The following is a 230,686-nucleotide window of genomic DNA, read 5'->3' on the forward strand; positions in this document are numbered from 1 at the left end:
AGTTTATGCGGGCTGGATTCCTCTTAAACAGGCTGCCCGTCTGCAAACTGCCGAAGAGGAGTGTCATACTGCTATACAGAGTATGTTGGCATGCTAACAGCCCCTGACCTTTCCATTTTGTTCACGTGCGAGTAACGAGCAAAGCGATGATTAAGTGGCCCTGGAAAACGAACGACGCTGGTCGAAATATGGCGCTGCCCTGGGATGAGGCTCTGGCGATCCCCGTGCTGGCGAATCTCTTGCCTGAAGAGCAATCAAAGCTGATTCAGCTGGCAGAGCGTTTTTTACAGCAAAAACGTCTGGTACCGCTACAGGGCTTCGAGCTCGACCCGCTTAAAAATTCGCGCATCGCCCTGCTCTTCTGCCTGCCGGTGCTGGAGCTGGGCATCGAATGGCTGGATGGCTTCCACGAAGTGCTGATCTACCCGGCACCGTTTATCGTTGATGACGAATGGGAAGATGACATCGGCCTGGTGCACAACCAGCGTATGGTGCAGTCCGGACAAAGCTGGCAGCAAGGGCCGATCATCCTCAACTGGCTGGATATTCAGGACTCGTTCGATGCCTCGGGCTTCAACCTGATTATTCACGAAGTGGCGCATAAGCTGGATACCCGCAACGGCGATCGCGCCAGCGGCGTGCCGCTGATCCCGCTGCGTGAAGTCGCAGGTTGGGAGCACGACCTTCACGCGGCGATGGAAAACATTCAGGATGAGATAGACCTGGTGGGTGAGAGTGCGGCCAGCATTGATGCCTACGCGGCGACCGATCCCGCCGAATGCTTTGCGGTGCTGTCCGAGTATTTCTTTAGCGCACCCGAGCTTTTTGCCCCTCGCTTCCCGGCGTTGTGGCAGCGTTTTTGCCAGTTTTACCAGCAGGATCCGCTCCAGCGTCTGCGGCAAAGCGAGGACGCTGCGAGCACGTCCTCACATCCGTTCCACTAATGTTTAAGGGGTACGATCGGTTGATCGTACCCACACGCTCACCGCGAGAAACAGCACCGCCATTCCCCATGCGGCAGTAATCAAAAACTGCTCACCGTACAAGCGCGTCACCACGGGCACCAGCAGTGCGCTGGCACCGTACCCCAACGTATGGCTGGTGGCAATTACCCCTGCGCCTTTACCCGTCGTCAGCCGATCGTTAAGCAAAAGCTGGTATCCCGGCGTGGCCATGGCGGCACCCAGCGAGGTGATGACAATGCCCACGTAGAACAGGGCTACGTTTGCAAGGCACATCAGCCCAAGCCCCGCCACCATCAAAACTGCGGCAATGAGGAGTAAAACCCTCGGGCTAAAATGCTGCGGGCGCACCACCAGAAACTGTGCCGCAAGGGTCGCCAGCGCGGCCAGGCTCAGCAGCATCGCGACATGATGGCTGATTTGCACGGCATCGCCATTGAATAACGGGTAGAGATGGGGTGATAAGCCAAGCTGCATCAGGCTGACCAGCGCCGCCAGCAGCAGCGCCAGCGCCAGGAAAGGCAGCATCGAGGCCTGTAACCGCGTCGACTGATGCGCCACCGGCGGCAGCGGCGGATCCGCGGCCTCGCGCAGCACCAGCAGCAGCGCGATAAGCGGTGCCAGCGCCATCAGCCAGAGCGGTGCGACCGGACTGACGCTGAGCATCAGCGCGGCCAGCGGCGGCCCCAGCAGACGCCCGAGGCTAAGGCCAGAGCTTATCGTCGCCAGCGCCGCCATTCTTTTATCCAGCCCGGCACGTTGAATGGCCCACGTCTGGGCCGCAGGCACCAGCCCCGAGACCGTCAGGCCGTACAGCATGCGCGACAGAATCAGGCCCGCCATTCCCCAGAAGGCATTCAGCGCGCCGTGTGCCATCGCCCAGACCACCAGCGCCATCAGCACAAAACTAATCAGATAGCCGCCTAACGAGGCCAGCATAACGATCTTGCAGCCGCGCCGCTCGCTCTGGCGTCCCCACCAGGGCGATGCGGGTAAAAAGAGCATCGAGCCGAACATCAACAGCCCGGCCCAGACGGAGAGCGAAAAGCCGGTCATTGATACCAGCTGCGGCAGCATGACCAGCAAACCGTTTTGTCCGATGCCCAGTAAACCGGCGCCCAGCGCCAGGGGCCAGTTGGCCTTCGGGGCAATATCATCAGTCAGATTATTAATAGAGGCGCGCATAGAATTGTGAAGATAATGTCAATAAATGTGTGGAAATTATGAAGTTTATGAAAACAAATATTGCAAAAATAGTTGCGACTGTAAACAGAATGAATATCATAACGAGAATTATTATCAGTCATGGAATGAGGTACATCTATGCGTGCTCTGCCCCGCTCCGCCGGTACAGATGTTGCGGCCCAGTGTTTTTTGAACGCGCTGCTGCGCGAAACGAAGGACTGGCATTATCTTCCCGCAACCCGTGCGGATGAGTTATCGCAGATTCATATCCCGCTCTCCCCAACCCAGGCCATTCGGGTTCCGGTACGCTATTTCTCCCCCACGCAGCATCACCAGTATTGTTTCCCGGCCACGCTGATTCAGGCCGACAGCGACGGTGGTGACGCGGTCACATTTCATCAACTGATTGATTTCATTCTGCACAAACCGTCGGTCAACGGATCTCTGGATGCCGATACGCTGGCGCGCTTCAGGCAGCGCGTGCTGGAAAGCCATACGCATACCTGGCAGGCCATTGATTTACGCCACAACTGGGCCAACCTGCGCGATAAGCCGCTGACCTTTGCCGAAGCGGAACAGGCGCTGCTGGTCGGCCACGCGTTTCACCCTGCACCTAAGTCCCACGAGCCGTTTAACGACGCCGAGGCGCGCCGCTATCTGCCGGATTTTGCCTCCCGCTTCCCGCTGCGCTGGTTCGCGGTTGAGAGTACGCAGATTACCGGCGATAGCCTGAATGTCTCCCTGCGTGAGCGGCTGCTGCGTTTTGCGGCGCAGAGCGCCCCGGCGCTGCTTGGCCACTTCACCGACACCCGCTGGCTGCTGCCGATGCACCCGTGGCAGGCTGACTGTCTGCTGGAACAGCCCTGGTGCCAGCGTCTGGTCGAAAAAGGTGCCCTTCAGGATCTGGGCGAAGCGGGCGCGCAGTGGCTGCCCACCAGCTCCTCCCGCTCGCTGTACAGCGAAACCAACAGCGACATGATTAAATTCTCCCTGAGCGTGCGCCTGACCAACTCCGTGCGCACGCTGTCGGTGAAAGAGGTTAAGCGCGGAATGCGCCTGGCGCGACTGGCGAAAACGGAACGCTGGCAGGGGCTACAGGCGCGCTACCCGACCATGCGCGTGATGCAGGAAGACGGCTGGGCGGGCCTGTGCGATGAGCACGGCGTCGTTCAGGAAGAGAGCCTGATGGCCCTGCGCGTCAACCTGCTGTTCCCTACCCCTGAAACGCAAACCAACGTGCTGGTAAGCCTGACGCAGGCCGCACCGGACGGCGGCGACAGCCTGCTGGCGGCGGCGGTTCGCCGTCTGAGCGCGCGTCTGGATCTCCCGCTCGCCCAGGCCGCGCGCTGCTGGCTGGATGCCTACTGCGACCGCGTATTACTCCCCCTGTTCAGCGCCGAGGCGGACTACGGCCTGGTGCTGCTGGCGCACCAGCAAAATATTCTCGTTGAGATGCAGCAGGATTTTCCCGTCGGGCTGATCTACCGTGACTGCCAGGGCAGCGCATGGACCGAAGGGGCCGACGCGTGGCTGAAAGAAGCGGGCGAAACCGACGTGGAAAACCGCTTTGGCGACAGCCAGCTGCTGCGCTACTTCCCGTACTACCTGCTGCTGAACTCCACCCTTGCCGTGACCGCCGCCCTCGCCGCTGCCGGCTTCGACAGCGAAGAGAGCCTGATGTCCCGCGTGCGGGACGCGCTGGCCGACCTGCGTAAAACGGCGAAGCAGACCCGCTGCCTCGATTACGTGCTCGACAGCCCGACCTGGAACTGTAAGGGCAACTTCTTCTGCTACCTGCACGATCGCAACGAAAATACCATCGCCGATCCGGCGGTGATCTATTTCGACTTTAGCAACCCGTTTTATAAGGAGAAGGCGTGATGGCCATTGCGAATATCGTCCATTCCGGCTACGGCTTCCGCTGCACGTCCACGGAAAAAAACCTGCCGCTGACCCTGGGTCTTGACGGCAGCGCGGTCCTTGATCGTCTGGCCAGGATCCCGGACGGCTGGCTGGTGGAGGCGCTCGACCAGCTGTTTGTTGCCGCGCCCGCCCTGACGGGCATTACCCTGCCGTGGGCCGCCTGGCAGGATGAACCCCAGGCGCAGGCGCTGTTTAGCCTCGCAAACGGGGATTATCTGGCGCGTGAACGTTTCTGGCAGCTGCCGCTGTGGCTGAAAGGCGAACGTCCGCAGGCGAGCGGCGGCATGCAGTTTGACGAGAGCCGCCAGCTTTATTTCCCGCTGCGCCCTCACCGCCCGCAGGGTGAAGTTTATCGCCGTTACGATCCGCAGATTAAGCGCACCCTGAGTTTCCGCGTGGCGGACGTGGCGCTGGACGGCGAGCGTTTCACCCGCTGGATGAACACCCCGCGCGTGAACGCCTTCTGGGAGATGGCCGGTCCGCAGGCCGAACAGGAAAATTACCTGCGTCGCCAGCTCGACTCGTCGTACTGCTATCCGGTGATCGGCTGCTTTGACGATGAGCCGTTCGGCTATTTTGAACTCTACTGGGCGCCAGAAGACCGTATTGGCCGCCACTACCGCTGGCAGTCCTTTGACCGTGGGCTGCACATGCTGGTCGGGGAAGAGCACTGGCGCGGGGCGCAGTATATCCGCAGCTGGCTGCGCGGGCTGAGCCACTATCTGTATCTCGATGAACCGCGCACGACGCGTATTGTCGCCGAGCCGCGCTTCGACAACCAGCGTCTGTTCCGCCACCTGACGTCCGCCGGTTTCGACACGGTGAAGGAGTTTGACTTCCCGCACAAGCGCTCTCGTCTGATCATGAGCGAGCGTCACCGCTTCTTTCATGAGGTGGAACTGTGAACGCGCTCTGGCAGAAAGTGAACCGCGAGATGGTGGCAAAAATCCTCGCTGAACTGGAATACGAACGCACCCTGCGCGCCGAGCCGGTTTCGGCGGACGGCTGGCGCATCGCCATGGGCAACGCGTCATGGCAGTTCCGCGCCACGCGTGGGATCTGGGGCTGGCTGCATATCGATCCGGACACCCTGACCACCGCCAGCGGCGCGGCGGTCGAAGCGGAAAGCGCTTTGCTACAACTCGCCACCGTGCTGGAGATGAGCGACGCGCAAACGGCGGAGCACATGGAAGATCTCTACGCCACGCTGCGCGGCGACATGCAGCTGTTGCAGGCGCGTGAAGCGCTGGACGCCGATGCGCTGATCCAGCTCGACCCGGACGAATTACAGTGCCTGATGCGCGGTCACCCAAAGTTTATCTTCAACAAGGGACGCCGCGGCTGGGGGCTGGATGCGCTACGCCAGTACGCGCCGGAATATCGCGGTCGCTTTCGCCTGCACTGGGTAGCTGTGCAGCGCGAGCGTCTGGTCTGGAGCAGCGACGCCGATTGCGACATTAACGCCCTGCTCGCCAGCGCCATGGACGATGCCGAGCGCGCCCGGTTCGACGCCTGCTGGCAGGCGCTGGAACTGGACGACCGCTGGCTGCCCGTGCCGCTGCATCCGTGGCAGTGGCAGCAAAAAATTGCCATTCATTTCCTGGCGCAGCTCGCACGGGGCGAAATGGTCGAGCTGGGCGAGTTTGGCGATGAGTATCTGGCGCAGCAGTCCCTGCGCACGCTGACTAACGCCAGCCGTCGCGCACCGTATGACATCAAGCTGCCGCTGACCATCTACAACACCTCCTGCTACCGCGGTATTCCGGGCAAGTACATTGCCGCCGGTCCGCTGGCCTCGCGCTGGTTACAGCAGCAGTTCGCCAGCGATGCCACGCTGATTCGCTCCGGGGCGCAGGTGCTTGGCGAACCCGCCGCCGGCTATCTGTCGCATCCGGGTTATGCCGCATTGCCTGAGGCGCCGTACCGCTATCAGGAGATGCTGGGCGTGATCTGGCGCGAGAACCCATCCTGCTATTTACAGGACGGCGAACAGGCGGTGCTGATGGCGGCGCTGATGGAAACCGACAACCAGGGGCGCCCGCTGATTGACGCGTGGATCAAACGCTCGGGCTTAACCGCTGACGCATGGCTGGACAGGCTGTTTGAGGCGACGGTGATCCCCTTCTATCACCTGCTCTGCCGCTACGGCGTGGCGCTGATCGCCCACGGCCAGAACGTCACGCTGGTGATGAAAGACGACGTTCCACAGCGCATTCTGCTGAAGGATTTTCAGGGCGATATGCGCCTGGTGGACGAAGATTTCCCGCAGGCGCAGAGCCTGCCGGAACAGGTAAAAGCCGTCACCGCGCGCCTCAGTGCGGATTACATCATCCACGACCTGCAAACCGGCAACTTTGTGACGGTGCTGCGCTTTATTTCGCGCCTCACCCTGCAATGCGGCGTGAGCGAAACGCGTTTCTATCAGATCCTGGCGCAGGTGCTGCACCGCTATATGGCCGCCCATCCGGATCTTGCAGCGCGCTTCGCGAAGTTCGACCTGTTTAAGCCGCAGATTATTCGCGTGATCCTCAACCCGGTCAAACTGACCTTCTCTGAACACGACGGCGGCAGCCGCATGCTGCCGAACTACGTCTGCGATCTTGATAACCCTCTTTTTCTGGTCTCCCAGGAGTCAGCGCAATGAAAACGTATGATTTCATCGGCATCGGTATCGGTCCGTTCAACCTCAGCATCGCCGCGCTGGCAGAGGGGCTGGACGGTTTTAGCTCGCTGTTTCTTGAACGCAAGCCGCACTTCTCCTGGCACCCGGGCATGATGGTGCCGGACTGCCACATGCAGACCAGCTTCCTGAAGGATCTGGTCAGCGCCGTGGAGCCGACCAACCGCCACAGTTTCCTGAACTACCTTGTTCAGCGTAAGAAGTTCTACCGTTTTCTGACCACCGAGCAGCGCACCGTCTCTCGCGAGGAGTTTGCCGACTACCTGTGCTGGGCGGCGGATAATCTGACGAATCTGGCCTTCAGCCAGCAGGTGCAGCAGGTCAGCTTTGATGAGCAAAACGGCCTGTTTGAGGTGGTGACCCAGCGGGATCGCTTCCTTGCGCGCCACGTCTGCGTGGGGATTGGTAAGCAGATCAATCTGCCCGAGTGCGTCACCGCGCAGGATGATACCTGCTTCCACGCCAGCGAGATGATGCTGCGCACGCCGGATTTAGCGGGCAAACGCGTCACCGTTGTCGGCGGCGGCCAGAGCGGTGCGGATCTGTTTTTAAATATCTTCCGCGGGGAATGGGGCCAGCCGCTGAGTCTCAACTGGGTATCGCGCCGCAACAATTACAACGCGCTGGATGAGGCCGCGTTTGCTAACGAGTATTTCACGCCGGAGTATGTGGACAGCTTCGCCACGCTCGGTGACGACGCGCGTCGTCAGATGTTGCAGGAACAGAAGATGACCTCCGACGGGATCACCACGGAGTCGTTACTGGCCATTTACCGCGCCATGTACCACCGTTTCGAAGTGTTGCGCGAAAAACCCTGGGCGCACCTGCTGCCGTCCCGCTCGGTGACGGCGCTGACGCGCCTGGAAAACGGGCAGCGCCTGAGCATACAGCATCATCTCGACGGCGGGCGTGAACAGCTGGAGAGCGACGTGGTGATTTTCGCCACCGGCTACCGCGCCGTGCAGCCCGCGTTTCTGGCCCCGCTCTCTTCCCGACTGCGTCTGGATGAGGATGACGCCTTCTGCATCAACAATGATTTCACCCTTGAATGGGACGGCCCGCAGCGCAACCGCCTGTTTGCCGTCAACGCCGGGATGCACCGTCTCGGTATTGCCGAACCCCAGCTCAGCCTGATGGCCTGGCGCGCGGCGCGAATTCTGAATCGCGCTCACGATGACGAGCCGTTTGAACTGGCAACCACCCCCGGCGTAATCCACTGGCGGAGCACCACCAGCCCGGAGAGCAGCCAGGTTTTTAAATCATTAATGAAGACCACCGAGTACTGACACACACATTCAGGATCAACATAACAATGAAACGTTCTCATCTTTGGGTTTTAAATCCGTGCCTGCTTGCCATGCTTTCTACCTCTGCGTGGGCGGAAGAACAAAAGGAAGAAGATATTGTGGTCTCCGCCAGCCGTGCCCACCGCAGCGTGGCAGAGATGGCGCAGACCACCTGGGTTATTGAGCGGGCGGAAATTGAGCAGCAGGTCCAGGGCGGGAAAGAGATTAAAGACGTGCTGGCCCAGCTGATCCCCGGCATGGACGTCAGCAGCCAGGGGCGTACCAACTACGGCATGAACCTGCGCGGTCGCTCCATGATGGTGATGGTGGACGGCGTGCGCCTGAACTCATCCCGCAGCGACAGCCGCCAGCTCGACTCTATCGATCCGTTCAACATTGACCGCATCGAAGTGATCTCCGGCGCCACCTCGCTCTACGGCGGCGGCAGTACCGGCGGGCTGGTGAACATCGTCACCAAAAAAGGCCAGCCGGAGACCGAAGTCGAGTTCCAGACCGGAGCAAAAAGCGGATTTAACAGCCATAACGACCATGATGAGAACGTCTCCGCTGCCGTGAGCGGCGGCAACGATAACGCGTCTGGCCGTCTGTCGGTCTCGTATCAGCGCTACGGCGGCTGGTATGACGGCAACGGCGACGAAGTGATTATCGATAACACCCAGACCGGCTTGCAGTATTCCGACCGTATCGACGTGATGGGAACAGGCACCATCAACATCGACGATCATCAGCAGCTTCAGTTAACCACGCAGTATTACAAGAGCGAATCCGACGGGAAACATGGCCTGTTCCTCGGGGAGAATTTTGCTGCGGTCACGGGCGATGCCAAAGCCTATAACAAAGACAACCTGAACTCTGACCGTATCCCGGGCACAGAGCGTCACCTGATTAACCTGCAATACTCGAACACCGACTTCTGGGGCCAGGATCTGGTTGCGCAGATTTACTACCGTGATGAGAGCCTGACCTACTACCCGTTCCCGACGCTGAGCAAAGGCGCGGTAACCAGCATTGGCGCATCCCAGCAGAAAACCGATTTTTATGGCGGCAAGCTGACGCTGAACAGCAAGCCGATGGATGACCTGACGCTTACCTGGGGCGTGGATGCCGACCATGAAACGTTCGACGCCAACCAGCAGTTCTTCGACTTAAGCAAAGCGGCGGCGAGCGGCGGCATGGAGCTGGACAACGCTTACAACGTGGGGCGTTATCCGGGTTACAGCATCACTAACCTCGCGCCGTTCCTGCAAGCCAGCTATGACATTGACGCCATCACCCTGAGCGGCGGCGTGCGCTACCAGTACACCGAAAACAAGGTGGATGATTTTGTCGGTTACGCCCAGCAGCAGGCTATTGCAACAGGCAAAGCGACCTCCGCAGACGCGGTGCCGGGCGGGAAAACCGATTACAACAACTTCCTGTTTAACGCCGGGATCCTTGGACGTCTGACTGAACAGCAGCAGCTGTGGTTTAACTTCTCTCAGGGCTTCGAGATCCCGGATCTGGCGAAGTACTACGGTTCCGGCACCTATCAGCTGGTGGATGGTCACTATCGTCTGCAAAACAGCGTGAACGTGAACGACTCGACGCTGGACGGGATTAAGGTCAACGCTTACGAGCTGGGCTGGCGCTTCACCGGCGATAACCTGCGTACGCAGGTGGCGGCCTACTACTCGCTCTCGGATAAAACCATCACCATCAACAAGAGCGACATGACCATCAACCTGGAAGACGACAAACGTCGTATTTACGGGGTTGAAGGCCAGGTGGACTATTTCTTCACCGACAGCGACTGGAGCACCGGGGCGAACTTTAACGCCATCAAGTCCGAAACGCGTGAAAACGGGAAATGGGAGAAGCTGACGGTCGACAGCGCCAGCCCGTCGAAAGCCAGCGCATGGGTCAACTGGGCGCCGGGCGACTGGGCCCTGCGCGTGCAGAGCACTCAAACCTTCGACGTGTCGGATGCCGACGGTAAGAAGATCGATGGCTATAACACCATTGATTTCCTCGGCAGCTACGCCCTGCCGGTGGGGAAAGTCAGCTTCAGCGTGGAAAACCTGCTGGACAAAGACTACACCACCGCCTGGGGTCAGCGCGCACCGGGGCTGTATAGCCCAACCTACGGCGCACCGGGTTTGTATACTTACAAAGGTCGTGGACGTACGTTTGGTCTGAACTACTCCGTTCTGTTCTGATCCTTCGCGCCGCCTGCCTGCGGGCGGCGCAATTCGCTGTGCAATTTGAAAGCAAATTTGCTATTAAATCATCGGTTTGCTGAAATTGTCGGCAAACGAACAAAAACGTCGTTTTCCCCTTTGACAAGGCGCACGCAGGTCGATAATATTCGCCTCGTTCACACGATTCCTCTGTAGTTCAGTCGGTAGAACGGCGGACTGTTAATCCGTATGTCACTGGTTCGAGTCCAGTCAGAGGAGCCAAATTTGAAAAGCCTGCTTTTATAGCAGGCTTTTTGCTTTTGTGGGTTCGGTAAATTTGCCGGGTGGCGGCTGCGCCTTACCCGGCCTGCTGATTAGCGACTAAATCTGATAATCAATCGCCACTTCTTCCGGCTCCATCACCTGACGTTTGATCTCATCCACGGAGAGCCCCGCATTGCAGAGCTCGATAAATCGCCACACGTAGTTGCGCTGAAGTTGCCCGCGTTTCAGACCCAGCCAGACGGTATTCGCGTCGAACAGGTGACGCGTATCGAGACGCACCAGATTTTCGGCTTCACGCTCTGCGCCAGACTGCTCAGCCACCAGGCCAATCCCCAGCCCTAGCTCGACGTAGGTTTTGATCACGTCTGAATCCTGTGCGCTCAGTACCACGTCCGGCGTCAGCCCTTTACGCTTGAACGCTTCATCAATGCGCGAGCGTCCGGTAATGCCCTGCCGGTAGGTAATCAGCGGCCATTTGGCGATCTCTTCCAGCGTCAGTGGTGAAACCTGGTTCAGGGGGTGATCGGCGGGTAACAGCAGGCTGTGATGCCAGCGGAACCACGGGAATGCCACCAGCAGCGGGTCGTTGCTCAGCCGCTCGCTGGCGATACCGATATCTGCCCCACCGTTATGCAACAGCACTTCGATTTCCTGCGGCGTGCCCTGGATGAGCTCGAGCCGTACGTCAGGAAAGATTTCACGAAAGGCTTTGATCACCGTCGGAAGGCTGTAGCGCGCCTGCGTGTGGGTGGTGGCGATGGTCAGCACCCCCGAAGCGTCGTTGGTAAAGAGATCAGCCAGCCGGCGAACGTTGCTGGCCTCGTTGAGAATGCGCTCAGCGATGGTCAGCAATGCCTTGCCTGGTTCCGTCATGCCCAGCAGGCGCTTGCCACGACGGATAAAAATCTCAATGCCTAACTCCTCCTCCAGCTCGCGGATATGCCGGCTGACGCCCGACTGGGAGGTGTAGAGCATGTTGGCGACTTCGGTCAGGTTGTAATCCCGCCTGGCCGCCTCACGAATAATTTTAAGTTGCTGGAAATTCACGATTCACTCCGGCGCATCTGACATAAGGCTATTGTTAGAGTCAGCCGGGCTGTAGAACAAATAATAAAAACCAGCATCTTATGCTTATTTGGAATATCAGCTCACCAGTTGCAGCTCGCGGTTTTCCAGCGACGGCTTGCTGACCAGAGACATCAGGATCTCTTTCACCGCCTGCGCCTGCGGTGTCAGTGAGCCCCGCGCGGACATATTCAAAGAGAGCGGTAAGCTCATGGATGGCGTAGTGATACGGGCCATCCAGCCGTTCGCCGCGCTGCACAGTGAACGTGCGGCAGACTCGGGCAGTACCGTCACCCCCATACCGCTGGCAATGGCGGCAGTCAGCGTGGAGATGGAGTCAATCTCTCCGATAATTTTCGCCGTCAGACGGCGCAGCGAGAACGCTTCGTCGACGCGCACGCGCACGGCGCTGTAGTCGCGCGGCAGGAACAGGTTCATCTCCGCCACGGCGGTTAAATCAATGCTCTGCCCCGGGCAATCACGGGTCCCGACCAGATAAAGATCTTCCTTCAGCAGCGGCTGGCTGGTGATCCCGGCAACCGGTGAGCGGTCGTACAGCACGGCCATGTCCAGCTGACCGTTGAGCAGTTTGTCATTGAGCACGGAACCGCTGTTCTCATGCAGATAAACCAGCACTTCCGGTAGCTCAGCGCGCACCGCCTGAAGCAGCGGCATGGTGACAGACGATGCGGCCGTTCCCGGCGCCAGGCCGATGGAGACATGCCCGCTCAGGGTCTGCCCCACATTATGAACGGCCAGCTGCGCCTGTTCGCACTGACGCAGGATAGTGCGGGCATGGGTGTATAAAATTTTACCCGCTTCGGTAGGCGTTACGCCGCGCTTGGTGCGGATCAACAGTTGCTGGTCCATTTCGCCTTCCAGAGTCGCGACCTGCTGGCTCAGCGCAGGCTGCGCGATATGCAGCACTTCAGCCGCCTGGGTCAGGCTGCCGATATCGACGATTTTTACGAAGTATTTCAGTCGTCTTAAGTTCATGTTGCCCCCTGTTCGAAAATAGCGTGCCGGTAACGGCTGTGTTGTTAAACAGGTTTTGCAATATGGATGCCAGTTTTTGGCGGCGGGAAAATATCTGTGCTAAGCGGCTGAAAATAAGGAAAGCCAATCGCTAATGCCAGTTTTGAGTCCGGGACAGTGGTTTCCGATCTGCCCCATTCGGGGTATATCTGCACAAAAATGGTGCATTACGTTGGCCAAAACGTCACTTTGCTGGTTTTGTCAGCAAACAGTTAAAAGTCAGCGATCCAACCTTTGACAAGGCGTACGCAGGTCGATAATATGCGCCCCGTTCACACGATTCCTCTGTAGTTCAGTCGGTAGAACGGCGGACTGTTAATCCGTATGTCACTGGTTCGAGTCCAGTCAGAGGAGCCAAATTTGAAAAGCCTGCTTTTAAAGCAGGCTTTTTGCTTTTCTGCGTTCGGTAAGTTTGTCGGGTGGCGGCTGCGCCTTACCCGATCTACGGTCCTGTAGGCCCGGTAAGCGCAGCGCCACCGGGCATAGCAAGCTTCACCGGCATCCCCGACCGCCGTTCCAGCTCAGCGGCTGCACCCTCGCTCACAAGCTGCGACCGCAGTGCAGCCGTAATGGGTAGCGGCACCTCGTTGGTCGATTCAAATTCAGCACGATTGCGTGAAAGTGGCTCGTGGACCTCAACCCAGCGGCTGCCGTCCGGCTCGGTTGTCACTTTTACAGGCTGATCGATAAGCTGTACCCGCGTCCCCTCCGAAACGTTATCAAACAGGTATTTGATATCGTTATTACGCAGGCGAATGCAGCCCTGGCTGACGCGCAGGCCGATGCCGAAATTCGAGTTGGTACCGTGTATAGCGTACAGCCTGCCGATATAGAGAGCATACAGCCCCATCGGGTTATCCGGCCCGGCGGGAACGAACGCGGGCAACGTTTTCCCCTCTTTCGCGTAAGCGCGCCGCGTGTTGGGCGTCGGTGACCAGGTTGGGCCTTCCTGCTTGCGCTCTACGGCGGTTACCCAGTTACGCGGCGTCTCGCGCCCGGCCTGACCAATGCCAATAGGCAAGACCTCAACCGTATTGCTGCCGGGTGGATAATAGTAAAGACGCATTTCCGCGACGTTCACCACAATCCCCTCGCGCACCGTTGGCGGCAAAATTAACTGCTGCGGCACCACCAGCTGTGTACCGGCACGCGGTAAAAACGGATCTACCCCCGGGTTAGCTTCCAGCATATTGCTCAACCCCTGCCCGTGCTGCGCTGCAAACGCTTCGAGCGGCAGGGTATTGCCTTCAGGTACGGTGACGGTTATCGGCGCTCCCACCAGGCGGCTCCCCTCGGGAGGCAGCGGGTAAGTGACAGCAGATGCAGCGGGAACCAGCATACAAAGCGTAAAAACGAACGCGGCAAATCGAATCATAGTGTTCTGTACTCATCCAAAAGAGAAAGCCTGCCGGTGGGCAGGCTTATCATACTCACGCAATCACTTTTTCGTCGTGCGCCATCTCCGGGTAAGGACTTTTTCCGCTTCAACGATCATGAACATCGCAAACCCGACCAGGAAAGTAATGATCCAGTAGCGGAACGGCAGCGCCTCGGTACCGAACAGCATTTGCATGAACGGCGCATAGACGATCAGAAGCTGAAGCGCCAGCAGTACGCCGCTCACAATCCATATTCCCTTGTTAGCCAGCAAACCTTTACTCAGGGAGAAGCCGTCGGTGACGCGGCAGTTGAGCATGTAAAACCACTGGGCAGTCACCAGCATTTGCAGCAACACGGTGCGGATGAACTCCGGCGAGTAGCCGCGCGGTTGTAGCCAGGCCTCCAGCACAAAGGCGCTGATGGCGATCATCAGGCCGACAAACACCACGCGCCAGATGGCGTAACCGTCCATCACGTGAAGGTTAGACTTACGCGGCGGCCGGTTCATGATGTCCTTTTCACCCGCTTCAAACGCCAGGCCAAACGACAGCGTTGCCGAGGTTGCCATGTTCATCCACAGGATCAGTACCGGTGTTAGCGGGATCAGGTTCCCCGCCAGCAGGGCGATAATGATCAGCAGAGCCTGGGCGATGTTGCTGGGGATCACGAACAGAATGGTCTTTTTCAGGTTGTCGTAGACCCGACGCCCTTCATGGACCGCCCGGGCAATGGTGGCAAAGTTATCGTCCGTTAATACCATGTCGGCAGCTTCTTTGGTGACTTCAGTACCTTTGATCCCCATCGCGATGCCGACGTCCGCCCGCTTCAGCGCCGGCGCATCGTTCACCCCGTCCCCGGTCATCCCGACCACTTCCTGCTTACTTTGCAGCGCCTGCACCAGGCGGAATTTATCTTCCGGGCTGGTTCGGGCAAAGATATCGTATTTTTGCGCCGCGTCGCTCAGCTGATGGTCGTCCATCGCCTCCAGCTCGCGTCCGGTGATGGCGCTCGCCGCGTTGCCAATACCCAGCATCTGCCCGATGCTCATCGCCGTTTGCGGATGATCCCCGGTGATCATTTTCACGCGAATGCCCGCCTGTAGGCAGTCGGCAATGGCCGTAATGGCTTCCGGGCGCGGGGGATCCATCATGCCCGCGATGCCGAGCAGAATAACGCCCTCTTGCAGATCGGCATGGGTCAGCTCGCGCTGGCCGCTGGCGGCCGGCTTCCAGGCCGCAGCCACCATGCGCAATCCTTCGCGCGCATACTCTTCAATCTTCTCTTCCCAGTAGTGCAGGTTGAACGGCTCGAGCCCGCTGTGGGTCTGCTGGTGCTGACAAAGACGGAAAAGGACGTCCGGCGCACCGGTGATTAACATCACCTCTTCGTCGCCCAGACGATACAGGGTGGACATGTATTTGTACTGCGAATCGAATGGGATTTTACTGCGCAACTCGGCATCAACTGCTGGCAGCGGAATTTTGGCCGCCAGCACTTTCAGCGCGCCTTCGGTGGGGCCGCCGGTGATTTTCCATAACCCCTGCTCATCTTTGATCAACTGGCTGTCATTACAGAGATCGACGGTGCGCAAATAGCGCTCCAGCACAGATCCCTGGGTCACGCTGACTGGCGTTGGATCGTCAACAGGGTGAATAGTGCCCACCGGCTCGTAGCTGTCGCCCTCCACGCGGTAGGTGGTATCGGCAGTAATCACCGCTTTTACCGTCATCTCATTCATGGTCAGGGTGCCGGTTTTATCCGAGCAGATAACCGTCATCGCACCCAGGGTTTCCACGGTAGGCAGCTTGCGAATAATCGCCTTGCGGCGCGCCATCGCCTGCACGCCCAGCGAGAGGATGATCGAGATAATGGCCGGTAATCCTTCCGGCACCGCCGCCACCGCCAGGCTAATCAGCGACAGCACCAGCTCTGAAACGGGCATATCGCGGAAGATGAGGCTGAAAACAAACAGCGCCAGCATCATGACCAGAATGGTGATGAAAATGGTCTTGCCGAGCTTGTCCATTTGCACCATCAGCGGGGTACGGTGTTTTTCGATGTCCGACATCATCTGGTTGATATGGCCGAGCTCGGTCTCACCGCCGGTCGCTACCACCAGCCCTTTTCCCCCACCGGAGCTGACCGTGGTGCCGGAATACAGCAGGTTGTAACGGTCGCCTAACGGCAGTTCACCGCTGAGCGCATCGCTGCTTTTCTCCACCACGGTGGATTCGCCGGTGAGGATAGCCTCTTCCACCCGCAGGTTGTGCGCCTCTATCACGCGAAGATCGGCAGGAATGCGATCTCCGGCGCGTATAACCACGATGTCTCCCGGCACCAGCGCCGTGGTGGGGATGGTTTCATGGCTGCCCTGCCGGATGACCACCGCCTCGCTGGAGAGCATATTGCGAATACTTTGCAGCGATTTCTCCGCATTGCTCTCCTGAATATGGCCAATCAGGGCGTTAATGACTGCCACCCCGAGAATGACAAACATATCCACCCAGTGTCCCATTATCAGCTTCAGCAGCGCCGCCACCAGCAGAACGTAAATGAGAACATCGTTGAAATGGGCCAGAAAGCGCAGCCAGCCGGGTTTACCCGGTTTTTGCGGTAAGGCATTTTCACCATATTTGTCCAGCCTGACGGTGGCTTCCGCACTGCTAAGTCCGTCCAGGCTGGAGTGGATATTTGTCAGGGTTTCATCAACGGTCTGTTGATAATACGGACGGTGAGGCTTTTCTGTTATCATCGTTCCTTCCTCGGGTTCTTTTCAGAAATCACCTTGCTTTCATGCCATTAACGAATAACGAAAACAGGAACATGCGCATAACGAACGATACTCGCCGCCTCTGACCCTAATAAGTGGGTTTGAATATTTGGATTGCGCGACCCCACAATAATTGCGCCGGCGTTAAGTTCATCCGCCAGTTTGATCGCCTCATCACGTATATTCCCGCTGCGAACGTGAAGATGAACATTTTCTTCCGGCAGGTTGATTTTTTTTACCAGCGCGGCAAGTTTTTCTTTAGCATTATTAACCATATATTCATCCATCTTTCTCGCGTCTGCAATAAAACCGCGGGTCAGTTCGGCCGAGAACTTTGGCATAACGTACAGCAGATGAACGTCACCCGATGCGCTTTGCGCGAGGAACTGGGCATGCTGTAGCGCTTTATCTGACAGCGCTGTTTCGTAAACATCCACCGGCACCAGAATCGTTTTATACATATCAAGCATCCTTTTTATAACTAACACAGCTGTGAGTGAATCAGGAGAGATCGCATCAAACCAGGGGGTATATGCGCAAAGGCCTTTTCGGAAAAAAGGGATGAATGCTATTAAACGTAGCACAGGAATATCAGGTTGTTATTCAAAGCGAATACGCTATCGTCACACGTGTTCGCCTTAGCCTGCCACGCCACTAATAATGGTTATTTAACATTTATTTATTCACCGACTATGCTCATAGTCAGGCATGCAATACGTTTATTCATATTTACCCTGCGCCACCTTCTACCTCATGGAGGAATGCATGTACGGTTTAAGCCTGATTCGCCTTGGTTTGTTTATCGCGCTTGCCATTATCGCCAGCACAGCAATCGGTTTATTTACCTATGTGGTCGTCTCGGCCCTGGCAGAATAGCGCCACCCCAGCATTGATGACGAAATAAATAAAACAATTATTATCAGGGGAATACTGTGAAGCGCTACGTCTCTCTTCTGCCCGCTGTGTTATTACTGCTGACGGCGTGCGATCCTAAACCCGATCGCTCCGCGCCCCTGCCGAAAATGGTAAAAGTCGCAGAGGTGGTGAAGGCCGGCAACGCGCAGCAGCGCGTCTTTCCCGCCCGCATCGAATCCGGCGACGCTACGGATCTCGCATTCAAACGTGCAGGGCAGATTGAGACCCTGGACATTCGCCAGGGTGCCGTTGTCAAACAGGGGCAACGGCTCGCCAGTCTTAACGATCGTGAAGCCCGGCAGCGTCTGAACGACAGGCAAACGGCGGCAACCCTGGCGCAGAGGCAATTTGACCGCTTCCAGACGCTGGCGGGACGCCAGGCCGTGTCGAAGGCCGAGATGGATGTCCAGCGCGCCAGCCGCGATTCTGCAAACGCCGCGCTACAGATTGCGCGAGAAGAATTGAGCCAGATGACGCTCGTCGCCCCCTTTAGCGGGACAGCGGCCAGCGTCCATGTGCGAAATCATCAGGTCGTGTCAGCCGGCCAGCCCGTCGTCACATTGACCCGTACAGACCTGCTGGACGTAGTTTTCAGCCTTCCGGAAAATCTGTTTAAAACCTTCGATATCCGCAATGCGCAGTACAGACCGGTGGTGAGGATCAATGCCCTGCCCGGGCGCGAGTTCACCGCAGTGTACAAAGAACACTCGGGCAGTAGCGACAGCAACACCCTGACCTGGCAGGTGATTTTAACCATGCCCCGCCCGGATGATTTTCCCGTTGTGGGCGGCGTCAGCGGGACGGTCACCGTCAATTTAACCGACCTTCCGGCGGGCGTGGGCAGCGAGGCGCTGGTGGTGCCGGTTGAGGCGGTCTTTAGCCCGGATAACCGCCCGCGCAATGAGCCGCACGTCTGGGTGGTAACGGGCGAAGGCGAAACGTTGCACCTGGAAGATCGAAAGGTCAGCGTGGGGCAAGTTAGCGCTGAGGGCATCGTCGTCGTCGACGGGCTTAAGGCCGGTGAACGCGTGGTGGCCGCAGGCGTGGGCGAGCTACACGCCAACCAGCCGGTACGCATCTGGACGCGTGAACGGGGACTGTAATGGATATCTCTCGTCAGTTTATCAGTAATCCGGTTCGCGTCTGGCTGACTATTCTGCTGCTGGGCGTGGGCGGCATTATTGCCCTGCTGAACATCGGCAGGCTGGAAGATCCGGCGTTTACCATCAAAACTGCGGTGGTGATCGCCCATTATCCGGGCGCGTCGGCGCAGCAGGTTGAGGAAGAGGTCACCCTGCCGCTGGAAAACGCGCTTCAGCAGCTCCCTTACCTCGATAACGTCAGCTCCATCTCCTCCAACGGCCTGTCGCAGATCACGGTCAATATTGCCTCGCGCTACCACTCAGATGAGCTACCGCAAATCTGGGATGAGCTGCGCCGCCGGGTGGGAGATGCCGCCCGACAGTTTCCGCCGGGCGTAGTCGCCCCGTTTGTGAATGACGATTTTGGCGACGTGTTCGGCTTTTTCTTTGCCATTTCCGGCGATGAATTCAGCAATCCGGAACTGGTGCGGTATGCCGAGCAGCTGCGCCGGGAGCTGGTCCTTGTACCGGGCGTGGGCAAAGTTGCCATTGGCGGTGCCATCACCCAGCAGATTAACGTGGACATCTCTCTGACCAAAATGGCCGCCCGCGGGATAACGCTGAACCAGCTTTCTGCCCTGTTAAGCAGGCTGAACGTGGTCTCCAGCGCCGGAGACATTCCCGCCGGGACCGAGTCCATTCGCCTGCATCCTACCGGGGAATTCGAGAGTATTGACGAGCTTGCCGATCTGATCGTAACCCCGCCCGGCGCTGGGGCGGCTACCCGCTTGCGGGATATTGCCACCCTGTCGCGCGGGCTGGATGCCTCCCCCTCCAGCATCTACCATGCCAACGGCAGAAAAGCCGTCACCATGGGCGTCTCCTTTATCCCCGGCGTAAACGTGATCGACGTGGGACATGCGCTGGAGGCGAAGCTTGAGCAGATGTCAGCCGAAAAGCCGGCAGGCATCCATATTGACCTGTTTTACGATCAGGCGGCGGAGGTCGGTGATTCCGTTAACGGATTCATCATTAATTTCCTGATGGCGCTGGCGATTGTCGTCGGTGTGTTGCTGATCTTTATGGGCGTACGCAGCGGGATCATTATCGCCTTTTCCCTCGCGCTCAACGTGCTGGGCACGCTGCTGATCATGTATCTTTGTGGCATTGAACTTCAGCGCATTTCGCTGGGGGCGCTGATCATCGCCCTCAGCATGCTGGTGGACAATGCCATCGTGGTTGTCGAAGGGGTACTGATCGCCCGGCAGCAGGGCTCACCCCTGCTGAGCGCCATTAACCACATTATTCGCCGTTCTGCGCTGCCGCTGCTGGGCGCGACGGTCATCGCCATCCTGGCCTTCGCGCCCGTCGGGCTGTCGCAGGACTCTACCGGCGAATACTGTAAGTCGCTGTTTCAGGTTCTGCTGATTTCGCTCATGCTGAGCTGGTTCTCTGCCCTCACCATTACGCCAGTGCTGATCAAATGGTGGCTGTTTAAACACGACGCTGCGCCGCCAGAGAGCAACAAAACGGACCCCTACGACAAACGCATCTATCGCATTTACCAGGGTTTGCTTAAGGCGCTGTTGCGGCGTAAAGCGCCAACGCTGGTGGTGATGGCCGCGCTGCTGGCAGCCGCCATCTGGGGCTTTGGCTCGGTGCGGCAGAATTTCTTCCCCTCCTCCAGCACGCCGATTTTCTTCGTCGACCTCTGGCTCCCTTACGGTACCGACATTAAATGGACCGAGAAGATGACCGGCGATATCGAGAAAACCATCAACGGCCAGCCAGGCGTGGAAACCACGGTCTCGACGATCGGTCAGGGAAGTATGCGTTTTATTTTGACCTACAGCGGACAGCGCCAGTACAGCAACTATGCGCAAATCATGGTGCGGATGGATGACCAGCGTAACATCTCTGCCCTGACCCGCCACGTTGATGAGTACATCGCCCGGAACTATCCGCAGGTTAACGCCAGCACGAAACGGGTGATGTTTGGTCCTTCCGGCGACAGCGCTATTGAAGTGCGTATTAAAGGGCCTGACCCGGACAGGCTGCGCCTGATCGCCAGCCAGGTAGACAACATCCTCACGCGCGATCCGGCCACGGACAGCGTCAGGAACGACTGGCAAAACCGCAGCAAAGTGATCCGCCCGCAGTACGTTACCGCGCTGGGCCGCGAGCTTGGCGTGGATAAGCAGGACGTGGATAACGCACTGGAGATGAATTTCTCCGGCAGCCGGGCGGGGCTGTACCGTGAAGGCAGCGATCTGCTGCCCGTGGTGGTGCGCCCGCCGGAAAGCGAGCGGCTGGACGCCAATCACCTGAATAACGTCCTGGTCTGGAGCCAGACCCGGCAGCAGTATATCCCGCTGAGCAACGTCGTCAGCGGCTTCGCGCTGGAGTGGGAAGATCCGCTGATCCTGCGTCGCGACCGCTCCCGCGTGCTGACCGTGCAGACCGATCCCGACCCGCTAAGCCAGCAAACCTCCGGCGATATTCTCGCCCGGGTGAAGCCGCAAATTGATGCGCTCCCCCTGCCCCACGGCTACAGCATCGAGTGGGGCGGGGACGCGGAGAACGCCAGCGAAGCGCAGCAGGGGTTGTTCACCACGCTGCCGCTCGGTTATCTGGTGATGTTTGTGATCACGGTGCTGATGTTCAGCTCGGTGAAAAACGCCGTCGCTATATGGCTGACCGTGCCGCTGGCGCTGATCGGCGTGACGCCGGGTTTTTTACTGACCGGGATCCCCTTTGGCTTTATGGCGCTGATTGGCCTGCTGAGCCTGAGCGGGATGCTGATCCGCAACGGCATTGTGCTGGTAGAGGAGATAGAACAGCAGAAAGCGCAGCAGGATCAGCACAGCGCGATCGTTTACGCCGCCACCTCGCGCCTGCGCCCCATCCTGCTCACCGCCTTTACCACCGTGCTCGGGCTCGCTCCTCTGCTGCTGGATGTGTTCTTCCAGAGCATGGCCGTTGTGATTATGTTTGGACTTGGGTTTGCTACAATCCTGACGCTGCTGGTACTCCCGGTAATTTACGCGTGTTTCCATCGTAAGGACGAAGCTGAACAACAATGAATGCGACAGGGCTGAACATCATCAAGACGCTGGGCTGTATGACGGCGGTGACTTTCTTCACCATCTACAATACCTGGGATCGGTACGATTATGACTATCACTGGATCCTCGGCTTTTTAACGTTTATCTCGACCATCGCCACGCCGCTGTTTTTTGTGGTGGCGGGCTATCTGGATGGGCAATCCCGCCACGGCACCCGCTGGCAGCTTGATAAGATCAAAAGCCTGGTGATCGTCTTTCTGTTCTGGGTGACCATTTATTACCTGTGGGAGCCCTATCAGCGCGGGTATCTGATCCAACCCTGGTTCGTGTTCGCGTTTATCGTGATTTACACATTTCATCCGGTGGTGGAGTGGCTCAGCCAGCGGCGAACGCTTTTCGTTGGGGTAATTGCCGCCCTGCTGCTTTTCTCCTACGGGTACGATTTGCTGTCAGTACTCTATCCTGACGTACATGTCCTTTCGCTGTCGCCGCAGTATCGCCTGTGGACGTGGCTGCTGTTTTATCTGACGGGACAACTCTTTTGCGATCCGCACATCGCGGCGTGGATCGGCCGCAAAAACGTGGTCAGGGCAGCGGTGATTGCCATCCCGTTTATCTATCTGTTCACGTGGTTTTACGAGCGGCACTTCTTTTTTGCCCTGTTTAAAGCGGACAGAAACGCCTTTATCCTCACCGGATCGCAAATCTACATTCTGATTATCGCCCTGGTGATCGGGGCCAACGGCGTGCGCTTTCGCCGCAATGCGGAGTTTAAGGAGTCCGTGCTGGCCGCCATTAGCAAAACGATGACCGGGGTCTATATTATGCACTACTCGGTGTTTCACCTGCTGACGGCGCTCATTCCGGTGACCTCTCTGAGCATCAAGCTGGCCCTGATTGTGCTCACCTTTATTACGTCGGTCCTGTTTTCACTGCTCATCCTCTCCAACGCGGTGGCCAAAAAGGTCATTACCCTTTAAAAGCCCAGGCGCAGCCAGGCAAACAGCACGTTGCCGTTGTTGTAGGTGCCGGGAATATAGGTGAACTGGACGGTAACGCGCTTGTATCCGGCTGAGAACAGGGGAAAGATAAACGGCAGCGGTACGTAGTTAGCAAAGTCGTCGCGCGCGGTGATCCCCGCCGCGGCGCCCAGCCCCAGACGGAAATCTTTCGCGTTATCCAGATACCAGCCCTTCTCCCAGCCGTAGCCCATCGCGGGCTGCCACTCGTTGTGGGAATCTTTAAACATCATGGCGAAGAGCGCGCTCCAGTTGCCCTCGTCGTTGTAACGAGACACGCCCAGCCCACCGCCCCACGGCATTTCGTTGTAGTTGTCCGTTTTCTCTTTGTCATACATGAAGCGGGCGTGCCAGCTCAGAAACGGCAGGTAGAGATCGTAACGCTCCGGCTGCTCCCAAGTCTGGGAAATATCGTCCGTTACCGCATCCCACCAGCGGTGAATGCGCTGTTCGCCATAAACTTTCGGCTCCGCATGCAGCGGCGAAGCCACCAAAAACAGGACTACCCAGAGTGCAGGAAAGAAGCGTTGCATCGTTATTCCCTCAGCTTACGTCACGCAGCGATCACTATTACTGTAAACCATTCAGCCCTAACCGGAGCCAAACAGGCTGATTTATATTGGGCCCGGGTAAGATGAAATTTATTTATTCAGCGCTTTCAGGAAAGATAAAAACGTTTTCTCTGGCCGCCCGTCGCGGTAGTCTCATACCTTCCGTCACGATGACGGCCACAATGTGAGTGACCTTTTCTTATACCAATAATTAAAAATCAGTACAGACAGGACAACTATGGACTCCACCCTCATCTCCGCTCGCCGCAGCGAGGAGACGCCTTCGCTGAACCGCGCCCGCCGCGCCGCTTTAGGTAGCTTCGCAGGCGCCGTCGTCGACTGGTATGACTTTCTGCTCTACGGTATTACCGCTGCGCTGGTATTTAACCGCGAATTTTTCCCCCAGATTAGCCCCGCCATGGGCACGCTCGCCGCATTTGCCACCTTTGGCGTCGGTTTTCTGTTTCGTCCGCTGGGCGGCATCATTTTCGGCCACTTCGGTGACCGCCTTGGCCGGAAACGGATGCTGATGCTCACCGTCTGGATGATGGGCATTGCCACAGCGCTTATCGGTATTTTGCCTTCCTTTGCGTCGATTGGCTGGTGGGCCCCGGTGTTGCTGGTGACATTGCGCGCCATTCAGGGCTTTGCCGTCGGCGGTGAATGGGGCGGCGCGGCATTGCTGTCCGTAGAAAGCGCGCCGAAGCACAGGAAGGCGTTTTACAGCAGCGGCGTGCAGGTGGGTTATGGCGTGGGACTACTGCTTTCCACCGGGCTGGTGTCGCTCATTAGCCAGCTCACGACAGACGAGCAGTTCCTGAGCTGGGGCTGGCGCATTCCGTTTATCTTCAGCATTGTGCTGGTCATCGTGGCCCTGTGGATCCGCAACGGCATGGAAGAGTCGGCTGAGTTTGAGCAGCAGCAGCGCGAAAAACCGGTCGCGAAAAAAAGGCTGCCGGTGATGGAAGCGCTGGTGCAGCACCCTGGCGCTTTTCTGAAAATCATCGCCCTGCGCCTGTGCGAACTGCTGACCATGTATATCGTCACCGCCTTCGCTCTGAACTACTCCACCCAGAACCTCGGCCTGCCGCGTGAGCTGTTTCTGAACATTGGCCTGGTGGTGGGCGGGATCAGCTGCCTGACCATCCCCTGCTTCGCCTGGCTCGCAGACCGGTTTGGCCGCCGCCGGGTTTACATCACGGGCGCGCTTATCGGCACGCTCAGCGCCTGGCCGTTCTTTATGGCACTGGAGGCGCAGTCGGTGTTCTGGATCGTCTTCTTCGCCATCATGCTCGCCAACATCGCCCACGATATGGTGGTGTGCGTGCAGCAGCCGATGTTTACCGAGCTGTTCGGCGCCAGCTACCGTTATAGCGGCGCGGGCGTGGGATATCAGGTGGCGAGCGTGGTCGGCGGCGGGTTTACGCCGTTTATCGCCGCCGCGCTGGTGACCTTCTCCGGCGGGAACTGGCACAGCGTGGCGATTTATCTGCTGGCAGGCTGCCTGCTCTCCGCCGCGACCGCCCTGTTCATGAAGGAAACGCGCTAGGCCGATCTCCTCACTTTAGTTTCACGGGCGTGTGACATACTATCGGGTATTGCCGCACACCTGTGGAACAAGGAGACAGACATGAATAATAAGGGCTCCAGCCTGACCCCGGCTCAGGCGCTGGAAAAACTCGACGCGTTGTATGAGCAATCCGTCAACGCACTGCGCAGCGCCATCAGTGAATATATCGAAACAGGGAAACTTCCCGATGAAAAGGCCAGAACTCAGGGCCTTTTTGTTTATCCATCGCTCTCTGTCACCTGGGACGGCAGCGCCAGCAGCAATCCGAAAACCCGCGCCTATGCACGTTTTACCCACTCCGGCTGTTACAGCACGACCATCACCCGCCCTGCGCTGTTCCGCCCCTACCTGGAAGAACAGCTCACGTTGCTGTATCAGGATTACGGCGCGCATATATCCGTGGAACCGTCGCTACACGAGATCCCTTACCCGTACGTGATTGACGGCTCGGCGCTGACGCTGGACCGCTCCATGAGCGCGGGGCTGACGCGCCACTTCCCGACCACCGAGCTTTCGCAGATTGGCGATGAGACGGCGGACGGAATTTATCACCCGGCAGAATTTTCACCGCTCTCGCACTTTGACGCCCGTCGCGTGGATTTTTCGCTGGCGCGCCTGCGCCACTACACCGGCACCCCAGCCGAGCATTTCCAGCCGTTCGTGCTGTTTACCAACTACACCCGCTACGTGGACGAGTTTGTTCGCTGGGGCTGTAGCCAGATCCTCGATCCGGACAGCCCTTACGTCGCCCTCTCCTGCGCGGGCGGGATCTGGATCACCGCTGAAACCGAAGCGCCGGAGCAGGCCATTTCCGACCTGGCGTGGAAAAAGCACCAGATGCCGGCCTGGCACCTGATCACCGCCGACGGCCAGGGCATTACGCTAATTAATATTGGCGTTGGGCCGTCGAACGCGAAAACCATCTGCGACCACCTGGCGGTTCTGCGCCCGGACGTCTGGCTGATGATTGGCCACTGCGGCGGCCTGCGCGAAAGCCAGCTGATTGGGGATTACGTTCTCGCCCACGCGTACCTGCGCGACGACCACGTCCTTGACGCGGTTCTGCCTCCGGACATTCCTATCCCGAGCATCGCGGAAGTCCAGCGCGCCCTGTATGACGCCACTAAAGAGGTGAGCGGTATGCCGGGTGAAGAGGTGAAGCAGCGCCTGCGCACCGGCACGGTGGTCACTACCGACGATCGTAACTGGGAGCTGCGTTATTCTGCCTCCGCCCTGCGCTTTAACCTCAGCCGCGCGGTGGCGATCGATATGGAAAGCGCCACCATTGCGGCACAGGGCTACCGCTTCCGCGTTCCTTACGGCACGCTGCTGTGCGTGTCCGATAAACCGCTGCACGGCGAGATCAAGCTGCCGGGCCAGGCGAACCGTTTTTACGAAGGGGCGATCTCAGAGCATCTTCAGATTGGTATTCGCGCTATAGATTTACTGCGTGCCGAGGGCGATAAACTGCACTCCCGCAAGCTGCGCACCTTTAATGAGCCACCGTTCCGCTGATAACAAGGACACATCACGCACACCTCTCACCCGGCCTGGGATTCGTAGGTCGGGTAAGCGGAGCGCCACCCGACAAGTTTACCGAACGCAGAAAAGCAAAAAGCCTGCTATAAAAGCAGGCTTTTCAAATTTGGCTCCTCTGACTGGACTCGAACCAGTGACATACGGATTAACAGTCCGCCGTTCTACCGACTGAACTACAGAGGAATCGTGTGAACGGGGCGCATATTATCGATGCGCCCTGAGGATGTCAAAGGGTGAATGCAGATTTTCAATCGTTTGCCGATTTATTCTCCACTTCGCGCATTTGTCAGGCGTTTGCGGTTTCCGAAACCGCCTGTTCCGCTTTTTTTTCGCGGATATTTCCACAGCCAGCGTCCGCTCACCATACGCCAGTAGAACAGCGCGCCGCGCACGGCCCAGTCAAGGAACATCCCCAGCCAGACGCCGACCACGCCCATACCTAGCATCACCCCCAGCGTATAGCCCGCCACGACGCGGCAGCCCCACATGCCGAGCATAGAGACCCACATGGCAAAGCGGGCGTCGCGCGCCCCTTTCAGCCCGGCAGGAAGTACCCAGGACGCGGCCCAGATCGGCATAAACGCCGCGTTGAGCCAAATCAGCACCTTCACCACCTCTTTTACGTCGTTTTCGTGGGTATAAAACGAGGCCATCAGTCCGGCAAACGGCGCGGTGCCCCACGCAATCGCGGTCAGCCCGATGGTTGAAAGCCAGAAGACGTGGCGTAGCTGCCGTTCCGCCTGCCCTATCTGCCCCTTGCCGAGGCGTTTACCGGTAATGATGGTCGACGCCGAGCCCAGCGCGTTACCCGGCAGGTTAATCAGCGAGGCGATGGAGAAGGCAATAAAGTTGCCGGCGATGACGTCGGTGCCCATCCCGGCAACAAACATCTGCGTCAGCAGTTTCCCGCCGTTAAACAGCACGGATTCGATGCTGGCCGGGATCCCGATGCCCATCACTTCCCAGATAATGGCGAAGTTAAGCGGACGGAAATAGCTTTTCAGCGTCAGGCGCAGCGACGGCGTGATGCCCGCCATGAGGACGCCAATGATCGCCGCCGCACCAATATAGCGGGAAATCGTCAGCCCTAAACCGGCACCGACAAAGCCCAGGCCATCCCAGGAGAAGACGCCGTAAATCAAAACGCTGCTGATGATAATGTTCAGGATGTTCATCCCACCGTTTATCAGCAGCGGAATTTTGGTATTGCCTGCGCCACGAAGCGCGCCGCTGCCAATCAGCGCGATGGCTGCCGCCGGATAGCTCAGCACCGTCATTTCAAGGTAGGTGAGCGCCAGCGCCTTCACCTCACCGGTCGCTTCGCCGGCGACGATATCGATGATCTCTTTCCCGTAGTAATGAATGACCGCCGCGAGAACGATCGAGAAAATCGTCATGATCATCAGCGACTGTCTGGCCGCTTCCCGGGCGCGTTTCGGATCGAGTTTGCCGAGGCTAAACGCTACCACCACCGTCGTCCCAAGATCGATGGCGGCAAAGAAGGACATCACCACCATGTTGAAACTGTCCGCCAGCCCTACCCCGGCCATCGCTTCTTTGCCGAGCCAGCTCACCAGGAAGGTGCTGAGAACGCCCATCAGCAGGACGCAGGTATTCTCCAGGAAAATAGGCACGGCAAGGGGGGTGATTTCACGCCAGAACAGAACTCGATAACTTTTACGTTTGGCATACCAGGGCGTGCGCATAATCGCCTGGCGTATGGGTGCGGTGACGTTCAAAATGGACCTTAGCGAGAAAGTTGAAACTCCATTTCAAATGATGGGGCAGAAATGCATATCCTGCAAAGTATTTTCCTTTAAATTATGTCTGAAATGGCAACAAAATGACGACAGAATCATCAATCAGTCACTTTTGCCTAAGATGAGGTTTGACAAAAGTTTTTTCGCCGCTAAGATAAGCCTCCACAACGATTCCTCTGTAGTTCAGTCGGTAGAACGGCGGACTGTTAATCCGTATGTCACTGGTTCGAGTCCAGTCAGAGGAGCCAAATTTGAATAGCCTGCTTTCAAAGCAGGCTTTTTGCTTTTCTGCGTTCGGTAAAATTGTCGGGTGGCGGCTAAGCCTTACCCGACCTACGGAATCGCAGACCCGGTAAGCGCAACGCCACCGGGCAACAGATTGCGCGATTACTCGCCTTTAGCGTCGACGTTTTTGATTTCGCCCATCACCTTCAGCTTTTTGGAGATATCGCGACGCTCTTTGGACAGCTCAGCATTTTTGATGATGTAGTCATCAACGCGATCTTCGTAATCGCTCTTCATGCTGGCGATGATGCCCTGAATAGCTTCAACGCTCATCCCCGGCTTGATGTAGTCGCTCAGGTTGTCCAGCAGCAGGACACGTTTCTGGTTGTCACGGATCTTCTTCTCTACGTCCTGGATTTCACGCTGTAGCTTGTTTTTACGGCGGAACAGGCGGACGAACTCCAGAACATCCTGGAACGAAGGCTTAATAGTTTCCATTTTTACACCCCTGATAATGTGAGATTCGGATTCGTTAAGGCAACCGTTTTAACAGACAGCGGCTGCGAATGACAATGAGTATATCGTTTAAAACCATCATAACCCTAATTGCTGCTGAATCGAAGCAGCAGGCATCACGTACGCTTTTTATTTGCGCAGTGCCCGGCAAATCAGTTGCGATAATAATTCCAGCTGTCGTGCCAGCTCCATACTCAGCCAGACATAGCCGTGGATGGGTGTTTCCGCCACATTGTCGGCCTGACGCTCATTCATCAGCTGTTTCAGCTCGGCGACGATTTCGTTCAGCCGCTCGCTGTTTGCCCGTATGGGCTGTGGATTCCCTTCGTAGAGCGCATGGGCGATGGTCAACAGGGTTTGCTGCGTCATCTGCTGCGTCTCTTTCAGCGTATGCGCGTTGAGCATCAGAAAGTGACTGGGGCGTGAAGCCCAGTGGGCATTGATTTGCAGTTCAAGCATACAGACCAGATTACGGCTGACCGTCTGAATGGCTTCAAAAATGGCTTTCTGGATATGCGTTTCTTTGCTTGCCGGGGTAATCAACCCGCGCATTTTGACCACGTCATTGAGGATTTTTTGCAGGTGCTTTTCCAGCCGTGGGCGTTCGATCAGATTCGGCGAAAACCCGGCCTGGTAGACGCGGTTAAATGCCGTGACGTAGTTTGCCATCTGAATGCGCCAGTGCAGGAAGGCGCGCTGCGGCCAGATGCCGGTAAACAGCATGGCGAGCAACGAGCCGAGGATTACGTCCCCGCTTCGCCACAGTGCGGTGGTCATATCGCCCGCCGGCGCGCCGACCACAACCGCAAGCGTAATGCCAATCAGCAGCGCCTGATACGGCCTCTTGCCCAGCGCCAGCCACCCACAAAGAAACATCGCCCCCGCGCACCACAGCAACATGATCGGGAATGAAATCAGCTCCAGCTTCAGGGCGATAAGCCCAAGCGCCGAGCCTAAAACGGTGCCGCCTATGCGTTCGAGGGCACGAGGAACCACGTTCCCCCAGAATGAGATCGGCCCCATCACCACCACCAGCGTGATCAGCGGCCACGTTCCTTCCGGGATATCCAGCAAACGAACCAGTACGAAGGTCAACACAAACGCCAGCGCAATGCGGCAACCGTGCACCACGCGATAATGTTTGTATAACCGAATTTCAAATGGGGTTAATGACTTGTCGGGGCGCACACCCGTCTCCAGCTTTACGGCAAACCACAATTGTACTGTGTTTTGAGGCGGGTGGATCGCATCCGCCTCAAAAACCCTGCTTTTCGCAGGTTTATCCCACCTTGTGTTCTACCGGTACAAACATCTCAATGTCCCAGTAGCCGTCTGCATTGCCATCATTCAGATAACGTTCGAAGCACGGTTTTGGCGCAATCTGGTAGGTGTTGTCCTGGAGAAGGGAGTTGAAGAACTGGTTCCGGGGGTTGGCAAAATCATGATTTTCCACACGGGCAGCGGCGATAGCATAGTCCCCGGCAGCGATTTCGGTCATCATCACCCCTTCGCTGTTCTCAGGTACAGTGAAATCATCAGGGACCGTGACGGCGGTATCGCAGCGGAGCTTTTCCGCCGGCACGTCATCCGGGTTGTCGTAATAAACGGCTACCCATTCCTGCGGCTGAATATGACGCCCGTCTACCCACATCACGAGCTGTTCGAACCCCTGCTTGACCGTTTTTTCCCACGGCCCCACGAGATGAAAGCCTGCGATTTTACGTTTCTGTTGCTGCCTGACGCTGTAGTCCATGCTGCCTCCGTTTATCACTGTATATACATACACTATAAAGCAGAATCGCGATTATCGGCAAACCGGGAGTGTTTATTATGCGAGCAGACTCGCAACACTGCCAGTCTGCCCGAAAGGTTAAAGCTTATGATGCAGATAATCACCGAGACGGGAGAAAAGGCCGCCCTTTTCAACGCTTTCCAGCGTAACCAGAGGCCAGTGCGCAACCACCTTGTCGCGATCGTACAGTTGGATCTCCCCTACCCGCTGGTGCGCGGCAATCGGCGCTTCCAGCTCTTTTTTGTCCATCACGTATTTTGCCTTGATATTCGGCACTTCCGTTTTGGGCAAGGCCAGCCAGAAGTCCTGATCCGTGCCCAGCGCGATCTGCTCTTTATCGCCGTACCAGATACGTTCGGTACCCACTTTTTTGCCGTTATGCAGGATCTGCACCGTATCGAAATTTTGCTGTCCCCAGTGCAGCAGCTTGCGCGCCTGATCTTCACGCCCCTTCGGGCTGTCTGCGCCCATCACCACCGCAATCAGCCGACGCTGACCGTCGACCGCGGAGGCAATCAGGTTGAAGCCCGCGCCCGACGTGTGCCCCGTTTTCAGGCCATCCACGTTCATGGTCTTATCCCACAGCAGCCCGTTACGGTTCTGCTGGGTAATGCCGTTCCAGGTCAGGCTTTTCTCGCTGTACATGTGGTAGAACTCAGGTTCGCCGTGAATGATGGCACGGGAAAGCACGGCGAGATCGTAAGCGGAGCTGTGCTGACCCGGTGCATCCAGCCCGTGTACGGTTTCGAAGTGGGTATCGCGCAGGTTCAGCTTTTCGACGTAGTCATTCATCATCCTGACGAACTGCGGCTGACCGCCCGCCACGTGATCCGCCAGCGCTACGCAGGCGTCATTGCCGGAATCAACAATCAGGCCGCGGCTGAGATCGCGCACGGAAACCCTGTCGCCCTCCTTCAGAAACATCAACGATGAACCGTCAAAGACCGGATTGCCCTTTGCCCAGGCGTCACGCCCGACCGTCACAATGTCATCGGGGCTGATACGGTGGCTATCAATGGCGCGATCGACAACGTACCCCGTCATCAGTTTGGTCAGGCTCGCCGGATTGCGCTGCTGATGTTCGTTGCCCGCCGTTAAGATTTGACCCGTGGTGTAATCCATCAATACCCAGGATCCTGCCTGAAGGGCAGGCGGCTGAGGTGAAAAATCCAGCGGCTCGGCGGCCAGCGCGGATGAAATACTCGAAGCGAGTAAAGAAACAGCAATAAACAGACGGCGTTTCAACGGTATATCCTCAGGTCAGTAAAAATCGATGACCTTTTTACGGCAGTTCTGATGTCGTTACCTGCCTTAATTGCAAAAAAATGTGACAATGCGCAAATTTTTCTGGAACAGATCTCGCAAATTTCTTGCCTGACCGTGCTTTTTATTCGGACTGCTCACCCCAATCGTTTACCATAGAGACGTCAATTTTTAACAGGATGAGATTACTGGTGTCTGACTCTGCCGCGCGCCCGACTTTTTTGTTCCACGATTACGAAACCTTTGGCACCCATCCGGCGCTGGACCGACCGGCGCAGTTTGCGGCTATCCGTACCGATGACGAATTTAACATCATCGGCGAACCCGAGGTGTTTTACTGCAAGCCTGCCGATGACTATCTGCCGCAGCCGGGCGCGGTGATGGTGACAGGCATCACGCCTCAGGAAGCGCGGGATAAAGGCGTTAGCGAAGCGGAATTTGCCCGTCGCATCCACGATCTGTTCACGGTGCCCAATACCTGCGTGGTGGGTTACAACAACATCCGCTTTGACGATGAAGTGACGCGTAATATCTTCTACCGCAACTTCTACGATCCGTACGCCTGGAGCTGGCAGAACCGCAATTCACGCTGGGATTTGCTGGATATCATGCGCGCCTGTTATGCGCTGCGCCCGGAAGGGATTCACTGGCCGGAGAACGACGACGGATTGCCGAGCTTCAGGCTCGAGCACCTGACGCGCGCCAACGGCATCGAGCACAGCAATGCCCACGACGCGATGGCAGACGTTTACGCGACCATCGCTATGGCGAAACTCGTTAAAACCGCACAGCCGCGCCTGTTTGAGTATCTGCTGAGCCACCGCAGCAAGCAGAAGCTGATGACGCTGATTGATGTGCCGCAGATGAAACCGCTGGTGCATATTTCAGGGATGTTCGGGGCGTGGCGCGGGAACACGAGCTGGGTAGCGCCCCTCGCCTGGCACCCGGATAACCGTAACGCCGTCATCATGGTGGATCTTGCCGGGGATATCTCCCCGCTGCTTGAGCTTGACAACGACACCTTGCGTGAACGGCTGTATACGCCGAAAGAGGCGCTGGGTGACCTGCCCGCTGTACCGGTTAAACTGGTGCACATCAATAAATGTCCGGTGCTGGCCCAGGCCAATACGCTGCGCCCGGAAGACGCCGACCGGCTGGGGATTAACCGTCAGCACTGCCTCGATAACCTGAAAGTGCTGCGCGACAACCCGCAGGTGCGTGAGAAAGTCGTCGCCATTTTTGCCGAAGCAGAGCCGTTCGTGCCGTCTGAAAACGTGGATGCGCAGCTTTATAACGGCTTCTTCAGCGACGCCGACCGCGCGGCGATGAATATCGTGCTGCAAACCGACCCGCGTAATCTGCCCGCGCTGGATATCACCTTTGCGGACACGCGCATTGAGAAGCTGCTGTTTAACTACCGGGCGCGCAACTATCCCGGCACGCTGGATGAGGCTGAGCAGGAGCGCTGGCTACAGCATCGACGCAACGTCTTTACCCCGGAATTTCTCAACAGCTACGCTCAGGAGCTGGAGATGCTTTACGGCCAGTATGAAGGGAATGCCGAGAAACAGGCGCTGCTGAAAGCGCTATACCAGTATGCGCAAGAGCTCATCTGAAATGCAGAGATAAAAAAACCGGAGACCATCGTCTCCGGTTTTTTTTGCCCGGTGGCGCTTCGCTTACGCGGGCCTACGGGATATTCAGGTCGGGTAAGCCGTAGCCGCCACCCGACACAGTCTTACGCGACGTCTTCGTACTGAGGAACCGGGTTGCGGAAGCTCTTCGTCACGCAGGCCAGGTAAACCAGGCCGATACCTGCCCAAATCAGGCCAAGCACCATTGAGCTCTCTTCCAGGTTAACCCACAGCGCGCCCACGGTCATAGCACCACACATCGGCAGGAACAGATACTGGAAGTGGTCTTTCAGCGTCTTGTTACGCTTTTCACGGATCCAGAACTGAGAGATCACCGACAGGTTAACAAAGGTGAACGCCACCAGCGCACCAAAGTTAATCAGCGCCGTTGCCATCACCAGGTCAAAGTTAATCGCCAGAAGCGCGATCGCACCGACCAGAATGATGTTCATCGCCGGGGTACGCCATGTTGGATGCACGTAGCCGAAGAAGCTTTTCGGGAATACGCCATCGCGGCCCATAACGTACATCAGACGCGCAACGCCTGCATGCGCGGCCATACCGGACGCCAGTACGGTGATGGTCGAGAAGATCAGCGCGCCGACCTGGAACGCTTTACCCGCCACATAGAGCATAATTTCCGGCTGAGAAGCATCCGGATCTTTGAAGCGAGAGATATCCGGGAAGTACAGCTGGAGGAAATAGGTCGAGAAAATAAAGATCAGGCCACCAATCAGCGCCGTCAGGAAGATTGCACGCGGAATAACGCGCTCTGCATCTTTCGTTTCTTCAGACAGGTTGCTGATACCGTCAAAACCGGTAAAGGAGAAGCACAGAATCGTCGCCCCGGTAATCATCGGGATCACATGCGCATCACCAGACCAGAACGGCTTGCTGCTCGCCAGAGTGCCCGCGCCTTCGCCGTGGAACACACCGTAAATCACCATGCCGAGGATCACGGCAATCAGTACAACCTGAAGCACAACGATAACGGAGTTAAAGTTGGCAACGGACTTGATGCTGCGCAGGTTGAAGGCCGTCATAAAGGCCACCAGCGCCACGACGAACATCCAGGATGGAATCGATGGCACCAGCGCTTCAAAATAGATTTTTGCCAGCAGAATGTTGATCATCGGCGCGAACAGATAGTCGAGCAGCGAAGACCAGCCCACCATAAAGCCGACCGTCGGGCTGATGGATTTCTGGGCATAGGTGTAGGCGGAACCGGCAGACGGATAGCGGCGCACCAGTTTACCGTAGCTGAGCGCGGTAAAGAGGATCGCAATCAGTGCAAAGCCGTAAGCCGTCGGCACATGACCGTCCGTGAGGCCTGATACGATACCGAATGTATCGAACAGCGTCATCGGTTGCATATAGGCAAGGCCCATCATGACAACCGGAATCAACGTAAGCGTTTTACGTAATTCCACGCGAGAGGTGTTTGGAGTTGCGTTATGCGACATAGTTATTCTCCTTTACGGTGATAACCGCCACGTAAGCGAAAAATTGCCCCATTTCTTTCTTCCTCAGCGACAACAACTGTCGGATTTTAGTAAGTATCTATCCGGTACGAAGCCCGGCCTCTTGGTTTTTAGTTTCGTTTCGTACATGCAAAAAAAAATAACCGACGCCTTTTATATCGTCGATTATTTATTTGTTTGCAGCGGCGGCATTTTGCCCTATTCAAGATACAAAAGGCAATACATTGAGAAACGAGCCCATAAAATAATTTTTCTAACTGGTTGATTTACCATCATCTGCCTGAGTGTAAACTGTCGCGATAGCACTATTTGCTAAAATTTCGTCTCGCCACCAGGCGCTGGCAAGCCCGGCGGTTTGTTCATTCCAGCCTACCCATACCGATTCGTTACTGCTCTGCGCTAAAACCTGTTTTTCCACCAGCGCGCCGCTTTCTATAAACCGCTGAGCTAAATAACGGGGAAGGTAACCGCACCCGAGGCCGCTTATTTGCAGCTCCAGCTTGGTTTTAAAATCAAAAACGGTGATGGCCTCCTGCTCATCCAGAAGCTGCGATGAAATACCGCACTCGGGACGCGAGCTGTCTCCCACCACAATGGCGCGATGGTTTTTGATGACGCGTCTTGAAACTGGCTCCGGTTCATTTGCCAGCGGATGATGAGGCGCAACGGCAAAAATTTGCTCCAGCACGCCCAGCCGGGCGAAACCAAATTCACTCAGCTGAGGAGGCTCGTGCAGGGCTCCAACGATAATATCCGCCCTGCCCTGGGTCAGGGCGTCCCATGAACCGCCCAGCACGCCGTTGATAAAAACCAGACGCGTGACGCTATGGCGCTGATAAAACGCCTCGATAAGCGGGGTAAGCAGTGAAAAAGGGAAAGTATCATCAACTCCAATCACCAGCTCATTTTCCCAGCCCTGGTGAAGCTTAACGGCCTGCTTTTCCAGCTCGCGCACCGCATGCAGCACGTCACGCCCTTTTTCCAGCAGCATCTGCCCTGTACGGGTGAATCGCGCGCGATGCCCGGAACGGTCAAGGATTTGGATATTAAGATCGCTCTCGAGCTTTTGCACGGTATAGCTCAGAGCCGAAGGCGTTTTATAGAGCTTCGCCGAGGCGGCGGCAAAGCTCCCCTCTTTTTCAAGCGCATCCAGAATAACAAGAACATCCAGCAGCGGTTTCATCTTCGCCCCCTTGCGGTGTGCGATTGTCTCCGCTGATGCAGTTATTCCATGGGCATAACCAGCGGATCGGGATACTGATACTCAAATCCCAGTTCATGGCAAATACGATTGCCATCAATAATTTTGCCTTTGCGTTCCCCCTGCGCATCACTGAACACCGGTGGCGCCAGGCCAAGCTGGCGGGCCATCAGCGGATAAAAGGTGCTGCGCGGCGGGTGCGAAGGCGCACATATATTATAGATGTGCCCCCCTTTCGGAGCCTGTAAAAGCAGTTCTATTGCGCCGACAACATCTTGAAGATGCACAAGGTTAACCCCGTGCTGACCATCCGGCGCGGATTTACCGGCAAAGAAGCGCCCCGGATGGCGCCCCGGCCCCACCAGCCCGGCCAGACGTAAAATATCCACCTGCGTGCCGGGCAGATTGTGCAGCCAGTCTTCCAGCTCTTTCAGTACCCGACCGCTGGCGGTCACCGGACGGCGCTCGGTGTTCTCCTTCGCCGTACCGTCGATATCGCCATAGACGGAGGTCGAGCTGGTGAAAATAATGCGCGGAACATGGTGCGCCAGGGCGCTGTCGACAATCTCCTGCACCGCCTGCAAGTAAAACGTCTCGCCCGGCCCGCTGCGTCGCGCCGGTAAGGTTATGACCAGCGCATCCACATTCATCAGTTCGTCCAGCTCGTCGGTATCGCAGATAAGCTCGGGTTCGAGGCGCAGCTCGACACCGTCAATGCCGCACATGCGTGCCGCTTCAACCCCATCTCGGGTGGTCTTACTCCCTGTCACCTGCCAGCCTTTCGCGGCTAATGACATCGCCAGTGGCATTCCTAACCACCCTAACCCGACAATCGCGACCTTTTTCATGTACCTTCTCCGCTTAACTACCCCTGTTATAAGGCTACGCCAGCCTGGTGGAACGCACAATTCATACCATCAATATGAAATGAATTAATGATCAAAAAAAGCCCTTGCTTTATGGCGTATAACTGGTTTAGGTTAAAAGACATCAAATGCATAAGCATTCAACGAGAATTTATATGACACGCGTTCCTTTTAAAAACCACCATCATCACCATCATCCTGACTAGTCTTTCAGGCGATGTGTGCTGGAAGACGTTTGGATCTTCCAGTGGTGCATGAACGCATGAAAAAGCCCCCGGAAGATCATCTTCCGGGGGCTTTTTTTTGGACCGCATTCAGACAGGTTAAAACAGGTTAACGAGGAACTCAGAATGTTAGATAACTCACGTTTACGCATAGCTATTCAGAAATCAGGCCGTTTAAGCGACGATTCACGCGAACTGCTGGCCCGCTGCGGGATTAAAATCAACCTGCACACCCAGCGCCTGATTGCCCTGGCTGAAAATATGCCGATCGACATTCTGCGCGTACGCGATGACGATATCCCGGGCCTGGTGATGGATGGCGTCGTTGACCTCGGCATCATCGGCGAAAACGTACTGGAAGAAGAGCTATTAACCCGCCGCGCGCAGGGCGAAGATCCGCGCTACTTTACCCTGCGTCGTCTGGACTTCGGCGGCTGCCGCCTGTCGCTGGCCACGCCGGTCGATGAAGCCTGGGACGGCCCGGCCGCGCTGAACGGCAAACGTATCGCCACCTCTTACCCTCACCTGCTGAAGCGTTACCTCGATCAAAAAGGCGTGCAGTTTAAATCCTGTCTGCTGAACGGCTCCGTTGAAGTGGCGCCGCGCGCGGGCCTGGCCGATGCCATCTGTGACCTCGTCTCTACCGGCGCCACGCTGGAAGCGAACGGCCTGCGCGAAGTGGAGGTGATTTACCGCTCCAAAGCGTGCCTTATTCAGCGCGACGGTGAGATGGCCGAGGCCAAACAGCAGCTCATCGACAAACTGCTGACCCGCATTCAGGGCGTGATTCAGGCGCGTGAATCCAAGTACATCATGATGCATGCGCCAACCGAGCGTCTCGAGGAAGTCATTGCCCTGCTGCCGGGTGCAGAGCGCCCCACCATTCTGCCGCTGGCGGGTGACCAGCAGCGCGTGGCGATGCACATGGTCAGCAGCGAAACCCTGTTCTGGGAAACCATGGAAAAACTGAAGGCGCTGGGCGCAAGCTCCATTCTGGTGCTGCCAATTGAAAAGATGATGGAGTAACGACCATGAGCTTTAACACAATCATCGACTGGAATACCTGTAGCGACGCGCAACGGCGCGAACTGCTGATGCGCCCGGCCATCTCCGCCTCGGAGAGCATCACCCGCACCGTGGCGGAGATCCTCGATAACGTCAAGGCCCGTGGCGATGACGCCCTGCGTGAATACAGTGCGAAGTTTGACAAGACGGAAGTCGGCACTTTACAGGTTACCGAACAGGAAATCATTGATGCCAGCAGTCGTCTTGGTGATGACATCAAGCAGGCGATGGCCGTCGCGGTGAAAAATATAGATACCTTCCACACTGCGCAGACATTGCAGGCGGTGGATGTCGAAACCCTGCCCGGCGTGCGCTGCCAGCAGGTGACGCGCCCGGTGGCGTCCGTTGGACTTTATATCCCCGGCGGCTCCGCCCCGCTGTTTTCGACCGTATTAATGTTGGCCACCCCGGCGCGCATTGCCGGTTGTCAGAACGTGGTGCTCTGCTCTCCGCCACCGATCGCCGATGAGATCCTCTACGCGGCAAAACTCTGCGGCGTGCAGGCGGTGTATAAAGTGGGCGGCGCGCAGGCGATTTCCGCTCTGGCGTTCGGGACCGAGTCCATTCCCAAAGTCGACAAAATTTTTGGTCCGGGTAATGCGTATGTGACCGAAGCGAAGCGCCAGGTCAGCCAGCGTCTGGACGGCGCGGCCATTGATATGCCTGCCGGGCCGTCTGAGGTGCTGGTGATTGCCGACAGCGGCGCCACGCCGGATTTCGTCGCCTCTGACCTGCTCTCGCAGGCCGAGCACGGACCGGACTCGCAGGTGATTTTACTGACGCCGGATGCCGACATGGCAAAACGCGTGGGCGAAGCCGTTGAGCGCCAGCTGGCCGACCTGCCCCGCGCGGAAACAGCGCGTCAGGCGCTGTCTGCCAGCCGCCTGATTGTGGCCCGCGATCTCGACCAGTGCATCGCCATCTCTAATCAGTACGGCCCCGAGCACCTGATCATTCAGACCCGCAACGCGCGCGATCTGGTCGACAGCATCACCAGCGCAGGCTCGGTGTTCCTCGGCGACTGGTCGCCAGAATCCGCCGGGGATTACGCCTCCGGCACCAACCACGTGCTGCCGACGTATGGCTATACCTCAACCTGCTCCAGCCTGGGGCTGGCGGATTTCCAGAAGCGCATGACCGTGCAGGAACTCTCCCGCGAAGGGTTTGCCTCGCTGGCGTCGACCATTGAAACCCTGGCCGCCGCCGAGCGCCTGACTGCCCACAAAAATGCCGTGACGCTGCGCGTTGCCGCCCTGAAGGAGCAAGCATGAACATCGAAGAATTAGCCCGCGAAAATGTCCGTCGCCTGACGCCCTATCAGTCTGCGCGTCGTCTGGGCGGGAACGGCGACGTCTGGCTGAACGCTAACGAATATCCCACGGCGGTGGCCTTTGAGCTGTCGCAGCAGACGCTGAACCGCTACCCGGAGTGTCAGCCAAAAGCGGTGATCGAGAACTACGCGCAGTACGCGGGCGTGAAGCCTGAGCAGGTGCTGGTCAGCCGCGGGGCGGATGAAGGGATCGAGCTGCTGATCCGCGCGTTCTGCGAGCCGGGTAAAGATGCGGTGATGTACTGCCAGCCGACCTACGGCATGTACAGCGTTAGCGCCGAAACCTTCGGCGTGGCCTGCCGCAACGTGCAGGCGCTCGACAACTGGCAGCTGGATTTGCAGGGCATCGCCGATAACCTCGACGGGGTGAAGGTGGTGTTTGTCTGTAGCCCGAACAACCCGACCGGGCAGATTATCAATCCGCAGGATATTCGTGCCCTGCTGGAAATGACGCGCGGCAAAGCGCTGGTCGTGGCCGACGAAGCCTATATTGAGTTTTGCCCGCAGGCCACGCTTGCTGGCTGGCTTGAAGAGTATCCGCATCTCGTCGTGCTGCGTACCCTGTCGAAAGCGTTCGCCCTCGCTGGCCTTCGCTGCGGATTTACGCTGGCAAATAAAGCGGTTATCGACCTGCTGCTGAAAGTGATCGCCCCGTATCCGCTCTCGACGCCGGTGGCCGATATTGCGGCACAGGCGCTGGCTCCGCAGGGTATCAGCGCGATGCGCGAGCGGGTGGCGCAAATCCTGGAAGAGCGTCAGTATCTTGTCGAGGCCCTGAAAGCAATTCCGTGCGTGGAGCAGGTGTTCGATTCGGAAACCAACTACATCCTGGTGCGCTTCACCGCCTCAAGCGCGATATTTAAATCATTGTGGGATCAGGGCATTATCTTACGAGACCAGAATAAACAACCTACCCTGAGCGGCTGCCTGCGCATTACCGTCGGCACCCGCGCGGAGAGCCAGCGCGTGATTGACGCCCTGAAAGCGGAGAAAGTATGAGTCAGAAGTATCTCTTTATCGATCGTGACGGCACCCTCATATCGGAGCCACCCAGCGATTTTCAGGTCGATCGTTTCGACAAGCTGGCGTTTGAACCCGACGTGATCCCGGTGCTGCTGAAGCTTCAGCAAGCGGGATATAAGCTGGTGATGATCACCAACCAGGATGGTCTGGGCACCGACAGTTTCCCGCAGGCGGACTTTGACGGCCCACACAACCTGATGATGCAGGTGCTGACCTCTCAGGGCATCGTCTTCGACGAGGTGCTGATCTGCCCGCACATGCCTGCCGACGAATGCGACTGCCGTAAGCCAAAAGTGAAGCTTGTTGAACGCTATCTGGCGGAAGAGGCGCTGGATAAAGCCAACAGCTATGTGATTGGCGATCGCGTCACGGACATCACGCTGGCGGAAAACATGGGCATTGCGGGTCTGCGCTACAGCCGGGACGCGCTTAACTGGGCGATGATTGGCGAGCAGCTGACCAAACGCGATCGCTATTCGCACGTGGAACGCAACACGAAAGAGACGCAGATCGACGTGAAGGTCTGGCTCGATCGCGAAGGCGGCAGCAAGATCCACACCGGCGTCGGTTTCTTCGATCACATGCTGGATCAAATCGCCACCCACGGCGGTTTCCGCATGGAGATCGCCGTTAAGGGCGACCTGTATATCGACGATCACCACACCGTGGAAGATACCGGCCTGGCGCTGGGCGAAGCCCTGAAGCTGGCGCTCGGCGACAAGCGCGGCATCAACCGTTTTGGATTTGTCCTGCCGATGGACGAGTGCCTGGCGCGCTGCGCGATGGATATCTCCGGGCGTCCGCACCTGGAATACAAAGCCGACTTTACCTACCAGCGCGTGGGCGATCTCAGCACCGAAATGGTGGAGCACTTCTTCCGCTCGCTTTCTTACACCATGGGCCTGACGCTGCACCTGAAAACGAAAGGCAAAAACGATCACCACCGCGTCGAGAGCCTGTTCAAAGCCTTTGGCCGTACCCTGCGCCAGGCGATCCGCGTTGAAGGTGATGCCCTTCCCTCGTCGAAAGGAGTGCTGTAATGAACGTGGTGATTCTGGATACCGGATGCGCCAACCTGAACTCCGTACGGTCGGCGATTATGCGCCACGGCTATGAGCCGGTAGTAAGCCGCGACCCGGACGTGGTGCTGCGCGCGGATAAACTTTTTCTGCCGGGCGTGGGCACCGCTCAGGCGGCGATGGATCAGATCCACGCGCGCGAGCTGGTGGATCTCATCAAAGCCTGTACTCAACCGGTGCTGGGCATTTGCCTCGGCATGCAGCTGCTTGGCCGCCGCAGCGAAGAGAGCAACGGCGTCAATCTGCTGGGCATTATAGAAGAAGACGTGCCGAAAATGACCGACCACGGCCTGCCGCTGCCGCACATGGGCTGGAACCGCGTTTATCCGAAAGCGGGCAACAGGCTGTTCCAGGGTATTGAAGACGGCGCGTACTTCTACTTCGTCCACAGCTACGCCATGCCCGTGAATACCTACACCATCGCCCAGTGCAATTACGGCGAAGCGTTCACCGCTGCGGTGCAAAAAGATAACTTTTACGGCGTGCAGTTTCACCCGGAACGCTCTGGCGCCGCCGGCGCGCAGCTGCTGAAAAATTTCCTGGAGATGTGATGATAATTCCCGCTTTAGATTTAATTGACGGCACGGTTGTTCGTCTCCATCAGGGCGATTACGGTCAACAGCGCGACTACGGCAACGACCCGCTGCCGCGCTTACAGGCTTACGCCGCCGAGGGAGCTGAGGTGTTGCACCTGGTCGATCTCACCGGCGCGAAAGATCCGGCGAAGCGCCAGATCCCACTGCTTAAAAAGCTGGTGGCTGGCGTGGACGTCCCGGTGCAGGTGGGCGGCGGCGTACGTACGGAAGCCGATGTTGCAGCCTTACTGGACGCGGGCGTAGCGCGCGTGGTGGTCGGCTCGACTGCTGTAAAAGAACCTGAAATGGTCAAGGGCTGGTTCCGCCGCTTCGGCGCGGACGCGCTGGTGCTGGCGCTGGATGTGCGCATCGACGAGCAGGGCAACAAGCAGGTCGCGGTCAGCGGCTGGCAGGAAAACTCCGGCGTAACGCTGGAAGAGCTGGTCGAAATTTATCTCCCCGTGGGGCTGAAGCACGTGCTGTGCACGGATATTTCACGCGATGGTACGCTCGCAGGCTCGAACGTCTCGCTGTATGAAGAGGTTTGCGCGCGTTATCCGCAGGTGGCGTTTCAGTCCTCTGGCGGTATCGGCGAACTGGCGGATATCGCCGCTCTGCGCGGAACCGGCGTGCGCGGCGTGATTGTAGGTCGTGCGCTGCTGGAAGACAAATTTACGGTGAAGGAGGCGATTCAATGCTGGCAAAAAGGATAATACCCTGCCTGGACGTACGCGACGGTCAGGTTGTGAAAGGCGTGCAGTTCCGCAACCATGAGATCATTGGCGACATTGTTCCGCTGGCTAAACGCTATGCCGATGAAGGTGCAGACGAGCTGGTATTTTACGATATCACCGCCTCCAGCGATGGCCGCGTGGTGGACAAAAGCTGGGTGGCGCGCGTGGCAGAAGTAATTGATATTCCCTTCTGCGTGGCGGGCGGGATTAAATCTGCTGACGATGCGGCGAAAATTCTCTCTTTCGGGGCAGACAAAATTTCCATTAACTCCCCTGCCCTGGCCGACCCGGAGCTGATTACGCGTCTGGCGGATCGCTTCGGCGTGCAGTGCATCGTCGTCGGGATCGACACCTGGTTTGATGCCGCGACGGGCAAATATCACGTCAACCAGTACACCGGCGACGAAAGCCGCACGCGCGTAACCCAGTGGGAGACGCTGGACTGGGTGCAGGAAGTGCAAAAACGCGGCGCGGGTGAGATTGTGCTGAATATGATGAACCAGGACGGCGTACGTAACGGTTACGACCTGGAGCAGCTGAAAAAAGTGCGTGCGGTGTGCCAGGTTCCGCTGATTGCCTCCGGCGGCGCGGGCACCATGGAACACTTCCTGGAAGCCTTCCGCGATGCGAACGTGGACGGCGCGCTGGCGGCCTCCGTGTTCCACAAACAGATTATCAATATTGGTGAGTTAAAAACGTACCTGGCCGACCAGGGCGTGGAGATCAGGGTATGTTAACAGAGCAACAACAGGCGCAGCTGGACTGGGAAAAAACTGACGGATTACTGCCGGTAGTTGTACAGCATGCCGTTTCAGGCGAAGTGCTGATGCTGGGATACATGAACCGGGAGGCACTGGCAAAAACCATCGACAGCGGCAAGGTGACGTTTTTCTCGCGCACCAAACAGCGCCTGTGGACGAAAGGGGAAACCTCGGGTCATTTCCTGAACGTGGTCAGCATTACGCAAGACTGCGACAACGACACCCTGCTGGTGCTGGTCAACCCAATTGGGCCAACCTGCCACAAAGGCACCAGCAGCTGCTTCGGCGAGGCGAGCCACCAGTGGCTGTTCCTCTATCAGCTGGAACAATTGCTGGCAGAGCGCAAATCAGCGGATCCTGAGAGCTCGTACACGGCGAAGCTGTACGCCAGCGGCACCAAACGGATTGCGCAGAAAGTGGGTGAGGAAGGCGTTGAAACGGCGCTGGCGGCCACCGTGCATGACCGGGAGGAGCTGACGAACGAAGCGTCTGATCTGATGTATCACCTGCTGGTGCTGCTTCAGGATCAGGAGTTGGATTTAACGACGGTGATTGAGAACTTGCGGAAACGGCATAAATAAAAAAGACCGGGGAAACCCGGTCTTTTTTTATCAGTAAATCAGGATCTTGGCTTGTAGTTTCTCAGCGCGTTACGGCCGAGGACGACAGCAGAACCGATAATCCCACCGAGGAGAACGGCAAGGATGAGGGTGAGGGCTTTCTTAGGGCTGTCACGATAAATGGGCAAATTCGGTTTCATGACGTAACGATACACGTGAATTGTATCCGGATTTACGTTTAAATTCTGAATATCCAATAAATTCTTTTTAGCCTGGTAATAGGAACCGGGGAAGACTAACGGTCGAGACGCTTCGTTATCAACCATTGATTTTAGTGCTACCGCGCCCAGCAGAAACATAGTTTCTTGAGTGACATCCTGTGTTTGCTGGAGTTGCGGTGTATTTATCTTCGCCGCTTCTGCGTCTTTAAGCGCCTCAGAAATCTGTTTGATACGCAGATCCTTCTGCTCCTGAGCAACCTTCTCCTGGTTTGCGAGGGAGTCATTCAACGTAGTGATTTGCTGTTTGAGGTTATCTCTGAGGTCGAGGGTTAGTTCTTTTGCTGTCTGCTCGTCAACCTGCTGGATGTACTGCGCAAGCTGCTTTTGTGCCGCTTCGGCAGATTCGCCTTGGTAGGTTACTGTCAAGGGTAATCCTTGACTTTTAAACGTGGGCTCAATCGTCAATTTCTCGGGTACATCCTGATTCTCCAGCGCCTGAGCTAATGCCGAGAAGGAGGAATTAAAACGTCCAATAGCACGATTCTGAATGTCCAACATGGAAGGGGCTGCCCCGCCATAGAGGATATTCAATGCATTGGAATAGGTGGCAATTTGAGCCGCATCAGGCTGGGCTATGATGGCAGATGACGTCCATTTCTCTTTAGCTACAGTGATGTAAACGCCAGCAAGAACGATAAAAGCAGCAATAAAAGCCCCTATCAACCACTTACCACGCCACAGCTGTAACACTACATCAAGTAAATCAATTTGCTCCGGGTCATTGTTACGTGTGACCAGGTTATTGTTGTTTTGCGTCATACAATCCCTAACAGATGAAAAAGGGCAAAAATAATCTTGTTCCCTTAGTGTATCTGTTGCTGAAGAATTTTCTATAAGAATCCGATGAGTTATATCGGAAAGATGGGTTATGTAAGTTCAAGGCGACGCGCTATCATAGTCGCATTCTGATGCTCTGGAGCATCAACAAGAACACTGTGAATGAGGGAAGCTATGAAATTTCTGGTAACTGGCGCGGCGGGCTTTATCGGTTCTCATGTCAGCAAGCGCCTGCTTGATGCAGGACATAAGGTTGTTGGGATTGATAACCTGAATGATTACTATGATCCGAACCTCAAGCTCGCTCGCCTCGAACTGCTCAAATCCGAGAATTTCACCTTCCATAAGCTGGACTTAGCGGATCGCGAGGGCATGGCAAACCTCTTCGCTGATGAGAAGTTTGACCGCGTGATCCATCTTGCTGCACAGGCGGGTGTGCGTTACTCGCTGGAAAACCCGCATGCCTACGCAGATGCGAACCTGGTCGGTCACCTGAACGTGCTGGAAGGCTGTCGCCACAACAAGGTTCAGCATCTTCTGTATGCGTCATCCAGTTCCGTTTACGGCCTCAACCGTAAGATGCCGTTTTCTACTGACGACTCCGTGGACCACCCGGTATCCCTGTATGCGGCAACCAAAAAAGCCAATGAGCTGATGTCGCATACCTATTCGCATCTGTACAACCTGCCGACCACTGGCCTGCGCTTCTTTACCGTCTATGGCCCTTGGGGACGCCCGGATATGGCGCTGTTCAAATTCACTAAAGCCATGATTGAAGGCAACAGCATCGACGTATACAACTACGGTAAGATGAAACGTGACTTCACCTATATCGATGATATTGCAGAGGCAATTATTCGCTTGCAGGACGTCATTCCTCAGGCCGATGCCGACTGGACAGTCGAAACCGGTTCGCCGGCAACCAGCTCTGCCCCTTATCGCGTGTATAACATCGGTAACAGTTCACCTGTCGAGCTGATGGATTACATCACCGCGCTTGAAGAGGCGCTGGGCAAAGAAGCGGTGAAAAATATGATGCCGATCCAGCCGGGTGACGTACTGGAGACCAGCGCGGATACTAAAGCGCTGTACGACGTCATTGGGTTTAAACCACAGACCTCCGTCAAAGAAGGCGTGAAAAACTTCGTCGACTGGTACCGCAACTTCTATAACGTTTAAAACAAAAAACCCGGCTGATTGCCGGGTTTTTTATATCACAGTTTTAATCAGTCACTGCCGAACAAATCGCGGGTATAGACTTTATCCTTCACGTCCGCGAGCTCTTCCGCCATGCGGTTGGAGATAATGACGTCCGCTTCTTTCTTGAACGCATCCAGATCGCGAATGACGCGAGAGTGGAAGAACTCGTCTTCCTGCATCGCCGGTTCATAAATAATGACCTGCACGCCCTTCGCCTTAATACGCTTCATGATCCCCTGAATGGAAGAGGCGCGGAAGTTATCGGAACCGCTCTTCATGATCAGGCGATACACGCCAACCACTTTCGGCTGACGCGCGAGAATGGAATCCGAGATGAAATCTTTACGCGTGCGGTTCGCGTCCACAATGGCGGAAATCAGGTTGTTCGGGACCGCCTGATAGTTTGCCAGCAGCTGCTTGGTATCTTTTGGCAGGCAGTAACCGCCGTAGCCAAATGACGGGTTGTTGTAATGGTTACCGATACGCGGGTCAAGACACACGCCTTCGATGATCTGACGGGTGTTCAGCCCTAAGCTCTCAGCATAGCTGTCCAGCTCGTTGAAGTAGGCCACGCGCATAGCCAGATAGGTGTTAGCGAAAAGCTTAATCGCCTCTGCCTCGGTGGAATCGGTGAACAGCACCGGAATATCTTTTTTGATTGCGCCTTCCTGAAGCAATGCAGCAAAACGCTCCGCACGCTCGGAACGCTCGCCAATCACGATACGGGATGGGTGCAGGTTATCGTATAACGCCCTGCCCTCGCGGAGAAACTCCGGCGAGAAGAAGACATTATCAATACCCAACTCTTCTTTAATAGATTTGGTGAAGCCCACTGGAATCGTCGACTTGATGATCATCACTGCGTTAGGGTTGATTGCCGTAACGTCTTTAATCACCGCTTCAACGGTAGAGGTATTGAAGTAGTTGGTTTTAGGATCGTAGTCTGTTGGGGTGGCAATGATGACGAAATCCGCATCACGGTATGCGTCTTCTTTGTCCGTGGTAGCGCGGAAGTTCAGCGGTTTGGTCGCCAGGTATTCTTCAATCTCTTTATCGACGATTGGGGACTTCTTCTGGTTAAGCATGTCCACTTTTGCCTGCACGATATCCAGTGCAACCACTTCATGGTTCTGTGCAATCAGGATACCGTTTGAGAGACCAACATAGCCTGTTCCGGAGATGGTTATTTTCATTTGTTTGACTTCTACACGTTTGAGTTTTTGATAGCCATATAACGGCCACCACAATGATTAACTAAGAGTTTTTTAGCGCTAATACTTATTCACTGTCAAGGTTTCAGGATTTTTGAAAAATGTTTTTGCTCACCAAAACGGCTAATCACTACACTAAGCAAAGCATCTGTTTTTCAGCGACAATAAGACTTTAAAGGGTACTTGCCAGCAAGAAGTGGAAAAAAGCTTACTGCGTCAAATCAGACTAATCCCTTGGTCAGATTCAGCAAATATTGACCATATCCGGTCTTCTTCAGTGGCTCAGCAAGCACACGAAGTTGTTCAGCATCGATAAAGCCTCGACGGAATGCGATCTCTTCAGGGCAAGAAACCTTGAGACCCTGTCGCTCTTCGATAGTGGCAATGAAATTGCTCGCCTCGATCATACTTTGGTGCGTGCCGGTATCCAGCCAGGCGTAACCGCGTCTCATCATCGCGACGGACAATCGTCCCTGCTGCATATAGATGCGGTTGATGTCGGTAATTTCCAGTTCACCACGATCGGACGGGCTTAAACTTTTGGCCATCTCAATAACATCGTTATCGTAAAAATAGAGACCGGTTATTGCATAATTACTCTTGGGCTGTTGAGGTTTCTCCTCAAGGCCAATCGCGGTACCGTCTTTATCAAACTCAACGACGCCATAGCGTTCGGGGTCGCTGACGTGATAGGCGAAGACGGTCGCCCCCTCTTGCTGGCTTGCTGCGCCTTCAAGCAGGCGAGGAAGATCGTGTCCGTAGAAAATGTTATCGCCTAATACCAACGCACAATTATCCTCACCGATGAACTCTTCACCCAGAATAAACGCCTGAGCAAGGCCATCCGGGCTCGGCTGCACTTTGTACTGGATATGCAATCCCCACTGGCTCCCGTTTCCGAGCAGTTGTTCAAATCGGGGAATGTCCTGAGGCGTGCTGATAATCAGAATATCCTTTATACCTGCCAGCATGAGCGTAGAGAGTGGATAATAGATCATTGGCTTATCGTAAATTGGCAACAATTGCTTACTTACGGCCATTGTGACGGGATAAAGACGTGTACCCGATCCGCCAGCTAATATAATACCTTTACGTTTTGTCATTCAGTTCCGCTCCCCATAATTTTGCTCAATCCAGCTCTTATAGGCGCCGCTTTTCACGTTCGAAACCCACTCCTGGTTATTCAAATACCACTCAACCGTTTTACGAATGCCGCTGTCAAAGGTTTCCATAGGAGTCCATCCGAGCTCGTCGCTAATTTTATGGGCATCAATTGCATAACGTCTGTCGTGTCCAGGACGGTCCGCCACATAGGTAATTTGCGCGCGGTAAGATGTTTCTTTCGGTACCATTTCGTCTAACAGATCGCAAATGGTTTGGACGACCTCAATATTTTTCTTCTCGTTATGACCGCCGATATTATACGTTTCTCCCGGTTTACCCTTGGTGAGAACCGTATACAGCGCACGAGCATGATCCTCAACGTATAACCAGTCACGGATTTGATCGCCCTTACCGTAAATCGGCAATGATTTATTATCCAGCGCATTCAAAATGACGAGAGGAATCAGCTTTTCAGGAAAGTGGTAGGGCCCGTAGTTATTTGAACAATTCGTCACAATCCCCGGTAAACCATAGGTGCGTATCCAGGCACGAACTAAATGATCGCTGGACGCTTTTGACGCTGAATAAGGGCTACTGGGCTGGTACGCTGTTTTCTCGGTAAACAGTGGTAACGGGGTAGAATCATGACATTCGTCGGGATGAGGCAGATCGCCATAAACTTCATCAGTTGAAATGTGATGGAAACGGAAGGTAGATTTTGCTGCCTCGTCCAGTGAAGACCAGTAAGCACGGCTTGTTTCTAACAGGATATACGTGCCAACGATATTGGTTTCAATAAACGCAGCGGGCCCGGTAATAGAACGATCGACATGGCTCTCGGCAGCCAGGTGCATTACCGCATCAGGCTGATGGGTAACAAAAATACGCGCCATTGCCTCTTTATCACATATATCTGCATGCTCAAAAACATAGCGCTCGCTATCACTCACTTCACGCAAGGATTCCAGATTACCGGCATAGGTCAATTTATCAACGTTAACAACGCTATCCCGAGTATTGCTAATAATATGTCGGATAACCGCGGAACCGATAAAACCGGCGCCGCCAGTAACTAGAATTTTCACGCAATCTATTCCATTAAACAGTAGGTGGACGGGCAAGATAAAAAAGCCCGGTATCGCTACCGGGCTTGATGGCATGGTTAACCGTATATTAATCCAGCCATTCGGTGTGGAACACACCTTCTTTATCGGTACGCTTATAGGTATGCGCACCGAAATAGTCACGCTGTGCCTGAATCAGGTTCGCTGGCAGAACGGCAGCACGATAGCTGTCGTAGTACGCCACCGCAGCGGAGAAGGTAGGAACCGGGATACCATTCTGCACGGCGTAGGCAACGACATCACGCAGCGCCTGCTGATAGTCGTCTGCAATCTGCTTGAAGTAAGGTGCCAGCAGAAGGTTGGCGATACCCGCATTTTCAGCATAGGCATCGGTGATTTTTTGCAGGAACTGAGCGCGAATGATGCAGCCGGCACGGAAGATCTTCGCGATCTCACCGTAGTTCAGATCCCAGTTGTTCTCGTCTGACGCCGCGCGCAGCTGAGAGAAGCCCTGCGCGTAAGAGACGATTTTACCCAGATACAGTGCACGACGGACTTTTTCAACGAATTCAGCTTTGTCACCGGCTGGTTTAGCCTGCGGGCCGGACAGCACTTTGGATGCCGCAACGCGCTGCTCTTTCAGAGAAGAGATATAACGCGCGAAAACGGATTCAGTGATCAGGGACAGCGGCTCGCCGAGATCCAGAGAGCTCTGGCTGGTCCATTTACCGGTGCCTTTGTTCGCGGCTTCATCCAGAATCACATCAACCAGGTATTTACCCTCTTCATCTTTCTTGGTGAAGATATCTTTGGTGATGTCGATCAGGTAGCTGTTAAGCTCGCCTTTATTCCACTCGGTGAAGGTCTCTGCGAGTTCCTCGTTGGAGAGATTCAGGCCACCTTTCAGCAGGGAGTATGCCTCAGCAATCAGCTGCATATCGCCGTATTCGATGCCGTTGTGTACCATCTTCACATAGTGGCCAGCACCGTCTGGACCGATATAGGTCACGCACGGCTCGCCATCTTCAGCAACGGCTGCGATTTTGGTCAGGATTGGCGCGACCAGTTCGTACGCTTCTTTCTGTCCACCAGGCATAATGGATGGACCTTTCAGGGCGCCCTCTTCACCGCCGGATACGCCGGTGCCAATAAAGTTGAAGCCTTCAGCAGACAGTTCACGGTTACGACGGATGGTGTCGTGGAAGAAGGTGTTACCGCCATCAATAATGATGTCGCCTTTATCCAGATAAGGTTTCAGGGAGTCGATGGCTGCATCGGTACCTGCGCCCGCTTTCACCATTAACAGGATACGACGAGGTGTTTCCAGAGACTCAACGAACTCTTTAACCGTATAGAATGGAACCAGTTTCTTGCCTGGATTCTCAGCGATGACTTCTTCGGTCTTATCACGGGAGCGGTTGAAAACGGAGACGGTATAACCACGGCTTTCGATGTTGAGCGCCAGGTTGCGCCCCATCACTGCCATACCGACAACGCCGATCTGTTGCTTGGACATTACATACTCCTGTCAGGTGTGGTCGCCGCGACTGTGCGCGGCTTGAAAGTTCTAAGATTTTAACGCAGAGATAAAGAGGAAGATAGCGCAATTAAGAGCATAAATTTACTTGTTGGTCTTAAGGGATTATTTGTAGCCAGCAGGATTTTTTTGTTGCCATCTCCAAGCATCTGCGATCATCTCATCTAATCCGCGTTTAGCGTTCCATCCTAACTCATGAGATGCTAAAGTAGGATCAGACCAACATTCTGCTATATCACCTAGACGACGCTCGGTAATTTGATACGGAATATCAACACCCGTAATTTTTTTAAAAGCAGTGACGATCTCTTTAACAGAATACCCTTTACCTGTTCCTAAATTATACACTTTCAAACCTGGGTGATCCTTTTGTGCATTTAGTGCTGCTAAGTGACCTTCAGCAAGATCCATGACATGTATATAATCCCTTACCCCTGTGCCATCTGGTGTATCGTAATTGTCACCGTAAATATATACTTTATCCAGCTTGCCTACGGCCACTTGCGTTATATATGGGAATAAATTGTTAGGTGTTCCATTTGGAGCTTCCCCTAAAGATCCCGAATGATGTGCTCCCACCGGATTGAAATAGCGCAACAGCATAATATTTAAATTTGAGTTGGCATGTGAAACATCATTAAGTATTTGTTCAATAAAAAACTTGGATGATCCATATGGATTTGTTGTACCGCCTGTGCGGCACGACTCTATAAGAGGAATAGATTCTGGAACACCATAAACAGTGGCTGACGAGCTGAATATAAGGTTATGGACTCCATGACTTACCATTGTTTTAATAAGAGAAAGCACACTAACAATATTATTGTGGTAATACTCTAAAGGGTATAATACTGATTCCGAAACCGATTTTAAAGATGCAAAATGTATGACAGATTCAAAACAGTGCTTTGTAAACAACATATTTAAGAAATCAATATTGCAAACATCCCCTTCATAAAATTCGACAGTTTTCCCTGAAAGTTCTTCAATCCGCTGAATGGCAATTTTCGACGAATTAACTAAATTATCAACAATTACAATGTCACGGCCATTTTCTAATAAGCTCAAAGCGGTGTGTGAGCCTATGTAACCTGCACCACCGGTTATCAAAATAGTCATTTCTAAAGCCTCATGAAATTAAATTTTTTGAAAACGTCTTTGCAAAAGCCATCCTGAGTACATAAGTGATATAATATACATCCCGACCAGAGTAATGAGAACAGTATTAATCACACCAGCCATAAAGCCACTTAAATATAATAATGAGAATATTATTACGAAAGCAATAAATGAAACAATGTTGATTTGAAGTTCTTTTCGGGTTTCACCTACGCCCTGAAATATAGTTGCTATTGGGTTAATAAGCATCCTTAACACCCCACAAATGGCCCAAGCATAAATATAAATCTCAAAGTCGGAATGTATATCTGGTCGTAGCCTTTGAAGTAAATAAGGGCTTATGACACTCCATGTGATAAATACACATAAAGCAACAAACAGAATACTTAAAAATATTCGCTTGGCATTTAAATGGAGCATTTTAACATTTGAGGTAACAACATGGCTTATGAGTAACTTACTAATAACCGGACTAATAACAGCACTGATTTTTAATGTAGTGTCTTTACAAAGGCTGTAGACGCCTACACGCTCCAATCCACCAAAGTGTGATACAATAAATATATCCGCAGTTAGCGTAATATAATTTAAAAATTGGGAAAATATTTGATTATGTATATATGCCCACCATCTTTTAACTATAGAGTTAAACCCAGATGCAACTGAATTTTTTTCATACAAACATATTCCCCTACACACAATGATAAATATAACACATCTTATCACATATGAAGTTGCCCATGCATATACAACAGCTTCTCCCTGGATATTGAAATTATAAATTAACATTACCAAACTAGATATAAATATTATTTTTGAAAATACTTCCACCATAGCTATGGTATTAAACTTCTTCTCGACGAGAAGCCGTGAATAATGATACAACGGAAAACTAATCGATAAAGAAATAACTAGAAACGAGAATATCGTAAAAATACTTCCCTCAATAAGATTAGGAGAGAGAAGTAAATATAGTATAATAGACAAACAAGACACTGAAACATTCAATACGGTAATTATTCTAACCTCTAGGAAGGTGAGAATTCTTCTGTAAATAAAATAATTAGAGCTTCCACCGTCAGATATAAAAACAAGAATAAAAATTAATGTATTAAAAATGCCAGCTAAACCCAACTCAGAACTTGAGAGAGTATGACCTATGATAAATACCGAAAAAAGCTGTATTAATGCCGAGAGTAAGGGTGCTACAGAAAAAAAAGAATACTTTTTAATTACTTGTATGTATTTCATATTTTGACAAAACTATATTATCGAAAGAATCCAGAAAACTGTCATATGAATAATGTTCTTTGACAAATTCCTTTCGTAAATTTTCATTAGTTCTAAAATTTCGAGACATCAAAATCTTCGCTATTGCATCTGAAAAATAATCTACATCGTCTATATTTTCAAGTAACTCGCCAAGCGTATCATTTTTTATGATATATTCAGGGCCTCCGGATTTTGTAGCTATACAGAATAGTCCTGAAGCCAACGCTTCAATGACAACAACACCAAAGGTTTCAACTCGACTAAGCAAAATGAAAACATCACTTTGGCTCATATGATATGCAATTTCATCTTTACTTAGTTCACCTAACAACTCAATATTAGATTCTAAGCCTTTAGTTTCGATCATTTCTTTTAGTGCAGTAAAATCTGGGCCATCACCTATCACCTTGAGTTTAAATGGTATATCATACTTTCCTTTAATCTTTTCGAAAGCTAAGATTAATCTATCAAATCCTTTTTTTTGCATCAAATAACCAACAGAGCAAATATTAATTTCACCCTCAGAGGTTGTTTGTTTTATACCTTTTTTTTTCTCAAACAGTTTTATATCCATTGTATTAGGGATCGTATGTATATCCTTTCTGTTAGTGAACTCAAGCAGATTTTCCTTCAAACCATCGCTAACTGTCACTAACGTTGAAGCATTTTTTAACGCCCATTGCATTATTTTCTTTTCAACGTAACCGTAATTTTTTGACTTAAAAACTGTTGCATGCTCCGTTATGATAACCGGTTTTGAAAATAGCCTACCTATTATCACCCCAGCGATACCAGCGCTTCCATCCTGATTGAATGCAACGCTATGACAATGTATTACATCAACTTGTCTATTTTTTTGATATTTGATGAACATAACAATAAATATAAGAACTCGGATCAGCATTCCAATATATTTACCAGCGCGTAGTCTGTAACCCCAAAAATGTGTATTCAGCCCATTATCATTATATTCTTTATTATAAAAAGAAGCACCTCTATGGCAATAGATTACATCAACGTTATGTTTTTTAGATAATGCTAGCGCTTGGTCACGAAAAAAAAGGCCTTGAGTCTTTAGCTTCGGATTAGGATACCATGAGGGAATAACCAATATATTCAATGCCCGCCCCTTTTTCTAATTATTGCTGCGGGGATTCCCGCTATAATCATGTTTTTATCAAACTTACGCGTTAATACAGCTCCAGCACCAATAACACACCCTTCAGCCACATCATTCATGATGACAGCATGTGTGCCTATCCATACGTTTGAACCAACTGAAAGGTGCTTGAGCGGCAACAAAGAATCAACGAACTTCAAATTTAAATCATCAACTTCATGATGATTACCACCACTCATGATGGAAACTCGGGCAGCAATTATTACATCATCCCCAAGGTCACATAAACTTACTATTGAAAATTCTTCTACAGTACAGTTTTGCCCGACGGTAATATTCGGATATACAAAAAAAGCACCATAATGGACACGCAAATTAATTCCGCACTTTTTAAGCGTTTTCCTATAAAAGGCCTGCCTTAATAGAATCCCCCTTTCACCTGTATGCTTGGAGATAGAAATGGCAATGTTTTTGAAGTTAGCATAAGGAATTTTTGTTCGTATAAGATACCAAAATAGGAACGGTAAATTAATAGTATGTAAGACTATTTTAAATATATGCTTTAGTGTTTTTTTCATAAGTCCTTATCCCGATAGCCATCAATAATACAATAATAAAGAGAAACGGATATTTCAAAGAACTACTGGGCCCAAATGAAATCAAAATAGGATATAAAATCGCTGAGGTAATCAGTGGTCTCACAGCTGGTTTAATATACCTTAACTTAATACATTTCCAAATTAAAAATACATAATACGAAAAAAACAGTATATAAAAGACTATTCCATAAATTGTTATCATTTCAAAGTGGATATTATGAAATTCGCCCATTCTTAAACCATACTGATTAATTATATCGACTTCATAGTCTCCAAAGCGGCCGTTACCAAATAAGAAGGCATTTGCATGATTCATTAGCCAATCAATGTTAGCCTTATAAATTTGCAGCCTCTCGGAGGTACTTTCATCATCCGCTCCAGTAGTTGACAATGTGTTCCAAAAATTAACCAATCTCGACACAGCATTATTTGATAAAAGAGTCAAATCCTCAATAATGCTAGGGTTAAGCAATAACAACAACAGTGACGCAGAAGCACCAAGGAACAGGATTATTTTCTTAGAAACTAATTTGGTAAACAATACATATATAAGCAAAGCCAAAATTGCCGCTTTAGAACCAATGTAAACTGCGCTAGCTAAGGTAATTAAAAAAATTATTATTTTATGTAAGTTCTTCTTGGAATGATAAATAGCAAAAGGTAGAAAACACACAAGAAAGCTAAGCATATCATTTTCATTATAATAAAATGCCGTTGGCTTTGATATACTCCATAGTTGTGCATCATTTGTAGGATCTGAATATCGAGATGATGGTAGATGATATCCAGTAATGATCTCAAAAACCACTAAAGCAAGAGTCACAATTATCGCATAATAGAAACCTGCATAGCATTCTTTCAGATTAATTTGTCTCGCAGTTAAAATGTGTATAATTAACACACAAGAAAATAAAAGTAATACTGGAAAATACCTTTCTTCATATCCACCATTAAAAGCGAATCCGACCAGGCATCTGATCATCATTATAAATATTAAAATATAAAGTAAATTGTACTGCCTTTCATACTTCACGATTAACTTATTAGAAAAAAGACTTAGTAAAGCTATGGCAGTTAAAATAAAAACAATGGCGGACATCCCTGGCGGACGTAAACAAAAAATAAAGAACGCTAAATTCAGTAATATGAAACCTTTTGGTTTCACATCGTTAATTTTATTTAACATTGCGCGTTATCCATTTTGTTAGAATTAATCTTGCTAACTCTAGAAAAACCATACAACTTACTTTGAAACCACATTTTTCCAGTAAACTAAAAACGAAACCTTTCATATTTTTTTGTTTAATAGAAAACCATAGAGGAACCTTCGCTAAAAAAGCATAACCTGCTCTGGTAGTCATCAATCCTTTATAATTATTATAAAAATCCAGGCTAAGATTATAATCATATCCTTTTTTTAAAGCTATGAGAGGATCTTTGGGAACAACCCAATAACTGTAGGTTGCATCACAACATTTAAAGATGGCTCCATGACCTTCAAGCTTTAAACAAAAATCATAGTCTTGGTGACGTTTTAAAGTAGGATTAAATTGATTTTTTAATGCTAATGAAGTTTCAAGAAATAAAGATGATGTTTGTATGAGACCACCTTGAAGAAAAACATACTCAGAGAAATTTATAATTTCCGAACTATCCCGATACTCTTTGATGATATTTAGATCTTCATCGACTACCCGAATTGAACTAAATATAACATTAGCTCTGTTTGCAGGTAATTTCGAAAACATTATTTGCTGCGATTCTATTTTATTGGGATCCCAATAATCATCACAATCTAAGAACGCGATAAATTTTGATTTAGCATTGCGAATACCAATGTTCCTTGCTTCCCCTCCACCTAAGCTTATATCATTATAAATAACTCTAATATTCTCGTGATTAAACTTCTCTGCTGCCAGCTCTGCTTTCTGACTTTCTTCGGATCCGTCATCTACGATTATAATATAGACTTCAACTGTTTGAGCCAATACGCTTTCTAATGCGCGATGAAGCGCACTCAGATTATTTTTGTAAGGTATAATGACAGTTGTATTAATCATGATAATCGAGCCTTAATATAGCTAAAAACGGCTCTTGGTACAAAATATTGCGCCAACACTTTGCCGATTCCTAAATACCAGTAAGGGCTTCTATAATCCTTATGTGTCAGAAGGCATTTTAAAACGCTTGATATTTGTTTTTTTCTTCTGGTTATACTTATGCCATTCGCTCTATCATAGCAAAAGAGTAGATTTTCACTCAAGTTTGCTACGTCATATTTATTTGTTATTCTAAGGAAAAGTTCATAATCTTCAGCACATGGATAATTTTCTGAATATCTTAAACCTTCTTTTATTATCTCCATAGAAAACATGACTGTGGGATGTATAAAACATGATCGGATATATTTTTCTTTTTTTATTTGAGTATCTGTGAGCGGAAGATTAGTATCGAATGCAGCTTCTCCATTAACATCAAAAAAAGATACATTTGAACCCAGAAACTTAATATTTTGATTCTTATGAAAATACTGACGCTGTTTCTTAAACCGATTATGAACCTGAACATCACCAGCGTCTAATCGAGCTATATAACTAACAGTATCCATCTCTGAGATTAAATCCAACCCAGCATTTAACGCACCAGTGATGCCTTTGTTTTCGTTCAGACGGTGTATTTTAACATTAAATTTATACTCGTTATCATTTAACGTTAACGGAATTTTACTGCCATCATCAATAATGAGCACTAAGAAATCGTTGTCGTCTTCGCTTATACTGTCTAAAGTTTTGATCATATCCTTTTGATCATTGTACACAGGCATTAATACTATCAAGTCACTCATTTGTTAACCTCTGCAAAAACTTGATGATATGAATCTACCATGTTGTTCAAAGTAAAATTAAGCTCATACAATTCACGAGATTCTTTACCAAATTTAATCAGCAGGTCTGGGTTTTCAATGAGTTCTTCAAGTCTGGAGCGCAAAGCATCCACATCCTTTCGCGGTATAAGATATCCATTTTGCTTATCAATAACAGCCTCACAAACTCCCCCAACGTCACTAGCAATTACAGGGAGTCCGGTTTTCATTGCCTCAATAATGGATATTGGGAATCCTTCATAATTGCTTATCAACATGAACACATCGGCTTTATCAAGATAATCTTGTACATTCGATACCTCACCGATGAATTCAACGCTGGAGTCAAGATTTAATTTAGAAACCAAATTTTTAGTCTCTGTACTATCCCCCCCACCTAATAGACTCAAATGCCACTTGCTTGGTAAGATATTACGAAAAGCTTTGATAAGTGTTTCGTGATCTTTTTGTTCACAAAATCTTGCTACCATTACAAAACGAAGTGGCATATTGATTTTATTACGCTGCGCTTCGCGTATGATTTTATTATCAGGTATACAATTATGGATTACATAATGTTTAGATTTAATCTTATTATTTATTGCTAATTGCCGGTCATATCGCGAAACATTAATAATAGCATCCGTCAGGTAAGATAAAAGAAGCTCTATATTTTTATAGAATTTTGCTTTTTTCGCTGGAATCCCGTCGGTAAATGCCCAACCGTGTGCCGTAAACACCTTTTTAATGCTCAAACCAATAGTAGCTAACCTACCAAGAACCCCAGCTTTAGATGAGTGGCAACTAATTATATCAGGCTTGATTTCTTTGACAAGTTTTCGTAATTCTAAAAAGGCTTTGAAATCATTTAGGCATATTTCTCTTTTCATTGATTTTATATGTAAGATCCTTATACCCTTTTGTTGCATTTCTTCTGTAAATTTTCCTACAGAGCCGGTAGCTAATATACATTCAATATTATACTTATCTTGTAACCCAAGCATAACATCTCTAACGTGGGTTTGTGCCCCTCCTATTTCATCTCCCCGCGTTATTAAAAAAAGAACTTTCATATATTACTCCTTAAGAAACAAGCACGCTACCGCCCCTGGCTCAACAGCTACCAGTGCACTGCATGAATTTAGTTGTGTACTCTAAAAAAGTTATAGTAACTTTAAACTGTTTTAATTGTCGTATTTTGAGACAAAATAAACAAGAGCAAATGACCGAAATTGTACTCTAAAAAATCGAATAACTCACTGTTATTATTACATAAATGTAAGTTCAAAACAAAACGCCCATTCTAAATATTACATATTTAGAATGGGCGTTAATACATTCTTAAAATTATAATGAGATCAACAAGTTGAAAGGATTTTTTGAATTTTTTCCCTAAATTTCTGACCTTCCTTCAGGTTACGCAGACCATAGTTCACAAATGCCTGCATATATCCCATTTTCTTACCGCAGTCATAGCTTTCGCCGGTCATCAGCATCGCGTCAACGGACTGCTTCTTCGCCAGCTCTGCAATCGCGTCGGTCAGTTGGATACGCCCCCAAGCCCCCGGTTCGGTTTTTTCCAGCTCAGCCCAGATATCCGCATTCAGCACATAACGGCCTACCGCCATCAGGTCGGAGTCCAGGGTCTGCGGCTGATCGGGTTTTTCGATAAACTCAACGATACGGCTCACCTGCCCTTCCGTCTCCAGCGGCTCTTTAGTCTGAATGACAGAGTATTCAGAAAGATCGCCCTTCATACGTTTCGCCAGCACCTGGCTGCGGCCCGTTTCGTTGAAGCGTGCGACCAATGCCGCCAAGTTGTAACGCAGCGGATCGGCAGAAGCGGTATCAATGATGATATCCGGCAGAACCACGATGAACGGGTTATCACCTACGACCGGGCGCGCGCAGAGGATTGAGTGGCCCAGACCCAACGGCTGCGCCTGACGCACGTTCATGATGGTTACGCCAGGAGGACAGATAGACTGAACTTCTGCCAGGAGCTGACGCTTAACGCGCTGCTCAAGAAGCGCCTCGAGTTCATAAGAGGTGTCGAAGTGGTTCTCTACCGCATTCTTCGAAGAGTGCGTCACCAGGACGATTTCTTTAATCCCAGCAGCAACAATCTCGTCGACGATGTACTGAATCATCGGCTTGTCAACGATCGGCAGCATCTCTTTAGGAATAGCTTTTGTGGCGGGCAACATGTGCATACCCAGACCCGCTACCGGTATAACTGCTTTCAAATTGGTCATTTTATCTTCCACCTTAAAATGGTTGACGAAGTATAGACCTAATCAGCTAAATTGCCCGATCAAGAAGTCTACTACGCCTTATGCAAATCACGTTTCGCGTTAAAACTCACATTACTAAACATGAGTATGCATTAAGTGTGACCCAGAATTATCGGAAACCCTGTCGCAAAAATCGCTCAGCCCTCTGTTTCCGACAAATCGCAACCTTTGAGGCATTATTCAGATACAAACGTGATGTCATCTTTCTTCTCATGAACGAACTCATACTTCAGCGTACGGTCCAGACCTTGAGATAAGGTATAAGGCGCTTTAAATCCAGAGCTGTGTACCTTGGTCGCGTCAAACTGTGTAGTTGCACAGAATTTCTTCACGCGCACAGAGCTTATTGCATATTTCTTCCCGGTAACTTTGCTAAGAATATCAAAGCAATACCCACCTAACATTCCAAGCGGGTAGGGAAGATGAACTGAAGGGATTTTTTTATTGAGACTTTTCTCAACTTCTGAAACTAGCTGATTCATGTTCAGGTCTGGTTTGTCTACATAGTTATAGACATCGTAACCCGCTTTAACATTGGTCAGCTTAAATTTGATAAATTCAACAATGTTACCGACATAGGCCATTGACTTATAATTGGTTCCAGCGCCCACCATGGCGAATTTCCCCCCTGCAATTTGTTTAAGCAGGTTGTACACATTTCCGCGGTTACGCTCACCAAAGATGACCGTAGGACGGACAATTGTCAGGGATCTTTCCTCTGGCGCTTTATTGAACCACTCGCGCAAAACCTCTTCCGCTTGCCATTTGCTTTTGCCGTAATGGTTGAAAGGATCGTGGGGATGGGATTCGTCAGGGTTCATTTTGTTAAGACCATACACAGCCACAGAACTGGTAAAAATGATGTTCTTAACGTTATTTTTTTCCATAGCAGACAATACGTTACGTGTTCCCTGCACGTTCACATCATAGTAGAGCGATGTTGGGCTGACGTCATCACGGTGTTCAGCCGCGAGCAGCACGACAGTCTCAAATCCAGCAAGTGCCTTATCGAGTTGCTCCTGATTACGAACATCACCAGAAACGGTGATGTCCGGGTAGAAATGACTCTGCTGTTTGTCAAAGTTAGTAACGTCAAACTCATCCCGAGTAATTTCGATCAATCGAGTCCCGACAAAACCAGATGCGCCAATAAACAAAACCTTATCGTTCATACACCACTCAATGCGTTATGTGTGTTTGGCAACCCCCCGGTAATCGCGTTCTTCCCTGAGGCACCGTTATTGATAAACTGAATATTGCAAAGTAATGCCATGGATTATAAACCTTAAAACCGCTGAATTCAGTAACAAATTTTTAGGGGTTACATCAGATTGAATGACATGCCCCTGAGGTTCTCACCGCCCCCTTGTAGGCAGCGCAAAATTCAACCGTTCCGTATTCACCACGTGTTGATCGACCCGATCAATATCCACCGAGCTCTGCCCCTTTTCATTAACCGCTTTTATGTTCGCGAGCGACAGCAGCGTCTCGTTTTTAGCCATAAACTTCCCGCGCACGTCTTTGCGTAAGTCGAAGTTCATCTTCAGGGCGGGGCCCGTTGTGGACTCCTGCATCACCTTGATATTACGCAAGAAAAGGTGCTGCGGTTTGTTGTGCAGCTCCAGCGTGGCTCGCTGCATCTCAACGTTGGTAATAGCGACAAACGACGTGGCATTGCCTGAAGAAATCTGAATTCCGCGCAGCTTATAGGCAAGCTGTCGGTTATCCAGATGAATATCGTTGAGCTTGAAGTTTTGCGGTATCGACAGATAATCGCCCTTAATCACGCCATACCCGATTAACATTCCGGCGCTGTTTACCATATCGACATTATCAATAACGAAATTATCACAGCCATAAATAGCTACCGTCGCGTTATCAATTCCGGCCTTTTTACTGAAGTCAGGAGTGATATTGCTGGCCTTGATATTACGGATCACAAAGTGTTTACCGTTTTCGACATGGACCAGCTGCCGACAGTTGCTGCCGGTGATATTTGCCACAACGAAGTTTTTAACGGTCTGCTTTTCCGGATAGTCGTTATCGTAGGTGCTGCCGGCAAGCCCAATGCCTATGCCCCAGTTAATCTTGCCGTTGGTGCAGTTGATGTTATCGATGACGTGGTCAGAGATCAGGATGTTGCGGTCGTTAATCGCCACGTTCCACTCTATCGCGTCACCCTGCAAATGGCTGAACTTGCTGTTGGTAATGCGCGCGCCGTCCACCTGATTATGGAATCCCTGGCGCAGAATGGCGTAGTTGGCCTGGCTGACGGTGAGGCGATCGATAAGCAGGTTACGCATCACTCGCGGCTTTTTACCGCCAATGTAGATCTGGGTGACGGGGCCGAAGCCGCTCATCGCCAGCCCTTTAATGACGCAGTCGGAGCCACGCACGTCCAGCGTGATGTTATGCGTGCGCCCTTCTCCTTCCCCAATGACCTTGCAGCCTTCCTGAAGCACAAACCGTCCGCGTCCGTTGCCCTTCAGCGCGCCGCGGATCAGCAGGGTTTTGCCATCAGGAATAAAAATGCCGGTATTGATGTTTTCACAGGTTAACCCGGCGGGAACAACAACGGTATCGCCCTCGGTAAAGGCCTGCTTAAAGGCGGCGATCCAGTCGTTATTGTTGTAGCGATCGACAGAAACCGTCTTCCCGGCCGCCGCCCGCGCAGCGCGGGGCGACAACAGCGGCATGGCGGCTAGGACGGATAATGAAGAGACAAATCGGCGTCGGGTAATCTTTTTCAGCATAGAACCTCAGCGTTACAGCGATTGCAGCAGGCTCGCTAACTGGCGATTAATCACCTGCTGATTGAATTCTGCTTCAACTTTTTGCCGCGCATTTTGCAGCACGGGGATCAGCGTCTGCCGATCGATGTCACTGAACGCGGCCAGACGGTCCGCCAGCGCCAGCGCGTTATTTTCGGGGACCAGCCAGCCGGAATGTTCAGAGGTGATCAGCTCCGGGATCCCGCTGTGCAGCGTCGAAACCACCGGAATGCCGACCGCCATCGCCTCCATCAGCGCCACGGGAATGCCTTCCATATCGCCGTCGGCCCCCGTCACGGAGGGCAGCAGAAATACATCGGCGTCATCGAGCATGGCCTTCACTTCGTGGCTCGGCTTAAAGCCGGGCATCTCGACCACGTCTTCCAGCTGATACTGCTCAATCAGGGTGCGCAGACGACGCTCCCACGGTCCGATACCGAGAATGCGGTAGCGGAAGTCCACGCCGCGCGCCTTCAGCTGGCGACAGGCCTCGATGGCCACGTGCAGCCCTTTCTTTTCGGTCAGACGGGCCACAGAGATAATTTGCAGCGGCTTGCCCGGCACCTTGACCGGTCGCTGGGTGAAGCGTTCCATGTCCACGCCCATGCGTGAAACGGTGATTTTCTCGCTCGGGCAGCCCATGGTTTTCAGGCGTCCGGCCCACAGATCGCTTATCGGCAGCATCATGTCGCCACGGCGAAACAGCTGCTGATATTCCGGCGTGTAGTGGTTCAGCACTTCCCGGCTGGAGATGTCGATACCGTGGAAAATGGTGGCGATTTTGCCCTCAATCACCCCCAGCTCGCGCAGTTTCGCGGCGGTTACGCCTGCCGGTCCGAAGTGGGCGATAAAGACGTCGGCGCGATACGGCTGGGCCGTTTGCCCGCAAATGGCGGAGAGGATCAGGTTGCGGGCCTCCGCCCCGTAGCGCGACATATTCAGCGCCCGCCAGGTCGACGCGCGATGCAGGCCGCGCAGCGTCTGGCCGGCGCGATGACGCAGTTTGTTCATCCGTCCGGCGGGTTCGTCCTGCAACCAGCGGGTTTTCGCCTCCAGCCCATACTGGGTATACGCCGCATGGGTGTTCTGCGTATCGCCCTTTTGCAGGGCGATAATCTCCACGTCATATCCCATATCGATAAACGCGGTGATTTGGTTCAGCACGAAAGTTTCAGACGACAGCGGGAATTTCAGTAAGAAGAAACCAACCTTCATTTCCCCTCCCGGACGCGGTCGAGGACGGATTTCACCATCCCAATGCCCTTTTCGCGTTCGGCTTTCACCGCCACCGCCAGACGCTCGTTGATCGCAGGCAGCTGGCCGAGCGTGTCGCCCACCATTGCACCCAGCGATCCGTCCAGCAGATGACGAATATCGACGGCCATTTCCGGCATACCGAGCTGCTGCATAATGCCCGCGGACTTGTGCTCGTAGTTGATGGCGATGGCCGGCGTGCCGAAGTTCATCGAGATAATCGCCGAGTGCAGACGCGTGCCCACGGTCAGGTCGCAGGCGGAGAGCAGTTTGCCCATCTCCAGGTCGTTCAGTTCGTCCATCACCACGTGGTAGCGGGACGGATCGTTCACCAGGTTGCGCAGGTTCAGCGCCACCATGCGGTCATCCTTGTTGTAGCTGTCGATACCGGTACAGGTTGAGAGCGCCAGCACCTGGTAACCGCTGTCCAGCACGCGGTTGACTACGTCGGCAAAGGCTTTTTCGTACGCCGCCTGGGTCGTGCCGAGGCGTTTATCAAACGGGGCGAGTTCACGCAGGGTAATGGCGACGGTTTTCTGCTGTGCCGCCACGTCCAGCCAGTGCTGTACCGCGTAGCTGGCCTGGAAGCTGTCATCCTGATGATCCACCAGCCAGGCGGTGTCTACGCCGTGCTCCACTTTGGTGGTGTCGATTTCGCTGCGCTTCATCATGTCGAGGCTGACTGATTCACGCAGGATCAGCGCGTCGCAGTGGCCGAAGACATAGTTCGCCAGCTGGTTAAACTGCGGATCCTGGAATGGCCCGACGCTGTGGCCGATCATAAACAGCGGTTTTTTCGCCATAAAGGTGCAGAGCGCATGCTCAAACTGCGGCACGCCGTACAGGTCGACGAAGAACGAGCCGCCCACCTGAATAATGGCGTCATAGCCGGACAGCAGACGCACGAAATCGGTAAAGCCCTGCGCGATGGCAATGTTGCGCAGCTTGCCGGTATCGGTGACGCGGGAAAGCAGCACCTGATGCTGGTAGCGACGACGCAGCACTTTCTTCACGCGCCCCATCACGCCCGCAGCGTTGTTGTGCTGTTTCATCTGGCTGTAGAGCGGGTCGCCCATCACCGGGCGGTTCAGTAACCAGGATGAGCTGACCGGATAACGGCTCATCACATCCACTTCTGTCTCAGGCTTAAGGGTGTTAATTGCATCCAGTAAACCGCGCAGGATGGCGCTGTCGCCACGGTTGCCGCAGGTATGGTTGCCAAGAATAAGTAATTTCATAATGGCCTCGTAAAATTAGCCTGCGCGAAGCAGCGTTTTCATTTTTTCGTTACGGCAAAACTGGCGCTTCATCTCGACCACCAGCGCATTGCGGGACAGCACAATCATCACGCCGAACGCCAGCGCGCCGGCCGCCACCTGCACCGCCAGCAGCGCCGCCAGCGGCAGATGCCCGTTGAGCACCACGCCCAGACCGTAGCTCACCACAAGCGTCGGTAATGAGAGATAAAACGGCAGCCACAGGCTGAGAATGTACTGACGGTAGCTGGAGCCCAGCACCGGTTTGATCATCACGAAGTAGCTCAGCACGGTATTGACGATCTGCACCAGCAGGAAGCCGAGCGTCACGCCAATGGCGCCCGCCGTGTGGCCACCCACAATAATTGCCGGAATAAACAGGAAGGTTTTAAACACGTTGAACTTGAAGCTGATATCCACGCGCGCTTTCGCCATCAGCAGAGAACCAATCGGGTTCCCCACCGAGCGCAGCAGCCCCACAACGCACAGCAGTTGCAGGATCGGGATGATGCTGTTCCACTTCTCGCCAAACACCAGCGGCACGAAATTGCTGGAGACCACCATCAGCCCCAGCAGCACCGGGAAGTTGATGATCCCCACCACGGAGAGCAGCTTGTAAAAGTTCACGCGCAGCTTCTCGGTATCGTCCTGAATCTTGGCGAACGCCGGGAACAGCACGCGGGTAATGATAGGGTTGAGCTTCATCGGCGGGACAACCGCGACGTTGTACGCCAGGTTATAGCCACCCGCGACGCTTGCGCCCAGAATGCGCGCCAGCACCAGCGTGGAGAGGTTAGTATTCACGTAGTTGATGATGCTGTCTGCCGTCAGCCATGCGCCAAAGCGCAGGTTGGACGAAACAGACGCCAGCGAGAAGTGCAGCCCCGGGCGATAAATCTTGCGGCCAAAGAAGCCAAACAGCAGCGTGCGCACGGCAGAGTTAACGAGGTAGCCAAGAATGGCGGTCATCGCCAGCGGCCAGAAATGGGCGCTGACCACGGTGAAGGTAAAGCCCGCCAGCACGGCGCTGGTCTCGATCATGCCAATCTTGTTGAATTCCAGCTCTTTTTGCATCAGCGCGCGGAACTGCTGCCCGTGCGGGATCACCACAAAAGCAAACGACAGGGTGCGCATCAGTGGCGCCAGGTCCGGGTTATGCAGCACGTTGGCAATCACGTCACTCAGGAGGAACACCAGCACAAAGACAAAGATGCCAAGCCCAACGTTCAGCCAGTAGAGCGTCGTCAGCTCCAGATGGCTGATCTCTTTGCGCTGGATAATGGAGTTGGCGATACCGAAGTCAGACAGCGTATCGGCCAGCGCGATAATCACCAGCGAGACGGTCAGCAGGCCAAACTGGTGGTTATCGATAATGCGCGCCAGCACCGTCATCTGCACCAGCCCGAGGCCGATGATGACGATGGTGGCCATGGCTGACCATTTTGCGCCGCTGATGGTTTTTTCTCGTAAGCTCATCTTAGTACGCCGCTTTGTTCACGAAGCCTTTGAAAATGGTCAGAAAAACAATCTTGATATCGAACCAGAGGCTCCACTCGCGGATGTACTCCAGGTCGAACTCGATGCGTTTTTCCATTTTTTCCAGCGTGTCGGTCTCGCCGCGCCAGCCATTGATCTGCGCCCAGCCGGTAATGCCTGGCTTCACCTTATGGCGCAGCATGTAGCCTTCAATCAGGGTACGGTACTGCTCGTTATGGGCAACGGCGTGGGGACGGGGCCCGACGATGGACATCCCGCCGGTGAACACGTTGATGAACTGCGGCAGCTCATCCAGCGAGGTACGGCGCAGGAAGTTGCCCACGCGGGTGACGCGCGGATCGTTCTGCGTCGCCTGGGTTACCACCTTGTCGTTCTCCATCACCTTCATGGAGCGGAACTTCCACACCATGATCGGCTTACCGTCCATGCCGTAGCGGGTCTGACGGAAGATGATCGGCCCCGGCGAGCTGATCTTCACCGCCAGCGCAATGCAGCACAGCACAGGGGAGATCAGCAGCAGGATCAGGGACGACAGCACAATGTCTTCCACGCGCTTCAGCACGCGGTTGATCCCCGACAGCGGCGTGTCGTACAGCGGAACAACCGGCACCCCGTTTACCTCTTCAATACGGGAGTGAAGAATGTTGAAGGTGAACACGTCCGGGATGAGGATCACCGAGCAGGTGGTATCCGCCAGCTCGCGCATCAGTTTCTTGATGCGGGATTCATCCTTCATCTGCATGGCGATGTAGACGTTATGAATTTTGCCGGCTTTGGCGTCGTCAATAAGCTGTTCGTAGTTGCCCGCCCAGTCGGACGGCACGCCGCCGGGCTTCGCGTCGTGATAAATCCCGACCACTTCAAAACCTAACCACGGCTCTTTGCGGAAGCTGTCGAGCAGCACCTGCCCGACCGGCAGATCCCCCGCCACGGCAACGAAGCGGCGGTTATAGCCGCGGTTGCGCAGCCAGCCTGCGCCGAAGCGGATCAGCGAGCGGCAAACCACCATGCCAACGCTGGTCAACAGATACCAGCAGAGATAGGTCACAAGGCGGTTATCAAAATCATGGCTGAACGCCACCAGGCCTGCGCTGAAAATCAGGCTTAAGGTCCAGTTCTGGAGCAGCAGCATCAGTTCGGTGGTCATTTTGACCCCGCGCCATGAACGATAAAAATCGGTCATGCCGCCAATCATCTGAAACACCACCAGCGCGATCAACGCCATCAGCAAATGCATGTAGAAGAACGACTGCCCGCTGACCCAACACACCGCCCACAGTCCGCCGACCATGATGGTGATATCAGAAAAACGCTGCACCATTGAGATTAACGATGCATTCGTTCTCGCTCGTTCGCGCTTTTTTAGATTTGTCATCGTTGTTCCTTTAGTTCTAAACCTTTTCCCTCACCCTACCCCTCTCCCCAAAGGGGAGAGGGAACTTAAACACCCTCTCCCCTTTGGGGAGAGGGCTGGGGTGAGGGGCAGTTTTTACTGATTCAACAGCGCCAGAATGTCCTTCGTTCGGGCTTCCATCAGCGCCGTGTCAGCGCGGGATTCCACGTTCAGGCGCACCACCGGCTCGGTGTTTGAGGAGCGCAGGTTGAAGCGCCACTGCGGGAACGCCATGCTGATACCGTCGGTACGGTCAATCTCCAGCGCGTGAAGGGCAAAGTGGTGTTCAACGCGGGCGATGGCCTCGGCGGGCTGTGCCAGCTTGCTGTTGATCTCGCCGCTGGCCGGGAATGCCGCCATGCGGTCGCGCACCAGCTCACCCAGGCTCTGCCCTTTCAGGCACAGCAGTTCGGTCACCAGCAGCCACGGGATCATCCCGCTGTCGCAGTAGGCAAAATCACGGAAGTAGTGGTGCGCGCTCATCTCGCCGCCGTAGATGGCGTCTTCCTCGCGCATGCGCTCTTTGATAAACGCGTGACCGGTTTTGGACATCACCGGCTCGCCGCCCGCGGCCTTCACCACGTCAACGGTGTTCCAGGAAAGACGCGGATCGTGAATGATCTTCGCGCCCGGGTTTTTCTCAAGGAACGCTTCCGCCAGCAGGCCAACGATGTAGTAGCCTTCGATAAACTGCCCTTTTTCGTCGAACAGGAAGCAGCGGTCGAAGTCGCCGTCAAAGGCGATACCCATATCGGCACCGTGCTCGATCACCGCGTTGCGGGTGTCGTCGCGGCACTCCGGCAGCAGCGGGTTAGGAATGCCGTTCGGGAAGTTGCCGTCAGGCGTGTTGTGCACTTTGACGAACGTTACCGGCACGTTCAGCGCCTTGAAGCGGGCTTCAAGTGCATCGACAACCGGGCCTGCCGCGCCGTTGCCGGAGTTGATCACCAGCTTCAGCGGCTTGAGGTTTGCCACGTTGATGTAGCCCAGCAGGTGGTCGATGTACTCTTTTTGCAGGTTGATCTGCTTATAGCTGCCGCGGCTGGCTTCATTCACCGGCGGGAAGTCGTTGGCCTCGGCCAGACGCTGCACGTCGCGCAGGCCGGTGTCGCCGCTGATAGGACGCGCGCCCTTGCGCACCAGCTTCATGCCGTTGTAGTCCATCGGGTTATGGCTGGCCGTCACTTCGATACCGCCGTCCACGCCGAGGTGGAAGGTGGCAAAATAGATCTCTTCGGTACCGGAAAGGCCGATGTCCAGGACATCCACGCCCGCGTCCTGTAGCCCTTTCGCCAGCGCCAGCTTCAGGGATTCACTGGTCAGACGCACATCGCCGCCCAGCACGATAGTTTGTGGCTTCAGGTATTCGCCGTACGCGCGGCCAATGCGCCACGCGATGTCTTCATTCAGCTCTTCGCCCAGCTTGCCGCGAATGTCGTAGGCTTTAAAACAGGTTAATTTTTCCATGATGACCCCTTTTTCAGGCAACAGTTGGCCCTGACCAATTAATGGCCAAATTTATTTTTGTCATTCGTAGGCCCGGTAAGCGCAGCGCCACCGGGCATGTTGCGGAGTGCTACACGCGCCCGTAGCGATCCTGGAAGCGGATGATGTCGTCCTCCTCCAGATAGGAGCCGGAGCGCACCTCAATTAGGTCGAGCGGAATTTTCCCCGGGTTTTCCAGGCAGTGCGTTGCCCCCAGCGGAATATAAATGGACTCGTTTTCGCCGAGCAGCTTCACCTCACCGTCGATGGTCACTTTGGCGGTACCCGCCACCACGACCCAGTGTTCGGCGCGATGATGGTGCATCTGCACCGACAGCCCCTCACCCGGCTTCACGGTGATGCGCTTCACCTGGTAACGTTCGCCCGCGTCGATGGAGTCATATTTCCCCCACGGACGGTAGACTTCCCGGTGGATATGGTGCTCGTGACGGCCGTCGGCCTTGATCTGCTCCACCACTTTTTTCACGTCCTGCACGGCGTTACGGTCGGCAATCAGCACCGCGTCTTTGGTCTGCACCACCACCAGATCTTTCACCCCGACCGTGGTGACGAGGCCAGACTCGGCGTAAACGTAGCTGTTTTCCGTTTTGTGGCTGATGACATCACCGTGATGGACGTTCCCCTCCGGGGTATGTGCGCTGATCTCCCACAGTGATGACCAGGAGCCAACGTCGCTCCAGCCCGCATCCATCGGCACCACTACCGCATCTGCCGTGCGTTCCATCACCGCATAGTCGATGGACTCTTCCGGACAGGCGAGGAAGGCGTCTTCATCCACGCGGATAAAATCGAGATCCGGATCCACCACCGCCATCGCTTTTTCGCAGGCGCTTAAGATATCCGGACGGTATTTTTCCAGTTCTTCCAGGTAGCGCCCGGCGCGGAACAGGAACATGCCGCTGTTCCAGTAGTATTCACCGCTGGCCACGTACGCCTGCGCGGTTTCCAGATTAGGTTTCTCGACAAACTGCGCCACGTCAAAGGCCACACTGTCGCCCTCGCCCGGCGTTACGCTGCCGCGACGAATGTAGCCATAGCCGGTTTCCGGCAGGTCCGGCACGATGCCGAAGGTCACCAGCTTGCCGTCTTCTGCATAAGGAATGGCCGCCCGAACCGCGTCGCGGAAGGCGTCTTCCTGCTGGATGACGTGGTCAGCCGCCAGCACCAGCATCAGCGGGTCGCAGTCCGGGCTGCTGCGTTTCGCCGCCAGCGCCGCAAGGGCGATAGCGGGCGCGGTGTTACGTCCGGCAGGCTCCAGAATGATATTTTCGGTCAGTTTGTTCAGCTGGCGCAGCTGCTCGGCAACGATAAAGCGGTGCTGTTCGTTGCAGATCACCACCGGGCTTTCGCACTCCACGCCGTGCAGACGGTTAACCGTCGTTTGCAGCATGGTGAGGTCGCCCTTCAGGCACAGAAATTGTTTTGGATAAAGCACGCGGGACAGTGGCCACAACCGGCTCCCGGATCCACCCGCCATTACGACCGGATACAAAGTGGTTTGACTCATGATTTATCCCCGTATATCTGCAATAAATTGGCTCAGCACGTTCTCTTTCTCGAGCGTGCGTTCGGCATATTCACGTGCCACCGTGTTCTCTTTTGGCATGGCGAGTGCCTGCTCAATTCCGGTTACCAGCGCAGGGACCGATTCCGGCTCCACGCAAACGGCAATGCCCGGGTAGCTGTTGCACAGCTGGCCTAATTCTGTTCCGGCTTCTGCCGTAATCACCGCGTTTCCGCCCACTGCCAGAATATTGGTCAGCTTGGACGGCAGCACCGCATCCGCCGCGCCGCGTTTTTGCACCACCAGATGGCAATCCGCCATTTTCAGCAGCGCGGGCAGCGCGTCATAAGACTGAAGCGGGAAGAAGCGGATGTTGGTCAGTCCGCGCTCGCTGGCCATTTTCTCCAGCCGCGCCTTACCGCCGCCCTGCCCGACAATCACAAACATCCACGGGTGTTCGCTCAGCTGAAGCGCAGCGTCAATCACGCTCTCCAGCCCCTGTTTTTCACCGATGTTGCCTGAGTAAAGAATAATTTTTTGTTCCGCAGGCAAGCCGAGCTTCGCGCGCAGCGCCTGCGCATCGTGTTCTGTTACATCGCGGAAGCGCGCCACTTCGGACCAGTTCGGAAAGAAGATCACCTTTTCCGCCGGAACGCCCTTCTCCTGCGCCTTGTTCATCATCGAGCGCGAGATGGTCGAAACATAATCCACGTTGTGCAGGCCGCTGCGCTCAAAGGCGCTGGCGAGTTTCGCCACCTTGCCGCCCTTGCCTTTTCCGGCCATACCCAGACCGAGCATGGCGTCCACTTCATAATCCTGAATGTGCAGCAGGGTGCGCGCGCCGGAGAGTTTTCCCAGCAGGCGCATGCCCGGCGTGCAGAACAGCGTCGGCACCACGCCGATGATGCGATCCGGCTTCCAGCGACGCTGCGCCATCAGCGGGAAGAAACTGCTCAGGGCAAAGCTGCCCAGATGAATTAAACGTTTCAGCGTCGAGGGCTGTTTCGGCACGTAGAGCGGGCAGCGCCAGACGGTCGCGGCCCCCTCTTCGCGGCGATAGCGCCAGCTGGAATAGCGTTCGCTTACCTTCCACTCCGGGTAGTACGGCGGGGCGGTAATCACCCGCACGTCATGTCCCTGGCTCGCCATCCACTCGACCATCTCGCCGGTGTATTTCCCGATACCGGTTAATTCCGGCGAGTAGTTAATTCCGTAGACGAGGATTTTCATAGGCCTGGCACCTCGGCCTGACGTTCCGCGAGGAAGTACGCCCGACTGTTGTCGTGGACGTTGTCGCTTGCCAGCAGCGCCTCTGGCGTTAACCAGCGGTAATCGTCATGCTGAGAATCAGGCAGACGCAGGTCTGCCTCACTCACCTTCAGGCGAAACCCCAGCACGATGTAGTGCGTGGTGAAGCCGGTGCCTGAAAAGTTGTCGTCATAGAAGTGCTGCCAGACCCCGTAAAACTGGCCCGCTGCCATCGGCAGTTGCAGGCCCAGTTCCGCCAGAGTGAGACGCTCGAAGGCATTTGCCAGCGTCTCATCCTTCTGCACGCGCCCGCCGGGCACGAACCAGAAGCCCTGTGCAGGACGATTGGTTCGTTTCCCCAGCAAGAACTCGCCGCGTTCGTTCTCCACGATCAAATCAATTGAGATGAGCGGAGTGGAACGCACCACCGTGGCAAAATCTTCCTGACTTAAAAACATCATTACCCCCGGAAGCGGTGCTGGTTTTCCAGGAACCACTGGTAGGTGCTGGCCAGCCCCTGCTCCAGTGAGACCTCGTGATACCAGCCCAGCTGATGCAGACGGGTCACGTCCAGCAGCTTGCGCGGCGTGCCGTCCGGTTTGGTCGCGTCAAACACCACGCGGCCCTTGTAGCCCACCACCTGCGCGATGGTCTGCGCCAGCTCGCGAATGGTGCAGTCCACGCCGGTCCCGACGTTAATGTGCGACAGCATCGGCTCGGTGTTTTCCTGCCACACCTCGCGATCCAGCTCCATCACGTGAATACTGGCAGCCGCCATGTCGTCCACGTGCAGGAACTCGCGCATTGGCGTCCCGCTGCCCCACACCACCACGTCCGGGGCGTTTTCGGCAGTCGCCTCGTGGAAGCGACGCAGCAGCGCCGGGATCACGTGGGAATTGCTCGGGTGGAAGTTATCGTGCGGTCCGTACAGGTTGGTCGGCATCACCGAGCGATAGTCGCGGTTATACTGACGGTTGTAGGATTCACACAGCTTGATCCCGGCAATTTTCGCAATCGCATACGGCTCGTTAGTGGCTTCCAGCGTGCCCTGCAACAGTTCGCTTTCGGCAATCGGCTGCTTCGCCATCTTCGGGTAGATACAGGATGAGCCGAGGAACAGCAGCTTGTTCACGTTGTGCAGATGCGCCGCGTGAATGATGTTGCTCTCAATCATCATGTTCTCGTAGATGAAATCCGCCGGGTAGGTGTTGTTAGCGACAATGCCGCCCACCTTCGCCGCCGCCAGATACACCTGGTCGATACGTTCGCTGGCGAAGAAATCCTCCACCGCTTTGCTGTCAAGCAGGTTCAGCTCGTCGCGCGTGCGAACAATCACCTCGACGTCGCCGCGCTGTTCCAGCTGGCGAACAATCGCGGAACCCACCATTCCGCGATGACCGGCGACAAAAATACGTTGTTTTGTCATTCTCAGGACTCCAGCGCGATGGCAACCTCGTAGCCATGAGACTTGAGCAGGGAGTGTTTTTTCGCTGCTTCAAGATCTTTGGCCACCATCTCGGATACCATTTCTTGCAGGGTGGTTTCTGGTTTCCAGCCCAGCTTCTCGTGCGCTTTGGTTGGGTCGCCCAGCAGGGTTTCCACTTCAGCAGGACGGAAGTAACGCGGATCAACCTGGACAATCACGTCGCCTGGCTTCACGCCCGGTGCGTCGTGGCCGGTCACGGAAACAACGATACCCTTCTCTTCCACGCCGGTGCCTTCGAAGCGCAGCTTGATGCCCAGTTGTGCCGCAGCCATCTCAACGAACTGACGAACGGAGTACTGCACGCCGGTCGCAATCACGAAGTCTTCTGGCTGCTCCTGCTGCAACATCATCCACTGCATTTTCACGTAGTCTTTCGCATGGCCCCAGTCACGCAGGGAATCCATGTTGCCGAGGTGCAGGCAAGACTCCAGGCCCTGAGCGATGTTGGCGATTGCGCGGGTGATTTTGCGGGTCACGAAGGTTTCGCCGCGACGCGGAGATTCGTGGTTAAACAGAATGCCGTTACAGGCGTACATGCCGTAGGATTCACGGTAGTTCACGGTGATCCAGTAAGCGTACAGTTTCGCCACAGCGTACGGGGAACGCGGGTAGAACGGCGTGGTTTCTTTCTGCGGGATTTCCTGCACCAGGCCGTACAGCTCGGAAGTGGATGCCTGGTAGAAGCGGGTTTTCTTCTCAAGACCGAGGAAGCGAATCGCTTCCAGCAGACGCAGCGTACCCATCGCATCCACGTCGGCGGTGTATTCCGGGGACTCGAAAGAAACCGCAACGTGGCTCATCGCCCCCAGGTTGTACACTTCATCCGGCTGCACTTCTTGCAGGATGCGGGTCAGGTTGGAGGTATCGGTCAGGTCGCCGTAGTGCAGATGGAATTTCGGGTTTGCCGCATGCGGATCCTGGTAAATGTGATCGACACGCTCGGTGTTGAATGAAGAGGCACGACGCTTAATACCGTGAACTTCATACCCTTTTTCCAGCAGCAATTCTGCCAGGTAAGAACCATCTTGTCCGGTAACGCCGGTGATGAGAGCGACTTTAGACATGTTTATATTCCTCTGTACTTATCAAAGTTTTTCAGTTTCAACGCGTTCGCGTATCACCACTGCGGGGTTGCCACGGCAAACTTTATTTGCCGGTAGCGATTTAAAAACGCTGCTGCGGGCACCGACTACCGTGCCATCGCCAACAGAAACACCGGGTGCAACAAAGACATCCGTTGCCAGCCAGCATTTTTCACCGATTACAATAGGCGTAGCGGTAATATCAAAATGCGGGCTCATAAAATCGTGGCTGCCGGTGCACAAATAACACTTCTGTGACACCACCGAATTTGCGCCAATCGTAATCTCGCCAAGGGTATATAACACTGCGTCATCCCCTACCCAGGCGTAATCCCCAAGCGTTAATTTCCAGGGATAGGTAATTTTCACCGAAGGACGAATGACTACGTTTTTTCCTATTTTTGCGCCAAACAGGCGCAGTAAAAATGCGCGCCAGCGGTACAGTATTTGCGGGGACCAGGCAAATAACGTTGCCTGAACGGCCCACCACAGTTGAACCTTAATACCGCTCCCGCCCCGAAAACCTTTCGGCACGGAGAATCCATTTAATTCCTGCATTACGTTTCCTTATATCTCAGGCTTTGTTATATAAGGCTTTCGCTTTACCCGTCGTTTTCAGACGTAAGAAATAAGATAATTCCGCCCAGAACCCCGGCACACGTAATATTTTACGCTGCACATTTTTGGCATCCTGACACAATTCCAGATTATTTGAAGTTGACACGCCGCCCATTGAAAATTCAGATACCAGTCCTTTAATTCGACGGAACGGGTAGCCGGATTTGTACAGGCTGGCGGCCAGGGCATAATCTGATGACACTTTATAGCGCAAATCGTAAGGCTGTTTTTTCAGGCCGCTCATCGGGAAGAAAATAGCCTGATGGCTGGCCGGCAGGCTGTGGTAGATATACCAGCCTGGCTTCGCGCCGCGCAGCACTTTTTTCCCTTCACCGAAATCAAGCAGCGCATCGCCGATAAACATCGCATCTTCTTTCTGGCGCGCCAGCTGGCGGGCAAACAGCGCCACATCCTCATGGAACACGTCGCCGGAATTAAGGAAAATGGCGTAGCGCCCCTGCGCCATGCTGATGCCTTTATTCATCGCATCGTAAATGCCTTTATCTTTCTCGCTGATGTAACGTAAGTTGAACTCGCCGTTGAGTTTTTCCAGGAACTCTGCCGTGCCGTCGTTCGAGCCGCCATCGACCACGATCCACTCAAACGTGAGGCTCGGATCGCGCGCCAGGTTGCGCAGCGAGCGCCAGGTTTTTACCACCCCTTCGTAGTTACGAAAGGCGACAGTAATGACGCTAAGAAACATAAATCACCTCATTTCGTCATACGCGCGTAATATTGAGCGCTTTGCGCAAAATAAACGGACAGACAATTAAGAAAGCATATTCCGGGCTAAATATTGACCCGGTAAAAAACAGCGACACCGGTGTAAACAGATAAAGTTGCACGCGAAAGTTCTGGTTATCACCAAACGCGTTAATCATCATTTTGAAAACTTTAAACAGATACCACAGTGTCAATAGTACGGCGAACCAGGAAAAATAAATAATTAACAGATACAGACCATTGTCTATGGTTTTTCCGACGTCCGCACCGTTAAAGATTCCGAATGATGCAACATATTCGTAAAGTGAGCCGAATCTTACTACGCCATCAATATGGGTTAAGGAATAACCCACCATCACCAGTGGACCCACGATGCGATAATAGGACGACGAACCTTCCGTTCCCAAATCACCCAGACGCTCTGAAATGTACGGAAACGCGAATATGACGCCCACTAAAAATACCGTCAGAGAGATTATCGCCAGCGGCAGTTTTTTCTTAATCGCCTCTTTGTTCAGGTACTGGAACGCCCATTCAAGAAGGTAAAACAGGATAAACGTCATTACCCCTGAGAACGACCCAGACAGAACGATTCCTGCAAGAATCATAGCATCGGTCTTGGGGGTTTTGATACCGAACTGTTTGATGCTGAGCCAAATTGAGATTAATGCCAGAGCAAAAAACGCCGGTTCAAAATAGAGCGCGGTAGTACGCTTGCCACCAAACTTAATGAAGTTCAGTACATAGCTGTTACTGTATATAAGATATTTCGAAATTATTTCCATCAGGCTACTACCGCCCGTGAGAATAATTTGCGCCATCTCCATTGCCGCAAGCATAACAATCAGCCCAACGGCAATATAAAAGAACCTGAGGATTTTCCGATAATTGTGAGGAGAAATAGTTTTAAAGCGAATACTCCATACCATGCCAATAATGATAACGATATAAACAAACAGCATGGTGGAGGTGACATATTTGCTGGCATCCAGCGACTGACCAAAGATGTAGTTAAACGCCGTCAGGCCAAACCCGATCCCCAGCGCAATCATCAGCTTTTTGAGGTTAAGCTTGTCAACGTACAGCAACAGCAGAACCGGCAGGAAGGTGACGATGGTGATCGGGAAGCTTTCACCGAGCTGGGCAATCTTAACGTTGACCAGCAGGTAGATCAGCGGCAGCAGCAGATAACTACAGATTCTGATAGAACGAGACATACTCCTCCAGCATCTGTTGTCCGCTGTATGCTTTGCGGCTGCGGTTGCGGAACGATTCCAGGTCCGTGCCAAAAACGGCCTGCGCAATATCGGCCTTCGACAGCTGCACCAGCGGCAGCACCTCCTGCTCGGCGAACGTTTTACCGCCCGATTTCTCCAGCACTTCACGCGCCGCGTCGCTGTGGGTGGCAATCACCGGCACGCCAATGGACAGCGCTTCGCACAGGATCAGCGGGTAGTTGTCCACGCGGGAGCTGAACACCAGCGCGTCCATGCCGTTGAGGGCGCTCATCAGCTTGCGCTTGTCGGTTTCAAACCCGTGATTCACCACGTTAGCGCCTTCGAACGGCGAGAATTTGCCAAAGGTATGCAGTTCAATTTTGTCGCCGAGCGCCATCATGTCGCGCACCAGCTGCTGGTTGGTTTTGCCGTCGTAGCGCAGGTCATGGGCGACGACCGCAATTTTCGGCTTGCCGGCGGTAACGGCCACGGGCGTCAGTTCGGCCAGGATCTCTTCCGTCGCCACATCAATACCGTTGTTGATGATCTTGCAGCGCCCTGCCCCGTAAAGGCTGTTAAAAGCATCCGCCACGTGCTGGCTTGGAGAGATAAACGTGCAGCCGAGCGAAAGCATATCGCGGAACAGCTGACGCTTGCCCTCAACCAGCTGATGCGCGCGATCCACCTTCACCGGCGGGTAGTTGCTAAGCGTAGGGCATTTCTGGCAGGCGTTTTTCCAGCCTTCGCATCCGTCGGTGAACGCGCAGCGTCCGGTCACGCTCCAGTGGTCGTGCAGCGTCCAGACGAACCGGGTATCCGGCTTGTGCGCCTTCACCTTGCCGCAAAACGCCACCACCTCATCCAGATTCAGCCAGTAGCTGTGCAGCACGTGGAAGTGCAGCACAACCGGGCCGCTGGTGCGGGTGACGGTGCGGTAAAGATTATTCAGGTTGCCAAACAGATCGCGGTTAAACAGGCGGAACAGCGCAATATTGGCGATGGAGGTCAGACGCGGCGTCTGCTTCAGCACCTGCGGATAGTTATCATGGCTGACGCTTTTCTTGCCGCCCTTGCCGTAACCGTAAACGAAGCGCGACTGGAGTCCTTTTTGCAGCGCGCGCTGGTGCAGATCCAGCGCTACGCCTGCCGCCCCGCCCTCTGCGAGGCGCACGTTAAATTGCAGAATGTTCATTTAATCACCTTCACGCGGGCTTTTTCACCCACCACCAGCGCGTTGTCCGGGATGCTGTCCAGCACCACGCTGCCTGCGCCAATCGTCACGTTATTGCCTACGCTAATATCGCCAATCATCACCACGTTCGCCCCCAGCTCGACGTTATTGCCGATGACCGGGCAGGCCAGGCTGTCCGGCCCGCGGTTGCCGATGGTCACCCCATGGCGAATGGTGAAATCATCACCCGCGACCACGAACTTGTTGATGACGACCGCATAGCCGTGATGAATGGTAAAGCGGCGACCAATGGTGGCAGCGGCCTGAATTTCATAGCCAAAAAAGCATTCGGTAATGATGCGATACAGCACCAGCACCGGCGCGGCCCAGATATTGTTCAGTACGTTTTTCTTGCGCCACACCGAGCAAAAGTGCGCAATACGGTAGGCCAGAACCATGCAGCACGGACGCAGGCTCCAGCTGTTTGCGCGGCAATCTTCCAGAAACATTATTTCCCCCGAAGCCCGTCAGCCAGACGCTTGCCATTACGCACCGACAGCAGCGTCAGCAGCGTGCGCCAGTTCATGCGCTTATTGCGGATCTGATAGAGGGTAAAGAGCTGATACTTCCGGCTGGCACGGTCAAACTTGTCCTTGTGCTTGCGGTAAAAATGGAAGTAGCCCGAGAATTTTTTCGGTGACGAGGTGATCTGCATCTCCCCGTGGTTGATGTGCAGGATCTGCGTGGCCTCTTCCACCTTCCACGGCTCGCCGTACTCCACCACCATGCGCAGGAAGATGTCGTAATCCTGCGCGGCCTTCAGCTCGGTATCGAACAGGCACTCCTTAAAGCGCCAGGCCCAGGTAAACACCTGATTACCGATGATGTTGCGCTTGTAGAACAGGCGGCGGGAATAGGGTGATTTCGGATACAGCGGCAGGCTGGCCGGCTGCGAATATACCTCGCCCTGACAGACGTAGTCGTTGGCATAGAGAAACGCGTGAGTCACCAGCTGCGCCTTGTGCGACAGGAAAATAGACAGGCGGTTTGGCGTCCATTCGTCATCGTCGTCGATACCGGTGAGATACTGCCCTTTCGCCTGCATAATCGCCTGATTGCGCACCGCGCACGCCCCGGAGTTGATGGCGTTGTGCGTATACACCACGCGCGGATCGTTAAGGTCTTCAACAAATTTTTGCAGCTGTTCGTAAGAGGAGGAACAGTCATCCACGATAATCAGTTCCCAGTTATCGTAATCCTGACGCAGGACCGATTTAATCGCGCGGATCGCCAGCTGCTGACGATTCCATGTCGGCATATAGATAGAAATCAAAGGGCGTTGTGTGCTCATGTATTCCTCCTGCCCCCACCCCTCACCCTAACCCTCCCCCCTGAGGGGAGAGGACCGGGGTGAGGGGTGTGGGGTGTGGGGTGTGTTTTGTTATTTAGAGTCAGACTTGTATTCGTACTCGTAATAGCCGTAATCCTGATATCCGGTCGCGCGGCGGAAGATGGAGTTCAGGATGACCCCTTTCACCTCGATGCCGTTCTGCTCGAAGCGGCTCAAGCTGGTTTCCACTTCCTTCAGGGTGTTCACCGCATAGCGTGCAACCATCAGCGTGGTGCCCGCATGACGCCCCACGACGGCGGCGTCGGTGACGGCCAGAATTGGCGGGGTATCGATCAGCACCAGGTCATAGTTTTTGCTCGCCCACTCGATCAGCTGCGTGAAGCGCTCGCTCATCAGCAGTTCAGACGGGTTCGGCGGCACCTGACCGCGCGGGATCAGGTCAAATTTCGGAATCGACGTCGGCTTGGCGCTCTCGCTGATTTCCCCTTTCCCGAGCAGGATTTCGGACAGGCCGTTAACGTTGTTGGTCCCCAGCAGCTCATGGGTGTAGCCCTTACGCATATCGCAGTCGATCAGCAGCACGCGCTTGTTGGTCTGGCTCACCACCGCCGCCAGGTTGGCGCAGACGAAGGTTTTACCGATTGACGGGCTCACGCCGGTCATCATCAGGACGTTGTTTTTGGCCTGCATCATGGCGAAGTGGAGGCTGGTACGCAGGCTGCGCACCGCTTCAATCGCCAGGTCGGTCGGGTTACCCACGGCCAGCAGCTGGCTCTGTTTGTAACGCTTCACGCCCTTAACGGTTTTGACGTTGTCACGCGACTTCTGCCACTCGGAGAGCGGGATGCTGGCGTAAACGCTGATACCGTGCTCTTCCAGCACCTGCGGGCTTTCGATACCGCGGTTGAACAGGGAGCGCAGCAGCACGCCGACGATGGAGAGCATCAGGCCGAGAATAATGCTGCCGAAGATAATCAGCGCCTTCTTCGGCTTCAGCACGCCCGGCTGGGTGATCGCCGGGTCAACAATACGCACGTCGCCGACGGTGCTGGCTTCGGTGATTTTCAGCTCCTGCTGTTTGTTCAGCAGCTGCATATACACCTGCTGGCCAGATTCCACGTCACGCGTCAGACGCACGATTTCCTGCTGCGTCTTCGGCATCGCGGTCACGCGGTCGTTCAGCTTCGCCTTCTCTTCTTCCAGCGTGCGGCGTTTCTCCAGCAGCGTGCGGTACGCCGGGTGACGCTTGGTGTAGAGCTTGGAAATTTCCGCCTCTTTGAAGGTCAGCTCGTTCAGCTGCGCGTCGATATTGACCATGGAGTCGAGAACCGATTTCGCCTCCAGCGGCAGGTCGACGGAGTCTTTATCCTGACGGTACGCGTTCAGCTTGTTCTCAGCGTCGTCCAGGCGGGCGCGCACTTCCGGCAGCTGTTTACTTAGGAACGCCAGGCTTTTCGCGGCCTCCGCAGACTTGCGCTCGATATTCTGCTCAAGATAATTGCGGGTGATGCTGTTCAGGATGTCGCGGATTTGATCCTTATCTTCACCGGTGAAGGTCATGCTCAGAACACCGGTGTCCTTGCCGTTTTCGGTAACGGTCAGGTTGTTTTGCAGATTGTTGATCATCCCGAGCGTGGAGAACTTGGTGACCGTAAACTCACCGCCCTCGTGCGCGTGGATGGCGCCAACCCGGATGCTCACGCCGTCTTTGGTCAGCATCTGCCCCACCTCACCGCGCACGCTCAAGCCCGCGTCGCTGGTCAGCTGATACTGTTTCGGTCCCAGCACGGTCAGGGTAAAGGTTTGGTCCCCTGCCCCTTTGGGAATCACGAAGTCGGTGACTTTTACCGTATCGTTACTGCGCCCCATCAGGCGATCCCAGCCTGCGCCAAACACCGGGAAGGTATTTTTGGTGACCGCAATATCCAGCCCCAAATCGTGAACCGTTTTGCCCAGAACCAGGCGCGACTGGATCAGCTGAATTTCGGCTTCCGACGCCGGTGGCTTATTGGCCAGCGCCGAGCCGATATCCTGAACCAGTGAGTTACCGGTGTTTTGTTCGATCTGCACCAGCGCATCGGCGCTATAAATCGGCGTCGCGAACAGCGTATAAACGATCGCCGCCACGGCAAAAACGGCGGTAATACCCAGCACCCACCATTTCGCTTCAATAACGGTCCCGACAAGACGACCGATATCGATTTCATCACTGCCCGACGTCGGGGCGGCAGAAGGTTTTGTTTTTTCTGTCATTGTTATCCCTGCTGAGCTTTCAGTGCCTGCGCCCACTGGCGGGCAGACTGGTCTAGTAAGGTGTATACCGCCTCAAAGGCCTCGCGGCTCTTGCGATACGGATCGGGAATTTCGCGCTCACCATCCCAGTGACCGAACAGCATCACCTTGCCGCGCATCTCCGGTGCGATATCGCACAGCGCGTGAATGTGGCGTTTTTCCATCGCGAGGATCAGGTCATATTCCCGGCACATCCGGCCAGAGACCTGACGGGCAACGTGCCCGTCGAGTGAGAGGTTATGTTCAAGGGCTACGCTCGATGCACGCTCGTCGGCACCTTTTCCAACCAGCGCGCCAAGCCCTGCGGAGTCGACCGTTAACGCAGGCTGGTAATTCTTCAGCAGCCTTTCAGCCGTGGGGGAACGGCAAATGTTCCCCACGCACACCACCAGAATTTTGTTAAACATCGCGGCTTACCAGGTATGAATGTCGCTCGCCGTATCCGTCATGTAGCGAACGCCACTGATGGTAGGCAGCAACTGGTTGATCAGACGGTTCCAGCGGGCAACCGGCGCGGTGGTGACGTAGACCACATCGTATGGCTGGAGACGGAACGACGTTGCCATGACCAGAGACGTCGCGTCGGACATGTCCAGCTGGTAGATATTGGCAATCTTGCCCTTCGCGTTCTCGCCTTTGATTGGACGGATCACGAAGATGCCGCTGGCGTTGGAGGCGGTCAGATCGATGCCTTCCGCATTGCCCAGCGCTTCGGTCAGGGTCATACCGCTGAAGTCCATCTTGAGGGTGCTCTGTTTCTTCACTTCGCCCATCACGAACACTTTCAGATCGTCATTGCGCGGCACGTAAAGAATATCGCCCGGATAAAGCAGGCGGTTCTGGGTCAGGTCGCCGTTCTGCATCAGCGCCTGAAGCGAAATGCGCTGCTCTTTGCCGTTGTGGGTCAGCACCACGTTGCGCCAGTCGGCGCCGTCGGTTAACCCACCCGCGGCGTTGATCGCGTCCAGAACGGTGAGTGGTACGTTGGTGATAGCCTGCTGGCCGGATTTGTTAACCTGGCCTGAGATATACGCTTTCTGGGAGCGGAACGCGGCGATATTAACGTCCACCTGCGGGTCAGCAATGTACTGCGCCAGGCGGCCGGTAATATCACTACGGATCTCAGCAAGCGTTTTGCCCGCAACGTGCACTTTACCAATGTACGGATAGAACATAGTGCCATCGGACTGGACCCAGTTACCGGTGTCGCTTGAGCTGCGGTACTGGCCCGCAGGCGTGGTCAGTTCCGGGTGATCCCAGACGGTCACGTTAATAACGTCACCCGGCCCCACGCGGTACTGGTAAGAGGCAATTTCCTGGTCCAGCGACATATTTGGCTGAGCAACGTTTGGACGCGGGCGCAATTGTTCTACCAGACGTGGGGTTAATGGGTAAACATTCACCATTTTGTCGAGATCAAAATCAGCGTCCTGCTGCTTAATCACATCCTTGCCCATTGTTGACATATTGCTGCCGGGAAAGACCGTGCAACCACTCATCAAGGTCACAGACACCAATAATGGCATCAATTTCATTTTGGATTTCATCATTGATTATTTATCACTTTGGCAGAGTAATTATCCTGTGCAATTTAAATAAGCGCGGGTCGTGGTGACAATCAGAATGCAGTTAATCATTTAGCAATATAACTGGCATCAGTCCTAAAGTAAGCTTATTCATCTGTTGGCTATTGACAGAATAATTGAGGCTGATTCACACGCTTTCAGGCACGCTACCGCCCTTGGCTTTCAGTTACCAATACACTGACTAAACAATGCGTTATGGATAGACACCCTTCTGAACATGGCCTTTTGTAGAATATATCAACCACGTCAAAGGCACGGTTGATAATGAATTACCTTCACTAAAGACCGAAACAAAAATAGCAACAACGAAATTTAACATTTGATGCTGGGAGAATTGTTGCAGCTAACCTAATAGCAGGCAAGGAGACAACCGTCCTAATATTCGTTTTTAAGATTAATATTAAGAGCAAAGTTTTGAGGTTTTCGGATTTTCTTTATATTGACAAAATTGCGCGCCAAACCATTTACTGCGATATATCCTAAATATCGTTCATTGTAATTAAATCTTCGCAATTAACTTATTTACAGCGCGCCCTAAATCGGTTTTACCTCAGTGTAGCATTAAGAGAAATCTCACCCCGGCATTGCAATTTTGGTCGGCTTTATCCATGATCGAAGTGTGACATTCGTCATATAACAGAAGGTATTGCGTTTACTATGGAATGGATTGCCGATCCATCAATCTGGGCCGGGCTGGTGACGCTCGTCGTCATTGAATTAGTGCTCGGGATTGATAACCTGGTGTTTATCGCCATCCTTGCGGATAAATTGCCTCCCTCGCAGCGCGACCGCGCCCGCGTGACGGGCCTTCTGCTCGCCATGGTGATGCGTCTGCTGCTGCTGGCCTCTATCTCCTGGCTGGTCACGCTGACCAAACCCCTCTTCACCGTTCAGAGCCTGAGCTTTAGCGCCCGCGATCTGATCATGCTTTTCGGCGGGCTGTTCCTGCTGTTTAAGGCTACCGTTGAGCTTAACGAGCGGCTGGAGGGGAAAGACAGCGAAAACCCCACCCAGCGACGCGGCGCAAAATTCTGGCCGGTGGTCGCACAAATCGTAGTGCTGGACGCCGTCTTCTCTCTCGACTCGGTGATCACCGCCGTCGGGATGGTTGACCACCTGGCCGTGATGATGGCCGCCGTGATCATCGCCATCACCCTGATGGTGCTCGCCAGCAAGGCCCTGACGCGATTTGTAAACAGCCACCCGACCATCGTGATCCTGTGCCTCAGCTTCCTGCTGATGATTGGCTTTAGCCTCGTTGCGGATGGCTTCGGCTTCCATATCCCGAAAGGCTATCTGTACGCCGCAATTGGCTTCTCGGTGCTGATTGAGTTCCTGAACCAGCTGGCCATCTTCAACCGCCGCCGCTTTCTCTCCGCAAACCAGACGCTGCGACAGCGCACCGCCGATACGGTGATGCGCCTGCTGAGCGGCAGAAAAGAGGATGCCGAGCTGGACGCCGAGTCCGCTGCGATGCTTGCCGACCACAGCGACGGGCAGATCTTCAACCCGCAGGAGCGCCGGATGATAGAGCGCGTGCTCAATCTCAACCAGCGCTCCGTCAGCAGCATCATGACCTCCCGTCACGACATTGAGCATATAGATCTGACGGCGCCGGAAGAGCAGATCCGCGCCCTGCTGGATAAAAACCAGCACACCCGCGTGGTCGTCACCGGCGGGGACGAGGAAGAAGAGCTGCTGGGCGTGGTGCACGTGATCGACCTGCTGCAACAGCAGCTTCACGGTGAGCCGCTCAACCTGCGCGCGCTGGTCCGCCAGCCGCTGGTCTTCCCGGAAGCGCTGCCGCTGCTCTCCGCGCTGGAGCAGTTCCGTAACGCGCGTACCCACTTCGCGTTTGTCGTGGATGAATTTGGCTCTGTGGAAGGACTGGTGACGCTCAGCGACGTTATGGAAACCATCGCCGGAAATCTGCCAAATGAGGTGGATGAGATCGACGCGCGCCACGATATTCAGAAAAACGCCGACGGCAGCTGGACCGCTAACGGCCACATGCCGCTTGAAGATCTGGTGCAGTTCGTTCCGCTTCCGCTGGACGAGAAGCGCGAATACCACACCATCGCCGGTTTGCTGATGGAATATCTGCAACGTATTCCGCAGCCGGGCGAAGAAGTTCAGGTGGGGGATTACATGATTAAAACCTTGCAGGTGGAAAGCCATCGCGTGCAGAAGGTGCAGCTGATCCCGCTGCGCGGTGACGATGAGAGGGATTTTGAGGTGTAAAAGAGCCGGGTGGCGCTTCGCTTACCCGGCCTACGGTGTCTGGCTTTTGTAGGCCGGGTAAGGCGAAGCCGCCACCCGGCACAACAGCCATCAGAGCTTATCAAGCAGCTTTTTCACGTCCTTACCTGACTGGGACTCTTTATTGCGGTCCGCCCAGTCATTCAGCCGACGTTTCGCTTCATTTTGAAGATGCTTACGCAGGATCTGATCGACCTGCAAACTGTAGTTCAGCGCCTGCCACTTACCATAGACGCGCAGCGGTATTGGCGTCTCTTTCAGGAACTCAACAAGCTGGCCTTCACCTTCCCAGCCGGCTTTCACGCGGACGTTGAAGCGGGTGTCAGCCGTCTCTTTCACCAGATCCAGCGCACCGTTTCCGGTCAGCGCCAGCAGAGACGAGGTTCCCTGCATCTCGTCGAGCGAGAGCTGACCGTTGTCGAGGGCAAGCTCGCTGGTAAAGCTGTCGAGACGGGTGGCGCTGTCGTAGTTTTCATTTGCCTTCACATTGCTGCTGCGCTCTACCGCCTGCTGCACCAGCTGCTGGAAGTTCAGCCCTTCCATGCGCGAATCTTTCAGCTCAACGTGCGCCCGCCCCTGCCAGCTCCGGCGGAAGGCGTCCGCATCAATCTTCGTGCCGGAGAAATCCCCCGCCAGCGACAGCTGCCCCGTCAGGGCAATCGGATAGTTAAAGGCTTTCAGGATGGTGCCAATCTCAACGTTTTCCAGACGCGGCTGGAACGCGGCGCTGGCAACGTCTTTGCGTACGTCCAGCGTGCCCGGCAGGGAGAGATTCCCTGCCCCCATTTTTCCGCTGAGCTCAGAGATAACCAGCAGGCCATTGTGGTTGAACATCTGGCTGCTGACGTCGGTAAAATCAATCCCACGCCAGCGCACGCTGTTCGCTTTCAGCAGGATGTCGGCGGTAAAGCCTCTCAGGCCGTTGTAGTCAGGCCGATCGAGATTGGAGGAGATCACCGGACGCGTTTGCGTGACCTGGCTTTGCCCTACCTGCGTGACCCCCTCATCGGCTGCGTTCACCGTTTGCGACGGAAGCAGATTCTCAAGGTTCAGCCTGTCGAATTGCAGATCCAGCACCCACTTAGGTTTTTCATCAAGCGTAACGCTCGCCTGTCCTTTAAGAGTACTGTCGTTCGCCTGGAGGTTTAGCGCGTTCAGTTCCAGCTGTTTGCGCTCTTCATGCCAGACCGCCTGCATCGTACCCTGGCCAGCGATCCCTTTTGTGGGTAAATCCGCGCCGGTAAGCTGCCAGTTGAGCTGCTGAATATCCGCCGTCAGCTGATGCGGATAGTCCGAAGCGTTTACGTTCGCGTTCATCGACAGGTTGAGATCGCGCTGATTGCGGTTGATCCGCCCGGAGAACTCCACGGTGGCGTGATGGCTGGCGTCCTGCTCCATCCTGAGGTTGATATTGCGTACGGTGATCTGCTCGTCGTCCTCATGCTGGAAAACCAGCACGCTGTCAGCGACCTTCAGACTACCAATATCGAACGACCAGCCAGCGTCAGACGGGACGTCAGGCAAGGTGTTTTCATGCGGTTCGACCGGGGCATCCGCCTGACGAACGGCTTCGGTTTGTGGCGTAAGCTGGATCACCGCGCCCTTCAGCATCACCTGTTCGACCTGGAGCTGATGGGACAAGAGCGGGATGAGCGCGACATCAAGACGCATATTATCCGCGGTCACCAGCGGCTGCGCGGCGCCCGGCGCGGTAAGTGACATGCGCCCGGAGAGAATGCTGAGCTGAGGCCAGACGTGCCAGCGCAGCGGCCCGTCCAGCTTGAGTTCATACCCGCTGCGCGCTTCAACCTGTCGCACCATATAGGCCCGGAAGTCGTTCGGGTTAACCAGCAGCACCAACGCTGAAAGGCCAGCCACCAGCACCACCAGCAAAATCATCAGCGTTGTCAGAACTCTTCTCATGGCTTCCTCAGTGAACTCACAGATCAGTCTTTATCGATACGACTGGCAACCGCACCCTGCTGGTCGCGATATTTTGCGTCCTGACGGCGGTTATAAGGACGGTCTGCCGGGCCGGTCAGCGGCTCGAAGCTCAACGCACCAATCATCATTCCCGGGCGAAGCGCCAGCGGCAGTTTACCGGCGTTAAAGAACTCCAGCACGATACGGCCAGACCAGCCCGGATCGATACGGTGCGCGGTAACGTGCACCATCAGACCCAGACGCGCCAGGGAAGAGCGTCCGTCAAGCCAGCCCACCAGATCCGCCGGCAGCGTGACGGACTCAAAGGTCACCGCCAGCGCCAGTTCGCCAGGATGGAGATAAAACGCTTCGCCTTCTTCAATGACGATTTCGTCACTCATGACGCGATCCAGCGCCGCACTGACTTCGTCTTTCGGCCCGCTGAGGTCGATAAACGGTGCCGTGTGGCCGCTGAAGGTGCGGAATTTATTCCCCAGACGCACATCGACGGTCACGCCGTTAATACGCTCAACCGGCGGACGCGGGGTGATAGACAGGCGGCCTTCATCCAGCCAGGCTTCTATATCGCGGTCACAAAGACGCATGGCACTTTCTCCTTTCGTGCATCGCGCCCTGAAGCTTTACGGCATCAGGGCAAAACCAGGTTATCTCTGAACGGTACACAATTCACGCGGCTTATTCAAAAAACTGACTGATTTTCGCTTTTAAGATGTCGATAGCAATACGGTTTTTACCGCCGCGAGGAACAATAATATCGGCGTATTGTTTTGAAGGCTCAATAAATTGCAGGAACATCGGGCGAACGGTTTTCTGATACTGCGCCATCACCGAGTCCATGGAGCGGCCGCGTTCGTTAACGTCGCGTTTGATACGCCGCATCAGGCAGATATCCAGCGGGGTGTCGACGAAAATCGAGAAGTTCATTGATTCGCGCAGACGGGCGTCGGTGAGCAGCAAAATCCCTTCAAGGATAATGACTTTCTTGGGCTCGATGCGGATTGTTTCCTGAGTGCGGGTATGTTCCACGTAGCTGTAGACGGGCAGTTCAATCGCCTCGCCGCGCTTCAGCGCTTCCAGATGCTGGAACAGCAGGCTGTGATCCATCGCACTGGGATGGTCGTAGTTGGTTTTTACGCGCTCTTCCATCGAAAGATGGGATTGATCTTTGTAATAGCTGTCTTCGGGAATAACACCGATATGCTCATCACCCACTTGTTCACGCAGTTCGCGATAAAGCGTACTGGCAATAAGACTTTTACCTGAAGCCGATGCGCCGGCGATGCCTATGATGACGCACTGATGAGACTTATCAGTCATAAATTTAGCGACCTGATTAACCTGGATGTAAGGAAGGACGACGCCGGAGCGTCAAACGCGGCAATTATAGGGATTTCGGGGGCGTGATACCAGTCGAATGCGCAGGTTATGCGAGGCGGGCTGAAAAGCGCCTCTTCTCGCCTTTAGCGAAATTTTTATGCGCGTTTAATCGCCATTTCCACACCCTTCTTCGCAGAGTCACTATTTTATAAGTCTATGAAGTCAAAATCTGAGCACTCAGCATATGAATTGTAAAATGTTTGTACTAGCATAAACCAAATTATTACTTTTACGCGTCCGGACCTGGCTCCTGACAACACGGCGTCCCTGGATAGAGCGGTAATGAATAAACAATACCAGCGGGTTTTGGTCACTACCCCACATCCTTTACTGCGGCTTGTCTGTCTGGGTCTGGTCACGTTCATCTTCACCTTATTTTCCCTTGAACTGACTCGCTTCGGTACGCTGCTGGCGCCATTATGGTTTCCTACCTCGATTATGATGGTGGCGTTTTACCGCCACGCGGGAAAAATGTGGCCCGGCATTGCGCTCGCCTGCTCCTTTGGCAATATTTTTGCTTCGTGGATGCTGTTCTCATGGGAATCGATCAGCATCACCTACACGGCGATCAATATCATTGAGGCCACCATCGGCGCGCTGTTACTGCGTAAGCTTCTCCCGTGGTATAACCCGCTGCAAAACCTCAACGACTGGGTCCGACTCGCCCTCGGCAGTGCCGTGGTGCCGCCGCTGGTAGGCGGCATTCTGGTGCATTTTCTGGTGCCGAGCGCGGAGCCGCTGCGTAATTTTCTTTTCTGGGTTCTGTCAGAATCCATTGGCGCACTGGCGCTGGTGCCGTTAGGTCTGCTGTTTAAGCCGCATTATCTGCTGCGCCATCGCAACCCCAAACTGCTGCTGGAAACGCTGGTGACCCTGGTCGTTACGCTGGTTCTGAGCTGGACGGCAATTACCTGGCTGCCGTGGCCGTTCACCTGCATCATCGTTCTTTTGATGTGGAGCGCGGTGCGCCTGCCACGTATGGAAGCGTTCCTGATCTTTTTATTCACCATCATGATGGTATCCCTGATGATGGCGCGAAACCCGCTTTCCATGACGCCCTCCAGCATGATCGTCACCTTCAACGCGCCGTGGCTCCCCTTCCTGATGATGCTGCTCCCCGCCAACATTATGACGATGGTGATGTATGCCTTCCGGGCCGAGCGTAAACACATCACGGAAAGCGAAGAGCGTTTTCGTAATGCGATGGAATACTCCGCGATAGGCATGGCGCTGGTGAGCATTGAGGGCCAGTGGCTTCAGGCCAACAAGGCGCTGTGCAATTTCCTCGGTTACAGCCAGTCGGAGCTCCAGTCGCTCACGTTCCAGCAGTTAACCTGGCCGGAAGATTTAAATACCGACCTGGAACAGCTCGAACAGCTGATCCACGGCGAGATTAACACCTACAGCCTCGAAAAACGCTACTACACCCGCAACGGCGAGGTGGTCTGGGCGCTGCTGGCCGTCTCCGTCGTGCGACATGCCGACGGTACGCCGCTCTACTTTATTGCTCAGATTGAAGACATCAACGACCTGAAGCAGACCGAGTGGGTGAATAAGCGCCTGATGGAACGCATCACCCTCGCTAACGAAGCCGGTGGGATTGGCATCTGGGAGTGGGATCTTGAGCCAGACGTGATTAGCTGGGATAAACGAATGTTTGAGCTGTACGAGATCCCTGCGCACATAAAGCCCTCCTGGCAGCTCTGGCATGACGCCATCGTGCCTGAAGACCGCGCGAACGCCGAACGGGTGCTGCGTGAATCACTCCAGGCCAGAGTGCCCTTCAAGCTGGAATTTCGCATTCGCGTCAAGGATGGCATTCGCCACATTCGTTCCCTGGCAAACCGGGTGCTGAACAAACAGGGCGAAGTCGAGCGGCTGTTAGGCATCAACATGGATATGACCGAGGTAAAGCAGCTGAACGAGGCACTGTTCCAGGAAAAAGAGCGCCTGCATATCACCCTCGACTCCATCGGCGAAGCGGTGCTGTGCACCGACGTCGACATGAACATCACCTTTATGAACCCGGTCGCCGAAAAGATGAGCGGCTGGTCGCAAAGCGAAGCGCTGGGTCAGCCCGTTCTGGAGGTGCTGCACATTACCTTCGGCGAGAAGGGACCGTTAATGGAAAACATCCACAGCGGCGACATGTCCCGTACCGATATCGAACAGGACGTGGTGCTTAACTGCCGGAACGGCGGCAGTTTCGACATTCACTACAGCATTACCCCGCTCAGCACCCTGGACGGCCATACTATCGGCTCGGTGCTGGTGATTCAGGACGTAACCGAATCGCGCAAAATGCTGCGCCAGCTGAGCTACAGCGCCTCCCATGATGCCCTTACCCACCTGGCGAACCGCGTCAGCTTCGAAAATCACCTGAAGCGCCTGTTGCAGACGGTCCAGGAGACCCACCAGCGTCACGCGCTGGTCTTTATCGACCTTGACCGCTTTAAGGCGGTAAACGATACGGCAGGCCACGCGGCGGGCGACGCCCTCCTGCGCGAGCTTTCTTCGCTAATGCTGACCATGCTGCGCTCCAGCGACGTGCTGGCGCGTCTGGGCGGAGACGAGTTTGGCCTGCTGCTGCCGGACTGCAACGTCGAAAGCGCACGCTACATTGCGGGCCGGCTGATTGACGCCATCAACAGCTACCATTTTTCCTGGGAAGGACGCCTGCACCGTATTGGCGCCAGCGCGGGGATCACGCTGATTGACGACAGCAATTATCAGGCTGCGGAAGTGATGTCTCAGGCCGACATTGCCTGTTACGCCTCGAAAAACAGCGGGCGCGGCGTGGTCACCGTCTATGAACCCCAGCAGGAGCGGATCCACAGCACGCGCAGCATGATGTCGCTGGATGAGCAGTGGCACATGATTAAAGATAATCATCTGCTGATGATCGCCCGCAGCGTCGCCTCGCCGCGCATTCCCGAGAGCAGCAGCTTCTGGTTGATTTCCCTGCGGCTGTGGACCAGCCAGGGAGAAGTGCTGGAAGAGCATGCCTTCCGCGCCGGGCTCGGAGAGGCGGAGCTGCTGCACGCCCTTGACCGACGGATATTCAGCGAGTTTTTCCGTACCTATGCCGCACAGGTGGCGGCCAAAGGTATGGGCGTCGCGCTGCCGCTCTCAGAGGCGGGGTTAGCCAGCGTCACGCTGGTAAATGAACTGCTCGACCTGATTACCAAAGGCCCGCTGCCGGCGCGGCTGCTGCACCTGGCAATCGCCGTCGATGTGCTGAACAACACGGATGAAAACGTGCAGCAGGGTCTGCAAAAGCTTCGTCATGCCGGTTGCCGCGTGGTGCTGACCCGCGTCGGACGCGACATGAACGTCTTCAGTCAGCTCAGCGCCACCACCGCTGATTATCTGCTGCTGGATGCAGACGTGGTGACCAACGTCCACGGCAACCTGATGGACGAGATGATGGTGACCATCATTCAGGGCCACGCCCGGCGTCTGGGACTAAAAACCATTGCCGGGCCGTGCCACCAGTCGATCATGATGGATACGCTGTCGGGCATCGGCGTTGACTTTATTTACGGCGATACCATCGGGGAAGCGCAGCCGCTCGATTTACTGCTGAATACCAGCTATTTCGCCATCAACTGACGGCGACCAGCCGTCGGTGTACCAGATATGTAACAGCGCGTACGAGCGCCACGGCTGCCAGCGCTCGGCATAGCGACGGATCTGCGCGGGCGTCATGCCGGCAAAACGCTGCTTAATCAGATAATCATCCGGCAGGAAAACGTCCTTTGCCTGCCAGCCGCGCAGGGCCAGATAGTTAGCGGTCCAGCGTCCGATGCCGGGCCGCTGCTGTAGCGCCTTCATCCCGGCCTCCACGTCCGCAGGCGGGAACAGCGGGAATTCACCGTCCACCACCGACTGCGCCAGATGAATCAACGACTCCGCACGCCTGAGCGGCATTCCGAGGGCTTTTAACGCCAGCGGATCCGCCGCGGCCAGCGCTTCTGGCGGAGGAAAGCACAGGTAGCCCGGCGCATCCTCGATGGGTTCACCGCACAGCGCCACCACCCGCGACGCCAGTTTTGCCGCCATCGCCACGCTCACCAGCTGCCCGAGAATGGCGCGCACGCCCTGTTCGTATGCATCCATCGCCCCCGGCAAACGTAACCCTGGACGCGCCGCGCCGAGATCGCCCAGCGTCTGCGCAATTTGCTGCGGATCGCAATCAAGATCGAACAGGCGGGAGATACGGTCAAGGCAGATGTCCGCCACCGGGATCAGGCCAGGGCTGAGCGACACCGCCAGCGTATGGGTTGCGCTGTCCGGCGTAACCCGAAAAACGCCCTGCTGCCCCGCATAGCCAAAACTGCGCTCGTAGTAAGCCTCCGTGACGGTCTCCACCCCGGTGACCGCACGCGCGGCAAGAAAGCCAAACATCCACTGCCAGTCGTAGGGCGGTTGCCAGTTCAGGGTGTACATCGTCTCTCCTTTTTTTATTTACCTCAGCATAAACCGAAAGATAGCGTTGCGCCTTGCTTTCATATTCCTGTTGTCGCCTGGCAGACATTTCGCTAAAGTCTCGCCCCTTCTCACCGGCATGGGGATTTATTGTGTTTATTGGATTCGACTACGGCACCGCAAACTGCTCGGTTGCGATAATGCAAAACGGACAACCGCAGCTCCTGAAAATGGAAAACGGCAGTACGCTGTTGCCGTCAATGCTCTGCGCGCCCACGCGTGAAGCGGTAAGCGAGTGGCTGTTCCGCCATCATCAGGTTCCGGCCACGGCGGCAGAATCGCAGGCGCTGCTGCGCCGTGCGGTCAGTTTTAACCGCGAGGAAGATATCGACGTTACCCCTTCCAGCGTGCAGTTCGGCCTCTCTTCGCTCGGGCAGTACATTGACGATCCGGAAGAGGTTTATTTCGTTAAATCGCCTAAATCCTTCCTCGGCGCCAGCGGCCTGAAGCCGCAGCAGGTGGCGATGTTTGAAGATCTGGTCTGCGCGATGATGCTGCATATCCGCAATCAGGCGCAGTCGCAGGTGCCGGAGACCATCACCCAGGCAGTGATTGGTCGCCCGATCAACTTCCAGGGGCTGGGCGGTGATGAAGCCAACCAGCAGGCGCAGGGGATCCTCGAGCGTGCGGCGCACCGGGCGGGCTTTAGCGACGTGGTGTTCCAGTATGAGCCGGTTGCGGCGGGGCTGGATTTTGAGGCCACGCTGACGGAAGAGAAGCGGGTGCTGGTAGTGGACATCGGCGGCGGTACGACGGACTGTTCGTTACTGCTGATGGGGCCGCAATGGCATCACCGTCGCGATCGTGAAAACAGCCTGCTGGGGCACAGCGGCTGCCGCGTCGGAGGTAACGATCTGGATATCGCCCTGGCGTTCAAGAGCCTGATGCCGCTGCTCGGCATGGGCGGACAAACCGAGAAAGGCATCGCCCTGCCGATCCTGCCGTGGTGGAACGCGATTGCCATCAACGACGTCCCTGCGCAGAGTGATTTTTACAGCACCGCGAATGGCCGTTTCCTCAACGATCTGGTGCGCGACGCACAGGATGCCGGGAAAGTCGCCCTGCTCTATAAAGTGTGGCGCCAGCGCCTGAGCTACAGGGTGGTGCGCACCGCCGAAGAGAGCAAAATTGCCCTTTCCGATCGTCCGGAGCAGGCCGTTTCATTGCCGTTTATTAGCGACAATCTGGCAACGACCATTACCCGGGAAGGGCTGGAACTGGCGCTGGCCCAGCCGCTACAGCGTATTCTGGAGCAGGTACAGCTGGCGCTGGAGAACGGCAAAGAGAAACCGGACGTGATTTACCTGACCGGCGGTAGTGCCCGTTCACCGCTGATCAAGAAGGCGCTGGCGGAACAGCTGCCGGGGATCCCCATTGCCGGCGGCGATGACTTTGGCTCCGTTACGGCAGGGCTGGCGCGCTGGGCGCAGGTGATGTTTAGCTAATGCGGTTGTGCCGGGTGGCGCTGCGCTTACCCGGCCTACGGTTCGAGGATCTTGTAGGCCGGGTAAGGCGAAGCCGCCACCCGGCGAAACAGCGCGCCACACTCAGACCATTCCTGACAGTCTTCCATATTTCCTTCATTTTTCCGCTGTGTTAGCTGACTAAACTAGTATCATTCCCCGAAAGAGTTTCAGGATGAGAACGTATAACGATGAAAGGCAGTAACAAATCCCGCTGGGCAATCGCCGCTGGTCTGATTGTGGTGGTCCTTGCCGCCGCCTGGTACTGGCACAGCCAGTCCGCGAATTCCCCGGCACCGGCTGGCGCCAGCAGCCCCTCACAGCGCCCTGCGGGCAGTGGTCGCCACGGCATGCGCGGCGGCGCGCTGGCGCCGGTGCAGGCGGCAACGGCGGTGACTAAAGCGGTACCTCGTTATCTCTCCGGGCTGGGAACCATCACCGCCGCCAACACCGTGACGGTGCGCAGCCGCGTGGACGGTCAGCTGTTGGCCATTCATTTCCAGGAAGGCCAGCAGGTCAAAGCCGGCGATCTGCTGGCAGAAATCGACCCAAGCCAGTTTAAGGTGGCCCTGGCGCAGGCCCAGGGGCAGCTCGCGAAAGACAAAGCCACCCTCGCCAACGCCCGCCGCGATTTAGCCCGCTATCAGCAGCTGGTAAAAACCAACCTCGTGTCGCGCCAGGAGCTGGATACCCAGCAGTCGCTGGTCAGCGAATCGCAGGGCACCATTAAAGCCGACGAAGCCGCGGTCGCCAGCGCCCAGCTCCAGCTGGACTGGAGCCGGATCGTTGCCCCCATCGACGGGCGCGTCGGCCTCAGGCAGGTGGACATCGGCAACCAAATCTCGAGCGGTGACACCACGGGCATTGTGGTGATCACCCAGACGCACCCTATCGATCTCGTCTTTACCCTGCCGGAAAGCGATATTGCGACGGTAGTCCAGGCGCAGAAAGCCGGTAAAGGGCTGGTCGTGGAGGCCTGGGATCGCACCAACAAGCAGAAGCTGAGCGAAGGTTCGCTGCTGAGCCTGGATAACCAGATCGACACCACCACCGGCACCATCAAGCTGAAGGCGCGCTTCAACAATCAGGACGATGCCCTGTTCCCGAATCAGTTCGTCAACGCGCGTATGCTGGTCGCGACCGAAGAAAATGCGGTAGTGATCCCGACGGCGGCTCTGCAAATGGGCAGTGAAGGCAACTTTGTCTGGGTGCTGAACAGTGAAAACAAGGTCAGCAAACACCTGGTGAAAACCGGCATCCAGGACAGCCAGACGGTGGTAATCGACGCCGGGCTGTCCGCAGGCGATCGCGTCGTGACCGACGGTATTGACCGTCTGACCGAAGGGGCGCAGGTCGAGGTGGTGGAAGCTCAGACTACAGGAGCAAAAGCCTGATGCAGGTGATGCCGCCGAGCTCTACAGGTGGGCCATCACGCCTGTTCATTTTACGTCCGGTTGCGACGACCCTGTTGATGGTGGCGATCCTGCTGGCCGGGATCATTGGCTACCGTTTTCTGCCCGTGTCGGCGCTGCCGGAAGTAGACTACCCGACGATTCAGGTTGTCACCCTCTATCCGGGCGCCAGTCCGGACGTGGTGACGTCCGCAATCACCGCCCCGCTGGAGCGTCAGTTCGGCCAGATGTCTGGCCTGAAGCAGATGTCCTCCCAGAGCTCCGGCGGCGCCTCGGTCGTCACGCTTCAGTTCCAGCTCGCGCTGTCGCTGGACGTCGCGGAACAGGAGGTGCAGGCCGCCATTAACGCCGCCACCAACCTGCTGCCGTCTGACCTGCCGAACCCGCCGGTTTACAGCAAGGTGAACCCGGCAGACCCGCCGATCATGACGCTTGCCGTCACCTCCTCCGCCATGCCGATGACGCAGGTGGAAGACATGGTCGAAACCCGCGTGGCGCAAAAGATTTCGCAGGTGACCGGCGTCGGGCTGGTGACGCTCGCAGGGGGACAACGCCCCGCCGTGCGCGTTAAGCTTAATGCCCAGGCCATTGCCGCGCTGGGGTTAACCAGCGAAACCATTCGCACCGCCATCAGCAGCGCCAACGTTAACTCAGCGAAGGGCTCGCTGGACGGCCCAACCCGCGCGGTCACGCTCTCCGCCAATGACCAGATGCAGTCCGCCGATGAATACCGCCAGCTGATTGTGGCCTATCAAAACGGCGCGCCGATCCGCCTCGGGGACGTTGCCACCGTTGAGCAAGGGGCTGAAAACAGCTGGCTCGGGGCGTGGGCCAATAAGCAGCAGGCGATCGTCATGAACGTTCAGCGCCAGCCGGGCGCGAACATTATTGATACCGCCGACAGCATTCGCACCATGCTGCCGCAGCTGGTGGAAAGCCTGCCGAAATCGGTCAGCGTGAAGGTGCTGTCGGATCGCACCACCAACATTCGCGCCTCGGTATCGGACACGCAGTTCGAGCTGATGCTGGCGATTGCGCTGGTGGTCATGATCATCTACCTGTTCCTGCGCAACGTTCCGGCAACCATTATTCCCGCCGTTGCCGTGCCGCTCTCGCTGGTGGGAACGTTCGCGGTAATGGTATTTCTCGACTTTTCGATTAACAACCTGACGCTGATGGCGCTCACCATCGCCACCGGGTTCGTGGTGGACGATGCCATCGTCGTTATCGAGAACATCTCGCGCTATATCGAAAAAGGTGAAAAGCCGTTAGCCGCCGCGCTGAAGGGCGCGGGAGAAATTGGCTTTACCATCATCTCGCTGACCTTTTCGCTGATTGCGGTGCTGATCCCGCTGCTGTTTATGGGGGATATCGTAGGTCGCCTGTTCCGCGAATTTGCCGTGACGCTGGCCGTCGCCATTCTGATCTCTGCCGTGGTGTCGCTGACGCTGACGCCGATGATGTGCGCCCGCATGCTGAGCCATGACTCTTTGCGCAAGCAAAACCGCTTCTCCCGCGCCTCCGAGCGGATGTTCGAGCGCATCATTGCCGCCTACGGTCGCGTGCTGGCAAAAGTGCTGAACCATCCGTGGGCGACGCTCGGCGTGGCCCTCGGCACGCTGGCGCTCAGCGTCATGCTGTGGATTTTCATTCCGAAAGGCTTCTTCCCGATTCAGGACAACGGCATTATTCAGGGCACGCTCCAGGCCCCGCAGTCGGTCTCCTTCGCGAATATGGCGCAGCGCCAGCAGCAGGTGTCGGAAATCATCATGAAAGATCCGGCGGTGGAAAGCCTGACCGCCTACGTGGGCGTGGACGGCACCAACCCATCACTTAACAGCGCCCGCCTGCAAATTAACCTCAAACCGCTTGATGACCGCGACGATCGCGTCAACGCGGTGATCGAGCGCCTGCAACGCGCCGTGGCGCGCGTGCCGGGCATTCAGCTGTACCTGCAACCGATTCAGGATTTAACCATTGATACGCAGGTGAGCCGCACGCAGTACCAGTTCACGCTTCAGGCCACCTCGCTTGATGCGCTCAGCACCTGGGTGCCGCAGCTGGTGGACAAGCTGAAAGCGCTGCCGCAGGTTTCTGACGTCAGCAGCGACTGGCAGGACAAAGGGCTGGCGGCGTACGTAAACGTCAACCGCGACACCGCCAGCCGTCTGGGCATTACCATGTCCGACGTGGATAACGCGCTGTATAACGCTTTTGGCCAGCGTCTGATCTCCACCATTTACACCCAGGCGAACCAGTATCGCGTGGTGCTGGAACACAACACCGAGAACACGCCGGGGCTGGCCGCCCTGGACTCGGTGCGCCTGACCAGCAAAGACGGCGGTATTGTGCCGCTCAACGCGATTGCCACGGTGGAAGAGCGTCACGCCCCGCTGTCGATTAACCATCTCGACCAGTTTCCGTCCACCACCATTTCGTTCAACGTGCCGGACGGCTATTCCCTGGGCGAAGCGGTGGAGGCCATTCTGGGCGCGGAGAAGGAACTGAGCTTCCCGTCCGATATTCAGACCCAGTTCCAGGGCAGTACGCTGGCGTTCCAGGCCGCGCTGGGCAGCACCGTCTGGCTGATCGTCGCGGCGGTGGTGGCGATGTATATCGTGCTTGGCGTGCTGTATGAAAGCTTTATCCACCCGATCACCATCCTCTCCACCCTGCCGACGGCGGGCGTGGGGGCGCTGCTGGCGCTGATGCTGGCGGGGAGCGAGCTGGACGTGATTGCGATCATTGGCATCATCCTGCTTATCGGGATCGTGAAGAAAAACGCCATCATGATGATCGACTTTGCGCTGGCCGCCGAGCGCGAGCAGGGTATGGCGCCGCGCGAGGCCATTTTCCAGGCCTGCCTGCTGCGTTTTCGTCCGATCCTGATGACCACCCTGGCGGCCCTGCTGGGCGCCCTGCCGCTGATGCTGAGCACCGGCGTGGGGGCAGAGCTGCGCCGTCCGCTGGGTATCGGCATGGTGGGCGGCCTGCTGGTCAGCCAGGTGCTGACGCTGTTTACCACGCCGGTCATCTACCTGCTGTTCGACCGTCTGGCGCTGTGGACGAAAAGCCGCTTCCCGAAACGTGAAGAGGAGGCGTAAGTGAAGTTTTTCGCCCTCTTCATTTACCGTCCGGTTGCGACGATTTTACTCTCCGTCGCCATCACCCTGTGCGGCGTGCTGGGCTTCCGCCTGCTGCCGGTGGCGCCGCTGCCGCAGGTGGATTTCCCGGTGATCATGGTCAGCGCCTCGCTGCCGGGCGCATCGCCGGAAACCATGGCCTCATCCGTGGCGACGCCGCTTGAGCGATCGCTTGGGCGAATTGCCGGGGTTAACGAGATGACCTCCAGCAGTTCGCTGGGCAGCACGCGCATCATTCTGGAATTTAACTTCGACCGAGACATCAACGGCGCGGCGCGTGACGTGCAGGCCGCGATTAACGCCGCCCAAAGCCTGCTGCCGAGCGGCATGCCGAGCCGTCCGACCTACCGCAAGGCCAACCCGTCCGATGCGCCGATCATGATCCTGACGCTCACGTCGGAAACCTACTCTCAGGGCGAGCTGTACGACTTTGCCTCCACGCAGCTGGCGCAGACTATCGCCCAGATTGACGGCGTAGGCGACGTGGACGTCGGCGGCAGCTCCCTGCCCGCCGTGCGCGTGGGCCTGAATCCGCAGGCGCTCTTTAACCAGGGCGTGTCGCTGGACGACGTGCGTTCCGCCATCAGCAACGCCAACGTGCGTAAACCGCAGGGGGCGATTGAGGACAGTAGCCACCGCTGGCAGATCCAGACCAACGACGAGCTGAAAACCGCCGCCGAGTATCAGCCGCTAATTATTCATTACAACAACGGCGCGGCGGTGCGCCTGAGCGACGTCGCCAGCGTTACCGATTCGGTGCAGGACGTGCGCAACGCCGGGATGACCAACGCCAAACCGGCCATTTTGCTGATGATCCGCAAGCTGCCGGAAGCCAACATCATCCAGACGGTGAACAGCATCCGCGAGCGGCTGCCGGAGCTTCAGGAAACCATTCCGGCGGCGATCGATCTCCAGATTGCGCAGGACCGCTCCCCTACCATCCGCGCCTCGCTCGAAGAGGTGGAGCAGACGCTGATTATGTCCGTCGCGCTGGTGATCCTGGTGGTGTTCCTGTTCCTGCGATCGGGTCGCGCCACGCTGATCCCGGCGGTGGCGGTTCCGGTGTCGCTGATTGGCACCTTTGCCGCCATGTACCTGTGCGGCTTCAGCCTTAACAACCTGTCGCTGATGGCGCTGACGATTGCCACCGGGTTTGTGGTGGATGACGCCATCGTGGTGCTGGAAAATATCTCGCGTCATCTGGAAGCGGGCATGAAGCCGCTCCAGGCGGCGCTTCAGGGTACGCGTGAAGTGGGCTTTACGGTACTGTCCATGAGCCTGTCGCTGGTGGCGGTGTTCCTGCCGCTGCTGCTGATGGGCGGCCTGCCGGGACGACTGCTGCGCGAATTTGCCGTCACGCTTTCCGTCGCTATCGGTATCTCACTGGTGATTTCGCTTACGCTGACCCCAATGATGTGCGGCTGGATGCTCAAGCGCAGCCAACCGCACTCGCAGCCGCGCCGGAAAGGCTTTGGCCGCGTCCTGATGGCAATGCAGTCAGGCTATGGCAAATCGCTGAAATGGGTGCTGAACCACACGCGTATTGTCGGGCTGGTGCTGATGGGCACCATCGTGCTCAACGTCTGGATGTACATCACCATCCCGAAAACCTTTTTCCCGGAGCAGGATACCGGCGTGCTGATGGGCGGTATTCAGGCTGACCAGAGCATTTCGTTCCAGGCGATGCGCGGCAAGCTTCAGGACTTTATGAAGATCATTCGTGAGGATCCGGCCGTAGACAACGTCACCGGCTTTACCGGCGGCTCGCGCGTTAACAGCGGGATGATGTTTATTACCCTTAAGCCGCGCGGTGAACGTCACGAAACGGCGCAGCAGATCATTGACCGCCTGCGGGTGAAGCTCGCCAAAGAGCCGGGGGCAAACCTGTTTTTGATGGCCGTTCAGGATATCCGCGTCGGCGGACGACAGGCCAACGCCAGCTATCAGTACACCCTGCTCTCGGACGATTTAGCTGCCCTTCGCGAGTGGGAGCCGAAGATCCGAAAAGCGCTGGCCGCTCTGCCGCAGCTGGCAGACGTGAACTCCGACAGCCAGAACAACGGCGCGGAGATGGCGCTCACCTACGATCGTGAAACCATGGCCCGCCTGGGCATTAACGTGGAGGCGGCCAACAGCCTGCTGAACAACGCCTTCGGGCAGCGTGAAGTCTCCACCATCTATCAGCCGATGAACCAGTACAAGGTGGTGATGGAGGTGGATCCACGCTACACCCAGGACATCAGCGCGCTGGACAAGATGTTTGTGATCAATGATGACGGTAAGGCGATTCCGCTGTCGTACTTCGCCAGCTGGCAGCCCTCGAACGCGCCGCTGTCGGTGAACCACCAGGGGCTTTCCGCCGCCTCGACCGTCTCGTTTAACCTGCCAACCGGCTCGTCGCTGTCTGAGGCCAGTGATGCCATTAACCGCGCTATGACCCAGCTCGGGGTGCCCTCCTCCGTGCGCGGCAGTTTTGCCGGTACGGCGCAGGTGTTCCAGGACACCATGAATTCGCAGGTCATTTTGATTCTGGCGGCCATTGCCACGGTGTATATCGTGCTGGGCGTGCTGTATGAAAGCTACGTGCATCCGTTGACCATTCTTTCCACGCTTCCCTCTGCGGGCGTGGGGGCGCTGCTGGCGCTGGAGCTGTTCGGTGCCCCATTCAGTCTTATCGCGCTCATCGGGATCATGCTATTGATTGGCATCGTGAAGAAAAACGCGATAATGATGGTCGACTTTGCGCTGGACGCCCAGCGCAACGGTAACCTGACGCCGGACGAGGCGATATTCCAGGCCTGTCTGCTGCGTTTTCGCCCGATCATGATGACCACGCTGGCCGCACTCTTCGGCGCGCTGCCGCTGGTCATTTCCGGCGGTGACGGCTCTGAACTGCGCCAGCCGCTGGGGATCACGATCGTCGGTGGCCTGGTGATGAGCCAGCTCCTGACGCTCTACACCACGCCGGTGGTCTATCTGTTCTTCGACCGGCTGCGGCTGCGTTTTTCGCGTAAAAAGAGAACCACGGTGACCGAGTAAATGACCGACCTTCCCGGTAACGTTCGCTGGCAGTTGTGGATAGTCGCGTTCGGCTTCTTTATGCAGTCGCTGGACACGACTATCGTGAACACCGCCCTCCCCTCGATGGCAAAAAGCCTGGGGGAGAGCCCGCTGCACATGCATATGGTGATTGTCGCCTACGTGCTGACGGTCGCCGTGATGCTGCCCGCCAGCGGCTGGCTGGCGGATAAGGTCGGCGTGCGGAACATCTTCTTCACCGCCATCGTGCTGTTTACCACCGGGTCTCTGTTTTGCGCTCAGGCCAATACCCTCGATCAGCTGGTGATGGCGCGCGTACTACAGGGCGTCGGCGGCGCAATGATGGTGCCCGTCGGGCGGCTAACAGTGATGAAAATTGTTCCGCGCGCGCAGTATATGGCGGCGATGACCTTTGTCACCCTGCCCGGTCAGGTCGGCCCGCTGCTTGGCCCGGCGCTGGGCGGTATTCTGGTGGAGTACGCTTCCTGGCACTGGATCTTCCTGATTAACCTGCCGGTCGGTATCATCGGCGCGATTGCCACCCTGACGCTGATGCCGAACTATAAAATGCAGACCCGGCGCTTTGATTTCTTTGGCTTCATCCTGCTGGCCGCCGGCATGGCGACGCTCACCCTGGCGCTGGACGGGCAAAAAGGGCTGGGGATTTCGTCCCTGTCGCTCGCCCTGCTGGTGGCGCTGGGTGTCACCGCTATTCTCTGGTATCTGTGGCATGCCAGAGGCAACGACAGGGCGCTGTTCAGCCTGAACTTGTTTAACACACCAACCTACCGTCTGGGGCTTTTGGGCAGCTTCGCCGGACGTATCGGCAGCGGCATGCTGCCGTTTATGACGCCGGTATTTTTACAGATTGGGATGGGCTTTTCGCCGTTCCACGCGGGGCTGATGATGATCCCGATGGTGCTCGGCAGCATGGGGATGAAGCGTATAGTGGTGCAGGTGGTAAACCGCTTTGGCTACCGCCGCGTGCTGGTGGCCGCCACGCTCGGGCTGGCGCTGGTCACCCTGCTGTTTATGACCGTGGCGCTGATGGGCTGGTACTACGTCCTGCCGCTGGTGCTGTTCTGCCAGGGGATCGTCAACTCCATGCGCTTCTCGTCGATGAACACCCTCACGCTGAAAGATCTGCCGGACGAGCTGGCGAGCAGCGGTAACAGCCTGCTGTCGATGATCATGCAGCTCTCCATGAGCGTGGGGGTCACGGTGGCCGGCTTGCTGCTCGGCATGTACGGCCAGCACCACCTCAGCGTCGACACCCCCGTCGCGCATCAGGTCTTTTTATACACCTACCTCAGCATGGCGGCGATCGTCGCCCTGCCCGCTTTTATCTTTGCCAGAGTACCGAATGACACGACCAAAAATGTCGTGCTCCGACGCGGCAAAAGGAGTGCACCATGAAATTCTGGCGTCCGGGGATCACCGGTAAGCTTTTTGTGGCGATTTTCGCCACCTGTATTGTCCTGCTGATTACCATGCACTGGGCGGTGCGGGTCAGTTTTGAGCGCGGGTTTATTGACTACATCAAGCACGGTAACGAACAGCGCTTACAGGGCTTAAGCGACGCGCTGGGCGAGCAGTACAGCCTGCACGGTAACTGGCGTTTTCTGCGCAATAATGACCGCTTTATATTTCAAATTCTGCGCTCGCTGGAGCACGATAATGACGATGACCGTCCGGGGCCGGGCATGCCGCCGCACGGCTGGCGCACTCAGTTCTGGGTGATTGACCAGGAGATGCGCGTGCTCGTTGGCCCGCGCTCGCCGGTACCGCCGGACGGCACAAAACGCGCCATCACCTCGAACGGTGCCACGGTGGGCTGGGTTATCGCCTCGCCGGTCGAGCGGCTGACGCGCAACACCGACATCAACTTTGACCGCCAGCAGCGTCAGACCAGCTGGCTGATTGTCGCGCTCTCTACCCTGCTTGCCGCGCTCGCCACCTTCCCGCTGGCGCGCGGCCTGCTGGCGCCGGTTAAGCGCCTTGTTGAGGGCACACACAAGCTGGCGGCGGGTGATTTCTCGACCCGCGTGGACACCCGCAGTCAGGACGAGTTGGGCAAGCTGGCGCAGGACTTTAACCAGCTCGCCAGCACGCTGGAGAAAAACCAGCAGATGCGCCGCGACTTTATGGCCGACATTTCGCACGAGCTGCGCACCCCGCTGGCGGTGCTGCGCGGCGAGCTGGAGGCGATTCAGGACGGCGTGCGGCAGTTCACTCCCGAGTCCGTGGCCTCGCTACAGGCGGAAGTCGGTACGCTGACCAAGCTGGTGGACGATCTGCATCAGCTTTCCATGTCCGACGAAGGCGCCCTGGCCTACCAGAAAGCCCCACTCGACGTGATCAATATTCTTGAAGTCGTGACCGGCGCGTTCCGCGAACGCTTCGCCAGCCGTGACCTGAAAATCAACCTCTCGCTGCCGGACAGCGCGGTGGTGTTTGGCGACAAAGATCGCCTGATGCAGCTATTCAATAATCTGCTGGAGAACAGCCTTCGCTATACCGACGGCGGCGGCGCGCTGCATATCTCCGGCAAGCAGGAAAACGGGCGCTTTGCCCTGACCTTCGCGGACTCCGCCCCTGGCGTGAAGGATGCGCAGCTGGAAAAACTGTTCGAGCGCTTCTATCGCACCGAAGGTTCCCGCAACCGCGCCAGCGGCGGTTCCGGCCTTGGGCTGGCGATTTGCGTTAACATTGTAGAAGCCCACGGCGGCACCATCCGCGCCGCCCATTCGCCTTTTGGCGGGGTTAGCATTACAGTAGAGTTACCTCTGGAACGGGATTTATCGAGGGAAGCATGACCGAGTTACCGATTGACGACAACACACCGCGCATTTTGATCGTGGAAGACGAGCCTAAACTGGGGCAACTGCTGATCGACTATTTGCGTACCGCGAGCTACGCGCCCACGCTTATCAGCCACGGCGACCAGGTGCTGCCCTACGTGCGCCAGACGCGGCCGGATCTGATCCTGCTGGATCTGATGCTCCCGGGTACTGACGGCCTGACCCTGTGCCGTGAAATTCGTCGTTTCTCCGACGTACCCATCGTGATGGTGACGGCCAAAATCGAAGAGATCGACCGCCTGCTGGGGCTTGAAATCGGCGCCGACGATTATATCTGCAAGCCTTACAGCCCGCGCGAAGTGGTTGCTCGCGTGAAAACGATCCTCCGCCGCTGCAAGCCGCAGCGTGAATTGCAGGTGCTGGATGCGCAAAGCCCGCTGATTGTCGACGAAAGCCGCTTCCAGGCAAGCTGGCGCAACAAGCTGCTGGACCTCACCCCTGCGGAGTTCCGCCTGCTGAAAACGCTCTCCCACGAGCCGGGGAAAGTGTTTTCCCGCGAACAGCTGCTCAATCATCTGTATGACGATTACCGCGTGGTGACGGATCGCACCATCGACAGCCACATCAAAAACCTGCGTCGCAAGCTGGAGTCGCTGGATGCCGACCAGTCGTTTATTCGTGCGGTGTACGGCGTGGGGTATCGATGGGAAGCGGACGCGTGCAGGATTGCCTAATATTTGCTTTAACGATGATTACCTGCCCAGGTAATCATCGTTCTTCATAACATTCACTTTCTAACAACCCCCTACCTGATTTGACAATTGCTAATTGTATTGTTTGATGTTAAAAACGAAATAAATCACAATATTACGGCTTCAAGAAATGCAAAATGTTATTGGTACTTTATTCATTATCATCACCACAGCTATAAGCGTTGCCAGCCTTTTCTTGGGGTTATTCGCTTATAATAAAAAAATGAAAACAAAAGCAATACAAAAAATAGAACTCCTCATACCTAAAAAAAACAGAATAACCAAGTTTTCCGAGCAATGGGTAAGCGCTTTTTTCCTGGCATTCGGTAATCATGCATACTCAAAAAGGCAATTAATTACCATACCGTTTTTATTGGTTTTATATTCCAGTATCTTATTTGTAGTTTGGTATCTCTGGGTGCTGACTTTTAGAAATCCTGAGCACATCATTCCTCAACATCTACCATTGACCATTAAAGTTGCATTACATGACTTTATTCATTTTGGCTTTTGGTACTCTTTACTGCTTGATGTGATGTCAATTTATCTTATCAGAGCTTACATTAACGCAAGTCTATCGAAAGGGTTTTCGTCTGTAAAATCGATTGTTTATTTTTCTTCAATTGTTCTGGGTGTTATGCTCTCATTTACACTTATCATCACCCACCTTAAAAATGTTTCGATTGAGGACCTCTATATCCAGCAAGGCCTGTATTTTGAAGACAGACCTGTTATGACATGGAACCCGCTGGAAGTGATACGGTCTTCATTGGATTTCATCGATAACGAAACCATGATTATCTTTACCTCAAAAGGGGCAATATCTAACTACTTCATTCCGCAGGCGATCATGTTTTACCTTTCCATGTTTACACAATTGACGCTGCTTATTGTTTTCATCAGCTATATGATCACAAAAATACTGCATAACATTCGAACGGTTGCCATCTGGACAGTCAAGTATTCTGGAACGGCTACGATGAATGCCATTGGTTTCATTCTTATCGCCGGTATTATTCTACTGACTTTAATATATTTGTGTATGTATGTCATATCGCTAATGGTTTAAAGATACGAAGTATTATGTCATCTGAAAGGGGTGAGGCGCTTTACCTCCTCGCCCCGCAGCGCTACAATGCCCGCCCTTAAAGTGGGGGATCTCCCCTTACCGCTGCACCAGGTGTATGCGGATCTGACCTGTCATCAGAACGAGAACAAACATGTTTAAACCGGAACTCCTTTCCCCGGCGGGAACGCTGCAAAATATGCGTTACGCTTTCGCCTATGGTGCCGACGCCGTCTACGCGGGCCAACCGCGTTACTCGCTGCGCGTGCGTAACAACGAATTCAACCACGAGAATCTTCAGCTCGGCATTAACGAAGCGCATGCCCTGGGCAAAAAATTCTACGTGGTGGTGAACATCGCGCCGCACAACGCCAAGCTGAAAACGTTCATTCGCGACCTGAAGCCGGTCGTGGAGATGGGGCCGGACGCGCTGATCATGTCGGACCCGGGTTTAATCATGCTGGTTCGGGAGAACTTCCCGGAGATGGACATTCACCTCTCGGTGCAGGCTAACGCCGTCAACTGGGCGACGGTGAAATTCTGGAAGCAGATGGGGCTGACCCGCGTCATTCTGTCTCGCGAGCTGTCTCTCGAAGAGATCGAAGAGATCCGCACCCAGGTGCCGGATATGGAGATCGAAATCTTCGTCCACGGCGCGCTGTGCATGGCCTACTCCGGCCGCTGCCTGCTCTCTGGCTATATCAACAAGCGTGACCCGAACCAGGGCACCTGCACCAACGCCTGCCGCTGGGAATATAACGTTCAGGAAGGCAAAGAGGATGAGATCGGGAACATCGTGCATAAGCACGAGCCGATCCCGGTCACCAACGTTGAGCCAACGCTGGGTATCGGCGCGCCGACCGACAGCGTGTTTATGATTGAAGAAGCCAAACGTCCGGGCGAGTACATGACCGCCTTTGAAGACGAGCACGGCACCTACATCATGAACTCGAAGGATCTGCGCGCCATCGCACACGTGGAGCGTTTAACCCAGATGGGCGTGCACTCGCTGAAAATCGAAGGCCGCACCAAGTCCTACTACTACTGCGCCCGCACCGCGCAGGTATATCGCAAAGCCATCGACGATGCCGCCGCCGGTAAACCGTTCGACACCAGCCTGCTGGAAACGCTGGAAGGTCTGGCGCATCGCGGCTATACCGAAGGTTTCCTGCGTCGTCACACCCACGACGACTACCAGAACTACGAGCATGGCTACTCGATTTCTGAACGCCAGCAGTTTGTCGGTGACTTCACCGGCGAGCGTAAAGGCCCGCTGGCTGCCGTTGCCGTAAAAAACAAATTCACCAAAGGCGACAGTCTGGAGCTGATGACGCCGCAGGGCAACATGAACTTCCGCCTGGAGCACCTGGAAAACAAAAAAGGTGAGGCGATTGAGGTCGCACCGGGCGATGGCCATGTGGTCTGGCTGCCGGTTCCTGAAGAGGTAGAGCTGGAGTTTGCGCTTTTGATGCGTAATTTTGAAGGTGAAAATACCCGAAATCCACACGGCAAATAGTCAATCAACGGGATTTTTTCACGCTGGGATAATTCTTAGAATCGGATCACATACCGCTTCGTTCAATACGGGTATTATCCCCCCGCTGAAAAACATAACCCATAAATGCTAGCTGTACCAGGAACCACCTCCTTAGCCTGCGTAATCTCCCTTACGCGGGCTTATTTTTTGCCTTTCATCCTGTTCTTACCCGCTTTGTTCTTCTCTGGGATACACTCTTTCTATAGTTAAAAAAGGGAGCAAACCGGATGGCAACCTATCCAGACAGTGTATTAATTCTCAACGGCAAAAGTGCAGGCAACGATCTGTTGCGTCAGGCGATTACCGAATTGCGTGAAGATGGCGCGCGCATTCACGTGCGGGTGACCTTTGAAAAAGGCGATGCTGCACGCTATATCGACGAGGGCATCAGGTTAGGCGCTGAAACCATTATTTCCGGCGGCGGCGACGGAACGATCAACGAAATCGCCGGCGCGCTGATTGACCTCAACACAGCAGATCGCCCGGTGATGGGCATTTTACCGCTCGGTACCGCCAATGATTTTGCCACCAGCGCCGGCATACCTGAGGATTTAGGAAAAGCGCTGCAACTGGCCATCCTCGGTAAAGCGACCCCCGTCGATATCGCTCAGGTGAATGAAAAAACCTGCTTTATAAATATGGCGACGGGCGGTTTCGGCACGCGGATCACCAGCGAAACGCCGGAAAAGCTGAAGGCCGCGCTGGGCGGCGTCTCGTATCTCATCCACGGCCTGATGCGCATGGACACGCTCAAGCCCGACAGCTGTGAAATCCACGGTGAGAACTTCCACTGGCAGGGCAACGCGCTGGTGATTGGCATCGGCAACGGGCGGCAGGCGGGCGGCGGACAGCAGCTTTGCCCGGAAGCATTGATTAATGACGGTCAGCTACAGCTGCGCATTTTTACCGGCGACGGGCTGCTGCCCGCGCTGTTTACGACGCTGACGCAGCCGGAGGAGAGCCCCAACATCATCGACGGCACATCCGCGTGGTTTGAGGTGATCGCCCCCCACGGCATGACCTTTAACCTTGACGGAGAGCCGCTCAGCGGTGAGCGATTCCGCATCGAAGTTTTGCCCGGCGCGTTGCAGTGCCGGTTGCCGCCGGACTGTCAGCTTTTGCGCTGACGTGTTGCCGGGTGGCGGCCCTCTTCCCGTATGCACGGAACAGTCCCCTCTCCCCGTTGGGGAGAGGGTTAGGGTGAGGGAAAAGACTTAAGCGATCGTGACTTTACTGTCCAGATAGACGTCCTGAACCGCGTTGATCAGCTTCACGCCATCGGCCATGGATTTTTTGAACGCCTTACGGCCGAGGATCAGCCCCATGCCGCCCGCGCGTTTGTTAATCACCGCCGTGCGCACCGCGTCGGTCAGGTCGGTTTCACCCCCTGCCGCACCGCCGGAGTTAATCAGCCCGGCGCGGCCCATGTAGCAGTTCGCCAGCTGGTAACGCACCAGATCGATCGGGTTGTCGCTGGTCAGCTTGCTGTAGACCCGGTCGTCGGTATAGCCAAAATTCACCGCCTTATAGCCGCCGTTATTCTCGGCCATTTTCTGCTTCACGATGTCCGCGCCGATGGTCGCCGCCAGGTGGTTTGCCTGACCGGTCAGATCCGCAGACACGTGGTAATCCACGCCGTCTTTCTTGAACGACCCGTTGCGCAGATAGGCCCACAGCACGGTCACCATGCCCAGCTCGTGGGCGCGCTCGAACGCTGCGGAGATCTCCTCTATCTGACGACGCGACTGTTCAGAGCCGAAATAGATCGTCGCCCCGACCGCCACCGCGCCCATATTGAACGCCTGCTCGACGCTGGCGTACAGCGTCTGGTCGTATTCGGTTGGGTAGCTCAGAGTTTCGTTATGGTTCAGCTTGACGAGGAACGGAATGCGGTGGGCATAGCGACGCGACACGGAGGCCAGTACGCCATAGGTGGAGGCCACGCAGTTACAGCCCGCCTCAATCGCCAGCTCGACGATGTTTTTCGGATCAAAGTAGAGCGGGTTCGCGGCAAACGACGCCCCCGCAGAGTGTTCAACGCCCTGGTCAACGGGCAGAATAGAGAGGTACCCGGTTCCGCCCAGGCGTCCGGTATTATATAGCGTCTGCATGTTTCGCAGTACGGCAGGCGGACGGTTGTTGTCGACCATGACGCGGTCAACGTAGTCATGGCCAGGCAAGTAAAGCTGGTCGGCTGGAATGGTCATACAACGATGCTGTAAAAGGCTGTCGGCGTCTTTGCCAAGCAACTGCGCAATATCAGTCATAGTGATGCTCCCGTAAGTCCGACGTGATGTCGGAGCGTGTGATCCAAACCCACGTTTTTGCAGGCAGACTAAGCCTGGTACCGACTTACTCTATTTTCCACCATTTGCAACTTTTTTAAGCACAATCTGCTGGCTCGTTTCGTGTACAACATTTTTGTTACACTGATCATACAATCGCCTTAAAGGTATTTAAAAGGTATTATCACATGGTATGTTAACCGCGTACCTCTGACATGCAGGATTAAAAAATGAAAACGAAAGTCCAACTGTCATTCATGATGTTCGTTGAATGGTTTATCTGGGGCGCGTGGTTTGTGCCATTGTGGCTGTGGCTGAGCAAGAGCGGGTTTACTGCCGGCGAAATCGGCTGGTCGTATGCCTGTACGGCCATCGCCGCGATCCTCTCGCCCATCCTGGTCGGCTCGCTGACGGACCGCTTCTTCGCCGCCCAGAAGGTGCTGGCGGTGCTGATGTTCGCCGGCGCGATCCTGATGTACTTCGCCGCACAGCAAACCCAGTTCAGCACCTTCTTCCCGCTGCTGCTGGCCTACTCCCTGACCTATATGCCGACCATCGCGCTGACCAACAGTATCGCCTTTGCGAACGTCGATGACGTGGAGGCCGATTTCCCGCGCATCCGCGTGATGGGCACCATCGGCTGGATTGCCTCGGGCCTGGCGTGCGGCTTCCTGCCGCAGATGATGGGCTATAGCGACATCTCCGACACCAATATTCCCCTGCTGATGACCGCAGCCAGCTCCCTTCTGCTCGGCGTCTTCGCGCTGTTCCTGCCGAATACCCCGCCGAAGAGCACCGGCAAGCTGGATTTCAAAGTCATGCTGGGGCTGGACGCGCTGATCCTGCTGCGCGACAAAAACTTCCTGGTGTTCTTCTTCTGCTCGTTCCTGTTCGCCATGCCGCTGGCCTTCTACTACATCTTTGCCAACGGCTATCTCACCGAAGTGGGGATGAAAAACGCCACCGGCTGGATGACCCTCGGCCAGTTCTCTGAAATCTTCTTCATGCTCGCCCTGCCGTTCTTTACCAAACGCTTTGGTATTAAGAAGGTCTTGCTGCTGGGCCTGATCACCGCCGCCATTCGCTACGGCTTCTTTGTTTACGGTGGCGCCGAGCAGTACTTCACCTACGCGCTGCTGTTCCTCGGCATTCTGCTGCACGGCGTGAGCTATGACTTCTATTACGTCACCGCGTACATCTACGTGGATAAAAAAGCGCCCGTGCATATGCGCAACGCGGCGCAGGGCTTGATCACGCTGTGCTGTCAGGGCTTTGGTAGCCTGCTGGGTTACCGTCTCGGCGGCGTGATGATGGAAAAAATGTTCGCATATAAAGAGCCGGTGAATGGGCTGACCTTCAACTGGGCCGGAATGTGGACGTTTGGTGCAATCATGATTGTGGTGATTGCCGTGCTGTTTATGCTGTTTTTCCGCGAATCGGATAAAGAGATCACCGCAATTGAGGTGGTTGATGGCGATACCGCGCTGACACGAGGGGAAGTTAAATGAAACAAGACCGTATTCTCGGTGCCCTTTACGGGCAGGCGTTAGGGGATGCGATGGGAATGCCGTCGGAGCTGTGGCCGCGCAAGCGGGTAAAAGCACACTTCGGCTGGATCGACCGTTTCTTACCCGGCCCGGCCGAGAATAATGCCGCCTGCTACTTCAGGCAGGCGGAGTTTACCGATGATACATCCATGGCGCTGTGCCTGGCCGATGCGATTATCGAATGCGACGGGGACATTAATCCTGACGTTATCGGTAAGCATATTCTGAACTGGGCGCTGGATTTCGACGCGTTCAATAAGAATGTGCTTGGCCCGACCTCCAAAATTGCCCTGAACGCCATCCGCGACGGCAGGCCGGTGAGCGAGCTGGAAAATAACGGCGTCACCAACGGGGCCGCGATGCGCGCCTCCCCGCTGGGCTGCCTGCTGCCGGCCACGCGTCTGACGCACTTTGTGGAACAGGTTGCGTTAGCCTCCAGCCCGACCCATAAATCGGATCTCGCCATCGCCGGTGCGGTGGTCATCGCGTGGGCGGTTTCGCGCGCTATCGACGGCGAGCGCTGGCAGAACATCGCTGACGCCCTGCCGGGTATTGCCCGCGCGGCCCAGGAGGCCAACACGACCACCTTCAGCGCATCGCTTTCGGCACGCATTGAGCTGGCCCTGAAAACCGTGCGCGAAGCCAACGGTACGGAATCCGCCAGCGAGCAGATCTATCAGCTTATTGGCGCGGGCACGAGTACCCTGGAGTCCGTTCCGGCGGCCATTGCGATGGTCGAACTGGCGGGAACCGACCCGAACCGCTGCGCGTTTTTATGCGCCAACCTGGGGGGTGACACCGACACTATCGGCGCGATGGCAACCGCCATTTGCGGCGCGCTGCACGGTATACAGGCCATTGATCCGGCGCTCAGGCGCGAACTGGATGCCGTCAACCGGCTTGATTTCGGCCACTACTGCGACAAGCTGCTGCACTTCCGGGAGCAAAGGGAGGGTGTATGAGTGCTTTTGCCCGCCGTCTCGAAACGCTTCACGCCACGCGTCCGGTAACGGTGCTGGGCGCGGCGGTGATCGACGTGATTGCCGACGCCTACGCCCTGCCCTGGCGCGGGTGTGATATCGAGCTGAAGCAACAGGGCGTGAATATTGGCGGCTGCGCGCTGAATATCGCCATCGGCCTCAAGCGGCTCGGCATTGCTGCGCAAAACGCGCTTCCCGTGGGCCACGGCGTATGGGCCGATATTATCCGTAACGCCATGGCGAAGCAGGATCTGCACAGCACCGTGGAAGCGGAAACGGGTGATAACGGCTGGTGTCTGGCGCTGGTGGAGCCTGACGGTGAACGCACCTTTATGTCGTTCAGCGGCGTGGAGAATCAGTGGCAGCAGCGCTGGCTGGACGGGTTAAGCGTGCCGGAGAAAAGCCTGATCTATTTGTCCGGCTACCAGCTGGCGTCGCCCAGCGGCGAGCTGCTGACGGCCTGGGTGGAAAGTCTTCAGGATGTGACGCTCTTTATTGATTTCGGTCCGCGTATTGCGGATATCCCCGACCCGCTGATGGCGCGGATGATGGCCTGCAAACCGATTGTCTCGCTTAATCGTCAGGAGGCAGAGCTTGCCGCTGAATGGCTTGGCGTGAACGTGGAGCAACTCGGCAAACAGTGGCAGCAGCGTTTTAGCGCTGCGCTGATCGTGCGCCAGGATAAAGACGGGGCGATCTGGTATGACGGTGACGCCTCCGGACACGTTCCGGCGTTTCCTGCTGACGTGGTCGATACCATCGGCGCGGGTGACAGCCATGCGGGAGGCACCCTTGCCGGGCTGGCAGCGGGATGGTCACTGCCGGAGTCGGTGCAGCTTGGCAATGCCGTAGCCGCCTGGGTCGTCAGCCATCGCGGTGGAGACTGCGCCCCCACGCGCGACGCACTACTCCTCGCACACAAAGACGTATAGATCGCTGCGGCAGTAGCTGATGCTGTACTCAATGGGACGGTGCTGTTGATCGAGCGCGACCTGCTTGATCACCAGCACCGGTATCTTATCGTCCATCTTTATATGCGTCTGAAACTCACTGTCGGGCATCCGGGCGCTGACGCGGGAACGGGTGCGCTGCGGAAAGATATTCTGGCTGCGGAAGTAATCATAAAGCGAGACGCCAATATCGTCCGGGTTGGGAATTAACCCTACCGGTACCCAGGACTCCTCAATGGATACCGCATCGTCGTCCACATAGCGGATGCGCTTAAGCAGAAACACGTCGCTTTCCGGCGTAAGGGAAAGATGGCGGGCGATCTCTTCCGGGCACTTCACCACGCGTTTATTCACCCACAGCGTGTTGGGCGTTTTGCCCCGCAGTACCACCTGCTGGGAAAACCCCCGAGCCTCTTTCAGCGAATATTCAAAGATATTGTTGATTTGCGTGCCGTAGCCGCGCGCACGGGTGACGACCCCGGCCTCCTCCAGCGCCTGCATCGCTTTACGCACCGTAATGCGCGATACGCCGGCAAGCTGGCTCAGGTCACGTTCGCCGGGCAAAATATTCCCGTGAGCGAGCACGCCGCTGCGCACCGCGTTTTTGACCGTTTCGGCAAATTTCAGATACAGCGGCGTGTTGTCCGGTGCGGCAATTCGTTCCTTGAGCTGGGCAATTAACCGGGTATGCGCTTGTTCCATCTCTGTTTTTCTCTGGCATGAGGTTTCATGCCAGTATACGGCTTACCACCATGCATGAAAATGGTGAACCGGCCCAATACCGTGACCCACTTCCAGAGAATCGGCTTTTGCCAGCGCGCCCGAGAGCCAGACCTTCGCTTCCTGCACCGTATCCGCCCAGTTCGCGTGACGGGGACGCAGCGCCGCCAGCGCGGCAGAGAGCGTACAGCCCGTGCCGTGTGTGTTTTTAGTCTGTACGCGCGGCGCGGTGAAACGTTGCGCGCCATCGCGGGTGAAGAGCCAGTCCGGGCTTTCTGCATCATCAAGATGACCGCCTTTCATCAGCACCGCGCTACACCCCATCGCCAGCAGCGCATTGCCCTGCTCTTTCATTTCACGTTCGTTTTGCGCGTGCGGCGCTTCCAGAAGCGCGGCGGCTTCGGGCAGGTTGGGCGTGATCAGCGCCACCTGCGGCAGCAGCTTTTTACGCAGCGTGTCGACAGCAGAGGCGGAGAGCAGCGGATCGCCGCTTTTGGCTAACATTACGGTATCGAGCACTACGTTTTTTATCCGGTAATGTTTAAGACGTTCTGCTACCGCTTCAACAATGTCTGCTTCTGCCAGCATGCCGATTTTGGTGGTGTCGATACGTACGTCGCTGAATACCGAATCCAGCTGCGCGCCGACAAAATCCGGCTCAATGCGATACACCGACTGTACGCCGCGCGTGTTTTGCGCCACCAGCGCGGTGATAACCGAGCAGCCGTAAGCGCCGAGCGCAGAGAAAGTTTTCAGATCTGCCTGGATCCCCGCTCCGCCGCTTGGATCGGTTCCCGCAATAGTCAGGGCATTGATGCGATTCATGCCTGTGCCTCCAGCGCGTAAAGCGCATCCAGAAACGCAGAGGCAAAGCTGCCGGGCCCCTGGCTTTGAGACAGAGCAGCCGATCCTGCACGCTTCATAAAACCGCAGGCTGCCGTCGCGTTATCAAGCCTGTCGCCAGGCAGTGAGCAACAGGCGGCGACGACCGCCGAGAGCGCGCAGCCTGTTCCCACCACGCGGGTCATCAGCGGGTCGCCGCCCGCGACCGTACGGGTTCGCTGCCCGTCGGTGATGTAATCCACTTCCCCTGTGACCACCACAACGGCGTGGGTCTGGCGGGCGAGCGCCTGCGCGGCGGGCAAGGCGCTTGCAGCCGTATCGGTGGTGTCTACCCCGCGACCGCCCGCACTCATCCCGGCAAGGGCCAGGATTTCGGAGGCATTGCCGCGAATGGCAGCAGGTTTAAGCGATACGATTTGCTGGCAAAAACGGGTGCGGAACGCCAGCGCGCCAGCCGCGACCGGGTCCAGAACCCAGGGGGTGCCCGCAGCAACCGCACTCTCAATGGCCCGACGCATCGACTCGGCGCGCGGCGCGGTGAGCGTGCCAACGTTGATGAGCAGAGCATCGGCAAGCGCGGCGAACGGTTCCGCTTCCTCGGCTTCGATCACCATTGCCGGGGACGCACCGAGCGCAAGCAGAACGTTGGCGGTGAAGGCCTGCACGACATCGTTAGTCATACAGTGCGTGAGCGGGGAACGGGTTCGGAATTGATATAAAACGTGTGAATCGAGCAGGTCAGGCTGCATGGTTTCGCTCCTGCCGTACGTGAAGAAGCGATGACCGGGTAGGCATCTGACTTCCCTACGCTGGCATTATCCAGATCAGGTAATACGGGTATTTCTCAGCCTTCACAAAGAAGGGCACCCCGAGTCAAATTACTTATAAAACAATTATTTAATCATAAATAATTTTAGGTGTTTAGTGTAACCGGGGCCGCAGGTAGGGTGCAAGATTTTTTGAAGTGATTTACGCAAGGCAGTTAGGATGCGATAGATAAATAAAACATATAATAATGTACTAAAATATTGTTGAAAGTATTTAATGCATGTACTTTATCGTTCACTTATTCACTTAACCTTACTTCTCGGCCTATTCAATTTATGATCTAAATCGAAGCTTGATATATTTAGCCATTCTTTTGACTATAAATGCTTTCCTGAATAAATTACTTCCTCCCTTCTGTCACGCGCTGTACGATTGGCGTTCAACATCAATAAATAACAAGAGGGATTTTAAATGGCTGTACCTGTTTATCTATGGTTAACAGACGATGATGGAAATAAGATTAAAGGCTCTGTTGATGTAAAAGGTCGGGAGGGTTCGATTGAAATCATAGAACTTATGCATTCGGATCGGCTTTCTATCACCGCAAAACCAAAGGCTGGACAATGAGACTTACGCCCTATGTAGAAAATCAGATGTGTGGGCGTGATGGGTTCATGATATACGGCGATAGTTCAGCGCATCCGGGAGAAGCCTCAGATGGTTGTATCGTTTTAAATCTTCCGTACAGAAAAATTATTGCAGCAAGCAAAGATAAAATATTAGTAGTGGAAGATTAACTATGCTCAAGAAACAGTTAATATTTTCATTAATGTTACTACCTATTTTAGTCCATGCCAAATCTCCTGGTTGTGCTGCAATTGGCTTGTTTATGGAATCAACCTTGTTTGATGCTCTATCAAATGAGTTAAAAATTGATACGAGTACTATAGATGAAACCAAAGCAAAGGTAGAACTGATAGACGTTTCCCCAGTCTCAAAAACTTATGCAGAATCTTTAGCAAAAATTGATTATGCTAAAGATCAGAGCAAGGATAAAACATTAGCTATATATAAAAAAATTTACTTATCCAGTTATTTTGAAAACGACGTGAAAACAATTACAGCAAAATATACATATATCAATAAGGATGCTAAAAAGGATGTATTCATTGCATCCAGTTTAATGAACAAGGATGAATGTAGCATTAGATTTAACGGTTACATCATTCTCTCACGACAATTCTAAGCCTTAGGGGCTATCATGGCCCCTCTTCTAAACTCTATACTTCATATAACAACTTCCTAACTATGCATAAGTCTTTAAAGTCAGTTTCGCCTGCACACGCCATTAACGCACACTATCGTGCTCAGTTAGAGCGCTCGGGGTGCACGCAAATGAGCGCTGGCAATGGCTCATGTGATATCAGCCAAACCAAAGCGGAAAATTCGGCAAAAAAGCCAGCATTAAACGCCTGAACGCCAATTTTTATGAGATTCACGGTAATGGTTTTGTGATATCGCTAAGCCTGGATGAGAACGGCATTACGGACGCGTCGTGGAATAAAACGAAGGGACGCGAACACGGCGTTTTAAGCATTACCCAGAAATAAACAGCGTAAGGAGGCTCCCCGCCTCCTTTTAGCCTGCCAGTCGCACAATTTGCCACACTCTTTTGTCTGATTTTACAATGCTGACATTTCATATCTAAGTCACTGTTTTTACTCGCCATAAACTGCAAGTTTTTGCCAGAAAATGAGGTTACCCCCTCCCCTGTGCCCTGTGTCACAAAACAGTAAACAAATTAACCATTGAGCCCGGTGACAAAAGGCTCTATATTGGCGGCGTTTTTTTCAGGCCCCATCTGTTTTTTAACTTTTTATTCAATCGTTGCTCATAACGAAGCGGCGGTTGTAGGAGTGATATGATGACGGATAAAGTCCGTATTGACACCGTAGATGCCCACAAAAGCAACGAAACCTATCTGGCCCGTCAGGCCGAGTTTGAATCTAACGTCAGGAGTTATCCGCGCAAACTGCCTTTAGCGATCACGAAAGCAGAAGGCGTGTGGATCACCGATGCAGATAATAAAGAATACCTTGACTGTTTAGCAGGTGCAGGCACCCTCGCGCTTGGCCACAATCATCCTGATGTGCTGAAAAGCATCCAAAATGTCATTACCAGCGGCTTGCCGTTACATACCCTGGATCTGACCACGCCGTTGAAAGACGCGTTTTCAGAATATCTTCTCTCTCTGTTGCCTGGTCAGGGCAAAGAGTACTGCCTGCAATTCACTGGCCCATCCGGCGCTGACGCCGTTGAAGCTGCGCTGAAGCTGGCGAAAAAAGTGACCGGTCGTAGCGGTATCATCAGTTTCTCTGGTGGTTACCACGGTATGACCCACGGCGCACTGTCCGTCACCGGTAACCTGTCTCCGAAGGAAGCGGTTGACGGCATGATGCCTGAAGTGCAGTTCATGCCTTACCCGCACGAGTACCGCTGCCCGCTGGGTATCGGTGGTGAAGCGGGCGTGAAGGCGCTGACCTACTACTTCGATAACCTGATTAACGACGTCGAAAGCGGCGTGCGTAAACCTGCTGCGGTGATCCTGGAAGCCGTTCAGGGTGAAGGCGGCGTGAACCCGGCTCCGGCTGAGTGGTTGCAGCGCATTCGTAAAGTGACTCAGGAACACGGCATTCTGCTGATCCTCGACGAAGTTCAGGCTGGCTTTGCCCGTACCGGTAAATTCTTCGCCTTCGAACACGCAGGCATCGAGCCAGACATCATCGTGATGTCTAAAGCGGTTGGCGGCGGTCTGCCACTGGCTGTACTCGGCATCAAGAAGCAGTTCGATGCATGGGCGCCTGGTCACCACACCGGCACCTTCCGCGGTAACCAGCTGGCAATGGCAACCGGCCTGACGACGCTGAAGATCCTGAAAGACCAGAACATCGCGGGCAAAGTGGCCGCACAGGGCGAATGGCTGAAGGGCCAGCTGAAAGAGATGGCGAAACGTTATCCGGTCATCGGCCACGTTCGCGGTCTGGGCATGATGATCGGTATCGAGATCGTTAAGCCGCATGAAGCCGCTGACCACATGGGCTGCTTCCCTGGCGACGGCGAGCTGTCTGCGCTGATCCAGAAGAAGTGCTTCGAAGCCGGTCTGATTCTGGAGCGTGGCGGCCGTAACGGTATCGTTCTGCGTCTGCTGCCTTCTCTGCTGATCAGCGACGAAGAGCTGAAAATCTTCCTGGATAAATTCGAGCAGGCGCTGCTTGCTGCGGGCGTTCGCCCGGCGTAACCGGAGTTGTTGAATACGATGTCTGATTCAAACCCAATTTTGTTCTCCTCTGCGCAGAGCATTGAAGCTTACCAGCAGGCGATTGAACAAAGCACTCAGGCTGTGATGCAGTGGCTGAAACAGCCTGAGATGTATCAGGGCAAAACGGTCGCGGAGCTGCGCGACCGTATTAAGCTGGATTTCAACCCGAAAGGGCTGGGCAACGAAGCGGCGATTGAACGCGCCGTGGAGTTCTTCCTGAAAGACAGTTTGTCCGTTCATCACCCGCAGTGCGTGGCGCACCTGCACTGCCCAAGCCTGGTGGTTAGCCAGGCAGCGGAAGTGCTGATTAACGCCACCAACCAGAGTATGGACTCCTGGGATCAAAGCCCGTCCGCAACCATTATTGAGATCAAACTGATCGAATGGCTGCGTACCCGCGTGGGTTATCAGGCTGGCGACGCGGGCGTCTTCACCAGCGGCGGCACCCAGAGCAACCTGATGGGCCTGATGCTGGCGCGCGACGCGTTCTTCGCCCGTCAGGGCCATTCGGTTCAGCAGGACGGTCTGGTAGGCGATCTGCGTAAAATCCGCGTCCTGTGCTCGGAAAACGCACACTTCTCCGTGCAGAAAAACATGGCGCTGATGGGCCTGGGCTATCAGTCCGTAGTGCAGGTGAAAACCGACGAGTTCTCCCGCATGGATCTGACCGATCTGGCGGCGAAAATCGAGCAGTGCAACGCGAACGGGGAGCAGATTCTGGCCATCGTCGCGACGGCAGGTACTACCGATGCCGGCGCTATCGATCCGCTGCGTGCCATTGCTGAACTGGCGGCGAAGCAGAACATCTGGGTACACGTTGACGCGGCCTGGGGCGGCGCGCTGCTGATGTCTGAGCAGTATCGTCACTACCTGGACGGCATCGAGCTGGTGGATTCCGTCACCCTGGACTTCCACAAGCAGTTCTTCCAGACCATCAGCTGCGGCGCGTTCCTGCTGAAAGAAGCCCGTCACTATGAGCTGATGCGCTACCAGGCGGCCTACCTGAACTCTGAGTTCGACGAAGAAGCGGGCGTGCCTAACCTGGTCTCCAAGTCTCTGCAAACCACGCGCCGTTTCGACGCGCTGAAACTGTGGATGAGCCTGGAAGCGCTGGGTCAGGAGCAATACGCGGCCATCATCGACCACGGCGTGACGCTGGCACAGCAGGTTGCGGCTTATGTGAAAGAGCAGTCTGCTCTGGAACTGGTGATGCAGCCTCAGCTGGCAAGCGTGCTGTTCCGCTTCCGTGGACAGGTGCAGATGGACGACGCGGGTATCGCCCTGCTGAACCAGAAAATTGGTGACGCGCTGCTGGAGTCTGGCCGTGCAAACGTCGGTGTGACCGAGCATAACGGCGTCACCTGCCTGAAGCTGACCCTGCTGAACCCAACCGTGACGCTGGAGGACATCAAAGTCCTGCTGTCTCTGGTTGAGCGTACCGCAGAGGAAGTCCTGGCGAAGTAATGCCTATCCCTCTCCCGCCCGGGAGAGGGATTATTTTCCCCGCCTTAGTGCTCGCCCCGCTTTTTCTTCGAACCATAACCATATTCATACTGGCTACACTCAGAGCCGTAAAACAGCGCTGCGGACTTAACAATATCGTTAAGAATGGTTCCGCTGACCTTTACGCCAACGCGGTGCAGACGTTTAATGGTATTCTCCATCTCTTTCACGCTGGTTTTATCGAAACGGGCCACCATCAGCGTCGTTCCGGCTGCTCTGGCAACCAGCGCCGCATCGGTGACGGCCAGCACTGGCGGGGTATCGATGATGACGATGTCATAATGCTCGTTAACCCATGACATAACGGCCAGGAACCGTTCGCTTAACAACATCTCCAGCGGTCGCAGCGGTTCCGGGCCGCAGGTAATGACGTCGATTCCCCCCTTCTCGAAGCGCTGAATTACCTCTGTACAGTCGCATTTACCTTCAAGCACGCTGGACAGCCCATGGCGGTTATCCAGGCCAAAAATGTTATGAACATAGCCCTGGCGCATATCCGCATCGATAAACAGCACCCGCTGACCGCTCTGTCCGGCAATAGCCGCCAGGTTCGTCCCCACCAGCGTTTTACCGCAGTCCTGAGTAGGGCCAGAAATCATCACGATACGATTCTCAGCCTCCATCATGGAGAAATGCAGGCTGGTGCGCAGCCCCCGAACCGCTTCGACAAACATATCAGCAGGCCGATCGACAGGCAGGAACGGCACGTCCAGCGTTTTGTGCTTTCAGTGACGGGTAAACGGAATTTTTCTGCGCAAATGCGTTTTTTTCCACAGCCACTGGGAACGAGGCAACGTAGCCAGAACCGGAATTCCATGCATTTCCAGCTGTTCGGAGAGCATAATCCCACGTTTAAACGCCATGTGTACCAGCACGCCGCCCATTGAGAGCATGAGCCCGAACAGTGCGCCAAGAACGATGATTAACGCTTTTCGCGGCTTTATTGGATCCGGGAGCGTAACCGCCTTATCAATGATCCTCACGTTCCCGATAGCGCTGGAGCGGGAAATATTCAGCTCCTGCTGGCGCGTCAGTAGCTGTAAATAGATCGTGCGGCCTGACTCAACGTCCCGGCTCAGGCGTAAAATCTCCTGCTGCGTGGAGGGCATTGCTGATACCCGCTGATTCAGACGCTCGCGTTCCCGCTCAAGGGTTTGTCTCTTTTCACGCAATGCACGGTAGGTGGGGTGATTCTTTTTGAAGAGCTGCGAGATCTCTGCCTCACGGAACGTCAGCTCATTTAGCTGATTCTCGACGTTAACAACCTGATCCAGTATGGATTTTGCCTCTAAAGAGAGGTCCACCGAGTCGCGCTGCGCCCGGTAGGCATTCAGCCGCGCTTCAGCCTGATCCAGTTCCGTTCTGATCTTGGGCAACTGCTTTTGTAAAAAAGCCAGACTACGAGAATCCTGAGCCTCCTGACGCGCGATATTCTGTTGGAGATAATTCTCAGCAATCGTATTCAGCACCCTGGCAATTTTGTCAGGATCGTCGCCAGTCAGGGTTAAGGTCACGATACCGCTCTGTTTCACCGACTCCGCAACCGTGAGGCTCTTTTTCAGGGCGTTGATTGTCTCCAGGCGCGTCAGCGTTTTAAGCGAAAACTGCGTGCCAGGCTCAGCGTCAATCGAGGTCACCAGCAAAACGATCCCTTGCGTAACAAGCATTTTTCCGACCGAACCGTCAGCCTCAATGTTTTCGCCCGTCAGGTGATACTTTCCTGCTTCCTGTACGGTCAGTATGAGTTCCTGCGCATTGCCCTCCACCTGCGGGATCTGGAGTTCGCCTAAGGTTATTTTGCCCTGCCCCCGCCCTTGCAGGCGTTGCCAGAGACGCCCCACCACAGGCAAAACGCGCTGCTTCGCCTGAAACGTCAAACCTAAGTCGTCGACGGTCTCGCCGAGGATCATGCGTGATTTCAGCAGTAAAATTTCAGGGGCTACATCCGTTGAAACAGCGGAGCCCAGCTGGCTTAACCCTTTAAGCAGGCTGTTATCCTGTTTGCTTTCTATTTGCACCATGGCATCCGCCTGATAAACAGGCGGCGTAACCCAGGCATAGAGGCCCGCGCATAAGACAGAAATGAAAGTCACGCACATAATCATCGCGCGGTGGTCGATCATTTCGCCGAGCAACCGGACAAGATCGATTTCACTTTGTTGCGGTGCCGCTGCACCATAATTGTCTGTTGTGTAAGACGACATTAATGCTTCATTCCTTTCTGACCCAATCGACGTGCCCATTCCTGGCTGGCTTTACCCAAGAGTCCGAACACATATTCAAACGCTTCACGGCTTTTACGGTAGGGATCGGGGATATCCTGCGGCTCCAGCCATTGCCCGAATAGCAGCGACTTGCCCCTGATCTCCGGTGCCATGGCGGAAATAAAGTGAAGGTGTTTCGGCTCCATAACCAGAATGAGATCGGACTCCTGCATCAGACCGGGCGTCAACCTGCGTGCCACATGGCCGTCCAGGGAAATCCCGTGTCGCCATGCTACGTCCTGGGCACAGTCATCCGCCGGGCAACCCTCAAGGCCAAATATTCCCGCCGAGGTGATGTCTCTGTCGGGCAAGTACTGGCGTAAAAGCCGTTCTCCAATAGGGGAACGGCAGATATTTCCGGTGCAAACCACCAATATCGATTTGAACATTATTGCGGCCACGATCTGATGTAACGAACCGTTTCGGTGAGGTCATGCACCCCGCTAATCGTTGGTACAAGCTGCGTTATCACGCGATTCCAGCGTGACAGCGGTGCGGTGGTGACATACACAATGTCATAAGGCTCAAGCTGAAACTCTGTGCCCAGCACCATGGCCGAAGCGTCTTTTGCATTCAGCTGATAGATATTCGCAATTTTCCCGGACTCGCGTACCGAGCGAATAACAAAAATACCCGTGGCATCGGCCATATTCTGGTCCAGGCCACCGGCATTGCCGAGCGCTTCGGCCAGCGTCATGCCGCTGCGATCCATCTTCAGCGTGCTCTGTTTAACAACCTCGCCCATCACGAATACTTTCAGCGCATCGTTGCGGGGAATAAACAGGATGTCGCCAGGGTTGAGCAGCTTATTCTGGGTTAAATCGCCATGCTGCATCAGGGCGTACAGGGAAAGTCGGGAGTCCTGACCGTTGTGAGTCAGCACCACGTTCCGCCAGTCCGCATCGGCAGTAAGCCCACCGGCGGCATTAACGGCGTCCATTACCGTCAGCGGAATGTTGGTGATGGCCTGCTGGCCAGATTTCGCCACTTCTCCCGTGACGTAGGCTTTTTGCGAACGGAAAGCGGCAACGCTGACGTCCACCTGAGGGCTTTCAATGACGTTATCCAGCCGCGCGGTGATCTCCTCGCGCACTTCGGAAACCGTTTTTCCCGCCACGTGCAGTTTGCCCACGTAAGGGTAAAAGAGCGTGCCGTCGGCATTGACCCAGTTTCCCGTATCGCTTGCGCTGCGATACTGTCCTGCGGGCGTAGTAAGCTCCGGGTGATCCCAGACGGTGACCGTCAGGATGTCACCGATTCCAATACGGTATTCCCAGTTTTTGACCTGCTCATCAAGATTAGGATTTGCCTGAGATTTTGCCGCTGCTGGACGTAGTTTCTCAATTAATCCGGGCGTAAGTGGATAAATTTCGATTTGTTTATCTAAGCTATTATTAAGATCGGCCGGCGCGATTATTTTTTTGCCTGCGGAACTTAACGTTTGGCCAGGAGAAATTACGCATCCCGCCAACTGACTTATTGCTAAGAATATTACAGATAATGCTGTTGTGTTTTTCATTTATATATACTTATCATCCCTGCTCGTGGCGAACGCCCGACGGGGCGCAGCCCTGCGCTAACCCACGCTTGAAATAACTGTCTTTTCAAGGGAATACTTAAACGTAATCTAAAAGTGAAGTAACGAATTGTCCGATCCGTGACGGGCAATTAATTAAAATATAATCTTCCTGAAAATCTTAAAGCCTGCTGTAAAAAAATGCACGATCTACAGTTTATAAAATTACGGCAACAATGTATTTTCAGAATTAATTCAGCAAAACGATAATTACAATGAATTATTCCCACCAGCATGCATTCATATCAATAATACTCACAACCGTTGGCACTACACAAAACCGTTCACTTTTGTTACATTTTTTTTCAAACACACCCTGTTTTGATACTTAAAATGGGCTGTCTGCCGCACTGTCCTCCGCAGACAAGCGTATCCGTAACGATATCACTGGAGAAAAAATGGCTAAGCGTAAATTGGTGCTTCTGGGTGTATTACTGTCTCTGGCGGGCTCCGCATTCGCAGCCCCGCAAACGGCCGCCGCGCCTTCCGGCATTAAGGCTTATGAAGAGCAGGAGTTCATCGCCGACTTCACCAAATTTAAGATTGGCGATACGGCGCCCGCGCAGTATCAGACGCCTGAGTACACCATCAAACAGTACCAGTTGCGTAACCTTCCCGCGCCGGATGCCGGTACGCACTGGACCTACATGGGCGAAAACTACGTTCTGATTGGCGATGCGGATGGCAAAATCCATAAAGCCTATAACGGAGATATCTTCTATCACCGCTGATACCATGATCCGGCCCTGGCAGGAAGACGATCGGCCGTTTCTGCGCACGCTGTACCTGCATGCACGACGCGCTGCCTAGCCATGGCTGGACGGTTCTGAATGGCAGCTTGAAGATTTTGACGCCGCAACGCGTGACGAGCAGATCTGGGTTGCGATCCACGACGGTCACAGAGTGGGTTTCGCCTCCGTCTGGGTAAACGATAATTTTTTGCACAACCTGTTTGTCGACCCGCAGTATCAACATCTCGGGGTCGGGAGCCGGCTCCTTGAACAGGTTCAGAAGACGTTTACCAGTACAGGCGCGCTGAAGTGTCTGGTGAAGAATGCGCGGGCGGTTGCGTTTTACCAACGCCAGGGCTGGCACATTGAGGCGACGGGGGATTCTCCGGATGGAGAGTATTATTTGATGCACTATCGGTTGGGTTAACGTCGGGTGGCGGCTTCACCGGACCCGACCTGCGTGATGGTGCCATTTGTAGGCCGGGTAAGCGAAGCGCCACCCGGCAATTCGACGCGAAGGATTTACACCGCGCGGAAGGCGATCTCGCTTGGGATCACTTCACCCTGCCAGTACAGCTGCGCCGCAACGCGCCCTGCCAGCTGGCGATAGATTTCCGTAAATTCGCTGTCCGGACGGCTGACCACCGTCGGTTTCCCGCTATCGAGATCTTCACGCAGCGTGATGTGCAGCGGCAGTTGCCCAAGCAGCTGCGTATGGTACTGCGCCGCCAGCTTTTCCGCACCGCCGGTGCCAAAGATGGGCTCGTGATGGCCGCAGTTGCTGCAAATGTGCATGCTCATGTTCTCGACGATGCCCAGGACCGGCACCTCCACTTTCTCGAACATGACAATGCCTTTTTTGGCGTCGATCAGGGCGATGTCCTGCGGCGTGGTTACCACCACGGCGCCGGTGACCGGAATGTTCTGCGCCAGCGTCAGCTGAATATCCCCGGTGCCCGGCGGCATGTCCAGCACCAGATAATCAAGGTCAGGCCACATTGTCTCCTGCAACATTTGCAGCAGCGCTTTGCTGGCCATCGGGCCACGCCAGACCATTGCGTTATCGTCCGTCACCAGGTAACCAATGGAGTTGGTCGCCAGCCCGTGCGCCACGATCGGCGCCATGTGGGTGCCGTCCGGCGAGGTTGGACGCTGGTTTTCCGCCCCCAGCATGTTTGGAATGGACGGACCGTAGATATCCGCATCCAGAATGCCGACCTTCGCTCCCTCTGCCGCCAGCGCAAGCGCCAGGTTAACGGCGGTTGAGGATTTACCCACCCCACCCTTGCCAGAGCTGACGGCGATGATGTTCTTCACCCCGTTAACGCCCGGCTGATTTTTCACGCGCTTGAGCGTGGCGATGCTGTGGCTCAGCTTCCAGTCAATCGCTTTTGCCCCGGTAATGCGCAGCAGCTCAGAGCTGGTTTGCTCTTTCAGGGCATCAAAAGCGCTGGTCCAGACGAACGGCATCTGTAGCTCGATGTGCAGCGTATCGTCCAGCCATGCGACGTGGTGAAGCGCTTTCAGCGTCGTGAGATTGTGCTTCAGGGTTGGATGCTGAAAATTAGCCAGCGTCCCGGCGACCATTGCTCGTAAGGCTTCCGGTGATTTGGCCTGGGATTGAGAACTCATCCCGACTCCTTTGTTCTTGTGAATAAGACCTTAGGCCAACAAGTTTACCTGAAAGGCCGCGGTTTGTGCTTACTTAATAATGCCCCTTTTGGTAATATCGAAAACCCTTTTCACAGTTAAAAGAAGTAATGCCTACTATGACTCAAGTCGCGAAGAAAATTCTGGTAACGTGCGCCCTGCCGTACGCCAACGGCTCAATCCACCTCGGCCACATGCTGGAGCATATCCAGGCTGATGTCTGGGTCCGTTACCAGCGAATGCGCGGCCACGAGGTGAACTTCATCTGTGCGGACGATGCCCACGGCACGCCGATCATGCTGAAAGCGCAGCAGCTGGGGATCTCCCCGGAACAGATGATCGCCGAAATGAGTCAGGAGCATCAGACCGATTTTGCTGGCTTTGACATCAGCTATGACAACTATCACTCCACGCACAGCGACGAAAACCGCGAGCTGTCGGAGCTGATCTACACCCGTCTGAAAGAGAATGGTTTCATTAAAAATCGCACCATTTCTCAGCTGTACGATCCGGAAAAAGGTATGTTCCTGCCGGACCGTTTCGTCAAAGGCACCTGCCCGAAATGTAAATCCCCGGACCAGTACGGCGATAACTGCGAAGTGTGCGGCGCGACCTACAGCCCGACCGAGCTTATCGAACCGAAATCCGTGGTTTCCGGCGCGACGCCGGTGATGCGAGACTCCGAGCACTTCTTCTTCGACCTGCCGTCCTTCAGCGAAATGCTGAAGGCGTGGACCCGCAGCGGTGCGTTGCAGGAACAGGTTGCGAACAAAATGCAGGAGTGGTTCGAGTCCGGTCTGCAACAGTGGGATATCTCCCGCGATGCGCCCTACTTTGGCTTTGAAATCCCGAACGCGCCGGGCAAATATTTCTACGTATGGCTGGATGCGCCAATCGGCTACATGGGTTCGTTCAAGAACCTGTGTGACAAGCGCGGCGACACCGTAAGCTTCGACGAATACTGGAAGAAAGATTCCGATGCCGAACTGTACCACTTTATCGGCAAAGACATCGTTTACTTCCACAGCCTGTTCTGGCCAGCGATGCTGGAAGGCAGCAACTTCCGCAAGCCGACTAACCTGTTCGTACATGGTTACGTAACGGTGAACGGCGCGAAGATGTCTAAATCTCGCGGGACGTTTATTAAGGCCAGCACCTGGCTGAATCACTTTGACGCGGACAGCCTGCGCTACTACTACACCGCGAAGCTCTCTTCCCGCATCGACGATATCGACCTGAACCTGGAAGATTTCGTCCAGCGCGTGAACGCGGACATCGTCAACAAGGTGGTGAACCTGGCGTCGCGTAACGCGGGCTTTATTGCCAAACGCTTTGACGGCGTGCTCTCTGCCGAGCTGGCCGATCCTGAACTGTACAAAACCTTCACCGACGCCGCCGCTGCGGTTGGCGAAGCCTGGGAAAGCCGTGAATTCGGTAAAGCCATTCGCGAAATCATGGCGCTGGCAGACGTGGCCAACCGCTATGTGGACGAGCAGGCACCGTGGGTGGTGGCGAAACAGGAAGGCCGCGACGCCGACTTGCAGGCGATCTGCACCATGGGTCTGAACATGTTCCGCGTGCTGATGACCTGGCTGAAGCCGGTTCTGCCGCAGCTATCAGCCCGCGCGGAAGCGTTCCTGAATACCGAACTGACCTGGGATGTCATCCAGCAGCCGCTGCTCGGCCACAAGGTGAACACCTTCAAGGCGCTGTACAACCGCATCGAGATGAAGCAGGTTGACGCCCTGGTGGAAGCCTCTAAGGAAGAGGTGAAAGCAGCGGCCGCACCGGTGACCGGCCCGCTGGCTGACGATCCGATTCAGGAGACCATCACCTTTGATGATTTCGCGAAGGTCGACCTGCGCGTGGCGCTGATCGAAAACGCGGAGTTCGTGGAAGGTTCTGACAAACTGCTGCGTCTGACGCTGGATCTGGGCGGTGAGAAGCGTAACGTCTTCTCCGGCATTCGCTCCGCGTATCCTGACCCGCAGGTGCTGATTGGTCGTCAGACCGTGATGGTGGCAAACCTGGCGCCGCGTAAAATGCGCTTCGGCCTCTCTGAGGGGATGGTGATGGCCGCAGGCCCGGGCGGAAAAGACATCTTCCTGTTAAGCCCTGACGAAGGCGCGAAGCCGGGTCAGCAGGTGAAATAATAAAAAAGCCGGATGAGAATCCGGCTTTTTTTTGCCCGGCGGCGCTACGCTTGCACAGGCCTACGGGTTATGTAGGCCGGGTAAGGCGAAGCCGCCACCCGGCTAAAAATCACGCCTTCGTGCTGTGCATCCGCTGCGTCAACCCACGCAGGAAATAGCGCAGAAACTGATCCCCACACTCGCGGTAATTCTTATGATCCGGCGCGCGCATCATGGCGGTGATTTCCGGCATCGACACGCGAAATTTCTGCTCGGTCACGATCGCCAGGATGTCGTCAGTTTTCAGGGAGAACGCAATACGCAGCTTTTTGAGCACCGTGTTGTTGTTCACCCGACGCTCCAGCGCCAGCTCGGGCGCAGACGCATCTTTGCCGCGTCTGTCGTAGATCAGGCCATTCAGAAAGCCCGACAGAATAATGTCCGGGCAGCGAACAAAGCCCTCTTCATCTTCTTTGGTCATCCAGGTGTCGAAACTGGCGGACGTGGATTCCATATCGGAAAGCGCAAGAATGCGCACCATGTCATTGTTGTTCGCCTTCAGGGTGTAGCGCAGGCTACGAAGAATATCGTTACTTAGCATAGAGCCTTCGAATGTCGATGATGCAATGGCGCGCAGTGTACCAGTTTTACAGGCCAATCGCCTCTTTCAAACTTTTCAGGTAGCGACGGCTGACGGGCACGGTCTGTCCGGCGCGCAGCACCAGCTCGGCCTGGCCGTTATCTTCCAGACGGATCTCCTTCAGGTGCGCCATGTTCACCAGATACTGACGGTGGCAGCGGATCAGCGGCGTGCGGCTTTCCAGCGTGCGCAGCGTCAGCTCGGTAAAACCTTCGTTGCCTTCGGCACTGGTAACGTACACCCCGCTCAGACGGCTGCTGACAAAGGCAACGTCGTCCATTTGCAGGAGGTAAATCCGGCTGTGTCCGGTGCAGGGGATAAACTTCAGGGGCTGCTGATGGTCCGGCAGGAGCGACACATCCTGTACGGTACGCTCCTGCCGCAAACGGGCCAGGGTCTTTTCGAGCCGTTTCTCTTCAATCGGTTTCAGGAGATAATCGAACGCGTGCTCTTCAAACGCCTTTACGGCGTACTCGTCAAAGGCGGTCAGAAAGACGATATAGGGACGGTGCTCCGGGTCAAGCATGCCGACCATCTCCAGCCCGCTGATGCGCGGCATCTGAATATCGAGAAATACGACGTCCGGACGCAGCTTATGCACCGCGCCGATGCCTTCAATCGCATTGGCACATTCACCCACGACCTCAATGTCACTCTGCTCCTGCAACAGGACACGCAGGTTTTCCCGTGCTAACGGCTCATCATCAACAATCAGCACTCTTAACATGCGTTCTCCTCCAGCGGCAATCGTAAGGTAATTCGGGTAAAGCGGTCTGGCTCACAGGCAACGGTTATTCCGCAGTCGTCCCCGAAATGCGCGCGCAGGCGTTTATCCACCAGGCTCATGCCCAGACCGCCTGACGCAGAGGCTTCATACAGCCCCGCGTTATCTTCAATATCCAGCACCAGATGGTGGTTAAAACGGGACGCGGAAATCACAATCTCCCCCGTGCCCAGCAGCTGCGATGTTCCATGCTTAATGGCATTCTCTACAATCGGTTGCAGGGTAAAAGCGGGAAGATGCTGATACGCCAGCTCGTCCGGGACGGATAACGACACCTGCAAACGTGACTGAAAGCGCGCTTTCTCAATTTGCAGATAGGCGTTTACGTGTTCAATCTCGTCCGCAAGGGTCACGATCTCCGAAGGCCGCTTCAGGTTTTTGCGGAAAAACGTCGACAGAAACTGCACCAGCTGTGCGGCCTGATCGCTGTCGCGGCGGATCACCGCCTTCAGCGTGTTGAGCGCGTTAAACAGGAAATGCGGATTCACCTGGGCGTGCAGGAGCTTAATTTCTGACTGCGTCAGCAGCGCTTTTTGCCGTTCATACTGCCCCGCGAGGATTTGCGCCGAAAGCAGCTGGGCGATCCCCTCCCCCAGCGTGCGGTTGATGGAGCTGAACAGGCGATTTTTGGCTTCGTAAAGCTTAATGGTGCCCATCACGCGCTGGTTTTCGCCCCGCAGGGGGATGACCAGCGTCGAGCCAAGTTTGCACTGCGGATGCAGGGAACAGCGGTACGGCACTTCATTCCCGTCGGCATACACCACTTCACCCGTTTCAATGGCGCGCAGGGTATAGGCCGAGGAGATGGGTTTACCCGGCAGATGGTGGTCGTCGCCGGTGCCGGTAAACGCCAGCAGCTTTTCGCGATCGGTAATCGCCACGGCCCCGATATCCAGCTCTTTATACAGCACCTGCGCCACCTTCATACTGTTCTCTTCGTTGAATCCCTGCCGCAGGATCCCTTCCGTCGACGCCGCAACTTTTAAGGCGGTGGCAGAAAAAGCCGAGGTGTATTTTTCGAACATGGCGCGCTTGTCGAGCAGAATGCGCATAAACAGCGCCGCGCCTACGGTATTGGTGACCATCATCGGTGCGGCAATGTTGCTGACGAGGTGTAACGCATCGTCAAACGGACGCGCAATCAGCAGGATGATCGCCATCTGCGCCATTTCCGCTACGAAGGTGATCGCCCCGGCGGTAAAGGGGCTGAACACTTTATCCGGGCGACCGCGCTTAATCATATAGCTGTGGACAAGGCCACCCAGCAGCCCTTCGACGATGGTGGAAATCATGCAGCTCAGCGCCGTCATACCGCCCATGGAATAGCGATGCAGGCCGCCGGTTAACCCCACCAGACCGCCCACGACCGGGCCACCGAGCAGCCCGCCCATGACCGCGCCGATGGCGCGCGTATTGGCGATAGAATCTTCGATATGGAGACCAAAATAGGTGCCCATAATGCAGAAAATGGAGAAGGTGACGTAGCAGAGCAGCTTGTGCGGTAAACGTACGGTGACCTGCATCAGCGGAATAAACAGGCGCGTTTTGCTCATCAGCCAGGCGATGACCAGGAACACGCACATCTGCTGAAGCAACAGCAGCACCAGATTAAACTCGTACATACTCACAAACCGCATATTCTAAAAACGCGTAACATACACTGATGGCGTTTAACTTTCTTTGAAACGTGCCATAAAAGCGATAATTCGTGCCCGCCATCACACCTTTTGCCGGAGATAAGCTGTCCCTCGCATAATCTGTACGAAAAAGAACCAAATTTTCCCGGTTCAGCAAAGTGGGTCTACAGTTAAGCTGGGCACGCGCAAGCCTGGGGGCGAAAATGGCGCTTTACACGATAGGTGAAGTGGCACTCCTGTGTGATGTCAATCCCGTTACGCTACGGGCGTGGCAGCGACGGTACGGATTGCTTAAACCGCAAAGAACGGACGGCGGGCACCGCCTGTTTAACGATGCGGACATTGACCGGATCCGCGAGATCAAAAGCTGGATCGACAACGGCGTGCAGGTCGGCAAGGTAAAATCGCTTCTGTGCGAGGACGATCCTGACACCCAGCATATCTGGCGCGAGCGGCAGGAAACGCTGCTGAGGCTATTGCAGACCGGCAATGTGCAGCGTCTGCGTGGCTGGATCAAAGAACAGGGTCGCGACTACCCCGCACAAACCCTGATCGCCCATCTTTTTATCCCCTTACGGCGTCGGCTCCAGTGTCAGCAAACCACCTTACAGGCGCTGCTCAGCATGCTTGACGGCGTGCTGATTAACTATATTTCCGTCTGTCTTTCCTCGGCGCGGAATAAAAACGGTAAAGACGCGCTGGTGATCGGCTGGAACGTGCACGATACCACCAGGCTGTGGCTCGAAGCCTGGATTGCCACCCAGCAGGGCTGGCGGGTTGACGTCCTTGCCCACTCGCTGGCCCAGCTCAGACCGGAACTGTTTGAGGGACAGACGCTGCTGGTCTGGTGCGGCGAAATCCCCTCCGCTTCGCAGCAGCAGCTCCTGACGGAGTGGCGCGAACACGGTTATCCCGTTTATCCGCTGGGGCCAAATGCGTCGTAAAGGCATTTAATGGTTCATTAACAGCTGCGCTTCACCGTATAATTGTTCCGTTAACAAGAGGAGCACATGATGAAGGCAACGAAACTGGCCGTAATTACCCTTTTTGCACTGATGGCCATCAGCGGTATCGGTGGCGTTATGCTGGCAGGGTATTCCTTTATTGTTCGCGGCGGTGTTGGCTGAGGTATCCAGCCAGGCGTTCAAACAGGCGATCCACCACAATCGCCGCCAGCGCAACCAGCACCGCCCCCTGAATAATGTAAGCCGTATTAAACCCGCTTAATCCGATGATGATCGGCGTCCCCAGCGTATTCGCCCCGACCGTCGAGGCGATGGTTGCCGTACCAATGTTGATAATCACGGACGTGCGTACGCCAGCGATAATCACCGGTGCGGCCAGCGGCAGTTCTACCTTAACCAGCCGCTGCCAGGCACTCATCCCCATCCCTTCCGCTACGCTCAGCACCGATGCCGGCACCGCCGCAATGCCCGCCAGCGTCCCTTGCAGAATGGGCAACACGCCGTACAAAATCAGCGCAATGATGGCAGGCTCCTGCCCAAAACCGATCGCCGGCACGGCAATCGCCAGCACGGCCACCGGCGGGAAGGTCTGCCCCGTTGCGGCGATGGTCTCCACCAGCGGGCGAAACTCCCTGCCCGTTGGCCGCGTCACCGCAATACCGGCGCCAACGCCCAGCACGATGGCAATCACGCTTGACACCGCCACCAGCCAGAAGTGTGCCAGGGTGAGATTAACAAAGCTCTCCTGCTGGTACACCGGACGCGGTAACCCGGGGAAGAGCGTATTAAACAGCGCCGCGCTGTGCGGCATCAGGTAGAGTAAGGCGATAAACAGCCCTGTCAGCCAGAGTAAGGGATCACGAACCCACTTCACGCGTCACCTCCCCCGCCAGCAGATCGCGAAAATGGATCGTCCCGCATGGCGTTCCCTGCCCGTCCGCAACGGGTAATACTTCGCACTGCCGGGCGACAAACGCTGACAGAGCATCGCGCAGGCTCATCCCATCGTGCAGGGGGTCGCCGTTGACCGGCCCATCCTGCGGGCGCATATAGTCTCTGACGGTGCGCAGAGAGAGCAGCCTGACGCCCAGCTCGCTGCGGCCAAAAAACTCACGCACAAAATCGTTTGCCGGCGACGTTAACAGTTCAAGCGGCGTACCCTGCTGGACGACTTCGCCGTGATCCATCAGTACCAGGCGATCGGCCAGCCGCAGCGCCTCGTCGATATCATGCGTCACCAGCACGATCGTGCGCCCAAGAATGCGGTGAATGCGGCTCATCTCGGCCTGAAGCGCGCCGCGGGTGACCGGATCCAGCGCGCCGAAGGGCTCATCCATCAGCAGCACCTGCGGGTTAGCGGCCAGCGCGCGCGCCACCCCGACCCGCTGCTGCTGCCCGCCGGAAAGCTGGTGCGGATAACGGTCGCGAAGCGACGTGTCCAGGCCCAGCAGCGCCATCAGTTCGTCGACGCGCGCGTTGATTTTCGCCCGGGACCATTTTTCCAGCTGTAGCACGGTGGCAATGTTTTGCGCCACCGTCCAGTGGGGAAACAGGCCGATGGACTGAATGGCGTAGCCCATACGACGCCGCAGCTCCAGCACCGGCAGGCTGCGGATCTCCTCTCCGGCAAAGCGAATCGTCCCGCTGTCGTGTTCCACCAGCCGGTTGATCATCTTCAGCGTCGTGGATTTTCCTGATCCCGACGTTCCGATCAGTACCGAGAACGCCCCTTCGGCAAAGTGCAGATTAAGGTGGCTTGCCGCCGGACGGCCCGCAAAGGTTTTACTGACATCATGAAATTCAATCATTGGCTCTTCTCCCGAGCAGCGCGAGCCACAGGGCAAATAAGGCATCCAGCACGACCGCCAGCGCAATCGTGGGTACGACGCCCAGCAACACCAGATCCAGCGCGCTGCTGAGCAGCCCCTGGAAGACCAGTGCCCCAAAACCGCCCGCACCGATCAGCGCGGCAATCACCGCCATCCCTACGGTTTGCACCGTCACCACCCGCAGGCTACGCACCAGCAGCGGAAGCGCAATCGGCAGCTGAATTTTCCAGAAACACTGGCGCGCACTCATCCCCATTGCATGGGCGCTTTCCAGCACGTCGGGCGGGACCTGGCTTAACCCCGCCACCACCCCGCGCACCAGCGGCAATAGCGCATACAGCACAAGGGCGATGAGCGCTGGCGTCAGCCCGGTACCGGCAATGCCCGCCGTAGCCAACGCCGGGAAGGATTTCACCAGACCGGCAAGGGGGGCAATCAGCAGGCCAAACAGGGCAACGGAGGGGATGGTCTGAATCACGTTGAGGACGGTAAAGACAGCGCCCTGACGGCTGGGATGGCGGTAGCACCACATGCCCAACGGCACGCCCAGCAGCAGGGCCGGGATCAGCGTCCCGAACAGGATCGTCAGATGTTGCACCAGCGCGTTGTCAAACACCTCCTGGCGGTTGACGTACTCTTTTAACAACGAGAGCTGATTCAGATCGCCGCTGAAGAGGATCAGCAGAGGAATAATCCAGAATTGCGCATTCAGCAGCCAGCGCCAGACGGGCAGCGGCGTCAGACGGCGAATGGCGTCGCTACAGGCCAGCAGGCAGAGCGCCAGCCACAGCCACAGGCCGCTGCCAATCGACGTGCGCGCAAGCGGGCTTTCAACCGAGGCCATCAGCATTGCCGCCTGCCCTGCGCTCCAGAACAGCACGATAAACAACGCTTCACAGAGAAGCAGCGTCAGCCAGAGTGCGGCACGTCCTGGCGAGAACGATAATACCAGCGCGCTCGCCAGCGCCGCGCCCAGCAGCAGCGGTGTAAACGACCACATCTGCCAGAGCGCGTGCGGTTCGCCCGATACCAGGCGGTTTGGTGCGACATTGACAAAAGGTAACGCGACCGCCGCGATGGCCACACAGGCCAACAGCAGCAGAACGCGGTTATGACATTTTATTGGCACAGCCGTATCCCGTTACTTCACAAGCCCTTGTTGTTTCAGGAAGTCGGCGGCCACTTTTTTGGCATCCAGCCCCTCAACGGCAATGCTGGCATTCAGCTGTTGCAGCGTTTTCGCATCCAGTTTTTCAAACACCGGTTTCAGCCATTTGTCGATATCCGGGTAGGCTTGCAGGACCGCCTCACGCACGACCGGAGTTGGGGCGTAAATCGGCTGAACGCCTTTCGGGTCGGTTAAGGTTTGCAGGCCAAGCGCCGCGACCGGGCCGTCGGTGCCGTAGGCCATCGCCGCGTTGACGCCGGAGGTTTGCTGCGCCGCGGCCTTAATGGTCACCGCCGTGTCGCCACCCGCCAGGGAGAGCAGCTGCGCCTGATCGAGCTTGAAATCATAGGCTTTTTCAAACGCCGGCAGGGCATCCGCGCGCTCGATAAACTCGGCCGAGGCCGCGAGCTTAAACTCGCCCTTCTCTTTCAGGTAGCGGCTGAGATCGTCAAGCGAGGTGAGCTTGCCTTTCTCGGCGATATCTTTGCGCACCGCGATGGTCCAGGTATTGTTAGCGGGTGCCGGCGTGAGCCAGACCAGCCTGTTTTTTTCCGCATCCAGCTTTTTGACTTTTTCGTACCCGGCTTTGGCATTTTTCCAGGCCGGATCGTTTTCATCCTTGAAGAAGAATGCCCCATTGCCGGTGTATTCCGGGTAGATATCCAGCTCGCCGGAAGTGATGGCACCGCGCACCACAGGGGTGGTGCCAAGCTGAACTTTATTGATCGTTTTTACGCCGTGACTGTCGAGCACCTGCAAAATGATATTGCCGAGCAACGCGCCTTCGGTATCAATTTTGGAACCCACTTTTACCGGCTCTGCGGCCTGTAGCGGCAGGCTCAGCGCCGCCAGAAGCACCGCCGATCCTGTTATCCCCTTAATCATCGTCATTCTGCTTTCCTCATTATTTTGCGGCCTTTTTCATAGGCTTGAGAGAAAAGCGTAGCTTAAAACAGGGAATTTAACCGTTTTTAGTAGAAGATGAGAGGCATCCCCCGCCACGCGGGGGATGGGAAGGAAGGTAGGATTATTGCAGTTCGAATTCGGCTTTGTTCACGCGGGCGGAATCCACGCCGATGAAGACGTTAAATTTGCCCGGCTCGGCATCGTACTTCATCTGCTGATTCCAGAACTTCAGCGCATTCACGTCAATCGGGAAGCTGACCGTTTTGGTTTCGCCCGGCTTCAGGTTGACCTTCTCGAAGCCGCGCAGCTGTTTCACCGGACGGCTCATGGAGGCCGTGACATCCTGCACGTACATCTGGATCACCGTCGCGCCTTCGCGCTTGCCGCTGTTGGTCACATCCACGCTGGCGGTCACGCTGCCATCACGCTTCAGGGTCGGGGCCGACATTTTCACGTCAGAGACCGTAAACGTGGTATAGCTCAGGCCATAGCCAAACGGATACAGCGGGCCGTTCGCCTCATCGAAATAACGAGATGTGTACTTGTTCGGCTTGTCGGCGTTATACGGACGACCGGTGTTCAGGTGGCTGTAGTAAACCGGGATCTGCCCGACGGAGCGTGGGAAGGACATCGGCAGCTTGCCTGACGGGTTGTAATCGCCAAACAGCACGTCGGCGATGGCGTTACCCCCTTCGGTACCGGCGAACCAGGTTTCCAGAATGGCATCAGCCTGCTGGTCTTCTTTCACCAGCGCCAGCGGACGACCGTTCATCAGCACCAGCACCAGCGGCTTGCCGGTGGCTTTCAGGGCCGCGATCAGGTCGCGCTGGCTTTGCGGAATGGTGATGTCGGTACGGCTGGAGGCTTCGTGCGCCATCCCCTGCGCTTCACCCACCACGGCGACCACCACGTCAGACTGCTTCGCGGCGTTTACCGCTTCGTCAATCATCTCCTTCGGCGTGCGCGGATCGACCTTCACCGCTTCCTCATACTGATTAAGGAAGGTAACGATGTCTTTATCGTCGGTGACGTTCGCGCCTTTGGCGTAAACCACTTTTGCGTTATCACCCACGGCGCTCTTAATACCGGTCAGCACCGTGACGGACTGATCCGCCACGCCCGCGGCGGACCAGCTGCCCATCACGTCACGCTTGCTGTCGGCCAGCGGGCCGACCACGGCAATGGTGCCGGATTTTTTCAGCGGCAGCGTCTCGAGACGGTTCTTCAGCAGCACCAGGCTTTCGCGTGCCACTTCGCGGGCTTCTTTGCGGTGCAGGCGGCTTTCGGCATTGGTGTCCGCCGGGTCAGACTCCTTCGGCCCCAGATGGCTGTACGGATCGTTAAACAGCCCCATGTCATATTTCACGTTCAGCACGTGACGCGCGGCATCGTCCAGCTCCGCCATCGTCACCTTGCCGCTCTTCACCAGCCCCGGCAGGTATTTGCTGTAGTACTCGTCGCTCATGCTCATGTTGATGCCTGACTTGAGCGCCACGCGTACCGCATCTTCCGGGTCAGACGCCGTGCCGTGCTTGATCAGCTCTTTAATCGCGCCGTGGTCTGAAACGGTGATGCCCTTAAAGCCCCACTGGTCGCGCAGCACGTCTTTCAGCAGCCACGAATCGGAGGTGGCAGGCGTGCCGTTCAGCGAGTTCAGCGCCACCATCACCGCGCCGCTGCCCGCGTCCAGCCCCGCTTTGTACGGCGGCATGTAGTCGTTGAACAGACGCTGGGGGCTCATGTCGACGGTGTTGTACTCTTTGCCGCCCTCCACCGCGCCGTAGGCGGCGAAATGCTTGACGCTGGTCATCACCGAGTAACGATCCGCCGGACTTTTGCCCTGCATCGCTTCCACCATGGTTTTGCCCATCGTGGCGGTTAACCAGGTATCTTCACCAAAGCCTTCCGAGCCGCGGCCCCAGCGCGGATCGCGGGAGACGTCAACCATCGGCGCCCAGGTCATGTTCAGGCCGTCGTCTGCGGCTTCATATGCCGACACGCGCCCGACGGTTTTCACCGCATCAAGATTAAACGAGGAGGCCAGGCCAAGGCTGATCGGGAAGACGGTACGCTGACCGTGCACCACGTCATAGGCGAAGAAGAGAGGAATTTTCAGGCGGCTGAGCTGCATGACCTGATCCTGCATGGCGCGGATATCCTGACGGGTAACGGTGTTAAAAATCGCTCCGACCTGGCTCTCTTTAATCATCTCGCGGATCGCTTCTTTCGGGTTATCCGGGCCGACGCTGATCAGTCGCAGCTGGCCGATTTTCTCATCGACCGTCATCTTTTTGAGTAAATCCGTGACAAAGGCGTCGCGGGCTTCAGGCGTGAGCGGGTGATTACCAGACAAATCCTCTGCCAGCGCAGGTTGCAGCGCCAGGCTGACGGCAACACCTACAGAACATAGCCATTTCATGTTGTTATTCTCTCTCATCAATAACCGCGGGAAGCACCCGGCCAGACCGTACGAAAATCGCAGTGTGCCACAAACCCGTAAACCCGTGCAGGGTTATTCTCTGATTTTTCTCATGAATACCCGACCGCTTAACGGCTAATCGCGCTATGCTTTACAGCGAGAAATTTGCCCCACCACAAGGAGTGGAAGATGTCTTCTGTTCGAACTGACGATAACACTACTTTTATTAACGAACTGTCGCGCCTGGTGGGTCACTCTCACCTGCTTACCGACCCGGCCAAAACCGCCCGCTACCGTAAGGGCTTTCGCTCCGGACAGGGCGACGCGCTGGCGGTGGTTTTCCCCGGCACGCTGCTCGAACTGTGGCGCGTGCTGAGCGCCTGCGTTGCGGCAGACAAGATTATTTTAATGCAGGCTGCGAATACTGGCCTGACCGAAGGCTCCACGCCGAACGGCAACGATTACGATCGTGACATCGTGATTATCAGCACCCTGCGCCTCGACAAACTGCACCTGCTGGACAAAGGCGAACAGGTGCTCGCCTTCCCCGGCACCACGCTCTACTCGCTGGAAAAAGCGCTTAAGCCGCTGGGACGCGAACCGCACTCGGTGATCGGCTCGTCGTGCATTGGCGCCTCGGTGATCGGCGGGATCTGCAACAACTCCGGCGGCTCGCTGGTGCAGCGCGGCCCGGCGTACACGGAAATGTCGCTGTTTGCCCGTATCGATGAAAACGGCAAGCTGACGCTGGTAAACCATCTGGGTATCGATCTGGGCGTAACGCCAGAGCAGATCCTCAGCAAGCTCGACGACGACCGCGTGAGGGATGAAGACGTTCAGCACGATGGCCGCCACGCGCACGACCACGATTACATCACCCGCGTGCGCGATATCGACGCCGATACGCCGGCGCGCTATAACGCCGATCCGGATCGCCTGTTTGAATCCTCCGGCTGCGCGGGCAAGCTGGCGGTGTTTGCGGTGCGCCTTGATACCTTCCCGGCAGAGAAAAAGCAGCAGGTGTTTTACATCGGCACCAATCAGCCGGAGGTGCTGACGGAGATCCGCCGTCATATTCTGGCCGACTTCACGCACCTGCCGGTGGCGGGCGAGTATATGCACCAGGACATTTACGACATCGCCGAACGCTACGGCAAAGACACCTTCCTGATGATCGACAAGCTCGGCACCGACAAAATGCCGTTCTTCTTCACCATGAAGGGCCGCACCGACGCAATGCTGGAGAAAGTGTCGCTGTTCAAGCCGCACTTTACCGACCGCTTTATGCAGAAGCTGGGCAACGTCTTCCCGGCGCATTTACCTGAGCGGATGAAGACCTGGCGTGACAAGTATGAGCATCACCTGCTGCTGAAAATGGCCGGGGACGGCATTGCCGAAGCGCAGAGCTGGCTTACCGAGTTCTTCAAAACTGCCGACGGGGATTTCTTCGCCTGTACGCCGGAAGAAGGCAGCAAAGCCTTCCTGCACCGCTTCGCCGCGGCGGGTGCTGCTATCCGTTATCAGGCCGTCCATTCCGAAGAGGTGGAAGATATTCTGGCGCTGGATATCGCGCTGCGTCGCAACGATACCGAGTGGTTTGAACACCTGCCGCCGGAGATCGACAGCAAGCTGGTGCACAAGCTCTATTACGGCCACTTTATGTGCTATGTCTTCCACCAGGATTATATCGTCAAAAAAGGCGTTGATGCGCATGCGCTGAAAGAGCAGATGCTCGCGCTGCTGCACGCGCGTGGCGCACAGTATCCTGCCGAGCACAACGTGGGGCATTTGTATAAAGCGCCGGAGACGCTTACACAGTTTTATCGCAAAAATGACCCGACAAACAGTATGAACCCCGGTATTGGTAAGACAACGCGGAAGAAATACTGGAAAGAGAGTGCCGAACCAGAGCAGCACATTACGCCATCCTCTGATGAACGCCTCTAGCCAAAATTAAGAGATTGTTAAGCGCTCCTCAAACGTACTAGAGTAACGGCTTATTGCCAGAGAAACGTTTCTCTGGCTTGCCAAACGAGGAGCGGGCAGAACATGTCGGCTGTAGAGAGTTTACCCGAAACCGAAATCGAGGTGCGCGACGCCCTTCCTGACGATGCGCATGCTATCTCGGCAATATACGCCTGGCACGTGCTTCATGGACGTGCCTCCTTTGAGGAAGTTCCTCCAACCGTCGATGAGATGCGCCAGCGGATAAAAAACGTGACCGACAGCGGGTTACCGTGGCTGGTCGCGCTATATCGCGGCATCGTCGTCGGCTACTGCTACGCCACGTTTTATCGTCCGCGCCAGGCTTATCGATATACCCTTGAAGAATCCATTTATGTGGATGCCAGCACTACCGGCCGCGGGTTTGGTTCGATCTTACTCCAGGCGCTGATCGCCCGGTGTGAACAAGGACCGTGGCGGCAGATGATAGCCGTGGTCGGCGACGGGCAAAATAACCCCGGGTCGTTGCGGCTGCATAAAAAGCACGGTTTCGACATTGTGGGTCAGCTCAGAAGTGTGGGATATAAAAAAGGCGACTGGCGGGACACGGTGATGATGCAGCGCCCGCTCAACGACGGTGACTGGACGCTGCCTGAGTAAGGCGCTTTCGCCCGGTGGCGCTTCGCTTACCGGGCCTACATGTCGAGGCCGCTGTAGGCCGGGTAAGGCGAAGCCGCCACCCGGCACACGCTAATGGCTCAGTCGTTCTGCGCCGTCGCCATCTGTTCCGCTTTCTGCTTCTTATACGCCAGTGCTGAAGCCGGCACCGGCTGCACTTTCCCGGTCTCAATCCAGGTTCGCAGGCGGCTCGCATCCGCAAAGTGGGTGTATTTGCCGAAGGCATCCATTACCACCAGCGCCACCGGCTTACCGTTAAACACGGTGCGCATCACCAGGCAGTGGCCTGCCGCATTGGTGAATCCGGTCTTGGTTAGCTGAATATTCCAGTTATCGCGATACACCAGATGGTTAGTGTTGCGGAACGGCAGCGTATACGCCGGGCTTGAGAAGGTCGCCATCTCCTCACGCGTGGTGCTGAGCTGACCAATCAGCGGATATTGCTTGCTGGCGATCAGCAGCTTTGTTAAGTCACGCGCCGTCGAGACGTTATGGATCGACAGACCGGTTGGCTCCACGAAATGGGTATTTTTCATCCCCAGCGATTTGGCTTTCGCGTTCATCGCGCGGATAAACGCGTCGTAACCGCCAGGATAATGGTGGGCGAGGCTCGCCGCCGCGCGGTTCTCTGAGGACATCAGCGCCAGCAGCAGCATATTTTTACGGCTGATTTCACTGTTCAGACGCACGCGAGAGTAGATCCCTTTCATCTCTGGCGTGTGGCTGATATCCACTTTCAGCTTTTCGTCCAGCGGCAGTCGTGCATCCAGCACCACCATCGCGGTCATGACTTTGGTTATGGAGGCTATCGGGCGCACCAGATCCGGGTGGCTGGCGTAGATGACCTTGTTGGTGTTCAGGTCAACGATCATCGCACTGCCGGAGGCAATCTGGGGTTGCGCAGCGGTTGTTGCGACTGCGGGCGTTTTGGCGATGGCTGGCGCGGTAGCGGACACGCCGAACAGCAGCGCAAGACTAAGGAGTGACACTCGGAATTTCAGCATGATGAGACTTCTGATAATGATTCACGCACGTGATGACGTACACCGCCTGCGTCGACGGATAAACGCAGGCTGGCTTTGGCATCATAGCGGCCGCCGTGCGTTGTCGCCAGCGGAGAATCGTGACCAGATGCTGCATTGCTGGCATTTACGCCAGCAATGCAGGGCACTTAAAAGAGACGGTATCCATAACCCCAGAGAATAACCGTCAGGGCCAGTAGCGCCTCCAGGACCAGCACGCCGATGGCAAGCGTTGAGCTGGAGAAGCTCAGGCCCTCTTCTTTATTGATATTCAGGAAGGTGGGAACCCCCACATATAGCAGATAACCGGTGTAAAAGAGGGCTACCGTACCGATCAGCGCGCACAGCCAGACCAGTGGATAGAGCGCGACAATACCGCTTAAGAACAGCGGGGTCGCGACGTATCCGGCGAAGACCATACAGTGTGCCAGCGACGGGCGCTGCGGATAGTTACGCGCCATCCAGTGGATGACCCGCCCCATCACCGCCACCCCGGCCAGCATCAGGCCATAGAACAGAATGGCCATGTACAGTCCGGTAAACCAGGAAAGCTGAACCACGGTGCCGTCACCAAAGTTCCAGCCGATTTGCGTAGTGCCTATAAACGCGCAGACCACCGGCACCGCTGCCATCAGCAGGACATGGTGGGTGTAGTGATGCGCGACCGTTTCGTTCTCGTTACGGATCACCTGCATTTCACGATCGGGATGGGAGAAAAGTCCCCAGACATGGTTCATAACGCCCCCTTGTTGTCGGCCCGTCAGCGATAGCTTAAGTATAATGCAGGCTTTAGATTATTTTATGTACAGTGGGAAATTTCCGTTGATTGCCGCGCGGTTGATGGATGGGGTATATGATTAACGCAGGCACAGTAAGGGAGACGACGTTTACTTAATGGATATCAACGGTCTTATTGAACAATATGGATACGCCGCGCTGGTGATCGGCAGCGTGGCAGAGGGCGAAACCATCACGCTGCTGGGCGGGGTGGCCGCACATCAGGGATTGCTGAAATTTCCGCTGGTGGTCGCCGCTGTCGCATTGGGCGGTATGATTGGCGATCAGCTGCTCTACTTTCTGGGGCTGCGTTTTGGCCCGACGCTTTTGCACCGTTTTGCTAAACATCAGAAGAAAATTCGCCGCGCCCAGCGGCTGATCCAGCGACATCCTTATCTTTTCGTGATTGGCACCCGCTTTATGTACGGTTTTCGCATCATTGGGCCGATACTGATTGGCGCGAGCCGCTTACCGCCGAAAATTTTCCTGCCGCTGAACATCATCGGGGCGATTGCCTGGGCGTTGATTTTCACCACGCTTGGCTACGCGGGTGGCGAAGTGATTGGCCCGTGGCTGCATAATCTTGACCAGCACCTGAAGCACTGGGCGTGGTTGATCCTGGTGGTTGTGGCGGTGATTGGGGTGCGCCTGTGGCTGAAGCATCGTGAAAAGCGCCGGGATGAAGAGTGAGTGCGGCCTGCTGCCCTTCACCCCGGCCCTCTCCCGGGGTGAGGGGAATGCTTATTCCGCTGGCTTAAACTGCGGGTTCGCCAGCATAAAACCCCCATCGACGATAAACGACTGTCCGGTGGTATAGCTGGCGTCGCTGTCGCATAGCCAGGCCACCAGGCTGGCAATTTCTTTGGTGTGGCCGGGGCGCGCCAGCGGAATTGACGGCATAGATCCCTCTTTAACTTCGCTGTCGTCCATATCGTTCATCGGCGTGGCAATCGCACCGGGGGCGACGGCGTTCACCAGGATCTTATGCTGCACCAGTTCCAGCGCCATTGATTTGGTTAACCCGCCCAGAGCGTGCTTTGCGGCGGTGTAGGCGCTGGCATCCGGCAGCGGCGTATGTTCATGAACCGAGGTGATGTTCACGATTCGCCCCCCTTCCCCCTGCTTCACCATCTGACGCGCCGCGATTTGCGAGCAGAGAAACGCGCCGTCCACGTCAACGGTAAAAATGTTCCGCCAGTCATCAAACGACAGTTCCAGAAAAGGCGCTTTGTTCATCGCCCCGGCATTGTTAACCAGCACGTCCAGCCGCCCGAAGCGGGAAATCAGCGTTTCGATGGCCTTTGCGCCTTCCGGCAGCGTGCCCAGGTCGAGATGGATGGCTTCGGCACGCTGACCACGCGCTTCAACCTCACGGCAGGTTTCCAGCGCCCCTTTTTCATCTGAATGCCAGGTCACCCCGATATCAAACCCGCGTTCGGCCAGCATCAGGGCCGTCGTTTTACCAATCCCTGAATCCGATGCGGTAACAATTGCGACTCGCGTCATACTCACCTCCTGAAAATCTGCAAAGAGGTAAGTATAGATAATGCGCGATTTTAGCTGTGATGATATCCACCGCCCAGCGCGGACGTGAGCTGTAGCGTGGCGTCCACGTTCTGGCCTTGCAGCATTAATCCGGCAATCTGCTCTTTCAGCGCCGGAATTTTTGCTTCACTCACCCGGGAGCCGGCAATGATCCCCGCGCTGAAGCGCGCCTGCGCCAGTCCAACGACGCGTGCGGCGTCTTTTTCGACCTTCCGCTGGTGCTGATTTTTGGCGGTCAGGGTTTCCACTTCACTCGCCGTCCGGGCGACCTGGTTTACCGCCTCCACCACGGCCTTGTTGTAGTTCGCCACGGAGAGGTTGTTCTGCGCCTGGGCGATATCCAGGTTCGCATTTAACCGACCGCTGTCAAAGACTGGCAGGGTCAGACCCGCGGTCACGCCCATTTGCTGCGCGGAAGAACGGAACAGATCGCTCAGGTGCAACGCATCCTGCTGCAAGAACGCCATCAAATTGACGTCGGGATAGAACGCGGCTTTGGCGGCCTCCACTTCGCTCATGGACGCTTCGATATACCAGTGCGCCTCCTGCAAATCCGGGCGGCGAGCCAGCAGCTCATAGCCGAGCGTTGACGGCAGCGACGCCTCTACGTCAGGTAGTGCATGCCGGGCGAGCGTGATCGAAGGGGTATTGGTCAACGCGTTCAGACGCGCCTCAATGGCCTTCATTTTGCCGTGCACGTCAGCGAGCTGTTCATCGGTTTTGCTGGCATTAATATCCGTTTCAACGCCCTCTACGGAGGAGGTGATCCCGTGCTGATAGAGTTCACGATCGGCGCCGATGATATTTTCCTGCTCCTGTTTGATCTGCGTGAGCACATCACCCACGGCGGCCTCGGTCTGCCATTCCCAGTACAGCCGCGCGACGCTGCTGGCGAGCAGCTGGCGGGTCTGCTCCAGCTCCGCTTTTTGCGCATTCACTTTACCGATGCGGGCCTCAATCTGGGCGCGATTTTTCCCCCATAAATCCAGATCCCAACCCGCCGTCAGGCCAAAGGTGCCGTTGGTATACCAGGGCCCGGTTGTTCCCGCCGCCGGGTCGGTCAGGGCGAACGGTCCCATCAGCCCCTCTGCCGACATCTTTTGCCGTTCAACATCGGCGGAAAAGTCCAGCTGTGGGCCATCAGCGGCGACAGCGGCTTTCGCCTGCGCTTCCGCCAGGGTGATACGCTGCCGGGCAATTTCCATATCCGGCGCATCCGCTATCGCTTTGGCGATAAGCGAGTTGAGCTGGGGGTCATTATAATCTTTCCACCATTCGCTTTTTGGCCAGTCGGCATGGCTCAGCTGGGTATTTACAGCGGCGGCGGTGGCTTGCGTTTTTATTGGCGACACCGTGGCATGTTCCGGCGCACAGGCGGCCAGCATAAAAATCAGGGGAGCACTCAGAGATAAAGTAAGGGAACGTTTCATTACGCCATGCACTCAAAAAAAATAAAGGCGCAACTTACGCTTACTGGCGTTCCGTTTTTTAGTAACGCGTGGCAATCCGCATAATGTTATACATTTTCATATCCGGAAATTTATTCCCCAAGACTATGATTTAATTTCATGTATTCATGCTAGTTATGAATTGGCTGCTACACTTACTCACGACAGACATACGCAGGAGAGGCGAATGAAAATATTATTGTGGGTTATTTTGATTATATTTCTGATAGGGCTGCTGGTGGTAACCGGCGTATTCAAGATGATTTTCTGATTCTTCTGCCCGGCTGCGCGCCGGGCAAAGGTATTCACGCCTGGCTCAACCCTTCGACTGGATGACGCGGGCAATATCCGCAGACGTCTGTAGCGTACGGATCTCCTGAAATAACCCCAGCGCTTCGCCGTACTCTTTACGCAAATAGCTCAGCCACTGTTTGATACGCGCAACGTGATACAACCCGGTATCGCCCTGCTTTTCCAGCCGCGTGTATTTTTGCAGGAGTTTCACCACCTCAGCCCACGGCATACGCGGCTCATTATACTTCACCACCCGGCTGAGGTTCGGCACGTTCAGCGCGCCGCGTCCAATCATCACCGCATCACAGCCGGTGGCTTTCAGACACGCCTGTGCGCTCTCGTAATCCCAGATTTCGCCGTTGGCGATAACGGGAATGGTAAGGCGTTTGCGGATCTCGCCAATCGCCTGCCAGTTAATGCGCTCGGCTTTGTAGCCATCCTCTTTGGTACGCCCGTGCACCACCAGCTCGGTGGCGCCCGCCTGCTGCACCGCATCGGCAATTTCAAACTGCTTATCCCCGCTGTCCCATCCCAGACGCACTTTGACCGTCACCGGCAGATGCGATGGCACCGCCTCACGCATGGCCTTTGCGCCGCGATAAATCAGCTCCGGATCCTTGAGCAACGTTGCCCCGCCGCCGCTGCCGTTAACCAGCTTTGACGGACAGCCGCAGTTAAGATCGACGCCGTACGAGCCAAGCGCGACCGCACGGGCGGCGTTTTCAGCCAGCCACTCAGGATACTGACCGAGCAGCTGAATGCGCACCAGCGTACCGGAGGGGGTGCGGCTCTGCCGATGCAGCTCCGGGCAGAGGCGATAAAATGATTTTTCTGGCAGCAACATATCGACCACGCGCAAGAACTCCGTCACGCAGAGATCGTAATCGTTCACCTCGGTCAGCAGCTCGCGCACGAGCGAGTCGAGCACGCCTTCCATCGGGGCCAGTAAAACACGCATTCTGAGTACCTGTGAAAAAAGACGCGCTATAGTAGCTGCTCTCTATGACTGTGGAAAGCCCGGCGTTCCATTCAGGAATGGCTGTTATGCTCAAAATTCATGTTGTGATCCGTGGCACATTTTCAGGTTTAATTGTATGATGAATACGTCTCAGCAAGGACTTTCACCATGAGCAAATCACTGAATACTCTCTGGCAATACCTTCGGGCCTTCGTCCTGATTTATGCCTGCCTGTACGCTGGCATTTTTATCGCGTCGCTGCTGCCGATTACCATACCCGGCAGCATTATCGGCATGCTGATCCTCTTTGTGCTGTTGGCATTACAGGTGCTGCCCGCGAAATGGGTCAACCCGGGGTGCTTCGTTCTCATTCGCTATATGGCCCTGCTTTTTGTGCCTATCGGCGTTGGGGTTATGCAGTATTACGATGTGCTTAAAGCGCAATTCGGCCCGATAGTCGTCTCCTGCGCTATCAGTACGCTGGTGGTTTTTCTGGTGGTCAGCTGGAGCTCACATATTGTGCATGGCGAACGTAAAGTGGTTGGGGAGAAAACAAAAAAATGATGGAAAATATCTGGTGGTCCCTGCCGTTAACCCTGGCGGTGTTCTTCGCTGCCCGTAAGCTCGCGGTTCGTTTTAAAATGCCACTGCTGAACCCGCTGCTGGTCGCCATGGTGGTGATCATTCCTTTTCTGCTGTTCACCGGCATACCTTATGAACGTTACTTCGCCGGGAGCAAAATCCTCAACGATTTATTGCAGCCTGCCGTGGTGGCGCTGGCGTTTCCTTTATATGAGCAACTGCATCAGATCCGAGCGCGCTGGAAGTCCATCATCACCATCTGCTTTGTGGGTAGCCTGGTGGCGATGATCACCGGCACGTCAGTGGCCCTGTTGATGGGCGCGTCGCCGCAGATTGCCGCCTCTATCCTGCCAAAATCCGTGACCACGCCGATCGCCATGGCCGTGGGCGGCAGCATCGGAGGCATCCCGGCCATTAGCGCCGTATGCGTGATTTTTGTCGGTATCCTGGGGGCGGTGTTTGGCCATACGCTGCTGAACATCATGAAAATACGCACCAAAGCGGCGCGCGGTCTGGCGATGGGTACCGCCTCGCACGCGCTGGGCACCGCACGCTGTGCGGAACTGGATTATCAGGAAGGGGCATTCAGCTCGCTGGCGCTGGTGATTTGCGGGATTATTACTTCCCTGGTCGCGCCGTTCATCTTCCCGATTATTCTGGCCGTGATGGGCTAAAATTTGCGATGCGTCGCGCAAATTTCATTTTCATTTCATAAGTTGCACACATAATGAGATTTGGATCACATATAAAGGCCGTTCGGCTCCGTACACTACCGATCCATTAACCTTGATGAGGCAACGTCATGCATCCACGTTTTCAAGCTGCTTTCTCTCAGCTTGCAGAGAATTTGCAATCAGCCCTGGCTCCGGTTCTGGCGGATGCGCATTTCCCCGCCCTGCTGACGGCAGATCAGGTCACGACGCTTAAGCAGGCAACGGGGCTGGACGAAGACGCGCTGGCTTTCGCCCTGCTGCCGCTGGCAGCTGCCTGCGCCCGCGCAGACCTTTCCCATTTTAACGTAGGCGCGATTGCGCGCGGCGTAAGCGGGACCTGGTACTTCGGCGGGAATATGGAGTTTCTCGGTGCGACCATGCAGCAAACCGTTCACGCGGAGCAGAGCGCTATCAGTCATGCCTGGCTGCGCGGTGAAAAAGCCCTGCGCGCCATTACCGTCAACTACACCCCTTGCGGCCACTGCCGCCAGTTTATGAATGAGCTGAACAGCGGGCTGGAACTGCGTATCAACCTGCCGGGCCGCGCGCCGCATACGCTGGGCGATTACCTGCCCGACGCTTTCGGCCCGAAAGATCTTGGGATCAAAACCCTGCTGATGGACGAGCAGAACCACGGATATGCGCTCTCTGGGGATGCGCTCAGCGAAGCGGCCATTTCAGCCGCCAACAAAAGCCACACGCCGTACAGTAAATCCCCAAGCGGCGTCGCCCTTCAGTGCCGCGACGGTCGCATCTTCACCGGGAGCTATGCTGAGAATGCCGCGTTCAACCCGACGCTGCCTCCGCTTCAGGGCGCACTGAACCTTCTCAGCCTGAACGGGTACGACTATCCGGATATTCAGCGCGCGATCCTGGCTGAAATTGCCGATGCGCCGCTGATCCAGTGGGACGCAACCGCAGCCACGCTGAAAGCGCTGGGCTGTACAACCATCGACCGCGTGCTACTTGCCTGATCGTCCCGGCGGGCAGAAATGCCCGCCAGTCTGACGAAAAACCCCTCAGTTGATTCGCTGTTTCTTGCGCTAACCAGGCGGGTACAGTAGCCTGAGGGAAATTTCATCATCGGTACGAGCCATCTGCATGTTAAAGCGCGTGTTTTACAGCCTGTCTGTCCTGGTCGGCATACTGCTGTTGATCGTGCTGGGTCTCGACCGCTGGATGAGCTGGAAAACAGCCCCCTACATTTTTGACGATCTTCAGGACCTCCCCTACCGACAGGTTGGCGTCGTGCTTGGTACCGCCAAGTATTACCGCACCGGCGTCATCAATCAGTATTACCGATATCGTATTCAGGGCGCCCTGAACGCCTATAACAGCGGTAAGGTGAACTATCTGCTGTTAAGCGGCGATAACGCCCTGCAAAGCTATAACGAGCCGGTGACGATGCGCAAAGATTTGATTGCCGCAGGCGTTGACCCGGCCGATATCGTGCTCGACTACGCCGGATTCCGCACCCTTGATTCCATCGTGCGTACCCGCAAGGTGTTCGACACCAACGATTTCATCATCATCACCCAGCGTTTCCACTGCGAGCGGGCGCTGTTTATCGCCCTGCATATGGGGATCCAGGCCCAGTGCTACGCCGTGCCGTCACCAAAAGATATGCTGAGCGTACGCGTACGTGAGTTTGGCGCCCGTTTTGGCGCGCTGGCTGACCTGTACCTGTTCAAGCGTGAACCGCGCTTCTTAGGCCCGCTGGTGCCAATCCCGGCGATGCATGAAGTGCCTGAAAATGCGCAAGGTTATCCGGCGGTGACGCCGGAGCAGCTGCTGGAAATGCAGAAGAAGTAATAACTGATGTCGGGTGGCGGCTTCGCCTTACCCGACCTACGATCGCGATTTTGTAGGCCCGGTAAGCGTCGCGCCACCGGGCAAAAAAAGGCCCGCTACGTGAGCGGGCCTTTTCATTCTGAAGAACTTATTTCTTACGCGCGTACTTCAGTGAATCCAGGGCAACCGCGAAGATGATGATCGCACCCTTGATGATGTACTGCCAGTACGGGTTCACGCCGATGTAGGTCAGGCCATAGTTGATCACGGTGAAGATGATCACACCGGTCACCACGCCCAGCACGGTACCCACGCCGCCGCTGAAGGAGACCCCGCCGACCACGCAGGCCGCAATCGCATCCAGTTCGTACATAAAGCCGAGGTTGTTGGTCGCAGAGCCGATACGGCCCGCTTCCAGCATCCCGCCAAAGGCATAGAACACGCCGGACAGGGCATAAATCATCAGCAGGTTCAGCGCAACGTTGACCCCGGAGACTTTCGCCGCTTCCGGGTTGCCGCCGATGGCGAAAATGTTTTTACCGAAGCGGGTTTTGTTCCACAGGATCCAGACGAACGCCACCGCGATCAGCGCATAGAAGGTGATATAGGAGAGACGGAAGCTGCCCAGCGCAACAAACCCCTGCGTGAAGGTAGAGAAGCCGCTGTCGAAGCCAGAGATCGGGGACGCGCCGACGAAATCGTAGTACAGGGAGTTAATACCGTAAACGATGATCATCGTACCCAACGTGGTGATGAATGGCGTCACGTTCAGGTAAGCAATGATGATGCCGTTAATCAGGCCGATCACCGCGCCGATGGCGCACACAATCAGGATCACCACGAAAATTGGCATGGTCGCCATCTCCGGGAACACCTTGTTGGCGTTTTCCATCGACTGCAACAGGGTCGCCGCAATGACCGCCGCCAGACCGACCTGGCGCCCTGCCGAAAGGTCAGTCCCCTGGGTAACGATAAGCCCCGCCACGCCCAACGCGATAATAATACGCACGGAAGACTGGGTCAGAATGTTACTCAAGTTCAGCAGACTTAAGAACGTAGGGTCCTGGAAAATAATAATTGCCAGCAAGACTAAAAGAACAACGTAAATACCGCCTTCTTTCAGATAAGTGAGAAAACTTTTTTTATTTAACGCACTCATGAGGAGCCCCTGATCTTAAAGGTGCAAAGACGCAAGACGCAAAATTTCGTTTTGCGTTGTCGTTTTGGTGTCAACAATACCGGCAACGAGACCATTGCTCATAACCAGAATACGGTCTGTGATCCCTAACAATTCCGGCATTTCGGAAGAAATAATAATGATCCCTTTATCTTTTTTGGCCAGCTCCGCGATCAGCTGGTAAATCTCAAATTTTGCACCAACGTCGATACCGCGCGTAGGTTCATCCAGCATCAGGATCTCAGGCTGGGTCAATAACCAGCGACCGATAATAACCTTCTGCTGGTTCCCTCCCGAGAGTGAACCGATTTGCGTGCGGTGCCCCGGCGTTTTCACGCGCATGGAGTCAATCACCCACTGGGTATCGCTCTTCATACGGGAATTATCCAGCAGGCCGATTTTACTTTTGTAGTTACGGATATTCGAAATTAACGAGTTAAAGTTAATATCGAGATACGCATAAATGCCGGTCGAGCGGCGCTCTTCCGTCACCAGCGCAAAACCATGATTAATGGCTTCGTTAGCGTTGTGGTTATTAATTTTCTTGCCGTGCAGCGTAATGGTGCCGCCCGACTTTTCACGGATGCCAAACAGGGTTTCTACGATATCGGTGCGCTTCGCGCCTACCAGCCCTGCGATGCCCAGAATCTCGCCCTTGTGCAGATCGAAAGAGACATCACGAATGGACGGCTGACGCAGCGAGGTCAGGTTACGCACCTCCAGAATCACTTCGCCTGGCTTGTTTTCTTTATCCGGGAAGCGCTGGTTCAGAGAACGACCGACCATCATGGCGATGATCTTGTCCATGTCCAGCCCTTCCAGCGGCTGGGTGGCAATCCACTGGCCGTCACGCAGAATGGTGATTTCATCGCACAGCTGGAAGATCTCTTCCATTTTATGTGAGATATAGACAATGCCGCAGCCGCGATCTTTCAGCTTACGAATAATGGTAAAAAGGTGATTAACCTCTTTTTCCGTTAATGACGACGTTGGTTCATCCATGATCACGATTTTCGCATCATAGGAGAACGCTTTGGCAATTTCGATCATCTGCATCTGGGAAACCGATAATGTCCCGACGCGTGCGCGCGGGTCGATATCAATATCCAGCTCATCAAAAATGGCTTTGGTGTCGCGATACATTTTATCCTGATCGACAAAGACACCTTTGGTTGGATAGCGGCCCAACCACATATTATCCATAACCGAACGTTGCAGAACCAGGTTTAACTCCTGGTGAACCATTGAGATACCGTTTTCCAGCGCTTCTTTCGCTGAATGGAAATCGATCTCTTTTCCCTGAAAAAGAATACTGCCGGAATCTTTTTGATAGATCCCAAAAAGGCATTTTAATAATGTTGATTTACCCGCACCGTTTTCACCCATTAACGCGTGAATAGAGTGAGGACGAACTTTTAAATTAACATTATCGAGTGCCTTAACCCCGGGGAATGACTTGTTGACACCGGTCATTTCCAGTAAGTATTCACCGGACGGCTGAGTAGTTGTGCTGACCATAATTATACCTTGTTGGCCTCGCATATCGCGTTATAAAAGGGCGCAACGAATTGCGCCCAGTGAAGACAAAACGAAAATCTTATTTACCGATAAACTCAGCCAGGTTGGACTGGTCTACGCCCACGTAAGGAACGCGAACGATTTTATTTTCAATTTTCCAGTTAGTTCCGTCAGCGGCACCTTTACCGTCGGCCAGGTTTTTCGCCAGATCGAAGGTGGCTTTCGCCTGGTTGTTAGCATCGTTCAGCACGGTACCGGCCATTGCGCCAGATTTCACCAGCGCCAGCGCTTCTGGCAGAGCATCCACACCGAAGACAGGAATGGCGGATTTGTTGTGTGCCTTCAGCGCTTCAACGGCGCCCATAGCCATCGCGTCGTTGTTGGCGATGACCACTTCAATTTTGTTCGCGTTCGGGCCAGAGAGCCACGCGTCCATCTTATCTTTCGCCTGAGCGGTGTCCCACATCGCGGTATCTAACGCCAGCTGCTGGGTTTTCAGGCCTTTGTCGTTCAGCTCTTTGATGACGTAGGTGGTACGGGCTTCAGCATCCGGGTGGCCCGGCTCGCCTTTCAGCAGAACGAACTGCACCTGACCGTCTTTGTTCAGGTCCCAGTTCGGGTTTGCCGCCCAGTGTTTCGCAATCAGATCGCCCTGGATAATACCCGACTCTTTGGAGTCAGTACCCACATAATACGCTTTATCGTAGCTGTCCAGCGCCTTACGGGAAGGTTCTTTGTTGAAGAAGACGATTGGCACGTTCTGGCCGCGCGCTTTCTCGATAACCGTGCCTGCTGCGGCCGGGTCAACCAGGTTAATAGCCAGCGCTTTCACGCCTTTTGCCAGCAGAACGTCAATCTGATCGTTCTGTTTGGACTGGTCGTTCTGGGAGTCATTCATCAGCAGCTGTACGTCCGGCGCTGATTTAGCATCTTTTTCAATTGCTTTGCGCACAACAGACATGAAGTTGTCGTCGTATTTATAGATAGTCACGCCAATACGGGTATCCGCAGCGTGGGCTGCTGCGCCAAAAAGCATGCTTGCCATGACAGCAGACAGAGTCAACACCTTCTTATTCATGGTATCTCCGGTTTTTTTTATGCAGGGTAGTTCTGGTGAAAAACGGCAGGCGGGCAGATGTTAATAAAACGTTACTGATCGCCGACGTTCACTTATAAAATGTCCAGCTTCCGTGTTCGGTAACGCTCCAGAAATGCGTTTTTTTCGTTGTCTGAGGCGTTCTGGCAACGGTAAAAGTGAATAATCACCGTTACATTGTGTTTCAGCCCCTAAAACGCTGACATCATAGACAGCGGCTTGTTAAGATACTGTGAATTTACTCACAGATTGAAAACGGTTACATCACGTGATGTTATCAGTTAGTGATCGGAGCCACAGTTTGCCGAATAGCAACCGAATGGCGGCGTACTAAAGTCGGCATAAAACAATGCGTTGCGTCAGGATCTAACAGCCCGGCCGCCCCCTGTAACGCCAGCTCTGTCGCCAGTTTCGCCATAGAAGCAATGGGATAACGTACCGTTGTCAGCTGCGGATCGGTGTAACGGGCAATGGGGATATCATCAAAACCGATCAGCGATAAATGCTGTGGCACCGCAATGCCATTGTCTTTCAGCGCGGTAAGCGCACCTGCCGCCATGCTGTCGTTATAGGCAAACACGGCTGATAGCTGAAGGTTACGCCCCAGCAGTTCAACCATGGCCGCTTCACCGCCCTGCATGTCCGGCGAACCGGTGCCGACCCAGCTCTCAAGGGGCGCAATGCCCTGCTCTTTCAGGGCATTTTGCCAGCCTTCGCGGCGCATCATGTCGTCTTCAATACCGTGGCTGGAAGCCAGGTAGCCAATGCGCTGATGGCCGTTGCTGATGAGCATCCGCGTCGCCATCATTGCGCCGCTGACGTTATCCAGACCGACGCAGCGGTGCGCGTAACCGGGGACGATGCGGTTGATCAGCACCATACCGGGGATCTGCTCCATAAACCCGGCCAGCTCCTCATCGCTCAGGGCTTTAGAGTGCACAATAAGGGCGTTACAGCGCTGGCGGATCAGTACCTCAATGGCATAGCGCTCTTTCTCAGCCTCGTGATAGCTGTTGCCAATCAGCACGTATTTCTGGTGCTGCTGGGCAACAACGTCCACCGCTTTGACCAGCGCGCCGAAGAAGGCGTCCGACACGTCCATCACGACTACGCCAATGGTATCGCTGACCTGCGTCGCCAGCGCCTGCGCGTTGGCGTTTGGCCGGTACCCCAGCTGGGTCACGGCTTTCATTACGGTTTCACGCGTTTCAGGGCTGACCAGCGCGCTGTTGTTCAGCACGCGGGAGACGGTAGCAACAGAAACACCCGCCTGGCGGGCGACGTCACGAATGGTGATCATATTCACCATCCTTTAAAGGATTGCAGCAACTCACAGACACCCCCTGTGTTTAGCAAGGTAGCTATTCTGGCAGCGAGAGAGAGGAGACTACGTGAAGAAGCTCACACAGATGAAAACGCTTACATCCGTTTTGTTAATGATTGTGATCCAGATCGTTATCTGGATGTTTTACGTAATGATGTACCCGACGCAAGGGCGGTTAGCTGGCGCCATGCCCACTCCAGCGGGCCCTGGCGGAAATAGCGCAGCCAGACAACGGAAAACACTACGTTAACAATCCAGACCGGAATAACAAACGCCAGCAGCGTAAGGCGGTCGAATTTCATAAACAGGCCGAATCGGTAGAAAAGCGTGGTGCAGATCAGGGTTTGCAGAATGTAATTGCTTAACGCCATCCGTCCAACACAGGCCACCGCGCTGACGATCCACAGGCGGGAGAGCCGCGGCCAGAAGCCGTAAATCAGCGCCGCATAGCCGATAGACTGGAACGGCGCGCTCAGCTCGCGCGGTACCTGAAGCAGGAACGCACACCAGCGGTAATCCCAGTGAAGATGCCACTGCATAATCACCGCCGGGAGATTGACGATCACGCCGAGCAGCACCAGCCCTGCGCCCGTTCGACGATAGTGTCGCAGGCTAAACTCCCCTTTCAGCCAGCCGGTGCGCATTAGGGCTGCGCCCATCAGCATCATCCCGGCCAGCTGCCAGCCGTATTGCGCGCCCAGCGCCAGCAGGTTATCGCCGAGCATATCGGCCCGGTTGCCGATCGCCTCCATGCCGCCTTTCAGCTTCCAGAACTGCTCATATTGCAGGTTGGCCGCATCCGGGATCCACGACCGACTGGTAGCGCCATCGGCAATCATGCCGAGCAGCAGCAGCACGGCCAGCCCCATGACATAGAGCATCACGCCGGTATTAAACAGGCTTTTTACGCCGGGCGCGTCGCGGATCAGCCGCCAGCAAATAAGGCCTACCAGGCCATATGCGAGCAGAATATCGCCGTCCCAGAAAAGCAGCCCGTGAATAAAGCCAAGGATGACCAGCAGCGTTAAGCGCGACTGGATCCAGCGCGTACCGCGTTTAAGGAGAAGCTGAAGTCCGGCGCCAAAAAGAAGCGCAAAGAGGGTCAGGAATTTCACCTGAGCGAAGAGATCGAGAATTGCCCACGTCCAGGCATCGCTGCGCGTGATGTCGCCGTACCACGCAGGATTCAGATAGGCGGCCTTCGGCAGACCGAAGGCGCTGATATTCAGCAGCAGGATACCGAGAATGGCGACGCCGCGAACAAAATCGAGCGTGACGTTTCGCTCCATGGTCCCTGCCCTGTCTGATTAGTTGTGGTGACGCACGGCGCGCAGGAACTCCTGGCGGGTGTTCTGGCTCGATTTGAACAGGCCGCCCAGCGAGGTGGTGGTGGTCGCGCTGGTGGCATCACGCACGCCGCGCGCTTTCACGCAGTAGTGCACCGCGTCGATGGACACCGCCACGTTGTTGGTACCCAGCAGGGTTTGCAGCGCAGTCAGGATCTGCTGCGTCAGACGTTCCTGCACCTGCGGACGCTGGGCGAAGAACTGCACGATGCGGTTGATTTTGGACAGGCCAATAACCGTATCTTTTGGAATATAAGCCACCGTCGCTTTACCGTCGATCGTCACAAAGTGATGCTCGCAGGTGCTGGTCAGCGTGATATCGCGTACCGTCACCATCTCATCAACCTTCATCTTGTTTTCAATGACGGTAATTTTCGGGAAGTTCGCGTAATCCAGGCCGGAGAAAATTTCGTCGACGTACATTTTCGCGATGCGGTGCGGCGTCTCCATCAGGCTGTCGTCGCTCAGATCGAGATTCAGCAGTTGCATGATCTCGGTCATATGGCCGGCGATCAGACTCTTGCGGGTAACATTGTCCAGCTCCTGCACGGGCGGGCGCAGTGGCGTTTCAAGACCGCGCGCAACCAGCGCTTCATGGACAAGGGCTGCTTCTTTACTGAGTGATGGCATTCTTTTCTCCTGCAGGTGTGGCGTCTTTTGCCCTCGTTGTGGCAAAAGTGTGCGCTCATTGTGCGTGAGGCGACGCACATAATCCAGTATTCACGACGATAATTATTGCAATTGCTGTTGCCTTTCAGCCTGACGGTTCCAGACTAACGCCCCGCCAACGAACAGCGCGATCCCCGCCAGCCCCAGCGCAGGTTCAAGCCGGTGCGTGAGCCAGGTCGACAGCGCCGACGTGACCGGCCCCACCAACTGACCAATGGCATACCCGGTAGTGAGCAGTCCCGCCATATAACGCGCGTGGTCTGGCGCCAGCTCGCGACCGTATAGCAGAGAGAGCTGCACGGCGCAGAGGAACCCGCCGCCCACCAGCATCCCTCCCGTCAGCAAACCGCCAATGCCCGGCAGCAGCCAGGCCGCCAGCACGCCAATCCCCTGTAGCCAGAGGACAATCGCAAGCCTGCGGTTAGCGCTTGACGTATGCCGCAGGGCAATGCTGAGCGCAATTCCCACCACCGAAGCGGCGCCAAATATCGGCCAGACAAACTGCGCAAACAGGCTGCCGGGAAAACGCACCGCCGCCATTTGCGATAAAAAGGTCGCCGGGAGGATATAGCCGAATCCCGCCAGGCTGTAGCTCCAGACCAGACACTTTAAATTTGCGGTCAGCCGCAGCGGCTCAGGAGCGGACCCCGGGCGATGGAGCTGACCCGCGCGCGGCAGATACCGTGCTACCAGCGCAATCAGCACCAGCGCCAGGACGCCGTAGATTTGCCATGCCGCCCCGGCGGAAAGGGATTTGGCCTGAATATAGACCGCCAGCAGGCCGCTCAGCGCAATGCCGGCGCCAGGTCCGGCAAAGACCGCCGCACTGAGCCCCGGCTTGCCCAACTGCCCCAGCCGCTCGTTGGTCCAGGCGGCAATCAGCACCATCGACCAGCCGCTCATGCAGCCAATCACGAAGCGCAGCAGGCCGTGAACGACGGCGTTCTCTGCCGCTGCGGAGAGCAGCGTCAGCGCCACCGCGCCGATAATCCCCAGCCAGAGACGCGTTTCAACGAAGCGATGGGCGCGCATGGCATCCCATGCGCCGACCAGATAGCCCAGATAGTTCATCGCCGCCACCAGACCCGCGCTGGTAAGCGTGAGTTGCCCGGCGGCAATCATCAGCGGCACCTGAGGCGTGAAGGCAAAGCGCCCTATCCCCATTGCCACGACCAGAACCACAAATCCGCTGAGCGCGATACGCAGCGCCATGATCGCTCCAATTGTTAAAGAAAAGTAAATTTATGATGCAACATCTCGTCGTCCTGCGAAAGTGAAAGTTGCTCACAGGTCAATGAAAACGCTGTATTATGCGTTTTATGAATCGTCTTACCTTTAAGGAGCCCTGCATGGAACTGCTCGAAGAGCATCGTTGTTTTGAAGGTCGACAGCAGCGCTGGCGGCACGACTCCACCACGCTGAATTGTGCAATGACGTTCAGCATTTTCCTACCCCCTGCGGAAAATCCACCGGTGCTGTACTGGCTTTCAGGCCTGACCTGTAACGACGAAAACTTCACCACCAAAGCGGGAGCACAACGTATTGCCGCTGAGCTGGGCATTGCCCTGGTAATGCCAGACACCAGCCCGCGTGGCGATGACGTGGCCGACGATGCCGGATACGACTTGGGTAAAGGTGCCGGATTCTATCTCAACGCCACCGAACAGCCGTGGGCGAGCCATTACCGCATGTATGACTACATTCGCGACGAACTGCCGGCGCTGGTGCAGTCTCAGTTTGCGGTCAGCGAACGCTGCGCAATAAGCGGGCATTCGATGGGCGGCCACGGCGCGCTGATCATGGCGCTGAAAAATCCGGGTAAGTACGTCAGCGTGTCGGCATTTGCACCGATTGTGAACCCGACGCAGGTGCCGTGGGGGCAAAAAGCCTTTACGCACTATCTGGGTGACGACAGTCAAAAATGGCAGGAATGGGATAGCTGCGCGCTGATGCTGGCAAGCCGGACGGAAGATGCGATTCCGATGCTTATCGATCAGGGTGATGCGGATCAGTTCCTCGCCGGACAGTTACAGCCTGCGGTGCTGGCTGAGGCGGCGCGCCAGAAGGACTGGCCGCTGACGCTGCGCATTCAGCCGGGATACGATCACAGCTATTACTTTATGGCATCCTTTATTGAAGATCATCTCCGCTTCCATGCGGAACATTTGTTCGGGTAAGTTCAGCCTTTTTGCCCGGTAGCCTCCTGCATACCGGGCCTTTCCCCTCCCCCTCATTTACATAATTCTATCCGCTTGAATCCAGGCTGGTTTCCTTTCATCCTCGTCAAACACAAATGATTTCAATTATCATTTGTGTTTACAATTCTACATTCTTTTGTACAATTCCAGGCTCTTCTCCATCTTAAAGAGTTCTTAAAAGACAAAAACATACAGTTCTCAGGGTTATCCCGATGGAGTTTTATTCATTTTTATACGGAATGTACAAATGACAATACCCCGCATTAAGCTCCTGGCCGTCGCCGTTGGCGCTGCCACATTCACCCCTCTCGTTCACGCAGCCGATCAGGACACCGTTGTCGTCACCGCGACGGGTTTTGAACAAAAGATCCAGAATGCCCCCGCCTCCATCTCTGTTATTTCGAAACAGCAGATTGAAGATAAAGCCTACCGTGATGTTACCGATGCCCTGAGAGACGTCCCGGGCGTTGTCGTCACCGGCGGCGGGAGTAGCAGTGATATCAGCATTCGCGGCATGGCATCTCAGTACACCTTGTTCCTCGTGAACGGCAAACGCGTCAGTACGCGTAGCACCCGCCCAAACAGCGACAACTCGGGTATAGAACAAGGCTGGCTGCCGCCGCTGGAGTCCATTGAGCGCATTGAGGTCATCCGCGGCCCGATGTCCTCGCTTTACGGCTCCGATGCGATGGGTGGCGTCATCAACGTCATTACCAAAAAAGTCTCAAACACTAAAGCCTGGACCGGTTCGTTGCACGGCGATGCAACCTTCCAGGAAAACCATGATTCCGGCGATATCTTCCAGACCAACGCCTACGCTTCTGGTCCCCTGATTGACGGGCTGCTTGGCGCAAAAGTGACGGGGCTGTTGTCACGCCGCGCCGAAGATAAAATCGTGAACGGGTATAACGAGCAGAAAATGCGTAACGGTGGCATTACCCTGAACTTCACCCCGGATGAGAAGAACGATTTCGATCTTGATTTTGCTCGCGAGCTTCAGGACAGAAACAGCACGCCAGGGATGTCGAAAGCGGCTGAAACCTGCCGGGGAACAATCTGTAAGCCAAATACCAAAAGCGACTCGCGCTATGAGCACACGACCTACTCCTTAACCCACAGCGGGTATTACGACGACTTCAATACCACCAGCTATATCCAGCAGGAAGAGACCAATAATCCAGGTCGCAAAATGCGCTCGTATAACACCACCTTCAACAACCAGAACCAGATTTTCCTCGGCGATCATACGTTGACCCTCGGCGGACAGTATCGGTATGAGAAACTGCGCGACAAGGGCAATCAGCTGGAAGCGGCGGACGGCCTGAACAAACTGACGCGCTGGAGCTGGGCCCTGTTTGCCGAAGATGAATGGTCAATGACGGAAAGCTTTACGTTGACCGGCGGCCTGCGTATGGACAAAGACCAAAACTACGGGACGAACTGGACGCCGCGCGGTTACGGCGTATGGCACCTGGCCGATCACTGGACGTTGAAAGGCGGGGTTTCGGCTGGCTACCGTGCGCCGGATCTGCGTCAGTCGTCTGCCAGCTGGGGCCAGGTAACGGGTGGCGGCCGTCTTGACGGTATCATCGTCGGCAACCCGGATCTGAAACCAGAGAAGAGCCTGAGCGAAGAGCTCGCCCTGCTCTGGGATAACAACGATAACCTGAATGCCGGCGTGACGCTGTTCAATACCGACTTCAAGGACAAGATTACGGAAGTTCGCCGCTGTAACAGCAGCGCCGATCCCGCCTGTACGATTGGCGATCACAGCTATGATTTCGTGAGCGACCGCGTCAACGTGGATAAAGCCAACATGCGCGGCGTGGAGTCCTCCTTCGGCTGGAAAATCTCGCGCGATGTAAACTGGACCGCAAACTATACCTATACCGAATCCGAGCAGAAGAGCGGTCAGTTCTCAGGCAAGCCGCTGAACAAGATGCCTAAGCACATGTTCAACACCACCCTGGACTGGCAGGCGACGCCCGACGTCGGTTTCTGGAGCCGTCTGAACCTTCGCGGTAAAACGTCTGAGTACCTGAGCCGCACGTCAATGTCACAGGGCACGCCGTCCTACACTCAGGTTGATGTTGGTCTGCGCTACAACGCGAACAAAAACCTGCTGGTTACCGCCGGTGTGTATAACGTGCTTGATAAGCAGATCGACTACGACACGTATGACACCGTGCTGGACGGGCGTCGCTATACGGTTGGCATGACCTACAGCTTCTGATCTGCCCTTAAAAAAGCCCGCTCGGTTGAGCGGGCTTAAAGAGAGGAAGTGCGGTTATTGCTTAAATCGTTCAGGGAAATCCATTTCACTGTAGCGAACGAAGCGTGTTCCTTTCGTCAGCTTGTAGCCAAACCAGATGAGCAGGAACAGCGGGATACCAATGTAGGTGGCCGTAACGGCGCCCCAGTCAATGGTGTCCGCAAGGAAGGCCTCATAGTTCTGACCCAGAGTAATAATCAGGCACAGAACGAAGGCGAAAATCGGCCCCAGCGGGAAGAACCCTGAACGGTACGGCAGGTTATTCAGATCATGACCCTGCATGACGTAGCCGCGACGGAAACGGTAGTGGCTGATGGCAATGCCCAGCCAGGCGATAAAGCCCGTCATACCGGAGGTGTTAAGCAGCCACAGGTACACCGTCTGGTTGCCGAACATGGAGGTCAGGAAGCACAGACCCGCAATCACCGTGGTCGCATACAGCGCGTTGCGCGGCACGCCACCGCGAGACAGTTTCGAGAAGATACGCGGCGCTTTGCCGTCGCAGGCCAGGGTATAGAGCATACGGGTGGAGGCGTACATGCCGGAGTTACCCGCAGACAGTACCGCCGTCAGGATCACCGCGTTCATCACCGCAGCCGCAGAAAGCAGTCCCGCGTGCTGGAAGACCAGGGTGAACGGGCTGACGCTGATGTCTTTTACATCGTTACGCAGCAGGCTTGGATCGGTATACGGAATGATCAGGCTGATAATCAGGATCGCGAACACGTAGAACAGCAGAATACGCCAGAACACCTGACGCACCGCGCGCGGAATGGTCTTCTCCGGGTTCTCGGATTCACCGGCCGCAATACCAATCAGCTCCGTGCCCTGGAAGGAGAAGCCGACAATCATCGCTACGCCAATCATCGCCGAGAAGCCCCCGGCAAACGGCGCGTCGCCAATGGTCCAGTTACTCCAGCCCGCCGGTTCGGCCCCTTTGAAAATACCAACGATCATCGCCACACCGACGACGATAAAGATGATGACGGTTGCCACTTTAATCAAAGAGAACCAGTATTCCGCTTCGCCAAAGCCGCGCACGGAGATGTAGTTCAGCAGGAAGATAACGGCCAGGAACAGCGCGCTCCAGATCCAGCCAGGCGTGTCCGGGAACCACCAGGTCATCACCAGCTGTGCGGCGACGAGGTCCACGGCGATAGTCACCGCCCAGTTGTACCAGTAGTTCCAGCCCAGCGCGAAGCCGAAGCCTTCCTCAACGTATTTTTGTCCGTAGGTCGAAAACGACCCCGATACCGGCATGTAGGCCGCCAGTTCGCCCAGGCTGGTCATCAGGAAGTAGACCATCAGGCCAATCAGGATATAAGAGAATAGTGCCCCACCCGGGCCGGCTGCCGAAATCGTTGCGCCAGAGGCAACGAAAAGACCTGTACCGATGGATCCGCCAATGGCGATCATCGTCAGGTGACGCGCCTTGAGTTCGCGACGTAGCGCGGGCGCTTCTGTGGTTTTAGTTTCTGAAACCATGTGAAAATGCTGTCCATTCAATAAATGAGGCGCGATTGTAGCAGACGATCCGCGTTCCTTCCGGCAGAAATGCTCAGTTATAAGAGAGCTTCATGACTCGGCCAGGATTATAAGTAAAGCATAAAAATGTGGGGTGGTAAGCGAACATAGCCCCGGTAAGCGAAGCGCCACCGGGAAATGTTAAATGGCACAGTAGCGCAGAAAACGCTGGAGCGAACTGGAAAGGTGTTTCTGACGATGATGGATACACCACAGCGTACGCACCAACTTCGGCAGCGGAACGGGGATCTCAACCAGCGAGCCGGTTTCCAGCTGTTCGGCAATCACCCGACGGGAGAGACAGCTGATGCCCAGACCATGACGCACGGCGTGCTTGATGGCCTCCGAGTTACCTAACTCCATCCCCAGCTGGAACTGCGGCAGATGGGACAACAGCAGATAATCGACGATTTCACGCGTACCGGAGCCCTGCTCGCGCAGGATCCACTGGGCCTGCGCCAGCCGTTCCAGCGTGACCTCGCCCTGTAACAGAGAGGAGGCCGGGGAAGCGAATACCACCAGCTCATCCTCCAGCCAGGGTTCCGCAATGATATCCACGTTGTGGCATGGCCCTTCGATAAGCCCGATATCCACGCGGAAATCAATGACCGCGTTAATGACGTCCTGGCTGTTGCCGACGCTCATCTCCAGCGGCAGGGTCGGAAAATCACGGCGATAGCGGGCGATCACTTCCGGCAGAATGTAGTTACCGATCGTGCTGCTGGCAAAAACGCGAATAGCGCCGTTGTCCTCGCGGAACAGCTGCTCGATCTCCGTCGCCTGCTCCAGCAGCGCCAGCGCGCGCGGGTACAGCAGTCGGCCATGTTCGTTCACCACCAGCCGCTTCCCTACCCTGTCGAAAAGCTGGACGCCCAGCTGCCCTTCCAGATCGGTCAAGGCCGCACTGACGGCGGACTGCGAGAGCGCCAACATTTGTGACGCCTGGGTCGTCGAGCCGCTTTTAAGCACTTCGGCAAAAACTTCCAGCTGACGCAATGTAATGTGCATGGTTGCTTACCACTTATAAAGATTGATTATAAATATATAATCAATTTTATTTTTAAGCCAGAGCGCCGTAACCTTTAGCCAGACAAAGGAGAAGGTTATGTCAGAAATCACCTTACAACATCATCGTACAGTGTGGCACTTCGTGCCGGGTCTCGCGCTCAGCGCCGTAGTTACCGGGGTTGCCTTATGGGGCGGCAGTATACCGGCGGTTGCCGGCGCAGGGTTCAGCGCCTTAACTCTGGCCATTCTGCTCGGCATGGTGGTGGGGAATACCGTTTATCCGCACCTCTGGAAATCCTGCGACGGCGGCGTGATTTTCGCCAAGCAGCATCTATTACGTCTCGGGATTATCCTTTACGGCTTCCGTCTCACCTTTTCGCAGATTGCGGACGTGGGCGTCAGCGGGATTGCCATCGACGTCCTGACCCTTACCAGCACCTTTTTACTGGCGTGCTTTATTGGCCAGAAGATCTTTGGGCTGGACAAACAGACCAGCTGGCTGATCGGCGCGGGCAGCAGCATCTGCGGCGCCGCCGCGGTGCTGGCGACGGAGCCGGTCGTTAAGGCCGAAGCCAGTAAAGTGACGGTCGCCGTCGCAACGGTGGTCATCTTCGGTACGCTGGCGATCTTCCTGTATCCGGCCATGTACCCGCTGGTGGCGCACTGGTTTAGCCCGGAAACCTACGGCATCTATATCGGCTCAACCATGCACGAAGTGGCGCAGGTGGTGGCGGCAGGTCACGCCATCAATCCGGAAGCGGAAAACGCGGCGGTCATCGCCAAAATGCTGCGCGTGATGATGCTGGCCCCGTTCCTGATTTTCCTCGCGGCGCGGGTTAAGCAGCTGGCTCCAGCAGGCGGTAGCGAGAAAAGCAAAATCACCATCCCCTGGTTTGCGATCCTGTTCATCGTGGTCGCTATCTTCAACTCCTTCCACCTGCTGCCAAACGCGGTGGTGGAGATGCTGGTGACGCTCGATACGGTGCTGCTGGCAATGGCGATGGCGGCGCTGGGGGTGACCACTCACGTCAGCGCGCTGAAAAAAGCCGGTGCGAAACCGCTGCTGATGGCGCTGGTGCTCTTCACCTGGCTGATTGTGGGCGGCGGCGCGATTAACCTTGCCGTGCACAGCCTGATGGCATAACCATCTCGTCCTTCTCCTGTTAACCCGTTATCATAGGCGTTTCGGGTTAACAGGAGTCTTTTCATGAAATATGTTGGAGCGCACGTTAGCGCTGCCGGTGGCCTTGCGAATGCCGCCATTCGCGCCGCTGAAATCGAGGCGACCGCTTTCGCCCTGTTCACCAAAAATCAGCGCCAGTGGCGCGCAGCGCCCCTCACCGCAGAAGTGATTGACGATTTCAAAGCCGCCTGTGAAAAATACCATTACGGGCCGGGCCAAATCCTTCCCCACGACAGCTATCTGATTAACCTCGGGCATCCGGTGCAGGAAGCGCTGGATAAATCCCGCGAGGCGTTCCTTGATGAAGTGCAGCGCTGCGAACAGCTCGGGCTGACGCTGCTGAACTTCCATCCGGGTAGTCATCTGATGCAGATTGACGAAGACGCCTGTCTGGCGCGCATTGCCGAGTCGATCAACATGACGCTGGATAAAACCCAGGGCGTGACGGCGGTGATCGAGAATACCGCCGGTCAGGGCAGCAACCTCGGCTTTAAGTTTGAGCATCTGGCGGCAATCATCGACGGCGTGGAGGATAAATCCCGCGTGGGCGTGTGCATTGATACCTGCCACGCGTTTGCCGCCGGTTATGACCTGCGCACCACCGAGGCCACGAAAAATACCTTCGAGGAGTTCGAGCGCGTTGTTGGCTTTAAATATCTTCGCGGTATGCACTTAAACGATGCGAAAAGCGGGTTCGGCAGCCGCGTTGACCGTCACCACAGCCTGGGCGAAGGCAATATCGGCCACGATGCGTTCCGCTTCATCATGCAGGACGCCCGCTTCGACGGCATTCCGATGGTGCTGGAAACCATTAATCCGGACATCTGGGCGGAAGAGATTGCCTGGCTGAAGGCCCAGCAAGCCGCTGAACAGGCGGCATAAAAAAAGCCGGGCGCTTAACGCGACCCGGCTTTTTTGTAGGTCGGGTAAGGCGAAGCCGCCACCCGACACTCATTCAGGCTGCTTTTGCTACCGCTTCCGCTTCCGGACGCTTCAGCACCGCGTAAGACAGACCCGCCACCAGCGTACCGGCGACAATCGCCAGCAGATAACCCAGCACCGGAGTAATCGCGCCAGGGATCAGCAGAACGAACAGACCGCCGTGTGGTGCCATCAGCTTCGCGCCAACCGCCATGGAGATAGCGCCAGTGACCGCACCGCCCACGATACAGCAGGGCAGAACGCGCATTGGATCGCGCGCCGCAAACGGGATTGCGCCTTCGGTGATGAAGCACAGGCCCAGCACCAGCGCCGCTTTGCCGCCTTCCTGCTGCGCTTTATCGAACTTACGACGGGCAATGAGTGTCGCCAGGCCGAGCGCCAGCGGTGGCACCATACCTGCCGCCATGATCGCCGCCATCGGCGCGTAGGTCTGGGTACTCAGCAGGCCAACGCCAAAGGCATATGCCGCTTTGTTTACCGGACCACCCATGTCGGTACACATCATACCGCCGAGGATAGCGCCCAGCAGAACCGCGTTCGCCGTTCCCATGGTTTGCAGCCAGTGGGTCAAGCCTTCCAGAATGCCCGCGACCGGTTTACCAATCAGGTAGATCATCGCCAGGCCCACCACCAGGCTGGAGATCAGCGGGATGATCAGGATAGGTTTCAGCGCTTCCATACTCTGCGGCAGCTTCAGCTTCGAGCTGATCAGCTTCGCCACGTAACCCGCAAGGAAACCAGCAATGATACCACCGATAAAGCCAGAACCGGTGCTCACGGCCAGCATACCGCCGATAAGACCCGGGGTCAGGCCCGGACGGTCAGCAATAGAGAAGGCGATAAAGCCCGCCAGCACCGGCACCATCAGCGCGAACGCGGAGCCGCCGCCAATCTGCATCAACGCCGCCGCCAGCGTGCCCGGCTCTTTAAACGCCTCGATACCAAAGGCGAAGGAGAGCGCAATGCACAGGCCGCCCGCTACCACCATCGGCAGCATGTAAGACACGCCCGTTAACAGGTGACGATAGGCACCCGCAGACTCTTTCTTGCCTTCGGCTGGCGTTTTCGCCGCACCGGTTGCCTGATAAGGTTTGGCTTCCGCCAGCGCTTTATCAAACTCCTGCGCGGTTTTCTTCAGCGCCAGGCCGGTAGAGGTGCGGTACATCGGCTTACCGGCAAACTTCGCCAGATCCACTTCGATATCGGCCGCCACAATCACCAGATCGGCTTCTGCCACCTCTTCCGGCGTGATGACATTGCCTGCGCCCACAGAGCCGCGGGTTTCAACCTTCACCCACCAGCCGCGTTTTTTCGCTTCGGTTTCAATGGCTTCAGCCGCCATAAAGGTATGAGCCACGCCTGTCGGGCACGCCGTTACCGCGACAATGCGTTTCGGGCCAGTGGCTGCAACCGGCGCCGCCTCAACGGGGGCGCTGTAAACCGTTGCATGGCCTTTTGCTTCGCTCAAAAACAGTTCAGGGTGAGCCACCGCGCGATTAATATCGCCCAGCCACACCTTTTTGCCGTTCAGGGCGCTGTCAGCGGGGATTTTGTCACCCAGAACAATCGCCATTTCGGCATCACCCGGGTTATCAATGATATCCAGGTGCGCTTTTTGTGCCGCCGCGCCCAGCAGGGTCTTCGCCATATAGGCACGAGCCTGTCCGAGACCGGAGTCAATGATCAGCAGCGTTTTCATTATTCCTCTCCTGCTGTTAGTTAAAAGGTTTTAAGTCAACGCGCGCCATCATCGCGGCTAACTGGGTACGATCGGTAATGCCGACGTTGCTCTGGCTCACGGCCAGGGCCGCCACGGCGGTAGCAAGACGTAAGGTGTGTTCGCTGGATTCGCGCATCAGCAGGCCATAGATCAGGCCGCCAACCATTGAATCCCCGGCACCCACGGTGCTGACCACTTCCATTGACGGCGGTTTGGCAATCCACTCCCCGGAGGCGTTCACCCACAGGGCACCTTCTGCGCCAAGAGAAATCACCACGTGAGCAATACCCTGCTCGCGCAGCGCATGGGCAGCTTCAATCACATCTTTTAATTCTGGCAGCTTACGGCCCGCCCAGATCTCCAGTTCACGGCGGTTAGGCTTAACCAGCCACGGAGAGGCTTTCAGACCGGCGACCAGCGCGTCGCGGCTGCTGTCGAAAATAATGCACGGGCACTGGCTGCGCAGGCGCGTCATCCAGTCGGTGAACGCTTCCGGGCTGACGCCCGACGGCAGGCTGCCGCTGACGCACACCATGTCAAACTGGCCCAGCCAGCTCAGGGAATCGGCAACGAAGCGCTCCCAGTCAGCCGGCGTCACTTCGAAGCCGGAGAAGTTCAGATCGGTCACTTCCCCGTCTTTCTCGGTCAGCTTAACGTTGATGCGGGTACGGCCCTGCACAACCTGAAAACGGTTGGCGATGCCCAGCTCGCTGAACAGCTGCTGAAAGCCGTCCTGGTTATCTTTCCCGAGGAAGCCGCCAACGGTGACGTCGATGCCGAGATCTTTCAGCACTTTCGCCACGTTAATGCCTTTCCCTGCGGCATGCAGGCCGGTAGTCCGAACCAGGTTGACTTCGCCACGCTCAATTTCCGGGCAGAAGCCCACCAGATCGTAAGCCGGGTTCAGCGTAATGGTTGCAACACGTCTGCTCATTATGCGCCCTCCCCCAGACCAGCCGCGATGGCATCGCCAATCGCCTTCAGCGCCTGTTCAGCATCTGCACCCTGCGCGGTGAAACGCAGACGATGGCCTTTCTTCACGCCCAGCGCGACAACTTTCATCAGGCTGCGCCCGTTGGCAGGTTTACCCGAACCGTCCAGATTGGTCACGGTGATCTCACTTTCAAATTGTTTGATGGTATTCACCAGCATGGTGCCCGGACGGGCATGCAGGCCGTGTTCGTTACGCACCACGTACTCTGCGCTCAGCAGGTCGTCCGTCAGCGCATCGTCGCTGGTCAACAGGGCCAGCACCGTCGCCGCGTCGGCGTTCAGCAGTTTTTCAGCTTTATTGTTCAGCAGCAGATCGCTCAGACGCTTCAGCACGGCAACCGGCTGATCGTCAGCCATGGCGACGGTCACCAGCATCGCGGCGCGCTCGCCGTCTGTCTCAAAGGCAACAGCCGCCCGGCTGACGGCGATAGCGCTACGCAGGTTGCCTTCAGCACTGTCGTTCAGCCAGATGCCCTGCCCCAGGTTTAAAGGCTTATCATTGATGGTGCGCGTCACAAAAGCGGTATCCGCCGCCCCCACCTCTTTCAGACGAGCCGCGTTCAGCGCCTGGAGCGTCACCAGATCGGACGCCACGACGTCCAGCGTCAGGGTTTCATTGTCCAGCTTCAGCGCTTCGCTCTGTTTTTCGCCCATCAGCAAAGCACGTAGCTCTTCAGCCGTGGTCGCAGATTTAAGCTGTTCCGCCACGGCATCATCGCTCAGCACGTGCGTCAGCTGACGCAGCAGGCCCAGGTGTTCATCACCGCTGGCCGCGATGCCGATCGCCACGTAAGCCACCTGACCCTCGCCCCACAGTACGCCCTGCGGGAACTGGAAGACCTGCACGCCGGTTTTCAGCACCTGATCGCGGGTGTCGGTGGTGCCGTGTGGGATAGCAATACCGTTACCGAGGAACGTGGACGTCTGCTGCTCGCGTGCCAGCATGCCGTTGACGTAGCCGTCAGCCACGTTGCCTGCCTGCACAAGCGCAGCAGCAACCTGGCGAATAGCCTCTTCTTTATTCCCGGCCTGTTCGCCCGGGTGGATATCCTGAACAGATAACTGGAACATGATTCTCCTCTCCTGCTGAAATTGAATCGTTTCAGCTTAACTGAGAAAATAAGCGCTAAACTGCTTCATCTCGACGTGCAAGATAGCGCTGAAACGTTTCAAGAAGTCTTGTCTTTTCTACAACAGGTTGCAAGAAAAGTTACATTTCTTGTTGCAGAATTTAGAAGTGCAGCACATTTCTTCTTCAGCTCAGGGGAATTTGCTGATGTTCAGCAAACAGGTTCAGCACGCTTCAGCGAGGCGGCGCGAAAGTGAAATGCCATTTTGATTTTTTGTAGCAATCTTGACTTTACCCTCTGTTTATTTAATGACGGGCGGCGTAAACTCCGCCTCTCTCTGTTACTCGCAAAGACTGAACATGCATAACACCCCCGCTGCCGCCTCACCAAAGCCCTTTGATTTGACGTCAACGGCGTTTTTGATTGTTGCTTTCCTCACCGGTATTGCCGGTGCGTTACAAACCCCTACGCTGAGCCTATTTCTGACCAACGAAGTTCACGCCCGTCCGGCGATGGTCGGCTTCTTCTTTACCGGGAGCGCCATCATTGGCATTTTCGTCAGCCAGTTTCTTGCCGGTCGTTCAGACCGAAAAGGCGATCGCAAAAGCCTGATCGTTTTTTGCTGCCTGCTCGGGGTGTTTGCCTGCCTGCTGTTTGCCTGGAACCGTAACTACTTCATTCTGCTGTTTGTGGGCGTCTTCCTGAGCAGCTTCGGCTCTACCGCCAACCCGCAGATGTTCGCCCTTGCCCGCGAGCACGCGGACCGCACCGGGCGGGAAGCGGTGATGTTCAGCTCAATACTGCGTGCTCAGGTGTCGCTGGCCTGGGTAATTGGTCCCCCGCTCGCCTACGCGCTGGCGATGGGTTTTGGCTTTACGGTGATGTACCTCAGCGCAGCCGTGGCCTTCGTGGTATGCGGCGCGATGGTCTGGTTCTTCCTGCCCTCCATGCGTAAAGAGCCGAAAGTGGCGACCGGTACGCTGGAGGCACCGCGACGTAACCGGCGCGACGCGCTGCTGTTATTCATTATCTGTACGCTGATGTGGGGAACGAACAGCCTCTATATCATTAATATGCCACTGTTTATTATTGATGAGCTGCATCTGCCGGAGAAGCTGGCCGGGATCATGATGGGAACCGCCGCGGGGCTTGAAATCCCAACCATGCTGATTGCGGGCTATTACGCGAAGCGCTTCGGCAAGCGCTTTTTGATGCGCATCGCCGCCGCTGCCGGGCTGCTGTTTTATGTCGGTATGCTGACGGTCCATACGCCAGCGCTGCTTCTTGCTTTACAGCTGCTGAACGCCATTTACATCGGCATTCTGGCCGGTATCGGCATGCTCTATTTCCAGGATCTGATGCCGGGTCAGGCGGGCTCTGCCACCACCCTTTATACGAATACCACCCGCGTGGGCTGGATTATTGCAGGCTCACTGGCGGGCGTGGTGGCTGAAATCTGGAACTATCACACGGTGTTCTGGATTGCGATGGTGATGTGCGTCCTGACGCTGAGCTGCCTGACGCGCATAAAAGACGTTTAAGGCGCGGTGAGCGCTTCCAGCTCAAGCAGATAAGTAATGGCCTGCTGGCGCGTACTGCCGCACATTTCGGCGGTGGGCTGTAGCCCGGAGCACACTTTCGGGCGTAACGGCGAGCCAAAGATCATGCACAGGTTGGATTCCGAGAGCTGAACGCAGCGGGTATTGGCAGGCTTGCCGTCCGGCATGCCTGGAATGGGACTTGAGATGGACGGTGCGGTACAGCACGCGCCACAATCGGAACGACAATCCATACATGCTCTCTGTGGGTGGCAAATGCCCGCGTGGTCGGGCATTGCGCGCACAGTAACACCTTTTATGTATTGATAGCAAAAGCCACGAATTCCGCTTGCCTGAAAGGCCGCGCGCGAGTAATTTGGCGCGATATTTTTTACCTTCCGTATACAGGATTACTGCAATGCCAAGAGCGAACGAAATTAAGAAAGGTATGGTACTGAATTACAACGGCAAACTGCTGATTGTGAAAGATATCGACATTCAGGCACCAAGCGCCCGTGGCGCAGCAACGCTGTACAAAATGCGTTTCGCCGATGTCCGTACCGGCCTGAAAGTGGAAGAACGTTTCAAAGGTGACGATATCGTGGATACCGTGACCCTGACCCGCCGCTACGTTGATTTCTCATATGTCGACGGTAACGAATACGTGTTCATGGATAAAGAAGATTACACCCCGTATATCTTCACCAAAGACCAGATCGAAGAAGAGCTGCTGTTTATTCCTGAAGGTGGAATGCCGGACATGCAGGTGCTGACCTGGGATGGCGTGCTGCTGGCGCTGGAGCTGCCGCAGACCGTTGATCTGGAAATCGTGGAAACGGCGCCGGGCATTAAAGGCGCGTCTGCAAGCGCGCGTAACAAACCGGCTACCCTGACGACCGGTCTGGTCGTACAGGTGCCTGAATACCTGTCAGCGGGCGAGAAGATCCGCATCCATATCGAAGAAAAACGCTATATGGGTCGCGCTGACTGATAGTGGCGTTTGCCCGGTGGCGGCTTCGCCTTACCCGGCCTACAAATACACAAAAACCGGCTTCAGCGCCGGTTTTTCGTAGGCCCGGTAAGCGGAGCGCCACCGGGCAATTCCGTCTACAGAAGCTCAGGATATTTCGTCATTTTCAGCGCCAGCTCAATACCGCGCACTTCCGCCATGCCCTTCAGGCGACCAATCGCCGAATAGCCCGGATTCGTTTTCTTGCGCAGATCGTCCAGCATCTGGTGCCCGTGATCCGGACGGAACGGGATAGGACGCACATCGCCCGCCTGTTTACGCCGTACTTCTTCAGCCAGAATGGCATCTACCACCGCAACCATATTCACGTCACCGCCAAGATGCGCGGCTTCGTGGAAGGTTTTCGGGTTCTCTTCCCGGCAGGTTGCGCGCAGGTGGGTAAAGTGAATGCGATCGCCGAAGGTTTCGATCATCCGCACCAGATCGTTATCCGCACGCACGCCATAGGAGCCCGTACACATGGTAAAGCCGTTGTAGATGCTATCCACCGTCTCCTTCAGCCACTGCATATCGTCGATTGTCGACACGATACGCGGCAGGCCAAGGATAGGACGCGGAGGATCGTCCGGATGGACCGCCAGGCGCACGCCCGCTTCTTCGGCCACCGGCACGATAGCGCGCAGGAAATGCGCCATGTTTTCACGCAGCTGGTTTTTATCGATATCGCCGTATTCCGCCAGGCGCGCGCGGAACTGGTCGAGGGTGTATCCTTCTTCCGCCCCCGGCAGGCCCGCGATGATATTGCGGACCAGTTTGTCTACGTCCGCTTCACTGGCGGCTTTAAACCACGCCAGCGCCTGCTGCTGCTCTTCGGCGGTATAGTCGGCTTCCGCGCCTGGACGCTTCAGAATGTGCAGCTCGAAAGCCGCAAACGCGATTTGATCGAAGCGCAGCGCTTTCGAACCATCGGCCATTTCATATTCCAGGTCGGTACGCGTCCAGTCCAGAATCGGCATAAAGTTATAGCAAACGGTATCAATACCGCAGGCCGCCAGGTTACGAATGCTCTGCTGATAATTCGCAATCCAGGTTTCACACTCGCCGGAGTGGGTTTTAATGTCTTCGTGAACCGGAATACTTTCCACGACAGACCAGGTTAACCCCTTCTCAGCCAGCTGTGCCTGACGCTTTTGAATTTCCTCAACCGGCCACACCTGACCGTTCGGAATATGATGCAGCGCCGTGACTACACCCGTTGCGCCAGCCTGACGCACATCATCAAGAGAAACCGGATCGTTCGGCCCGTACCAACGCCAGGTTTGTTCCATTGCCCCACCCTTTCAAGTTGTTATACCAATACATGTTAGCTCAATGACGACTACCATACATGTTTAATCGGAGTGGTCAACACAGCGCGCGACATTGATTGATCAAACTCACATAACGGGGATATTTACGGCTTACCAATTTAATTTGTTGTCATATAACTTTACACTGACGTTGTTAATTAATGGTTAATCAGGTGTGTACTACATGAAGACTATTGCTTCCACCGCGCTTCCTGCTCATGTCCAGCAGCCCCGCTACGATCGCCAGCAGTTACGCTCCCGCATCGTCCATTTCGGCTTTGGTGCGTTCCACCGGGCGCATCAGGCGTTGTTAACAAACCGGGTGCTGAACGCCAAAGGAGGCGACTGGGGAATTTGTGAGATTAGCCTCTTTAGCGGCGATGTCCTCATGAGCCAGCTCCGGGCGCAGGATCATCTTTTTACCGTGCTTGAGAAAGGTGCCGAAGGTAACCAGCCGATTATTATTGGTGCGGTAAAAGAGTGCCTGAACGCAAAACTCGACTCGCTGGCGGCCATTATTGAGAAGTTCTGCGAACCGCAGGTAGCAATTGTCTCCCTCACCATAACCGAAAAAGGCTACTGCATCGATCCGGCGACGGGAAAGCTGGATATGCAAAACAGCCGCATCCTTCACGATCTGGAGCACCCGTCTGAGCCGCATTCCGCGCCGGGAATTCTGGTCGAAGCGCTTCATCGCCGCCGCGAACGGGGCCTGCCGGCGTTTACCGTGCTCTCCTGCGACAATATCCCCGACAACGGTCACGTGGTGAAAAACGCCGTACTCGGCATGGCCGCAAAGCGTTCCGCAGAGCTGGCCGGATGGATAGAGACGCACGTGAGCTTCCCCGGCACCATGGTCGACCGAATCGTGCCCGCCGCCACCGACGCCTCGCTCGCGGAAATCACCCGGGAGCTGGGGGTTGACGATCCCTGCGCCATCAGCTGTGAACCGTTCATTCAGTGGGTGGTGGAAGATAATTTTGTCGCCGGGCGCCCGGAGTGGGAGGTTGCAGGCGTACAGATGGTTGACGACGTCCTGCCCTGGGAGCAGATGAAGCTGCGGATGCTGAACGGCAGCCACTCCTTCCTCGCTTATCTGGGCTACCTTGCCGGTTACGCGCACATTAATGAATGCATGCAGGACGACAGTTTCCGCGAGGCAGCCCGCAGACTGATGCTGAATGAGCAGGCCCCTACGCTGCGCATCACCAACGTCGATCTGACGGCGTATGCCGACAGCCTGCTTGACCGCTTCGCCAACCCGGCGCTACAGCACCGTACATGGCAAATCGCCATGGACGGCAGCCAGAAGCTGCCTCAACGCATGCTGGATGGGATCCGCGTCCATCTTGAACGTAAGACCGCCTGGCCATTTCTGGCGCTGGGGGTGGCGGGCTGGATGCGCTACGTCAGCGGTACGGATGAACAGGGCAACGCCATCGACGTGCGCGACCCTCTGAGCGAAAAGTTTCAGGCGCTTGCTGAAGCCAGCAGCGACGCGGAACGCGTTAATGCCCTGCTGGCGCTTAAAGAAATCTTTGGCGATGACCTGCCGCAAAACCCGGTGTTTGTCGAGGCGATAACCGGAGCGTACCAGCGCCTCGTCCGGCTCGGCGCGCGTCAGGCCGTTATCGAAACGTTAAAAATTTAGCGATTATTGCGTTTAAGGCGAACGGTTATGCGCTCCGTTCGCCCTCCCTCTTCTCAATGCCCGTTTTTTTCGTCAGGATGATAGATAATTGTTACGACATCACAATTATCTATCGGAGCGCACGTGACCAAAACCAACCTGATCACCGGTTTTCTCGGCAGCGGTAAAACTACGTCCATTCTGCATTTGCTGGCCAATAAAGATCCGGCGGAAAAGTGGGCCGTGCTGGTCAACGAATTTGGCGAAGTGGGGATCGACGGCGCGTTGCTCGCCGACAGCGGTGCAATGGTGAAAGAGATCCCGGGCGGGTGTATGTGCTGCGTGAATGGTCTGCCGATGCAGGTCGGCCTGAATACGCTGCTGCGCCAGGGTAAGCCGGACCGCCTGCTGATTGAGCCCACCGGCCTGGGTCATCCGAAGCAAATCCTTGATTTACTCACCGCCCCGGTATACGAGCCATGGCTTGAGCTGCGCGCGACGCTTTGCCTGCTTGATCCCCGCCAGCTGCTGGATGAAAAAGCGATCGGTAACGACAATTTCCGCGATCAGCTCGCCTCGGCAGACATTATCGTGGCGAATAAATCCGATCGCGCGACGGCCGAGAGCGAGGCCGCGTTCGAAGCCTGGTGGCAGCAGGCTGGCGGTGGACGTCGGTATGTTCAGACAACCCAGGGCAACATTGACGGCGCCCTGCTCGACCTTCCCCGCCTTAACCAGACGCAACTGCCCGCCAGCGCAGAGCATTCGCACAGCCACGGCGTGAAGCAAGGCCTGGCCGCACTGAGCCTGCCGGAACATCAGCGCTGGCGCCGAAACCTGAACAGCGGCCAGGGGCACCAGGCGTGCGGATGGATCTTCGATGCCGATACGGTTTTCGACACCATTGGTATACTGGAGTGGGCGAGACTGGCTCCGGTTGAGCGGGTAAAAGGGATCATGCGCACCCCGGATGGTCTGGTTCGCATTAACCGTCAGGGCGAGGATTTCTTCATAGAAACCCAGAACGTCGCACCGCCCGACAGCCGGATAGAGTTAATTAGTGCGGTTAATACCGACTGGAATGCCCTCCAGTCAAGCCTGTTGAAGCTTCGTTTAAGTTTGGGCGGCTAACGTTGCCGCTGGTTTTATTCAGTGCTGAAGACTATGACGACTCGACTTCCTGCTATTTTATTGCTTAATGCTGCCGGCCTGGCGATCTTTTTCTCCTGGTATCTTCCGGTGGATCACGGTTTCTGGTTCCCGCTGGATTCCGGACTTTTCCACTTCTTTAACCAGGCGCTGGCGAAGAGCGAGGCCTTCCTGTGGCTGGTTGCGATCACCAACAACCGCGCCTTTGACGGCTGTTCGCTGCTGGCAATGGGCTGCCTGATGCTCTCCTTCTGGCTGAAAGAAGACAAAACGGGTCGTCGCCGTATTCTGATTATCGGCCTGGTGATGCTGCTGACCGCCGTGATTATCAACCAGCTGGCGCAGCATCTGATGCCGGTTAAACGCGCCAGTCCGTCGCTCTCCTTCCCGAACATTAACCGCGTCAGCGAGCTGCTGCATATCCCAACCAAAGATGCCTCGAAGGACAGTTTCCCGGGCGACCACGGTATGATGCTACTGATTTTTGCTGGCTTTATGCTGCGCTACTTCGGTAAAAAAGCCTTCGCCATCGCCCTGGTTATTGTTGTGGTATTCGCATTCCCGCGGGTAATGATTGGTGCGCACTGGCTGACCGATATCGCCGTGGGCTCATTCACGGCGGTGTTGATTGGCTTACCCTGGGTACTGATGACCCCGTTGAGCGATCGCTTAATAGGTATTTTTGATCGCTATCTTCCCGGCAAATTTAAACAAGTCGAAAACAAATAAATAACGCAAATTAACACCATTCATCAGGGATTGTTTTCGATCCCTGACTCCCTTCTTACCGGCGTCATTCACCCCTGTCATCTTCCCGTCATACTATTCGTGATAAAAATGAAGAAATTGCAGGGATTAGCGTCAGAAATGGCGGCGTTTTGAGCATTTCCACGCTGTAACGTTGTGTATCACAATTTCTTATAAAAAAAGGGACTTTTTTGCTCGCAATACCCTGAGCAATCGGTTAACCTCGAACTCGTTTTGCCCCACTGAGACAATTATTATCGTGGTGAATAATTTTGTGCGTTGCGCCACAGTTTTCACCATAAAGAATTGTCTCATTGTGAACAGATAATTAGTCTCGTCACGGTTGGCATTTTTATAACGATATTTTCGTTAAGGACTTCAAGGGAAAACAAACAAAATGGTCAAATCTCAACCAATCTTGAGATATATCTTGCGGGGGATCCCGGCGATTGCAGTGGCGGTTCTGCTTTCGGCATGTAGCACAACGAATACCGCGAAGAATATGCATCCTGAGACGCGTGTTGTGGGAATGGAAGATTCCTCTTCACTGCAAGCCTCTCAGGATGAATTTGAAAATATGGTACGTAATCTCGACGTAAAGTCGCGCATTATGGATCAGTATGCTGACTGGAAAGGCGTGCGTTACCGTCTGGGCGGCAGCACCAAGAAAGGCATCGATTGTTCTGCGTTCGTACAGCGTACGTTCCGCGAGCAGTTTGGGTTAGACCTTCCGCGTTCTACTTATGAACAGCAGGAAATGGGCAAGTCCATTTCGCGTACTAAACTGCGCACGGGAGATTTAGTCCTGTTCAGAGCGGGTTCAACCGGTCGGCACGTTGGCATCTATATCGGTAACGATCAGTTTGTCCATGCTTCCACCAGCAGCGGCGTGACGATTTCCAGCATGAACGAACCTTACTGGAAGAAACGCTACAACGAAGCTCGCCGCGTTCTGAGCCGTAGTTAATCTTGCTGTCGTATCGTGGGTTATCCCTTGGCTGGCGATACGATAAAAAAAAGCACTGCTCCGGCAGTGTTTTTTTTTGCCCGTTACACTGATAGACATCCAGCGGCATTTCAGGAATCACGACATCTATGTTTACCCGCTACTTCTCCAGCAATCGCAAGATACTGTTTCTCAGTTTTCTTACGGGGTTATTCACCGCCCTGCTTCTGGGGGCGTTACAGTTTTACTGGAGTTATCACAAGCGAGAAGTCAGGTTCGACACCCTCATTACGGATTTAAGCGTCTATATGGAGGGCTATTTTGACGAGCTCAAAACGTCCATAGATACGCTCCAGCCGCTCACGCTGAACAGCTGTGACGAAGTCAGCGCGGCGCTGACCTCACGCGCGGCCTTCAGCATTAACGTGCGCGCCTTTTTGCTGGTCAGGGATAAACAGGCCTTCTGCTCTTCGGCAACTGGTCCGATGAATACCCCGATGGAAACGCTTATTCCTCAATTACATATCAGCAAACCTGTTGATATCGCGCTCCTGCCGGGCACGCCCATGCTGCCGGATAAGCCCGCGATTGCCATCTGGTATCGCAATCCGCTGGTAAAAGACGGCGGCGTGTTTACTTCCGTCAACCTCAACCTGTCGCCATACCTTCTCTACACCTCGCGTCAGGATGAGTTTGCCGGCATTGCCATCGTCATAGGCGATTCTGCGTTATCCACCCGGTCCGAAATGCTGGTTCAGGCGAGTGATTTGCCTGACGTCCCTGCGCGCACCGCCACGCTGAAAAATATTCCTTTGACCGTTAACGTCTATGCGCAGGCCTGGACGACCGATGAAGTGCTGTACGCCGTCTTTTTCGGCCTGGTCTGCGGCATCGCGGCGGGTCTGCTGAACTTTTATATTCTCACTATCCGTCTGAATCCCGGGAAAGAGATCCTCACGGCCATCAAGCGCGACCAGTTTTACGTGGTCTATCAACCCGTCGTGGATGCGCAGTCGCTCAAAATGACCGGGCTGGAAGTCCTGATGCGCTGGAAGCATCCGGTGATGGGTGAAATCCCACCGGACGCCTTTATCACTTTCGCTGAAGCGCAGAAGCTGATCGTTCCGCTGACGCTGCACCTTTTTGACCTGATCGTTCGCGATGCCCCGGTTCTGCAAACGCGGCTTCCGCCCGGCGCCAAGTTCGGGATAAACATCGCACCCGGTCATCTGCATGCGGAAAGCTTTAAAGAAGATATGCTCGCCTTTGCCGCTGCCCTGCCACCCGATCACTTCCAGATAGTGCTGGAAATAACCGAGCGCGACATGATTAACCACCGCGAGGCTAATCAACTGTTCGAATGGCTGCACGATGAAGGTTTTGAAATCGCCATCGATGATTTTGGCACCGGCCACAGCGCGCTGATCTATCTTGAACGCTTCACCATGGATTACCTGAAAATAGATCGCGGTTTTGTCAACGCCATCGGGACGGAGACCGTCACCTCGCCGGTGCTTGACGCGGTGCTGACGCTGGCGGGACGCCTGAATATGTTAACCGTCGCCGAGGGCGTTGAAACACCTGAGCAGGCGGCGTGGCTGCGCGAGCATGGCGTGAACTATCTTCAGGGCTACTGGATCGGCCGCCCGATGCCGCTGGAGGAGTTTAAGACGTGGCAACCCGACGTCACGCTCGGGGAATAATTTCACAATCGCGGCGCAGTCACTTATTATTCTCCTCAACCGAGCCTGCCTGTGAACAAAGGGATCCGCCGCACGATGATTATGCGCGTTGTAGTGATGCTGTTGGCGCTGGTGAGCCTGTCGAGCCAGGCGCAGTCCATCAAAGAAAGCACGGCCTTTGCCGTCATAGGCGAGCCGAAATACGCGGTCAACTTTACCCACTACGATTACGTGAACCCCGCCGCACCCAAAGGCGGGAACGTGACGCTTTCCGCCACGGGAACGTTTGATAACTTTAACCGCTTTGCCCTTCGCGGCGTGGCGGCAGCCCGAACCGAATCCCTCTATGACACGCTGTTTGTCACCTCCGACGACGAGCCCGGTAGCTATTATCCCCTGGTTGCCGAGAACGTGCGTTACGCCGATGATTTTAGCTGGGCAGAAATCGCGATCAATCCGCAGGCGCGTTTTCATGACGGCTCCCCGGTTAGCGCCCGCGACGTGGCGTTCACCTTTCATAAATTTATGACCGAGGGCGTACCGCAGTTTCGTCTGGTGTACAAGGGCACCACGGTGAAAGCCATCGCCCCGCTGACCGTGCGAATCGAACTGAGTGAGCCGAACAAAGAGAACATGCTGAGCCTGTTCTCCCTGCCCGTCATGCCTGAATCGTTCTGGAAAAACCATAAGCTGAGCGATCCCCTCTCTACCCCGCCGCTGGCCGGAGGACCCTATCGCATTACCGACTGGCGCATGGGCCAGTATGTGATCTATTCCCGCGTAAAAGATTACTGGGCTGCCGCGCTGCCGGTAAACCGTGGCCGCTGGAACTTCGATACCCTCCGCTACGACTACTATCTTGATGACAACGTGGCCTTCGAGGCGTTTAAGGCAGGCGCGTTTGATTTACGTGTCGAGAACAGCGCCAAAAACTGGGCTACCCGGTATATCGGAAAAAATTTCGCGAAAGGCTATATCGTTAAAGACGAACACAAAAATGAATCTGCGCAAGATACGCGCTGGCTGGCATTTAACATCCAGCGTCCGGTGTTTTCCGATCGTCGGGTGCGTGAAGCCATTACCCTGGCGTTTGATTTTGAATGGATGAACAAAGCGCTGTTCTACGGAGCCTACAGCCGGGCGAACAGCTATTTTCAGAATACCGACTACGCCGCCCGTGATTATCCCAACGCGGATGAACTGGTTCTGCTGGCTCCGATGAAAGCGCAGCTGCCGCCGGAGGTGTTCACCCGCGTATTTGAACCGCCCAAATCCGACGGAAACGGGTTCGACCGTGAAAATCTGCTGAAAGCCAGCAAGCTGCTGGATGACGCCGGGTGGGTGCTGAAAAACCAGCAGCGGGTGAATGCCAAAACCGGTAAACCCCTGAGCTTCGAACTGCTGATTGCCTCCGGCGCGAACGACCAGTGGGTGCTGCCCTTTAAGAAGAACCTTGCCCGGCTTGGGGTGATCATGAATATTCGCCAGGTGGATATCGCGCAGCTTACCAACCGCAAGCGCAGCCGCGATTACGACATGATGCAGAGCCTGTGGGCCGCGCAGCCGTGGCCGAGCTCAGATCTGCAAATCTCCTGGGCATCGGGCTATATCAACTCCTCCTACAACGCACCGGGCGTCAGGAGCCCGGTGATTGACGCGCTGATTGCGAAAATCGTGGCCGCTCAGGGCGATAAAGAGAAACTTCTGCCGCTCGGGCGCGCGCTTGACCGGGTGTTAACCTGGAACTATTACATGCTGCCGATGTGGTACATGGGTGAAGATCGCGTGGCCCGCTGGGACAAATTCTCCCTGCCAGCCGTTCGCCCGGTTTATACGCTTGGTTTTGATACGTGGTGGTATGACGTGAATAAAGCCGCAAAACTGCCCGCAGCGCGGCGTTAAGGAGTGACGATGGGCGCTTATCTTATCCGCCGGCTGCTGCTGGTGATCCCGACGCTGTGGGCCATCATCACCATTAACTTTTTTATCGTGCAGATTGCTCCCGGCGGCCCGGTGGACCAGGCGATTGCGGCAATAGAATTTGGTCACGCTGGCGGCATGCCGGGCGGCGGCGGCGAAGGGATGGGCGCCAGCCATGCCCGGACGGGCGTAGGCAATATCAGCGAAAGCCACTACCGGGGCGGCCGTGGGCTGGATCCGGAGGTGATCGCCGAGATCACCCACCGCTATGGTTTCGACAAGCCGCTGCACGAGCGTTATTTTAACATGCTCTGGGATTACGTCCGTTTCGATTTTGGCGACAGCCTGTTTCGCAGCGCCTCGGTGTTAAACCTGATCAAACAAAGCCTGCCGGTGTCCATCACGCTCGGGCTGTGGGGAACGCTGATAATCTATCTGGTCTCCATTCCGCTGGGGATCCGCAAAGCGGTCCACAACGGTAGCCGTTTCGATATCTGGAGCAGCACGTTCATTATTATTGGCTACGCGATCCCGGCGTTTCTGTTCGCCGTGCTGCTGATTATCTTTTTTGCCGGCGGCAGTTATTTCGACCTCTTCCCGCTGCGCGGGCTGGTTTCCGCGGATTTCAGCACGCTGCCGTGGTATCAAAAAATCACCGACTACTTCTGGCACATCACGCTTCCGGTGCTGGCGACGGTTATTGGCGGCTTTGCGGCGCTTACGATGCTCACCAAAAATGCCTTTCTCGATGAGATCCGCAAGCAGTACGTGGTCACCGCCCGCGCCAAAGGGGTCGGTGAAAAGCAGATTATGTGGAAGCACGTTTTTCGCAACGCCATGCTGCTGGTGATTGCCGGTTTTCCCGCCACGTTCATCAGTATGTTTTTTACCGGCTCGCTGCTGATAGAAGTGATGTTCTCTCTCAACGGATTAGGGCTGCTGGGCTATGAGGCCACCGTCTCCCGTGATTATCCGGTGATGTTTGGCACACTGTACATTTTCACCCTGATCGGCCTGCTGCTGAATATCATCAGCGATATCAGCTACACGCTGGTCGATCCCCGTATCGATTTTGAGGGCCGCTGATGTCGCGTTTAAGCCCCGTCAATCAGGCCCGCTGGGCTCGCTTTCGCCACAACCGTCGCGGCTACTGGTCCCTGTGGATCTTCGCCGTCCTGTTCGCCTTAAGTCTGTGTTCGGAACTGATTGCCAACGATAAACCCCTGCTGGTGCATTTCAAAGACCGCTGGTACGTGCCGGTACTTACTACCTATAGCGAAAGCGATTTTGGCGGTCCGTTTGCGACGCCAGCCGAGTATCAGGATCCCTGGCTGCGTGAACAGATCGCGCAGCACGGCTGGGCGATCTGGGCACCGATTCGCTTTGGCGCGAACAGCATCAACTATGCCACCTCCACCCCCTTCCCTTCCCCGCCTTCCTCGCAGAACTGGCTGGGAACGGACGCGAACGGCGGCGATGTGCTGGCGCGCATTCTTTACGGCACCCGCATCTCGCTCCTGTTTGGACTGATGCTGACGCTCTTTTCCAGCATCATGGGCGTCGTGGCGGGCGCCGTGCAGGGCTATTACGGTGGAAAAATCGATTTGTGGGGGCAGCGCGTGATTGAGGTCTGGTCCGGTATGCCGACGCTGTTTCTGATAATCCTGCTTTCCAGCGTGGTTCAGCCTGGCTTCTGGTGGCTGCTCGGGATCACCGTCCTGTTCGGCTGGATGGCGCTGGTCGGCGTGGTGCGCGCGGAGTTTCTGCGCACGCGAAATTACGACTATATTCGCGCCGCACAGGCGTTAGGCGTGAGCGATCGCGCAATCATCTTCCGCCATATGCTTCCCAATGCGGTGGTGGCGACCCTCACCTTCCTGCCGTTTATTTTGTGTAGCTCCATCACCACCCTGACGTCGCTCGATTTTTTGGGCTTCGGTTTGCCGCTGGGCTCACCGTCCCTTGGCGAACTGCTGTTACAGGGCAAAAACAACCTTCAGGCCCCCTGGCTGGGCATCGCCGCATTCCTTTCCGTGGCGGTGCTGCTTTCCCTGCTGATTTTTATTGGCGAAGCCGTGCGCGATGCCTTCGATCCCAACAAGGCGGTATGACATGACCCGGCCTCTTCTGAGCATAGAAAACCTGTCGATTGCGTTTTCAAAGCAGGGCGAATCACGCACGGTAGTGACGGATTTATCGTTGCAGATCCAGCGCGGAGAGACGCTGGCGCTGGTTGGGGAATCCGGTTCCGGTAAAAGCGTCTCGGCACTTTCGGTGCTGCGCCTGCTCCCTTCCCCGCCGGTCAGCTATCCGCAGGGAGACATTCTGTTCCATGGGCAATCGCTGCTGAATGCGGATGAGCAAACCCTGCGCGGCATTCGCGGCAATAAAATTGCCATGATTTTCCAGGAGCCGATGGTGTCGCTTAACCCACTGCATACGCTGGAAAAACAGCTCTATGAAGTGCTGTCACTTCATCGGGGGATGCGTAAAGAGGCGGCGCGGGGTGAAATTCTGGACTGCCTGGAGCGCACCGGCATTCGTCATGCGGCGAAACGACTGAACGATTTCCCGCACCAGCTTTCCGGCGGCGAGCGTCAGCGCGTGATGATCGCGATGGCCCTGCTGACGCGCCCCGAGCTGTTGATTGCGGATGAACCCACCACCGCGCTGGACGTCACGGTGCAAGCGCAAATTCTGCAACTGCTGCGCGAGCTTCGCGACGAGCTGAACATGAGCCTGCTGTTTATTACGCACAACCTGAGCATCGTGAAAAAGCTTGCTGACGCGGTGGCCGTGATGCAAAACGGCCGCTGCGTAGAACAGAACAGGGCATCCGCCCTGCTGAGCGCGCCTCAGCACCCGTATACCCGGCGCCTGCTGGACAGCGAACCTTCTGGCGACCCGGTTCCGCTTAACGCCGACAGCGCGCCGTTGCTGAAGGTTGAGGGGCTGTCGGTGTCATTCCCGATCCGCAAGGGCATTTTGCGCCGCGTGGTTGATCATAATCATGTCCTGAAAAACATGAGCTTCTCTCTGCGTGCGGGTGAGTCGCTTGGGCTTGTGGGCGAATCCGGCTCGGGCAAAAGCACCACCGGCCTGGCGCTGCTGCGCCTGATTGCCTCGCAGGGAGACATTCTCTTTGACGGCATGCAGCTGCAAAACCTGAGCCGCCGCCAAATGCTGCCCGTCCGCCCGCGCATGCAGGTGGTATTTCAGGATCCGAACTCTTCGCTGAACCCGCGGCTAAGCGTGTTGCAGATTGTCGAGGAGGGCCTGCGCGTCCACCAGCCCGCGCTGACGGCACAGCAGCGCGAAAGTGAGGTGAAGCGGGTGCTGGCGGAAGTCGGGTTAGATCCCGAAACCCGCCACCGCTACCCGGCAGAGTTTTCCGGCGGCCAGCGCCAGCGTATCGCGATTGCCCGCGCGCTGATCCTGAAACCGGAGCTGATCGTGCTGGACGAGCCGACGTCCTCGCTGGACCGCACCGTGCAGGCGCAGATCCTGACGCTGCTGAAGGGGCTACAGGAAAAGCATCGGCTGGCCTATATCTTTATCAGCCACGATTTACAGGTGGTGCGTGCGCTTTGCCATCAGGTGGTGGTATTGCGGCAGGGAGAGGTTGTTGAGCAAGGAGAGTGCCAGCGCGTATTTACCGCGCCGACGCAGGATTACACGCGCCAGCTATTGTCCGCTGACTAGCACTCAGAAAGGATATTGACCGGAGAACGGTTCGGCAATCGCCACGCCGAAGTTTTTCAGGCGGCAGGTCGCGGCAAACTCATCCTGGCTGTTAACAAACAGGCACGGCTCACCTTCACATTCCAGCACGGAGCTGTCTACTTCGATGTCCGTCAGCGCCTGGCTGAGACGTTCCATAACCGGCCACGCGTTTTCATCGCTCGGGCTGAGCAGCTTGAGCGCCACCAGGCAATTATCCTCCCCTGCAACGCTTTGCGGAATCGGTTCAACTTTCGAACCTGCAAAACCCGTCGACCAGCGATAGCTCTGGGGCAAGCGATGGACAATGGAGAGTTGTAATGTATTCACGTTCAGTTCCCCGGAAGCAAATTTACTTCACAATTTATTTACATTTATAGTAACACATCATCGCCAACCTGCACTGTTTAGCGGATTTTATAGGCGTCACAGGCTCGCGTCGGCGCTATATGTACCCGTTTCTGCGATCTAACTCAACCTTTTTAAATACAACGATGTGACTTTTTACATAAATAGATTTTACATAAAAGAAACAAACACAGGGTAAACGAACGAAGGGTTGGTTGATATGGGTCAACAAAAAGGCCCGTATCGGGCCTTAAGCGTTCATTTATGCGCCGTCTTACGCGGCCGGCTGGCATACAGATAGAAGAGGATGGAGCTGGTCGCGCAGAGGGCGATCGCCCACAGCATCGGCCAGGCGGTATTAAACGTCGCCATTGAGAGCAGCGCTCCGACTATAGCGCCAATCCCGAAGCGGAACGTCCCTGCCAGCGACGAGGCGGTGCCCGCCATATGCGGGAATTCGTCGAGGATCACCGCCATCGCGTTGGATGAGACCATCGACACGCATCCGACAAACGCCGCCACGCCCACCACCAGCGCCCAGAAGCCGACGCCTAACAGCGCGCTCACCACCAGCCAGATAGCCATCACGAACTGGATCCACAGCCCGGCGCGGAACATATTCAGCGCCCCGACCCGCCGGACAAAGCGGCTGTTGATAATGGTCATGACAAACAGGAACACGATATTCAGCGCGAAGTAGTAGCCAAAGTGCTGGGGTGACACGTGGTTCAGTTCGATGTACACAAACGGCCCCGCGCTCAGAAACGAGAACATCCCGGCAAAGCTAAAGCCGCTGGCCAGCATATAGCTCAGCACGCGCTTATGGCGAAACAGCGAGGCAAAGTTGCCAAGCGTGGTACGAACGTGAAACTTCTGGCGTCGCTCGACCGGCAGCGTTTCATCGATAAAGACGAAGATCATGACCGAGGCCAGCAGCGCGGCAATCGCCAGGATCCAGAAAATCGCATGCCAGCTGAACCATACCAGCACCGCCCCGCCCACCATGGGAGCGACCAGCGGCGCAATGGTCGTGACCAGCATGACAAACGACATCATGCGCGAGAACTCTTCCTTCGGGTAAACGTCACGCATCAGCGCGTTGATGACCACGCTTGCCGCAGCCGCCGCCAGGCCATGGAAGAAACGCATCACGATCAGCTGATCGATACTCTGCGCCAGCGCACAGGCCACCGCCGCCGCGGCAAATATCAACGTTCCGCCCAGAATAACCGGTTTACGCCCCAGGCTGTCAGCCATTGGGCCATAAAAAAGCTGGCCGAGCGCGAACCCAAGGATGTAGGTGCTGAGCGTCATCTGCGCGCTGCCCGCCGGTACGCCAAACTGCGCGGAAATCACCGGCAGCGCGGGCAGATACATATCGATAGACAGCGGCATCAGCATGGCCAGCAGGCCAAGGATAAACACAATTTTAAACGACGAGTGTGGCCTGGTGGTCACAGGGTTCTCCTGAATTTAGCGTGAAGGCAGCCCGACGCTGGCGATCTCTTCTTCCGTCAGCGGGCGATATTCCCCTGGCGCCAGGTCGGGATCGAGCTCAATCGCGCCGATACGTTCACGATGCAGCCCCACCACGTGGTTGCCCACGGCGGCAAACATACGTTTCACCTGGTGGTAGCGGCCTTCACTGATGGTCAGACGGACGTCCGTTGGGGTGATGACTTCCAGCACCGCCGGTTTGGTCAGATCCTTTTCATTATGCAGCTGAACGCCTTTCGCGAATTGCTCTGCCGTGTCATCTGAGACCGGCGATTCCAGCGTCACCCGATAGGTTTTCTCACAGTGATGGCGCGGGGAGGTGATGCGGTGCGACCACTGCCCGTCATCGGTCATCAGCACCAGGCCGGTGGTATCAATATCCAGACGCCCTGCCGCATGCAGCTTGTGCGCCACAGGCTCATCCAGGAAGTAGAGCACCGTCGGGTGATCCGGATCGTCCGTTGAACAGACGTACCCTTCCGGTTTGTTGAGCATGAAGTAGCGCGGGCCATTCTGCTGGGTCAGCGGGTTGCCGTCATACTCCACCTCGTGGTCGGGCTGGAGTTTAAAAGCGCTGTCTTTCACAATGTCGCCGTCCACGGTTACGCGGCTGGCGCGAATTTCACGCCCGGCAATAGCGCGGCTTACGCCGAGTTGCTGAGCGATAAACTTATCAAGTCGCATGAAATCTTTTTAGCCTTAATGGTGCTGGAAGTCGGACTACGCGTCCGAAAAAGAAGCAGTCAGAAATAGTTCAGTATAATGGTCTGGTTGCGCCACTCAAGGGAAAAAGTTTCGTGGCATACTATATGCGAGTTAACTGAATAGAGAAGCCATGACTTTCACACTACGCCCCTATCAGCAGGAAGCCGTTGATGCCACCCTCGCCTGGTTTCGCAAGCACCGGGAACCCGCCGCCATCGTGCTCCCGACCGGAGCCGGTAAAAGCCTGGTGATTGCCGAACTGGCGCGCCTGGCCCGCGGGCGCGTGCTGGTGCTGGCGCACGTCAAAGAGCTGGTGGCGCAAAACCACGCCAAATACTGTGCGCTCGGCCTGGAGGCCGACATTTTTGCTGCCGGGCTGAAGCGCAAAGAGAGCCACGGGAAAGTGGTGTTTGGCAGCGTACAGTCGGTCGCCCGCAACCTGGACCTGTTTCGCAGCGAGTTTTCCCTGCTGATTGTCGACGAGTGTCACCGCATCAGCGATGACGACGATAGCCAGTATCAGCAAATCCTCACTCACCTGAAAGCGGTGAATCCTCAGATACGTCTGCTTGGCCTGACCGCCACGCCGTTTCGTCTGGGCAAGGGCTGGATTTATCAGTTCCATTATCACGGTATGGTGCGTGGCGACGAAAAAGCCCTGTTCCGCGACTGTATCTATGAGCTTCCGCTGCGCTACATGATCAAGCACGGCTACCTGACGCCCCCGGAACGGCTGGATATGCCGGTCGTGCAGTATGATTTCAGCCGCTTACAGGCGCAGAGCAACGGGCTGTTCAGCGAGGCGGATCTTAACCATGAGCTGAAAAAACAGAAGCGGATCACGCCGCATATCATCAGCCAGATTGAAGAGTTCGCGCAAACGCGTAAAGGGGTGATGATTTTTGCTGCCACCGTCGAACACGCGCGCGAAATCACGGGGCTGCTGCCCGCCGACGACGCGGCGTTAATTACCGGTGAAACCCCCGGGCCGGAGCGCGACAGCTTGATTGAGGCTTTCAAAGCCCAGCAGTTCCGCTACCTGGTGAATGTCTCCGTATTAACCACCGGGTTTGACGCCCCGCACGTCGACCTGATTGCGATCCTGCGCCCGACCGAATCCGTCAGCCTGTATCAGCAGATTGTCGGGCGCGGGCTGCGCCTGGCGCCGGGCAAAACCGACTGCCTGATCCTCGATTACGCCGGTAACCCGCACGATCTCTACTCCCCGGAAGTGGGCACGCCAAAAGGCAAAAGCGACAACGTGCCGGTACAGGTATTTTGCCCGGCCTGCGGGTTTGCCAACACTTTCTGGGGCAAAACCACCGCCGACGGCACGCTGATTGAGCACTTTGGCCGCCGCTGTCAGGGCTGGTTTGAAGACGACGACGGTCATCGCGAACAGTGCGACTTCCGCTTCCGCTTCAAAAACTGCCCGCAGTGCAACGCCGAGAACGACATCGCTGCCCGCCGTTGTCGGGAGTGTGACACGGTGCTGGTCGACCCGGACGACATGCTGAAAGCGGCGCTGAAGCTGAAGGATGCGCTGGTGCTGCGCTGTTCCGGCATGGCGCTACAGCCCGGCGCGGATGAAAAAGGCGAGTGGCTAAAGATTACCTATTACGACGAGGACGGCGCAGACGTCAGCGAGCGGTTCAGGGTTCAGACGCCCGCCCAGCGAACCGCGTTCGAGCAGCTTTTTATCCGCCCGCATACCCGCACGCCCGGCGTGCCGCTGCGCTGGATAACCGTGGCGGATATCGTGCACCAGCAGGTGCTGCTGCGCCATCCCGATTTCGTTGTCGCCCGCAAAAAAAGCCAGTTCTGGCAGGTGCGTGAGAAGGTCTTTGACTATGAAGGGCGCTTCCGGCGGGCGAACGAATTACGCGGTTAGCGGGACTTTTCGTTGATGCGCGCGCCATTTGAGTATAAAATGCCGCCCGCTTCACATCCGTGAGGCAGAACACTCACCTGCTGCTGGGTCGCCTGTAGCAGGGTTTTAAATACAGAGAGAAATCAATGTTCACTATCGAAGCAGAAGTACGTAACGTGCAGGGTAAGGGTGCGAGCCGCCGCCTGCGTACCGCTAACAAGTTCCCGGCTATCGTTTACGGTGGCGAAGCTGCTCCAGTTGCTATCGAACTGGATCACGACAAAGTATGGAACATGCAGACTAAAGCTGAATTCTACAGCGAAGTTCTGACCATCGTTGTTGGCGGTAAAGAAGAAAAAGTGAAAGTTCAGGCTGTTCAGCGTCACCCGTTCAAGCCAAAACTGTCTCACATCGACTTCGTTCGCGCGTAATCGCAAACCTGTCGAGAAAAACCCCGCTTCTGCGGGGTTTTTTTATGGCCGTTATTTACCGCCTGAGGTGCGACGCTGGAGCTGATCGCGCAGGTTCGGCGGCGTACCTTTAATGGTCAGCGTGTCGGTGGCCGGATCCCAGAAGATACGTTCCCCGAGCAGCATGGCATCAAAGTTGATGGTTAACCCACCGCCGCTGCCGGCAAATTTCGTCAGCTGACGCAGGGTGCTGCGATCCGCCGGGAAGCTCTCTTCCAGCTCATAGCCTTTGTCCGCAGTAAATTCCTGGAAGCTGACTTCGCTAACGCCCGCCAGCTCTTTGGACAGCGACTCCAGCTCAATCTCTTCCCCGGCCTGTAACTGCTCGTTACAGTAGCTGTAAACCTGCTGACGCACGTTCTGACGCTCAGACTTATCAAGCTGCGCCTCAGCCGTAAAGTCATCCACCGCCTGGAGCAGACCTTTATTCTGCGCTTTGGCGTTCAGCCCTTCGCTGGCGCCGAGGAAGTCCATAAAGAAATCTGCCACTTTGCGGCCCACGCGGCCTTTGAGGAAGGTCAGGTAGCGCGTCGATTCCGGGTTGGTTTCCCATTCGGTTAAATCGATACGCGCCACAATATCCGCATGGTTGATATCCAGATAGTGCGTTGAGCTGATATCCAGCTGCTCGTTCACGCGCATGCTGCTTAAGTTATTCAGCACGGTCACCAGCAGATACTCTACCGCCAGATAACGGTAGTGGCAGAACAGGACGATACCGCCATCGGCGAAGGGATATTTCGCCAGTTCGTCACGCAGACGGCCCGTGGCAGCGCGGCTGAACGCCAGGAAATCCTCTTCGCCCTGACGTTGCAGGCGCAGGCTATCCGCCAGCTCGCTCTCTTCGCTGAACAAGCCATAGGCTTTATTTTTCGCGCTGTAGACGCGATGCAGCTCCGCCATCATCTCGACAACGGTAGGCGTTGGTTCCAGTAACGAATCGCGCAGCACCACTTCAAGGGTTTGCTCATCACGCTTGATAAGCTGGTGCAAGGCAATCTGGTTGATTTCCAGACTCATGATAAACTCTCCTTTTAGACCGGGCGGTATTCAACCATCACCAACGCATGTGTGCAACAGAAGATAAAAAAGGGGAAAAAAAGCTGTTGCTACGGTAATATGTCGCCCTTCTCTCAACAAACTGATTTTGATTTATGCCACAACATTCCCGCTACAGTGACGAACACGTTGAACAACTGCTCGGTGAGCTGGTCAACGTACTGGAAAAACATAAAACGCCAACCGATCTCTCCCTGATGGTTTTGGGAAATATGGTTACCAATCTGATTAATACCAGCGTTGCTCCGGCTCAGCGTCAGGCGATCGCCAAATCTTTCGCCCAGGCATTGCAGTCCTCCGTTAGCGACGACCAGGCACACTAAGGGAAACGAACAACAGTTTATGGTGACGAATCGTCAGCGCTACCGTGAAAAAGTCTCCCAGATGGTCAGCTGGGGGCACTGGTTTGCCCTGTTCAACATTCTGTTGGCGATGGTGCTCGGCTGCCGTTATCTGTTTGTGGCGGACTGGCCAACCACGTTAACCGGGCGAGTCTACTCGTGGATGAGCCTTGTTGGTCACTTTAGCTTTCTGGTTTTCGCCACCTATCTGCTGATCCTGTTCCCTCTGACGTTTATCGTCATGTCGCAGCGGCTGATGCGCTTCCTGTCCGCTATCCTTGCGACGGCGGGCATGACCCTGTTGCTTATCGACAGCGAAGTCTTCACCCGGTTCCACCTGCACCTGAACCCTATCGTCTGGGAGCTGGTGATTAATCCGGATCAGAACGAGACCGCGCGCGACTGGCAGCTGATGTTTATCAGCGTGCCAATTATCCTGCTGATTGAAATGCTGTTCGCCACGTGGAGCTGGCAAAAGCTCCGCAGTCTGACCCGACGCCGCCATTACGCGAAGCCCGTCGCGGCGCTCTTTTTCGCCTCATTTATCGGTTCGCACCTGATGTATATCTGGGCAGATGCGAACTTCTACCGCCCGATTACCATGCAGCGCGCAAATCTGCCGCTCTCCTATCCGATGACGGCGCGTCGTTTCCTGGAAAAACACGGCCTGCTGGATGCGCAGGAGTACCAGCGTCGTCTGGTGGAACAGGGTAATCCGGAAGCGGTTAGTGTGCAGTATCCTTTGAGCGATCTGAAATATCGCGACATGGGCCGCGGTCAGAACGTGCTGCTAATTACCGTTGATGGCCTGAACTATTCTCGCTATGAGAAACAGATGCCTGCCCTGGCTGAATTCGCGCAGAATAACATCGCATTTACTCAGCATATGAGCTCCGGTAATTCGACCGACGCGGGTATTTTCGGCCTGTTCTACGGCATTTCACCGAGCTATATGGACGGCGTGCTGTCTGCCCGTATTCCGGCCGCGCTGATTACCGGGCTTAATCAGCAGGGCTACCAGCTGGGGCTGTTCGCCTCCGATGGCTTCAACAGCTCGCTGTACCGCCAGGCGCTGCTGTCTGATTTCTCACTGCCTGCCGCGCAGAGCCAGTCTGACGATCGGACCGCTGACCAGTGGATAGACTGGCTGAAGCGCTATGCGCAGGAAGATAACCGCTGGTTCTCCTGGGTTGCGTTTAACGGCACAACGCTTGATGACAGCAATCAGAAAGGCTTCGCGCGCCGCTATAGCCGTGCGGCGGGTGACGTCGATGCGCAGATCGGCCGCGTACTGACCGCCCTGCGCGACGCGGGCAAGCTGGACAATACGGTCGTCATTATTACGGCGGGACACGGCGTGCCGCTCGGCGACGAGGCGAAGGGCATGGAATGGTCGCGTCCCAACCTGCATGTTCCTCTGGTGATCCACTGGCCGGGCACGCCCGCGCAGCGCATCAACATGCTGACCGACCACAAAGACGTCATGACCACGCTAATGCAACGGCTGCTGCACGTCAGCACGCCGGCGAATGAGTACTCGCAGGGACAGGACCTCTTTAGCGCCACGCGCCGTCATAACTGGGTCACGGCTGCCGGCGGAAATACGCTGGTGGTGACCACGCCGACGCTGTCCCTGGTGCTCAACAGCAACGGGAATTACCAGACGTATAATCTCGAAGGTGAGAAGCTGAAAGATCAGAAACCGCAGCTCAGCTTGCTGTTGCAGGTGCTGACAGACGAGAAGCGCTTTATCGCTAACTGATTATTTATGAATCAGTTAGCGCTGCTTTCCCCTTGCAATCAAAAAGGAATCGAGTAGTATTCCTTTTATGCGTCGGCACGTAGCGCAGCCTGGTAGCGCACCGTCATGGGGTGTCGGGGGTCGGAGGTTCAAATCCTCTCGTGCCGACCAAAAATACACAAAAAAAACCAGCCGCTTATGGCTGGTTTTTTATTGCCTGTACCCACATGCAGTAGGGTCAGTGCTTCTCACGCCCACCGAGAAAGAAAATCCCCAGCGGAATCGCAAGCAGGACGGTGAACACCAGACTGTAAACAAAGATCATCGCCGATTGCAGGACAAACATGCTGGTTGTCCACGCAGAGAGCGGAATGTTGTACTGCTCAATCACACCGACAATGGTTGCGCGCCCCACGCATGCGGCAGCAATCATAAATACAACCAGTAACGCCAGCAGAAACTTGCGGCCTTCAGGTGTCTTCAGTTTTTCCCCTACCATCTCTCCTCCCTTTACAGATAAATAACAATAATTAACGCGTAAAATAACACGATCGCCGCCCCGACTCCAACGCAGCATTAAACACCACAAAAAGAACACTAAAGCAGTGTATTACTCCATTTAAATTGAAAACATGAGTAAATTGCGCCAACCATTCACGTACATTATGTTAGTCTTTACCGGATCGTTTTGACAAAAAAGGAATGACAGTGAAAAACGCACCTAAATTTGCCATCGCCCTCCTCGCCGCTGCGTGCGCCAGCACCAGCGCTTTTGCCAGCGAAACTCAGAAAGAGCAGCCGCTGGAAAAAGTTGCCCCGTATCCGCAAGCGGAAAAAGGGATGAAGCGCCAGGTTATTCAGCTCCCGGCCCAGCAGGATGAAGCAAATTTCAAAGTTGAGCTGTTAATCGGCCAGACGCTGGAAGTGGACTGCAACCAGCATCGTCTGGGCGGCAAGCTGGAAAGCAAAACGCTGGAAGGCTGGGGTTATGACTACTATGTCTTCGACAAAGTAACGTCACCGGTCTCTACCATGATGGCGTGTCCGGACGGCAAGAAAGAGAAGAAATTTATTACCGCGTATCTGGGTGATAACAGTCTGCTGCGCTATAACAGCAAGCTGCCAATTGTCGTCTATACGCCGGAAAACGTAGATGTGAAATATCGCGTGTGGAAGGCAGATGAGACTGTCGGGCAGGCGGTAGTTCGTTAAAAAAAAGCCGGGTGGCGCTCACGCTTACCCGGCTTTTTTACGCTACAGCGCGATATCCGCAACCGGCTTGTTTTCTGCCTGTGGCTTCAGCTCCGCCTTTGGCGCCGCATCCGCAGCCTGCGGTTTGACGTATTGCAGTTGCAGAACGCGGCTGGTGTATTCCAGCTCTTGCTCCGTGGCGTCAACGTTACCGTTCAGCTTCGTACCGTAAGATGGAATAATGGTTTTCAGCTTCGCCTGCCATTCCGGGCTGGACACTTTATCCTTAAACACTTTTTCCATCAGGTGCAGCATGATTGGCGCAGCGGTAGACGCACCAGGGGATGCCCCCAGCAGCGCGGCAATGGTGCCATCCTTATCGCTCACCACTTCGGTACCCAGACGCAGTACGCCGCCCTCTTTCGGATCGCGCTTGATGATCTGTACACGCTGACCCGCCTGCCACAGACGCCAGTCTTCTTTCTTCGCCTGCGGATAGTACTCTTTCAGCGCCTCGAAGCGTTCGTCATCAGAAAGCATCACCTGGCTAATCAGGTATTTCACCAGATCAAAGTTATCCAGCCCAACGTCCATCATAGGTTTGACGTTCGACGTCGTGGTCGCGCTCAGCAGATCCCACAGGGAACCGTTTTTCAGGAACTTGGTAGAGAAGGTAGCGAACGGCCCGAACAGCACCACGCGCTTACCGTCCAGCATACGGGTGTCGATATGCGGAACGGACATCGGTGGCGCGCCAACGGAGGCCTGACCGTACACTTTAGCCAGATGACGGTTAACCACTTCCGGGTTTTCCGACACCAGGAACTGGCCGCCGACCGGGAAGCCCGCGTAGTCGTCAGCTTCCGGAATACCGGACTCCTGCAACAGTTTCAGCGCCGCACCGCCCGCACCGATAAACACGAACTTCGCCTTAATGACATGCTCGGCTTCGTTGTTTTTCAGATCGGCAACGGTCACGCTCCAGCTGTTATCCGCGTTGCGCTTGAAACCACGCACTTCAGAGCTGAGTTGCAGGTTGAAGTTCTCTTTTTTCTTCAGAGAGGCCACCAGCTGACGGGTGATTTCACCGTAGTTAACGTCAGTACCAATTTCAGTGCGGGTCGCCGCCACTTTCTGGTTTGGATCGCGTCCTTCCATGACCAGCGGTGCCCACTCTTTGATTTGAGCGTGATCTTCAGAGTATTTCATCCCGCGGAACAGCGTGCTCTGTTGCAGGGCAGCGTAACGCGCGCGCAGGAAATTGACGTTTTGATCGCCCCACACAAAGCTCATGTGCGGTACGGTGTTGATGAAGGAGTGCGGATTGTGCAACACGCCGCTGTTCACCTGGTGAGACCAGAACTGGCGTGAGATCTGGAACGCTTCGTTGATCTCTACCGCCTTCTCGATACTAATGGAACCGTCCTTTTTCTGCGGCGTATAGTTCAGTTCCATAAGTGCCGAGTGCCCCGTCCCGGCGTTATTCCAGCCGTTAGAGCTTTCCTGCGCCACGCCATCAAGGCGCTCGACCATGGTCATGGACCAGTTCGGCTCTAATTCCTGAAGATACGTGCCCAGCGTAGCGCTCATGATGCCGCCACCAATTAAAAGGACATCCGTTTCCTGCTCTTTTGGTGCGTCAGCTTTCGCCGCCAGCGAGACGGCGTTCAGCCCCACGGCCAGTGAAAAGAGCACGGCAGTCATTTTTTTCATCATTTATGCCTTAGTTGAATAGTGCTTGATGCGTAGAAATTACAGGTGAAACACGCTGCGGGGGCACGGTAACAACTTTTAAATATTGTTTAAAGGTTACGAAATTATTGTAATTGTGAAATTTAATGATGGATTGTTTGTGGGGTTTTGACAGGCAGGCTGGCACCAGGCGATTTTCCTGGCTATTATGCTGCACTTTGTGATCGCGCGCACGGAAGCCTGCCCCAACTAGCGAATTCTTATGTCATTACCCCACTCGTCTGTACTCCACGAAGGCCACGTCGCCACCGTTTTACGTTCGCCTCAACGTCTGATGCGCGAAACCCTGGCCGGCGTGATTACCGCGCTGGCGCTGATCCCGGAAGTGATTTCGTTTTCCGTGGTCGCGGGCGTGGACCCGAAAGTGAGCCTTATCGCCTCCGTGGTGCTCTGTTTTGCCCTTTCCCTGCTCGGCGGGCGTCCGGCCATGGTAACCGCGGCGGCGGGCTCCGTCGCGCTGGTTATTGGCCCGATGGTCCATCAACACGGCGTACAGTACATTTTGCCTGCGGTAGTGATGGCGGGCGTGATTCAGATCCTGTTCGGCGCGCTGGGTATGGCGCGGCTGATGCGCTTTATTCCCCAGTCGGTGATGACCGGGTTTGTTAACGCCCTTGGCATTTTGATTTTCTTTGCCCAGGTTCCCCATTTCTGGAGCCGAAGCCCGCTGATTGTGGGCCTGTTCGTGCTGACGCTGCTGATTGTGCTGTGGGTGCCACGCTATATCAAAAGCGTCCCCTCCCCGCTGATTGCCATTGTGGTGCTGACGCTGTTTACCGTCACCAGCGGACAAATTCTGCCAACGGTGGGTGATGAAGGCTCCATGAGCGGCGGTTTGCCTGGCTTTACGCAACTGCTGGTGCCGCTTAACCTGGAGACGCTGAGCATCATCTGGCCGTGCGCGCTGAGTATCGCCTTCGTTGGCCTGCTGGAATCGCTACTGACGGCTAAGCTGGTGGATGAACTGACCGTGACCCCTTCAAGCAAGCGCCGCGAGAGTATCGGGCTGGGCGTAGGAAATATCATGGCCGGGTTCTACGGCGGCATTGCGGGCTGCGCGATGATTGGGCAAACCATCGTTAACGTGGAGATGGGCAAAGGCAGAAGCCGTATCTCCACCCTTGCGGCAGGCGTTGTGCTGCTGATACTGGTCACGGCGCTCAGCGAGGTAATGGCTAAAATCCCGATGGCGGTACTGGCGGGTATTATGGCAATTGTGGCCGTCAAGACCTTTAGCTGGCATAGCGTTCAGCCCGGAACGCTGAAAAACGCGCCGGTGGCGGAAACCGTCGTGATGCTGGTGACGGTTGTGGCAACGGTTTCCACCGGTAACCTGGCGATTGGCGTGCTGGGCGGGATTGTGATGATGTTCATCCTCCCTGCCCGACTGAAGCAAAAGGCGCTGGCTACAGAAGAAAAATCGTCGCCAGTCCAAGAAAAATAAAGAAACCGCCGGTATCGGTAATGGCGGTAATCATCACGCTCGACCCCACAGCGGGGTCGCGCCCCAGACGGGTCATCGTCAGCGGGATAATCACGCCCATCATCGCCGCCACCAGCAGGTTCAGCACCATCGCCAGCATCATGACCCCGCCGAGCGCCATATCATCGTACAGCCACCAGGTGATGCCGCCCATGATGCCGCCCCAGACCAGGCCGTTAATCAGCGCAACGCCCATCTCCCTGAAGATCAGCCACGAAAAATTACCCGGCTGAATATTTTCCAGCGCCAGGGCGCGAACGATCATGGTGATAGTCTGGTTACCGGTATTCCCCCCGATCCCCGCCACAATAGGCATCAGAGAAGCCAGGGCTACCAGCTGAGAAATAGTATGTTCGAAGCCGTCGATGACGCGGGAGGCCACAAACGCGGTGCATAAATTGATGGCGAGCCACGCCCAGCGCGTTTTGACGGCCTTGCCGACGGAGGCGTGAACGTCATCTTCGGCACTGATCCCGCCAAGGGCTCGCAGGTCGTTATCGGTCTCTTCATAGACCACATCAACGATCTCATCGATGGTCAGACGCCCCATCAGTTTGCCCACGGAATCCACCACCGCGGCGCTCACCAGGTCATCACGTTCGAAGGTACGCGCCGCTTTTTCGGCATCGTCTTCCGGCGAAAACACCATCGGCTCGGTTTCCATCACCTCACTCACCCGCTGCTGGGTGCTGTTCAGCAGGATCGTTTTAAGCTCCAGCTCGCCGAGCAGGGTTTTGTCCCGCGAGGTGACAAACAGTTTGTCGGTGTTGTCCGGCATGCTGCCGAGCCGACGAAGGTAGCGCTGCACCGTGCCCAGGGTGACGTCCGGACGCACGGTGATAACGCCAAACTCCATGATTGCGCCGACGCTGTTTTTCTCGTAGTGCATCACCTGACGCACGCGCGCCCGTTCCTCGGCTGGCAGGGAAGCCAGCAGGCGACCGGTCAGGTTTCGCGGAAGGTGCTGTACAAGGTAGATCTGCTCGTCGATATCCAGCGTTTGCAGAGCGTCAAGAATGTCCCGGTCGCTCATCTCATCGATAAGGTCATCCCAGACGTTTTCCGACGCTTCAAGCAGCACCTGACCGCGCTCGTGATCCTGCACCAGCCGCCACAGGGCGTGGCGCTCCTCGGAAGGCAGCGCCTCCAGCGTATCCGCCAGATCCGGGGGCGGTAAATGTGCTACCAGCGCACCTACCTCAGCAATATCGTCGGCCAGCGTGCCGACATCATATTGCTCAGCCAGGGTCAGCTTACCCAATAACGTTGACGTCACCGCTTTATCGGTCGTCAGGAGCCAGATGAGGCGCGCACGCTCCTGGTCACGCTGCCTTGCGCTGTTTTTCTTTAATAACGACATTAATCATAAATCCATGAAATAGGTTGGCTTTAAGCATAGCGCGGGGATATGTAAATAAGAATAAACGGCGTGTCGGGATGGAGAAAAAATCGGCATATATGAAAAATTAACGTGCCGGGCGCACCCGGCACAATCGCACTCAGGCCGTACGCGCCACCGCATCCCGTGACGCAGCATCGCGCTCGTCGCCGGTCAGCTCGCTCAGCTTGCCGTCGCGCATCTCCAGCAGACGGTCGGCGTGAATGAAGTAGTGATCGTCATGGCTGATGGCAAAAATGGTTTTCCCCATCGCCTGCATCAGCGGCAGCAGCACCTGATAAAACTCGCGGCGGAAGTGCGGGTCCTGATCCGCGGCCCACTCGTCCAGCAGGATGATGTCGCGCTCCTCGGCCAGCGCCAGCAGCAGCGCCACGCGTTTCTTCTGCCCTTTCGACAGCCTGAGATTGAGGATTTTGCCATCCTGGAGCTCCAGCTTGTGTGACATTTGCAGGTGCGCAAGCCACTTCTCCACCAGCGCGGGATCCGCCTGCTGCCCTTCCGGACCCAGCAGCTGATCGAACAGCCAGACATCGGTAAATACCGCCGAGAAGAGCTTGCGGTAGTCCTCCGGTTTCTCCGCGCTCAGCGCGTTGCCATCCAGCAAAATTTCACCCGACTGCGGCTGATAGAGCCCCGTCAACAGCATCGCCAGGGTGGATTTGCCGCTGCCGTTGCCGCCGATGAGGAACAGGAGCTCGCCACGGTGAAGGGTCAGGTTTATCGGCCCCACGGAGAACGCACTCTCCTGATAGCGGAAGGTAACGTTACGCAGCTCAAGCGTTTGCCAGTTCGGGAAGGCCTGCGGACGCGGGAACTCGGCCTTAAACGGCGCAAGGTCGAACTTCTTCAGCTTGTTAAAGGCGACCTGAGCGCTCAGCAGCGTCGGCAGTGCGCCAACGGCCGACAGCAGCGGCGTGCGTAAAAACAGCAGCGTCAGGGAATACGTGGCCGCCACGTTGGTATCCGCCCACCCCAGGCTATTCGCCATCCAGAACACCAGGCCAATGGCGCCCAGCATCATAATGTTGGACCAGTTCACGGCGCTCAGGTGGAACGTATCGGCGCGAATAATATGATGACGATATTCGTGCGCGTCAGGAATATAGAGGTTGTTGAAGATGTGCTCGGCGCGCTCGCGGTTCAGCGTCAGCTCTTTGCGCCCTTCCAGCACCGTCTGATAGTCGTTATAGAGCTTGTCTTCCGTTTCGCGCAGCACCGCCATGTGCTTATAGACACGGGAGACCAGCAGGAACCCGCCCCAGATGGTGATGGCAATCCACAGCGCCGTCACGGCCAGCATTTTGCTGGAGAGCCAGGCGAGATAGGCCGCCGAGCCAAAGGTCAGGATGATCCCCTGCACCAGCTCCGGCAGACGTACAAACGCGATGGTAATGGCGCGCACGTCGCTGGTCAGCCCCGCCAGCAGAGAGGCGCTTCCCAGCTGTTCGATGCGCTCAACCTGGGTGTCGAGAATACGTTTGATGAACTCACTGCGCAGACGGAAAACGAAATGGTGGCCGAGCGCGGTCAGCGCCAGCTGCGATCCGAGCGTGACCGCCATCAGCAGCAGCAGTAATCCCAGAAATTCCGGCAGGACGGAGAGTGACGTATCGACCATTTCGATCAAGCGCACGTTAATGAAGGCAATCAGGCCAATCCCCAGCGCCGCGCTGGCAAGGCTTAGCGCCATTACCGCGATGAAAGGCCAGCGGTACTGCCGCCAGACAAGAAGAAGTAGTTGCATGCAGAGCAATCCGGACAAGAAAAATCAGCCAGCAGTGTAAACTGCCTTTCACACACATCAAGAATAATTCTTATTTTTATTCTCTGTACGCTGCCTGCCGGAACGTAAGGTTGTAGCGAAACGCCCCCGCCACCGGGTGTTCGCCATTTTTAAGCGGCTGAATACCATGGTAAAAAAGCCGTGACTCACCGCCCCAGACCACCACATCGCCATGCTCCAGCATCAGCCGTTTTAGCGGGTCGTTGCGCCGCAGCCCGCCAAACTGAAAGACAGCGGGCAGCCCAAGGGATACCGAGACAATCGGCGCGCGCAGATCCGGCTCGTCCTTATCCTGATGCAGGGAGAGTTTTGCCCCGACGGCATAGCGGTTGATGAGGCAGGCGTCGGGTCGAAAATCAGGATAGCCGGCCGCGACGGCGGCATCATGGCACAGCGCCTGAAACGCCTCCGGCATTGGCGGCCACGGCTGCCCCGTCAGCGGATCGTTCGGCGCATATAAATAGCCCCGCGCATTCGTCGCCCATCCCAATTCGCCGCAGTTGGTCATCGCCACGGACATGGTATACCCGCCCGGCGTAACCATATGGCGAAAAGGCGAACGGGCGGTGACGGCATTAATGCCGTCGAACAGCGCCGCCGCGCGGGAAAGCGCGAAGCGTCTCAGGATCGTCGCCCCGGGCGCGAGCGGCTCCTGCCAGGGTTCAGCCTCCGCAAAAAGATCGAGCATTATCCCTCCTGTTTATTCGCCTCACGTTTTAATAATAGTACCTTACGCGCTGCCCCCCAGCGATAGCCCGAGAGCGCACCGTCGTTACGCACCACGCGGTGACAGGGGATCACAATCGCCAGTTTATTGGCCCCGCAGGCCCCCGCCACGGCGCGCACGGCGTTGGGTTTGCCAATGGCCTTCGCCACCTGCTGATAGCTTGCCGTCTCACCGCAGGGGATAGCCCGTAGCGCCTGCCAGACCTGCTGCTGGAAGGCGGTACCGCGGATATCCAGCGGCAGCGTCAGGGGCGTCGCGCGGCTGTCGACAGAGGCCATCACCTGACGGATCCGCCCGGCAAACGCGCCTTCCATCGGTTCACGGACGGCAAGCGGAAACAGTGAAAGCAGCTCGGCCGTCAGCGCGGCGTCGTCATCCCCCAGCAGTATCGCGCAGATCCCACGCTCGCTTTCCCCCACCAGACAGCGGCCCAGCGAGCAGTCGCTGATGGCATAGCGGACTGCGGCATCCCCGTTGCGGTACTGTCTGGCCGTCATGCCCAGCGCGCCATCGGCTTTACGGTAGTAGCTGCTGCTGTCCGGGAACCCGGCGGCCAGAACGGCATCGGTGATTTTACCGCCCTGCGCCAGCGTGCTGCGCAGGCGTTGTTCGCGCGCGGCCTGCTGCCAGGCTTTCGGCGTCATGCCGGTAACGGATTTAAACAAGCGGTGGAAATGGAACGGGCTCATGGCAACCTGCTGCGCCAGCGCGTCAAGGTTCAGCGCGGCATCCTGCTCAAGCAGCCGGCAGGCCAGCGCAATACGGGCCTTTTTCTGCGCCATAGGATCGTCCTGGTCCGGCAAACAGCGTTTACAGGGACGGTAGCCCGCCAGTCCTGCCTGGTGAGCATCAGGATAGAAGCAGACATTTTTACGCAGCGCGTGGCGGGCGCGGCAGGACGGGCGGCAATAAATGCCGGTCGTCTGCACGGCAAAAACAAACTGGTTATCCGCATGAGGATCGCGGGCCAGAACGGCCTGCCAGCGATCCTCATCGGTGAGATAGGTTGTGTTTTTCATCATCGGCTCCTCTTACAAGCATACGCTTAGCCTGCCTGAACGCCACCGAACAAAAACCCGCAACCTTGCTTTTTAATTTTTCTCGCTTACCAGGAAGCTGTTGAACTGCGGTGAACTCCAGGTTTTAAACCCGTCAGCCTCTTTGGTGATCATATAGACGGCCAGCCCTTCCTGGCGCACCACCTCTTTGGCTTTCTCCGTGCCGAGCACCATCAGTCCGGTGTCCCAGGCGTCCGCTTCCAGCGCGGTTGGGGCTATCACCGTAACGGACACCAGATTGTGGGTAATGGGGCGTCCGGTTTGCGGATCGATAACGTGCGAAATACGTTTGCCGTCCAGTTCGTAATAGTTGCGGTAGCTGCCGGAGGTGCTGATACCGTGCCCGTTGATGTCGACAATCGCCTGCACCGCGTTCTGCTGGTCGGTTGGTTTCTGGATAGCCACCCGCCAGGGCCTGCCGCTGGCGTTCATGCCCCGGCTGACGAGCGCGCCACCTACGGAAACCAGGTAACGGGGAATGCCTTCCTGCGCCATCAGGGCCGTAAGATGGTCCGCCGCATACCCCTCGCCTACCGTAGAGAGATCCACAAACAGATCGGGAATATCCTTTTGCAGGTATTGCTGACCGTACTGGCCGATCACCGACAGATGCTGTAACCCTGTACGGGCGCGGGCGTCGTCGATGGCGGCCTGATCGGGGGTAGCCACCGGCTGTTTGTCAGGGCCAAATCCCCACAGATTGACCAGCGGCCCCACGGTCACATCCATTGCGCCGTTGGTTTTGTAGCCCACGCGCATAGATTCCGTGACGATATCGGCCATCGCTTCGCTCACCGGCCACAGCGAGGTGCTGCTGGAGCGATTGAAACGCATCAGCGCTGAGTCATTTTTATACGTCGAGAGCAGCTGATCGTCGGCATCCAGCTGCGCCTGAATTTTTCCGCGTAATTCTTCAGCGCGGGATTTATCAATATCCATCACGCTGACGCGCCAGAAGGTCCCCATGGTTTTCCCTTCCAGCACCGTCGCGGCTGGCGCCTCGATTTTTGCGGGCTGCGTAGAAGAGTCACACGCGGTCAGGAGTAAAACAATCGCCAGAAAGCTGGCGCGCAAAAAAGTCATTTCCATTGGTTATTATCCTCATGCCAGGGCGGCAAGAGTACACTAAAACAGCGTATTTGTAAGACCCTAAAAAAGCATGAAAAAAGGGGCCTGATGGCCCCTTTGTTGCAGTATGAGCAATTAGAACTGGTAAACCAGACCCAGCGCTACGATATCGTCGGTGCTGATACTGGTGCGGCGAGTGAAGTCGTTTTCATCCAGCAGGTTGATTTTGTAATCAACGTAGGTGGACATGTTTTTGTTGAAGTAGTAAGTCGCGCCCACGTCAACATACTTCAGGATATCCTGATCGCCATAGCCTTCGATGTCCTTACCTTTAGATTGCAGGTAAGCCACGGATGGACGCAGACCGAAGTCGAACTGATATTGAGCAACCACTTCGAAGTTCTGTGCTTTGTTAGCCCAGCCCTGATCGCCAACGCGGGTCGCGTTGTAGGTCTGAGAATATTGCGCAGCCAGGTAGATGTTGTTCGCGTCGTATTTCAGACCGCCGGTGTAGGTCTCAGCACGATCGCCGTTACCGAAGTAGTTTGGCGCGTTCTGGTCATCAGTACGTTTAGAGCTGGTGACAGCCGTACCGAGTGCGAAGCCTTCGCCCAGATCGTAGGTCAGAGAGCCGCCGTAGCCGTCACCGTTCTGACGCAGCGCATCACGGCCGTTATTGGTCTGGCCTTCACCGCTTGGGCTGCCGTTTTTACCCTGGTACTGTAACGCAAAGTTCAGGCCATCAACCAGACCGAAGAAGTCCTGGTTACGGTAGGTCGCGAAGCCGTTACCGCGCTGCTGCATGAAGTTGTCAGAACCGTAGGTGTCGCCGCCGAATTCCGGCAGAACGTCGGTCCAGGAAGTGACATCGTAAACAACGCCGTAGTTACGACCGTAGTCGAATGAACCCGCATCAGCGAATTTCAGACCAGCGAACGCTACACGCGTCCATGAGTTGTTTTCGTTCTCGCCAGAGTTGCCCTGGATCTGGTATTCCCACTGGCCGTAACCGGTCAGCTGATCGTTAACCTGAGTTTCGCCTTTGAAGCCCAGACGCATGTAGGTCTGGTCGCCGTCTGCACCGTCGTCATCGGAGAAATAGTGCAGGCCATCCACTTTACCGTACAGATCTAATTTGTTGCCGTCTTTGTTATAAATTTCAGCCGCATTTGCTGCGCCTGCCACCAGCAGAGCTGGTACCAGGAGGGACAGTACTTTAACTTTCATTTTATTAACCCTCTGTTATATGCCTTATTATTTACCACTGCTTACTGGTCAACCCTCTTAACCAGTCGGCAAGTTCATTCTCCTCAAAAATGCAGAATAATCCAACAGGAATATGATACGAAAACTTTGAAGATGTTTCACTTTACCATCAAGATGTTTCAATTTGTAAATTTCAAGGAACTTTCACAGAGCATCAAAAGTTTAAAAATATAGCACGGATAATCAAAACAAAAATATATCGTAAATATTTCAATACATTAATTTAAAAAACAGTACCGCACTGAATGACAAAAAAATTCCCTTCAACACCACTAAAATAACTCTCGCTATCATCATTAACTTTATTTATTACCGTCATTCAGTTCTGAATGTCTGTTTATCCCTAATTGAACCGGATGCTTCGCATTCGGTTTTTTTTTACCTTTCTTTACGTCAGCAGACATTTAATGTGCTACCCGCCTGTAATGATAACGACTATTAACTAAATTCAGCGTTGGCGTTTACAGAATTTCTTTTTTTGTAGCCGCAATTAATTTCTTGTTAATTCGTGCTATTTTTCAGCCGTTGTGACGGCGTATTTGTACATTTGACTGGGTTTTGTACATCTTTTACCCGGATGTCGTTGAAGCGGGTTGCGACAGATAAAAAGTCAAGGTCATGCCGATAACGACGCTGGAAATTCGGTTATTACCCTTTATACTGCCCTATCCCATTACCGCGCGGCCATTACGGGTTAAACACATCAATGAGTCAGACAGAAACTACCGCCCCGAGCAAATTCTCCCTTCTACCGGGCAGCATCACCCGTTTCTTTCTTCTGTTGATCGTTGTGCTGTTAGTCACAATGGGGGTGATGGTCCAGAGCGCCGTGAACACCTGGCTTAAAGATAAAAGCTATCAAATCGTCGATATCACCCACGCGGTGCATAAGCGCATTGATACGTGGCGCTATGCGACCTGGCAAATCTACGACAATATCGCCGCCGCGCCTGCCACCTCGTCAGGCGAAGGGTTGCAGGAAACGCGCCTTAAGCAGGATGTTTATTACCTTGAAAAACCCCAGCGCAAAACTGAAGCCCTGATTTTCGGTTCGCACGACAGCGCAACGCTGGAGATGACGCAGCGGATCTCCTCCTATCTGGACACCCTGTGGGGCGCCGAGACCGTTCCGTGGTCCATGTATTACCTGAACGGCCAGGACAACAGCATGATCCTAGTCTCTACCCTGCCGCTTAAGGACCTCTCGTCCGGCTTTAAAGAGACCACCGTTGGCAGTATTGTGGATTCCCGCCGGGCAGAAATGTTGCAACAGGCCAACGCGCTGGACGAGCGCGAAAGTTTTTCTTCGCTACGCCGCCTGGCCTGGCAGAACGGCCATTACTTTACGCTGCGCACCACCTTTAACCAGCCGGGCCATCTGGCGACCGTGGTTGCTTTCGATCTGCCGATTAACGATCTCATCCCGCCGGATATGCCGCTGGACAGTTTCCGTATGGAGCCAGACAACAGCACCCAGAATATGCGCGCGCCGTCGGACAAAGAAGGCGCGGACAGCGTCGCGATCTCCTTTAATGGCTCAAAAATCGAGATTGCCTCATCGCTCAATTCAACCGGTATGCGGCTGGTGTGGCAGGTGCCTTTTGGCACCCTGATGCTTGATACCCTGCAAAACATTCTCCTGCCGCTGCTGCTGAATATCGGCCTGCTGGCGCTGGCGCTGTTTGGCTACAGCACCTTCCGTTTCCAGTCGGGCCGCCAGAGCGACTCGACATCGGTATCCTCAGGAACCAGCAACGAACTGCGCGTCCTGCGTGCCTTAAACGAAGAGATTATTTCCGTGCTGCCGCTGGGGGTGCTCGTTCACGATCAGGAAGCAAACCGCACGGTCATGAGCAATAAAATTGCCGACCACCTTCTGCCGCACCTTAACCTGCAAAATATTACGGCCATGGCGGACCAGCATCAGGGCGTTATCCAGGCCACCATTAATAATGAACTGTATGAGATCCGTCAGTTCCGCAGTCAGGTCGCCTCGCGCACGCAAATCTTCATTATTCGCGATCAGGATCGCGAAGTGCTGGTAAATAAAAAGCTCAAGCAGGCGCAAAGGCTGTACGAGAAGAACCAGCACGGCCGCGCCGCGTTTATGCAAAATATCGGCGATGCCTTTAAACAACCGCTGAAGTCACTCGCCACGCAGATTGCTGATTTAAGCACGCCGGAAAGCCGACAGCTGAGCAGCCAGGCCGACTCGCTGGTTCGTCTGGTGGACGAAATCCAGCTGGCGAATATGCTGGAGAACGACATCTGGAAGGGCACCCCGACGCTCTTCTCTATTCAGGATCTGATTGATGAGGTGGTACCGGAAGTGCTGCCGGTGATCAAGCGCAAGGGTCTCCAGCTGTTGATCAACAACCATTTGCCGGCCAACGACGAGCGTCACGGCGATCGTGATGCCCTGCGCCGCATTCTGATGATGCTGATCCAGTATGCCGTCACTACGACGCAGATCGGCAAGATCACCCTTGAAGTCAGCACCGATGAATCCACCGACGATCGCCTGACGTTCCGCATTCTGGATACGGGCGAAGGCGTGACCGTCAGCGAAATCGATAACCTGCATTTCCCGTTCCTGAACGATACGCAGCGTGATCATTATGGTAAGGCGAATGCCCTCACCTTCTGGCTCTGCGATCAGCTGGCGCGCAAGCTGGGCGGTCATCTGAACATCAAGGCCCGCGAATCCCTCGGTACCCGCTACTCCTTACACGTCAAAATGGCGGCGAATCCACAGGAAGAGGATGAAGAGCGTCTGCTGGATGATGTGGTCGTAATGGTGGATGTGACCTCCAGCGAGATCCGTAATATCGTCGTTCGTCAGTTAGAAAACTGGGGCGCGTCCTGCATCACCCCGGACGAAAGGCTCGCGAGTCAAGAATTTGATCTATTTTTAACTGATAATCCGTCTAATCTTACTGCCTCAGGCTTGCTTTTAAGCGATGATGAGCCAGGCGTGCGGAAAATTGGCCCTGGGCAGCTGCGCGTCAACTTTAATATGAGCAATGCAATGCAGGAAGCTGTATTACAACTGATTGAAGAGAATCTGGCGCAGGAAGAGATCCTGGAGTCACCGTTAGGCGGCGATGAAAATGCAGAACTCCATGCCAGCGGATATTATTCGCTCTTCGTTGATACAGTACCAGATGATGTTAAGCGGTTGTATACTGAGTCCGCTGCGCAGGATTTTGCAGCGCTGGCACAGACAGCACACCGGCTTAAAGGGGTGTTTGCCATGCTTAATCTGGTTCCCGGCAAGCAGTTATGTGAAACGCTGGAACATCTAATTCGTGAGAAAGATGCCTCTGGCATTGAAAAATACATCAGCGACATTGACGCTTACGTCAAGAGCTTGCTGTAGCAAGGTAGCCTTATACATGAACAATATGAACGTAATTATTGCCGATGACCATCCGATTGTACTGTTCGGTATTCGCAAATCACTTGAACAGATCGAGTGGGTGAATGTAGTCGGTGAATTTGAAGATTCCACAGCTCTCATTAACAACCTGCCTAAACTTGATGCGCACGTGCTCATTACCGATCTCTCCATGCCTGGAGATAAATACGGTGACGGCATTACGCTCATCAAATACATTAAACGCCACTTCCCGGACATTTCGATCATTGTTCTGACCATGAACAATAACCCGGCGATCCTGAGCGCCGTTCTGGATCTCGATATTGAAGGGATTGTACTGAAACAAGGCGCACCTACCGATCTGCCAAAAGCGCTGGCGGCGCTACAGAAAGGGAAGAAATTCACCCCTGAAAGCGTCTCACGCCTGCTCGAAAAAATCAGCGCGGGTGGCTATGGCGACAAGCGTCTTTCGCCAAAAGAGAGTGAGGTTCTGCGTCTGTTCGCTGAAGGTTTCCTGGTCACTGAAATTGCCAAGAAGCTGAACCGCAGTATTAAAACCATCAGTAGCCAGAAAAAATCCGCGATGATGAAGCTGGGTGTGGATAACGATATCGCCCTGCTGAACTATCTCTCTTCCGTGACGCTGAGCGCAACGGACAAAGATTGATCTTCGCTGTTTACGCCGGGTGGCGCTCGCGCATACCCGGCCTACAGCCGCCGGAGAAATAAAAAAGGCCCTTTCGGGCCTTTTTTATTGTCTCGCTTTTCGTACCCGCTCCGCATACACGGATAGGGTCTGCTTCAGGACATCCAGCGTGACCGGCTTCGACAGACAGCTGTCCATCCCGGACTCCAGACAGCGCTGTTTCTCCTCTGCCAGGGCGTTGGCTGTCACCCCGACCACCGGTAGCGTCAGCCCCAGCTGTCGGATACGCTGCGTCAGACGGTAACCGTCCATGTTAGGCATGTTCACATCGCTGAGCACAATATCAATATGGTTCTTACTTAAGACATTCAGGGCATCCACGCCATCATTGGCCGTTTTACACTGATAGCCCAGCGAGCCAAGCTGGTCTGCGAGCAGACGACGGTTAATTGGATGATCGTCGACAACCAGAATCATCATATCGTCGTTCACCGACGCCAGCTCATCAGGGGAGGCCAGCGCGGTCGCGCCATCGCTGTCCTCAAGCTGTACGCTGTAAATGCGCGCCAGCAGGCCCAACAGCTCGTGCGGTGTCGCCACGCTGTGCACCCACAGCCCAGGCGAACGCTCAATCGGAATACCGATATGGCGGCGACAGAACATCACCACCCCGCGTCCCGCCCACGCCTGGTCTGGCTCAACGTCGGTGATCAGCATGTCATCCGCGTCCGGCGTCTGGCCTTCATAGCGTGAGACCCGCACGCCGCTGCTGGTCAGCATCGAGGTCAGGAAATCGTGTAAGGAGGCGTTGTGCACCGCCAGCCAGCAGTGCTTATCGCTCAGCCCGTCGACCGTGGCTTTCGCCGGATAGTGTGCCGAATAGAGCGGAATACGGATGGTGAACTGGCTGCCCATACCCGGCTCGGTATCGACGGAGATATCCCCGTCCATCATGCTGATCAGCTTCTCACAGATCGCCAGGCCCAGCCCGGTCCCCTGGAAGTTGCGCTGTACGCCCGTTCCCACCTGGAAGAACGGATCGAACAGGCGAACAACTTCTTTCGCCGGGATGCCGACCCCCGTGTCGCGCACGCGAATGGTCAGGTACTCCCCTGCCCTACAGACATGCAGCACAATACAGCCGATATCGGTGAATTTGATGGCGTTGCTCAGCAGGTTCGAAATGACCTGTTGCAGACGCATCGGATCGCCATGCAGCGTCAGCGGCACATCCGGCTCGATAAAGCAGTACAGCCCCAGCTGCTTGCGCACCACCAGCGGCAGATAGTTGGCGCTGATATGGTTCATCACCTCGCGCGGGGAGAACTCACGCGGTTCAATTTTCAGCTGCTCAGACTCAATTTTAGAGAAGTCGAGAATATCGCTGATGATTTTCAGCAGCAGGCTGGAGGAGTTGTTCATGGCCGTTACCAGCCGGTCGACCCCTTTCGGCAGCTCCTTGGTCTGGAGCAGATCGAGGTTACCGATAATGCCGTACAGCGGCGTACGCAATTCATGGCTAACGGTCGCAAGGAACATCGACTTGGACTGACTGGCCTGCTCCGCCGCCTGCGCCATATCCTGCAATGACTCTTCCATCTTCACGCGCGCAGAAACATCCACCAGCACGCAAATCGCCACGTTTTCATTACGGTAGCGCGAATGGACGAAGCTGATTTGCAGGTTGGTGTGGGTACTGGTCAGCACGTCCACAAAGTTAACCTGCTGACCGCAGATGATCTGCGTTAACCGCTGGCGGTCTTCATGCGTGAGCATGTTCAGGTAGTTATGGGCAAGCTCGTTACTGAGGATATTCGTCCCGTCCTGAGTACGCAGGATACAGATCCCCACTGGCGCCGAGGCGACAATCTTACGGTTAAACTGCTCGTGCTCTTCCAGACGCTGCGCATCCGCTTCCGCCGGAATAAAGATCCGCCGCTCATACATTCTCGCCAGCATAAACAGCGCCACGCCTACCGCGATGTTCAACAAAATGGCGTTAAGGATCAGGATGCGAATGCGCTCCAGCACCTTGTCCACCGGCAGCGAGTAGACGATGCTCAGCGACGACGGCGGCAAACTTTTCTTTAGCACCAGTTCGCGGAAACCGGAGGTATAGCCAAACCATGACCGCTCCTGCATCCAGCTGGGCTCCACCTTCAGGCGGTTTTCTGGCCCGGCAAGGGAGATGAGCGGGTGGCCGTTTTCATCCAGAATGGTCACGCCCATCGGCAGGCTGCCCGGCGTGAAGAAGTTTTCCATGCGGATGGTTTGTTCAATCCCCAGCAGCGCTTGCAGGCGGTTCCCGAGATAAACCGGAGTCAGGGCATAGAAATAGCCGACGCCCATGCGCGGCCCCTGGCTTATCCAGAAGATGTTGTTTCCACGCTCTTCCTGAGGCGCATTACGGTATTTCACGATGCGCTCATGCAGGCTTTTCAGCGCGTCTTCACGTTCGACGGGCATATCCCGCAGGCCGAAATCCGCCATGCAGAGGTTTTCGTTGCCAATCAGGTAGACGCGGTTCAGATCGTAGGCGGCGGAGAAGTTATCGCGCCAGTAGCGCATAAACCATGAAAGCGACTCCAGTGAGCCACGCCAGGCTTTGCCCATGGCTGAACAATCGGAGTCCGGGAAGAGCGGTTCGAAATCAGGTACTTCGGTTTTTTCATCTCGTCCACGAAGGGCCAGAATGCCGTTCTCCGCCGTCAGTCGATTTTCGGCAATATACTTAAGCTCTTTCATCACGTCAGACGTGCGCTGGATATAGCGCTGGGCCTGATCCGAGCTTAAGTTAAACTCCTGACGGATCTCCGCTTCTTTCTGGTGCAGCGCGTTAACGATGTAGAACACCGAGAGCAGCGCCACCAGCAACCAGAGCAGCAGCGCAAGCGCCCGAAACAGATAGCGAGAGACTTTTAGCGTGGTACGAAAGGAAACGAGGTATTTCAAAGGGGCGAGGCTCCGCCATCGGGGAAAAAAGAATGTGGTTAAGGTAGCGGTAAACGCGGCTTGTCGCAACGTTCACTTGTCTGCTTACGCAAAACAAAAGGGCCGGAAACCGGCCCTTTATGCGTCAGGAGACGTTACTCGTCAGCGTCATCCGCTGCGTCATCATCGGTGTCCGCTTCCGGGACGATTTCGTCATCCCCTTCCGCGACGCTGCCGTCGATAGAGTCGAGCTCTTCGTCATCCACCGGCTCAGCAACGCGTTGCAGACCGACGACGTTTTCATCTTCCGCAGTACGGATGAGGATAACGCCCTGGGTGTTACGACCCACCACGCTGATCTCAGACACGCGCGTACGCACCAGCGTACCGGCATCGGTGATCATCATGATCTGGTCCGCGTCGTCCACCTGCACCGCGCCCACAACGGAACCGTTGCGCTCGGTGACCTTGATGGAGATAACGCCCTGCGTGCCGCGTGATTTGGTCGGGTATTCGCTTTCCGCCGTACGCTTACCGTAACCGTTCTGGGTGACGGTCAGGATTGCGCCTTCGCCACGAGGAACGATCAGGGAAACAACGGTGTCTTCACCCGCCAGCTTGATACCACGCACGCCGGTCGCCGTACGGCCCATGGCGCGAACGGCGTTCTCTTTAAAGCGCACCACTTTACCGGCCGCAGAGAAGAGCATCACTTCATCAGAACCGGACGTCAGATCCACGCCGATCAGTTCGTCGCCTTCGTTCAGGTTCACCGCGATAATCCCGGCAGAACGTGGACGGCTGAACTCGGTCAGTGCGGTTTTCTTCACGGTACCGCTCGCGGTCGCCATAAAGACGTTCACGCCCTCTTCGTACTCGCGTACCGGCAGGATGGCGGTGATACGTTCGTTCGCTTCCAGCGGCAGCAGGTTGACGATTGGACGTCCACGCGCGCCACGGCTCGCTTCCGGCAGCTGATAGACCTTCATCCAGTACAGACGGCCCCGGCTGGAGAAGCAGAGGATCGTGTCGTGGGTGTTAGCCACCAGCAGACGGTCAATGAAGTCTTCTTCTTTAATACGTGCCGCAGATTTGCCTTTACCGCCACGACGCTGTGCTTCGTAGTCGGTCAACGGCTGATACTTCACGTAGCCCTGGTGAGACAGGGTCACTACCACGTCTTCGCGGTTGATCAGATCTTCAATGTTGATATCAGAGCTGTTGGCCGTGATTTCGGTACGACGCTCGTCGCCGAACTGATCGCGAACCAGCTCCAGCTCTTCGCGGATCACTTCCATCAGGCGCTCTGCGCTGCCCAGGATATGCAGCAGCTCGGCAATCTGTTCCAGCAGCTCTTTGTACTCGTCGAGCAGTTTTTCATGCTCAAGGCCGGTCAGTTTCTGCAAACGCAGATCCAGAATCGCCTGGGCCTGCTGTTCAGTCAGGTAGTACTGACCGTCACGCACGCCGAATTCCGGTTCCAGCCACTCAGGACGCGCGGCGTCGTCGCCGGCACGTTCCAGCATCGCCGCCACGTTGCCCAGATCCCATGGACGCGCAACCAGCGAGGCTTTCGCTTCTGCCGGGGTTGGCGCACGGCGGATCAGCTCGATGATCGGGTCGATGTTCGCCAGCGCAACGGCCAGTGCTTCAAGGATATGAGCACGATCGCGCGCTTTGCGCAGTTCAAAGATGGTACGGCGAGTCACCACTTCACGGCGGTGACGCACGAACGCGCTCAGGATCTCTTTCAGGTTCATGATCTTCGGCTGACCGTGGTGCAGCGCAACCATGTTGATACCGAAGGAGACCTGAAGCTGAGTCTGGGAGTAAAGGTTGTTCAGCACAACTTCACCCACCGCGTCGCGCTTGATTTCAATCACGATGCGCATACCGTCTTTGTCAGACTCGTCACGCAGCGCGCTGATGCCTTCAACGCGTTTTTCTTTTACCAGCTCGGCGATTTTTTCAATCAGACGCGCTTTGTTCACCTGATACGGGATCTCGTGAACAATGATGGTTTCACGGCCGGTTTTGGCGTCCGCTTCCACTTCGGCGCGGGCACGGATGTAAATCTTGCCGCGACCGGTGCGGTATGCTTCTTCAATACCGCGACGACCGTTGATGATCGCCGCCGTCGGGAAGTCCGGGCCCGGGATGTGTTCCATCAGCCCTTCAATGCTGATGTCTTCATCGTCGATGTAGGCCAGGCAGCCGTTGATCACTTCCGTGATGTTATGCGGCGGAATGTTGGTTGCCATACCGACGGCGATACCGGACGAACCGTTCACCAGCAGGTTTGGGATCTTCGTTGGCATAACGTCAGGAATTTTTTCCGTGCCGTCGTAGTTATCAACGAAATCAACCGTCTCTTTTTCCAGGTCGGCCATCAGCTCATGGGCAATCTTCGCCAGACGGATTTCCGTATAACGCATTGCCGCGGCGGAGTCGCCGTCGATAGAACCAAAGTTACCCTGACCATCTACCAGCATGTAACGCAGCGAGAACGGCTGCGCCATACGGACAATGGTGTCGTACACCGCGTAATCACCATGAGGATGGTATTTACCGATTACGTCACCAACGACACGGGCAGATTTTTTGTAGGCTTTATTCCAGTCATTGCCCAATACGTTCATGGCGTATAGTACGCGACGGTGTACCGGCTTCAGGCCATCGCGGACGTCCGGCAGCGCACGGCCAACAATGACCGACATCGCATAGTCCAGATAGGAGCTTTTCAGCTCTTCCTCGATGTTAACCGGTGTAATTTCTCTCGCAAGGTCGCTCATCTAACCGCTATCCCTCTACTGTATCCCGGATTCAAAGGTCGCAAATTATAACACAGCCGCGGTGATACAGGTAAACCTATACGCTTTATTCACAGGGATTGCCTGATATACTCATTTGTCTTGCTAAATAAGGAGTAAAAGCGCCCATGAATGCCGAAAAATCCCCGGTGGCTCACAACGTTGACCACGAAGAGATTGCCAAATTTGAAGCGGTGGCGTCCCGCTGGTGGGATCTCGAAGGTGAGTTCAAACCTCTGCATCGTATTAACCCGCTGCGTCTGGGCTATATCGCGGAGCGTTCCGGCGGTCTGTTCGGTAAAAAAGTGCTCGACGTCGGCTGCGGCGGCGGCATCCTGGCGGAAAGCATGGCGCGCGAAGGGGCCACCGTCACCGGCCTGGACATGGGCTTCGAACCCCTACAGGTTGCCCGTCTTCACGCGCTGGAGTCCGGCGTACAGGTAGACTACGTTCAGGAAACCGTGGAAGAGCACGCGGCAAACCATGCGCACCAGTACGACGTGGTGACCTGCATGGAGATGCTGGAGCACGTTCCCGATCCGCAGTCGGTGGTGAACGCCTGTGCAAAACTGGTGAAGCCGGGCGGCCAGGTCTTCTTCTCGACCATCAACCGCAACGGCAAAGCCTGGCTGATGGCCGTGGTGGGCGCGGAATATGTGCTGCGCATGGTGCCGAAAGGGACGCACGACGTGAAGAAGTTTATCAAGCCTGCCGAACTGCTGGGCTGGGTTGACCAGACATGGCTTAAGGAGCAGCACATCACCGGCCTGCACTACAACCCGCTAACGGATAAATTCAAACTTGCCCCAGGCGTGGATGTTAACTATATGTTGCATACAACCGCCAAAAACGACTAACGTCATCCGTTATTCTTATAATGATTGCGCGACATCATGTTGCGCAATTCTGACCTCCCGTTGAAGAAATCAGCACTCGATCAAATTTTGAATTTTTTTTCTGGAATATTGACATCTCTTCCAGGCCTTATGGCACGAGGACTTAGCCTTTTTTACCCTTTCACAACCTCAATTTAACGTCAAAATCAACCCTTGTACTGAAAAGAATCCTTACTAGAATACTCACCATATAGCGTTATTCTTATCGCAAAACCCCTATATGTAGTATTTATCCACAGAGTTAGTCACAAGACGGATCTGTGGATAAGCGGGGGATATTTTTTATTTCACGGACAGGTAAAAACCCACATGAATCAGAGTCTGCTGGTGACAAAGCGCGACGGTACCACCGAGCGTATCAATCTGGACAAAATCCATCGAGTTCTCGACTGGGCAGCAGAAGGACTGAACAACGTATCTATCTCCCAGGTTGAACTGCGTTCTCACATTCAGTTCTACGACGGCATCAAAACGTCTGATATCCACGAAACCATTATCAAAGCAGCGGCGGATCTGATCTCCCGCGACGCACCGGATTATCAGTACCTCGCTGCGCGTCTGGCGATTTTCCACCTGCGTAAAAAAGCCTACGGCCAGTTCGAGCCGCCGAAGCTTTACGATCACGTGGTGAAAATGGTTGAGCTGGGCAAATACGACACGCATCTGCTGGAAGACTATACGGAAGAAGAGTTCGAGCAGATGAACGGGTTTATCGATCACTGGCGCGACATGAACTTCTCCTACGCGGCGGTGAAGCAGCTCGAAGGTAAATACCTGGTTCAGAACCGTGTGACCGGTGAGATCTACGAAAGCGCCCAGTTCCTCTATATTCTGGTGGCCGCCTGCCTGTTCTCGAATTACCCGCGTGAAACCCGTCTGGATTACGTGAAGCGTTTCTACGATGCGGTATCAACGTTCAAAATTTCTCTGCCTACGCCAATCATGTCTGGCGTGCGCACCCCTACCCGTCAGTTCAGCTCCTGCGTTCTGATCGAGTGTGGTGATAGCCTGGATTCCATCAACGCCACCTCCAGCGCCATCGTAAAATACGTTTCCCAGCGTGCCGGTATCGGCATTAACGCTGGCCGTATCCGCGCGCTGGGCAGCCCGATCCGCGGCGGCGAAGCGTTCCACACCGGCTGTATTCCGTTCTACAAGCACTTCCAGACGGCAGTAAAATCCTGCTCTCAGGGCGGCGTGCGCGGGGGTGCAGCAACCCTGTTCTACCCAATGTGGCACCTGGAAGTGGAAAGCCTGCTGGTTCTGAAGAACAACCGCGGCGTTGAAGGCAACCGCGTGCGTCACATGGACTACGGCGTGCAGATCAACAAGCTGATGTACACCCGTCTGCTGAAAGGTGAAGACATCACCCTGTTCAGCCCGTCCGACGTCCCGGGCCTGTACGACGCGTTCTTCGCCGATCAGGACGAGTTCGAGCGTCTGTACACCAAATACGAAAAAGACGACAGCATTCGCAAGCAGCGCGTGAAGGCGGTAGACCTGTTCTCCCTGATGATGCAGGAACGTGCCTCTACCGGTCGTATCTACATTCAGAACGTTGACCACTGCAACACCCACAGCCCGTTCGACCCGGTCGTTGCGCCAGTGCGCCAGTCTAACCTGTGTCTGGAGATCGCCCTGCCGACCAAACCGCTGGACGATGTGAACGACGAAAACGGCGAAATCGCCCTGTGTACGCTCTCCGCGTTCAACCTGGGTGCGATTAAGAGCCTGGACGAGCTGGAAGAGCTGGCCGTGCTGGCAGTTCGCGCGCTCGACGCCCTGCTGGACTACCAGGATTATCCAATCCCGGCGGCAAAACGCGGCGCAATGGGCCGTCGTACCCTGGGTATCGGCGTGATCAACTTCGCCTACTGGCTGGCGAAAAACGGCAAGCGTTACTCCGACGGCAGCGCCAACAACCTGACCCACCAGACGTTCGAAGCGATTCAGTACTACCTGATGAAAGCCTCCAACGAGCTGGCGAAAGAGCAAGGCGCGTGCCCGTGGTTCAACGAAACCACCTACGCGAAAGGCATTCTGCCGATCGACACCTACAAAAAAGACCTGGATGCGATCGTCAGCGAGCCGCTGCACCTCGACTGGGAAGGCCTGCGCGAGTCCATTAAAACGCACGGCCTGCGTAACTCCACGCTCTCTGCCCTGATGCCGTCCGAGACCTCTTCGCAGATCTCCAACGCCACCAACGGTATTGAGCCACCGCGCGGCCACGTCAGCATCAAAGCGTCGAAAGATGGCGTGCTGCGTCAGGTGGTGCCGGACTACGAAACGCTGGGCAACAACTACGAACTGCTGTGGGAAATGCCAAACAACGACGGCTACCTGCAACTGGTGGGTATCATGCAGAAGTTTATCGACCAGTCGATCTCTGCCAATACTAACTACGACCCAACGCGCTTCCCGTCAGGCAAGGTTCCGATGCAGCAACTGCTGAAAGACCTGCTCACCGCCTACAAATTTGGCGTGAAGACCCTGTACTATCACAACACCCGTGACGGTGCGGAAGACGCACAGGACGACCTGGCCCCGTCAATTCAGGACGACGGCTGCGAAAGCGGCGCATGTAAGATCTAATGTAAATGCCGGGTGGCGCTCCGCTTACCCGGCCTACGATTTTGTTTGCCCGATTGACAAAATCTCTCACAGGACACACTCATGGCATATACCACCTTTTCACAGACGAAAAACGACCAGCTCAAAGAGCCGATGTTCTTCGGCCAGCCGGTCAACGTGGCACGCTACGATCAGCAAAAATATGACATCTTCGAAAAGCTGATTGAAAAGCAACTCTCCTTCTTCTGGCGTCCGGAAGAAGTTGACGTTTCCCGCGACCGTATCGATTTCCAGGCGCTGCCGGAACACGAAAAGCACATCTTCCTCAGCAACCTGAAGTACCAGACGCTGCTGGACTCCATTCAGGGTCGTAGTCCGAACGTGGCGCTGCTGCCGCTGATCTCGATTCCTGAGCTGGAAACCTGGGTAGAAACCTGGGCGTTTTCTGAAACGATCCACTCCCGCTCTTATACCCACATTATCCGCAACATCGTGAACGATCCGGCGGTGGTGTTTGACGATATCGTTACCAACGAGCAGATCCAGAAGCGCGCCGAAGGCATTGCGCACTACTACGATGAGCTGATCGAGATGACCAGCTACTGGCATCTGCTGGGCGAAGGCACGCACACCGTGAACGGCAAAACCGTCACCGTGAACCTGCGGGCGCTGAAAAAACAGCTCTATCTGTGCCTGATGAGCGTCAACGCGCTGGAAGCAATCCGCTTCTACGTGAGCTTCGCCTGCTCCTTCGCCTTTGCCGAGCGCAAGCTGATGGAAGGCAACGCCAAAATTATCCGTCTGATCGCCCGTGATGAAGCCCTTCACCTGACCGGCACCCAGCATATGCTGAACCTGCTGCGCAGCGGAACGGACGATCCGGAGATGGCGGAAATTGCGGAAGAGTGCAAACAGGAGTGCTACGACCTGTTCGTGCAGGCCGCCCAGCAGGAGAAAGAGTGGGCAGACTACCTGTTCCGCGACGGCTCCATGATTGGCCTGAACAAAGATATTCTCTGCCAGTACGTTGAGTACATCACCAACATCCGCATGCAGGCGGTTGGCCTCGATCTGCCGTTCCAGACGCGCTCTAACCCGATCCCGTGGATCAACACCTGGCTGGTGTCCGATAACGTGCAGGTGGCGCCGCAGGAAGTGGAAGTGAGTTCGTATCTGGTCGGTCAGATTGACTCTGAAGTCAACACCGACGATCTGAGCGATTTCCAGCTCTGATGACCCGCGTAACGCTACGCCTTTCGGGTACAGAGGTGCTGTGCCAGGAAGAGCACCCTTCCCTGCTGGTGGCGCTGGAAGCGCATCAGGTAGAGGTAGAGTACCAGTGTCGTGAAGGCTATTGCGGCTCCTGCCGCTGCCGTCTGGTCGCAGGCCAGGTGGACTGGCTGACCGAACCGCTGGCCTTTATCAGTGAAGGGGAAATTTTGCCCTGCTGCTGCCGGGCAAAAGGCGATATAGAGATCGAGATGTAACAGTGTCGGGTGGCGCTACGCTTACCCGACCTACAAAACCGCAGTTCGTAGGCCGGGTAAGGCGAAGCCGCCACCCGGCAATTTCAGCGTTTATCCTTCAAAAAACTCACCGCTTTATCCGGGAAATCCGTAAACAGCCCGTCCACGTCCGCCTGGTTATACAGCACGTCGTAAAGCTGATTCACGTCCGTCGCATAGTCCGGCAGCTGGTCTGCACGCACGGTATACGGATGCACCTGCATGTTGCTCGCGTGCGCCTCTTTCACCATCCCCGTCAGCTTCACGTGACCCGGCGTTGAGCCTTCCGCCACCAGCATGTGGTAATCCGGCCCAATGCCGTCGGCGTACTGCGCAATCTGCTTCATCGCGCCCGGCTTAAACATCCAGTCGTAGTTGTAGTTCACCCACTTCCCGTCCGGCTGTTTTTCCTGGGTTTCGTTCCAGTCGGTATAGGCAATCAGCTGCACCAGATTGAGATCCATCCCCATCTTCGGCTCCAGCTCGGTTTTGATGCGCTTCAGCTCCGCGGCATCGAAACATTGCAGGAAAACCTTATCCTGCTTGCTGGTGTAGCCGTACTTTTTCAGCACCTCCAGCGTCGTAGCGGCAATGTCTTTTCCTTCCTGATGGTGGAACCACGGCGCTTTGATTTCCGGATAGATACCGATGTTTTTCCCGGTCGAGTGGTTCAGCCCCTGAACAAACTCGATCTCCTCTTCGAAGGTGTGAATACGGAAGTCAGATTTGCCCATCGGGAAACGTCCCGGATAGACCTGCACCTTCTTGCCGTTTTCAATCTCGAAGCCCTCGGTAAACGTCAGCGAGCGGATCTCGGCCAGCGTGAAGTCGATGGCGTAATAGCGACCGTCTTTACGGGCGCGATCCGGGAAGCGTTCCGCCACGTCCGTGACGCGGTCAAGATAGTGGTCATGCAGAACGACCAGCCGATCGTCCTTCGTCATCACCAAATCCTGCTCCAGATAATCCGCGCCCTGCGCATAGGCCATCGCCTTCGCCGGCAGCGTATGCTCCGGCAGATAACCGCTGGCGCCGCGATGGGCAATCACGATTTTATCCGCCGCCAGCGCGGAGCCGGTCATCAAACCGGCCAGCAGCAGGCCGGCTGCAAGTTGAGTGAATTTCATGACAAGGCTCCTTATTGACGACGCGCCAGCACTTCAGCGTGGTGACGTTTTTCACCGATCATCACGACGATCAACAGCAGAACCGCCAGCACGCTGCCGCCAATCATCACCATAAAGCCACCGTCCCAGCCGAAGAAGTCGACGGTGTAACCGACGATGGCACTTGCCGCCACTGAACCGCCGAGGTAGCCAAACAGACCGGTAAAGCCCGCCGCCGTGCCTGCCGCTTTCTTCGGCGCCAGCTCCAGCGCGTGCAGGCCAATCAGCATCACCGGACCGTAAATCAGGAAGCCGATAACGATCATACAGGCCATGTCTACTGATGGATTACCCGGCGGGTTCAGCCAGTAAACAACCGTCGCGATGGTCACCAGGGTCATAAAGAACACGCCCGTCGCGCCACGGTTACCTTTGAACACTTTATCCGACATCCAGCCGCAGATGAGCGTGCCGGGAATGCCCGCGTACTCATACAGGAAGTAGGCCCAGGAGGATTTATCCAGCGCGAAGTGCTTCACCTCTTTCAGGTAGGTCGGGGACCAGTCGAGGATGCCGTAGCGCAGCAGGTAAACGAAGACGTTCGCCACCGCGATGTACCACAGCAGCTTGTTTGGCAGCACGTACTTCATGAAGATCTGCTTTGCCGTCAGCTCTTCTTCGTGCTTCTCGCTGTAATCATCCGGATAGTCGTTTTTGTACTCTTCGATTGGCGGCAAGCCGCAGGACTGCGGCGTGTCGCGCATCAGCGCAAAGGCGATAATCGCCACCAGGATCGCCCCAAAGGCTGGCATATAGAGCGCCGCGTGCCAGTCGTTGAACCAGGCCATCCCCAACAGGAACAGCAGCGGCGGAAGCCCGCCGCCGACGTTATGCGCGCAGTTCCAGACCGACACAATGCCACCACGCTCCTTCTGTGACCACCAGTGAACCATGGTGCGTCCGCACGGCGGCCACCCCATCCCCTGGAACCAGCCGCAGAGGAACAGCAGCACGAACATGATGGCAATGCTGGAGGTCGCCCATGGCACGAAGCCCATGAACAGCATGACCGCTGCCGCGAGGATCAGCCCGGCAGGCAGGAACACGCGCGGATTCGAACGATCCGACACTGACCCCATAATGAATTTCGAAAAACCGTACGCGATGGAGATCCCCGACAGCGCGAACCCCAGGTCGCCGCGAGAGAAGCCCTGCTCCACCAGATACGGCATGGCGAGCGCAAAGTTTTTACGTACCAGATAGTACGCCGCATACCCGAAGAAGATCCCGAGGAAGATTTGCCAACGCAGACGGCGGTAGAGAGGATCGATCTCTGCCTCTGGCAGTCGCGCCCGGTGTGGCGCAGGTTTAAAGATACTGAGCATAACAGCCTCCGTGGCCTTTCAAATAATGACCGGGCATCTCGCGCCCGGCTACAGAGGCGGCGATGTTAAGAAATCACGGTGAATGTTACTGTGAATCAACGCACAGATTGTTACAGAAATATGACAGGATGCGCAAAAAAGCGCATGAAATCACGTTTCACTTTCGAATTTCGCGCGTTTATGTTCGAAATCAAACAAACCACACGATTGATGTGGCTAAATGCTAAAAAACGAACATAGAGGAAAGGCAATGACAATTCACGATCCACGCTTAAGCGATGTGATTATCATTGGCGGTGGCGCGACGGGTGCCGGCATCGCACGCGACTGCGCCCTGCGGGGGTTGAGCGTCACGCTTCTGGAACGCCACGATATCGCCACCGGCGCGACGGGGCGTAACCACGGCCTGCTGCACAGCGGCGCCCGCTATGCGGTCACTGACCCTGAATCCGCGCGCGAATGTATCGCTGAAAACCAGATCCTCAGGCGCATCGCCCGCCACTGCGTTGAACCCACTAACGGCCTTTTTATCACCCTTCCCGAAGACGACTTCGACTTTCAGCAAACCTTTATTACCGCCTGCACGGCGGCAGGCATTCAGGCTGAGGCGATCGATCCGGCGCAGGCGCGTCGTATTGAACCCTCGGTGAACCCGGCGTTACTTGGCGCGGTGAAGGTGCCTGACGGAACCGTTGATCCCTTCCGCCTGACCGCCGCCAATATGCTCGACGCGCGGGAACACGGGGCGCATATCCTGACCGGGCACCACGTTACCGGACTTATTCGTGAAGGCAATACCGTGCGCGGCGTGCGCGTGTTTGATGCGCAGTACAACGAACACCGCGAGCTGTATGCCGCCGTGGTGGTTAACGCAGCGGGGATATGGGGCCAGCGCATCGCGGAATACGCCGATTTATCCATCCGCATGTTCCCGGCCAAAGGTTCGCTGCTGATCCTCGATCACCGCATCAATAACCACGTCATCAACCGCTGCCGCAAGCCGTCCGATGCCGACATTCTGGTGCCGGGTGACACCATTTCGCTCATCGGTACGACGTCAACGCACGTTGACTACAGCGACATTGACGTCAACCGGGTTACCGCCGAAGAGGTGGATATTCTGTTGCGCGAAGGGGAAAAGCTGGCCCCGGTGATGGCGCAGACCCGTATTCTGCGTGCCTACGCGGGCGTGCGTCCCCTCGTCGCCAGCGATAACGATCCGAGCGGGCGTAACGTCAGCCGCGGCATCGTGCTGCTCGATCACGCCGAACGTGACGGCATGGACGGGTTTATCACCATTACCGGCGGCAAGCTGATGACCTACCGGCTGATGGCGCAGTGGGCCACGGATGCCGTCTGCCGTAAGCTCGGCAATACCACGCCGTGCGTGACGGCGGAGCGGGCCCTGCCCGGCTCGCAGCACTCGACAGAAAAAACGCTGCATAAAATCATCTCGCTCCCCGCACCGCTTCGCGGCTCGGCGATTTACCGCCACGGCGACCGCACTCCGACCTGGCTTGGCGAAGGGCGACTCAGCCGAAGCCTGGTGTGCGAATGCGAAGCCGTGACCGCAGGCGAGGTGCAATATGCCGTGGAAAACCTGACGGTGAACAGCCTGCTTGATTTACGCCGCCGCACGCGCGTCGGGATGGGCACCTGTCAGGGGGAGCTGTGCGCCTGCCGTGCCGCCGGGCTGCTGCAACGTTTTCACGCCACCACGTCAACCCAGTCGCTTGCCCAGCTCAGCGATTTTTTAAACGAGCGCTGGAAAGGCATTCAGCCCGTCGCCTGGGGCGATGCCCTGCGCGAAAGCGAGTTTACCCGCTGGGTCTATCAGGGGCTTTGCGGGCTGGAGAAGGAGCACACCCATGAAATTTGATACCGTGATTATCGGCGGCGGGCTGGCGGGCCTGCTGTGCGGCCTTAAGCTGACGCAGCGCGGTCTGCGCTGCGCCATTGTGACTCGTGGTCAGAGCGCCCTGCACTTCTCCTCCGGATCGCTGGATTTACTGGGCGCGCCGTCGTTCGAAGATCTGCCGCCTGAACATCCCTACCGGCTGACGGGCGCAGAGAATATGGCCCGCTTTGCCTGTGAAACCGAATATCTGCTCACCACCTGCGGCGCACGCATGCAGGGTGACGCGGAGCTTAACCATCAGCGCGTCACGCCGCTCGGCACCCTGCGCGCCGCCTGGCTTAGCCCGGAAGAGGTGCCTGTCGCCCCCATCACTGCGGAACGCGTGCTGGTGGTGGGGATCAGCGGATTCCTCGACTTTCAGCCGCATCTGGCCGCCGCGTCTCTCAGGCAGCAGGGTGTTCAGACAGATACCGCAGAGATTGACCTCCCTGAACTCGACGTGCTGCGCGAAAACCCCAGCGAGTTTCGGGCGGTGAACATTGCCCGCCTGCTGGATAATGAACGTTACTGGCCGCAGCTGTACGCGGCGCTTCGACCGCTCGGCGAGACCTGCGACGCCCTGTTTATGCCCGCCTGCTTTGGCTTAACGGATAACCGGCTCTGGCGCTGGCTCTCGGCGCGTCTGCCCTGTACGCTCGGTTTACTGCCGACGCTCCCCCCTTCCGTGCCCGGCATCCGTCTGCATACCCAGCTTCAGCGTCAGTTTGTCGCCCAGGGTGGCGTCTGGATGGCGGGCGACGAGGTGAAAAAAATCACCCTGGCAGAAGGCGCGGCAAGCGAAATCTGGACCCGCAACCACGGCGACATCCCGCTTCGCGCACGCTATACGGTGCTGGCAAGCGGCAGCTTCTTCAGTAACGGTCTGCTGAGCAGTCGGGAGGGCGTGCGTGAGGCGATCCTCGGGCTGGACGTCCGGCAAAGCGCCTCCCGCGCGGACTGGTATCAGAGCGATTTTTTCACTCCGCAGCCCTGGCAGCAGTTCGGGGTGATTGTCGACGCCCAGCTGCGCCCGCGGCTGGACGGGCAACCGGTTGAAAACCTGTACGCCATCGGCTCGGTTCTGGGCGGGTACGATCCCGTGGCGCAGGGCTGCGGCGGCGGCGTCTGCGCCGTCACCGCGCTGCACGTTGCGGAGCAGATTATTCAGCGCAGGGAGGCAGCACAATGAACGACACCCGGTTTGAAAACTGCATCAAATGCACGGTTTGTACCACGGTTTGCCCGGTCAGCGGCGTCGATCCGCGCTATCCCGGCCCGAAGCAGGCCGGTCCCGACGGAGAACGTCTGCGCCTGAAGGACGGAGCGCTTTACGACGAGGCGCTGAAATACTGTATCAACTGCAAGCGCTGCGAAGTTGCCTGCCCGTCGGACGTGAAAATTGGCGATATCATCCAGCTCGCCCGCGCGCGCTACAGCACGCAGAAACCGACGCTGCGTGACGCGATACTGAGCCATACCGATCTGATGGGCAGCATCTCGACGCCTTTCGCACCGGTCGTCAATGCCGCCACCGCCCTGAAGCCGGTGCGCAGGCTGCTGGATGCAACGCTCAAAATCGACCATCACCGCAGCCTGCCGAAATATTCTCACGGCACCTTCCGCCGCTGGTATAAATCCGTGGCGGCAGAACAGGCGCGGTTCGCCGAGCAGGTCGCCTTCTTCCACGGCTGCTACGTGAACTACAACCATCCGCAGCTGGGGAAAGACCTGCTGAAGGTCCTGAACGCCATGGGAACGGGCGTTCAGCTGCTGAGCAAAGAGAAGTGCTGCGGCGTTCCGCTGATTGCCAACGGTTTTACTGACAAAGCGCGCAGGCAGGCGAAAAGCAACGTCACCGCTTTACGTGAAGCGATCGTCGACAAAGGCATACCGGTACTGGCAACCTCGTCAACCTGTACCTTCACCTTGCGCGATGAATATCCGCATCTGCTGGATGTGGATAACACCGGCCTGCGCGAGCACATCGAGCTGGCGACCCGTTTTCTCTGGCGCAAACTGGACGGCGGGCAGACGTTGCCGCTGGGCAAATTGCCGCTGAAAGTGGTGTATCACACGCCATGTCATATGGAAAAGATGGGCTGGTCGCTCTATACGCTTGAGCTACTGCGGCTGATCCCGGGGCTGGAGCTGACGGTGCTGGATTCACGCTGCTGCGGCATCGCAGGCACCTACGGCTTTAAGCGCGAAAACTACCCAACGTCACAGGCAATTGGCGCGCCGCTGTTCCGGCAAATTGAAGAGAGCGGCGCGGATATCGTCGTGACCGACTGTGAAACCTGTAAATGGCAGATTGAGATGTCCACCAGCAAACGCTGCGAACATCCTATTACCCTGCTGGCAAACGCGCTGGCGTAACCGTTGCCGGGGCCACCGCCCCGGCAGATTCTCACTCCACGAACAGCGACTCGACGACGTTGATCCAGCCGTGCTCGCTGGCGACCTCTTTGCCGTTCAGCCAGCGGCG

At 55.6% G+C, this 230,686-nt stretch carries 187 protein-coding genes, 5 tRNA genes, 5 pseudogenes, 1 riboswitch and 1 other annotated feature (1 of these 199 only partly in view); of the genes and pseudogenes, 89 read left to right on the forward strand and 108 right to left on the reverse strand.

What is annotated here, in order from left to right; genetic code table 11:
* The first annotated feature begins 146 nt into the window (after nucleotides 1–146).
* On the forward strand, nucleotides 147–944 hold the full coding sequence (mtfA, locus tag DBR02_RS00590) for a DgsA anti-repressor MtfA (protein ID WP_003859539.1): 798 nt from the start codon (nucleotides 147–149) through the stop codon (nucleotides 942–944).
* 3 nt (nucleotides 945–947) lie between these two features.
* Here mtfA and DBR02_RS00595 read toward each other — a convergent pair whose 3' ends face one another.
* Entirely contained in the window at nucleotides 948–2,147 is a 1,200-nt protein-coding gene (locus DBR02_RS00595) for an MFS transporter (RefSeq protein WP_107533320.1), read from the reverse strand.
* Nucleotides 2,148–2,285: 138 nt separating this feature from the next.
* Between DBR02_RS00595 and DBR02_RS00600 the strand changes: the two genes are divergently transcribed.
* The 6 genes from DBR02_RS00600 to DBR02_RS00625 all read left to right on the forward strand — a co-directional run bounded on the left by DBR02_RS00600 (nucleotide 2,286) and on the right by DBR02_RS00625 (nucleotide 10,495).
* Nucleotides 2,286–4,028 (forward strand): IucA/IucC family protein, encoded by a 1,743-nt coding sequence (locus DBR02_RS00600; RefSeq protein WP_107533321.1) that lies wholly within the window; start codon nucleotides 2,286–2,288, stop codon nucleotides 4,026–4,028.
* A complete protein-coding gene (locus tag DBR02_RS00605) occupies nucleotides 4,028–4,975 on the forward strand; it encodes a GNAT family N-acetyltransferase (protein ID WP_107533322.1) in 948 nt (315 codons plus the stop codon). Before DBR02_RS00600 ends, DBR02_RS00605 begins: the two co-directional genes overlap by 1 nt.
* A complete protein-coding gene (iucC, locus tag DBR02_RS00610) occupies nucleotides 4,972–6,714 on the forward strand; it encodes an IucA/IucC family protein (protein WP_107533323.1) in 1,743 nt (580 codons plus the stop codon). The genes DBR02_RS00605 and iucC overlap by 4 nt, the downstream gene beginning before the upstream one ends.
* Nucleotides 6,711–8,036 carry a lysine N(6)-hydroxylase/L-ornithine N(5)-oxygenase family protein gene (locus DBR02_RS00615; protein WP_107533324.1) on the forward strand — a complete coding sequence of 442 codons (1,326 nt, stop codon included), beginning with the start codon at nucleotides 6,711–6,713 and terminating at the stop codon, nucleotides 8,034–8,036. Before iucC ends, DBR02_RS00615 begins: the two co-directional genes overlap by 4 nt.
* 26 nt (nucleotides 8,037–8,062) lie before the next feature.
* Entirely contained in the window at nucleotides 8,063–10,252 is a 2,190-nt protein-coding gene (locus DBR02_RS00620) for a TonB-dependent siderophore receptor (RefSeq protein WP_063868385.1), read from the forward strand.
* A 167-nt stretch (nucleotides 10,253–10,419) separates the two neighbouring features.
* Nucleotides 10,420–10,495 (forward strand) — tRNA-Asn (locus tag DBR02_RS00625).
* 99 nt (nucleotides 10,496–10,594) lie between these two features.
* On the opposite strand, the gene cbl is transcribed toward DBR02_RS00625, so the two are convergent.
* Together cbl and nac are read right to left on the reverse strand one after the other, a co-directional pair.
* On the reverse strand, nucleotides 10,595–11,545 hold the full coding sequence (gene cbl, locus DBR02_RS00630) for an HTH-type transcriptional regulator Cbl (protein ID WP_107533325.1): 951 nt from the start codon (nucleotides 11,543–11,545) through the stop codon (nucleotides 10,595–10,597).
* Nucleotides 11,546–11,641: 96 nt separating this feature from the next.
* Nucleotides 11,642–12,559 carry a nitrogen assimilation transcriptional regulator NAC gene (nac, locus tag DBR02_RS00635; protein WP_063450207.1) on the reverse strand — a complete coding sequence of 306 codons (918 nt, stop codon included), beginning with the start codon at nucleotides 12,557–12,559 and terminating at the stop codon, nucleotides 11,642–11,644.
* A 320-nt stretch (nucleotides 12,560–12,879) separates the two neighbouring features.
* On the opposite strand from nac, the gene DBR02_RS00640 reads away from it, so the two are divergent.
* A tRNA-Asn gene (locus DBR02_RS00640) sits at nucleotides 12,880–12,955 on the forward strand.
* 85 nt (nucleotides 12,956–13,040) lie between these two features.
* Here DBR02_RS00640 and ldtA read toward each other — a convergent pair.
* From ldtA to DBR02_RS00655, 3 genes are all read right to left on the reverse strand, one after another.
* Entirely contained in the window at nucleotides 13,041–13,973 is a 933-nt protein-coding gene (gene ldtA, locus DBR02_RS00645; RefSeq protein ID WP_107533326.1) for a L,D-transpeptidase, read from the reverse strand.
* Between the two features lie 63 nt (nucleotides 13,974–14,036).
* Nucleotides 14,037–16,730: a cation-transporting P-type ATPase gene (locus DBR02_RS00650; RefSeq protein WP_107533327.1), complete on the reverse strand. Its 2,694-nt coding sequence runs from the start codon at nucleotides 16,728–16,730 to the stop codon at nucleotides 14,037–14,039.
* A gap of 47 nt (nucleotides 16,731–16,777) precedes the next feature.
* On the reverse strand, nucleotides 16,778–17,209 hold the full coding sequence (locus DBR02_RS00655; RefSeq protein ID WP_063868381.1) for a universal stress protein: 432 nt from the start codon (nucleotides 17,207–17,209) through the stop codon (nucleotides 16,778–16,780).
* A gap of 471 nt (nucleotides 17,210–17,680) precedes the next feature.
* On the opposite strand from DBR02_RS00655, the gene DBR02_RS00660 reads away from it, so the two are divergent.
* From DBR02_RS00660 to DBR02_RS00670, 3 genes are read left to right on the forward strand one after another with little or no spacing between them, the layout of a single operon-like run.
* A complete protein-coding gene (locus DBR02_RS00660) occupies nucleotides 17,681–18,766 on the forward strand; it encodes an efflux RND transporter periplasmic adaptor subunit (RefSeq protein ID WP_173937184.1) in 1,086 nt (361 codons plus the stop codon).
* Nucleotides 18,766–21,828, forward strand: a complete 3,063-nt coding sequence (locus DBR02_RS00665; RefSeq protein ID WP_107533328.1) for an efflux RND transporter permease subunit — start codon at nucleotides 18,766–18,768, stop codon at nucleotides 21,826–21,828. Before DBR02_RS00660 ends, DBR02_RS00665 begins: the two co-directional genes overlap by 1 nt.
* Complete coding sequence (locus tag DBR02_RS00670; protein ID WP_107533329.1) at nucleotides 21,825–22,790, forward strand: acyltransferase; 966 nt, start codon at nucleotides 21,825–21,827, stop codon at nucleotides 22,788–22,790. The genes DBR02_RS00665 and DBR02_RS00670 overlap by 4 nt, the downstream gene beginning before the upstream one ends.
* Here the strand turns inward: DBR02_RS00670 and pagP are convergent.
* On the reverse strand, nucleotides 22,787–23,362 hold the full coding sequence (gene pagP / locus DBR02_RS00675; protein ID WP_107533330.1) for a lipid IV(A) palmitoyltransferase PagP: 576 nt from the start codon (nucleotides 23,360–23,362) through the stop codon (nucleotides 22,787–22,789). The two genes, DBR02_RS00670 and pagP, sit on opposite strands and share 4 nt — an antisense overlap.
* 256 nt (nucleotides 23,363–23,618) lie before the next feature.
* Between pagP and shiA the strand changes: the two genes are divergently transcribed.
* Both shiA and DBR02_RS00685 read left to right on the forward strand, forming a co-directional pair.
* Complete coding sequence (gene shiA, locus DBR02_RS00680; protein WP_107533331.1) at nucleotides 23,619–24,929, forward strand: shikimate transporter; 1,311 nt, start codon at nucleotides 23,619–23,621, stop codon at nucleotides 24,927–24,929.
* 81 nt (nucleotides 24,930–25,010) lie between these two features.
* Nucleotides 25,011–26,465, forward strand: a complete 1,455-nt coding sequence (locus DBR02_RS00685) for an AMP nucleosidase (protein WP_063450216.1) — start codon at nucleotides 25,011–25,013, stop codon at nucleotides 26,463–26,465.
* Between the two features lie 131 nt (nucleotides 26,466–26,596).
* Here DBR02_RS00685 and DBR02_RS00690 read toward each other — a convergent pair.
* A tRNA-Asn gene (locus DBR02_RS00690) sits at nucleotides 26,597–26,672 on the reverse strand.
* 80 nt (nucleotides 26,673–26,752) lie between these two features.
* A pseudogene (gene emmdR, locus DBR02_RS00695) lies at nucleotides 26,753–28,260 on the reverse strand (multidrug efflux MATE transporter EmmdR).
* A 161-nt stretch (nucleotides 28,261–28,421) separates the two neighbouring features.
* Here emmdR and DBR02_RS00700 point away from each other — a divergent pair.
* Nucleotides 28,422–28,497, forward strand: a tRNA-Asn gene (locus DBR02_RS00700).
* Between the two features lie 139 nt (nucleotides 28,498–28,636).
* Here the strand turns inward: DBR02_RS00700 and DBR02_RS00705 are convergent.
* The 4 genes from DBR02_RS00705 to dacD all read right to left on the reverse strand — a co-directional run bounded on the left by DBR02_RS00705 (nucleotide 28,637) and on the right by dacD (nucleotide 32,033).
* Nucleotides 28,637–28,972, reverse strand: coding sequence for a DUF496 family protein (locus DBR02_RS00705; RefSeq protein ID WP_063450218.1), 336 nt, complete (start codon nucleotides 28,970–28,972; stop codon nucleotides 28,637–28,639).
* A 147-nt stretch (nucleotides 28,973–29,119) separates the two neighbouring features.
* Nucleotides 29,120–30,178 carry an FUSC family protein gene (locus tag DBR02_RS00710; RefSeq protein ID WP_063450219.1) on the reverse strand — a complete coding sequence of 353 codons (1,059 nt, stop codon included), beginning with the start codon at nucleotides 30,176–30,178 and terminating at the stop codon, nucleotides 29,120–29,122.
* Nucleotides 30,179–30,269: 91 nt separating this feature from the next.
* Nucleotides 30,270–30,743, reverse strand: a complete 474-nt coding sequence (sbmC, locus tag DBR02_RS00715) for a DNA gyrase inhibitor SbmC (RefSeq protein WP_107533333.1) — start codon at nucleotides 30,741–30,743, stop codon at nucleotides 30,270–30,272.
* A gap of 117 nt (nucleotides 30,744–30,860) precedes the next feature.
* Nucleotides 30,861–32,033, reverse strand: a complete 1,173-nt coding sequence (gene dacD / locus DBR02_RS00720) for a serine-type D-Ala-D-Ala carboxypeptidase DacD (RefSeq protein ID WP_139158021.1) — start codon at nucleotides 32,031–32,033, stop codon at nucleotides 30,861–30,863.
* A gap of 191 nt (nucleotides 32,034–32,224) precedes the next feature.
* On the opposite strand from dacD, the gene sbcB reads away from it, so the two are divergent.
* Complete coding sequence (gene sbcB, locus DBR02_RS00725; RefSeq protein WP_369750626.1) at nucleotides 32,225–33,661, forward strand: exodeoxyribonuclease I; 1,437 nt, start codon at nucleotides 32,225–32,227, stop codon at nucleotides 33,659–33,661.
* 122 nt (nucleotides 33,662–33,783) lie between these two features.
* Here sbcB and plaP read toward each other — a convergent pair whose 3' ends face one another.
* The 4 genes from plaP to DBR02_RS00745 all read right to left on the reverse strand — a co-directional run bounded on the left by plaP (nucleotide 33,784) and on the right by DBR02_RS00745 (nucleotide 37,209).
* Nucleotides 33,784–35,142 (reverse strand): putrescine/proton symporter PlaP, encoded by a 1,359-nt coding sequence (gene plaP / locus DBR02_RS00730; RefSeq protein WP_003859499.1) that lies wholly within the window; start codon nucleotides 35,140–35,142, stop codon nucleotides 33,784–33,786.
* A complete protein-coding gene (yoeI, locus tag DBR02_RS00735) occupies nucleotides 35,132–35,194 on the reverse strand; it encodes a membrane protein YoeI (RefSeq protein ID WP_099458931.1) in 63 nt (20 codons plus the stop codon). Before yoeI ends, plaP begins: the two co-directional genes overlap by 11 nt.
* 219 nt (nucleotides 35,195–35,413) lie before the next feature.
* Complete coding sequence (locus DBR02_RS00740; RefSeq protein ID WP_063868372.1) at nucleotides 35,414–36,343, reverse strand: LysR substrate-binding domain-containing protein; 930 nt, start codon at nucleotides 36,341–36,343, stop codon at nucleotides 35,414–35,416.
* A 41-nt stretch (nucleotides 36,344–36,384) separates the two neighbouring features.
* Nucleotides 36,385–37,209 (reverse strand): SDR family oxidoreductase, encoded by an 825-nt coding sequence (locus DBR02_RS00745; protein ID WP_107533336.1) that lies wholly within the window; start codon nucleotides 37,207–37,209, stop codon nucleotides 36,385–36,387.
* A gap of 173 nt (nucleotides 37,210–37,382) precedes the next feature.
* On the opposite strand from DBR02_RS00745, the gene hisL reads away from it, so the two are divergent.
* The 9 genes from hisL to hisIE all read left to right on the forward strand — a co-directional run bounded on the left by hisL (nucleotide 37,383) and on the right by hisIE (nucleotide 44,599).
* Nucleotides 37,383–37,433 (forward strand): his operon leader peptide, encoded by a 51-nt coding sequence (gene hisL, locus DBR02_RS00750; RefSeq protein WP_099516347.1) that lies wholly within the window; start codon nucleotides 37,383–37,385, stop codon nucleotides 37,431–37,433.
* Nucleotides 37,409–37,532 (forward strand) — a sequence feature (His leader region). It overlaps the preceding gene by 25 nt.
* Before the next feature lie 45 nt (nucleotides 37,533–37,577).
* Nucleotides 37,578–38,477, forward strand: coding sequence for an ATP phosphoribosyltransferase (gene hisG / locus DBR02_RS00755; protein ID WP_006811208.1), 900 nt, complete (start codon nucleotides 37,578–37,580; stop codon nucleotides 38,475–38,477).
* A gap of 5 nt (nucleotides 38,478–38,482) precedes the next feature.
* Nucleotides 38,483–39,787 (forward strand): histidinol dehydrogenase, encoded by a 1,305-nt coding sequence (gene hisD, locus DBR02_RS00760; RefSeq protein ID WP_107533337.1) that lies wholly within the window; start codon nucleotides 38,483–38,485, stop codon nucleotides 39,785–39,787.
* Nucleotides 39,784–40,845: a histidinol-phosphate transaminase gene (gene hisC, locus DBR02_RS00765; protein WP_063868369.1), complete on the forward strand. Its 1,062-nt coding sequence runs from the start codon at nucleotides 39,784–39,786 to the stop codon at nucleotides 40,843–40,845. Before hisD ends, hisC begins: the two co-directional genes overlap by 4 nt.
* Entirely contained in the window at nucleotides 40,842–41,909 is a 1,068-nt protein-coding gene (hisB, locus tag DBR02_RS00770) for a bifunctional histidinol-phosphatase/imidazoleglycerol-phosphate dehydratase HisB (RefSeq protein ID WP_107533338.1), read from the forward strand. Before hisC ends, hisB begins: the two co-directional genes overlap by 4 nt.
* On the forward strand, nucleotides 41,909–42,499 hold the full coding sequence (hisH, locus tag DBR02_RS00775) for an imidazole glycerol phosphate synthase subunit HisH (protein WP_107533339.1): 591 nt from the start codon (nucleotides 41,909–41,911) through the stop codon (nucleotides 42,497–42,499). Before hisB ends, hisH begins: the two co-directional genes overlap by 1 nt.
* Nucleotides 42,499–43,236: a 1-(5-phosphoribosyl)-5-[(5-phosphoribosylamino)methylideneamino]imidazole-4-carboxamide isomerase gene (gene hisA / locus DBR02_RS00780; RefSeq protein WP_107533340.1), complete on the forward strand. Its 738-nt coding sequence runs from the start codon at nucleotides 42,499–42,501 to the stop codon at nucleotides 43,234–43,236. Before hisH ends, hisA begins: the two co-directional genes overlap by 1 nt.
* Nucleotides 43,218–43,994, forward strand: coding sequence for an imidazole glycerol phosphate synthase subunit HisF (hisF, locus tag DBR02_RS00785; protein WP_063868365.1), 777 nt, complete (start codon nucleotides 43,218–43,220; stop codon nucleotides 43,992–43,994). The genes hisA and hisF overlap by 19 nt, the downstream gene beginning before the upstream one ends.
* Nucleotides 43,988–44,599, forward strand: coding sequence for a bifunctional phosphoribosyl-AMP cyclohydrolase/phosphoribosyl-ATP diphosphatase HisIE (gene hisIE, locus DBR02_RS00790; protein ID WP_107533341.1), 612 nt, complete (start codon nucleotides 43,988–43,990; stop codon nucleotides 44,597–44,599). Before hisF ends, hisIE begins: the two co-directional genes overlap by 7 nt.
* A gap of 38 nt (nucleotides 44,600–44,637) precedes the next feature.
* Here hisIE and wzzB read toward each other — a convergent pair whose 3' ends face one another.
* Nucleotides 44,638–45,618: an LPS O-antigen chain length determinant protein WzzB gene (wzzB, locus tag DBR02_RS00795; RefSeq protein WP_107533342.1), complete on the reverse strand. Its 981-nt coding sequence runs from the start codon at nucleotides 45,616–45,618 to the stop codon at nucleotides 44,638–44,640.
* Nucleotides 45,619–45,810: 192 nt separating this feature from the next.
* Here wzzB and DBR02_RS00800 point away from each other — a divergent pair, with 192 nt between their 5' ends.
* A complete protein-coding gene (locus DBR02_RS00800; RefSeq protein WP_107533343.1) occupies nucleotides 45,811–46,815 on the forward strand; it encodes an NAD-dependent epimerase in 1,005 nt (334 codons plus the stop codon).
* 47 nt (nucleotides 46,816–46,862) lie between these two features.
* Here the strand turns inward: DBR02_RS00800 and ugd are convergent, their stop codons facing one another.
* The 34 genes from ugd to DBR02_RS00970 form a co-directional block, all read right to left on the reverse strand.
* Entirely contained in the window at nucleotides 46,863–48,029 is a 1,167-nt protein-coding gene (ugd, locus tag DBR02_RS00805; RefSeq protein ID WP_003859477.1) for a UDP-glucose 6-dehydrogenase, read from the reverse strand.
* Nucleotides 48,030–48,268: 239 nt separating this feature from the next.
* Complete coding sequence (gene rfbA, locus DBR02_RS00810) at nucleotides 48,269–49,150, reverse strand: glucose-1-phosphate thymidylyltransferase RfbA (protein WP_107533344.1); 882 nt, start codon at nucleotides 49,148–49,150, stop codon at nucleotides 48,269–48,271.
* Nucleotides 49,151–50,236 (reverse strand): dTDP-glucose 4,6-dehydratase, encoded by a 1,086-nt coding sequence (rfbB, locus tag DBR02_RS00815; RefSeq protein WP_107533345.1) that lies wholly within the window; start codon nucleotides 50,234–50,236, stop codon nucleotides 49,151–49,153. It abuts the gene before it with no gap.
* 88 nt (nucleotides 50,237–50,324) lie between these two features.
* Nucleotides 50,325–51,731 (reverse strand): NADP-dependent phosphogluconate dehydrogenase, encoded by a 1,407-nt coding sequence (gene gndA / locus DBR02_RS00820; protein ID WP_045350282.1) that lies wholly within the window; start codon nucleotides 51,729–51,731, stop codon nucleotides 50,325–50,327.
* Between the two features lie 126 nt (nucleotides 51,732–51,857).
* Nucleotides 51,858–52,871, reverse strand: a complete 1,014-nt coding sequence (galE, locus tag DBR02_RS00825) for a UDP-glucose 4-epimerase GalE (RefSeq protein ID WP_107533346.1) — start codon at nucleotides 52,869–52,871, stop codon at nucleotides 51,858–51,860.
* 18 nt (nucleotides 52,872–52,889) lie between these two features.
* Complete coding sequence (locus tag DBR02_RS00830; RefSeq protein WP_107533347.1) at nucleotides 52,890–54,122, reverse strand: oligosaccharide flippase family protein; 1,233 nt, start codon at nucleotides 54,120–54,122, stop codon at nucleotides 52,890–52,892.
* Complete coding sequence (locus DBR02_RS00835) at nucleotides 54,100–55,263, reverse strand: glycosyltransferase (RefSeq protein WP_107533348.1); 1,164 nt, start codon at nucleotides 55,261–55,263, stop codon at nucleotides 54,100–54,102. The genes DBR02_RS00830 and DBR02_RS00835 overlap by 23 nt, the downstream gene beginning before the upstream one ends.
* Nucleotides 55,260–55,841: an acyltransferase gene (locus tag DBR02_RS00840; protein ID WP_107533349.1), complete on the reverse strand. Its 582-nt coding sequence runs from the start codon at nucleotides 55,839–55,841 to the stop codon at nucleotides 55,260–55,262. The genes DBR02_RS00835 and DBR02_RS00840 overlap by 4 nt, the downstream gene beginning before the upstream one ends.
* Nucleotides 55,813–57,048 (reverse strand): oligosaccharide repeat unit polymerase, encoded by a 1,236-nt coding sequence (locus tag DBR02_RS00845; RefSeq protein WP_107533350.1) that lies wholly within the window; start codon nucleotides 57,046–57,048, stop codon nucleotides 55,813–55,815. Before DBR02_RS00845 ends, DBR02_RS00840 begins: the two co-directional genes overlap by 29 nt.
* Nucleotides 57,038–57,922 (reverse strand): glycosyltransferase family 2 protein, encoded by an 885-nt coding sequence (locus tag DBR02_RS00850; RefSeq protein ID WP_107533351.1) that lies wholly within the window; start codon nucleotides 57,920–57,922, stop codon nucleotides 57,038–57,040. The genes DBR02_RS00845 and DBR02_RS00850 overlap by 11 nt, the downstream gene beginning before the upstream one ends.
* The gene (locus tag DBR02_RS00855) at nucleotides 57,919–58,707 is read right to left on the reverse strand and encodes a glycosyltransferase (RefSeq protein ID WP_107533352.1); all 789 of its coding nucleotides are present in this window, start codon (nucleotides 58,705–58,707) and stop codon (nucleotides 57,919–57,921) included. The genes DBR02_RS00850 and DBR02_RS00855 overlap by 4 nt, the downstream gene beginning before the upstream one ends.
* Nucleotides 58,704–59,798, reverse strand: coding sequence for a glycosyltransferase family 4 protein (locus DBR02_RS00860; protein WP_107533353.1), 1,095 nt, complete (start codon nucleotides 59,796–59,798; stop codon nucleotides 58,704–58,706). The genes DBR02_RS00855 and DBR02_RS00860 overlap by 4 nt, the downstream gene beginning before the upstream one ends.
* Nucleotides 59,799–60,083: 285 nt before the next feature.
* On the reverse strand, nucleotides 60,084–60,980 hold the full coding sequence (galF, locus tag DBR02_RS00865) for a GalU regulator GalF (RefSeq protein ID WP_107533354.1): 897 nt from the start codon (nucleotides 60,978–60,980) through the stop codon (nucleotides 60,084–60,086).
* A gap of 215 nt (nucleotides 60,981–61,195) precedes the next feature.
* Nucleotides 61,196–62,191, reverse strand: a complete 996-nt coding sequence (locus DBR02_RS00870; RefSeq protein ID WP_107533355.1) for an NAD-dependent epimerase/dehydratase family protein — start codon at nucleotides 62,189–62,191, stop codon at nucleotides 61,196–61,198.
* Nucleotides 62,192–62,374: 183 nt separating this feature from the next.
* The gene (gene wcaM, locus DBR02_RS00875) at nucleotides 62,375–63,772 is read right to left on the reverse strand and encodes a colanic acid biosynthesis protein WcaM (RefSeq protein WP_107533356.1); all 1,398 of its coding nucleotides are present in this window, start codon (nucleotides 63,770–63,772) and stop codon (nucleotides 62,375–62,377) included.
* Nucleotides 63,773–63,784: 12 nt separating this feature from the next.
* A complete protein-coding gene (gene wcaL, locus DBR02_RS00880; RefSeq protein WP_107533357.1) occupies nucleotides 63,785–65,005 on the reverse strand; it encodes a colanic acid biosynthesis glycosyltransferase WcaL in 1,221 nt (406 codons plus the stop codon).
* Nucleotides 65,002–66,282, reverse strand: coding sequence for a colanic acid biosynthesis pyruvyl transferase WcaK (gene wcaK, locus DBR02_RS00885; protein WP_064910358.1), 1,281 nt, complete (start codon nucleotides 66,280–66,282; stop codon nucleotides 65,002–65,004). Before wcaK ends, wcaL begins: the two co-directional genes overlap by 4 nt.
* Before the next feature lie 15 nt (nucleotides 66,283–66,297).
* Nucleotides 66,298–67,776 (reverse strand): colanic acid undecaprenyl disphosphate flippase WzxC, encoded by a 1,479-nt coding sequence (gene wzxC, locus DBR02_RS00890; RefSeq protein ID WP_107533358.1) that lies wholly within the window; start codon nucleotides 67,774–67,776, stop codon nucleotides 66,298–66,300.
* A 1-nt stretch (nucleotide 67,777) separates the two neighbouring features.
* Complete coding sequence (gene wcaJ, locus DBR02_RS00895) at nucleotides 67,778–69,172, reverse strand: undecaprenyl-phosphate glucose phosphotransferase (RefSeq protein WP_063866523.1); 1,395 nt, start codon at nucleotides 69,170–69,172, stop codon at nucleotides 67,778–67,780.
* 114 nt (nucleotides 69,173–69,286) lie between these two features.
* On the reverse strand, nucleotides 69,287–70,657 hold the full coding sequence (gene cpsG / locus DBR02_RS00900; protein WP_063450247.1) for a colanic acid biosynthesis phosphomannomutase CpsG: 1,371 nt from the start codon (nucleotides 70,655–70,657) through the stop codon (nucleotides 69,287–69,289).
* Nucleotides 70,658–70,766: 109 nt separating this feature from the next.
* On the reverse strand, nucleotides 70,767–72,203 hold the full coding sequence (cpsB, locus tag DBR02_RS00905) for a mannose-1-phosphate guanyltransferase (protein WP_063450248.1): 1,437 nt from the start codon (nucleotides 72,201–72,203) through the stop codon (nucleotides 70,767–70,769).
* Nucleotides 72,204–72,206: 3 nt separating this feature from the next.
* The gene (wcaI, locus tag DBR02_RS00910; protein WP_107533359.1) at nucleotides 72,207–73,430 is read right to left on the reverse strand and encodes a colanic acid biosynthesis fucosyltransferase WcaI; all 1,224 of its coding nucleotides are present in this window, start codon (nucleotides 73,428–73,430) and stop codon (nucleotides 72,207–72,209) included.
* The gene (locus tag DBR02_RS00915) at nucleotides 73,427–73,906 is read right to left on the reverse strand and encodes a GDP-mannose mannosyl hydrolase (protein ID WP_074177722.1); all 480 of its coding nucleotides are present in this window, start codon (nucleotides 73,904–73,906) and stop codon (nucleotides 73,427–73,429) included. The genes wcaI and DBR02_RS00915 overlap by 4 nt, the downstream gene beginning before the upstream one ends.
* Before the next feature lie 2 nt (nucleotides 73,907–73,908).
* Entirely contained in the window at nucleotides 73,909–74,874 is a 966-nt protein-coding gene (gene fcl, locus DBR02_RS00920; protein WP_063450251.1) for a GDP-L-fucose synthase, read from the reverse strand.
* A 2-nt stretch (nucleotides 74,875–74,876) separates the two neighbouring features.
* Nucleotides 74,877–75,998 (reverse strand): GDP-mannose 4,6-dehydratase, encoded by a 1,122-nt coding sequence (gmd, locus tag DBR02_RS00925; RefSeq protein ID WP_003863514.1) that lies wholly within the window; start codon nucleotides 75,996–75,998, stop codon nucleotides 74,877–74,879.
* Between the two features lie 21 nt (nucleotides 75,999–76,019).
* Nucleotides 76,020–76,574, reverse strand: coding sequence for a colanic acid biosynthesis acetyltransferase WcaF (wcaF, locus tag DBR02_RS00930; RefSeq protein ID WP_063450253.1), 555 nt, complete (start codon nucleotides 76,572–76,574; stop codon nucleotides 76,020–76,022).
* A gap of 16 nt (nucleotides 76,575–76,590) precedes the next feature.
* The gene (wcaE, locus tag DBR02_RS00935; protein ID WP_063450254.1) at nucleotides 76,591–77,337 is read right to left on the reverse strand and encodes a colanic acid biosynthesis glycosyltransferase WcaE; all 747 of its coding nucleotides are present in this window, start codon (nucleotides 77,335–77,337) and stop codon (nucleotides 76,591–76,593) included.
* A 16-nt stretch (nucleotides 77,338–77,353) separates the two neighbouring features.
* Nucleotides 77,354–78,574 carry a colanic acid polymerase WcaD gene (gene wcaD / locus DBR02_RS00940; RefSeq protein ID WP_063450255.1) on the reverse strand — a complete coding sequence of 407 codons (1,221 nt, stop codon included), beginning with the start codon at nucleotides 78,572–78,574 and terminating at the stop codon, nucleotides 77,354–77,356.
* A complete protein-coding gene (gene wcaC / locus DBR02_RS00945; RefSeq protein ID WP_063450256.1) occupies nucleotides 78,549–79,766 on the reverse strand; it encodes a colanic acid biosynthesis glycosyltransferase WcaC in 1,218 nt (405 codons plus the stop codon). Before wcaC ends, wcaD begins: the two co-directional genes overlap by 26 nt.
* Nucleotides 79,763–80,254 carry a colanic acid biosynthesis acetyltransferase WcaB gene (gene wcaB, locus DBR02_RS00950; RefSeq protein WP_063866528.1) on the reverse strand — a complete coding sequence of 164 codons (492 nt, stop codon included), beginning with the start codon at nucleotides 80,252–80,254 and terminating at the stop codon, nucleotides 79,763–79,765. Before wcaB ends, wcaC begins: the two co-directional genes overlap by 4 nt.
* Entirely contained in the window at nucleotides 80,254–81,096 is an 843-nt protein-coding gene (gene wcaA, locus DBR02_RS00955) for a colanic acid biosynthesis glycosyltransferase WcaA (protein WP_006811246.1), read from the reverse strand. The genes wcaB and wcaA overlap by 1 nt, the downstream gene beginning before the upstream one ends.
* A gap of 90 nt (nucleotides 81,097–81,186) precedes the next feature.
* A complete protein-coding gene (gene wzc / locus DBR02_RS00960) occupies nucleotides 81,187–83,349 on the reverse strand; it encodes a tyrosine-protein kinase Wzc (protein WP_063868351.1) in 2,163 nt (720 codons plus the stop codon).
* 2 nt (nucleotides 83,350–83,351) lie between these two features.
* Entirely contained in the window at nucleotides 83,352–83,795 is a 444-nt protein-coding gene (gene wzb, locus DBR02_RS00965; RefSeq protein WP_063450260.1) for a low molecular weight protein-tyrosine-phosphatase Wzb, read from the reverse strand.
* Between the two features lie 6 nt (nucleotides 83,796–83,801).
* On the reverse strand, nucleotides 83,802–84,938 hold the full coding sequence (locus tag DBR02_RS00970; protein WP_022648641.1) for a polysaccharide export protein: 1,137 nt from the start codon (nucleotides 84,936–84,938) through the stop codon (nucleotides 83,802–83,804).
* Nucleotides 84,939–85,631: 693 nt separating this feature from the next.
* On the opposite strand from DBR02_RS00970, the gene DBR02_RS00975 reads away from it, so the two are divergent.
* The gene (locus tag DBR02_RS00975; RefSeq protein ID WP_063868350.1) at nucleotides 85,632–87,215 is read left to right on the forward strand and encodes a TerC family protein; all 1,584 of its coding nucleotides are present in this window, start codon (nucleotides 85,632–85,634) and stop codon (nucleotides 87,213–87,215) included.
* 90 nt (nucleotides 87,216–87,305) lie between these two features.
* Here the strand turns inward: DBR02_RS00975 and asmA are convergent, their stop codons facing one another.
* The 3 genes from asmA to udk form a co-directional block, all read right to left on the reverse strand.
* Nucleotides 87,306–89,156 carry an outer membrane assembly protein AsmA gene (gene asmA, locus DBR02_RS00980; RefSeq protein WP_107533360.1) on the reverse strand — a complete coding sequence of 617 codons (1,851 nt, stop codon included), beginning with the start codon at nucleotides 89,154–89,156 and terminating at the stop codon, nucleotides 87,306–87,308.
* Between the two features lie 23 nt (nucleotides 89,157–89,179).
* Nucleotides 89,180–89,761, reverse strand: coding sequence for a dCTP deaminase (gene dcd / locus DBR02_RS00985; RefSeq protein ID WP_006811250.1), 582 nt, complete (start codon nucleotides 89,759–89,761; stop codon nucleotides 89,180–89,182).
* 91 nt (nucleotides 89,762–89,852) lie between these two features.
* Nucleotides 89,853–90,494, reverse strand: a complete 642-nt coding sequence (udk, locus tag DBR02_RS00990; RefSeq protein WP_000130320.1) for a uridine kinase — start codon at nucleotides 90,492–90,494, stop codon at nucleotides 89,853–89,855.
* A 342-nt stretch (nucleotides 90,495–90,836) separates the two neighbouring features.
* On the opposite strand from udk, the gene DBR02_RS00995 reads away from it, so the two are divergent.
* Nucleotides 90,837–94,166 (forward strand): diguanylate cyclase, encoded by a 3,330-nt coding sequence (locus tag DBR02_RS00995; RefSeq protein WP_107533361.1) that lies wholly within the window; start codon nucleotides 90,837–90,839, stop codon nucleotides 94,164–94,166.
* Here the strand turns inward: DBR02_RS00995 and alkA are convergent.
* On the reverse strand, nucleotides 94,131–95,003 hold the full coding sequence (gene alkA, locus DBR02_RS01000; RefSeq protein WP_107533362.1) for a DNA-3-methyladenine glycosylase 2: 873 nt from the start codon (nucleotides 95,001–95,003) through the stop codon (nucleotides 94,131–94,133). The two genes, DBR02_RS00995 and alkA, sit on opposite strands and share 36 nt — an antisense overlap.
* A 131-nt stretch (nucleotides 95,004–95,134) precedes the next feature.
* On the opposite strand from alkA, the gene yegD reads away from it, so the two are divergent.
* The 10 genes from yegD (at nucleotide 95,135) to yegS (ending at nucleotide 111,382) form a co-directional block, all read left to right on the forward strand.
* A complete protein-coding gene (yegD, locus tag DBR02_RS01005) occupies nucleotides 95,135–96,487 on the forward strand; it encodes a molecular chaperone (RefSeq protein ID WP_064910344.1) in 1,353 nt (450 codons plus the stop codon).
* A gap of 209 nt (nucleotides 96,488–96,696) precedes the next feature.
* Complete coding sequence (locus DBR02_RS01010) at nucleotides 96,697–97,899, forward strand: MdtA/MuxA family multidrug efflux RND transporter periplasmic adaptor subunit (protein WP_107533363.1); 1,203 nt, start codon at nucleotides 96,697–96,699, stop codon at nucleotides 97,897–97,899.
* Nucleotides 97,899–101,021: an MdtB/MuxB family multidrug efflux RND transporter permease subunit gene (locus tag DBR02_RS01015; protein ID WP_107533364.1), complete on the forward strand. Its 3,123-nt coding sequence runs from the start codon at nucleotides 97,899–97,901 to the stop codon at nucleotides 101,019–101,021. Before DBR02_RS01010 ends, DBR02_RS01015 begins: the two co-directional genes overlap by 1 nt.
* Nucleotides 101,022–104,099: a multidrug efflux RND transporter permease subunit MdtC gene (gene mdtC / locus DBR02_RS01020; protein ID WP_107533365.1), complete on the forward strand. Its 3,078-nt coding sequence runs from the start codon at nucleotides 101,022–101,024 to the stop codon at nucleotides 104,097–104,099. It abuts the gene before it with no gap.
* On the forward strand, nucleotides 104,100–105,515 hold the full coding sequence (locus tag DBR02_RS01025; RefSeq protein WP_063450269.1) for an MFS transporter: 1,416 nt from the start codon (nucleotides 104,100–104,102) through the stop codon (nucleotides 105,513–105,515).
* Entirely contained in the window at nucleotides 105,512–106,915 is a 1,404-nt protein-coding gene (gene baeS / locus DBR02_RS01030; RefSeq protein WP_107533366.1) for a two-component system sensor histidine kinase BaeS, read from the forward strand. Before DBR02_RS01025 ends, baeS begins: the two co-directional genes overlap by 4 nt.
* Nucleotides 106,912–107,634, forward strand: a complete 723-nt coding sequence (baeR, locus tag DBR02_RS01035; protein WP_107533367.1) for a two-component system response regulator BaeR — start codon at nucleotides 106,912–106,914, stop codon at nucleotides 107,632–107,634. The genes baeS and baeR overlap by 4 nt, the downstream gene beginning before the upstream one ends.
* Nucleotides 107,635–107,782: 148 nt before the next feature.
* On the forward strand, nucleotides 107,783–108,721 hold the full coding sequence (locus tag DBR02_RS01040; RefSeq protein ID WP_107533368.1) for a hypothetical protein: 939 nt from the start codon (nucleotides 107,783–107,785) through the stop codon (nucleotides 108,719–108,721).
* Between the two features lie 151 nt (nucleotides 108,722–108,872).
* Entirely contained in the window at nucleotides 108,873–110,234 is a 1,362-nt protein-coding gene (trhP, locus tag DBR02_RS01045) for a prephenate-dependent tRNA uridine(34) hydroxylase TrhP (protein ID WP_063868340.1), read from the forward strand.
* A 248-nt stretch (nucleotides 110,235–110,482) separates the two neighbouring features.
* On the forward strand, nucleotides 110,483–111,382 hold the full coding sequence (yegS, locus tag DBR02_RS01050; protein ID WP_107533369.1) for a lipid kinase YegS: 900 nt from the start codon (nucleotides 110,483–110,485) through the stop codon (nucleotides 111,380–111,382).
* An 87-nt stretch (nucleotides 111,383–111,469) separates the two neighbouring features.
* On the opposite strand, the gene fbaB is transcribed toward yegS, so the two are convergent.
* Nucleotides 111,470–112,522, reverse strand: coding sequence for a class I fructose-bisphosphate aldolase (fbaB, locus tag DBR02_RS01055; protein ID WP_022648654.1), 1,053 nt, complete (start codon nucleotides 112,520–112,522; stop codon nucleotides 111,470–111,472).
* 248 nt (nucleotides 112,523–112,770) lie between these two features.
* Here fbaB and DBR02_RS01060 point away from each other — a divergent pair, with 248 nt between their 5' ends.
* Genes DBR02_RS01060 through DBR02_RS01070 form a run of 3 tightly spaced genes read left to right on the forward strand, consistent with a single transcriptional unit; the run spans nucleotide 112,771 to nucleotide 115,999 of the window.
* Nucleotides 112,771–114,048 carry a nucleoside permease gene (locus DBR02_RS01060; RefSeq protein ID WP_003859236.1) on the forward strand — a complete coding sequence of 426 codons (1,278 nt, stop codon included), beginning with the start codon at nucleotides 112,771–112,773 and terminating at the stop codon, nucleotides 114,046–114,048.
* The gene (locus DBR02_RS01065) at nucleotides 114,045–115,049 is read left to right on the forward strand and encodes an ADP-ribosylglycohydrolase family protein (RefSeq protein ID WP_063450280.1); all 1,005 of its coding nucleotides are present in this window, start codon (nucleotides 114,045–114,047) and stop codon (nucleotides 115,047–115,049) included. Before DBR02_RS01060 ends, DBR02_RS01065 begins: the two co-directional genes overlap by 4 nt.
* Nucleotides 115,046–115,999 (forward strand): PfkB family carbohydrate kinase, encoded by a 954-nt coding sequence (locus DBR02_RS01070; RefSeq protein ID WP_107533370.1) that lies wholly within the window; start codon nucleotides 115,046–115,048, stop codon nucleotides 115,997–115,999. Before DBR02_RS01065 ends, DBR02_RS01070 begins: the two co-directional genes overlap by 4 nt.
* On the opposite strand, the gene DBR02_RS01075 is transcribed toward DBR02_RS01070, so the two are convergent.
* From DBR02_RS01075 to thiM, 3 genes are read right to left on the reverse strand one after another with little or no spacing between them, the layout of a single operon-like run.
* Nucleotides 115,973–116,719 (reverse strand): GntR family transcriptional regulator, encoded by a 747-nt coding sequence (locus tag DBR02_RS01075; RefSeq protein WP_063868336.1) that lies wholly within the window; start codon nucleotides 116,717–116,719, stop codon nucleotides 115,973–115,975. The two genes, DBR02_RS01070 and DBR02_RS01075, sit on opposite strands and share 27 nt — an antisense overlap.
* Before the next feature lie 42 nt (nucleotides 116,720–116,761).
* On the reverse strand, nucleotides 116,762–117,562 hold the full coding sequence (gene thiD, locus DBR02_RS01080) for a bifunctional hydroxymethylpyrimidine kinase/phosphomethylpyrimidine kinase (protein WP_107533371.1): 801 nt from the start codon (nucleotides 117,560–117,562) through the stop codon (nucleotides 116,762–116,764).
* Entirely contained in the window at nucleotides 117,559–118,329 is a 771-nt protein-coding gene (gene thiM / locus DBR02_RS01085; RefSeq protein WP_107533372.1) for a hydroxyethylthiazole kinase, read from the reverse strand. The genes thiD and thiM overlap by 4 nt, the downstream gene beginning before the upstream one ends.
* A gap of 35 nt (nucleotides 118,330–118,364) precedes the next feature.
* Nucleotides 118,365–118,461, reverse strand: a riboswitch (TPP riboswitch).
* Nucleotides 118,462–118,819: 358 nt separating this feature from the next.
* Between thiM and DBR02_RS26900 the strand changes: the two are divergent.
* From DBR02_RS26900 to DBR02_RS01110, 5 genes and pseudogenes are all read left to right on the forward strand, one after another.
* Nucleotides 118,820–118,930 (forward strand): annotated as a pseudogene (locus DBR02_RS26900) (type VI secretion system tube protein Hcp); the annotation flags it as partial.
* Between the two features lie 247 nt (nucleotides 118,931–119,177).
* Complete coding sequence (locus DBR02_RS01095) at nucleotides 119,178–119,594, forward strand: Shiga toxin A subunit (RefSeq protein WP_107535608.1); 417 nt, start codon at nucleotides 119,178–119,180, stop codon at nucleotides 119,592–119,594.
* 62 nt (nucleotides 119,595–119,656) lie between these two features.
* Nucleotides 119,657–119,958 (forward strand): annotated as a pseudogene (locus tag DBR02_RS27135) (hypothetical protein).
* 311 nt (nucleotides 119,959–120,269) lie between these two features.
* On the forward strand, nucleotides 120,270–121,646 hold the full coding sequence (locus DBR02_RS01105; protein ID WP_014884533.1) for a diaminobutyrate--2-oxoglutarate transaminase: 1,377 nt from the start codon (nucleotides 120,270–120,272) through the stop codon (nucleotides 121,644–121,646).
* Nucleotides 121,647–121,664: 18 nt separating this feature from the next.
* Nucleotides 121,665–123,131 (forward strand): pyridoxal phosphate-dependent decarboxylase family protein, encoded by a 1,467-nt coding sequence (locus tag DBR02_RS01110; protein WP_107533373.1) that lies wholly within the window; start codon nucleotides 121,665–121,667, stop codon nucleotides 123,129–123,131.
* A 44-nt stretch (nucleotides 123,132–123,175) separates the two neighbouring features.
* Here DBR02_RS01110 and DBR02_RS01115 read toward each other — a convergent pair.
* The 3 genes and pseudogenes from DBR02_RS01115 to DBR02_RS01125 form a co-directional block, all read right to left on the reverse strand.
* Nucleotides 123,176–125,374 (reverse strand): annotated as a pseudogene (locus DBR02_RS01115) (polysaccharide biosynthesis tyrosine autokinase).
* Entirely contained in the window at nucleotides 125,374–125,823 is a 450-nt protein-coding gene (locus DBR02_RS01120; RefSeq protein ID WP_107533374.1) for an arsenate reductase/protein-tyrosine-phosphatase family protein, read from the reverse strand. Before DBR02_RS01120 ends, DBR02_RS01115 begins: the two are co-directional and overlap by 1 nt.
* Nucleotides 125,823–126,953 (reverse strand): polysaccharide export protein, encoded by a 1,131-nt coding sequence (locus DBR02_RS01125; RefSeq protein WP_107533375.1) that lies wholly within the window; start codon nucleotides 126,951–126,953, stop codon nucleotides 125,823–125,825. The genes DBR02_RS01120 and DBR02_RS01125 overlap by 1 nt, the downstream gene beginning before the upstream one ends.
* Nucleotides 126,954–127,408: 455 nt before the next feature.
* On the opposite strand from DBR02_RS01125, the gene DBR02_RS01130 reads away from it, so the two are divergent.
* Nucleotides 127,409–127,741 (forward strand): RcnB family protein, encoded by a 333-nt coding sequence (locus tag DBR02_RS01130; RefSeq protein ID WP_063868328.1) that lies wholly within the window; start codon nucleotides 127,409–127,411, stop codon nucleotides 127,739–127,741.
* Nucleotides 127,692–128,168 (forward strand): annotated as a pseudogene (locus DBR02_RS01135) (GNAT family N-acetyltransferase). The gene DBR02_RS01130 and the pseudogene DBR02_RS01135 overlap by 50 nt, the downstream one beginning before the upstream one ends.
* A 95-nt stretch (nucleotides 128,169–128,263) precedes the next feature.
* On the opposite strand, the gene apbC reads toward DBR02_RS01135, so the two are convergent.
* The gene (gene apbC, locus DBR02_RS01140; protein ID WP_022648674.1) at nucleotides 128,264–129,373 is read right to left on the reverse strand and encodes an iron-sulfur cluster carrier protein ApbC; all 1,110 of its coding nucleotides are present in this window, start codon (nucleotides 129,371–129,373) and stop codon (nucleotides 128,264–128,266) included.
* Between the two features lie 137 nt (nucleotides 129,374–129,510).
* On the opposite strand from apbC, the gene metG reads away from it, so the two are divergent.
* On the forward strand, nucleotides 129,511–131,544 hold the full coding sequence (metG, locus tag DBR02_RS01145; protein ID WP_107533376.1) for a methionine--tRNA ligase: 2,034 nt from the start codon (nucleotides 129,511–129,513) through the stop codon (nucleotides 131,542–131,544).
* A 109-nt stretch (nucleotides 131,545–131,653) separates the two neighbouring features.
* Here metG and DBR02_RS01150 read toward each other — a convergent pair whose 3' ends face one another.
* The 3 genes from DBR02_RS01150 to DBR02_RS01160 are packed head-to-tail and all read right to left on the reverse strand — an operon-like array spanning nucleotide 131,654 to nucleotide 134,569.
* Nucleotides 131,654–132,124, reverse strand: a complete 471-nt coding sequence (locus tag DBR02_RS01150; RefSeq protein WP_063450295.1) for a DUF1456 family protein — start codon at nucleotides 132,122–132,124, stop codon at nucleotides 131,654–131,656.
* A gap of 46 nt (nucleotides 132,125–132,170) precedes the next feature.
* Entirely contained in the window at nucleotides 132,171–132,890 is a 720-nt protein-coding gene (btsR, locus tag DBR02_RS01155; RefSeq protein ID WP_107533377.1) for a two-component system response regulator BtsR, read from the reverse strand.
* The gene (locus DBR02_RS01160; protein WP_063868324.1) at nucleotides 132,884–134,569 is read right to left on the reverse strand and encodes a sensor histidine kinase; all 1,686 of its coding nucleotides are present in this window, start codon (nucleotides 134,567–134,569) and stop codon (nucleotides 132,884–132,886) included. The genes btsR and DBR02_RS01160 overlap by 7 nt, the downstream gene beginning before the upstream one ends.
* A 218-nt stretch (nucleotides 134,570–134,787) precedes the next feature.
* Between DBR02_RS01160 and mlrA the strand changes: the two genes are divergently transcribed.
* Nucleotides 134,788–135,528, forward strand: a complete 741-nt coding sequence (mlrA, locus tag DBR02_RS01165) for an HTH-type transcriptional regulator MlrA (protein ID WP_107533378.1) — start codon at nucleotides 134,788–134,790, stop codon at nucleotides 135,526–135,528.
* 69 nt (nucleotides 135,529–135,597) lie between these two features.
* Complete coding sequence (locus DBR02_RS01170) at nucleotides 135,598–135,711, forward strand: protein YohO (RefSeq protein ID WP_017383372.1); 114 nt, start codon at nucleotides 135,598–135,600, stop codon at nucleotides 135,709–135,711.
* Here the strand turns inward: DBR02_RS01170 and DBR02_RS01175 are convergent.
* The 5 genes from DBR02_RS01175 to bglX all read right to left on the reverse strand — a co-directional run bounded on the left by DBR02_RS01175 (nucleotide 135,686) and on the right by bglX (nucleotide 141,871).
* Nucleotides 135,686–136,423 (reverse strand): ABC transporter permease, encoded by a 738-nt coding sequence (locus DBR02_RS01175; protein ID WP_107533379.1) that lies wholly within the window; start codon nucleotides 136,421–136,423, stop codon nucleotides 135,686–135,688. The two genes, DBR02_RS01170 and DBR02_RS01175, sit on opposite strands and share 26 nt — an antisense overlap.
* The gene (locus DBR02_RS01180) at nucleotides 136,407–137,357 is read right to left on the reverse strand and encodes an ABC transporter ATP-binding protein (protein WP_107533380.1); all 951 of its coding nucleotides are present in this window, start codon (nucleotides 137,355–137,357) and stop codon (nucleotides 136,407–136,409) included. Before DBR02_RS01180 ends, DBR02_RS01175 begins: the two co-directional genes overlap by 17 nt.
* Nucleotides 137,350–138,507, reverse strand: a complete 1,158-nt coding sequence (locus DBR02_RS01185; protein ID WP_107533381.1) for an ABC transporter permease — start codon at nucleotides 138,505–138,507, stop codon at nucleotides 137,350–137,352. The genes DBR02_RS01180 and DBR02_RS01185 overlap by 8 nt, the downstream gene beginning before the upstream one ends.
* 12 nt (nucleotides 138,508–138,519) lie before the next feature.
* Nucleotides 138,520–139,437 (reverse strand): glycine betaine ABC transporter substrate-binding protein OsmF, encoded by a 918-nt coding sequence (gene osmF, locus DBR02_RS01190; RefSeq protein ID WP_063868319.1) that lies wholly within the window; start codon nucleotides 139,435–139,437, stop codon nucleotides 138,520–138,522.
* 136 nt (nucleotides 139,438–139,573) lie between these two features.
* A complete protein-coding gene (gene bglX, locus DBR02_RS01195) occupies nucleotides 139,574–141,871 on the reverse strand; it encodes a beta-glucosidase BglX (RefSeq protein WP_107533382.1) in 2,298 nt (765 codons plus the stop codon).
* A gap of 189 nt (nucleotides 141,872–142,060) precedes the next feature.
* Here bglX and dld point away from each other — a divergent pair, with 189 nt between their 5' ends.
* Nucleotides 142,061–143,818, forward strand: a complete 1,758-nt coding sequence (dld, locus tag DBR02_RS01200) for a D-lactate dehydrogenase (RefSeq protein WP_107533383.1) — start codon at nucleotides 142,061–142,063, stop codon at nucleotides 143,816–143,818.
* A 102-nt stretch (nucleotides 143,819–143,920) separates the two neighbouring features.
* Nucleotides 143,921–144,475, forward strand: coding sequence for a GNAT family N-acetyltransferase (locus tag DBR02_RS01205; RefSeq protein WP_063868316.1), 555 nt, complete (start codon nucleotides 143,921–143,923; stop codon nucleotides 144,473–144,475).
* Nucleotides 144,476–144,573: 98 nt separating this feature from the next.
* On the opposite strand, the gene pbpG is transcribed toward DBR02_RS01205, so the two are convergent.
* A complete protein-coding gene (pbpG, locus tag DBR02_RS01210; RefSeq protein WP_063868315.1) occupies nucleotides 144,574–145,497 on the reverse strand; it encodes a D-alanyl-D-alanine endopeptidase in 924 nt (307 codons plus the stop codon).
* Nucleotides 145,498–145,664: 167 nt separating this feature from the next.
* Complete coding sequence (locus DBR02_RS01215; protein ID WP_063868314.1) at nucleotides 145,665–146,252, reverse strand: Yip1 family protein; 588 nt, start codon at nucleotides 146,250–146,252, stop codon at nucleotides 145,665–145,667.
* A 157-nt stretch (nucleotides 146,253–146,409) separates the two neighbouring features.
* On the opposite strand from DBR02_RS01215, the gene DBR02_RS01220 reads away from it, so the two are divergent.
* Nucleotides 146,410–146,982 (forward strand): DedA family protein, encoded by a 573-nt coding sequence (locus tag DBR02_RS01220; RefSeq protein WP_063868313.1) that lies wholly within the window; start codon nucleotides 146,410–146,412, stop codon nucleotides 146,980–146,982.
* A gap of 51 nt (nucleotides 146,983–147,033) precedes the next feature.
* Here the strand turns inward: DBR02_RS01220 and DBR02_RS01225 are convergent, their stop codons facing one another.
* Together DBR02_RS01225 and mdtQ are read right to left on the reverse strand one after the other, a co-directional pair.
* Nucleotides 147,034–147,798, reverse strand: a complete 765-nt coding sequence (locus tag DBR02_RS01225) for an SDR family oxidoreductase (RefSeq protein ID WP_074177786.1) — start codon at nucleotides 147,796–147,798, stop codon at nucleotides 147,034–147,036.
* 50 nt (nucleotides 147,799–147,848) lie between these two features.
* Entirely contained in the window at nucleotides 147,849–149,267 is a 1,419-nt protein-coding gene (mdtQ, locus tag DBR02_RS01230; protein ID WP_107533384.1) for a multidrug resistance outer membrane protein MdtQ, read from the reverse strand.
* Nucleotides 149,268–149,472: 205 nt separating this feature from the next.
* Between mdtQ and yohP the strand changes: the two genes are divergently transcribed.
* The gene (gene yohP / locus DBR02_RS27220) at nucleotides 149,473–149,556 is read left to right on the forward strand and encodes a small membrane protein YohP (RefSeq protein ID WP_015572324.1); all 84 of its coding nucleotides are present in this window, start codon (nucleotides 149,473–149,475) and stop codon (nucleotides 149,554–149,556) included.
* 45 nt (nucleotides 149,557–149,601) lie between these two features.
* On the opposite strand, the gene dusC is transcribed toward yohP, so the two are convergent.
* Nucleotides 149,602–150,537 (reverse strand): tRNA dihydrouridine(16) synthase DusC, encoded by a 936-nt coding sequence (dusC, locus tag DBR02_RS01235; protein ID WP_063450311.1) that lies wholly within the window; start codon nucleotides 150,535–150,537, stop codon nucleotides 149,602–149,604.
* Between the two features lie 168 nt (nucleotides 150,538–150,705).
* On the opposite strand from dusC, the gene DBR02_RS01240 reads away from it, so the two are divergent.
* The 4 genes from DBR02_RS01240 to sanA all read left to right on the forward strand — a co-directional run bounded on the left by DBR02_RS01240 (nucleotide 150,706) and on the right by sanA (nucleotide 153,644).
* Entirely contained in the window at nucleotides 150,706–151,101 is a 396-nt protein-coding gene (locus tag DBR02_RS01240) for a CidA/LrgA family protein (protein ID WP_063450312.1), read from the forward strand.
* Nucleotides 151,098–151,793 carry a CidB/LrgB family autolysis modulator gene (locus DBR02_RS01245; protein WP_063450313.1) on the forward strand — a complete coding sequence of 232 codons (696 nt, stop codon included), beginning with the start codon at nucleotides 151,098–151,100 and terminating at the stop codon, nucleotides 151,791–151,793. Before DBR02_RS01240 ends, DBR02_RS01245 begins: the two co-directional genes overlap by 4 nt.
* A gap of 128 nt (nucleotides 151,794–151,921) precedes the next feature.
* Nucleotides 151,922–152,806 carry a cytidine deaminase gene (gene cdd / locus DBR02_RS01250; RefSeq protein WP_107533385.1) on the forward strand — a complete coding sequence of 295 codons (885 nt, stop codon included), beginning with the start codon at nucleotides 151,922–151,924 and terminating at the stop codon, nucleotides 152,804–152,806.
* Between the two features lie 127 nt (nucleotides 152,807–152,933).
* On the forward strand, nucleotides 152,934–153,644 hold the full coding sequence (sanA, locus tag DBR02_RS01255) for an outer membrane permeability protein SanA (protein ID WP_063450315.1): 711 nt from the start codon (nucleotides 152,934–152,936) through the stop codon (nucleotides 153,642–153,644).
* A 127-nt stretch (nucleotides 153,645–153,771) separates the two neighbouring features.
* Here the strand turns inward: sanA and mglC are convergent, their stop codons facing one another.
* The 7 genes from mglC to DBR02_RS01295 all read right to left on the reverse strand — a co-directional run bounded on the left by mglC (nucleotide 153,772) and on the right by DBR02_RS01295 (nucleotide 161,965).
* The gene (gene mglC / locus DBR02_RS01260) at nucleotides 153,772–154,782 is read right to left on the reverse strand and encodes a galactose/methyl galactoside ABC transporter permease MglC (protein ID WP_003859318.1); all 1,011 of its coding nucleotides are present in this window, start codon (nucleotides 154,780–154,782) and stop codon (nucleotides 153,772–153,774) included.
* Between the two features lie 15 nt (nucleotides 154,783–154,797).
* A complete protein-coding gene (gene mglA, locus DBR02_RS01265; protein WP_063450316.1) occupies nucleotides 154,798–156,318 on the reverse strand; it encodes a galactose/methyl galactoside ABC transporter ATP-binding protein MglA in 1,521 nt (506 codons plus the stop codon).
* A 79-nt stretch (nucleotides 156,319–156,397) separates the two neighbouring features.
* The gene (mglB, locus tag DBR02_RS01270; protein WP_063450317.1) at nucleotides 156,398–157,396 is read right to left on the reverse strand and encodes a galactose/glucose ABC transporter substrate-binding protein MglB; all 999 of its coding nucleotides are present in this window, start codon (nucleotides 157,394–157,396) and stop codon (nucleotides 156,398–156,400) included.
* A gap of 295 nt (nucleotides 157,397–157,691) precedes the next feature.
* Nucleotides 157,692–158,714, reverse strand: a complete 1,023-nt coding sequence (galS, locus tag DBR02_RS01275) for an HTH-type transcriptional regulator GalS (protein WP_063450318.1) — start codon at nucleotides 158,712–158,714, stop codon at nucleotides 157,692–157,694.
* Nucleotides 158,715–158,869: 155 nt separating this feature from the next.
* Nucleotides 158,870–160,027, reverse strand: coding sequence for a DUF418 domain-containing protein YeiB (yeiB, locus tag DBR02_RS01285; protein WP_107533387.1), 1,158 nt, complete (start codon nucleotides 160,025–160,027; stop codon nucleotides 158,870–158,872).
* An 18-nt stretch (nucleotides 160,028–160,045) separates the two neighbouring features.
* On the reverse strand, nucleotides 160,046–160,714 hold the full coding sequence (folE, locus tag DBR02_RS01290) for a GTP cyclohydrolase I FolE (protein ID WP_064910334.1): 669 nt from the start codon (nucleotides 160,712–160,714) through the stop codon (nucleotides 160,046–160,048).
* Between the two features lie 102 nt (nucleotides 160,715–160,816).
* On the reverse strand, nucleotides 160,817–161,965 hold the full coding sequence (locus tag DBR02_RS01295) for a YbfB/YjiJ family MFS transporter (protein ID WP_107533388.1): 1,149 nt from the start codon (nucleotides 161,963–161,965) through the stop codon (nucleotides 160,817–160,819).
* 137 nt (nucleotides 161,966–162,102) lie between these two features.
* Here DBR02_RS01295 and fghA point away from each other — a divergent pair, with 137 nt between their 5' ends.
* Together fghA and DBR02_RS01305 are read left to right on the forward strand one after the other, a co-directional pair.
* Nucleotides 162,103–162,930 carry an S-formylglutathione hydrolase gene (gene fghA / locus DBR02_RS01300; protein ID WP_107533389.1) on the forward strand — a complete coding sequence of 276 codons (828 nt, stop codon included), beginning with the start codon at nucleotides 162,103–162,105 and terminating at the stop codon, nucleotides 162,928–162,930.
* Between the two features lie 268 nt (nucleotides 162,931–163,198).
* On the forward strand, nucleotides 163,199–165,184 hold the full coding sequence (locus DBR02_RS01305) for a ligand-gated channel protein (protein ID WP_107533390.1): 1,986 nt from the start codon (nucleotides 163,199–163,201) through the stop codon (nucleotides 165,182–165,184).
* A gap of 54 nt (nucleotides 165,185–165,238) precedes the next feature.
* Here the strand turns inward: DBR02_RS01305 and DBR02_RS01310 are convergent, their stop codons facing one another.
* A complete protein-coding gene (locus DBR02_RS01310) occupies nucleotides 165,239–166,708 on the reverse strand; it encodes an amino acid permease (protein WP_063450324.1) in 1,470 nt (489 codons plus the stop codon).
* 180 nt (nucleotides 166,709–166,888) lie between these two features.
* Entirely contained in the window at nucleotides 166,889–167,755 is an 867-nt protein-coding gene (gene yieE / locus DBR02_RS01315; protein WP_063943443.1) for a DNA-binding transcriptional regulator YeiE, read from the reverse strand.
* Between the two features lie 97 nt (nucleotides 167,756–167,852).
* On the opposite strand from yieE, the gene DBR02_RS01320 reads away from it, so the two are divergent.
* On the forward strand, nucleotides 167,853–168,899 hold the full coding sequence (locus tag DBR02_RS01320; protein ID WP_107533391.1) for a YeiH family protein: 1,047 nt from the start codon (nucleotides 167,853–167,855) through the stop codon (nucleotides 168,897–168,899).
* 63 nt (nucleotides 168,900–168,962) lie between these two features.
* Nucleotides 168,963–169,820, forward strand: coding sequence for a deoxyribonuclease IV (gene nfo / locus DBR02_RS01325; RefSeq protein WP_107533392.1), 858 nt, complete (start codon nucleotides 168,963–168,965; stop codon nucleotides 169,818–169,820).
* A gap of 73 nt (nucleotides 169,821–169,893) precedes the next feature.
* Here nfo and fruA read toward each other — a convergent pair whose 3' ends face one another.
* Genes fruA through fruB form a run of 3 tightly spaced genes read right to left on the reverse strand, consistent with a single transcriptional unit; the run spans nucleotide 169,894 to nucleotide 173,664 of the window.
* Nucleotides 169,894–171,579 (reverse strand): PTS fructose transporter subunit IIBC, encoded by a 1,686-nt coding sequence (gene fruA, locus DBR02_RS01330; RefSeq protein ID WP_107533393.1) that lies wholly within the window; start codon nucleotides 171,577–171,579, stop codon nucleotides 169,894–169,896.
* Nucleotides 171,580–171,595: 16 nt separating this feature from the next.
* Entirely contained in the window at nucleotides 171,596–172,534 is a 939-nt protein-coding gene (gene fruK / locus DBR02_RS01335) for a 1-phosphofructokinase (protein WP_063450329.1), read from the reverse strand.
* Nucleotides 172,534–173,664 (reverse strand): fused PTS fructose transporter subunit IIA/HPr protein, encoded by a 1,131-nt coding sequence (fruB, locus tag DBR02_RS01340; protein ID WP_063868294.1) that lies wholly within the window; start codon nucleotides 173,662–173,664, stop codon nucleotides 172,534–172,536. The genes fruK and fruB overlap by 1 nt, the downstream gene beginning before the upstream one ends.
* A gap of 358 nt (nucleotides 173,665–174,022) precedes the next feature.
* On the opposite strand from fruB, the gene setB reads away from it, so the two are divergent.
* Entirely contained in the window at nucleotides 174,023–175,204 is a 1,182-nt protein-coding gene (gene setB, locus DBR02_RS01345; protein ID WP_107533394.1) for a sugar efflux transporter SetB, read from the forward strand.
* On the opposite strand, the gene DBR02_RS01350 is transcribed toward setB, so the two are convergent.
* The gene (locus tag DBR02_RS01350; RefSeq protein ID WP_063450332.1) at nucleotides 175,201–175,455 is read right to left on the reverse strand and encodes a YkgJ family cysteine cluster protein; all 255 of its coding nucleotides are present in this window, start codon (nucleotides 175,453–175,455) and stop codon (nucleotides 175,201–175,203) included. The genes setB and DBR02_RS01350 overlap by 4 nt on opposite strands.
* Nucleotides 175,456–175,619: 164 nt before the next feature.
* On the opposite strand from DBR02_RS01350, the gene yeiP reads away from it, so the two are divergent.
* Nucleotides 175,620–176,192, forward strand: coding sequence for an elongation factor P-like protein YeiP (yeiP, locus tag DBR02_RS01355; RefSeq protein ID WP_014884579.1), 573 nt, complete (start codon nucleotides 175,620–175,622; stop codon nucleotides 176,190–176,192).
* Nucleotides 176,193–176,308: 116 nt separating this feature from the next.
* On the opposite strand, the gene uxuA is transcribed toward yeiP, so the two are convergent.
* A complete protein-coding gene (gene uxuA / locus DBR02_RS01360) occupies nucleotides 176,309–177,499 on the reverse strand; it encodes a mannonate dehydratase (protein ID WP_063868292.1) in 1,191 nt (396 codons plus the stop codon).
* A 205-nt stretch (nucleotides 177,500–177,704) separates the two neighbouring features.
* On the opposite strand from uxuA, the gene DBR02_RS01365 reads away from it, so the two are divergent.
* From DBR02_RS01365 to yejF, 9 genes are all read left to right on the forward strand, one after another.
* Nucleotides 177,705–179,171, forward strand: coding sequence for a mannitol dehydrogenase family protein (locus DBR02_RS01365; protein ID WP_107533395.1), 1,467 nt, complete (start codon nucleotides 177,705–177,707; stop codon nucleotides 179,169–179,171).
* A gap of 123 nt (nucleotides 179,172–179,294) precedes the next feature.
* Complete coding sequence (locus DBR02_RS01370) at nucleotides 179,295–180,281, forward strand: CobW family GTP-binding protein (RefSeq protein ID WP_107533396.1); 987 nt, start codon at nucleotides 179,295–179,297, stop codon at nucleotides 180,279–180,281.
* A 33-nt stretch (nucleotides 180,282–180,314) separates the two neighbouring features.
* Nucleotides 180,315–181,028, forward strand: coding sequence for a phosphatase PAP2 family protein (locus DBR02_RS01375; RefSeq protein ID WP_107533397.1), 714 nt, complete (start codon nucleotides 180,315–180,317; stop codon nucleotides 181,026–181,028).
* A gap of 415 nt (nucleotides 181,029–181,443) precedes the next feature.
* On the forward strand, nucleotides 181,444–182,013 hold the full coding sequence (mepS, locus tag DBR02_RS01380) for a bifunctional murein DD-endopeptidase/murein LD-carboxypeptidase (protein WP_003859364.1): 570 nt from the start codon (nucleotides 181,444–181,446) through the stop codon (nucleotides 182,011–182,013).
* Nucleotides 182,014–182,141: 128 nt separating this feature from the next.
* Entirely contained in the window at nucleotides 182,142–183,695 is a 1,554-nt protein-coding gene (locus DBR02_RS01385; RefSeq protein WP_063868286.1) for a cyclic di-GMP phosphodiesterase, read from the forward strand.
* 75 nt (nucleotides 183,696–183,770) lie between these two features.
* The gene (locus DBR02_RS01390; protein ID WP_107533398.1) at nucleotides 183,771–185,576 is read left to right on the forward strand and encodes an extracellular solute-binding protein; all 1,806 of its coding nucleotides are present in this window, start codon (nucleotides 183,771–183,773) and stop codon (nucleotides 185,574–185,576) included.
* Between the two features lie 9 nt (nucleotides 185,577–185,585).
* Nucleotides 185,586–186,680 (forward strand): microcin C ABC transporter permease YejB, encoded by a 1,095-nt coding sequence (locus tag DBR02_RS01395; RefSeq protein WP_107533399.1) that lies wholly within the window; start codon nucleotides 185,586–185,588, stop codon nucleotides 186,678–186,680.
* Nucleotides 186,680–187,705 carry a microcin C ABC transporter permease gene (locus tag DBR02_RS01400; RefSeq protein WP_107533400.1) on the forward strand — a complete coding sequence of 342 codons (1,026 nt, stop codon included), beginning with the start codon at nucleotides 186,680–186,682 and terminating at the stop codon, nucleotides 187,703–187,705. The genes DBR02_RS01395 and DBR02_RS01400 overlap by 1 nt, the downstream gene beginning before the upstream one ends.
* A 1-nt stretch (nucleotide 187,706) precedes the next feature.
* Nucleotides 187,707–189,296, forward strand: a complete 1,590-nt coding sequence (gene yejF / locus DBR02_RS01405; protein ID WP_107533401.1) for a microcin C ABC transporter ATP-binding protein YejF — start codon at nucleotides 187,707–187,709, stop codon at nucleotides 189,294–189,296.
* 3 nt (nucleotides 189,297–189,299) lie between these two features.
* On the opposite strand, the gene DBR02_RS01410 is transcribed toward yejF, so the two are convergent.
* The 3 genes from DBR02_RS01410 to rsuA all read right to left on the reverse strand — a co-directional run bounded on the left by DBR02_RS01410 (nucleotide 189,300) and on the right by rsuA (nucleotide 191,843).
* Nucleotides 189,300–189,644, reverse strand: coding sequence for a YejG family protein (locus tag DBR02_RS01410; protein ID WP_003859372.1), 345 nt, complete (start codon nucleotides 189,642–189,644; stop codon nucleotides 189,300–189,302).
* A 276-nt stretch (nucleotides 189,645–189,920) separates the two neighbouring features.
* The gene (locus DBR02_RS01420; protein ID WP_063868273.1) at nucleotides 189,921–191,120 is read right to left on the reverse strand and encodes a Bcr/CflA family multidrug efflux MFS transporter; all 1,200 of its coding nucleotides are present in this window, start codon (nucleotides 191,118–191,120) and stop codon (nucleotides 189,921–189,923) included.
* A 15-nt stretch (nucleotides 191,121–191,135) separates the two neighbouring features.
* Nucleotides 191,136–191,843, reverse strand: a complete 708-nt coding sequence (gene rsuA, locus DBR02_RS01425) for a 16S rRNA pseudouridine(516) synthase RsuA (RefSeq protein WP_063868272.1) — start codon at nucleotides 191,841–191,843, stop codon at nucleotides 191,136–191,138.
* A gap of 151 nt (nucleotides 191,844–191,994) precedes the next feature.
* Between rsuA and DBR02_RS01430 the strand changes: the two genes are divergently transcribed.
* Nucleotides 191,995–193,755, forward strand: coding sequence for a DEAD/DEAH box helicase (locus tag DBR02_RS01430; RefSeq protein ID WP_107533402.1), 1,761 nt, complete (start codon nucleotides 191,995–191,997; stop codon nucleotides 193,753–193,755).
* A gap of 125 nt (nucleotides 193,756–193,880) precedes the next feature.
* Nucleotides 193,881–194,165, forward strand: coding sequence for a 50S ribosomal protein L25 (gene rplY / locus DBR02_RS01435; protein WP_063450345.1), 285 nt, complete (start codon nucleotides 193,881–193,883; stop codon nucleotides 194,163–194,165).
* Nucleotides 194,166–194,216: 51 nt separating this feature from the next.
* Here the strand turns inward: rplY and yejK are convergent, their stop codons facing one another.
* The gene (gene yejK / locus DBR02_RS01440) at nucleotides 194,217–195,224 is read right to left on the reverse strand and encodes a nucleoid-associated protein YejK (RefSeq protein WP_028016284.1); all 1,008 of its coding nucleotides are present in this window, start codon (nucleotides 195,222–195,224) and stop codon (nucleotides 194,217–194,219) included.
* A gap of 134 nt (nucleotides 195,225–195,358) precedes the next feature.
* Between yejK and DBR02_RS01445 the strand changes: the two genes are divergently transcribed.
* The 3 genes from DBR02_RS01445 (at nucleotide 195,359) to DBR02_RS01455 (ending at nucleotide 197,516) form a co-directional block, all read left to right on the forward strand.
* Nucleotides 195,359–195,586: a YejL family protein gene (locus DBR02_RS01445; protein WP_063450346.1), complete on the forward strand. Its 228-nt coding sequence runs from the start codon at nucleotides 195,359–195,361 to the stop codon at nucleotides 195,584–195,586.
* A 19-nt stretch (nucleotides 195,587–195,605) separates the two neighbouring features.
* A complete protein-coding gene (gene yejM, locus DBR02_RS01450) occupies nucleotides 195,606–197,366 on the forward strand; it encodes an LPS biosynthesis-modulating metalloenzyme YejM (RefSeq protein WP_063450347.1) in 1,761 nt (586 codons plus the stop codon).
* A gap of 73 nt (nucleotides 197,367–197,439) precedes the next feature.
* Nucleotides 197,440–197,516: transfer RNA gene (locus DBR02_RS01455), tRNA-Pro, on the forward strand.
* A gap of 67 nt (nucleotides 197,517–197,583) precedes the next feature.
* On the opposite strand, the gene DBR02_RS01460 is transcribed toward DBR02_RS01455, so the two are convergent.
* The gene (locus DBR02_RS01460; protein ID WP_045343803.1) at nucleotides 197,584–197,844 is read right to left on the reverse strand and encodes a DUF2534 family protein; all 261 of its coding nucleotides are present in this window, start codon (nucleotides 197,842–197,844) and stop codon (nucleotides 197,584–197,586) included.
* A 203-nt stretch (nucleotides 197,845–198,047) separates the two neighbouring features.
* On the opposite strand from DBR02_RS01460, the gene eco reads away from it, so the two are divergent.
* Nucleotides 198,048–198,557, forward strand: coding sequence for a serine protease inhibitor ecotin (gene eco / locus DBR02_RS01465; protein WP_102750725.1), 510 nt, complete (start codon nucleotides 198,048–198,050; stop codon nucleotides 198,555–198,557).
* Nucleotides 198,558–198,599: 42 nt separating this feature from the next.
* Here the strand turns inward: eco and mqo are convergent, their stop codons facing one another.
* Entirely contained in the window at nucleotides 198,600–200,249 is a 1,650-nt protein-coding gene (mqo, locus tag DBR02_RS01470) for a malate dehydrogenase (quinone) (RefSeq protein WP_102750726.1), read from the reverse strand.
* 241 nt (nucleotides 200,250–200,490) lie between these two features.
* On the opposite strand from mqo, the gene DBR02_RS01475 reads away from it, so the two are divergent.
* Nucleotides 200,491–201,732, forward strand: coding sequence for a SulP family inorganic anion transporter (locus DBR02_RS01475; protein ID WP_107533403.1), 1,242 nt, complete (start codon nucleotides 200,491–200,493; stop codon nucleotides 201,730–201,732).
* Here DBR02_RS01475 and mgtE read toward each other — a convergent pair.
* From mgtE to DBR02_RS01505, 6 genes are all read right to left on the reverse strand, one after another.
* A complete protein-coding gene (mgtE, locus tag DBR02_RS01480; RefSeq protein WP_063450351.1) occupies nucleotides 201,695–203,131 on the reverse strand; it encodes a magnesium transporter in 1,437 nt (478 codons plus the stop codon). The two genes, DBR02_RS01475 and mgtE, sit on opposite strands and share 38 nt — an antisense overlap.
* Nucleotides 203,132–203,270: 139 nt before the next feature.
* Nucleotides 203,271–204,914 carry a multidrug ABC transporter permease/ATP-binding protein gene (locus tag DBR02_RS01485; RefSeq protein WP_063450352.1) on the reverse strand — a complete coding sequence of 548 codons (1,644 nt, stop codon included), beginning with the start codon at nucleotides 204,912–204,914 and terminating at the stop codon, nucleotides 203,271–203,273.
* A 76-nt stretch (nucleotides 204,915–204,990) separates the two neighbouring features.
* Entirely contained in the window at nucleotides 204,991–205,641 is a 651-nt protein-coding gene (gene alkB / locus DBR02_RS01490; RefSeq protein WP_107533404.1) for a DNA oxidative demethylase AlkB, read from the reverse strand.
* The gene (gene ada, locus DBR02_RS01495) at nucleotides 205,641–206,699 is read right to left on the reverse strand and encodes a bifunctional DNA-binding transcriptional regulator/O6-methylguanine-DNA methyltransferase Ada (protein ID WP_107533405.1); all 1,059 of its coding nucleotides are present in this window, start codon (nucleotides 206,697–206,699) and stop codon (nucleotides 205,641–205,643) included. The genes alkB and ada overlap by 1 nt, the downstream gene beginning before the upstream one ends.
* Nucleotides 206,700–206,771: 72 nt before the next feature.
* A complete protein-coding gene (gene apbE / locus DBR02_RS01500; RefSeq protein WP_107533406.1) occupies nucleotides 206,772–207,827 on the reverse strand; it encodes an FAD:protein FMN transferase ApbE in 1,056 nt (351 codons plus the stop codon).
* A gap of 114 nt (nucleotides 207,828–207,941) precedes the next feature.
* Entirely contained in the window at nucleotides 207,942–209,033 is a 1,092-nt protein-coding gene (locus DBR02_RS01505; RefSeq protein ID WP_063450356.1) for a porin OmpC, read from the reverse strand.
* Nucleotides 209,034–209,778: 745 nt separating this feature from the next.
* Between DBR02_RS01505 and rcsD the strand changes: the two genes are divergently transcribed.
* Together rcsD and rcsB are read left to right on the forward strand one after the other, a co-directional pair.
* On the forward strand, nucleotides 209,779–212,451 hold the full coding sequence (gene rcsD / locus DBR02_RS01510) for a phosphotransferase RcsD (RefSeq protein WP_107533407.1): 2,673 nt from the start codon (nucleotides 209,779–209,781) through the stop codon (nucleotides 212,449–212,451).
* A gap of 16 nt (nucleotides 212,452–212,467) precedes the next feature.
* A complete protein-coding gene (gene rcsB / locus DBR02_RS01515) occupies nucleotides 212,468–213,118 on the forward strand; it encodes a response regulator transcription factor RcsB (protein WP_003859405.1) in 651 nt (216 codons plus the stop codon).
* Between the two features lie 84 nt (nucleotides 213,119–213,202).
* Here rcsB and rcsC read toward each other — a convergent pair whose 3' ends face one another.
* Nucleotides 213,203–216,049, reverse strand: a complete 2,847-nt coding sequence (gene rcsC / locus DBR02_RS01520) for a two-component system sensor histidine kinase RcsC (protein ID WP_102750732.1) — start codon at nucleotides 216,047–216,049, stop codon at nucleotides 213,203–213,205.
* 134 nt (nucleotides 216,050–216,183) lie between these two features.
* Nucleotides 216,184–218,820, reverse strand: coding sequence for a DNA topoisomerase (ATP-hydrolyzing) subunit A (gene gyrA / locus DBR02_RS01525; RefSeq protein WP_107533408.1), 2,637 nt, complete (start codon nucleotides 218,818–218,820; stop codon nucleotides 216,184–216,186).
* 146 nt (nucleotides 218,821–218,966) lie between these two features.
* Here gyrA and ubiG point away from each other — a divergent pair, with 146 nt between their 5' ends.
* From ubiG to yfaE, 4 genes are all read left to right on the forward strand, one after another.
* Nucleotides 218,967–219,695, forward strand: a complete 729-nt coding sequence (ubiG, locus tag DBR02_RS01530; protein WP_107533409.1) for a bifunctional 2-polyprenyl-6-hydroxyphenol methylase/3-demethylubiquinol 3-O-methyltransferase UbiG — start codon at nucleotides 218,967–218,969, stop codon at nucleotides 219,693–219,695.
* A gap of 348 nt (nucleotides 219,696–220,043) precedes the next feature.
* A complete protein-coding gene (gene nrdA / locus DBR02_RS01535) occupies nucleotides 220,044–222,329 on the forward strand; it encodes a class 1a ribonucleoside-diphosphate reductase subunit alpha (protein ID WP_023300610.1) in 2,286 nt (761 codons plus the stop codon).
* Nucleotides 222,330–222,410: 81 nt separating this feature from the next.
* Nucleotides 222,411–223,541 carry a class Ia ribonucleoside-diphosphate reductase subunit beta gene (gene nrdB, locus DBR02_RS01540; protein WP_063868242.1) on the forward strand — a complete coding sequence of 377 codons (1,131 nt, stop codon included), beginning with the start codon at nucleotides 222,411–222,413 and terminating at the stop codon, nucleotides 223,539–223,541.
* Complete coding sequence (gene yfaE, locus DBR02_RS01545; RefSeq protein WP_063868240.1) at nucleotides 223,541–223,795, forward strand: class I ribonucleotide reductase maintenance protein YfaE; 255 nt, start codon at nucleotides 223,541–223,543, stop codon at nucleotides 223,793–223,795. Before nrdB ends, yfaE begins: the two co-directional genes overlap by 1 nt.
* 83 nt (nucleotides 223,796–223,878) lie before the next feature.
* On the opposite strand, the gene glpQ is transcribed toward yfaE, so the two are convergent.
* Nucleotides 223,879–224,940 (reverse strand): glycerophosphodiester phosphodiesterase, encoded by a 1,062-nt coding sequence (gene glpQ / locus DBR02_RS01550; RefSeq protein WP_107533410.1) that lies wholly within the window; start codon nucleotides 224,938–224,940, stop codon nucleotides 223,879–223,881.
* A gap of 11 nt (nucleotides 224,941–224,951) precedes the next feature.
* Entirely contained in the window at nucleotides 224,952–226,304 is a 1,353-nt protein-coding gene (gene glpT / locus DBR02_RS01555; protein WP_063868234.1) for a glycerol-3-phosphate transporter, read from the reverse strand.
* A gap of 250 nt (nucleotides 226,305–226,554) precedes the next feature.
* Between glpT and glpA the strand changes: the two genes are divergently transcribed.
* From glpA to glpC, 3 genes are read left to right on the forward strand one after another with little or no spacing between them, the layout of a single operon-like run.
* On the forward strand, nucleotides 226,555–228,183 hold the full coding sequence (gene glpA / locus DBR02_RS01560) for an anaerobic glycerol-3-phosphate dehydrogenase subunit A (protein WP_107533411.1): 1,629 nt from the start codon (nucleotides 226,555–226,557) through the stop codon (nucleotides 228,181–228,183).
* The gene (gene glpB / locus DBR02_RS01565; protein WP_107533412.1) at nucleotides 228,173–229,390 is read left to right on the forward strand and encodes a glycerol-3-phosphate dehydrogenase subunit GlpB; all 1,218 of its coding nucleotides are present in this window, start codon (nucleotides 228,173–228,175) and stop codon (nucleotides 229,388–229,390) included. The genes glpA and glpB overlap by 11 nt, the downstream gene beginning before the upstream one ends.
* Nucleotides 229,387–230,577 carry an anaerobic glycerol-3-phosphate dehydrogenase subunit GlpC gene (gene glpC / locus DBR02_RS01570; RefSeq protein ID WP_107533413.1) on the forward strand — a complete coding sequence of 397 codons (1,191 nt, stop codon included), beginning with the start codon at nucleotides 229,387–229,389 and terminating at the stop codon, nucleotides 230,575–230,577. The genes glpB and glpC overlap by 4 nt, the downstream gene beginning before the upstream one ends.
* A gap of 31 nt (nucleotides 230,578–230,608) precedes the next feature.
* On the opposite strand, the gene DBR02_RS01575 is transcribed toward glpC, so the two are convergent.
* On the reverse strand, nucleotides 230,609–230,686 hold the 3' end of the coding sequence (locus tag DBR02_RS01575) for a nicotinamide mononucleotide deamidase-related protein YfaY (protein ID WP_063868226.1). Its footprint extends 1,122 nt past the window's final position; only the last 78 of its 1,200 coding nucleotides appear in the window; the start codon falls outside the window, past its right edge — the gene reads right to left on this strand; the stop codon is at nucleotides 230,609–230,611.

The organism is Enterobacter cloacae complex sp. (assembly GCF_900322725.1).
GTDB classification, from domain to species: Bacteria; Pseudomonadota; Gammaproteobacteria; order Enterobacterales; family Enterobacteriaceae; genus Enterobacter; species Enterobacter quasihormaechei.

What these genes read in the sequence shown, in the direction of transcription:
- DBR02_RS01130 (WP_063868328.1), top strand. Translation starts at nt 127,409, where the DNA reads ATGGCTAAGCGTAAATTGGTGCTTCTGGGTGTATTACTGTCTCTGGCG.
- yegS (WP_107533369.1), top strand. Translation starts at nt 110,483, where the DNA reads ATGGCAACCTATCCAGACAGTGTATTAATTCTCAACGGCAAAAGTGCA.
- gndA (WP_045350282.1), bottom strand. Translation starts at nt 51,731, where the DNA reads ATGTCCAAGCAACAGATCGGCGTTGTCGGTATGGCAGTGATGGGGCGC.
- DBR02_RS00615 (WP_107533324.1), top strand. Translation starts at nt 6,711, where the DNA reads ATGAAAACGTATGATTTCATCGGCATCGGTATCGGTCCGTTCAACCTC.
- DBR02_RS00670 (WP_107533329.1), top strand. Translation starts at nt 21,825, where the DNA reads ATGAATGCGACAGGGCTGAACATCATCAAGACGCTGGGCTGTATGACG.
- apbC (WP_022648674.1), bottom strand. Translation starts at nt 129,373, where the DNA reads ATGAGTTCTCAATCCCAGGCCAAATCACCGGAAGCCTTACGAGCAATG.
- DBR02_RS00595 (WP_107533320.1), bottom strand. Translation starts at nt 2,147, where the DNA reads ATGCGCGCCTCTATTAATAATCTGACTGATGATATTGCCCCGAAGGCC.
- nrdA (WP_023300610.1), top strand. Translation starts at nt 220,044, where the DNA reads ATGAATCAGAGTCTGCTGGTGACAAAGCGCGACGGTACCACCGAGCGT.
- wcaD (WP_063450255.1), bottom strand. Translation starts at nt 78,574, where the DNA reads ATGTCTCGTTCTATCAGAATCTGTAGTTATCTGCTGCTGCCGCTGATC.
- DBR02_RS00975 (WP_063868350.1), top strand. Translation starts at nt 85,632, where the DNA reads ATGGAATGGATTGCCGATCCATCAATCTGGGCCGGGCTGGTGACGCTC.
- dld (WP_107533383.1), top strand. Translation starts at nt 142,061, where the DNA reads ATGTCTTCTGTTCGAACTGACGATAACACTACTTTTATTAACGAACTG.
- DBR02_RS01485 (WP_063450352.1), bottom strand. Translation starts at nt 204,914, where the DNA reads ATGCAACTACTTCTTCTTGTCTGGCGGCAGTACCGCTGGCCTTTCATC.
- plaP (WP_003859499.1), bottom strand. Translation starts at nt 35,142, where the DNA reads ATGTCGCATAACGCAACTCCAAACACCTCTCGCGTGGAATTACGTAAA.
- DBR02_RS01460 (WP_045343803.1), bottom strand. Translation starts at nt 197,844, where the DNA reads ATGGTAGGGGAAAAACTGAAGACACCTGAAGGCCGCAAGTTTCTGCTG.
- alkB (WP_107533404.1), bottom strand. Translation starts at nt 205,641, where the DNA reads ATGCTCGATCTTTTTGCGGAGGCTGAACCCTGGCAGGAGCCGCTCGCG.
- DBR02_RS01205 (WP_063868316.1), top strand. Translation starts at nt 143,921, where the DNA reads ATGTCGGCTGTAGAGAGTTTACCCGAAACCGAAATCGAGGTGCGCGAC.
- hisH (WP_107533339.1), top strand. Translation starts at nt 41,909, where the DNA reads ATGAACGTGGTGATTCTGGATACCGGATGCGCCAACCTGAACTCCGTA.
- hisC (WP_063868369.1), top strand. Translation starts at nt 39,784, where the DNA reads ATGAACATCGAAGAATTAGCCCGCGAAAATGTCCGTCGCCTGACGCCC.
- DBR02_RS01390 (WP_107533398.1), top strand. Translation starts at nt 183,771, where the DNA reads ATGATTATGCGCGTTGTAGTGATGCTGTTGGCGCTGGTGAGCCTGTCG.
- shiA (WP_107533331.1), top strand. Translation starts at nt 23,619, where the DNA reads ATGGACTCCACCCTCATCTCCGCTCGCCGCAGCGAGGAGACGCCTTCG.
- DBR02_RS01445 (WP_063450346.1), top strand. Translation starts at nt 195,359, where the DNA reads ATGCCACAACATTCCCGCTACAGTGACGAACACGTTGAACAACTGCTC.
- rcsB (WP_003859405.1), top strand. Translation starts at nt 212,468, where the DNA reads ATGAACAATATGAACGTAATTATTGCCGATGACCATCCGATTGTACTG.
- mtfA (WP_003859539.1), top strand. Translation starts at nt 147, where the DNA reads ATGATTAAGTGGCCCTGGAAAACGAACGACGCTGGTCGAAATATGGCG.
- fcl (WP_063450251.1), bottom strand. Translation starts at nt 74,874, where the DNA reads ATGACAAAACAACGTATTTTTGTCGCCGGTCATCGCGGAATGGTGGGT.
- DBR02_RS01350 (WP_063450332.1), bottom strand. Translation starts at nt 175,455, where the DNA reads ATGGATTGTCGTTCCGATTGTGGCGCGTGCTGTACCGCACCGTCCATC.
- rsuA (WP_063868272.1), bottom strand. Translation starts at nt 191,843, where the DNA reads ATGCGACTTGATAAGTTTATCGCTCAGCAACTCGGCGTAAGCCGCGCT.
- DBR02_RS01180 (WP_107533380.1), bottom strand. Translation starts at nt 137,357, where the DNA reads ATGATTGAATTTCATGATGTCAGTAAAACCTTTGCGGGCCGTCCGGCG.
- DBR02_RS01310 (WP_063450324.1), bottom strand. Translation starts at nt 166,708, where the DNA reads ATGGTTTCAGAAACTAAAACCACAGAAGCGCCCGCGCTACGTCGCGAA.
- mglA (WP_063450316.1), bottom strand. Translation starts at nt 156,318, where the DNA reads ATGGTCAGCACAACTACTCAGCCGTCCGGTGAATACTTACTGGAAATG.
- wzc (WP_063868351.1), bottom strand. Translation starts at nt 83,349, where the DNA reads ATGACAGAAAAAACAAAACCTTCTGCCGCCCCGACGTCGGGCAGTGAT.
- pagP (WP_107533330.1), bottom strand. Translation starts at nt 23,362, where the DNA reads ATGCAACGCTTCTTTCCTGCACTCTGGGTAGTCCTGTTTTTGGTGGCT.
- glpC (WP_107533413.1), top strand. Translation starts at nt 229,387, where the DNA reads ATGAACGACACCCGGTTTGAAAACTGCATCAAATGCACGGTTTGTACC.
- dcd (WP_006811250.1), bottom strand. Translation starts at nt 89,761, where the DNA reads ATGCGTCTTTGTGACCGCGATATAGAAGCCTGGCTGGATGAAGGCCGC.
- cdd (WP_107533385.1), top strand. Translation starts at nt 151,922, where the DNA reads ATGCATCCACGTTTTCAAGCTGCTTTCTCTCAGCTTGCAGAGAATTTG.
- DBR02_RS01075 (WP_063868336.1), bottom strand. Translation starts at nt 116,719, where the DNA reads ATGGAACAAGCGCATACCCGGTTAATTGCCCAGCTCAAGGAACGAATT.
- ugd (WP_003859477.1), bottom strand. Translation starts at nt 48,029, where the DNA reads ATGAAAATAACCATCTCCGGAACAGGCTATGTTGGTCTCTCAAACGGT.
- trhP (WP_063868340.1), top strand. Translation starts at nt 108,873, where the DNA reads ATGTTTAAACCGGAACTCCTTTCCCCGGCGGGAACGCTGCAAAATATG.
- glpQ (WP_107533410.1), bottom strand. Translation starts at nt 224,940, where the DNA reads ATGAAATTCACTCAACTTGCAGCCGGCCTGCTGCTGGCCGGTTTGATG.
- DBR02_RS01040 (WP_107533368.1), top strand. Translation starts at nt 107,783, where the DNA reads ATGCAAAATGTTATTGGTACTTTATTCATTATCATCACCACAGCTATA.
- cpsB (WP_063450248.1), bottom strand. Translation starts at nt 72,203, where the DNA reads ATGAGTCAAACCACTTTGTATCCGGTCGTAATGGCGGGTGGATCCGGG.
- DBR02_RS00995 (WP_107533361.1), top strand. Translation starts at nt 90,837, where the DNA reads ATGAATAAACAATACCAGCGGGTTTTGGTCACTACCCCACATCCTTTA.
- hisIE (WP_107533341.1), top strand. Translation starts at nt 43,988, where the DNA reads ATGTTAACAGAGCAACAACAGGCGCAGCTGGACTGGGAAAAAACTGAC.
- DBR02_RS01400 (WP_107533400.1), top strand. Translation starts at nt 186,680, where the DNA reads ATGTCGCGTTTAAGCCCCGTCAATCAGGCCCGCTGGGCTCGCTTTCGC.
- DBR02_RS01215 (WP_063868314.1), bottom strand. Translation starts at nt 146,252, where the DNA reads ATGAACCATGTCTGGGGACTTTTCTCCCATCCCGATCGTGAAATGCAG.
- thiM (WP_107533372.1), bottom strand. Translation starts at nt 118,329, where the DNA reads ATGCAGCCTGACCTGCTCGATTCACACGTTTTATATCAATTCCGAACC.
- yeiB (WP_107533387.1), bottom strand. Translation starts at nt 160,027, where the DNA reads ATGGAGCGAAACGTCACGCTCGATTTTGTTCGCGGCGTCGCCATTCTC.
- DBR02_RS01060 (WP_003859236.1), top strand. Translation starts at nt 112,771, where the DNA reads ATGAAAACGAAAGTCCAACTGTCATTCATGATGTTCGTTGAATGGTTT.
- DBR02_RS00845 (WP_107533350.1), bottom strand. Translation starts at nt 57,048, where the DNA reads ATGTTAAATAAAATTAACGATGTGAAACCAAAAGGTTTCATATTACTG.
- ubiG (WP_107533409.1), top strand. Translation starts at nt 218,967, where the DNA reads ATGAATGCCGAAAAATCCCCGGTGGCTCACAACGTTGACCACGAAGAG.
- hisD (WP_107533337.1), top strand. Translation starts at nt 38,483, where the DNA reads ATGAGCTTTAACACAATCATCGACTGGAATACCTGTAGCGACGCGCAA.
- yeiP (WP_014884579.1), top strand. Translation starts at nt 175,620, where the DNA reads ATGCCAAGAGCGAACGAAATTAAGAAAGGTATGGTACTGAATTACAAC.
- DBR02_RS01240 (WP_063450312.1), top strand. Translation starts at nt 150,706, where the DNA reads ATGAGCAAATCACTGAATACTCTCTGGCAATACCTTCGGGCCTTCGTC.
- mepS (WP_003859364.1), top strand. Translation starts at nt 181,444, where the DNA reads ATGGTCAAATCTCAACCAATCTTGAGATATATCTTGCGGGGGATCCCG.
- DBR02_RS01320 (WP_107533391.1), top strand. Translation starts at nt 167,853, where the DNA reads ATGTCAGAAATCACCTTACAACATCATCGTACAGTGTGGCACTTCGTG.
- pbpG (WP_063868315.1), bottom strand. Translation starts at nt 145,497, where the DNA reads ATGCTGAAATTCCGAGTGTCACTCCTTAGTCTTGCGCTGCTGTTCGGC.
- fbaB (WP_022648654.1), bottom strand. Translation starts at nt 112,522, where the DNA reads ATGACTGATATTGCGCAGTTGCTTGGCAAAGACGCCGACAGCCTTTTA.
- DBR02_RS00685 (WP_063450216.1), top strand. Translation starts at nt 25,011, where the DNA reads ATGAATAATAAGGGCTCCAGCCTGACCCCGGCTCAGGCGCTGGAAAAA.
- wcaJ (WP_063866523.1), bottom strand. Translation starts at nt 69,172, where the DNA reads ATGACAAATCTAAAAAAGCGCGAACGAGCGAGAACGAATGCATCGTTA.
- hisB (WP_107533338.1), top strand. Translation starts at nt 40,842, where the DNA reads ATGAGTCAGAAGTATCTCTTTATCGATCGTGACGGCACCCTCATATCG.
- DBR02_RS01220 (WP_063868313.1), top strand. Translation starts at nt 146,410, where the DNA reads ATGGATATCAACGGTCTTATTGAACAATATGGATACGCCGCGCTGGTG.
- DBR02_RS00850 (WP_107533351.1), bottom strand. Translation starts at nt 57,922, where the DNA reads ATGATTAATACAACTGTCATTATACCTTACAAAAATAATCTGAGTGCG.
- gmd (WP_003863514.1), bottom strand. Translation starts at nt 75,998, where the DNA reads ATGTCTAAAGTCGCTCTCATCACCGGCGTTACCGGACAAGATGGTTCT.
- glpA (WP_107533411.1), top strand. Translation starts at nt 226,555, where the DNA reads ATGACAATTCACGATCCACGCTTAAGCGATGTGATTATCATTGGCGGT.
- folE (WP_064910334.1), bottom strand. Translation starts at nt 160,714, where the DNA reads ATGCCATCACTCAGTAAAGAAGCAGCCCTTGTCCATGAAGCGCTGGTT.
- DBR02_RS00665 (WP_107533328.1), top strand. Translation starts at nt 18,766, where the DNA reads ATGGATATCTCTCGTCAGTTTATCAGTAATCCGGTTCGCGTCTGGCTG.
- fruK (WP_063450329.1), bottom strand. Translation starts at nt 172,534, where the DNA reads ATGAGCAGACGTGTTGCAACCATTACGCTGAACCCGGCTTACGATCTG.
- yohP (WP_015572324.1), top strand. Translation starts at nt 149,473, where the DNA reads ATGAAAATATTATTGTGGGTTATTTTGATTATATTTCTGATAGGGCTG.
- DBR02_RS01110 (WP_107533373.1), top strand. Translation starts at nt 121,665, where the DNA reads ATGTCTGATTCAAACCCAATTTTGTTCTCCTCTGCGCAGAGCATTGAA.
- galF (WP_107533354.1), bottom strand. Translation starts at nt 60,980, where the DNA reads ATGACCAATTTGAAAGCAGTTATACCGGTAGCGGGTCTGGGTATGCAC.
- DBR02_RS01010 (WP_107533363.1), top strand. Translation starts at nt 96,697, where the DNA reads ATGAAAGGCAGTAACAAATCCCGCTGGGCAATCGCCGCTGGTCTGATT.
- mglC (WP_003859318.1), bottom strand. Translation starts at nt 154,782, where the DNA reads ATGAGTGCGTTAAATAAAAAAAGTTTTCTCACTTATCTGAAAGAAGGC.
- galE (WP_107533346.1), bottom strand. Translation starts at nt 52,871, where the DNA reads ATGACTATTTTGATAACCGGTGGTGCAGGTTACATAGGCTCACACACC.
- yejK (WP_028016284.1), bottom strand. Translation starts at nt 195,224, where the DNA reads ATGAGTCTGGAAATCAACCAGATTGCCTTGCACCAGCTTATCAAGCGT.
- setB (WP_107533394.1), top strand. Translation starts at nt 174,023, where the DNA reads ATGCATAACACCCCCGCTGCCGCCTCACCAAAGCCCTTTGATTTGACG.
- baeR (WP_107533367.1), top strand. Translation starts at nt 106,912, where the DNA reads ATGACCGAGTTACCGATTGACGACAACACACCGCGCATTTTGATCGTG.
- DBR02_RS00860 (WP_107533353.1), bottom strand. Translation starts at nt 59,798, where the DNA reads ATGAAAGTTCTTTTTTTAATAACGCGGGGAGATGAAATAGGAGGGGCA.
- DBR02_RS00655 (WP_063868381.1), bottom strand. Translation starts at nt 17,209, where the DNA reads ATGTATAAAACGATTCTGGTGCCGGTGGATGTTTACGAAACAGCGCTG.
- alkA (WP_107533362.1), bottom strand. Translation starts at nt 95,003, where the DNA reads ATGTACACCCTGAACTGGCAACCGCCCTACGACTGGCAGTGGATGTTT.
- DBR02_RS01245 (WP_063450313.1), top strand. Translation starts at nt 151,098, where the DNA reads ATGATGGAAAATATCTGGTGGTCCCTGCCGTTAACCCTGGCGGTGTTC.
- wcaA (WP_006811246.1), bottom strand. Translation starts at nt 81,096, where the DNA reads ATGAGCACACAACGCCCTTTGATTTCTATCTATATGCCGACATGGAAT.
- rplY (WP_063450345.1), top strand. Translation starts at nt 193,881, where the DNA reads ATGTTCACTATCGAAGCAGAAGTACGTAACGTGCAGGGTAAGGGTGCG.
- mdtQ (WP_107533384.1), bottom strand. Translation starts at nt 149,267, where the DNA reads ATGAAACGTTCCCTTACTTTATCTCTGAGTGCTCCCCTGATTTTTATG.
- wzzB (WP_107533342.1), bottom strand. Translation starts at nt 45,618, where the DNA reads ATGACGCAAAACAACAATAACCTGGTCACACGTAACAATGACCCGGAG.
- osmF (WP_063868319.1), bottom strand. Translation starts at nt 139,437, where the DNA reads ATGACGATGATTAAGGGGATAACAGGATCGGCGGTGCTTCTGGCGGCG.
- DBR02_RS01365 (WP_107533395.1), top strand. Translation starts at nt 177,705, where the DNA reads ATGAAGACTATTGCTTCCACCGCGCTTCCTGCTCATGTCCAGCAGCCC.
- hisA (WP_107533340.1), top strand. Translation starts at nt 42,499, where the DNA reads ATGATAATTCCCGCTTTAGATTTAATTGACGGCACGGTTGTTCGTCTC.
- DBR02_RS01395 (WP_107533399.1), top strand. Translation starts at nt 185,586, where the DNA reads ATGGGCGCTTATCTTATCCGCCGGCTGCTGCTGGTGATCCCGACGCTG.
- thiD (WP_107533371.1), bottom strand. Translation starts at nt 117,562, where the DNA reads ATGAATCGCATCAATGCCCTGACTATTGCGGGAACCGATCCAAGCGGC.
- cpsG (WP_063450247.1), bottom strand. Translation starts at nt 70,657, where the DNA reads ATGGAAAAATTAACCTGTTTTAAAGCCTACGACATTCGCGGCAAGCTG.
- DBR02_RS01295 (WP_107533388.1), bottom strand. Translation starts at nt 161,965, where the DNA reads ATGGCGCTGCGTATCGCGCTCAGCGGATTTGTGGTTCTGGTCGTGGCA.
- ldtA (WP_107533326.1), bottom strand. Translation starts at nt 13,973, where the DNA reads ATGATTCGATTTGCCGCGTTCGTTTTTACGCTTTGTATGCTGGTTCCC.
- uxuA (WP_063868292.1), bottom strand. Translation starts at nt 177,499, where the DNA reads ATGGAACAAACCTGGCGTTGGTACGGGCCGAACGATCCGGTTTCTCTT.
- DBR02_RS00970 (WP_022648641.1), bottom strand. Translation starts at nt 84,938, where the DNA reads ATGATGAAATCCAAAATGAAATTGATGCCATTATTGGTGTCTGTGACC.
- DBR02_RS01120 (WP_107533374.1), bottom strand. Translation starts at nt 125,823, where the DNA reads ATGTTCAAATCGATATTGGTGGTTTGCACCGGAAATATCTGCCGTTCC.
- wcaF (WP_063450253.1), bottom strand. Translation starts at nt 76,574, where the DNA reads ATGCAGGAATTAAATGGATTCTCCGTGCCGAAAGGTTTTCGGGGCGGG.
- yejM (WP_063450347.1), top strand. Translation starts at nt 195,606, where the DNA reads ATGGTGACGAATCGTCAGCGCTACCGTGAAAAAGTCTCCCAGATGGTC.
- hisF (WP_063868365.1), top strand. Translation starts at nt 43,218, where the DNA reads ATGCTGGCAAAAAGGATAATACCCTGCCTGGACGTACGCGACGGTCAG.
- wcaE (WP_063450254.1), bottom strand. Translation starts at nt 77,337, where the DNA reads ATGTTTCTTAGCGTCATTACTGTCGCCTTTCGTAACTACGAAGGGGTG.
- nac (WP_063450207.1), bottom strand. Translation starts at nt 12,559, where the DNA reads ATGAACTTAAGACGACTGAAATACTTCGTAAAAATCGTCGATATCGGC.
- rfbA (WP_107533344.1), bottom strand. Translation starts at nt 49,150, where the DNA reads ATGACAAAACGTAAAGGTATTATATTAGCTGGCGGATCGGGTACACGT.
- ada (WP_107533405.1), bottom strand. Translation starts at nt 206,699, where the DNA reads ATGAAAAACACAACCTATCTCACCGATGAGGATCGCTGGCAGGCCGTT.
- DBR02_RS01430 (WP_107533402.1), top strand. Translation starts at nt 191,995, where the DNA reads ATGACTTTCACACTACGCCCCTATCAGCAGGAAGCCGTTGATGCCACC.
- mlrA (WP_107533378.1), top strand. Translation starts at nt 134,788, where the DNA reads ATGGCGCTTTACACGATAGGTGAAGTGGCACTCCTGTGTGATGTCAAT.
- DBR02_RS01170 (WP_017383372.1), top strand. Translation starts at nt 135,598, where the DNA reads ATGAAGGCAACGAAACTGGCCGTAATTACCCTTTTTGCACTGATGGCC.
- apbE (WP_107533406.1), bottom strand. Translation starts at nt 207,827, where the DNA reads ATGGAAATGACTTTTTTGCGCGCCAGCTTTCTGGCGATTGTTTTACTC.
- sbcB (WP_369750626.1), top strand. Translation starts at nt 32,225, where the DNA reads ATGAGATTACTGGTGTCTGACTCTGCCGCGCGCCCGACTTTTTTGTTC.
- bglX (WP_107533382.1), bottom strand. Translation starts at nt 141,871, where the DNA reads ATGAAATGGCTATGTTCTGTAGGTGTTGCCGTCAGCCTGGCGCTGCAA.
- rcsD (WP_107533407.1), top strand. Translation starts at nt 209,779, where the DNA reads ATGAGTCAGACAGAAACTACCGCCCCGAGCAAATTCTCCCTTCTACCG.
- yejF (WP_107533401.1), top strand. Translation starts at nt 187,707, where the DNA reads ATGACCCGGCCTCTTCTGAGCATAGAAAACCTGTCGATTGCGTTTTCA.
- yfaE (WP_063868240.1), top strand. Translation starts at nt 223,541, where the DNA reads ATGACCCGCGTAACGCTACGCCTTTCGGGTACAGAGGTGCTGTGCCAG.
- glpB (WP_107533412.1), top strand. Translation starts at nt 228,173, where the DNA reads ATGAAATTTGATACCGTGATTATCGGCGGCGGGCTGGCGGGCCTGCTG.
- baeS (WP_107533366.1), top strand. Translation starts at nt 105,512, where the DNA reads ATGAAATTCTGGCGTCCGGGGATCACCGGTAAGCTTTTTGTGGCGATT.
- yieE (WP_063943443.1), bottom strand. Translation starts at nt 167,755, where the DNA reads ATGCACATTACATTGCGTCAGCTGGAAGTTTTTGCCGAAGTGCTTAAA.
- DBR02_RS01385 (WP_063868286.1), top strand. Translation starts at nt 182,142, where the DNA reads ATGTTTACCCGCTACTTCTCCAGCAATCGCAAGATACTGTTTCTCAGT.
- DBR02_RS00830 (WP_107533347.1), bottom strand. Translation starts at nt 54,122, where the DNA reads ATGAAATACATACAAGTAATTAAAAAGTATTCTTTTTTTTCTGTAGCA.
- DBR02_RS00620 (WP_063868385.1), top strand. Translation starts at nt 8,063, where the DNA reads ATGAAACGTTCTCATCTTTGGGTTTTAAATCCGTGCCTGCTTGCCATG.
- DBR02_RS01105 (WP_014884533.1), top strand. Translation starts at nt 120,270, where the DNA reads ATGATGACGGATAAAGTCCGTATTGACACCGTAGATGCCCACAAAAGC.
- DBR02_RS00745 (WP_107533336.1), bottom strand. Translation starts at nt 37,209, where the DNA reads ATGAAAAAGGTCGCGATTGTCGGGTTAGGGTGGTTAGGAATGCCACTG.
- DBR02_RS00870 (WP_107533355.1), bottom strand. Translation starts at nt 62,191, where the DNA reads ATGAACGATAAGGTTTTGTTTATTGGCGCATCTGGTTTTGTCGGGACT.
- DBR02_RS01375 (WP_107533397.1), top strand. Translation starts at nt 180,315, where the DNA reads ATGACGACTCGACTTCCTGCTATTTTATTGCTTAATGCTGCCGGCCTG.
- mqo (WP_102750726.1), bottom strand. Translation starts at nt 200,249, where the DNA reads ATGAAAAAAATGACTGCCGTGCTCTTTTCACTGGCCGTGGGGCTGAAC.
- DBR02_RS01125 (WP_107533375.1), bottom strand. Translation starts at nt 126,953, where the DNA reads ATGAAAAACACAACAGCATTATCTGTAATATTCTTAGCAATAAGTCAG.
- DBR02_RS00915 (WP_074177722.1), bottom strand. Translation starts at nt 73,906, where the DNA reads ATGTTTTTAAGTCAGGAAGATTTTGCCACGGTGGTGCGTTCCACTCCG.
- DBR02_RS01065 (WP_063450280.1), top strand. Translation starts at nt 114,045, where the DNA reads ATGAAACAAGACCGTATTCTCGGTGCCCTTTACGGGCAGGCGTTAGGG.
- DBR02_RS01025 (WP_063450269.1), top strand. Translation starts at nt 104,100, where the DNA reads ATGACCGACCTTCCCGGTAACGTTCGCTGGCAGTTGTGGATAGTCGCG.
- DBR02_RS00605 (WP_107533322.1), top strand. Translation starts at nt 4,028, where the DNA reads ATGGCCATTGCGAATATCGTCCATTCCGGCTACGGCTTCCGCTGCACG.
- wcaK (WP_064910358.1), bottom strand. Translation starts at nt 66,282, where the DNA reads ATGAAATTACTTATTCTTGGCAACCATACCTGCGGCAACCGTGGCGAC.
- DBR02_RS01070 (WP_107533370.1), top strand. Translation starts at nt 115,046, where the DNA reads ATGAGTGCTTTTGCCCGCCGTCTCGAAACGCTTCACGCCACGCGTCCG.
- wzxC (WP_107533358.1), bottom strand. Translation starts at nt 67,776, where the DNA reads ATGAGCTTACGAGAAAAAACCATCAGCGGCGCAAAATGGTCAGCCATG.
- DBR02_RS01160 (WP_063868324.1), bottom strand. Translation starts at nt 134,569, where the DNA reads ATGTACGAGTTTAATCTGGTGCTGCTGTTGCTTCAGCAGATGTGCGTG.
- fghA (WP_107533389.1), top strand. Translation starts at nt 162,103, where the DNA reads ATGGAACTGCTCGAAGAGCATCGTTGTTTTGAAGGTCGACAGCAGCGC.
- mgtE (WP_063450351.1), bottom strand. Translation starts at nt 203,131, where the DNA reads ATGTCGTTATTAAAGAAAAACAGCGCAAGGCAGCGTGACCAGGAGCGT.
- asmA (WP_107533360.1), bottom strand. Translation starts at nt 89,156, where the DNA reads ATGAGAAGAGTTCTGACAACGCTGATGATTTTGCTGGTGGTGCTGGTG.
- metG (WP_107533376.1), top strand. Translation starts at nt 129,511, where the DNA reads ATGACTCAAGTCGCGAAGAAAATTCTGGTAACGTGCGCCCTGCCGTAC.
- DBR02_RS00855 (WP_107533352.1), bottom strand. Translation starts at nt 58,707, where the DNA reads ATGAGTGACTTGATAGTATTAATGCCTGTGTACAATGATCAAAAGGAT.
- DBR02_RS01305 (WP_107533390.1), top strand. Translation starts at nt 163,199, where the DNA reads ATGACAATACCCCGCATTAAGCTCCTGGCCGTCGCCGTTGGCGCTGCC.
- fruA (WP_107533393.1), bottom strand. Translation starts at nt 171,579, where the DNA reads ATGAAAACGCTGCTGATCATTGACTCCGGTCTCGGACAGGCTCGTGCC.
- DBR02_RS00740 (WP_063868372.1), bottom strand. Translation starts at nt 36,343, where the DNA reads ATGAAACCGCTGCTGGATGTTCTTGTTATTCTGGATGCGCTTGAAAAA.
- mglB (WP_063450317.1), bottom strand. Translation starts at nt 157,396, where the DNA reads ATGAATAAGAAGGTGTTGACTCTGTCTGCTGTCATGGCAAGCATGCTT.
- wzb (WP_063450260.1), bottom strand. Translation starts at nt 83,795, where the DNA reads ATGTTTAACAAAATTCTGGTGGTGTGCGTGGGGAACATTTGCCGTTCC.
- DBR02_RS01505 (WP_063450356.1), bottom strand. Translation starts at nt 209,033, where the DNA reads ATGAAAGTTAAAGTACTGTCCCTCCTGGTACCAGCTCTGCTGGTGGCA.
- DBR02_RS01015 (WP_107533364.1), top strand. Translation starts at nt 97,899, where the DNA reads ATGCAGGTGATGCCGCCGAGCTCTACAGGTGGGCCATCACGCCTGTTC.
- wcaC (WP_063450256.1), bottom strand. Translation starts at nt 79,766, where the DNA reads ATGAACATTCTGCAATTTAACGTGCGCCTCGCAGAGGGCGGGGCGGCA.
- btsR (WP_107533377.1), bottom strand. Translation starts at nt 132,890, where the DNA reads ATGTTAAGAGTGCTGATTGTTGATGATGAGCCGTTAGCACGGGAAAAC.
- eco (WP_102750725.1), top strand. Translation starts at nt 198,048, where the DNA reads ATGACAGTGAAAAACGCACCTAAATTTGCCATCGCCCTCCTCGCCGCT.
- hisG (WP_006811208.1), top strand. Translation starts at nt 37,578, where the DNA reads ATGTTAGATAACTCACGTTTACGCATAGCTATTCAGAAATCAGGCCGT.
- DBR02_RS00650 (WP_107533327.1), bottom strand. Translation starts at nt 16,730, where the DNA reads ATGATAACAGAAAAGCCTCACCGTCCGTATTATCAACAGACCGTTGAT.
- DBR02_RS00800 (WP_107533343.1), top strand. Translation starts at nt 45,811, where the DNA reads ATGAAATTTCTGGTAACTGGCGCGGCGGGCTTTATCGGTTCTCATGTC.
- wcaM (WP_107533356.1), bottom strand. Translation starts at nt 63,772, where the DNA reads ATGCTGAAAAAGATTACCCGACGCCGATTTGTCTCTTCATTATCCGTC.
- DBR02_RS00600 (WP_107533321.1), top strand. Translation starts at nt 2,286, where the DNA reads ATGCGTGCTCTGCCCCGCTCCGCCGGTACAGATGTTGCGGCCCAGTGT.
- fruB (WP_063868294.1), bottom strand. Translation starts at nt 173,664, where the DNA reads ATGTTCCAGTTATCTGTTCAGGATATCCACCCGGGCGAACAGGCCGGG.
- sanA (WP_063450315.1), top strand. Translation starts at nt 152,934, where the DNA reads ATGTTAAAGCGCGTGTTTTACAGCCTGTCTGTCCTGGTCGGCATACTG.
- DBR02_RS01475 (WP_107533403.1), top strand. Translation starts at nt 200,491, where the DNA reads ATGTCATTACCCCACTCGTCTGTACTCCACGAAGGCCACGTCGCCACC.
- udk (WP_000130320.1), bottom strand. Translation starts at nt 90,494, where the DNA reads ATGACTGATAAGTCTCATCAGTGCGTCATCATAGGCATCGCCGGCGCA.
- gyrA (WP_107533408.1), bottom strand. Translation starts at nt 218,820, where the DNA reads ATGAGCGACCTTGCGAGAGAAATTACACCGGTTAACATCGAGGAAGAG.
- DBR02_RS01225 (WP_074177786.1), bottom strand. Translation starts at nt 147,798, where the DNA reads ATGACGCGAGTCGCAATTGTTACCGCATCGGATTCAGGGATTGGTAAA.
- wcaB (WP_063866528.1), bottom strand. Translation starts at nt 80,254, where the DNA reads ATGTTTCTGGAAGATTGCCGCGCAAACAGCTGGAGCCTGCGTCCGTGC.
- DBR02_RS00705 (WP_063450218.1), bottom strand. Translation starts at nt 28,972, where the DNA reads ATGGAAACTATTAAGCCTTCGTTCCAGGATGTTCTGGAGTTCGTCCGC.
- DBR02_RS00840 (WP_107533349.1), bottom strand. Translation starts at nt 55,841, where the DNA reads ATGAAAAAAACACTAAAGCATATATTTAAAATAGTCTTACATACTATT.
- wcaL (WP_107533357.1), bottom strand. Translation starts at nt 65,005, where the DNA reads ATGAAGGTTGGTTTCTTCTTACTGAAATTCCCGCTGTCGTCTGAAACT.
- wcaI (WP_107533359.1), bottom strand. Translation starts at nt 73,430, where the DNA reads ATGAAAATCCTCGTCTACGGAATTAACTACTCGCCGGAATTAACCGGT.
- nfo (WP_107533392.1), top strand. Translation starts at nt 168,963, where the DNA reads ATGAAATATGTTGGAGCGCACGTTAGCGCTGCCGGTGGCCTTGCGAAT.
- DBR02_RS01095 (WP_107535608.1), top strand. Translation starts at nt 119,178, where the DNA reads ATGTTACTACCTATTTTAGTCCATGCCAAATCTCCTGGTTGTGCTGCA.
- galS (WP_063450318.1), bottom strand. Translation starts at nt 158,714, where the DNA reads ATGATCACCATTCGTGACGTCGCCCGCCAGGCGGGTGTTTCTGTTGCT.
- dusC (WP_063450311.1), bottom strand. Translation starts at nt 150,537, where the DNA reads ATGCGTGTTTTACTGGCCCCGATGGAAGGCGTGCTCGACTCGCTCGTG.
- DBR02_RS01150 (WP_063450295.1), bottom strand. Translation starts at nt 132,124, where the DNA reads ATGCTAAGTAACGATATTCTTCGTAGCCTGCGCTACACCCTGAAGGCG.
- glpT (WP_063868234.1), bottom strand. Translation starts at nt 226,304, where the DNA reads ATGCTCAGTATCTTTAAACCTGCGCCACACCGGGCGCGACTGCCAGAG.
- sbmC (WP_107533333.1), bottom strand. Translation starts at nt 30,743, where the DNA reads ATGGACTACAGCGTCAGGCAGCAACAGAAACGTAAAATCGCAGGCTTT.
- nrdB (WP_063868242.1), top strand. Translation starts at nt 222,411, where the DNA reads ATGGCATATACCACCTTTTCACAGACGAAAAACGACCAGCTCAAAGAG.